The following is a 224,927-nucleotide window of genomic DNA, read 5'->3' on the forward strand; positions in this document are numbered from 1 at the left end:
GGGGCCGGACGTTGCCGCCGGCCCCCTTAAAAATTCCGCCCGGTTGGCGATGTCAGGCGCTCTCGTCCGCCTCGTCGCCGCCGGTCTCTTCGCTCGCCGGAGCGCCTTCCTCTTCCGTGCCGTATTCGGCCTCGGGATCGAAGAACGCCTCGGGGCGCGCGCTTTCGTTGACGTCTTCGCCGTAGATGGCCTCGGCCGAATCGAGTGTCTCGCCGCGTGCCTGCCGTTCGGCCTCGTCATCCGAGCGGGCGATATTGAGCGAGATGGTGACGATCACCTCCGGATGCAGGGCGATTGCCACATTGGTGATACCGATGGTCTTGATCGGCTGGTTGAGCTCGACCTGGTTGCGACCGATCTTGAAGCCTTCCTCGTTGAGGGTTTGCACAATGTCGCGCGGCGAGACGGAGCCGTAGAGCTGGCCGGTTTCGGCGGCCGAGCGAATGGCGACGAAGGTCTTGCCGTCGAGCTTCTCGGCGACGCCTTCGGCTTCCTTGCGCTGCTCGAGATTGCGTGCCTCCAGATCGGCGCGCTGCGATTCGAACTTCTTCTTGTTGGCCGCGTTTGCGCGCAGGGCCTTGCCCTGGGGCAGGAGGAAGTTGCGCGCAAAGCCGTCCTTGACCTTCACGACATCGCCCATCTGGCCGAGCCGCGGGATGCGTTCGAGAAGAATGATTTCCATCGTTTCCGTTTCCTTTCGGCGCCCGGCGCCGGTTGCAATCAGGAGGCAGGTCAGGAAACGGGGTGCCTTGCGGCTGGTTCGCTGTCCTGCCTCGTCGGCAGTTAGGGGCTTCCCGCCCCAACTCGGGATTTTCGTATACCTCGCTCCGCGCCCGCCGCGGGGGAGGGGGCGGGCACCGAAAGTGCCCGCGCCGGCCTTACTTCACCATGTAGGGTAGGAGACCTAGAAAGCGCGCACGCTTGATCGCCCGGGCGAGCTCGCGCTGCTTCTTCTGGCTCACCGCGGTGATCCGCGAGGGCACGATCTTGCCGCGCTCGGAAATATAGCGCTGCAGGAGCTTCACGTCCTTGTAGTCGATCTTCGGCGCGTTGGCGCCGGAGAACGGGCAGGTCTTGCGGCGCCGGTGGAAGGGGCGCCGGGTCGGGATCTGGTTGATGTCGATCATTGTTGGGTTCCCTCACTGCTTTCGCGCTGACGGCGCGGACCATCGTCGCGATCCCGCCGCGGACCATCGTCGCGGTCCCGCCGCGGGCCGTCGTCCCGGTCCCTTCGCGGGCCGCGGTCGTCGCGGCGGCCACGATCGTCGCGGCGCTGCATCATCGCCGACGGTCCTTCCTCGTGGGCGTCCACGCGCACCGTCATGAAGCGCAGGATGTCCTCAGAAAGCCCCATCTGCCGCTCCATCTCTTTGACCGCCTCGGCCGGCGCGTCGAGGTCCATGAGCGTGAAATAGGCCTTGCGGTTCTTCTTGATCCGGTAGGCGAGGGACTTCAGTCCCCAAGTCTCGACCCGGCCGATGCTGCCGCCGCCGTTCTCGATGACGCCCTTGTATTGCTCGACAAGCGCATCGATCTGCTGCGGCGAGAGATCCTGCCGGGCAAGAAACACATGTTCGTAAAGAGCCATTGTCTTGCCTTTCTTCTGCTTTCCTGCCTGTCCGGACCCAGCGGCTAAGCCTCAGCGACCTCCCTTGCCGGAAATCCGGAGAAGAAAGGCGCATGTTGGAGACGGTCGAGAGCGGAGACACGGGAGGCGGAAAACTTCTGTCTTCACGGCGGACGCCAGCGTCCGGCCCTCCGTTCAGCCCCCGGCTGAGACCGGCAGACCGCGCGCTTATACAGGGTTTTGCCCCGGATGCAACCCGTGAACCGGCGTGGCTAAGTGCTACCCGGCACGCTTGACTTCTGGTAGAGAAGGAAGCAGATGGGTTTCCCTTTTCATTCATTTCATAAACCATTGAAAGTAGGGAATAATTATGCGCATTTCGAGATTCTTCGCCTGTTTGGTTGCTATTCTTGCCGCCCTTTGGTCCTTCGCGGCGCCCGCTCAAAGCTTCGATTGCGGCAAGGCCGAAACCAACACCGAGTGGGCCATCTGCAATACGCCCGAACTCGCCAAACTGGATGAGGAACTGGCGAAGACCTATCACCAGCTCCTCGGTTCGGTCGAGGAAGGCTCGGCGCTCGCGAGGAAGTACAAGGAGCTGCAAGTCTCATGGATACACGGCTCCCGCGATCGCTGCGGCGGCAATGTCGACTGTCTGATCCAGGCCTACAACGCCATATCGACGGTCCTGCCGGCGCTGTCGCTCAACAGCCCAGCCAATCCCGCCCAGCAACCCGGTTACCCGTTCGTTCCCGACTGCGGTGCGTCCGCACAAAAGGAAAACGGCGCCGGCGTCACTGACGGTTACAGCAAGGCCGACGATTACAACAAGACGGTCTGCAGCAGCCGCAAGCTGCTGGATGCGGTGCGGCAGATCGACCAGATCGCAGGCGCTTTGAGCCCAAAGCTGCCGGCGCGCTGGAGAGCGGCTTTCGAGGCGCAGCAGTCGGCTTTTCCGAGCACCCCGTACATGTGTCCGCCCGAGACGAAGCTTCAGGAGTGCATTGAGGAAGCTGTCCAGCAGCGTCTGGAGGACGTGAAGAGCCTTGCCGACCTGATGGAAAATCCCGTGGTGAACTGCACGCCTTCCGACATCAGGGTCACGAGCAGCCAGTTCGGTGACGCCGGCATGTCCAAGAGGTTGGACGTGTACTTCTTCACGTATGACGGCGCGGGTGCGTGTGTGCTGCGGGGTTATCCGGCGATCGCAGTCCTCGACGGCGGGGGAGACACACAGCCGGACAATGCCGAATATTCCGGCAGCACCTATTTTTCGAGGGTCCCGGAGCCGCCGTTGCCCGTCGTGCTGTCGCCGAAGAACAGGACGGCCTGGTTCGCACTCAACACGGCCAACGCCTGCGACCCGAGCGCCGGACCCCTCAAGGTGAAAGTCGCGCTGCCGCATTCCCAGAGATGGCTGGAAACACTGGAGTTCCCCTATGCCAACTGTCCCGGCGTCGTGGTCACGCCGATCGCCGCGATATCGACGCTCCTGTCGTCGATCTGAGCGGAACTAGGCCTTCAGCCGGTACCCCGTCTTGAAGATCCACCATACGAGCCCGAGACAGAAGGCGAGGAACAGGGTGATCATGGCGATGCTGATCACCGGGCTCACATCGGCCGTCTCGTAAAAGCTCCAGCGAAAGCCGCTGATGAGGTACAGCACGGGATTGAAATAGGTCACCGTCTGCCAGAATTCGGGCAGCATCTCCACCGAATAGAAGGAGCCGCCGAGAAAGACAAGCGGCGTGACGATGAGCAGCGGGATGAGCTGCAGCTTCTCGAAGTTGTCGGCCCAGATCCCGATGATGAAGCCGAACAGGCTGAAGGTGACGGCGGTCAGCACCAGGAAGAAGAGCATCCAGAAGGGATGCTTGATCTCGATCGGCACGAAGAGATGCGCCGTGGCCAGGATGATGGCGCCGAGGATAATCGACTTCGTCGCCGCCGCACCCACATAGCCGAGCAGGATCTCCACGAAGGAGACGGGGGCGGACAGAACCTCGTAGATGGTGCCGATGAATTTCGGGAAATAGATGCCGAAGGAGGCATTGGAGATCGAGTTCTGCAGGAGCGTGAGCATCATCAGTCCCGGCACGATGAACGAGCCGTACGGGACGCCGTTGACCTCCTCGATGCGCGAGCCGATGGCCGCGCCGAAGACGACGAAATAGAGCGAGGTGGAAAGCACGGGCGAAACCACGCTTTGCAGCATGGTGCGCCGCATACGCGCCATCTCGAATGCGTAAATGGCTTTGACGGCCTCGAAGTTCACCGTGCTTCCTCCACGAGACTGACGAAAATGTCCTCCAGCGAACTTTGCCGGGTGTTGAGATCCTTGACCGTCACGCCGGCCCTGTTGAGGTCGGCGAGCAGGGAGGCGATCCCCGTCCGCTCCGCCTGGGTGTCATAGCGGTAGACGAGCTGCCGGCCGCCGCCGTCGAGTTCGATGTCGTAGCGCCCGAGCGTCTCCGGCAGCGTCGGCATGGCTTCGTTCAGTTCGAGCGTCAGCTGCTTCTTGCCGAGCTTGCGCATCAGTTCGCTCTTCTCGTCGACGACGACGAGCCGGCCCTTGTTGATCACGCCCACGCGGTCGGCGATCTCCTCGGCCTCTTCGATATAGTGGGTGGTCAGGATGATCGTGACGCCGGCTTCCCGCAGCCGGCGCACAAGCTGCCACATGTCCTTGCGCAACTCCACGTCGACACCTGCCGTTGGCTCGTCGAGAAAGAGGATCTGCGGCTCGTGCGCCAGTGCCTTGGCGATCATGACACGCCGCTTCATGCCGCCGGAAAGCTCGAGGATCTTGTTGCCCTTCTTGTCCCAGAGGGAAAGGTCTCTCAGGATCTGCTCCACTAGCTGCGGATCGGGCTTCTTCCCGAACAGGCCGCGGCTGTAGCTCACCGTATCCCAGACCGTCTCGAAGGTCTCCGTATGCAGTTCCTGCGGCACGAGGCCGATCAGTTGCCGCGCCGCGCGGAAATCCTCGATGATGTCGTGGCCGCGCACCGTGACCGTGCCGGTGGTCGGGTTCACGAGGCCGCAGATGATGGAAATGAGCGTCGTCTTGCCGGCGCCGTTCGGGCCGAGAAGCGCCAGGATCTCGCCGTTGTGAATCTCGAGATCGATCCCGTGCAGGGCGGTAAACCCCGAATCATAGACCTTGGAAAGCTCTGAGATGGAAATCGCGTGCTGCATGGAGACCAACAAGAGGCTGAAATGGTGTGCGAAAGGACGCCAGGCAAACCGCCAAGGAAAGCGCCGGATGACGAAGCCGGTTTCATATAGGCGACTTGCCGCCAGGATGCCATACCGGGCACGCAAAGACGCCTGACTTCTCCTGACAGGAGAGGAGAAAATCCCCTTTCAAGTCAAACGATTGCAGGATCCAGCTCGGCTACGGAGGCAAGTTGGAGCGTTCGGCAGCGGCCCCCGCCGGCACCTCCGCGGCGATGAACGGCATGACCAGGCAAAACCGATACGTATCAGGCTCCAAGCGGGCGGCCGCGGCGGTTTCCACCGGGGATGGCGCGCATCGCGCACGAAAACTCAAGAGGCTTGACGGCGGGGGCATGTTGGGCCACCACCTGCGACCCGAATGGATGAGCTTTGGGAGTAGCCTGCGATGGGCATCGCTTTCACTTTTCCCGGCCAGGGCAGCCAGGCCGTCGGCATGGGGCGTGAACTGGCCGAGGCCTTCGGCGAGGCGCGCGATGTCTTCGAGGAGGTGGACGAAGCGCTCAATCAAAGGCTGTCCAGGATCATGTGGGAAGGGCCCGAGGACGAGCTGACGCTGACCGCCAATGCGCAGCCCGCGCTGATGGCCGTTTCCATGGCCGCTCTCGGCGTGATGGCGAAAGGCGGTCTGTCGATTCGCGACAAGGTGGCTTATGTCGCCGGGCATTCTCTGGGCGAATATTCCGCACTGTGCGCCGCCGGCACGTTCAGCCTCACCGACACCGCGCGCCTGCTGCGCATCCGCGGCAACGCCATGCAGGCGGCCGTCCCCGTCGGCGAGGGCGCTATGGCCGCCATCATCGGGCTGGAGCCGTCGGATGTAGAAGCCATCTGCACCAAGGCGGGGCGCGGCTCCGTGTGCCAGGTCGCCAATGACAATGGCGGGGGGCAACTCGTGATCTCCGGTGCCAGGCCCGCGGTGGAGGAAGCGGCCCGGCTGGCCGGTGAGAAGGGCGCCAAACGCGCCATAATGCTGCCGGTCTCCGCCCCCTTCCACTCCGCGCTCATGGCGCCGGCAGCCGAGCGGATGCGCGAGGCGCTGGCCGAGGTGAAGGCGAACCCGCCCGCCGTGCCGGTCGTGGCGAATGTCAGTGCCACGCCGCTGTCAGATCCGGAAGAGATCGCCGCCAGCCTGGTAGAGCAGGTGACGGCGCGGGTGCGCTGGCGCGAAACCGTCGATTGGCTCGGCGAGAACGGTGTCGACACGCTCTTCGAAATCGGTTCAGGCAAGGTGCTGAGCGGTCTTGCCCGCCGGATCAACCGTGAGATAAAGCCCGTCACCGTCAACACGCCCGCCGATGTCGAAGCGGCGATGAAGGTGCTCGGCTGAGGAATATGTTCGAGGAAGGAACAGGCCATGTTTGATCTCACCGGCCGCAAGGCACTGATAACCGGCGCATCCGGCGGCATCGGCGAGGCCATCGCCCGCGCGCTGCACGCCCGGGGCGCCACCGTCGGCCTGCACGGCACGCGCGTGGAGAAGCTGGAGGCGCTGGCCGGAGAACTCGGCGAGCGCACGAGGATCTTTCCCGCAGACCTGTCTGACCGCAGCGAAATCAAGGCGTTGGCCCAGAAGGCCGAATCAGAGCTCGAAGGCGTGGAAATCCTCGTCAACAATGCCGGCATCACGCGAGACGGCCTGTTCGTGCGCATGAGCGACGAGGACTGGGATTCCGTGCTGGATGTCAATCTCGGTTCCGTCTTCCGCCTGACCCGGGAACTCACCCATCCCATGATGCGCCGCCGTTTCGGCCGCATCGTCAACATTTCCTCGGTCGTCGGCGTCACCGGCAATCCCGGCCAGGCCAACTACTGTGCCTCGAAAGCCGGGCTGATCGGCTTTTCCAAGTCGCTCGCCCAGGAGATCGCCACCCGCAACGTCACCGTCAATTGCGTGGCGCCGGGCTTCATCGAAACAGCCATGACCGGAAAGCTGAACGAGAAGCAGCGCGATTCGATCATGGGGGTCATCCCCATGAAGCGCATGGGCACGGGCGACGAGGTCGCCTCGGCCGTTCTCTATCTCGCTTCCGACGAGGCGGCCTATGTGACGGGCCAGACGATCCACGTGAACGGCGGCATGGTAATGATCTGAAGTTCCTGGAGAGCAAGGCGCCCCGCCGGTGTTCCGTGGCACGCCGATCCGTGATATTCGCGCGGGTCGAGATGACAATGCCGTTGATAGAGGCATCTTTTCAGCTTGATTAGCGGCTATCCTGCCGCTAACGAAGACCGCAAATTCATGAAGTCGAGGGTTCCCACATGAGCGATACTGCAGAACGCGTCAAGAAAATCGTCGTCGAGCACCTTGGCGTCGATGCCGACAAGGTTACCGAACAGGCCAGCTTCATCGATGATCTCGGCGCGGACAGCCTCGACACCGTCGAACTGGTGATGGCCTTCGAGGAAGAGTTCGGGGTCGAGATTCCCGACGATGCCGCGGAAACGATCCTTACCGTCGGCGACGCGATCAAGTATATCGAGAAGGCAACGGCCTGAGGCCCGCAAAATGCGGGGTAAAGCAGCGTCAATGGCGAGATAATCCATAAGATGAGACGCGTCGTCGTCACGGGTATGGGACTCCTCTCGCCGTTCGGTGTGGGAGTCGAGCACGGTTGGAAGTGCTTGCTGTCCGGCAGAAGCGCGGCCAGGCGCATCGACCAGTTCGAGGTCGACGACCTGCCGTGCAAGATCGCCAACATCATCCCGCGTGAGGGCGAGGGGGCGTTCGATCCGGACGCCTTCCTCGAGCCGCGCGAGCAGCGCAAGGTCGGTGAGTTCATCACCTACGGCATTGCCGCCGCCGACCAGGCCTTGGCCGATTCGGGGTGGCTGCCGCAGAACGATGACGACCGCAACGCCACCGGCGTGCTGATCGGATCGGGGATCGGCGGCATCGAGGGTATTGCCGAGAACGCGCTGCTTCTGCGCGAACGCGGTCCGCGGCGCATCAGCCCGTTCTTCATCCCCGGCAACATCATCAATCTGGTCTCCGGCCAGGTATCGATCCGCCACGGGCTGAAGGGGCCGAATCACGCCGTGGTCACGGCCTGCTCGACCGGCGCGCACGCCATCGGCGACGCGGCGCGGCTGATCATGCTGGGCGATGCCGACGTCATGCTGGCCGGCGGGACGGAATCGCCGGTTACCCGCCTTTCGATGGCCGGATTCTCCGCCTGCAAGGCGCTGTCAACCAATTATAACGACACGCCCGAGAAGGCGTCCCGTCCCTATGACCGCGACCGCGACGGTTTCGTCATGGGCGAGGGGGCCGGGGTCGTGGTTCTGGAAGAGCTCGAGCACGCCAGGGCGCGTGGCGCGAGGATCTATGCCGAGATCGTCGGCTACGGCCTGTCGGGCGACGCCTATCACATTACCGCGCCGTCCGAGGACGGCGACGGCGCCTATCGCTGCATGAAGGCGGCGATCAAGCGCGCGGGCCTGACGCCGGGCGACATCGACTACATCAACGCCCATGGCACCTCCACCATGGCCGACACGATCGAATTGGGTGCCGTCGAGCGCCTGGTCGGCGATGCGGCCGGGAAGATCTCCATGTCGTCGACCAAGTCCTCGATCGGTCATCTCCTTGGCGCGGCGGGGGCGGCCGAGGCGATCTTCTCGATCCTGGCCATCCGCGACAACATGGTTCCGCCGACGATCAACCTGGACAATCCCGAAGCGGAAACGGCGATCGACCTCGTTCCCAACCAGCCGCGCGAGCGGTCCGTCGACGTCGCCCTGTCGAACTCCTTCGGTTTTGGAGGAACCAACGCCTCGTTGGTCTTCCGGCGTTTCGAGGCTTGACGGCGCGCGTCGCCGGGCCTCGTGGCCAGAAATTTGACGCATTGTGTATCACTCTATTGGTGATTCCGTCTAACGGAAGGGAGCCGTTTGAACGCGATGAGCGGAAATTCGGATAACTTGGGCGAGAGGAACGGCGAAGGCCCGAAACGGCCGATCGCCGCCAGATCATCGCACGAGGTGCTCCGGCCTCAGAAGGGCACGCCCCCGCCGCCCAGGCGCTCCCGTGGCTCGCGCAACCAGTTCGTCGTGTTCATGAACTTCGTCCTGTCCTGCGTCGTTTTCCTGGTGGTCGTCGCCGGTGCGGCATTTTATTTCGGCAAGCGCGAGTTTGATGGCCGGGGGCCGTCGACCACCACCGAGACGGTCATGATTCGCCCCAATACGGGCGTGCGCGAGATCGCCGATATGCTCGAGAGGCGAGGCCTCATCAGCGACGCGCGCATCTTCCTGCTCGGCGTTCGCGCCTACGATGCGGACAGCAACCTCAAAGCGGGTGAGTACGAGATCAAGGCCGGCGCATCCATGCACGAGATAATGAAGCTTCTCGAGAGCGGCAAGTCCGTCCTTTACTCGCTGACGCTCCCCGAAGGGCTTACGGTCGAACAGGTGTTCGAGCGGGTGGCGAATACGGAAGAACTTTCCGGCGAATTGCCCGAGGAGTTGCCGCCGGAAGGGAGCCTCGCCGCCGATACGCTTCGCTTTACGCGTGGCCTCTCGCGCAAGGAAGTGATCGAAAAGCTTCACGCCCATCAGGAAGAACTGGTGGAGAGCATCTGGGAGCGCCGCGCGGAAGGCCTTCCAATTGACGATATCCAGGAATTCGTGACGCTTGCCTCGATTGTCGAGAAAGAGACCGGCATTGCGGACGAGCGTCCGCGCGTGGCTGCCGTCTTTCTCAACCGGCTAGAGCGCGGCATGCGGCTCCAGTCAGACCCGACGATCGTCTACGGTCTTTTCGGCGGCAAGGGAAAACCGGCCGAGCGACCCATCTACCGCTCCGACCTGGAGAAGGAAACGCCCTACAACACCTATCTGATCGACGGGTTGCCGCCCACGCCGATTGCCAATCCCGGGCGCGCGGCACTGGAAGCGGTCGCCAATCCGTCGGTTACCGATGAGCTATATTTCGTTGCCGATGGCACGGGCGGGCATGTCTTCGCCGAGACGCTTGAGGAGCATAACGAGAACGTTGCCCGCTGGCGCGACATCGAACGACAGAGAACTGCAGAGGCCGAAGAGAAGGAGCCGGCCGGAAACGCGGGCGACGGGCAGAACGCCTCTGACTAGAGAGCAATTCCAGGAAAAAGTGGAAGCCGGTCTTCCGTCCGGAGTTGTGTGGATCATATGGTTGGATCAGTTCACCGTTTCCGTGAAACGGTGAACTTGTTCTAGAGCATTTTGCAGCCAAGTGGAATCACTTGGCGTGGCACATATGCGGCGAAAACAAACAGATAGAGCAGCCAAGCGAACGAATGTGAGCGCTCTCTGCTCTAGGTGCGGGGTACCGCTGGAAAGGCGGCAGGAAAAGCATGAAGCGACAAAGCATGACGGGGTTCGCCCGAGCCGTGCTCGAAAACGAAATCGCGGCGGTCACCTGGGAGCTGAAATCCGTCAATGGCCGCGGCCTCGAAGCGCGCCTGCGCCTTCCCCATGGCCTCGAACGGCTGGAACAGCCGGCGCGGACGTGCATCGCGAAGTGCTTTTCCCGCGGCAGCATTCACGCCAATCTTTCGCTCAGCCGCGGTGAGGCGTTGTGCCGGCCGGTTGTCGACGAGGCCTTTCTGGCCGAGGTCGCGGCCCTGGCCGACCGCCTGTGCAGGGACTACGGCACAGCACCCGCCACCGCCGACGGGCTGCTCGCCTTGCGCGGGGTCATGGAATTGCCTGACGCGAGCGCCGACGAGACGGTGACCGCCCGGCTCGACGCCCTGGCGCTCAAGGCACTGGATGCGGCGCTGGAGGACCTTGCCATGGCCCGTGCCGAGGAGGGTGCGTCCTTGGCGGCCGTTCTGGAAGGCCACCTGAGCGCGATCGAGGACCTCGTCCGGAAAGCCGAAGACGATTCCGCGCGCGAGCCGGCCGCCATTCGCGCCCGCCTCGAGGGACAGGTACGGTTGTTGATGGACGCCGCCCCGACGCTCGACGAGCACCGGCTTCATCAGGAGGCTGCCTTTCTCGCCACCAAGGCGGATATCCGTGAGGAGCTCGACCGGTTGAAGACCCATATCGCATCCACCCGTGCGCTGCTTGCCGCAGACGGCCCGGTGGGGCGCAAGCTCGATTTCATTGCGCAGGAATTTAACCGCGAATCGAATACGCTGTGCTCCAAGTCGAATGCCGCTTCGGTGACGGCGATCGGCCTCGAACTGAAGGTGGTCGTCGATCAGTTCCGGGAGCAGGTGCAGAATTTGGAGTAGCGACCGTGGAACCGGATCTTCCCTCCGCCGGCATTCGCCGCAGGGGCATCATGCTCGTCCTGTCCTCGCCTTCCGGCGCCGGCAAGTCGACGATCGCGCGCAATCTTCTCGAGAAGGACAAGGAGTTTGCCCTGTCGGTCAGCGTGACCACGCGGCCGCGCAGGGCTAGCGAGATCGAAGGCGTGCACTACCACTTCAAGACCCAGCGCGAATTCGAGATGCTGCGCGACAGCGATGAACTCCTCGAATGGGCCGAAGTGCACGGCAACCTCTACGGCACGCCGCGCAAGCCGGTGGAGGAGGCGATCGCTGCCGGCCGCGACATGCTGTTCGATATCGACTGGCAGGGCGCCGCACAGCTGCGCGAGAAGATGCGCGGCGACATCGTGTCCGTTTTCGTCCTGCCCCCGACGATCCGCGAGCTTCTGGCGCGGCTGAAACGGCGCGCCGAGGATCCCGACAACGTCATTGAAACGCGCCTCAAGAACGCCCGCCAAGAAATCGAGCAATGGCGCGACTACGACTACGTCATCGTCAACGACGACCTGACGCGCGCTTTCAAGGCTGTTCAGGCAATCGTCACCGCGGAGCGCCTGCGCCGCGACCGGCGGCCGGGGCTGTTCGATTTCGTCGCCGGCCTGCTGGAGGAAAAGCCGGAGTGAGAAACGGCCCGTGCGGGGCCGGATAGCCGGTTCAACCGTGTCGAGGCGCGGCTACTCGGCAAAGCGAATAGGGCGCTGACCAGCCCAGACCTTCACCTGCCCTTAAAGCGCATTCGCCAGCATCACGAATTCTCCGACGCTCAGTGTTTCCGCCCGCCGTGTCCCGTCGATCCCGGTCGCGGCCAGGAGCGCCTCGCCGCCGAGGCGTTTCAGGCTCTGGCGCAGCATCTTGCGCCGCTGGCCAAAGGCGGCTTCCGTCACCCGTGCCAGCTTCCCCGCCTCGACCGGCAGGGGTGTCTTTTTCGGCACGATCTCGACGACGGAGGAGGTGACCTTCGGCGGGGGCGTGAAAGCCTCCGGTGAGACGTCGAAGGCGATACGCGCATCCGTTCGCCAGCCGGCAAGCACGCCGAGCCGGCCATAATGTCGGCTGCCGGGCGGGGCGACGATGCGCTCGGCGACCTCGCGCTGGAACATCAAAGACATCGATTGGTAGAAGGGCGGCCAGCGTTCCGGCGTCAGCCAGCGGATAAGCAGCTCCGTGCCGATATTGTAAGGCAGGTTGGCAACCAGCTTCACCGGCCCGGCTCCCACAGCCAGGCGGGCGAAATCCACCGCCAGCGCGTCGTCGGCCACGATCTCCAGCCGCCCCGGGTAGTGCGCCGCGATTTCCTCGAGAGCCGCGATGCAGCGCTCATCTCGCTCGACAGCCACCACCCTTGCCGCGCCCTCGCTCAGCAGCGCGCGCGTCAGCCCGCCCGGACCCGGCCCCACCTCGATGACGGTTGCGTGCTCGAGAGGTGCGGCGACGCGCGCGATCCTGCGGGTCAGATTGAGGTCGAGGAGAAAATTCTGGCCCAGCGCCTTTTTGGCGAAGAGACCATGCCGCTGGATTACCTCGCGCAGCGGCGGCAGGCCGTCCATGCTCATCGGCTGTTTCGCGCGGCATTGTCCGCCAGCTGCCGCGCAAGCCTGATGGCGGCCACCAGGCTGTCGGGGCGGGCGCGACCCTTGCCCGCGATGTCAAAGGCGGTGCCGTGGTCGGGGGAGGTGCGGATGAAGGGCAGGCCGAGCGTGACGTTCACCGTTTCGTCGAAGGCCAGCGTCTTGACCGGGATGAGCGCCTGGTCGTGATACATGCACAGGGCAACGTCGTATTTTCTTCGCGCGGCCGCATGGAACATCGTGTCGGCTGGGAGGGGCCCGAAGGCGTCGAAGCCCTTTTCGCGCAGTGCGGCGATGGCCGGGGCAATGATGTCGGCGTCCTCGCTGCCCATCGCGCCGCCCTCGCCGGCATGCGGGTTGAGACCGGCGACCGCGAGCCGGGGAGAGGGGATGGCAAAGCGCTCCGCCAGATCCCGCCCGACGATTTCGCCAGCCCTTTCCACCATCTCCCGGGTCAGGCTTGCCGCCACCTCCTTCAATGGCTGGTGCACCGTGACGGGAACGGTCCGCAATTCGGGTCCGGCCAGCATCATGATGGGCGTCGCCGGCACGCCGGCCGCCTTCTCCGCGAGATGCCCGAGGAACTCCGTGTGCCCGGGGAAGCGGAAGCCGGCGTCGTAAAGCGGCTTCTTGGCGATGGGGCAGGTGACGAGACCCGCCGCGCGCCCGCCGAGCACGTCCTCCACGCCGCGCGTGATCGCCTCGATCACACCGGCTGCATTGGCGCCGGAGGGATTTCCCGGCGCATCCTCCAGCCGGTTTTCCAACGCCACCACCGGCAGGGCCGACCCGAAATGCGCGGTGGCTTCTTCGGGCGTCGTTTCGGCGATTGGAACGTCGATCTTCAACCGCCGCGCGCGCGCGGCAATGAGTGCGGCGTCGCCCAGCACGTAAAAGGCCGGCAGTGTCTCGGAACGGCTTTGCCACGCGGCAATCAGAATCTCCGGACCGATCCCGGCGGGCTCGCCGATGGTGACTGCCAGTGGATGGGGGGGCGGTCCGCTCACCAGGGCTTTACCGGCGCGCTCAGCGCTTGATGATGCGCGAGCGCTCCCGCAGCTCGGTCATGATCTGCTCCGAGAGCTGCTCCATCGTCTCGTCGCCCGTTTCCTGATCCTCGAAAACGAGCTTGGCGACATGGTCGTCGGAGACCTGACGGGCACTGCACACGCCGATGAACTCCACGCCGTGTTCCGTCTCGCGCACCGGCGTGGCGTTGCCAGGACTGGTGTTGGCGACCTGTTCCTTCCACTCCGCCGGCAGTTCCGGCCCGAGCACTCGGCCCATGTCCCGCACCGTTACGTCGACCAGACCCTTGGCGAACTCCACCGTGTTCTCGCACCCCTGAAAGCGGTCGCGCATGGACTGCGCTTCGCGTTTGCGTTTGGCAAGAAGGGCCGACCGCTGGCCGGAAGGAATGACGAAGATCACCCGCTGCAGCGTATATTCCATGGCGGTCGGTTTTTGGCCGCCCTGCTGCAGCATGCGCTGCACGACATCCTGCTCCGTCAGGGAATCCGAGGAGCGCTGCCGAGCCCGCACCACCTGGCCCCAGCCGATCTGGGTACGGATAAAATCCTTGAAGTGCTGCTTGGTAACCCCTGATTCGGCGAGGATCTGGTCGAGTTGCGCCACCGTCATGTTGTTCGACGAGGCAAAGTTGTTGTAGGCGTTGTCGACCATTTCGTCGGTCACGGGAACGTTGAGCCGCGCCATCTCTTGCTGCCGCAGGGTCTGCTCGACCATCTCCTCGGCTGCAAGCTCATTGACGTTGCCGCCGCGTCGCATCAGCCGCAAAAGCGCGGCCCGGCGCTCGATGTCGTAGCTCGTCACTGCCTGGTTGTTGACCACCCAGCGGACTTCCGTCGCCGCGGCGGGCGTGGTCGGCACTGCTGTAGCGCTGAAGAGAGCGGCTGCCCCGCAGATGAAGGCGGCAGACAGGCGGATCCTTGTCCGTCGCATTGTTCTGACCTGGTTGTTCATATCTAACCGACTACAAGCTCCGATTTTCTTCTCCCTTAGCCGCAATGCTGGGCAGAACCATGACGTTATCGGCTAGTTGGTTCGCCCGAAGGCGCCGGGCGCCGTGCCGAACTCGCCCAGAGTGCGCAGGGAGATGTTAAAGCCGAAGCTGAATTCCTGTTCCCCGTTGTTACGGTCGCGTTCCTGGCTGAAACGCATTGTATAGATAAAGCACTCGTCGTCATAGGCAAAGCCGAAGGAGTTTTTCACCATGATCTGTTTTTCCAGGTCATAGGTTCCCGAGGCGAATGCGCGCCAGTTCTCGTGTAGACGCACGGACGTTCCCCCGCTCACCTCGCGGCGGTCTTCATCGAAACCGTAAAGCGGCTGCGCCTCGATAAAGGCGTACTGCACATTGGCGGTGACCGGTCCGACGGTCGCTCCGGCGCGCAGGTCGGTGCGGCGCAACGCGAAGGTTTCCTCGTCGAAGCGCCCGCCTGCCGAGAGCGAGAGGCCGCTTGGCGTCGTGATCCCGACGAGGCCGACGAAATCCGAAATGTCGGTCTCGAGTCCGGAGTAGGCGCCCGCGTTCACCAGGTCCGCAGAGGCATAGGAGTTCACGCCGCCCAGATGATAGGACTGGCCGAACAGGCCGTGCGCCGTCCAGCCGTCGCCGAAGCGGCCTGAATAACGGATGCCGAGATTGGCGCGCGTCCCACCTTCGATGCGGTCGTAGCCGGAAAACTTGTCGCGCTCGAACAGCGTGGTCGCGTCGAACACCATCGACTGGGCGTCTTCGTTCGGAATGCCCAGTTTGTCATGATAGGGCTCGTCCGGACGTACGAATATCTGCCCGGTCGGCTCCAGCACATGGGTCGAACTGGCCGTGGAGAACAGGACCGGCCACCGCGCCTCGAGCCCGGCCGTGGCCATGGCGCGGTAATAGGAGGTGCGGATGTCGCTTCGCGTCTGCGCGCCGTCGATGGTGAAATTCTCGATACGCCCCACCGCCTCGGGAGAGAGGTTCGCGTGGATGGTATCGCCGCGCGCGTGCAGGATCGGTGTGAGCACCAGCCCGTTGTCCGTCACGAAGGAACGCTTCCATTCGGCCTGCGCGGTGAGGCGCGCCGAGTCGCCTTTGAGCCCCTGGAGCTTGGTGGGGTTGTACATGCCTTCGTCGCGGTAGAGCCCTTGGGCGTTCACGTCCAGGTTCAGTTCGCCGCCCGCCAGCGGCTCGTCGGGGGTGTAGGAATAGTCGAAGCTCGGCAAAACCCAGGGCTGGCTCGCATGCCGGCCGCCGATCGAGTCTTCCTGGACGTGGAAGTGGTAGGCGTGCAGATCGAAATAGTTTCGGTCGTCGAGGCCGATCAGGTAGAGCTCGGAGCGGTGCACCGCCTGGTCAAACCCCTCGATCTCGTAGGTCCGGGAAAAGTTCTTGTCCGACTGCACCAGGACGTCCCAGCCGAACGACCAGCGCGGATTGATGTCGAAATGGCCTTGTGAGCCGATCATCCCGCGCTCTTCCTGGAGCCGGTCGACTTCCCAGTTTTCCCAGGCCTCCGGCTCCTGCTGCGAGATGCCGGCGATCTTGAGATTGTACCGACCGTTGTTGAACTGTTGGCGCCATTCCGCTTCGCCCAGGAAGCCCTGCTTGGAATAAGGGGTCACCGCGACCGTCAGGTCATAGGTCGGCGAAAGCGCCAGATAATAGGGCACCTTTACGCCGTATCCGCGCTCGCTGCCGCCCAAAATGCTCGGCATGAGAAAGCCGGACTTGCGTTCCACCGTTGGGTCGGCGATTTCGAAAGCGGGCAGGAATGCGAGCGGCACGCCGAAGAACTCGAAACGGGCGCGTTCGAACCGGATGGTCTTCGCTTCGCCGTCCCAGATGATCTTCCGCGCCTTGACCTGCCACAGCGGTGGCCGATCGGGGCGCTCCTCACAGGGTTCGCAGGCGGTGTAGACGCCCCGGTTGAAGGTGGTGACCCTGCCGCCGGCGCGCTCGGCGGATTCGGCCGCGAAATAGGTCTCGTCGATCGTCTCCACCCTGAGCGCCTCGACGAAGCCATCGCTGAAATCGTCGGTGACGTCGATCTGGTCGGCATAGATGCGGTTGCCGTCGCTCTCGATGATCTCGACATTGCCGCTGGCGATCACCCGCGAGGTGGAGCGGTCGTAGGTGACGCGCTGAGCGACCAGACGGTTGCCGGCATACTCGATCTGCACCCCGCCCACGGCGGTGATCGTATTGCGGTCGTTGTCATAGACGAGGGTATCGGCGCTGAGCAGCATCTGCGCGTCCTCGGGCAGGTCGCGCTCGCCGAAGCCGTCCACCTGAGCGGCGGCGACCGAAGCGGCCGCAACCAGGGCAATGATCGCCACGCCCGCTCTTGCGCGCAAACGGCGCGTCAAGCGGTTGGTTCCGCGGCCCCTGTCTACCGCTCCCCCCAACTATCCGTCCTCCTTGAACAACAGGAAAGTGACCCCGAAAAACATTGCAACCAAAACAGGTGTCCATGCAGCGATGAAAGGTGGGACGAAGCCGGCGCTGCCGAACGCCTTCACGAGAACCGAAACCACATAAAGCAGAAAGCCGGCGACGATTCCACCCAGAATCACCGCCGCCGATTGCCCCATCCTGGTGAACCGCATGGAGACTGTTGCGGCAATCAGCGTCATGGCCACGAGCAGGGCGGGTAGCGTCACCAGTGAGTGAAAGTGCGTGGCGAAGGCGTTGGCGCGCAAACCGAAAGAACGGGCCACCTCGATGCGGCTCGGCAATTCGAAGATCGACACCGCCTCCGGCTGCGTGAGCTGCTGGCCGACCAGCTCGGGCCGTAAATTCGTGGCGACACTCACCGTCTCGACCTGCTCCGGCGCACTGGTTCCTTCTCGCCGCGTCACGTCCCGCAGCTCCCAATAGCCGTCACGAAGCCACGCGCGGCGCGCGTCGAGCCTTTGAGCGATTCGTCCCTCCTCGTCCATGATCAGAAAGGTCGGACGTACCAGCTCGGTCCCTCCATCGAGGGCGCTCTCTGCACCGATCACCGTTTCGCCTGCGTCGGTGCGCTGCTTGATCCAGCGTTCGTTCTGCGTGTTGGCCGGCGTGTCGGCGCCGCGCACCTCCGCCTCGACGGCCTGCGCCTTGGAGAAGCCGGCGGCGGCGATGGGGTTGAGAGCCAGGGCCGAAAGCAGTCCGAAGAGGAAAGCCCCGAGCGCGATGGGTGCCAGGAACTGCCAGGCTGAGATGCCGGCCGCCCGGGCGATCACCAGCTCATATTTGCGGTTGAGGCTGATGAGGGTGGCCATCGCCGCGATCAGACCGATGAAGGGAACGGCCTGCTGCATGATGATCGGCAGTTGCAGCGCCGCAAGGCCCAAGGCCCATTGCGCGGAGTAGCCTTCGAGGCCGGCGGCGCGGCCGGCGATCTCGGTGAAGCTGACGATGAAAACCAGCGCCGCCACGCCGATGAAATTCCACGCAGTGATGACGGCATAGCGCCGCAGGAAGTATCTGCCGAGGGTCAGTCCGATCATGCGCGTCCCCTCGGGCCGAAGCGGCGTGCGGTGCGCGCGCCGAATCCGGCAAGTGCTTCGCGGTCGCGCTGGAAGCGCGCGCTCAGCCGCTCCACCCAGTGCGTCGGCAATTCCATCACGCGGTTGCTGGCGATGAAGCCGATGCAAATGATGATCGTGCCGATCGGCACGGCATAGAGCATGAAGGAGAAGAACGGCACCGATTCCGCCTCGTTGCCGGCGTAAAAGCCCGCCCAGCGCACGGCGAGCCCGATGGCGAGCGTCGTCACCAAAGGGTGCAGCCGCGCCTCGCGGAAGGATCGCGCGTCGCCGGCGACGGCGATGCCGATCAGGGCGAAGACGATGGGATAAAGCCACTCCGACAGCCGCATGTGCAGTTCCGCCCGGAAGGCCTGGGGATATTCGGCGAAGAACTTGTCCTCCGGGTCCGGGTTGAGGAGATAAGGCAGGTATTGGTCCTTCGGGTAGAGCGTCGGCCGGTCGGAGCCGTTGGTGAATTGCGACAGGTCCATCGGCAGCGACTCGAAGCGGATGATCGACACGTCGCCGCTACCCGACTGGCGCTGGATCTCCCCGTCCTGGAGCACGAGAACGCTGCCCGTCTCCCGCTCGACCGTGGCGCCGCGGCGGGCGTGGTAGACAAGCTTCATGTCCGGCGCGCGCGTGTCCACGACGAAAATGCCGCCGAGCTGTCCGTCGGCCCGCCGTTCCGAAATCTGCACGAAGATCCCGTCATCCACCTTCTGGAAGGTTCCCTCCTGCACCAGGGTGGCGATCAGGTCCGCATTGGCGCTGGCCAGCGTCTGGCGCAGCGCCTGGCGCGCGAAGGGCTCCAGCGTGTTGTTGATGGCGAAGGCGGCGATGCTCGAGATGATGGCGATCGTGAGGATCGGGCGGATGATGGTGCTGCGTGGACTTCCCGCGGCGTTGATGACGACCAGCTCGGAGTCCGCATTCATGGTCGCCAGGGTATGGGCGACGGCAATGCCGATGGCGAACGGCATGATGATCGGAATCACCGCCGGCAGCGCCAGCGCCGCCACGGCGAAGAAGGTGGCCGCGGATTGCCCGTTGCTCGTCACGATATCCAGCCGGTTGAGCACCTGCGTGGTCCACACGATGACGAGCACCCATGCGAGCGCCGCGGCGAAAATCGCCAGGGTGCGCCGCAGGATATAGTACTCCATCACTCTCATGGGCGGAAACCGTCCTTCCCGTTGATCGCCACAGGCCCTTGGGGCACCCGCGTGCCACGCTGTACAACACTGTCTCTCCGCTTTGGAAGGACCGGCGGAAAATGTCCCCGTGCCAGTGTGTCGCGCACACGCTTAACCGCGCGGTAAGGAACGCGGTTAATGATTGGTTGCATGCTGCGACCATTGCATTGCGGCCGCCCTCTTGTCATCTTTCCGAAAAACGCCAAGATCGCGCCATCCGCGCAAGAAGATTCCCATCGAGACAGGAAACCCCATGACCGAGAGACCGACCGTCGCCTTCGCGAAGCTTTCCCCGCCGAAAAAGGGGAGCGTCATCGTGCTAGCGCCAGAGGGAGGTGCATTGGGCGAGGCGGCTCGGGCGTGCGACCCCGCTGGAATTCTCCCGAAGGCATTCGCGGCAGCCGATTTCAAAGGCAAGCTGGCCGACACCGTCGAGGCGCTCGCACCCCAGGGAACCGACTATGATCGCATCGCAGTGGTCGGCGCGGGCAAGACGGCAGAACTCGATGAACAGGCCTGGCTGAAAATCGGCGGCATGGCCGCTGCATCCGCGAAGAAGGCCAAGGACGTGACTGTAGTCGCGGAGGTGGCCGGCGCCGAGGCCACCGGGCGCGACGCTGCGCTGATCGGGCTCGGCCTTCTGCTGCGTTCCTACACCTTCGACAAGTACAAGACCCGCAAGGACGACGATGGCGGGAAGAAGGGCGACACGAAGCCGGCCAAATTCACCATTCAATGCGCCGATCCTGCCGCCGCGAAAAAGGCCTTTGCCGGTCTTTCCGCGGTTGGCGAGGGCGCGCTTCTGGCGCGCGATCTCGTCAACGAGCCGGCCAACGTGCTGGGGCCGGTGGAGTTCGCCGCAAAGGCGAAGGAGCTGGAGTCGCTCGGTGTCGAGGTCACCATCCTGAAGGAGAAGGATCTGCGCGAGATCGGCATGGGCGCGCTGCTCGCGGTCGCCCAGGGCTCGGTCCGCCCGCCACGCGTGGCGGTAATGCAGTGGAAGGGCGGCAAAGCCAAGCAAAGCCCGGTCGCCTTCATCGGCAAGGGTGTCGTCTTCGACACCGGCGGCATTTCCATCAAGCCGTCCGGCGGAATGGAGGATATGAAGGGCGATATGGCCGGTGCGGCGGCCGTCGTCGGCCTCATGCACGCGCTCGCCGCCCGCAAGGCGAAGACCAACGCCGTCGGCATCATCGGGCTGGTGGAGAACATGCCCGACGGCAATGCGCAGCGCCCCGGCGACATCGTCACCTCCCTGTCCGGGCAGACGATCGAGGTCATCAACACCGACGCGGAGGGGCGTCTCGTACTGGGCGACCTGCTCTGGTACTGCAAGGAGCAGCACAAGCCGCAGTTCATGGTCAATCTCGCCACGCTGACGGGCGCGGTCCTCGTCGCGCTGGGCAATTTCCAGGCCGGCATGTTCTGCAACGACGACGCGCTGGCCGAACGGCTGTCCGCCGCCGGAAACGCCACTGGCGAGAGGCTCTGGCGCATGCCGCTGGGCCCGGAATACGACAAGCTCATCGACACCAAGAACGCCGACATGAAGAATACCGGCGGAGGCCGCCATGCCGGCGCCATCACCGCCGCCCAGTTCCTGAAGCGCTTTGTCGCGGAGACGCCCTGGGCGCATCTCGACATTGCCGGCACGGCGATGGCCTCGCCGGCCAGTGAGATCAACCAGTCCTGGGCCTCCGGCTACGGCGTGCGCCTCCTCGACAGGCTGGTGGCCGACCACTACGAGGGGTGATGGAAGCGCTTTTCTACCATCTCACCGAATCCACGCTGGAGGAGGCGCTGCCCCCGCTCTTGGAAAAAAGCCTGGAGCGGGGCTGGCGGGTTGCCGTGCAGTCATCCGGCGAGGAACGCCGTGACGCCCTTGACACGCGCCTTTGGACCTATCGCGACGAAAGCTTCCTGCCGCACGGCACCGACGGGGAGGCGACCGCGGCCGAGCAGCCGGTACTGCTCACCTCTGGTCCCGGTAATCCCAACGGCGCGACCATCCGCTTCTTCGTCGACGGGGCCGAGCCCGGCGCGCTAGAGGGCTATGAACGTTGCGTTTTCCTCTTCGACGGCCATGACGCGATGCAACTCGAGGCCGCCCGCGCCCACTGGAAGGCCATGAAGGCGGCCGGCCACGCCGTCACCTACTGGCAGCAGGGCCCGGACCGGCGGTGGGAGAGGAAGGCGTGAGAACCGCAAGCCGGGTCATCCCGCCATCTCCTCCTCGTACTGACCCGACAACGTGAGCCACCTTTCCTCCTGCCGGTCGAGCAACTGGGCAAGTTCGGCGCGTTCCTTGGCGAGCTTGGAGACCTTGCCGGGGTCGCGTTCGTAGAGGCCGGGGTCGGCCATCTGCGCCTCGACCGCCTCGATGCGCCTGCGCGTGCGCTCGATCAGCCCTTCCGTCGCCTTGATCTCCTTGGCGAGCGGCTCCAGTGCGGCGCGCTTCTTCGCCCCTTCGCGGCGGCGCTCGGCCTTCGAGGCCTTCTCGGCCTCGCGCTTTTCCCGGTTCCGGCTCGTGCCGCCGGTCGTCAGTGCCCGGTAGTCCTCCATATCGCCCTCGTAGGGGCGCACGGTGCCCCGGTCGACCAGCCACAGACGGTCGGCGCAGGCCTCGATCAGGTGGCGGTCGTGGCTGATGAGGATCACGGCGCCGTCATAGGAATTGAGCGCCTCCACCAGCGCCTCGCGGCTGTCGATGTCGAGATGGTTGGTGGGCTCGTCGAGGATGAACAGATGCGGCGCCTCGAAGGCGGCGAGTCCCATAAGGAGGCGCGCCTTTTCGCCACCCGAAAGATCGCGCGCGGGCGTGTCCATCTTCTCCGTCGACAGGCCGAACTGCGCGACGCGCGCCCGCACCTTGGCCTCCGGCGCGTCCGGCATCAGCCGGCGCACGTGCTGATGGGCGTTCTCGTCCGGCCTCAGATCTTCGAGCTGGTGCTGGGCGAAAATCGAGACCTTCAGCCCCGGCGCCAGGGTCATGGTGCCGGTGTCGAGCCCGAGCCTGCCGGCGATCAGCTTGGCGAAGGTGGACTTGCCGTTGCCGTTCGCGCCGAGAAGGGCGATGCGGTCGTCATTGTCGATGCGCAGGTCGAGATTCCTCAGGACCGGCTTTCCCGGCGAGTAGCCGACCGCACCACGCTCGATCGCCACGATTGGGGAGGCCACTTCCTTGGTCGGATTGGGGAAGCGGAACGGCATCACGTTTTCGTTCACCGCCGCGGCGATGGGCTGCAGCCGTGCCAACGCCTTCAGGCGGGACTGCGCCTGCCTCGCCTTCGACGCCTTGTAGCGGAAGCGCTCGACGAAGGCTTCCATATGCTTCTTCTGCGCCTCCTGCTTGGTGCGCATCTTCTCCTGCAACTCGGCCTTCTCCGCATATTGGCGGGCGAACTGGTCGTAGCCGCCGCGCCAGAAGGTGAGCTTTCGCCTTTCCAGATGCACGATGGAGGAAACCGCGTTGTTCAAGAGATCGCGATCGTGGCTGATGAGCAGCACCGTGTGCGGATAGCGCGCCAGATAGCTTTCCAGCCACATCGTGCCTTCGAGGTCGAGATAGTTCGTCGGCTCGTCGAGCAATAGCAGGTCGGGCTCGGCGAAAAGCACGGCCGCGAGCGCAACGCGCATGCGCCAGCCGCCGGAAAAGGAGGAGGCCGGCCGCTTCTGCGCCTCCGTGTCGAAACCGAGTCCGGACAGGATGGCGGCCGCGCGCGCCTCTGCCGAGTGCGCGTCGATGTCGGCGAGCCGGGCGTGGATTTCGGCGATGCGGTGGCCGTCATTCGTCGTTTCCGTCTCGCGCAGCAGCCGTTCACGCTCGGTATCCGCCCTGAGAACGATCTCGAGCAGGGGGTCCTCGGTACCGGGCGCCTCCTGCGCCACCTGCCCGATGCGCGTCCCCTTGGGATAGCTGATCGCGCCCGTTTCCGGTGAAAGCTCTCCGGTAATCGCGCGAAAAAGCGTCGTCTTGCCGGTGCCGTTGCGGCCTACCAGTCCGGCTTTCGTGCCCGCCGGCAGGGTGAGCGAGGCCTGCTCGATGAGAAGTCGACCGGCGACGCGCAGTGAGAGATCATTGATTGTGAGCATGACGCGCGGTTTAGGCCGAGGCCAGACCGGGATGCAAGCCCGCTTTTCTCATCCGCGCAAAAAGAAACGGCCCGGACCGGCCGGGCCGTTCTGCCGAATAGCCCGCAGGATCAGCGGCTCGCCATCCGCAGCACCTTGCAGAGCTGGACGAGATCGTAGTCCCAGCCGTTCGGATTCGCGAGGATTCCGCCGCAGAGCTTCTTGTTCCTGATGAGTTCGGCGTCGGACATGCTGGCGATGATACTGCCGTAGTCGCTGCCGCCCAGGGAACCGCCGCCGCCGCCGGCATGGCCGCCACCACCGCCGGTGCCGCCACCGCCGCCGCCGGTGCCACCACCGCCGCCGGCACTGCCGCCGCCACCGCCGCCGGTGCCGCCACCACCGCCACCGCCGGTGCCGCCGCCGCCAGTGCCGCCGCCGATGCCGACATTGGCATCCACGCTTGCAAGGCTACCTCCGCCGACGCTGGCGTTCACGCCGGCATTCAGGCCGCCGCTGCCACCGACCGAAGCGGTGGTGTTCGACGTTGCCAGGCTGCCGCCGCCGCCGACCGTGGTGCTGTTGCTGGCACTGATGCCGTTGCTGCCACCGACCGAGGCGTTCGTGTTCGACGTAGCAAGACTCCCGCTGCCGCCGACCGTGGTGCTGTTGCTGGCATTGATGCCGTTGCTGCCGCCGACCGAGGCGTTGGTGTTCGACGTAGCGAGGCTCCCGCCGCCAACGGTGGTGCTGCTGTTGGCGTTGATGCCGCCCAGCGAGGCGTTTGCATCCACGCCGAGACCGCCGCCCGAGCGCCCGCCTATGGATGCGCTCACGCCGCCCACGCTGACGTCGAAGGCTAATGCAGAGGTTGCGAATCCCAGCGCGAGGGTCGCACTTGCCGCGGTCGCAAGAAATGCACGTTTTAGATTGGACATGACATCACTCCTGTTGTTCAGGCAGGTGCAATGATATTTGAAATTAAACGGAAGGTTGTGAACGTAATTCAGGAAATTGCTGAAATGGTTTCAAAAGATAAATGTGAAGAATTTTAATTTTCTTAAAAAGTTAACTTATAAATGGGTCTCACGGCTGTCGTGTGTGAGAACAACGGGAAAATATTCCAGTGTGAATAAACCGGATGGCAATAAGGTCGTTGATATCCACGGCGTACATACTTGCCGTCTATGCGAATTCACGGCCCGCCGGCGTGCGGTGGAAGTAAATGAGGTCGAGAGCAGGCGGCTCGGCGCCGAGCACGGAGAGGATCATATGCGCCTGTCCTCGGTGATGCGTCTGGTGGTTGAAGAGATGCGTCAGCGCCGGCGCAAGCCGTTGCGAGACCGTGCGGGGGTTTACCACTGTCACGTAGGTGAAGCGTCCCTGCAGGCCTTTTTCATCGAGCCCGGCGATCCATTCGATGATGCGCGCGTCCTCGGCCTCGCGGGCAAGCCGCAGCGCAGGCAGCGCGGAATGGACGATCGCGTCGAGGCTGGCCGGCGCATTCCCCTCGCCGGTGAAGCGTTGCATCCAGATGCGGTCGGCGACCAGAATATGGTTGAGCGTGCCCATCATCGAGCGGAAGAAAGCGCCCACGTCGCGTGTGTATTCCTCCGGTTCGAGCCCGGCAGCCGCATCATACAGAATGCCGTTGGCCCACCGGTTGTAGGCGGCCATCATTTCGAAATGCCGCTTCATGATATCCCCCGCTGTCGTCACGTGCGCGTTGCCATCTGTATCACCGATCAAGATTTTGCATATTTGCATCGCAAAGAAACAATTGGAATTCTTCACATCGAGGCGGTAGGCAGTGACGGTGCAGGGAGATCGCGCATGGGCATACTTCTTTATGAACTGGTTGGCAGCGATGAGCGCCGCCCGTTCAGTCCCCATTGCTGGAAAATTGCCCTGGCGCTGGCCCATAAGGGGCTTTCCTTCGAGGGCAGGCCGACCCGCTTTACCGAGATCGCCGACATCGAGAACGGCGTTACAAAAACCGTGCCGCTCATTCGGGACGGCGACCGGCTGATCCGCGGTTCCTTCGCCATCGCGCTCTATCTGGAAGAGGCTTATCCCGACCGGCCGACGCTTTTCGGCGGGGAGGGCGGCAAGGCCATGGCGCGCTTCGTCGAGCGCTGGTCACAACTGACCCTGCACACCTTCATTGGCGAGGCGGCACTGGTGGACATCCATGGCCTGTTGGGGCCGGAAGACCAAGTCTATTTCCGTGAAAGCCGCGAAGCCCGCTTCGGCAAGCCGCTGGAGGACGTGCCGGCGGACCGTGAAACGAGGCTGGAGGATTTCCGCGCCACGCTCGCGCCGCTGCGCACCCTCTTTCGGCATCAGCCCTTCATCGGCGGTGAGGGCCCGCTTTTCGCCGACTACATCGTCGCCGGCGCCCTGCAATGGGCCCGGGTGGCCTCGCCGTTTCCCTTCCTTGCGCCCGATGATCCGGTGGCGGATTGGTTCGGCCGCTGTCTCGATCTTCATGACGGGCTTGCCCGTCGCGTGCCGGCCGCCGCCTGAGTCCTCTTCACACGCGGCCTTCCGACCGCTATAGACCCGCCATCTCGAAACCCTTCCACCAAATGCAAGGATCCGAAATGGCGATCGAACGCACCTTCTCCATGATCAAGCCGGACGCGACGGCACGCAATCTCACCGGCGCCATCACCAAGATGTTCGAGGATGCGGGCTTGCGGGTGGTTGCCTCCAAGCGCGTGTGGATGAGCCGTCGTCAGGCCGAGGGCTTCTACGCCGTCCACAAGGAGCGTCCCTTCTTCGACGAGCTGTGCGCGTTCATGTCCTCCGGCCCAACCGTCGTCCAGGTTCTCGAAGGGGAAAACGCGATCGCCAAGAACCGCGAGATCATGGGCGCCACCAATCCGGCCGATGCCGCCGAGGGCACCATCCGCAAGCTCTACGCCAAGTCGATCGGCGAGAACTCCGTCCACGGCTCGGATGCGCCGGAGACGGCGGCCGACGAGATCGGCTACTGGTTCTCGGATGTCGAGGTCGTCGGCTGAATCGACCTTTCAACATTCGGCTGTAACCGCTTGATCGAATTGAGAACACCCCGTGGGCAATGAGCCTGCGGGGTGTTTTTTCTACAAGCTGACGCTACAGCGACGTCATCCCGTTCAGGCGGGATGACGGGAAGGCGGCCGCGTCACTTCCCCCAGCGCCCCAGCGCCTCTTCATCCGCCGCCTTTGCCTCCACCCATCGGCCTTCGTCGCCGTCGGCGGGATGCTCCTTCTTCCAGAAGGGAGCGCGCGACTTCAGATAGTCCATGAGAAAGTCCGCGGCCTCGAGCGCGGCCTTGCGGTGCGACGAGGCAGCCACGACGAGAACGATGTTGTCGCCCGGCATGATCCTGCCGAAGCGATGGATGACGGAAAGGCCGGTGAGCGGCCAATCCTCTGCCGCCCGCCGCGCGATGCGGGCGATCTCCGCCTCCGCCATGCCGGGATAGTGTTCGAGCTCCAGGGCGGCCAACCGTCCCCCTTCGTCGCGACAGCGCCCGGAAAAGGTAACAACGGCGCCGACGTCGTGCCGCCCCGCCGTCAGCCGTTCGATCTCGGCGGCGACGTCGAAATCCCCGGGCTGGACGCGCACGATCGGCTGGCAGGCCATTTCAGCCTCCCGTCATCGGCGGAAACAGTGCCACCTCGCCGTCGGCGGGCAGTTTCGCTCCATGGTCGACATGCTCCTGGTCGATGGCGACGCGGATGACTTCCGGATGCGCCAGCGCGGCTGCATAGCCGTCGCCACGCGCCTTGAGCCACGTGAGCAGATCGGCCACGGTGACGACGTTGCCGGGAAGGCGGATTTCCTCTTCCTCCCGGCCGATCCGCTCGCGCACCCATGCGAAATAGACGAGTTTCACGGGCCTTACTCCTCCACGATGTGTTTCAGCCCGGCACGAAAATAGTCGTAGCCGGTGTAAAGCGTCACCAGGGCCGAGAACCACAAAAGCGCGATTCCCGCTTCGGTGACATAGGGGACGATCTTGTCGCCCGCCGGACCGGCGAGCAGGAAGCCGATCGCCAGCATCTGGATCGTCGTCTTCCACTTGGCGAGCTGAGTGACGGGCACACTCACCTTCAGCGCCGCCAGATATTCGCGCAGGCCCGAGACGAGGATCTCGCGGCACAGGATGATGATCGCCGCCCACAGGGTCCAGCCGGCAATGGTACGGTCCGTATCGGCGGCCAGAAGCAGGAGACAGGTCGCCACCAGGAGTTTGTCGGCGATCGGATCCAGCATCTTGCCGATGTTCGACGTCTGCTGCCAGGTGCGGGCGAGATAGCCGTCGAAATAGTCGGTGATGCTGGCGGCCAGGAAAATGCCCAGCGCCGACCAGCGCGCGAAGTCGCTCGACTGCAGCCTGCCTTCCAGAAAGAAGCACAGCACGATCAGCGGCACCGCCATTATGCGCGCATAGGTGAGCAGATTGGGCAGGTTGAAAGCGTGTTGCTGCTGCATGGATCGCTGGCTCATGGTAGCCTTTCAATCAGTCGCCTGTGCGCGCGGTTACCCGCTGACATATGGGCGCTTTGCGGGCCGGTAAAGGTCTATCCGCCCTCGTGGAAGTGGTCATAGATCTGCCGGGCGGTGGATTCGGAGATGCCGGAGACCTCCATCAGGTCCTCGACGCCCGCCCGGCTCACCGCCTTTGCGGTGCCGAAATAGTGCAGAAGCGCGCGTTTGCGGCCCGGCCCGATGCCGGGAACCTCGTCGAGCGGGTTCCTGACCATCTCCTTCTTGCGCCGCGCCCGGTGCGAGCCGATGGCAAAGCGGTGCGCCTCGTCGCGCAGCCGCTGCACGAAATAAAGCACCGGATCGCGCACGGGAAGCGAGAAGGACTGCCGGCCCGCCATGAAGAAGCGCTCGCGCCCGGCATCCCGATCCGGTCCCTTGGCGATGCCGATGGCCGTGACCGCCTCGGCGATGCCGAGGTCGTCGAGGATCTGCCGCACGGCTGCAAGCTGTCCCTGGCCGCCGTCGATCAGGATGACGTCGGGCCATGCAGGGAAGGCGTCGCTTTCCTCTCCTTCTCGGCCCTCGAGGCCGCCGTCGGGCAGGCCTTTCTCCTTGATGAGCCGGGAGAACCTTCGCTCCATCACCTCGCGCATCATGCCGAAATCGTCGCCAGGGGAAATCTCCGTCGAGCGGATGTTGAACTTGCGGTAGTGGTTCTTGGCGAATCCTTCCAGGCCTGCCACGATCATGGCGCCCACCGCGTTGGTGCCCATGATGTGCGAATTGTCGTAGACCTCGATGCGCCGGGGGGCGGCCTCGAGCCCGAAGGTCTCGGCAAAGGCTTCGAGCAGCCTGGCCTGGGAGGAGGTCTCGGCAAGCCTGCGCCCCAGCGCCTCGCGCGCGTTCTGCAGCGCATGATCGGCCAGATCCTTCTTCTCCCCGCGCTGTGGGGCGGAAACGGTGACCTTGCGGCCTGCCCGTGCGGTGAGAGCCTCCGCCAGGAGTGCCTGATCTTCCACCTCGTGCGACAGAAGCACCGCGCGCGGGCAGGGCTTGTCGTCATAGAACTGGGCGAGGAAGGAGCCCAGCACTTCGCCGGGGCCGAGCGCCGGGTCGGCCTTGGGGAAATAGGCGCGGTTGCCCCAGTTCTGCCCGGTGCGGAAGAAGAAGACCTGGATGCAGCTCTGCCCGCCTTCCTGATGGATGGCGAAGACGTCGGCTTCCTCGATCCCCTGCGGGTTGATGCCCTGGTGGGCCTGCACGTGACTCAGCGCCGACAGCCGGTCGCGATAGACCGCCGCGCGCTCGAAATCGAGCGCCTCGGAGGCTTGCTGCATGGCCTGGGCGATCTCCGCCTTCACCTTGCTGGAGCGGCCGGAGAGGAAGTCCTTGGCCTCGGTAACCAGCTCGGCATAGTCCTCGGCGCTGATCTCGCCGGTGCACGGCCCCGAGCAACGCTTGATCTGATAGAGCAGGCAAGGCCGCGTACGGCTTTCGAAGACCGAATCCGTGCAGGTGCGGATGAGAAAGGCCCGCTGCAGCGAGTTGATCGTCCGCCCCACCGCGCCGGCCGAGGCGAAGGGGCCGAAATAGTCGCCTTTTCTGGAGCGCGCGCCACGGTGCTTGAAGATGCCGGGGGCCGGGTGGTCGCCGGTCATGAAGATATAGGGAAACGACTTGTCGTCGCGCAGGAGCACGTTGAAGCGCGGGCGCAGGCGCTTGATGAGATTGGCTTCGAGCAGCAGCGCCTCGGTCTCCGTACGCGTGACGACGAACTCCATCGACGCCGTACCGCGGATCATGCGCGCTATGCGGTTGGAATGGCCGCGCCCCTGGGCGTAGTTGGCGACGCGTTTCTTCAGGCTGCGCGCCTTGCCGACATAGAGAACGTCGCCTGCCGTATTCATCATGCGGTAGACGCCCGGCGCATTGGGCAGGCGCTTGACGACCGCCTGGATTACTTCCGCGCCGACGGCCGCGCTTTCCTTGCCGGCGCTGTCCCATTCGACCGCCGCTCCGGGCAGAAGGTCCGCTTCCGGGGAAAGCTTCGATGCGCTCATTCGGCCACTCCGGCGATGTCCGGCGTCTGCCAGGCGAGATGCTGCCCGCCATCGAGCGCGATCATCTGCCCCGTAATGGAAGGCATGTCCCAGAGGTAGCGTATCGTGGCGCCGAATTCCGGCAATTCCGGGCCGTGCTGCAGGATCAGCGCTTTGGTCTGCCGCTTGAAATCCGCCTCGCCCTGGCGGGCGTTGGGGAGTGTCGGGCCGGGCCCGATGGCGTTGACGCGGATGCGCGGGGCGAGCGCCTGCGCCATGGTGCGGGTCGCCGTCCACAGGGCCGACTTCGAAAGGGTGTAGCTGAAGAAGCGCGGCGTCGGTCGCCAGACCCGCTGGTCGATCATATTGACGATCAGGCCGGTCTCCGCCTCCGGCAGCGCCTTGGCGAAGGCGCGGGCGAGGGTCGCCGGCGCCTTCAGATGAATGGCGAAATGCCGGTCCCAGACCGCTTCGCTGAAGTCCGTCACCGAATCCTCCTCGAAGACGGAGGCGTTGTTGACCAGAAGCCCGATCGGACCGAGCGCGCCGGCCGCCTCGTCCAGGAGTTTCTCAGTCGCGCCCGTATCGGTGAGGTCGGCCTGCAGCACATGCGCCCGACCGCCGCCGGCCTCGATCGTCTTCGCCAACTCGCCCGCCTCCCCGCGCGAGGCGCCGCAATGGATCGCCACCGCGAAGCCGTGTGCCGCGAGATCGCGCGCAATGGCCGCGCCGATCCTTTTCGCCCCACCCGTGATCAGGGCGTTCTTGCCCGCTTGCCGCATTCTTCACCCACTTCTCGTTGCTTTAATATATGGCTTCGCCACCATATTCATAGAGTGCCCGGAGGGGCCTCCTGACGTGCGAAGGGCGTGTCCAAGGGCCCTCGATTGCCGGAGAAGGCGATTAAATTTGTGTCGTTTCGGCAACAGTTATGCTTCTCGTGGAAGCGAACTCCGTCCGATTTCAACCTGTAGCCATGATGCGGCCATTTTTGCCCATTCTCTCCGTGGGCATGGCGGAACCGCGCAGCCTCTACAATAGTTGAAGGCCAGCGGTTGGGGCGCCACGGGTGTTTTTTTGCCGGTTTCGGCAGAGCGCCTCTCTAGAATTGCTGATGTGACAAGGAGTTCACACATGAATGCCAACAAGACTTTGATGCTCGGCGCGGCTGCAGCTATCTTCGCAGCTGCAGCGATCCCCGCCAAGGCCGCCGATGCGGTCATGCAGCCGCCGGCACCGCCGGCCGCCCCGATGGAGGTAGCTCCGGTCGCCAGCTGGGCCGGTCCCTATGCCGGTGTTTCGCTCGGTTACGGCTTCTCGGGCGAGGTGTCCGCGGACGGCCTGCCGGTCGACATCGAGACTGACGGCTTCGTCGGCGACGTCTTCGCCGGCTGGCAAGGTCAGTCCGACCAGTTCGTGTACGGTGTCGAGGGCGACATCGGCTACAACGGCATGGAAGGCGATGAGCTAGGGATCGATGTGGAGCATGGTCTCGAAGGGTCGCTGCGCGCCCGTCTCGGCTATGCCGCTACCGACAACATGCTGCTCTACGCAACCGGCGGTGGCGCGGCGAGCCGGCTTGAGCTTTCGGCCCCCGGGGTCTCGGAGTCGGAAACCGCACTCGGCTGGACGGCCGGCGCTGGCGTGGACATGAAGCTGACCCAGCAGTCCTTCGCGCGCGTCGAGTACCGCTATACCGATCTCAACGCGGACTTCAACGGCGGTGACGTCGATACGACCAGCAACAGGGTCATGCTTGGTTTCGGTATGCAGTTCTAGGCCTGCTTGCCCCAACCTTCTTAAAGCCGGGCCTCGTGCCCGGCTTTTCTTTTGCGTAAACGCTATTCGCCCCGAATGGGCGGCATCAGCGTCCTGTCCAGCCGGCAGGCGTTGCGGTCGACCTGCGGGCAGGCGCGGAACTGCAAATCCCTCGTCAGGCAGATCCGCACCTCGCGCAGATAACGGCGGCCGCAGGTAACCGCGATGCCATCCAGGGAAAGCCCCTCGTTGGCAGCGATGAAGCGCTCTTCCAGAATCCGCGGCGAGATCATTTGCGGCTCATCCAGCCGCGAAAATTCCTCGGGCACGACGATCCGCTCCCGCGCCGCGCGGGCAAGCGCGAGATAATCGGCCTGGGAAAGGCCGGAACAGGAACCGTGCTTGCGCCACTGATGGCCGATCAGCCCAGGTGACGGCATGATATCGAGATAGGCATCGACCAGCCGGTCGGGCACTCGGTCCGGTCCCGGACCGGGGCAGAATTCGGGATAGCCGTGCTCATATTGCGGCCACAGCCCGTGAACGATGAAGGCGTAGGGTCGAGGGCCCTCGCACTGACGCCGGTTCGCATCGATCCCTTCCACCGCGCAGTAGCTGGGTGACCAGGAAAGGGACAGGACATAGAATTCAAAACGACCTGCCTCGGGCCCCCTTTCGCCGGAGAAGGCAGGGAGTGTCGTTTGCAGCAACCCCGCCGAGAGGAGAGCCGCGGCTGCCCCGCGCAGGAGCCTTCGGGCTAGCGCAGGACGCTGCATTCGGCGTTGTAGACGTTCCAGCGGTCGAAGCCGAGCACGCAGAACTCCACATTGTCCCCCAGGCCGGCAAGTCCCTGACCGTACTCGATCAGGTACCAGACCGGCCGGTCCTGGCCGTCGGTCAGCCGCACCGTTGCCGCGCAGTAGCGCCGCTCGATCGGGTTGTTGAACGTCGCCGGTTCGTAGCGCGTCAGCCGGGCGTTGTAGAGGTCGACAATTCCGACATCAGGCAGGTGCGGCACATGCCTGACCTGATAGTGGAAACCGTTCCTGACGGCTGACTGCACGCTTCCGTGTCCGCAGATGGAATCTTCCTGGGCATAGACGGCGACCGTGTCGGCCGCCTGCGCGGGAAGTTGCGGCGCCACGGTGGCGAGCGAGGTTGCAAGTGCCACTGCGAAGCCCGATATACGCGCCATTGCGAATCTCCGGAATGCTTGAAATTGGCGGGCAGTTTCCGCCACCTACGTCCTTTGGTCAAGGCGACACCGGCGCTTCCCCTGTCAACTGTGTGAGCGAGAAGCGGCTGGCGCCGCGGTCCCCCAGCGTTCGCGCAAGGACCGGCAGCAGAATTTCGAGTTCGCGGCCCAGAACGTAGGGTGGATTGACGACGATCATGCCGGATCCGTCGAGGCGCGGCTCCGGCGATGGCGGCCTGATTTCGAGGCTGATGTCGAGAATGTCCGGCACGCAACTTTCCTTCAGCGCTTGCCGGAACGCCACCACCGCCGCCCTGTCCTTGATGGGATACCAGAGCGCATAGATCCCGCCCGGCCAGCGCCGATAGGCTCTTTTGAGCCCGTCGACCAGACGCTCGAACTCGCCCGCCTTCTCGAACGGCGGGTCGACCAGCACCACGCCGCGCTTTTCTTTCGGCGGCACATGTGCGCCGAGCGCCAGCCAGCCGTCGAGTTCGATCACCCGCACCTGATGGTCGCCGGCGAAAAGCATCTTCAGGGCGGCCACATCCTGCGGATGCAGTTCGATTGCCGTCAGCCGGTCCTGCCGGCGCAACAGGTGACGCACCAGCAGGGGCGAGCCGGGGTAGCGCGTCACTTCATAACCCTGATTCACCGCAAGAACAGAATCGAGCAACGGTCTGAAAAGACTCGCCGCTTCACCCTCGATCTTCGTTGTCACCAGGCGCGCGATGCCGTCGCGCCACTCGCCGGTGCGCTGTGCCTCTTCGGAGGACAGGTCGTAAAGCCCGGTGCCCGCATGCGTGTCGATTATGCGGAAAGCCTTCTCCTTGCGCTTGAGATAGTCGATGATGCGCACAAGCACCGTGTGCTTGACGACGTCGGCAAAATTCCCGGCGTGGAAGGCGTGACGGTAGTTCATGGGTTGCGTCCCGAAGCTTCGGATGACATGCTCGACATGCGTAGCTTTATTAATGGATAGTGCATCGATATTTTACCTGAAGGCTTTAAAAACCTGATTTTGAGAGACTAGCCTCCCGCCATGAACACGCACGCAAATATTCAGATCGGGCACTCGGCCTGCCCGCACGACTGCCCCTCCACCTGCGCTCTCGACGTCGAGATCTCCGATGGCCGGATCGGCCGCGTCCACGGCGCCAAGGATAACAGCTACACCGCCGGCGTCATCTGCGCCAAGGTGGCGCGCTATGCCGAGCGTATCCACCATCCCGACCGGCTGCTCAAGCCGCTGGTCCGCGCCGGCGCCAAGGGAGAGGGCGCATGGCGCGAGGCGAGCTGGGAAGCAGCCCTCGACCGTGTGGCCGAGGCATTCGTCAAGGCGGAGGAAAAGCACGGCAGCGAGACCGTTTGGCCGTATCTGTACGCCGGCACCATGGGGCTCGTACAGCGCGATTCGATCCATCGGCTGCGCCACGCCAAGCGCTATTCCTACCAGTTCGACACGATCTGCACCAATCCGGCCTGGGCGGGTTATGTGATGGGCACGGGCGCGTTGCGCGGGCCGGACCCGCGCGAGATGGCCAAGGCCGATTGCGTCATCATCTGGGGAACCAACGCGGTCGCCACCCAGGTCAATGTGATGACCCATGCTGTCCGCGCACGCAAGGAGCGCGGAGCGAAGATCGTCGTCGTCGACGTCTACGACAACGCGACGATGAAACAGGCCGATCTCGGCCTTGTTGTCCGCCCCGGCACGGACGGTGCGCTCGCCTGTGCGGTGATGCATGTGCTTTTCCGCGAAGGTTATGCGGACTGGGACTACCTGGAGAAATACACCGACGACCCGAAGGGACTTGCGGCCCATCTCCAGGGCCGCACGCCCGAATGGGCCGAAACCGTCACCGGCGTACCGGCGGCCGAGATCGAGCGCTTCGCCCGCCTGGTGGGTGCGACGAAGCGCACTTATTTCCGCCTCGGCTACGGCTTCACGCGCAACCGCAACGGCGCGGTCAACATGCATGCGGCCCTTTCCATCGCTGCCGTCACCGGCGCGTGGAAGTACGAGGGCGGTGGCGCCTTCCATTCCAATTCCGCCATTTTCGGCCTCGACAAGACGCTGGTCGAGGGCAAGGCCTTCGCTGACCCATCCGTCCGTTCGCTCGATCAGTCGCAAATCGGCCGCGTCCTGACCGGTGATGCTGCCGCGCTTCACGGCGGCCCGCCCGTGACTGCCATGTTGATCCAGAACACCAATCCGGCCAATGTGGCGCCGGAGCAGCGGCTGGTGAAGAAAGGCTTCCAGCGCGACGATCTCTTCGTTTGCGTACACGAGCAGTTCATGACCGAGACGGCAAAGCTCGCCGATGTCGTCCTGCCGGCCACCATGTTCCTGGAGCATGACGATATCTATCGCGGCGGCGGCCATCAGCACATCTTGCTCGGGCCGAAGCTCGTCGATGCACCGGGCGAGGCGCGGGAGAACATCTTTGTCATCGAGGAACTGGCGAAGCGCCTCGGCGTGGCGCACCTGCCGGGTTTCGGGTGGTCGGCGCGCGAGCACCTCGACTGGATGATCGGCCGGCGCGGCCTCGGGACTTTCGAGAGTTTCCGCCAGGACCGCTGGGCCGATGTGCAGCCCGATTTCGAGACGGCGCACTTTCTGAAGGGCTTCGCCCATCCCGGCGGCAAGTTCCGCTTCCGGCCCGACTGGATCGACACCCCCGGATCCACGCGGCCGCCGGCGTCGATCGGCATCCAGGGGCCGCACGAGCGCCTGCCGGAATTCCCCGATCACGTCGATTTTATCGAGGCGACGGATTCGGAGCATCCTTTCCGCCTGGCAACGTCCCCGGCGCGCAGCTTCCTGAATTCAAGCTTCACCGAGACACCGGGCTCCCGCAAACGCGAGCGCCGGCCGGAGCTGATGCTGCATCCGGACGATGCGGAAGAGCTCGGCATTGCCGAAGGCGACCGCGTGGAGATCGGCAACGACCGTGGAGAGGTGGTCCTGCACGCCAAACTCTTTGACGGCGTGCGCCGCGGGGTCGTGATCGCGGAGGGAATCTGGCCGAACGACGCTCACGAGCGCGGCGAGGGGATCAATGTGCTGACCGGCGCCGATGCGATCGCGCCGCACGGCGGAGCGGCCTTCCATGACACGAAGGTATGGGCGAGGCGTCTTTAGCGCGTTTGTCGAGCAGCGGGAACCGAAACCCCTTGATCAGCTAGGCGGCGGAATGCTGGTCGCATCCCGCCATAGGCGTCCGGCTAACCGCCGACCAGCGTTCCGCCGTTCGGATGCAGGATCTGCCCGGTCATGTAGGAAGAGTCCTCGCAGGCCAGAAAGAGCATGGACGGGGCCACCTCGTTCGGCTGGCCGGGGCGGCCAAGGGGCACGTTCTGGCCGAAATTGGCTACGGATTCGGCCGGGAAGGAGGCCGGGATCAGAGGCGTCCAGATGGGGCCCGGCGCGACTCCGTTGACGCGGATGCCCTTGGGCGCGAGGTTGCCCGAAAGCGCGCGCACGAAGGCGAGAATGGCGCCCTTGGTCGAGGCATAGTCCATCAGCACTTCCTGACCCTTATAAGCAGTGACTGAAGTGGTGCAGATGATCGAGGCGCCGCCTTTCATGTGCGGAAGGGCGGCGCGGGTGATGTTGAACATGCCGAAGATGTTGGTCTGGTAGGTGCGGTGAAGCTGCTCGTCGGAGATGTCCGTCAGCTCTTCCTGATAGTGCTGCTCGGCAGCATTGTTGACGAGCACGTCGATCCTGCCGAAGCGTTCGATGACGGTCTCGATGAAGGCTTCGGCTGTCTTTCGGTCGCCGATATCGCCGGCCCCGGAGAAGACCTCGCCACCTTCCGCCTCGACGAGCTTCTCGGTTTCCGCGGCATCCTGCTGCTCGTCCTTGTACAGAAAGGCGACCTTGGCGCCTTCCCGGGCAAACAGGACCGCCGTAGCGCGGCCGATACCGGAATCGCCGCCCGTGATCACCGCCACCTTGTTCTTCAGTCGGTCGGAGCCGCGATAGCGCGGGGCGTAGTCCGGGCTCGGATGCATGGCGTGCTCCTTGCCGGGCTGATGTTCCTGATGCTGTTCCGGGAGCTTGTCTGCGGTCATGGTGGTGCCTCGTATGCTGTTGTCGTGCAACAAACACGGTGCGGGCACATGGTGTTCCGGCGGCAATGGGAACTTTCGATGCATCGGTCGGATTTATGCAGCAGGTAGAATACAAGGAGGCGGAAATGCCCGCGAAATCCAAGCAGCAGCAAAAGGCGGCCGGCGCGGCACTTGCGGCCAAGCGCGGTGAAATGCCGAAATCCAAGCTCAAGGGCGCCTCGCGCGATATGGAAAAGTCGATGAGCAAGGACGAACTGGAAGATCTGGCCGAGACCAAGCGCAAGGACCTGCCGCGCAAGAAGGACGACTGAGCCCGCTGGCCATTCCCTTGAAGGTCCGGAAACGTCGTCCCTCAGGCGGCTCGATTGGTCTCGCCGTTCTCCAAAGCAGCCATGAAGGAGTTGAGCCAATAGGCCGCGTCATGCTCGCGGATACGCTGCATGAGGGCGCGCTGGCGCTCCTGTCTTTCCTCGAGCGGCATCGTAAGCGCCCGGCAGAGATTGCGCGCCATGTCGTCGACGTCATAGGGATTGACGATCAGCGCCTCGTGCATCTCCTCGGCGGCACCAGCAAACTTGGAAAGCACCAGGACACCGGGATTTTCCATTGACTGGGCGGCGACGTATTCCTTGGCGACGAGGTTCATGCCGTCGCGCAGCGGCGTGACGAACCCCACCTGGCTGGCACGGAAGAGGGCGGCCAGCGCATCGCGCGGCACGGTGCCGTGGATGTAGCGCACCGGTGTCCAGTTGAAATCGGCAAAGCGGCCGTTGATCGCGCCGGAAAGCGCTTCCAGCTCCTTGCGGATCTCCACATAAGCCTCCACCTCCTCGCGGGTGGGCGTGGCGATCTGCATCAGCGCGACGGATTTGCGCATCTCGGGATAGAGCTCGAGCAGGCGCGCGAAGGCGCGCAGACGGTCCGGCAGGCCCTTGGTGTAGTCCAGCCGGTCGACGCCGATGATCTGCTGGCGGCCGAGGATCTCGCGCCGCTGGGTTTCGATCTGCACCTCGTCACTGGGCTTCTCGGCCATCTCCACGAAGGAATCGACGTCGATGCCGATGGGGAAACAGCCGGCGATCACCTCGCGCTCGCCGATGGCGATCTTGCCGTCGGGCTCGAGCCTGCATCCCAGGTGATCTTCCACATAGTGCTGAAGATTGCCGAGATCCGTGTTGGTCTGGAAGCCGATAACATCGAACTCGAGCAGGCTTTCCACCAGCCAGCGATGGCGCGGGACGGCGGCGAGGATTTCCGGGGGCGGGAAGGGGATGTGCAGGAAGAAGCCGATGCGCTGCTTGCAGCCGCGCTGGCGAAGTTCCGAGGCGAGCGGCAGCAGGTGGTAATCGTGGATCCAGATGACGTCGTCGGGTTTGAGCACCGACATTAGAGCATTGGCGAACTTCGCGTTGACCCGTCGGTAGCCGTCGAGAAAGGTGGTTTTGTATTCCACCAGGTCAAGCCGGTAATGAAACAGCGGCCATAGAACGCTGTTTGAAAAGCCCAGATAATATTCGGAGTAGTCCTGCTCGGTGAGCGGGATCGTCGCCTGGGTGACGGTACCTACCTTGCGCAGGCGGGGTTCGGGTTCTTCCTCGTATTTCAGCGTCTGGCCGTCCCACCCCATCCACACTCCGCCGCGTTGGCGCAGCGAGTCCGCGAGCCCCACCGCCAGACCGCCCGCCTGGGCGGACCTGAGGTCGGCTACCCGGTTTGAGACGACAACGAGACGCTTCACACGACGGTCTCCCATGGTTTGGACAGGCGCCTGGCGCCGTTGATAATACCGACCATCGAGTAGGTCTGCGGGTAATTGCCCCACATCTCTCCGGTCACAGGATGCGTGTCCTCCGACAGCATGCCAAGCGGATTGCGGGTCTTCAAGAGCGCTTCGAATATCTCGCGCGCCTCGTCATGACGGCCGATGCGGGCGAGCGCGTCGAGACGCCAGAAGGCGCAGATGTTGAAGGAGACCTCCGGCTTTCCGAAGTCGTCCGCCGCCTCGTAGCGCAGCATGTAGGGGCCCGTCGCGAGCGCCTTCTCGAGCTGGTCGACCGTGCTGACGAAGCGTGGATCGCGCGGATCGATGAAGCCGACCTCAGTCATCAGGAGCACGCTCGCATCCAATGTATCGCCGCCGAAGCTCTCCACGAAGGCTTTCCGCTTCTCCGACCAGGCCTCGGCGAGAATGCACGCCTTGATCTCGTCGGCCCGCTCTCTCCACTGGGTCGCACGCGCTGCCTCGCCAAGTCGCGAGGCGATATGCGCGAGCCTGTCACAGGCCGCCCAGCACATCAGGCTCGAAGAAGTATGAACGCGCGAGCGTGAACGGAGTTCCCACATGCCGGCGTCGGGCGTGTTGTAGACCGCGTAGGCTTGCTCGCCGGCGGTTTCCAACAGCCGGAAGTCGGTGACGGTCGGCTTCATCTGGATACGGCGGTCGAAGAAGATCTGCGCCGCGCCCAGGATGACGTTGCCGTAGACGTCGTGCTGGTAGTGTTCGAAGGCCTGATTGCCGTAGCGCACGGGGCCCATGCCGCGGTAGCCGGCGAAATTGTCGAGTATGGTCTCGGTGAGCTGTCGTTCCCGACCGATCCCGAACACGGGCTGCAAATGCCCGCCGTCGGTATCGGCCACCAGGTCCATGAGGTAACGGAAATAGTTCTCCATCGTCTGGACCGTGCCGAGGCTGTTGAGCGCGCGAACGACGAAGAAGGCATCGCGCACCCAGCAGAATCGGTAATCCCAGTTGCGGCCGCTGTCGGGCGCCTCGGGGATACTCGTGGTCATCGCGGCGATGATGGCGCCGGTCGGCTCGTAGGTACACAGTTTCAGCGTGATGGCGGCACGGATCACCGCTTCCTGCCATTCGAAGGGGAGCGCCAGGCTGCTTACCCAGTTGTGCCAGTAGCTGGCGGTACGCTCCTCGAAATCGCGCGCGATGTTGGCCACGCTCCCGTCCAGCGTCTCGTCGGGACCGACGATGATATCGACGGGGGAGGACAGATTGAAGAAGGTCTCGTCGAGCACGTAGTCGATCGGCGCATCGGTCGACAGCCGCAATGTCAGGTCCGGCCCGACATAGCGTACATGATTGGAGCCGCGCGTCTTCTGCGGACGCACGGTCCCATAGGCGAAGGTCGGGCGCATGCGGATGGAGATGCGCGGCGTTCCGGCGATCGGCCGCACGCGGCGAACCAGCGTCTGCGGCCGGAAAATGCGGTCGCGCCAGAAGAAACGCGGCGCGGTGTCGACGATCTCTAGCGAGCCGGAAGCACCGTGCAGGCGCGTGACCAGGACCGCCGTATTCGGCTCGTAGTGCTGTTCGGTCTCGGCCAGATCCTCCAGAACGATGGAGAAATGCCCCTCGTCGGGATCCTCATCGCCGGCCAGCAATGCGTTGAAAACAGGGTCGCCGTCAAAGCGTGGCAGGCAGCACCAGATCATGCGGCCCTTGGGATCGATGAGCGCCGAGAAGCTGCAATTGCCGATCGCGCCGAGGTTGAGTGTGCTCACGGGAATATACCTATGCTGACAATGAATGGGTCTCAAAACTGTCGGCGAGGCGGCTGAGCCACATACGGAAGGCATCCGTGTCCTCGCTGCGATACACGGCGGCGGTGTCGCCGGCGCCGATCTTGATGGAGATGCCGCTGGCGCGCGCCACCTCGCGGAAAGCATCCTCGTCTGTGACGTCGTCGCCGGCAAACAGCGGCACGCGCCCCTTGAAGGGAGCCTCGTCCATGAATGCCGCCACGGCATCGGCCTTGGTGGCCTGTCCGCTCTTGACCTCGATCACCATCTTGCCATGCAGGATGTGCAGTCCCTGGAGGCCGTCGACCGCCTCGTGCACGGCCGCTGCGCATGCCAGGCCGAGATCCGGCCGCTGCCGGTAGTGCAGCGCCAGCGAGCCCGACTTGGTTTCGACCATGGTGCCCGGATGGGCCGCGGTGAAGGCCCCGAGCTTGTCGCCAAGCGTGGTGAAAGTGGCGGCATCGACGCTTTTGGCGCTCATCTGTCCGCCCGCCCCCCGGCGCTCCAGCCCGTGCACGCCAGCGACCGGCAGGCTGAGCGGTGCCAGAAAGCGGTCGATTTCCTGGATCGGGCGGCCGGTGACGATGGCCAGCGCGCCCTGCGTGCTTCTTTCCAGGCGCGCAAGCACCTCGCGCGTGGGCAGGGGAACCGAAACGGCGTCGGGATGCTCGACAATGTCGGCCAGCGTCCCGTCGAAATCCAGGAAAATCGCTGTGCTTCCGGGAGTGAGGCCCGAATGGTCGAACGACTGCAAGGGTTCTGGTCTGTCAGCCATATTGACGCGAAAGGTGCGGAATCACTGAAGCCTTGGGAGCGGCTGCGATTATGCTATGCTACCGCCCGGCGGTTGTGAAGGAGGCCGTGGACCAACGTATCGGTGTTCTGGCGAACGGCCGGGTTCGAGCGGCGACATAAGCCGCTTTCACGGTTCCCGCAAGGGTGGAATAAGTCGGGCAAGGGAAATTGCACATGAAAGAATTCAGACATGGTGTCGCGGCCTGTCTTCTTGTCGCCGTGCTGGCGGCTGCAGCACCGGCTGAGGCGCAGGGACGCCCCGATATCCGCAGCATGAGCTGCCAGCAGGCACAAAGCCTGGTGCAGGAGAACGGCGCGGTCGTCCTGACGACGGGACGCCATACCTATGATCGCTACGTCGCCGGCCAGCAATTCTGCTTTCCGGGATACGTGACGCGCCGCGCCCATGTCGGGACGAACGATGCCTCAATGTGTCTGATCGGCTACACCTGCGTGCCCGACACCGACTGGCACGACGACAGGTGGTGGCAGCGGCGCTAGCAGCGGCGGGCCCGCCTATTCGGCCGCGCGTCGCCTCGTGCCGCGCCCGCCGCCGGCAATGAAACGGCGCATCCGGCCCGCAGCCTCGCGCAGCACGGATTCATCCTGGCACATGGAAATGCGCACATGCCCTTCCGCCGCGGCGCCGAAGCTGGTGCCGGGCATGACGGCCACCTGTTCCCGTTCCAGAAGGGCCCAGGCGAAGGCTTCGCTGTCTGGATCGGTTTCGGAGATGTCGAGCATGACGTACATGCCGCCCTCGGAGCCGCGTACGGCCACGCCGTCGAGCCCGCGGATCGCTTCGAGAAAGGCCGTGCGCCGTGCAGCGTAGAGGGCGGCGATCCCGTCAACGCCGCGGGCGTTCTCCACCGCTTCGATCGCGGCGCGAGAGATGAAGTCCACCATTCCGTAGCTGGAGACCAGGTTGAGACCGGTGAGGTGGCTGACGAGTTCGGGGGTCGCCGTCAGCCAGCCGACGCGCCAGCCTGTCATGCCGTGGCTCTTCGACAGGGAATTGACCACCAGCGTGCGCTCCTTCATGCCGGGCAGAGAGCGTGGCGAGACGTGCGGCCGGCCGGCACGGATTGTCCAGTAGACCTCGTCCGAAAGGAGCCACAGGTCGCGTTCGCGACACAATTCGGCGATCGCCTCCATCGTGGCGCGCGAATAGACGGCGCCGGTCGGGTTGTTCGGCGAATTGACCAAAAGCAGCTTTGTTTCCGGGCGAAGGGCGGCGGCGATGGCATCCATGCGCGGCTCGAAACCGTCTTGCGGGCGCGTCGCCACCTCCGTGCAGGCGGCGCCGGCGGCACGCACCGTGCCGGGATAGGTGGCGTAATAGGGCGCAAGCACGACGGCATGGTCGCCCGGGTCGAGCAGGGCTTGGCATGCGGCGAAGAGGGCGCCCTGGCCGCCCTGGGTAACGATGATCTCATCCGACGTGGTCTCCACGCCGGTGCAGGCCTGTGAGAGCTCAGCCAGGGCGCTGCGCAGGCGCGGCAGTCCTGGAAGCTGGATATAGTGATGGTGTCCGGACCGCACCGCCTCGACGCAGGCGGCCACCGTTTCGGCGGGGGTATCGAAATCGTGATCGCCGACGGAAAGCATCAGGATATCCTCGCCCGCCTGTCTTCGGGTCATGGCGGCGATGTGGACCTCCCATCCGTTCTTGCCGGAAGGCGTGATTCCCTTGATGCGGCTGGATGGAGTGGGCATGTGGTCGTGTCCTTGAAACGGTCTTTTCCTGCCTATAACCGATCACCGGTGGAACGCGATAGCAAGAGACGAAGGACAGGCAATCAGCGGCGATCGGCCTTTGACGGGTTGCCGCACCCCCGTTGCGCCCGCTATAGGCACGGGCGCGGAGAAACAGCGGCGGCGGATATGCTGGCATCGAACGAAAGAAAGAAGGTGGCGGACCAGCAGGATCGGACTGCTGTCGTCGACGAAGCCATCACGTCACGCCGTTCCGTGCGCGCCTTTCTGCCCGATCCGGTGGACGAAGCCACCATTGGCGACATCCTGCGGGTCGCCGCGCGCGCGCCGTCGGGCACGAACATGCAGCCCTGGAAGGTGTACGTCACGACGGGCAAGGCGAAGGAGCGTCTTTCCGAGGCTATTCTTTCCTCCGGCATCCGGGCGGAAAAGGTCGAGTGGGACGAATACAAATATTATCCGGACAAGTTCTTCGAGCCCTATCTGTCGCGCCGTCGGGCGATCGGCTATGCACTTTACGGCCTGCTCGGCATTGGCCGGCGCGAGGTGGAGCGGATGCGCGCCCAGCACGACCGCAATTTCATCTTCTTCGACGCACCGGTGGGGATGATCTTCACCATCGACCGCAGGCTGAACAAGGGGTCCTGGGTGGACTACGGCATGTTCCTGCAGTCGATCATGATCGCCGCGCGGGCGCGAGGGCTGCACACCTGCCCGCAGGCGGCCTTCGCGCCCTATCATCGTTTCATCCGGCCCGTCCTCGGAATCCCGGAGGAGGAGGTGGTGGTGTGCGGGATGGCGCTTGGCTACGAGGATACTTCGAAACCGGAAAACCGCCTGCGCAGCGAACGCGCGCCGCTGGAAGAGTTCGTCAGCTTCCTGCGCTAGACAGGCCCTCTTGCGCCCGCCGACCGTCCGGTTACGGGGAGCGCCGGGTCAGCCGACCCTTACCAAAGTTTAATGTGCGCGACAGCCTCCCGTAACATTGGATCCGGCATAAACACTGCGTTTTCAGGAAGCGCCGGCACCCGGTGCTTTGATACGAGGAGATGACGCATGCTTCGCAAGGTACTAGTTTCCGCAGTCGCCCTTTCGCTCGCTGCCGGCACTGTCGCCCTGGCACAGGACGCAGAAACCGAGGATTCGGCCGGGGCGGAGCGGACGGAGCGCCCGGAGCGCGGTCGGCACGGGATGTTCAGCCGGCTTGATCGTGACGGTGACGGCCGCATCGACGCCGAGGAGTTCGGCGGCGACAGGCTGGAGATGATGCGGGCGGCCGACGCGGACGGCGACGGCGCACTGACGGAGGAGGAGATCGCGACCTATCTGATGAACCGCCACTTCCAGCGCCGCGCCGAGCGGGCCGCGCGCTACCTGGACATCGACGGCGACGGCACCGTCACCATCGCCGAAATCGAGGATTACCAAGGCAAGCGCTTCGCCTTGCTCGACCGCGACAATGACGGCCAGATCAGCCAGGAGGAGATGCGCCGCAGCGGCATAGGCAAGCGCTTCATGCACCATCGCCGGATGGGCGAGCACGGGCCCCGCGCCGCGATGCGCGGTTGGGACCGAGACCACCACGACTCAATGATGTACCACCACCGTGGCCAGCCGAGATTCATAGACGAGGTCGACCCGATGGCACCGGAGGAAGCGTCGGACGGGGAATAGAGCAAGCTGCTTCCAGCTAGGGCGGCCAAGTGCGCCTTCGCCCTCGTTCCTCGACAGGCTCAGGATGGGGACGAAGGCGGAGCAGCATCGCGTAAGTTTCGAAGCGGGGGGCGTATACAGAAGCCCCGATGGTGAGGCCTGTCGAACCACGGGCGGATTGCCGGCGCAAGGTGACTCCGCTTCAGCTCATCATGTCCGGCGCACACGGTTTTCCACCTGCAGGAAGGCCCGGCAGCGGTGCCGGGCCTCTTCTCATCCTTCCCCGCTGAGAACCTCGTAGCCGACCTCCGCCGACGCCTCGCGCAGGATGCGCCAGAAGGAGCGGGCGAGGGAGCGGAAGACGAAGATATCGAACTGTGTCGCGCCCGTGCGCTGGATCTGTGCGGTGATGTCGTGATGCGCGGTCGCACGGCCCTCTGCGACGGCGAAGGCATCGGCCGAGAAGTCGATGGCGAAGAGCTTCGAAAGCACCCATTCCGCGCGCGGTCCGGCGATCCGGATCGCCGTGCGCCCGTGGGAGAGGTCGGTCACCGTGCCCGTCTCGAGCGGCAAGGCTGCGGCGAGCCGTGCTGCAAACCCTTCGCTGCCCGCCACGAAAAAGCGCTCCGGGCCGATTGAGAAGGCGGCCGCCCCGGCGCCGAGTGCGCCGGCATTGGGGGATGCCGGAAGCGCAAGGCCGGTCACATCGCCGATCGCCGCCGCCAAGATCTTCTTGCCCCCCGGCCAGGCGGCCGCCTCGGCCATGAAGGTCGGCGTGACCTCGCTCAGGGTGACGCCCGATCCGCCATCCGAACGACCGTGAAGATCCGGACGCAAGGCGGGGCCGAGCGGGGATTCGCGCTTAACCATGAAGGCGCCTCCCTTCCGGATCGAAGAAGTGATGGCTGGCGATCTCGACCGGGCCGAAGCGCTTTCTGAGCGGATCGGAAACAAAGGCACGGGTGCCGTGGCGCGTCTTGCCGCCCTTGACCAGCGCCAGCCCGATATATTTCGACAGGGCCGGCGAATAGCAGGCGGCGGTCACGTGCCCGATGCTCCTTCCAGGTGTCTCCAGGCCGCCGCTTTCGACGATGTGTGCACCGCTGTCGAGCGGCTGGCCGTCGAGCGAGAGGAGGCCGACCAGGCGCAGGCGGTTTCTGTCGATAAGGCCTTCGCGATCCATCAGCGCCGAGCCGATGAAGGGCTTCTTCTTCGACAGAACCCAGTCGAGATAAAGATCGCGCGCGGTCGTGCGACCGTCGATCTCCGCGCCGGCGACATGGCCCTTCTCAATGCGCAGGGTGCCGAGCGCTTCCATGCCGTAGGGCACAATGCCGTAGGGCACGCCCGCTTGCCAGAGTGTCTCCCAGACATGCCGGCCGTAGCCGGCGCCACAATAGACCTCGTAGGCGAGCTCGCCGGAAAAGGAGAGACGGCAGATCACCACCGGCACGCCGTCGATATCGCCGTGGACGATCCCCATGAAGGGCAGTGCCTCGGTGTCTACCGCTGTGCCGGTGACGCAGCCCTCAAGCACCTTTCGCGCATTGGGGCCGGCCACCGCCGCGCCGGCCCACTGGTCGGTGACGGAGGTGAGATGGATCTTGAGGTCCGGCCACACGATGTCGAGAAAATATTCCAGATGCTGCATCACCCGGCCGGCGTTCGCCGTGGTGGTGGTCATCAGGAAATCGTGCTCGCCCAGGCGCCAGGTGGTGCCGTCGTCGAAGGCGATGCCGTCTTCCCGCAGCATGAGGCCATAGCGCGCCTTGCCGCCCGGCAGGGTGGAGAACGTGTTCGTGTAGACCCGGTCGAGGAATTCGGCCGCGTCAGGCCCCTTCACCGCGATCTTGCCGAGGGTGGAGACATCGACGATGCCGACGGAGCGGCGGACGGCGGCCGCCTCGCGCACATAGGCCTGCTCGATCGTCTCCCCCGGCTCGCCGTAGATCATCGGGCGGTGCCAGAGCCCCACTTCCATCATGCGCGCGCCGTTCTCCACATGCCAATCATGCATGGGGGTCAGGCGGTCGGGCTTGAAATGGCCGTGCCTTTCACCCGCCAGCGCGCCGATGGAAACGGGCGAGAAGGGTGGGCGGAAGCGTGTCGTGCCGACCTCGCCGATCGGCAGGCCGCGCGCCTCGGCCATGATGGCAAGCCCCGGCACGTTGGAGGTCTTGCCCTGGTCGGTCGCCATGCCGAGCGTGGTGTAGCGCTTCAGATGTTCGACCGAGACGAACCCCTCGCGATGGGCAAGGCGCACGTCCTCGGCGGTCACGTCATGCTGAAGGTCGACGAAGGCCTTGCCCTTCGCTTTGATCTCGAAGACGGGGGCGGGATGCGGGTCGATTGCGGGCGCCTTGACGGTGGGCGGCTTTGCGCGCGAGGGCCTTTTCCCGACGGCCTTCAGGCCGGCATCGCGGCCGCTGGTGAGCGCCTCGGCGGTGGTCGCCGCGCCGGTGAATGCGCCGGCGCCGAGCCAGTCCTGCCGCGGCGCGGGCGGGAGAAAGGCCAGCCGAGCCTCGTCCCAGACCGGATCGCCCCCTGCCTGGCTCGCAAGGTGAATGGCCGGCGACCAGCCCCCGGAGACGGTGAGGCAGTCCACGTCGATGGGCCGCACGTCTCCCGACAGCCGGCCCGTGGCGGCGTCGAAGCGCTGCACGGAGATCTTTGACAGGCGCTTGCCGGCCGTGCCGACCACCGCATGACCGAGGAGCGGTGCCACGCCGGCTTCTTCGGCAAGCGCCCGGGCGGCGGACGGGATTTCCGGACGCACGTCGATGATGGCGATCACGGCGCCGCCGGCTTTCTTCAGCGCGGCGGCCGCGTGGTAGGCGCTGTCGTTGTTGGTGAAGACGGCGAGCTTCTCTCCCGGCAGGACACCGTACTCGCCGATATAGCGCCGGACCGCCCCGGCCAGCATCACGCCCGGCCGGTCGTTGCCGGGAAAGACGATCGGGCACTCCAGCGCGCCGCTGGCGAGCACCACCTTGCCGGCGTGGATCGACCAGTGGCGGTGTCGCGGGACACCTTCGGCAGCCCCGGGCAAGTGATCGCTCACGCGCTCGAGCGCTGCGACGGTGTTGCCGTCGTAATAGCCCCAGGCAGTGGTGCGGGTGAGGAGGCGGAGGTTCCCGCGCGCCGCCAGCCGCTCGCTGAGCGCGGTCGCCCAGTCTCGGGCCGGTTTCCCGCTGATCGTCTCGCCGGACCAGTTGGCGCTGCCCCCCGTTCGCGGTTCCTGCTCGATGAGGATCACCCGCCTGCCGGCTTTCGCCGCGGCTTCGGCCGCCGTCAGTCCGGCCGGGCCGGCGCCGACGACGAGCACGTCGCAAAAGGCGTTCATCTTCTCGTAGCGCGCCGGGTCCGGCGCGTAGCCGGCGCGGCCGAGGCCGGCGGCATGGCGGATGAAGCGCTCGCACAGCATCCAGAACCGCGTGCCGCGCAGGGGGCCGATCACCGGGCCCATGAATGTCTTGTAGTAGAAGCCGGCGGCGAGAAGCGGTCCGGCGAGCTGGCCGAGCGCGCCGATGTCGACGTCGAGCGTGGGGAAGCGGTTCTGGCTTTCCGCTGCGAGCCCCTCGTGGAGCTCGATCTGCGTCGCGGGAATGTTGGGTTCGCGCACCCGGTCTTTCAGCACGGTGACGAGCGCGTTCGGCTCGTCTGCGCCGGCGGCGAAGATGCCGCGCGGGCGGTGATACTTGAAAGAGCGGCCGACAAGCCTGACGCCGTTGGCGAGAAGTGCGGAAGCGAGCGTGTCGCCGGGATGGCCGGTATAGTCCCGGCCGTCGAAGGTGAAGCCGATCGAACGGCCGCGGTCGATCAGCCCGCCGGCGGAGGCACGGCGTGGGCTCATGGCCGGCCTCCGGCTGCGTTGAGCCCCGCCCGGGCGAACGCTACGCTCAGAATCTCGTGGGTGATCGTATCGCGCGTGAGAAGAAGATGCGTCCGGCAGCCGCCCGTATGCTGCCAGTATTCGCGGTGCGGGCCGGCGGGATTGGGCCGGTTGTAGAGATAGTCGTACCAGGCCTTCATGTCGGCCGAGGCAGGATCGGGGCGCGTGCGCGTGGCGTCCCCCTGATAGGAGAATTCCGACATCTCGCGCGTGCCGCAGTGGGGGCAGGGGATCAGCATGGCGCCGTCAAATCCATGTCGGGTCCTAATGCAGCTTCGGTGTGGGGCCCGCGCCCTTTTCGTCGATGACGCTGCCGCGCGCGAAGCGCGACAGCGTGAAGGGCGCGTTGACGTGGTGAGGCTCGTCCCGGGCGATGGTCCAGGCGAAGGAGAAGCCCGAGGCCGGCGTGGCCTTGAAGCCGCCGTAGCACCAGCCGCAGTTGAGATACATGCCGGGCAGCGGCCCCTTGGTGATGATGGGTGAGCCGTCCATGGACATGTCCATGACACCGCCCCAGGAACGTAAGAGCCGCAGGCGGGCGGCGGCCGGAAACAGGGCGACCATCTCGCCCATCACCTCTTCGACCAGTGGCAGGTCGCCGCGCTGGGCGTAGGAGTTGTAACCGTCGAGGTCGCCGCCGAAGACCAGTCCGCCCTTGTCCGACTGGGACACATAGAGGTGGCCGCCGCCGAAGGTGACGACGCAGTCTACGAAGGGCTTGATCGATTCGGAGACGAACGCCTGCAGCACGTGGCTCTCGATAGGAAATCGCTCGATCCCCGCTATCTGCAGCAGCCTGCTGGTGCTGCCGGCGACCGCCACGCCGACCTTCCGGGCGCGGATTTCGCCGCGGGTGGTGGTTACCCCGGTGATCTTGTCGTCCTCGCGCAGGAAACCCGTTACCCCGCAATTTTCGATGATGTCGACGCCGCGCCGGTCTGCCGCGCGCGCATAGCCCCACGCGACTGCGTCATGACGCGCGGTGCCGGCGCGTGGCTGGAGGAGCCCGCCGACGACGGGGAAGCGGGCGGAGGCGGAGAGGTCGACGCCGGGCACCTTGCGCGCGATCTCTTCACGCGTCAGCCACACTGCGTCGCCGCCTTCATGGCGCATGGCGTTGCCGCGGCGGATATAATCGTCCGCCTGGGCCGGCGAATGGGCGAGGTTGAGGATTCCCCGCTGCGAGAACATGACGTTGTAATTCAGCTCGTGTGACAGGTTCTCCCACAGCCGCAGCGAGAAATCATAGAAGCGGATGGATTCGGGCAGCAGGTAGTTCGACCGCACGATGGTGGTGTTGCGGCCGACATTGCCGGAGCCGAGCCAGCCCTTCTCCAGCACCGCGACATTGGTGATGCCGTGCTCCTTGGCGAGGTAGTAGGCGGTTGCCAGCCCGTGCCCGCCGCCGCCGATGATGATGACGTCGTAAGCCGGTTTCGGCACGGCCTTGCGCCAGGCCGGTTTCCAGTCCCGGTTGCCGTTGAGCGCATTCCAAAGAAGCGCAAGGGCCGAATATTCCGCCATGCATGCCGCCGAAGTCCCACGAACAGGTAACCTATAGGGCAGGTGCCGGGCGCGAGGCAATCGATGCGCCGTGTGCTGCGCCCGAGCGGCCCGCATGGCCAAGGGTTGGTACGAGGCGCCGAATTCCGCGGGATTTGAGTGAATCTCCTTACTCTCGATTAACGCTCACCGAAAAAAGCAGTTGCCGGAGGGAGCTTGGACTTTCCGATTCAGAGTTCCGAAGCGGTTTGGCGATAGGGAGCGGAGGTGGCGAGGGCCTACCCTCGCGCGCAACGATTTTTCGGGGGCTACAAAATGGATGTGCGGTCCGAACGCGTGGCGGTACCGCTGGCCGTCGATCTCGACGGAACGCTGATCGCGACCGATCTCCTGTGGGAAAGCCTGTTTCTGCTCATTCGCAGGAACCCGCTCTGGCTGTTCCTCATCCCCTGGTGGCTGTGGCAGGGCCGGGCGCGGCTGAAATGCGCGATTGCCGAGCGCGTCGAGCTCGATCCGGCCGCGCTGCCCTATCGCGCAGCGCTCGTGGAGCGGTTGCGGGAGGAGCGTGCCGCCGGCAGACAGATCGTGCTCGCGACCGCCGCGCCGCGCCGGCTGGCGGAGAAGATCGCCGCGCATCTCGGACTCTTCGATCTGGTGATCTGCACCGATCCCGGCTGCAATATGGCCTCCGGGATCAAGCGGAAGGCGCTCGCGGAACTCTTCGGCGACGGCGGTTTCGACTATGCCGGCAACGGCCGCGCGGACATCGCTGTCTTCGATTCGGCGCGCCGCGCGATCGTCGTCGCACCGGACCGGCATGCTGCCGGTTGGTACGGGAGGCATGGCGGCGAACTCATCGCCGCGCCGAAGCTGAGCTTGAAGATCCTCGTCAGGATGCTGCGCGTTCACCAGTGGGTGAAAAACGCGTTGATCTTCGTGCCGGTGGTGCTGGCGCATCAATATCTCAATGCGGCACTTCTGGTCGACAGCCTGCTTGCCTTCATCGCCTTCAGCGCGGCGGCCTCGGCGATCTACATCCTCAACGACTTCTTCGACCTGGCGAACGACCGCCGGCATCCGACCAAGCGTGACAGGCCATTTGCCAGCGGCGCTCTGTCGATCCCGTTCGGCCTTTGTGCCATGGGGCTGCTGCTCGCCGTGGCCACCGTGACGGCGCTGTTTCTGCCCGCCGTCTTCAGCGCCGTCCTCATTCTCTATCTCGTCGCGACGACGAGCTATTCGATCGCGGTCAAGCGCATGCTGCTGCTCGACGTGCTGATGCTCGCGGGCCTTTATACGGTGCGCATCCTTGCCGGCTGCGCGGCCACGGGCATTGCCGTCTCGTTCTGGCTGTTGGCCTTTTCGACCTTCTTTTTCCTCTCCCTGGCCCTGGTCAAGCGCTATGTCGAGCTGCGTTCGACCACGCTGCCGACGGGCGAGCGCATTGCCGGGCGCGGCTATCGCACGGAAGATCAGGAGATCATCGCACAAGCCGGCCTCGCCTCGGCCTTCTCTTCGGCCCTGGTGCTGGCGCTCTATATCCAGAGCGATTCCATCGCGGACCTCTACGCGCATCCCTGGCTCGTCTGGCCCTTGAGCCCGATCGTGCTCTATCTCACCATGCGCATCTGGATTCTCGCGCGCCGCGACGAGATGCACGACGACCCGATCGTCTTCATCATCCGTGACTGGCGCAGCCAGCTCGTCTCCGGCATCGGCGCCGTCCTCCTCTTTACGGCGGGGCTGTGATGGGCGCGCTCTACCACAGCTTCGGGCGGACGGCAGCGCCGGCGCACCGCGCGATCGGCGCCGATGAGGCGATCGCCCAACTGAAGGTCGGGCGGCGGCAGGAGCGGTCGCTCCTCGCCTATGGCAACGGCCGCTCCTATGGCGACAGCTGCCTGAACGGCTCGGGCACGCTCGTCGACATGCGGGCGAAGAGCCGCATCCTGTCCTTCGACGCGCAGACCGGCTTCCTCAAGGCAGAAGCGGGAGCGATGCTTGCCGACATCATTGACCTGGCCGCCCCGCAGGGCTGGTTCCCGGCGGTGGTCCCGGGGACGCGCTTCATCACGCTGGGCGGCGCCATCGCCAATGACGTGCACGGCAAGAACCATCACCGCCGCGGAACCTTCGGCCGCCATGTCGAGGCGCTGACGCTGCTGCGCTCCGACGGCACGCTGCACTATTGCCGCGCCGATCAAGAGTCTGAGCTCTTTCGCGCCACCGTCGGTGGCATGGGGCTGACCGGCCTGATCCTGGACGCCACCATCCGCCTGATGAAGGTCGGCTCGGCCGATGTCGAGGAGGAGGCGACGGCCTTCTCATCGCTCGAGGAATATTTCGCGCTGGCAGAAGAGGCGGACTCGCGAAACGAATATGCAGTCGCCTGGATCGACCAGCTCGCCACCGGCGCGGCGGCAGGCAGGGGCTTGCTCCTGACGGCGAACCACGCGCGGGAAGGTACCTTCCGTCCTGCGCCGAAGGCTTGGCTTTCGGTACCCTTACAGCCACCCTTCAATGTGTTGAACAACGCGTCGATCCGTCTTTTCAACAAGGCCTACCGTTGGGTAAAGCAGCGCAAGTCGGGCCTCGAGCGCAGCGGTTTCGCCGGCTACTTCTTCCCCCTCGACGGTGTTCGCCACTGGAACCGGCTTTACGGGCCGGGCGGGCTCTTCCAGCACCAGAGCGTGGTGCCGGAGGAAGCGGCCCGCAAGGCCATACCGGCCATGCTTTCCGCAGCGCGCGCGGCGGGTCAGGCCTCGTTCCTGACGGTGCTGAAGCGCTTCGGCGACGTTCCTTCTCCGGGCCTGCTGTCATTTCCGCGACTCGGCTACACATTGACCCTGGATTTTCCGAACCGCGGAAAGAGGACTTTGCAGCTTCTTGAAAAGCTGGACGAAATCACCGTTGCGGCTGGGGGCGCGGTCAATCCCTACAAGGATGCGCGCATGGCTGCGGAGGTCTTCGCCGCTTCCTTTCCGGACTGGCAGGCGCTCGAGCGCACGCGCGACCCCGCCTTCATGTCGGACTTCTGGCAGCGCACGGCGATGCGGGCCGCGTCATCCGTCAGGCTCGATCAGGCGGCGGAGTAGGGAACATGATGGATCCCTTTCAGAAAGATGACCGGCTTGCGCGCAATTCGAGCGAACGGTTTCACGCGATTTTTTCATCTGTTTCCTATGCAGGGGCAGGGGACAAACGGGGCGGCCAAGCATGAAATACATTCCCTTCATCCTGTTCACGGTGCTGACCAACGCGGTGGCGCAACTCATGCTGAAATACGGCATGATGAGCCTGGGGCCATTGAGCTTTGCCGGTGTCAATCCCGTCCTCAAGATCCTGCAGATCGTCTTCAGCCCCTGGATTTTCGCGGGGCTGTGCGTGTTCGTCGTCTCGATGGCCTCGCACCTCTTCGTGCTCTCCAAGGTGGAGCTTTCCTTCGCCTATCCCTTCCTGAGCCTCGCCTACGTGGCCGTGGCGGTCTTTGCCTATCTGCTCTGGCGCGAGGATCTCAACGCCTACCGCATCGCCGGCATCGCGCTGATCTGCGTTGGAACGGTGCTCATCGCCCACAGCGGCCGCAAGACGGACGAGGCCGCCGTCGCCTCCAGGGCACTGCAATCGGAAAGGTCGACCATCCAATGAAACACATCATCTTCGGCGGAGACGGCTTCGTCGGCCGCCACCTCGCACCCAAGCTCATCGCCGACGGCCAGGAGGTCGTTGTGGCCGATATCGTCAAGAGCGATTTTCCGCACTACCGCCAGGCGCGCTTCGTCCACTGTGACGTGACCGACCCGACCACCATCCCGGCGGTCGGGATGGAGGCCGACGACATGGTCTACAACCTGTCGGCCAAGATGCTCTCGCCCATCCAGGTGCGGTCCAAGCGCCACGACTTCTTCTATCCCGTGAACTATCACGGCACGGTCAACATCATCGAGGCGATGGACAAGCGGGGGGCGAAGAACCTCGTCCACTTCACCACCGACATGATTTACGGCCACACGGTCACTTATCCCATGACCGAGGACCATCCGGTGGCGCCGCTCGGTGAGTACGGGCAGTCGAAGCTCGACACGGAGGTGCTCGCTGCCGAATGGCGCAAGCGCGGCATGAACATCGCGCTCTTCCGCCCTCGGCTCATCATCGGGCCGGGCAGGCTCGGGATCCTCGAAAAGCTCTTCAAGCTGATCGACTACAACCTGCCTGTGCCGATGATCGGCGCCGGCAGGAATCCCTACCAGTTCATTTCCGTCTTCGACTGTGCGGAGGCGGCAAGGCTGGCCTGGAAGGCGGGCGTGCCGAACGAGGCCTACAATCTGGGCTCCCTCAACCCGCCGCCGGTCAGGAAGCTGCTCGGCGACCTGATCAGGCATGCTGGGTCAAAATCCTTCCTGCTGCCGACGCCCGGCTGGGCGGTCAAGCGGACGCTCGACCTCCTCGATCTTTTCAACATGCCGCTGATGGACCCGGAGCAGTATCTGATCGCCGACGAGATGTGCGTACTGGACGTCTCCAAGGGCGAGCGGGAGCTCGGCTGGGTGCCGCAGTACCGCGACGGGGACATGCTGATCGCCGCATACGACGAATACAGCGCAAGGAAGGCCGGCCAGCCTGCCGAAGCGCGCGAAGTTCCGGCCGAATAGGAGTTCTTCCATGACCGTGATGACGAAAGCCGAACGAGGCGCCGGAACCGCTGTACAAGCACCTGAGCTGGCGCGAGAGGGAAACCCCAGGCCGGCGCTCATGAGTGTCGAGGACGCCAAGGCGCTTGACGTCGGGCAGATGGCCGAGCTCTTCAAGGCGCATCTCAACCCTGGCCAGCTTCATTTCATGAAGCTGCTCGGCTTTCACAAGGTGAAGGTCGAGCGCGCCGAGGGCATGTACTACATTGACCAGAACGGCCGGAAGATCCTCGATTTCTTCGGCGGTTTCGGCTCGCTCGCCTTTGGCCACAACCACCCGCGCATCCTTGAGGCGCGGCAGAAGTTTCAGGCAGAGAAACGGCACGAGATCGCCATCGCCTTCATGTCGCAATATGCGACGGCGCTCGCGCACAATCTGGCCGCCTGCTCGCCCGGCGACCTCGACATGGTGTTCCTCGGTTCATCCGGCTCGGAGGCGATGGAGGCGGCCGTGAAGCTCGCCGAGCGCGCGGCGGGGTCGAAGCGGCCGAAGATCGTCTATGCGGAGAACTCCTTCCACGGGAAGACGAAGGGCGTGCTGGCTCTCACCGACGGCCAGCTCTACCGCGGCGAGTTCCGGCTGACGGACAATGTGGTGCGGGTGCCCTTCGGCGATATCGAGGCGGTGGAGAACGCCTTCCGCAGCGACCCCGAGATCGGTGCGATCGTGCTCGAAACCGTCCAGGGCGGTGGCGGCATCATCGAGGCCGCGCCAGAATTCTGGCAGAAGCTGCGCCGGCTTTGCGATGAGTACGGCGTGTTGTGGGTGGCCGACGAGGTGCAGTGCGGCTTCGGGCGCACGGGACGCTTCTACGCATTCGAGCACTACGGCGTGGTGCCGGACATCACCGCGCTCGCAAAGTCGCTGGGCGCGGGCAAGGCGGCCGTTGGCGCCATGATCGCCAAGCGCGACGTCTACATGAAGGCCTATGGCTCGCCAAAGACGGCAATGATCCATGCCATGGCCACCTTCGGCGGCATCGGCGAGGCGTGTGTCACGGCCATCGAGGGGCTCAACGTGCTCTATGACGAGGCGCTGATCGAGAATGCCGAGGCGACGGGCGCCTACCTCATCGAGCGCCTGAATGCGCTGAAGGAAAAATATCCGCGCATCATCAAGGATGTGCGCGGGCGCGGCTGCATGGTGGGGCTGGAGTTCCAGGATTTCTCCCAGACACTGCCCGCCGTTCTGCGCCCGATGGTGGCGATGCTGGACGACAAGCTGAAGGGCTCCCTGTCGGGCTTCGTCGGCGCGGCCCTTCTGCGCGACCATGACGTGCTGGTGGCCTTCACCGAATACAACCGCAACGTCATCCGCCTCGAGCCGCCACTGATCGTCGGGCGCGAGCATGTGGACACCTTTGTCGACGCGCTCGACGCGCTGCTTTCGCGCGGCGTGGTGTCGATCGTGAAGGATTTCGCCAGGAGCCAGATGGGCTGAGATGGACCGGGGCGGGGAAGGGCAGTGAGTAGCTTGCAGCAGAGCTTGATCGGCCGGGTGCTTACCAGCCCGCCGGGCGACGGCTTCGTGCGCCGCTTGACGCAGCGCGGCTTGCTCGACCGGGCGGGTGCGCTCTTTCTCCTCCTGGGAGTGCTGGCCACGGCTGCCTATGGTTTGGTCAGGCCGGATTACAATTGGGACATGGTGGCCTATATCGCCACCGCACTTGAAAACCGCATCGACGATGCTGAAGCGTTGCATGCCGAGACCTGGGCACGGATCGAAGCGGGGGCCGACGAGACACAGGAATATCATCTGAAATATTCCAACCCGTACAATCTGAACCAGTGGGAAAACCCGGCGGATTTCCAGTCGCAGCTTTCCATGTACCGGGTAAAGGTGGCCTATGTGGCGCTGCTCAGGCTGCTGGAACCAGTCACGGGACTGGCCACAGGTGCCATTCTGCTCAGCGTCGTCCCGTCGCTTTGTGTCGGTCTGCTCTGTCTGTGGTGGCTGTGGCGGGCGGAGGCGCTGCAGGGTGCGTTCTTCCTCCTGCCGCTTCTTTTCCTCGCGGATTACTTTCGGATGACGTCGGCCGCCGTGCCTGACATGCTGCTCGCCCTGGTCTCCCTGTCGGCGGTCTACGCCCTGTGGCGGGGGCGCATGTGGCTGGGCTACAGCCTGCTCTTCGCCTCCGTATTCGTGCGGCCTGACAACATCATCCTCATCTTCGCGGTGCTGATCGCGGCGGTCCTTTTCAACTGGCGGAAGCTGCCGATACTCTTCACCTTCCTGGCTGCCCTGGCGGCTTGCCTTGTCATCTCCAAGGTCGGCGGGCATCCCGGCTGGTGGGCGCACTTCTACTTCTCCTGTGTGGAGATCCAGAATTCCATGGCCGGGTTCGATCCCGATTTCTCGCTTCTGGCGATGATCAGGGGATACGTGCGTGGAGTGGTGGTGGCGCTGCAATTCAACGACTGGCCGGCGATCTTGGCGGTGCTGACGGGTGGCTGGGCGCTGCTGGCCCGCTATCGAAGCATGGGAGAGCCGCGGGCCAACGCGCTGGCCTTCGCGCTGGCCATCGGCACGCTCGGAAAGTTCGCCAGCTTCCCGCTTCCCGACGACCGCTTCTACTTCGTCTTCATCGCCGGAATGGCACTCGTTCTGGTGGCGTCGTGGAAGCCGCGCTTCGACGGTAAGGGCGCGCGCTGAAGCGGAAGTCGCGACGCAATTCGGCCATGTCGCAAACAGGCCGGGGGGAGCGCCCGGCCAACGCATAATCTTCCTCGCGAAAAGCGGCCGAAACCGGCAGGAGCGAGGGAGATTAAGGCATGAAGAGCGAGGCGCGCGCGGTCGTCATCGGAGGAGGCGTGGTCGGTGTTTCCACGCTCTACCATCTGGCGAAGAAGGGCTGGTCGGATGTCGTTCTGCTTGAGCGCAAGGAACTGACCTCCGGCTCCACCTGGCATGCCGCCGGCCTCCTGCCGCTCTTCAACATGAGCTACTCCGTCGGCCAGATCCACAAATACTCGGTGAGGTTCTATCAGGAGCTTCAGGAGGAGACCGGCATGAATGTCGGTTTCACCCGGTGCTCCAACATCCGGCTCGCCCGCACGAAGGACCGCTGGGACGAATACATGTACTACGCCGGCATCGCCGAGACGATCGGCGTGCCTTACAGGCTGCTGACGCCGGAAGAGGTCAAGGAGGTCTGGCCGCTGTGCGAAACGGAGGGCCTGCTGGGCGCCATCCAGCATCCCGACGACGGCTATATCCAGCCGGCCGACCTCACCCAGGCGCTTGCCAAGGGCGCGCGCGACAAGGGTGCCACGATCTATCGCAACACCGCGGTCATGGCCCTGGAGCAGCAGGGCGACGGCAGATGGCTGGTCAAGACCGACAAGGGCGACATCCTCGCCGAGCACGTCGTGTCGGCCACCGGCAATTTTGCCCGAAAGACGGGCGAGATGGTGGGGCTCGACGTACCCGTCATTCCCGTCGAGCATCAGTACATCGTCACCGAACCGCACCCGGCGATCGTGGAACGCAAGAAACAGGGCCTGCCGGAGATGGGCGTGCTGCGCGAAAGCGACTCCTCCTGGTACATGCGCGAGGAGAACGGCGGCCTGCTGCTCGGGCCCTACGAGGCGGGTGCGCCCTGCTGCTACGTGGACGGGCCGTCCGACGACAGCGAATACGAGCTCTTCCAGGAGGACCTCGACCGCCTGATGCCCCATGTGGAGACGGCGATCGAGCGCGTGCCGGCCTTCGGCGAGGCAGGCATCAAGAAGATCTATAACGGCGCGATCGCCTACACGCCGGACGGCTCGCCCATCATCGGCCCGGCGCCGGGGTTGAAGAACTTCTGGCTGAACGAAGGCCATTCCTTCGGCGTGACGGCGGCCGGCGGGGCCGGCTGGCAGATCGCCGAGTGGATCGTCGAGGGTGAGCCTTCCATCGACATGATGGGCGTCGACCCGCGCCGTTTCGGCCCCTATGCAACCGAGGGCTATCTGCGCGAGAAGAACGAGGAGGCTTATGCCAACGTCTTCACGATGCACTACCCGGACGAGGAGCGTGCGGCGGCGCGTCCTTTGAAGATGACGCCCTGTTACGGGCGCATGAAGGAGCGCGGCGCCGTCTTCGGCTCCGTCTACGGCTGGGAGCGGCCCAACTGGTTCGCACCGGAAGGCTACGCCTTGCCCGAGGAAGAGCTCGGCGTGGGCGCGGACGTGATCACGAAGCACAATCACGCGCCGCCGCTCGAAGACGGGCGCATCGTCGAGAAATGGTCGTTCCGCCGCTCGAACTATTTCGAGCATGTCGGCAACGAGGTGAAGAACGTCCACGAGAATGTGGGCCTGCTCGACATGTCGGCCTTCGCCAAGATCGAGGTCTCGGGCCCGGGCGGTCGCGCGTGGCTCGACTCGATCTTCGCCAACCGCATCCCCAAGAAGCGGGGCAGGGTGGCGCTGTGCCACCTTTTGACGAAGAACGGCGGGGTGCGTTCCGAATTCACCGTCTACGAATGGGCGCCCGGCCGCTTCTATCTCGTCTCGGCGGGTGGCTTCGAAGCGCATGACCATGACGTTCTGGCCAAGCTGCTTCCGGCGGACGGCTCCGTGGTGCTGCGCCCACTCACCGAACAGTACGGCGTGTTCGTGCTCGCCGGGCCTAAATCCCGCGATGTGCTGAAGAAGCTCGCGCATATCCCGCTGTCCAACGCTGACTTTCCGTGGCTTTCCGGCCGGAAGATATCCCTCGGCCATGCCACCGCGCATGCGCTGCGGGTCAATTTTGTCGGGGAACTCGGCTGGGAGTTGCATCACCCCATCGCCATGCAGAACGCCCTCTTCGACATGCTGATGGAGGCGGGCGCACAGTTCGGCATCAGGCCCTTCGGCATCCGGGCGATGACAGCGATGGCCATCGAGAAGAGCTACCGGCTTATCCCGCGCGAACTGTCGATCGAATACACCGCCTGGGAGAGCGGTCTCGACCGCTTCGTCCATCCCGACAAGGGAGACTTCATCGGCCGTGAGGCACTGCTGCGCCAGCGCGAGGACGGCATCAGATGGAACTACGTCACGCTGGAGGTGCACGACGTGAGGGATGCCGACGCACGCGGCTCCGAGGCGATCTACAAGGACGATAAGCTCGTCGGCCGCGCCACCCACGGTGGCTATGGCTGGCGCGTCGGCAAGAGCCTGGCGCTTGCGATGGTGCGGCCGGAACATGCGGCGGAAGGGACCAGGCTGGAGATCAAGATCCTCGGCAAGATGCATCCGGCCACGGTCATTGCCGAAAGCCCCTTCGATCCCGATAACGAGGCGCTCCGCGCCGACGGGTAAGCCGGGGAGTGGTGCGGACGGCGGGGATCGAACCCGCACGGGCTAGCCCGAGGGATTTTAAGTCCCTTGCGTCTACCAGTTCCGCCACGTCCGCGCACCTTTCTATTCAATCGCTTAGCCAGTTTCGTCAATCATCGATTTGCGATTTTCCTTCGCATTTTGCAAAACGGTGTTCTTGGCCCGTCCCGAAAGGGTCTGATCTGATCACCTTTGTCTGGTTCTCCACGTGACGTGGAATGGGCGCCTGTTCTGGCGAAAGCACCTGGCGAGGCGAGCGAGGTCGATGCGCGGCAGCACCGCCAGCGTGGTTACATCGTCGATGGACCGCATGTTACCCTCCAGCATGGAAGGCAACCGTAAAGGGAGGGCGAAATGCCAGGTTCGATCTTCTATCTCGACAAGTCGGAGATCCGAGAGGGGAAGCTTCAAGAGGTCAAAGCGGCCATCGCCGATCTTGTCGCGTTCCTGGATTCCAATGTACCGCGCGCGGTCAGCTACGGCATTTACCTCGATGAAGGCGGCACTCAGATGACCGTCGTTCAAATCCATCCGGACTCGGCATCACTGGAGCACCACATGAAGGTGGGGGCTCCGGAGTTCGCCAAGTTCAAGGATCTCGTGAAGCTCCAGACGATCGAGGTCTATGGCGAGCCGAGCAGGGAGCTGCTGGGCCGATTGACCGAAAAGGCTCGGATGCTGGGTGGCGACGCCATTGCTGTGAATGGGCTGGAAGCTGGCTTCGAACGGTTTCGCCTGGCTTCGTAGCCCCCGTGGGCGCTGATGAACGCCAGTCCTCGTTGATTTGCCCTGATCACCCGCCGACGGTTGCCGCCCTTGTCGATAAGGCCAGAGGGACTCGCGATCGCCCCGGGCTCGCTTCCCGCATTGTCCGCGGATTTCACTGGCATCGATCGAGCGGGTTTGCCACACTACCGGCGAGGGAGACACATTGATGGCGAGTTCCACCGTGAGTAAGAAAACCAGGCCGTGGAACGCGGTCGCGCCGCTCCTGGTCGATGTCGCCATGGGCCGCAAGGCGGCCGATCTCGTGGTGCGCAACGGGCGCTGGGTGAACGTTCACTCGGGCGAGGTGATCCCCGGCACCGACGTCGCCATCGCCGCCGGCCGCTTCGCCTATTGCGGGCCGGACGCCAGCTACGCGATCGGCGACAGGACGAAGGTGGTGGATGCGCGCGGCCGCTACCTCGTGCCGGGGCTGTGCGACGCGCACATGCACGTGGAAAGCGGCATGGTGACGGTGACGGAGTTCTGCCGTGCAGTCATTCCGCACGGCACGACGTCGATGTTCATCGATCCGCACGAGATCGCCAACGTGCTGGGGCTGCAGGGCGTGCGGCTGATGCACGACGAGGCGGCCGCGCAGGCGATCAACGTCTACGTGCAGATGCCCTCCTGCGTACCGTCCGCGCCCGGGCTGGAACATGCCGGCGCGGAACTCGGCGCCGAGGAGGTGGCGGAGGCCATGGGCTGGGACAATATCGTCGGGCTCGGCGAGGTGATGAACTTTCCCGGCGTAGCGGCCAACAACCCGGTGATGAGCGGCGAGATCGCCGCCACGATGAGGACGGGAAAAACGGTAGGTGGCCACTATGCCTCCCCCGATCTCGGGCGCGCTTTTCACGGCTATGTGGCCGGCGGGCCGGAGGACGACCACGAGGGCACGCGGATGGAGGACGCCGTTGCCCGCGTGCGCCAGGGGATGAAGGCGATGCTGCGGCTCGGCTCCGCCTGGTATGACGTGGCCAGCCAGATCAAGGCGGTGACGGAGCAGGGGTTGGACCCGCGCAACTTCATCCTGTGCACGGATGATAGCCATTCCGGCACGCTGGTTGAGGAGGGCCACATGGATCGCGTCGTGCGCCATGCCATCGCCCAGGGGCTCAAGCCCGTGACAGCGATTCAGATGGCGACGATCAATACGGCCCAGCATTTCAGGCTGGATCGCGAACTCGGTTCCATCGCGCCGGGGAGGCTGGCGGACTTCCTCATTGTCTCCGACCTTGCCGCACTTTCCATCGACGAGGTCTATGCCCGGGGCGTTCGGCTTGCCCGGGGCGGCAAGCTGGAAGCCGACATTCCCGCCTACAACTATCCCGCCAATGCCAAGAAGACGGTGCGCCTCGGCAAGCGCCTGACCGCCGCGGATTTCGACATTCCCGCGCCGAAAGGCGCGCGCAGTGTCAGGGCGCGGGTCATCGGCGTGGTGGAAAACCAGGCCCCCACGCGGGCGCTCACCGGGGAACTCCCCGTCGTGAACGGCTTGGTGGCCATGGACCGGCGCAACGATATCTGCCAGATCGCCCTGGTGGAGCGCCATCGCGGCACGGGGGCGGTCACCAACGGCTTCGTCTCCGGTTTCGGCTATACCCAGGACTGCGCCATGGCCTCCACCGTGGCGCACGATTCGCACCACATGATCGTGGTCGGCACCAACAAGAACGATATGGCCAAAGCCGCCAACCGACTCGGCCAGGTCGGCGGCGGCGTCGTAATGATCTCGAAGGGCAGGGAACTGGCCTTGATAGAGATGCCCATCGCCGGACTGATGTCGGACCAGCGCGCCGAGGTGGTGGCCGAGAAGGCCGCGAAACTGGCCGCCGCCATGCGCGAGATGGGCTGCACGCTCAACAACGCCTACATGCAGCACTCGCTGCTCGCGCTCGTGGTCATTCCCGAACTGCGCATCTCGGACATGGGGATCATCGATGTGACCGCCTTCCGCCGGGTCGACCTCCTGTTGCCGTCCTGAGGGCTGAGGTGCGTGACCTCGAGCTGAGGTATACGCGCTTCAGATCACGATTGGCTGCTACTGCCCGACGGCGATGTTGATGACCTCGAACGGTGTGGTGATGATCAGGTCGGCGGCCGATCCGATCGTCTGGCCGATGCCGCGCGTAAGACCTTCCAGGCGCTGGGCAATCCTGTCTTCCGTCACAGGCGTATCGTCGGAATCGACTAGGCCTTCGCCCAGCAGGCGCACAAGCACTGGGTTCTCCGCGAACTTCGTGTGGTTGAGGCCGTCCGGGGAGGAAAGGCTCGTGACGTCGAGCACGGTTACACCGAGTTCTGCGACCTCTTCCGGCTGGATTCCGCTGCCCAGGCGCGGCGCGTTTCCGGCGATGATGCGTGACACGTTGAGCGCCCGGTCGTCGCGCGAGGTCAGGACGAAGAAGTTGCGGTCCGGCACTCCGTAGCGGCGCATCTGGCTCTGGAAGACGTCCAAATCGATGTCGGGAGAGGCGAGCACCACGTCGGCCAGCCGGCCGCCAAGGTCCCTGTCGCCGGAAATTGCAAGCTGGCGCAGCACCTCCATCGTCAACCAGGCGCCCATGGAATGGGCAACGATATCGATACGTTTCACCCCAGAGCCGGCAATCAGGTGCAGCGTTTTCTCCAGCGCATCGCGTGCGGCGGTCGCGCTGTTCTGGTCGTAGATATAGTTGAGCACCCGCGCCGACGACGGCCAGGTAAACAGGACCGGCACGCCCCCGTAGCCTGAATCGTGCACGATCTGGGTCATCCGGTACACCGCTTCGTCGAAGCTGGTGTTGAAGCCGTGAACGAAAACCAGCGCCCTGCCGTCCCGCTCCCGGGCGCTTCGGCCGATGACCGTGCGGAAAGTTTCCGCATCGCGGTAAAGCCCGAGGCGCCTGGCCGCGAAATAACGGGCCGGGTCGGCCACATGGGTAGTCGGCGAACGTTCGAGCTTGCCCGACTCGTGGACCTCCGGCACGCTGACATCGACAAGGCCGAAGGCGATCTCCGGTGCGCGCTGACCGGAAAAGATGACACCCGGCTCCGATGCGGGCTCGCGCGACGTCGCGAGAAAGATCCGGTGCAGCGCGGAGATTTCACTTTGCGAGGCGGGCGCGATGGTTTGTGCAATGAGTCGGTGCTGCTCGGTCGATGCGCAGCCAGCGACGAGGAATGCAAGGCACAGGATCGACAGCCGCAAAGACGGTGAGTTCACGAACATTTCCGAATGCTCAGCAAGGAGATGAGTTTGCGCGGGACCATACAACCTAAAGCAGCGTTTCACCACCCGGCAGATCTATTGGCTACCGCCCCCAGAAAATCGGCGTGAAGATCACCAGAACGGCGAGGATCTCGAGGCGGCCGAGAAGCATCGCCAGTGCCATGATCAACTTCGCCGGATCGGTGAGCGAGGCGAAATTGCCCGCCGGACCGACGACCGGCCCGAGGCCGGGGCCGACGTTGGTCAGCGCCGACAGCGCGGTGCTGACGGCAGAGACGAGATCGAGGCCCGTTGCTCCAAGGAGCAGGATGACAAAAGCCCAGATGACGAAGAAGGCGGAAATATAAAGGACGACAGCGCGCTGCAACTCGTCCTCCACGGGCCGGTCGCCGTAGCGCACGCTCAAAACGGTGTTCGGATAGACAAGCCGGCGCAGGCCGTTGGCCAGCAGCTCGAACAGGATGAGGAAGCGGTAGGCCTTGATCCCGCCCGTGGTCGAGCCCGAGCAGCCGCCGAGGAACATGGCGACGAAGGCCGCGGTCAGCGCGAAGGCGCCCCAGGCGCCGTAGTCCTCGGTGGCGTAGCCTGTTGTGGTGATGATCGAGACGAAGTTGAAGGCGGCGTGGGTGAGCGCGTCGACAAAGGAGCGGTCGCCGGTGATACGCAGATAGACGGCGACGGCGAGCACGAAAACCAGCGTATAACCCGCGAAGACACGGATCTGTGGATCGCGCAGCGCATCGAGCCGCCCGCGCACGGAAAAGAGGATCAGGATCGAGAAGGGCAGGGCGCCGATGAACATGAAGATCGTGCCCACCCACAGGATGGCGGGATTGTCGGCGTAAGCCCCCATTGAGGCGTCATGGGTGGAGAAGCCGGCGGTGGCGAGCGTCGTCATGGCATGGTTCACGGCATCGAAAGTGGGCATGCCCGCCGCCGCGTAGGCAACGCCGCACACGAAGGTCAAAAGCACGTAGATGCTGACGAGGCCGGTGGCGAAGGTGGAGAAGCGGTCGAAGGGCTTGTCGGCGATATCCGAGGATTCGATCTTGAAATAAGACACGCCGCCGACGTTCAGGAACGGCAGCACGAACAGGCCGAGGGCGATCACCCCGAGGCCGCCGATCCATTGCAGGATGGACCGCCAAAGAAGCAGGCCGGGCGGCATGCCGTCCAACCCCACGAGGACCGTCGCCCCTGTGGCCGTTGCAGCCGACACGGATTCGAAGAAGGAATCGACTAGGTCGATATCGACGGAAGAAGCGAAGAGAGGGATCGCCCCCACCACGCAGGCCGTAAACCAGAGCAGATTGACGACCAGAAAACCGAATCGCGAGGAAATGACCGGCGCGCGTCCCTGTGTCGCCATGGCGACGGCAAGCGACAGACCGCCGGTGAAGAAAGCCGAGAATGCGAAGACGCGCCAGTCGTCGTTTCCGTAATAAAGGTCGACCATCGCCGGGACGAGCATGGCAACCGAGAGATAGATGGCAAAGACGGAGGCGATGTGGATGGCGGTGCGGGCAGCCGAATATTGCACGGGCGAGCGAACCTCGTCTCAGTCTTTGGCACGTTGGCGGGTCCGGCGGAGAGTGGCCTTGCCGCCCGTGATATGCAATAGCAGCACGATGATCGCCGAAGCCACCGAAAAGGAACGGCAGGACAGTCCGCGTTGCCGGAAGGGGGAAGGATGACCGCATTCGCCGAGCGGGTCGGACAGGCGTGTGAAGCGTTGCGGGCGCTCTTTCCCGAAACGCCCCTGCAGGAAAACGACTACCTGTCTAAGAAGACCGGCGCGCGCGTTCTCCTGAAGCGCGAAGACCTGACCCCGGTCCGCTCCTATAAGATCCGCGGTGCCTTCAATTTCATGCGCAAGGCGATCGCCGCCGGTGTCGGGCCGGACGGCTTTGTTTGCGCCTCGGCCGGGAACCATGCCCAGGGTTTCGCCTTCGTCTGCCGTCATTTCGGCCGCAAGGGCGTGGTCTTCATGCCGGTGACCACGCCGCAGCAGAAGATCGACAAGACGCGGCTGTTCGGCGGCGATTTCATCGAGGTGCGGCTGGTCGGCGATTTCTTCGACGAGTGCTATCATGCTGCCGAAGGCTTCGCCGCCGCCAGCGCCGCACTCATGGTGCCGCCCTTCGACCATCCCGACATCATCGAAGGGCAGGCCACGGTCGCGCACGAACTCGCCGACCAGATCGGTGCGCGGATGGAGGCTGCGCGGGTGCTTTTGCCGGTCGGTGGCGGCGGGCTCGCGGCGGGCGTGACGACCTTCCTTTCCGACAGCGGCTGTGCGCCCGAGTTCGTCTTCGCCGAGCCCGTCGGCGCGCCCAGCCTCGCGCGCAGCCTGTCGGCGGGAAAGCGCGTGAAGCTCGACCAGGTAGACAACTTCGTCGACGGTGCGGCGGTGGCGGAAATCGGGCGCGAGCCGTTCAAGCGTTTGAAGAACTTTTCCGCGCAACAGGTTCGGTTGATTCCTGAAAACCGACTCTGTGCCACCATGATCGAGATGCTCAATGTGGAAGGCGTGGTGCTGGAGCCTGCCGGCGCGCTCGCGCTCGATGCGTTGAAGGATTTTCCCAAGAAGGACTTGAAGGGCCGCACCATCGTCGTGATCGTGTCGGGCGGCAACTTCGATTTCGAGCGTCTGCCCGACGTCAAGGAGCGCGCGTTGCGTTTCGAGGGGCTGAAGAAATACTTCATCTTCCGCTTTCCGCAGCGCCCCGGTGCGCTGCGCGACTTCCTGGACCTTCTCGGCCCGGACGACGACATTACGCGGTTCGAATATCTGAAGAAATCCGCGCGCAATTTCGGTTCGGTGCTGATCGGGCTGGAAACCAAGGACCCGCGCAACTTCAAGGTGCTTGGCCGGCGCTTCGATGCGGCGGGCTGGGCCTATCAGGATATCACCGACGACGAGACCATCGCGAGTCTTCTGATATGACCCCCTACATCGTGCTGTTTCGTGGCGTGGGAGGAGCCACGCAGCTTCCGGTGAAGCAGCTTCGGGCCGTGCTCACGGAGGCGGGCTTTTCCGGGGTGGCAACCTACATCAACAGCGGCAACGCGGTGCTTGCATCGCCGTTGGCGGAAAGCGCGGTGGCCGAGACGGTCGCCGCCCTCGTGAAAGAGAAGATGGGCTTCGATAAGGCTGTTCTGGTGCGCAGCGCCGCCGATTGGGCCGAGGCCATCGCCAAGAACCCGTTTGTGGCGGCGGTGGACGAGCCGACGAAGCTGCACCTCCTCGCTCTCGAGCGGCAACCGGAAGCGCGGAACGTCGAGGCGCTCCAGGCCAAGGCGACGGGAAGCGAGCGGTTCGCCGTCAAGGGCAGGACACTTTATCTGCACACGCCCGACGGAATGGGTCGATCGCTGTTTGCGCCGAAGATCGAGCCGACGCTGAAGGTGGCGGGAACGGCGCGCAATTGGCGGACCGTGCTGGCGCTGGCCAGGATGGCGGACAATCTTTAGCGCACGGCGAGAAAATATTCGTTTGCTATTTGCCGTCCGGCAGGCCATATGAGCCATCATAGGCGCATGGGCCGGCTCGTCCGGCTTTCTCTCGAGACAGGTTGCGTCTGATCCTCCCTTCGTTCCCACGGTTCGGCAGGCGGGACAAGACCCGGGATCCATTGTTCCGGGCGCGACAGCGCAGCCGTGTGGAGCGTCTCTCCGCCGCCTTGTCGTTCATTGAAACAGTAATCGGGCAGGTTGCGCCCTGCCGCGATTGATCGCGCGCGCCGGTTCGGCGCCGCAGAAGAAAGAAGACAATATTGACCACGGATAACAAAGCGGATCGCAACGATTTCGCACAACTCGGGATTTCGGGCACGCTCTTGAATACGGCGGCCGCCGCCGGCATGTCCACACCCACGCCCATCCAGGAAAAGGCGATTCCCGCCTTTCTCGAAGGCCGCGACATCCTGGGCGTGGCCCAGACGGGCTCCGGCAAGACGGCCGCCTTTTCGCTGCCGATCCTGTCGAAGATCATCGGGCTCGGCGCCAAGCGGCGCCCGCGTACGGCACGCGCGCTCATCCTCGTGCCGACGCGCGAACTCGCGGTCCAGATCGATACGGTTGTGCGCGCGCTGGCCAAGGGCGCGCATGTCTCGACGGCGTTGGTCCTTGGCGGCGTATCGCGCCGCAGCCAGGTCAAGCGCATGGCCCCCGGCGTCGACGTGCTGATCGCCACACCCGGCCGGCTGACCGACCTTGTGCGCGAGGGCGAGGTGGTGCTTTCCGACACCACATGGCTCGTGCTCGACGAGGCCGACCGCATGCTCGACATGGGTTTCATCAACGATGTCCGGCGCATCGCCAAGGCGACGCATCCGGCGCGCCAGACCGCGCTTTTCTCGGCCACCATGCCGAAGGAGATCGAGGCGCTGGCCGGGAGCCTGCTGCGCCAGCCTTTGTGCATCGAGATCGCACGCCAGGGCACGACGGCCGCCGAGATCCGCCAGAGCGTGGTCATGGCGCGCACCAAACAGAAGCGCAAGGTGCTCGCCGACATGCTGGCCGACGAGATGATGCGCCAGGTGATCGTCTTCGCCCGCACCAAGCACGGCGCCGACCGCGTAACGCGCGATCTGACGCGCGACGGCTTCCCGGCCGCGGTGATCCACGGCAACAAATCGCAGAATGCACGCCAGCGCGCGCTGGACGAGTTCCGCAACGGCAAGGCCCGCATCCTGGTGGCCACCGACATCGCCGCGCGCGGGATCGACGTGCCCGGCATCAGCCACGTCGTGAATTTCGATCTGCCGGACGAAGCCGAAAGCTACGTCCACCGCATCGGTCGTACCGGCCGCAACGGCGCCGACGGCGAGGCGATCACGCTGTGCGATCCCGGCGAGGCAGCCAAGCTCAGGCAGGTCGAGCGCATCATCCGCATGCGCCTTTCCGTGGCGCGCGACGTCACGGGCGAGCCGGATTCCGCGCTCCGCGACCGCAGTGCTGCGCCTGCACGCCAGGAGTGGGCGGAAGGCAAGTCGCGCGCCGGCACGGGCGAGGGCGCAGGTGCCGCCAAGTCGGACGACAGGCGGGCGGCAAAGCCCGTGCAGGCGAAACGCAATCGCCGCAGGCCGAGAAGCCGTGCCGTCCGCTTCGGCGCGAAGGCAGCGTAAAGCTATCCCGAGGCGGCCGTTCTGCGGCCGCCCTCTTGGCACCTGTCCCGGAGTGCCTGGCACAATTGCCTGTTCCCGCCCCCGCGCTAGACCACCTGCCGTCCTGCGGAGGGTGCGATCCTAATCGAGCGCGGGACTGGCGTTTGCGGCGCAAAGCCGCGGGCGGCAACGGGCAGGAGGCTGATCGATGGCAGGCATTGCCGCCCTGGCGGCGGCATACGTTCTCTCGCAGTTCTATCGCACGTCTCTCGCCGTTCTCACACCGGCGCTGACGGCGGAACTCGGCGCCACCAAGGCGCAGTTGTCGGCCGCTTCGGGCGTCTGGTTCGTCGTCTTCGCGCTGATGCAGTTCGCCGTTGGCGTTTGGCTCGACCGCTACGGACCGAAGCGCACCGCCAGCCTGATGCTGGCATTGTGCGCCGGCGGCGGCTCCGTGCTTCTGGCCCTGGCCGTCGCGCCGTGGATGGTGATCGCCGCCATGGCCCTGATCGGCATGGGCTGCGCGCCCATCCTCATGGCCTCGGTCTTCATTTTCGCCAAGACCTTCTCGCCGGCTCGTCTGGCGGTGCTCACCTCCTGGCTGATGGCCGTCGGCATGCTGGGCAATGTCCTCGGCACCTCGCCGCTCGCGGCTGCCGCCGAGGCGTTCGGGTGGCGCAACGTGATGCTCGGAATCGGTGCGGCGACCCTTCTGGTCGCTGCGGCGATCCGGGCTTTCGTGCGTGATCCGGCGATCGAGCAGGTGAGCGTAGGTTCTGCGGGGCTCAAGGGCTATCTGGAGCTTTTGCGGCTGCGCGCCCTGTGGCCGATCTTTCCGCTGGTCGCGCTCTGTACCGCCGCTGCTGCCGGAATACGCGGGCTGTGGGCCGGGCCTTTCCTGGCCGACGTCTATGGCGCCGAGGCGCTGCTCATCGGCAACGTCACCCTGTTCATGGCGCTCGCCATGGTGGCGGGCGCCTTTGTCTATGGGCCGCTCGACACGATCTTCGGGACGCGCAAGTGGATTGCCTTCGGTGGCGCTGTCATGAGCGTCGTCGGTCTTGTCTGGCTGGCCACATATCCGCAGGCCGGGATCACGCCAACAACCGTGGCGATGGTCGTCGTCGGGCTGGCCGGCGGCAGCTATGGCCTGCTGATCGCCCATGGCCGCGCCTTTTTTCCTGCGCATCTGACCGGACGGGGCGTAACGCTTCTCAATTTCTTTTCCATCGGCGGCACCGGGGTCATGCAATTGCTGGCGGGCGCTGTCGTCACGGCGGCGACGGTGCCTAGCGAGCCGGCCGCTGCCTATCAAGTTCTTTTCGCTTCCTATGCGATCGCCATGACGAGTGCTGCGCTCGTTTATCTCCTCTCGCGTGACGCACGTCCCGAACGCGCCTCGGTCCGTCTGGCGGAGCGGTAGACCGGCGGAAAAACTGTCTTTCGCGGCTTCACAGCGGGCGAACCATATGCCAGCCCCCGCCGCCACGGCGCAAAAATGCGCCTTGCCAGGCTAGGCGGCGGTTTCTAGTTTCCTCACATACAGTTGAGGAACTTCCATGCAGCCATCGGTCATCGAAACCATCGGCAACACGCCGCTCATCCGCCTTCGACGCGCTTCTGAGGAAACCGGCTGCGCGATCTACGGCAAGGCGGAATTCATGAACCCCGGCCAGTCGGTCAAGGATCGGGCGGGCCTTTTCATCATCCGCGACGCGGAGAGGAAGGGGCTCCTGCGACCCGGCGGCGTGATCGTCGAGGGCACGGCCGGCAATACCGGCATAGGCCTGACCCTGGTCGCAAAGGCGCTCGGCTACCGCACGATCATCGTCATCCCCGAAACCCAGAGCCAGGAGAAGAAGGATGCCCTGCGCGTTCTCGGTGCGGAGCTGATCGAGGTCCCGGCGGTGCCTTACCGGAACCCCAACAATTACGTGAAGCTTTCCGGACGACTGGCCGAACAGCTTGCCCGCACCGAGCCGAACGGCGCCATATGGGCCAACCAGTTCGACAACGTCGCCAACCGCGACGGCCACATCGCCACGACGGCCGAGGAGATCTGGCGCCAGACCGACGGCAAGGTGGACGGCTTCGTCTCCGCCGTCGGCACCGGCGGCACGCTCGCCGGCGTGGGCGAGGGGCTGAAGGCGAAGAACCCGGACATCAAGATCGCGCTCGCCGATCCGATGGGCGCCGCACTCTACAGCTACTACACCACCGGCGAACTGAAATCGGAGGGAAGCTCGATCACGGAAGGTATCGGCCAGGGGCGCGTGACGGCGAACCTCGACGGCTTCCGGCCGGATTTCTCCTACCAGATCACGGACGCCGAGGCACTGCCGATCGTCTTCGCCCTGGTGCAGGAGGAAGGCCTCTGCCTCGGCGGCTCGACCGGTATCAACATCGCCGGCGCCATCCGCCTCGCCAGGGATATGGGACCCGGGCATACCATTGTCACCGTGCTCGCCGATTACGGCACGCGCTATCAGTCGAAGCTCTTTAACCCGGCCTTCCTGCGCGAAAAAGATCTGCCGGTGCCGGACTGGATGGAAAAGCAGCCCGATATTGCCGTCCCCTTCGAGGAAGTGCCGGCAAGCTAGCCGGATGCCGGCAGCGTCGGCAGATCGTTGCAATCCGATGGCGGTGTGGCGCCCTCGAGGCGATCGGCGATCCAGCCAGCGGCGCTCGCGCCGGCCTGTTTGACGACGCCGAGATGGTCCGCACCGTTTTGCAGAATGAAACTGAGGGGAGTGCCGGCGCGACAGGCGGCACGGGCGTAACCGAGCGTTACAGCCGGCTGAACAACCGGGTCCGCCGTTCCCTGCGCGAGGAGAACCGGTGCGCCGGTCAGGCCCGGTGTCGGGGAATTGCGGGTAAGAAGGGACTTCCAAGGCGCGACTTCCGTCAAATCGGTCTGCAGGAAGTCGCGGTCGATACCGCGTTCCCGTTCCGCTACCACGAACCCCTGGAGCTTGCCTTCGAGGCAGTCCTTCGCAAGCCGATCCATGGCTGAGATCGCGGCCTCGTCCATCAATCCGGAGAGCGGAGCGTCGTAGATGCGGTTCCAGGACCATATGGCGTAGGCCGTCAGCACCTTGCCCGCCTTCATGGAGATGTCGTCCTTGAAGAGTGCCACGAGGTCGGTTGCAGGCGCCGCCGCAGCGACGCCGGAGAGTTTCAGGTCCGGTGCATAGTCCGCCGCCAGCTGCCCGGCGAACAGGGCCGCGTGGCCGCCTTGCGAATGACCCCACACGGCAAATTCGTTCGCCGCGTTTACATCGGGCAACTGTATTGCCGCACGGACGGAATCGAGCACGGCGCGCCCTTCGCTCAGACCGACGAGGTAGGGGTGTGTGCCGGCGGTTCCGAGGCCCGGATAGTCCGTGGCGGCAATAATGTAGCCGCGCTGCAGGAAACTCTCGAGTTGCGGGACGGTGCCGAAGAAGCTTGCGCCGAGGGACGGGGCGCAACGGTCGGCGACGCCCGTCGTCGGATGTGCCCAGGCGACGACCTTCCGCGGTTCTTCGGCCGCCTCGCCGGGCGCCACGATTACGCCGGAAACGGCAATCGGCTCGCCGCTCAGGCCGGTTGAGCGGTAGAGCACGCGCCAGGCGCGGGCCCCCTTCGGTGCGCCATAGAGGGGTTCGGCGCGGATGATTTCCCCGGGTGAACCGGCCAGGTCGGTTTCGGCCTGATAAAAGGCTCCGGGGGCACGCGGCTCGATCGAACAGCCGGTCATTACGAGAGCAGCCGCAAGACAGACCCCGATCCGTAGCTTCTCGAAATGGTGCATCATGGCTCCCCCTCCTTGGGACCAATCAGAACAGCGCGCCATGCCTCAGACATTCTGCCACAGCTTGCACGGGAATTGAAAACACCCCGCTTCCAAAGTGTGTCCGGTGGCAGTAGGGTTTCGGCGCGATCCGCATTCGCCGAAGTGCAGGGAGCCTGTTGTGGAACAGTTGTCACGGACAGAAGCGCTTTTTCGGGATGAGCCTTATCTGAAGTCGGCCGAGGCGGCGGTTCTCGGCACCAACGACCGGGGCGGCATCATTCTCGACCGCACCGTCTTCTACGCCACCTCCGGAGGTCAGCCGGGCGATACCGGCGTGCTGACGCGCGCCGACGGAACGGCGGTCACGATCGCCGCGACGGTGACGGGGCGCACCAAGGACGAGATCATCCATGTGCCCGCCGCCGGCGCGGCCTTGCCCGAGGCTGGCGAAAGGGTGCTGCTGGAGATCGACTGGGAGCGCCGCCACCGGCTGATGCGCATGCACACGGCCTGTCATCTTCTGAGCGCCATCTGTCCCTTCCCGATCACGGGCGCGTCCGTCGGCGAGGAAGATTCGCGGATCGATTTCGATCTTCCAGAGACCGGCTTCACCAAGGAAAGCGTCACGGAGAATCTGATGGAACTCGTGGACGCGGACCATCCGGTCTTCACGCGCTGGATCAGCGAGGCGGAACTGGCAACCAATCCGGGGCTCGTGAAATCGAAGAACGTGCGCCCGCCTTCGGGCGCCGGTCGCATCCGCCTCGTCTGCATCGGCGAAGATGCTTCCATCGACAGCCAGCCCTGCGGCGGCACGCATGTGGCGCGTACGGGCGAGATCGGTGCGATCCATATCGGCAAGATCGAAAAGAAGGGCCGTGAAAACCGCCGCTTCCGCATCCGTTTCGGCCCGCTGCCGGCCGGCTGAGGAGCCCTCGCTGCCCTTGTCGTTTGCAGCGGCTTCCTATGTTTTGCCGAGGACGGCCTTCATCACCCGCCGGAGTGCAATGAACCCATGAGCGAGAAAAGCCCTTTCGTCGTCTCGGCCGACTGGCTGGAGCAACGCCTTCACGAGCCTGGATTGTCGATCGTCGACGGCTCCTGGTATCTGCCGGCGCAGGGGCGCGACGCGAAAGCGGAGTTCGAGGCGGCGCACATTTCCCGTGCCGTCTTCTTCGACCAGGACCTTGTGGTCGACCCCGATTCCGATCTGCCGCACGCCTTGCCGGCCCCGCTCACCTTCGAACGTTTCGTCAACAGCATGGGCATTTCCGACGACGACACGATCGTCGTCTATGACGGGCCTGGCTTCTTTTCCGCGCCCCGCGTGTGGTGGATGTTCCGGGTTATGGGCGCGGAGAAGGTCTATCTCCTGGACGGCGGTTTCGACCGCTGGCGAGCGGAAGGACGGCCGGTAACCGATGCGCCGACCAAGATAGCCCCCACCACCTTTATCTCGAATTTCGATGAAAGCCGGGTGGCCTCGCTGGCCGATATGCGGCGGATCGTCGAGACGGGCGAGACGCAGATCGCCGACGCGCGGCCGGCGGGACGGTTCACCGGAGCGGAGCCGGAACCGCGGCCCGGCGTGCGCTCCGGCCATATGCCGGGCGCACGCAACGTGCCGACGACGACCCTTTCCGAAGGGGGCAGCTTGCTGCCGCTCGACCGCTTGCGGGCGCAGTTGGAAAGCGCAGGCCTCGATCTCGACCGACCGGTCGTGACCTCCTGCGGTTCCGGCGTGACGGCCGCGGCCATCACCTTTGCGCTGGAGTCGCTTGGCCATCACGACAACCGGCTCTATGACGGCTCGTGGAGCGAGTGGGGCGCGCGGAACGACACACCTGTTGCTACGGGGAGCGAATGAACGCCCAAGCCACCACTCAGGGACAACTGCATGCAACCGTGACACGCCTGCAGATGACGCAGCCGCCGCGGTCTTATCCGCCTGCGCCCGCGCGGCCGCAGCTTGCACTGCTGCGCTGTCACGCCATGCCACTGAACTTCTACCGCTATCTCTATGACCGCGTGGGCCGCAGATGGAACTGGACGGCCGCGCTCACACTGTCCGATGCGGACCTTTCGGAGCGGCTTTCCAGCGCGCGGACCGACATCCGCACGCTCTATATGGACGGCTGCCCCGCCGGATTTTTCGAGTTGCGGCTCCTGTCGGCGGAGGAATGCCGGTTGGTGCATTTCGGCCTGATCGAGCACGCGATCGGCAAGGGGCTGGGGCGCTGGTTCCTGGGAACGGCCATCCGCGCGGCATGGGCGCACGATCCCCGGTTCGTGACCGTCGAGACCTGCACGCTGGACCACCCGGCGGCGCTGGGGCTGTACCAGAAGATGGGCTTCGCGCCGATTTGGCGGCGCGAGGAGACCGTGCCGGAGATGACGCCCGAGAAGCGCGCCGAGGTGCTGCTGCGCTGAGGCATCTTGCAGCACGTGGAACCACCTAGCAAAATAGGTACAGCGGTGTTAGCGGTGTTGCGGGCGATCCGGAATCGGTTGGTTTTGCCCCGTACATGCTTCTAGCCTTCTCCGAGGCAACAGGGAGAAGAAGCATGGCCCTCATCCGATTCGTTGCGGTGTCCACGGAAGAGGCACGGGCCTTCCAGGCCGGCGAACCCGACGCCTATGGCGATCCGCCGGAGCGCCGGATCTCGAACGGCGACGGCGTGCCCTGCCGGCATTGTCTGCGCAACGTGTCGGCGGGAAAGCCTTATCTGGTTCTCGCCTACCGGCCGTTTCCGCGCTTGCAGCCTTATGCGGAAACCGGGCCGATTTTCCTTTGTGCCGAGGAATGCCTGCGGGCGGAAGAGGGGGACGTGATGCCGGAGATCTTCCGCGCTTCGACGGAATTCCTCATGCGCGGCTATGGCAAAGACGACCGGATCGTCTACGGCACCGGTGGCGTGGTGCCAACGCAGCATGTTTGCACGCGTGCGCACGAACTCCTTCAGTGGCCGGACGTCGCCTATCTGCATCTGCGCTCGGCGCGCTACAACTGTTACCAGTGCCGCCTCGAGCGCGCCTGAAAGAAAGCCCGCCTCCGAGAGGCAGGCGGGCTTCAGGAGGCTCTCCGGGTCATCCGCCTCAGGCGGCCAGGACGGCCCTCGGCTCGGACATCTCATAGCCCAGAGCCTCGGCCACGGCGCGGTTGGTGATGCGGCCGCGGTGGACGTTGAGGCCGTTGCGCAGGTTCGGGTCGTCGGCGAGCGCCTTCAGGCCCTTGTCGGCAAGCTGCAGGCCGTGGTGGAGCGTGGCGTTGTTCAGCGCATGGGTGGAGGTGACCGGCACCGCGCCCGGCATGTTGGCCACGCAATAATGGATGATGCCGTCCACCGCGAAGGTCGGCTCGGAATGAGTGGTGGGGTGCGAGGTCTCGAAGCAGCCGCCCTGGTCGATCGCCACGTCGACGAGCACGGCCCCGGCCTTCATACCCGATAGCATCTCCCGAGTGACGAGCTTCGGCGCCGCAGCACCCGGAATGAGCACCGCACCGACGATCACGTCCGCAGAGAAGCATTCCTCCTCCACCGCCTCGACCGTGGAATAGCGTGTGTGCACGCGGCCGTTGAAGATGTCGTCGAGCTGGCGCAGGCGCGGGATCGAGCGGTCGATGATGGTGACGTCCGCGCCGAGGCCGATCGCCATCTTGGCGGCGTTGAGGCCGACCACGCCGCCGCCGATGATCGCCACCTTGCCCGGAAGGACGCCCGGCACGCCGCCGAGCAGAACGCCGCGCCCGCCATTGGCCTTCTGCAAGGCGGTCGCGCCGGCCTGGATCGCAAGCCGTCCGGCGACCTCCGACATGGGGGCGAGAAGCGGCAGCCCGCCGCGCTCGTCCGTCACCGTCTCGTAAGCCACCGCCGTCACGCCCGATGCCACCAGCCCCTTCGTCTGGTCCGGATCGGGGGCGAGGTGCAGGTAGGTGTAGAGAATCTGGTCCTCGCGCAGTTGCACCCACTCGGAGGCTTGCGGTTCCTTGACCTTGACGATCATGTCCGAGCGCGCGAAGACCTCTTCGGCCGACTTGGCGATCGCCGCGCCGGCGGCGCGATAGGCATTGTCGTCGGCGCCGATGCCGGCACCGGCCCCGCTTTCCACCAGCACGTCGTGTCCGTGGGCGACATATTCGCGCACGGCCCCCGGCGTCAGACCGACGCGGTATTCGTGGTTCTTGATCTCCTTCGGGCAACCAACACGCATCGCCTCGATCTCCCTGCGAGGAAAATTGGTATTCTGTTAGGAGACCACAGACCGGCTCGCATGTCCTTGCGAATGCATTTGCGTTCCGCGTGAAATTTCGATAGTCCTTGCGCTAATTCGACAAGTTGTGATGGAAAGAGCGAAAATGATCCGACAAACGGAGTTTTCCTGCTGCAGGGGTATCTGAAAAAATGCCGCTGGACAGGATCGATGTTGCGATACTCAGCCTTCTTCAGAAGGACGGGCGCATCTCCAACGCGGCATTGGCCGAAAGGGTCGGCCTGTCGCAGTCGGCCTGCTCGCGCCGGCTCGACAATCTGGAGAAGGCCGGTATCATCAAGGGCTATCACGCGCGGCTGTCGAATGCCGCGCTCGGCCACAAGATGACGGTGATCGTCCATATCTCGCTGTCCGGGCAGTTCGAAAAGACGCTGTCCGAGTTCGAGGCGGCGGTGAAGCGCTGCCCGAACGTGCTTTCCTGTCATCTGATGTCGGGCGAGTACGACTACATCCTGCGGATCGCCGCGCGCGATCTGGAAGACTACGAGCGTATCCATAAGGAATGGCTCACGGGTATGCCGCACGTCATCAAGATCAACTCTTCCTTTGCACTGCGCGAGGTGATCGACCGCACGGCGATCGGCATCAAGCCGGAAATGGCCTGACGCGCGGTCCGTCGCTTCGTTTGCAGGAAGCATGCAGGACCGGTCCCCGAGTTGGGGGAGGCGCGGCAGTGTGTATGTTGACTTTTCATCTCGCAGCGCGAGGTTGCCCGACGATATTCCGGGAGACAGAACATGATTCGTCATATCGTCTTCTTCAGCGCCAGGAAGCGCGAGGACGTGGAGCGCATCGCGGAGGAACTCGGCATGCTGGGCCGGATTCCCCACAGCGACTTTTTCGAGGTCGGCATCAACCGCAAGGTCGATCAGATCGGCGGAGAGGTGGACGTGGTCGTCTATGGCGAGTTCCGTGACGAGGAGGCGCTCGCCGCCTACAAGGCCCACCCGATCTACGCCGAATGCATCGCCCGCGTGCGCCCGCTGCGCGAGATGCGGGTAGCCGCCGATTTCGTCTCCAAGGCGGGCGGGTGATCCGCTATGGCCCGGTGTGGAAGTCGAGCACGACTTCCGGGTTGATGTCCCCGTCGTAGGAGGCGTCCACGGCATATTTGACGAGGGTGAAGACGCCGGAGCGGAACAGCCAGATCGCGGAGGAGGAGGCGTCGCCGGCTCCGCGCCATTTGGCGTTGGAGACGAGTTCGAACGTATCCGGATCGAAGCGCGAGTTCACCAGAAGGTCGTCGGCGGTGTAGCCGATCACGCGCAGGTCTTCCACGCGTCCCGCCGGATCGTCGTTCTCGTAGCGGATGTCCAGCTCCGGGGTGGCGAATCGCAAGGGCAGCAGTTCGCCGCCCTCATGGGCAAGAAAATAGACGTGGATCTCGTTGTAGGCGCCGCGCTCGCACAGGAAGCGGAAGAGCCGCGCCTCCCTCTGCGGGGCATCCGCAGGGTCGTCCATGCGGTTGAAGCGGATGACATGGCTTTCCGGCGCTTCCTCTCCCGCCGCCTCAAGGTTGCAGGTGTCGGCGTAGAGGCTGGTAAACAGCGCCTCCGCCTCCTCGAGCCTGGCATCCCGCGCTTCGACGGGAGTGCCATCGCCGCAACTTTCCGGCAGCGCTTCCTCCAGCGGTGCCTCAGCGGGTTCCAGCGCGCCCTCTTCAATGAAAAGCGGCTGGTACGGCGTCGTCTGCACGCTGGGCTGGATCTGGCGAAGTTGATAGCAGCCGGCGAAGATTTCTTCCCCGCCGTCATCATGACGGGCGCGGATGGCGACGGGCAGCGCGTAGTAGATGCTGCCCGCCGCGCCCTCTTCCGAGGCGGTGCCGGTGACGAGATCCACACCGGCGGTATTGGCATAGCCCTCGGCGAAAGCGTCCAGCGTCTCGGCCGGAGGCGGGTCGAAATAGGCGTAGGCGCGGGCGTATTCCTGCCGGTCGATCGCATTGTAGAGCGAGCGGACCAGCGACTGAGGCGTCGAGCGGTCGTCGAGATAGGCCGGCTCGGCCGCGAAAAGAGGCTGCGCCGGCCAGAACGAGGCCATCGCCGCAAGAAGAATGTGTCGCTTCATCGGAATGCTCCGCGGATCGTGCGCCAGATGCGCGCGAGGATAGCACGCAAGGTGGGCATTTGAAGGCGGTGCGGCCCGTGCCGGAAGAAGAGCCTCGATTCGCTTAAATTTTTCGCCGCGCCGGAAGACCTTTCTTAACGCCGCCGGTTTTAGCCTGCGATCCGATCTTACCAGGGACGGACGGGGCCACATGGGACGGCGCGCTCCGCGCGATTTCGCAAGCGTTCTCGACGAGCTTCTGGCCGAACATGGCCGGGAGAGCGATGCCCCACATGATGTCCATCTCGATTATCTGAGCGTGGTGGAGGAACTTCACTCCGGTCGCATCAGCATCACCGAGGACGGCGTCGAGGCCGCCTATCGCCATTTCGCGGCAGGGCGGGATGCCGCGCACATTCCGGTACCCTCGGTCGATCCCGAGGAAATCGCCCGGGAACTCGGCCTCGGCGACAGGACGAAGCCGCGCGAACTCGACCGGCTGCGCCGCGACTTCGCCTTCCGCAATCACCCCGACCGCGTGCCGGAGCATCTGCGGGCGCGCGCGATCATCCGCATGCAGGTTGCCAACACGCTGATCGACGAGGCCAAGCGTCGCCGCCTCAGGCGTCGCAAGGCATGAGCCGCGCGCGCCCGAGCCAGCGCGACAAGAGAAGCACGGAGACGACCGCGAGTCCCGTGAAGAGGCCGAGCCACACGCCGACCCCTTCATAGCCGAGGGGGAAGGCGAGGACGACGCCGAGCGGCAGGCCGACCCCCCAGTATCCGATCGCCCCGTAAATCATCGGCACGGTGGTGTCGTGCAGGCCGCGCAGCATGCCGCTGGCGACCGCCTGCGCGCCGTCGACGATCTGGAAAAGCGCGGCGAGCGCCAGAAACGTGACGGCCATCGTGATCACCGGCTGGTTCTCCGGGGCGTCGAGGTCCAGGAAGCCGGCAATGAGCAGGCGCGGCGCGGTGACCATCACCAGGGCCATGACCGCCATGAAGCCGACGCCCAGCGCGAAGGCGGTCCAGCCGGCCCGGGTGACGGCATCGGCATTGCGGGCACCGAAGGCGCGGCCCACCCGCACCGTCACGGCCTGCCCGAGCCCCATCGGCACCATGAAGCTGATCGAGGCGATCTGGATGGCGATGGCGTGCGCGGCAAGCGAGACCGTATTGATGAGGCCCATCAGGAAAGCCGCGGCGTTGAAGATCGATACCTCGAACGTCAGGATCGCCGCGATCGGCAGGCCGAGCCTCAGGAGCGCGACAAAGCGCGGCCAGTCCGGCCGCCAGAAGCGCCCGAACAGGCGATAGCGCCGGAACTGCCGGTCCAGGGAGACCACCGCGACGAGGCCGAGAAACAAAAACAGACTCGACAGCGAGGTGGCGAGGCCGGAACCGACGATCCCGAGTGCGGGGAAGCCGAGATTGCCGAACATCAGGCACCAGTTGGCCAGAACGTTGAAGCCGACGCAGAAGAAGGCGACCACCAGCGCCCAGCCGGGCCGCTCCAGGGCGGAAATGAAGGATCGCAGCACGATATAGCCGAAGAAGGGCAGCACCGCCCATTGCAACGGGCGCATGTAGTCGGCCGCCATGGCGCTGAGCGCGGGGTCCTGCCCCATCAGGAGCAGTATGGCTTCGCTGTGCCACAGGATAAGCCACATGGGCACCGCCACGGCGACCGACAGCCAGAGCCCCTGGCGCGTCGTGCGCCGCACCTCGCGCAGCGAGCGCACCTTGCCGCCGAGCGCGCTCGCCATCATGGGCGAGGTGGCCAGCATCAGCCCGAGGCCGAAGATGAGCGGCAGAAAATAGAGATTGTGGCCGAGCGTGCCGGCCGCCAGCGCCTGCGGCGACAGCCGACCCATCATCATCACGTCGGTCACGTTCATGGCCGTCTGGGCGAGATTGGTCAGAATCATCGGCCACGCGAGCGCCAGCGTGGCGCGCGCCTCGGAAAGCCAGGAATGAACCGGCGGCGCTCCCGCGCCTGAAACCAGCGCTGTCATGACACGGACTTTCGTGAACGGCTTACGCCGCGGATCGGTACCGCGGGCGGTGGGCGGCGCTAAGGAGCAATGCCACCCGAGGCCGGTCATAGCGAATGGAGGCGGGCAGACAAGTCAATTTGTTTTGCCGCCGTGTTCAGCTTCGTTGATGGATGCCGGCTGGCAGGGCGGCGGTCCCGGCGTTGCGCCACCGCGAAGGATGCCTATACTGCCGCGTTCCCGAGCGGCCCTGTGCGCCGCGCACCAGCTGATTTCGGAGTACGACTGCCATGGAAAAGCGCCGCCTTGGTCGCACGGATCTCTATGTCTCCAAGGTCTGCCTCGGCACCATGACATGGGGGCAGCAGAACACCGAGGAAGAGGGCCATGCCCAGATGGACCTCGCCTTCGAGCGTGGGGTGAACTTCATCGACACGGCCGAGCTCTATCCCATCCCGCCGCGGGCCGAAACGCAGGGACGGACGGAAGAGATCGTCGGGACCTGGATGAAGGCGCGCGGCAACCGTGACCGCGTGATCCTCGCCACCAAGGTGGTGGGGCGCACCGAAAACGACTGGTTCCGCGGCGGCCGGCCTTCGCGGCTGGTGCGCGCCGACATCATGGATGCGGTGGACAAGTCGCTCGCAAAACTCCAGACGGACTATATCGATCTCTACCAGATCCACTGGCCGGACCGGGCCATCGCCTGGGGTTCGAACCCGACAAGGGTGACGAAGCCCCTCGAGCCGTTCGAAGACGAGACGCCCATCGCCGAAACCCTGGCCGTCTTCCAGGAGCTGGTGAAGGCGGGGAAGATCCGCCATCTCGGGCTTTCCAACGAAAGCGCCTGGGGCGCCATGCGCTTTATCCGCGAATCCGAGAAGGGCGTGGGACCGCGGCCCGTTTCCGTGCAGAACGCCTACAACCTCGTCAACCGCACCTTCGAGGTGAACCTGGCCGAGGTGGCGTTTCGCGAACAGGTGGGGCTCCTGGCCTACTCGCCGCTCGCACAAGGCTATCTGACCGGGAAATACGACCATGGCGCGCTGCCGGCGGGCTCGCGCAAGCAGCTCTTCGATCGTCTGCAGCGCTACGAGAAACCCGGGGCGGCGGAGGCGATCCTCGCTTATAACGAACTCGCCCGCTCCTTCGGGCTGTCCCCCGCCGTCTTCGCCAACGCCTTCGTCTGCGCGCGGCCTTTTCTCACCGCCAACATCATCGGCGCCACGACGCTTGCGCAGCTCAACGAGGCGCTGGACGCGGCGGATGTGGAATGGACCGAGGAGATGCAGGTCGCGGTCGACGCCCTGCACCAGAAGCACGGCAACCCCTGTCCCTGACCGCCTTTGAAATGCTCGGAGCCCTGAAGAAAAAGCCGGTTCCGAGGCTTCGAGGCGCACAACAGAACAGGGCGTTTCTCTTCGAACGTTCCAGCCAGCGGCTTCGGCCGTTGGCGTTTTTCCGTCACGGGTGCTGGTGAGGCGCTGCACCCACTGGGTGTATCTATAATTTTTATCCATTTAAGATTGAAACATCCAACAAGCTATGTTTATCTTAGGTTGTGCTGGCAAAGCGAGGCTAGAGAGCGGGCCGCCGGCGCATATTGGGACAAAATAATCGGTTAGAAAAATGATTAGCACGCTGGCAATCATCGGTGGCGGTGCCACCGGCGTTGGTGCCCTCATGGCCGCTATTCAACATGAGGTTGCAGGCTCGATATACGTCATCGACCCTCGACCTATCGGCGGCGTCGTATTTGGGACTACCGACGATGAAATTATCTGCAACACATCTGTCGATATAACAACTCTGGACCCGGATAATGAAGATGATTTTTTAGAATACCTTAAAAGCCGGCAATTAAACGTGTCGAAAACTTCATACACCACTAGGAGGATTGTAGGAGAGTATATAAAGGATAGATTTGATGAATACAGTGAAAAAGCTAAACTTATAGGAATCGATGTTAAATATCTGAATTTTGTTTGCAGGAAAGTTTTAATTAATAATTACAAATACCAGCTTGTTCTTTCGGACCGTTTCCGCCAGGAAGAATTGAATGCAGAAAGTGTCATAATTTGCACTGGACACGGGGCGCCCAAGGTCCCCTGAATCTTCAAGCCGTATTCTCAACATGCCACCTTCGCCAGGAGCCCGTACCCGGAAACGGATATGCTGGCGAAAGTACCGAAAAATTCGGAAGTGTTGGTCGTCGGCAGCAAGCAATCTGCGATAGATGCCACTCTTCTTCTATGCAGAGAGGGACATCGAGTGACGATGACCTCGCCATCGGGCGAACTGCCCGCCGTCCGTACGCGACTTATTCCTGGTGACAGGTTTCCCATAGACCGAGGCGCTTTGATGCAATTGATGTCTCTGTGGGATCCCAACGACCCCCAGTTGGATATTACGAGGCTGAGGTTAAAGTATCTTCGTTACTTAGCCAAGGAAATTAAGAGGCTTGGCGATATTCCTGTGAGTCGCCAATTATCAAATTCATCTTCTGCGATAAGACGATTAGAAGAGGAAATAAATATATCTGAAAGAAATTATTGTAAATGGGAGAATTCTGTTGTAGGGTTTGTGGACGCAATAAACGACATTCATATAAGAGACTTTAAAGAATCAATATTCAATGTAGAGCCAGAATTCAAACGCAAATTGATGAGATATATTGCGTCGATAGCAGTTCCGAATGCAAGAAAAGTTCTAAGACTACTCTATAATGATAACCTTTGCATTAAGAGGGGAGAGGTGACTGCGGTTGAGATATCGCATGCCCGCGTAAAACCCTGGAAGGTGACGTGGGAGGACGACGAACGTCGGTTTGATGCCGTCGTATGCGCCGCCGGTTTTGAAAACCACCGCTATTCCTTTGACGAGGCCGGTGCGCTGATACCGGATAAGGAGGTTCAACCGCAAGGATCTGTAATCGATTTTGCCGACGATCTGTCGATTCGCAATCCAAGAACGAACGAAAAAGAAAATATATGGATTTCAGGGTCCGCCACGCACCTGAAAATAATGACATCAAGCGCAGTATTCCTTGCTATCCCGCAAGTAAGATTGGCCATCAATGAGCTAAAGAGAAGAATTCTCTGTTCAAATAAAGATGGAGGTGTGGACGAAAAGATAGCCGTTTGAAGTGGTATATTGAGCAGGATTGTTTTGGGAGATTAGATATGAATAAGCATTTTGGCAGACAGGATGTTCCCGTTTCGGAAAGCGAAGCGGCTTCGTTGTTCCTGCTGGAGCAGGTAATGGAATACACCTACCCGGCCGCGCTTCGTGCCGCTGCGATGCTCGGCGTTGCCGATCATCTCGCCGACGGACCGAAGCCGGCCGACGAACTCGCCAAAGCTACCGGAGTGGACAGTCTCAGGCTGTATCGATTGCTGCGCGTGCTTGCCACCCGCGGCATCTTCCGGGAGGAGGAGGATAGGCGCTTTGCATTGACGCCGCCGGCGGAGTTCCTTCGGTCGGACGTGGAGCTGTCGTTGCGTCAGGCGGTGCTGATGCTCACCGACGAGACATTCTGGCGTCCGATCGGAAATCTTGCCGGGATCGCCAAGGCTGCCGACAAGAACCCGGTCTTCCGTGAAATCTTCGGCATGCCCTTCTTCGACTACTGGGCCAGCCAGGGTGCGTCGGCCAAGGATTTCCATGCCGGTATGATGTCCATGTCGGAGGTGGAGAACCAGTTTCTCGTGCGCAGCTATGATTTTCCCGAGGGCGCGACGGTGGTGGATATCGCCGGCGGAATGGGCGGTCTGTTGCTGCGCGTGCTGCGCGAGAATCCGACGGTGCGCGGCAAGTTGTTCGACCGGCCGCACGTCCTGGAGCGGAATCGCCTTGGCGAACTGGGAGCCGATGACCGTTGGGAACTGGTGGCGGGGGACTTCTTCAAAGCGTGTCCACCCGGAGATGTCTATATACTCAAATACATCATGCACGACTGGAGCGACGAGGACGCGATCCGTATCCTGAGCAACTGCCGGGCGGCGATGAATCCCGGCGGCCGTGTGCTCATAATGGACCCGGTCCTTCCGGCCGGCAACACGCCCCATCCGGGCAAGCACATGGATATCCTTACCATGGGCATCTATGACGGCGGCCGCGAGCGCACGGAGGAGGAACTTGGCCGGCTTCTGGCCGGAGCCGGCTTGCGGCTGAACCGGGTCATCAACACCGGTTGCTACATCTCGGTCGTCGAAGGCGTCGCCGACTGAGCCCGGCAACCGCAACTCCGATAATTTTCACGAGGTGCGCTGCCCGCCGCGTTCGGTCCCGGCGCACCTCGTTTCTCAGGAGCGGCAGCGGGCATTCCGGTCGCCCGCTGCATCTAAGCCCTCGTCCTTTGCGGGGTAACGCAGGGCCTCAGCCGTCCTCCTGCCGCGGCCGCGCCCTTCCGGCGCGGCCGAAGGTGTAGCCGGTCTCCACCGAGCCGCGCCCGTATTTCTCGCGCAGGCTGTCGATGGCGCCCTCGGCGAGGGCCCGTTTGTGGGACAGGCGGTCGACCAGGTCCGGGGGATCGGCCCTTGCGGCATCGGTCAGGTCACTGACGCCGATGCCGATCAGGCGGAAGCGCGTGCCGTCGGCCTCGCGTTTCAGCATGTCGAGACCGGTATGGAAGATGCGGTCGGCAAGCCGCGTGGGATCGCTCAACTGACGGTTGCGCGTGCGAATGCGGAAATCGGCCGTCTTCAGCTTCAGGACCACGGTCCGCCCGGCGATTCCCGCCTTTTTCAGCCGTGAGGAGACACGCTCGCTCAAGCCCCTGAGCACCGGCACCAGATCCTCCAAGGCGGCGATGTCGCGATCGAAGGTGGTCTCCGACGAGACGCTCTTGGCCTCGCCGCGCGGCTGCACCGTGCGCGTGTCCTGGCCGCGCGAAAGGCTGTAGAGCCGCTCGCCCATCGTGCCGTAGCGGCGCATGAGGTCGGCCCGCTCCATGCGCTGCAACTGGCCGATGGTGCGGATGCCGTCGCGGGCGAGCGTGGCTTCGAAGGACCGGCCGACGCCCCAGATCGTGGTGACCGGCCGCTCCGCCAGGAACGGAAGAGCTTCCGCCCGGCCGACGACCGAAAAGCCGCGCGGCTTGTTGAGATCGGAGGCGACCTTGGCCAGGAACTTGCAGTAGGACAGGCCCACCGAGACGGAGATGCCGATCTCCTTCTCCACCTGTCGTGCAAACCGGGCGAGCACGAGGGCGGGTGAGGCCCCGTGCAGCCGTTCCGTGCCGGAGAGGTCGAGGAACGCCTCGTCGATCGACAGCGGCTCGACGAGCGGGGTGAGGGCCTGCATCATCTCGCGGACCTGCCGCCCCACGCCGGCATATTTCTCCATGTCGGGCTTGATGACGACGGCTTCGGGGCAGGCCTCCAGGGCCTTGAACATGGGCATGGCCGAGCGCACCCCGTGAATGCGCGCGATATAGCACGCGGTGGAGACCACGCCGCGCTTGCCGCCGCCGATGATCACCGGCCGGTCGCGCAGACTCGGATCGTCGCGCTTTTCCACCGCGGCATAGAAGGCGTCGCAATCGATATGAGCGAGCGACAGCGCGTCGAGCTCGTCATGCAGGAGCACGCGCGGGCTGCCGCAGGACCGGCAGCGGCGCTCCTTCTCTCCGGTGTGGGAAAGGCAGTCGCGGCAGGTGCCTTGCGCTGGGGCCTTGACTGGCATGGTGGCTCATGAGAACATAATAGGAACATTATGATACTGCATGGCATCCACCGTCACAAGCCGGGAGAGGGGACATGGCGGTTTCGGTCGTTCCGCTGACGCCGGAGCTTTGGCCGGCATTCGAGGATTTGTTCGGCAAGCAGGGCGCCTGCTACGGCTGCTGGTGCACCCATTTCCGGCTGCCGCCGGCCGTGCGGCGCGACAACAACCGGCAGCGCAACAAGGACCATATGCGCGCGCGGGTGGACGCCGGCCCGCCGCCCGGGCTTCTCCTGTTCGAAGCAGGACGGGCTGACGGCTGGATGCAGATCGGGCCGCGAGGCGACGTGCCGGAGTGGAACAATCGCGGCCGCGCCTCCGCGCCTCTGGAGGATGCACCGGCCGGGGACGAGGGTGTGTGGGCGATCTCCTGTTTCTTTGTCCGCGCAGGTGCGCGCGGATGCGGGCACACCCACGCGCTGGTCGGCGGGGGCATTGCGTTTGCACGCGCGGCGGGAGCGCGGGTGCTGGAAGCCTGCCCGATGACACAATCGAAGGATTCGCGCTCCATCGGCCTTTTCGTCGGCTCCCGCCGGGTCTTTGAAAAGGCGGGCTTCGTCGTGGTCGCGGAAAGGAAGGTCGGGCGCCCCCTGATGCGGCTGGTGCTGTGAATGCAAAACGCGCTGACCGGACGCTGGCCGGCTCAGGGCTGGATGTCCCAATCTTCCTTGCCGAAGGGCAGGTGCTGGCGCGCCGCCGCCACGTGCTCGGGTGCGATGCCGCTCTGTTCGCTGAAGCTCAGGAGGGTCGGTTCATGCGCAAGCACGAATTGCAGGACGCCGCCCAGAAAGCCGGGCTCGCGCGCCGCCTGCCGGATCTGTCCTGCCTCGATCCCCGTGAGTGCCAGAAAGCGCGGCAGAAGCTCCGGATCGGCGGCGATGAAGGAGAGCGCCTGAATGGCGATTGCCTCGGCCTGTTCCTGCTGCATGGTCGGCATTCTCCGGTATGTCGTGGCTCCGGACCGGATAGGCGCAACGCCGCCTTGGCGCAAGCGGCCCAAGTCCAAGATGCGCGGACATGCTCAATTCGACGCTGTAATTTTCCGTTTCGTAAAGCAAATTGTGCCATAAGGTGATTGGGAGTACGGGGGAGTGCGCCTATACCCGCCTTGGGGAGGGCAGCGTTTCAGCGGTACGGGGAGCCGATGGCAAAGAAGGTCATGATCGTCGAGGACAACGAGCTCAACATGAAGCTCTTCCGCGACCTCATCGAGGCCAGCGGTTATGAGACGGTGCGCACCCGCAACGGGCTGAAGGCGCTGGATCTGGCGCGCGATCACCGTCCCGACCTGATCCTCATGGATATCCAGCTTCCCGAGGTGTCGGGCCTCGAAGTCACCAAGTGGCTGAAAGAGGACGACGAATTGCATTCGATCCCGGTGATCGCAGTAACCGCCTTCGCCATGAAGGGGGACGAGGAGCGTATTCGTCAGGGTGGCTGCGAGGCCTATATCTCCAAGCCGATCTCCGTACCGAACTTCATCGAAACCATCAAAAGCTATCTCGGAGACAGTTGATGGCGGGGCCGAGGGCATGACGGACAACGGGGGCAGGCCATGACCGCGCGCATCCTTGTCGTCGACGATGTCGCCGCCAATCTGAAGCTCTTGGAAGCGCGGCTGCTGGCGGAGTACTACGAAGTCGTCACTGCGCGTTCCGGACCGGACGCCATCGAGATCTGCGAATCCAGCAAAGTCGATGTCGTGCTGCTCGACATCATGATGCCTGGCATGGATGGCTTCGAGGTTTGCCGCCGGCTGAAGGCCGACGCGGACACCACCCATATTCCGGTCATCATGGTGACCGCGCTCGGCCAGCCGGCCGACCGGGTGCGCGGGCTCGAGGCCGGCGCGGACGATTTTCTCACAAAGCCCGTCAACGATCTGCAGCTCCTGACGCGGGTGCGCAGCCTGGTGCGCCTGAAGACCCTGACCGATGAGTTGCGCCTGCGCGCCGCGACGACGCGCGACATCGGCATCGAGCAGCTCTTGCAGAGAAGGAACGAGGACGAGGAGGAAATTGCCCGGGTTCTCCTGGTGGAGGAGAACGAGGCTTCCGCCCGGCATTTGAAGCGGATGCTGCGCGGCCAATTCACGCTAGAGACCGTGGCCAAGCCGCAGGCCGCCTTCCTTCAGGCGGCGGAGGCCGCTTATGAATGCATTGTCGTGGCCACCGGGTTTTCCGAATACGACCCGCTGCGGCTTTGCTCGCAATTGCGGGCACTGGAGCGCACGCGGCTGGTGCCGATCGTGCTTTTGGCGGGCGATGCCGACGAGGAGTGCGTCATTCGCGGGCTCGAACTGGGCGTCAACGATTACCTTCTGCGCCCGGTGGAGCGCCAGGAGCTGATCGCCCGCCTGCGCACGCAGATCCGCCGCAAGCGCTATAATGACAGCCTGCGCTCGAGCGTCGCCCGGACGGTGGAGATGGCCGTCACCGATCCGCTGACGGGCCTGCACAACAGGCGTTATCTGGACAGCCACCTGCGGACCCTGTTCGACAGGGCCGACGCTCGCGAGCGCCCGCTCTCCCTTATCCTCATCGACATCGACCGCTTCAAGGTCATCAACGATACATGGGGGCATGACAGCGGGGATGCTGTCTTGAAGGAACTCGCCGCCCGCCTGCGCACCAATCTGCGGGCGATCGATCTGGTCTGCCGCTACGGCGGGGAAGAATTCGTCATCGTCATGCCGGACACGGAACTCTTCATCGCCGAGAAGGTGGCCGAGCGCATCCGTGCCGAGGTCGCGCACGAACCTTTTCCCACGGGTAAGGGGGAGGAGGGGCTCGAGGTTACCGCAAGCCTCGGCGTTGCCGCCATGCGGCAGCCCGGCGACACCGTGGAAGCGCTTTTGAAACGCGCGGATGTGGCGCTGTACGAAGCCAAGAGCGGCGGCCGCAACAAGGTCGCCGCCGCAGCTTGAGCCCTCCGGTTCGCAGAGGGGCATGGTTACAAATTTACCCTAATTTAATTGGACACTGCCGAATAGTTAAGTAAGTATTGATTTTCATGCTCATTTGCGCGAGTGTCGCAACCATTGGTGGACACCGCTGACGGGGAGTTCTTCAGCGGTATCCCACGAATGCCCCATGATGCTCAGGTCCGCCGCATCTCCTGGGTCCCGTGGGGTTGGCCGGCCGGCGCTGGTGTAAGTGGCCTCCTCGTACCGCAGCCAGATCGCCGACCGGCCCCCACTTTCCTGCAACATATACGGGTATTCTGGATGAGCGCCTCGGGCGCTGCGACCGAAGGGGACGTCTGCCGCTCGGCCCCGTCTCCGTCCCGTGCGGGTCTCACCCATGGAACGAACACGAAGGCGGCGGCCTGCACCTGTCCGAACGCTGCACGCGGGCGTGCCGGCAACGCTGCTGGAGCAGCCTACAACGAAAACGGCGCCCGCGAGGGCGCCGTGAATGCATCCATGAAAGTGTTTGGCGCTACTTGATCTTCGCCTCGCGGAACTCGACGTGCTTGCGCGCGATCGGGTCGTATTTGCGCTTGGTCATCTTCTCCGTCATCGTGCGGCTGTTCTTCTTTGTGACGTAGAAGTAGCCCGTGTCGGCCGTTGACTGAAGCTTGATCTTGATGGTCGTGGCCTTGGCCATGGTGTTCGTCCATTGTTCGTGGTGATGTGGGCGGCCCGTCGGCGATCGCGGCAGGGCGCGGAAAACTTCGGCGGAGACATAAAGACAATGCCCGGAATGTCAAGCCCATGCCCGTGGAGGGCAAGCTACAAGAGCACCCGCTTGGCGTGGCTCGCGCGCACGAAGTAGAAGGGCACGGGAGCGCCCGGCGTCAGTTCTGGGTCGGTTTCGATGCGACGTTGAAGGTCGTCCAGCACTGTGCGGGTGATGATTGGGATGTCGGCACTTCGCGCCTGATCCAGGGTCAGCCAGGCGATTTCCTCCAGTTCGTCCGTCGGCCCGCCCTCGGCAAGTTCGAGCGCGACGTCTTCGCGCCAGATGGCGAAGAAGCGCGTGTCGAAGCGGCGCACGCGGCCGGGAGGGGTTATGGCGCGGGCGATATAACGCAGGCCGTCGAGCGAGGGTTTGATTCCGTGTTCGGCAAAGCCCTGCCAGTGCGGGCTTCTTGTGGCAAACGGGGCCTTGTGTCCGATGAGGATGCCTGTTTCCTCATAGGTCTCGCGCACGGCCGATAGGGCGAGCGCCCGGGCGCGGGCAGCCGTGACGCGGTTGCCGGGGCCGATGAGCTTGGCCTCTTCCGCCGGATGAAGCGGATGCGCCACCCGAATGCGGCTGTCGGCAGGATCGGTCCGCCCACCGGGAAAGACGAAGCGGCCCGGCATGAACGCATGGCGCATGTGCCGGCGGCCCATCAGGACACGAAGCCCGCCCGCGCACCTGTCGAGAAGGATCAGCGTGGCCGCGTCGCGCGGACGTAAGACCCTAGCGGCGGCGACATCCGGTGCTTCGAAGGCGTCGATCTCGGCCCGTGTCATGTCTTCGAAGCGCATCATGCCCGGCGCCTTCACCCTTCGAGATCAAGTCTCGAACTGGTCCTTCTCGCCGCCGAAGCCGTGCATGCGCAACGCCCACTGCAGGCCGACGACCGATCCCTTGACGGGGCCGATAAGGGCAAGCGACATGATGAGCGTCAGCGGCGCCCAGATGGCCAGATGCAGCCATGTCGGCCAGTCCGTCGCCGCCTGGACGCCCATGAACGCGCCGACCACCACATGGCCGACGATGACGATGACCAGATAGGCGGGCAGATCGTCGGCACGGTGGTGGTCCATCTCCTCGCCGCAGGAAGGACACCGGTCCACGGTTTTCAGAAACGCCCTGAAGAGCCGGCCCTGGCCGCATTGGGGACACTTGCCGAAGAAACCCCGCCGCATCGATTCGTAGATCGGCCGTTCTGTCCGCTTTTCCTGTCCCGCGCCGAAGACGTGCTCTTCCATCATTTTCTCCTGTCCTTGCCGGAGCGCTGCCTGCGTGCCTTGTCGCGCTTGGTCTTGTGCAGCGATTTCGACGAGCCGGACGGGTGGACCGGGTCGCTCATCATCTCGAAGCGCATGGCGCCGGCGAGCGGAGCCACCTCGACCAGGCGGACATCGACGCCGTCGCCGAGTTGGAAGCCTTTCCCGCTGCGCTGGCCAATCAGCGCATGGCGGGGTTCGTCGTAGATATAGTAGTCGTTGCCCAAGGTTGATACCGGAATGAAGCCGTCGGCCCCGTATTCGGGCAGAAGCACGAAAATCCCTGCCTTGGTGATCCCGGAAATGCGGGCGGAAAATTCCTCGCCGGTGCGGGAGGCCAGGTGCTCGGCCACGAGCCGGTCAACCGTATCGCGTTCGGCTGCCATGGCGCGCCGCTCGGTCGCCGAGATGAGAGCCGAGACCTCTTCCAGGCGCGCTTCCTCCTCGGCGCTCAGCCCGTCCCCGCCGAGATTCCTGGCGGCGATGAGCGCTCGGTGCACGATGAGGTCCGCATAGCGCCGGATGGGTGAGGTGAAGTGCGCGTAGCGGCGCAGGTTGAGGCCGAAATGGCCAATGTTTTCGGTTGAATAGATCGCCTGGCTCTGGGAGCGCAGCACCACCTCGTTGACCAGCTGTTCCTGGTCCGAACCATCCACCCGGGCGAGGATGTTGTTGAACTGCGCAGGCCTGAGGGCCGGCCCGCGCGCCAGCGACATGCCGATGGAGGCGAGGAATTCGCGCAGCGATTCCTGCTTTGCGAGCGACGGCTCGTCATGCACGCGGTAGACGAGGGGCTGGCGCGCCGTCTCTAGCGTCTCGGCGGCGGCGACGTTGGCCTGGATCATGAATTCCTCGATGAGCTTGTGCGCATCGAGGCGAGGCGGCACGATGACGCGGTCCACCGTGCCGTCCGGCTTGAGCAGGATCTTGCGTTCCGGCAGGTCCAATTCCAGCGGCTCGCGCGCGTTACGGCCGCGTTTGAGGACCCCGTAGGCATCCCACAGGGGGCGCAGCACCGTGTCGAGCAGGGGCCCGGACTTGTCGTCCGGTTTGCCGTCGATGGCCGCCTGCGCCTGATCGTAGGAGAGACTGCCGGCCGAGCGCATCATGACGCGGTGGAAGCTGTGCCCGATCTTGCGGCCGTCCGACGAAAAGCGCATGCGCACGGCAAGTGCGGGACGGGCCTCGCCCTCGCGCAGCGAGCACAGGTCGTTGGAAATGCGCTCGGGCAGCATCGGCACCACGCGGTCGGGAAAATAGACCGAGTTGCCCCGCCTCAAGGCCTCGCGGTCGAGGGAGGAGCCGGCACGCACATATTGGGCCACGTCGGCGATTGCGACGGTGACGATGACGCCGCCCCGGTTCTTCTCGTCGTCGTCCGGCTCGGCGTAAACCGCGTCGTCATGATCCTTGGCGTCGGGCGGATCGATGGTGATCAGCGGCAGCTTGCGCCAGTCCTCGCGTCCCTTCAGGGTGGCCGGCTTGGCGGCCGCGGCCTCCTCCAGCGCGGCATCGGGGAAGATGTGCGGGATCTCGTGGGCGTGGATGGCGATCAGCGAGACCGCCTTTTCCGTCGTGATCGAACCCACGACCTCGATCACCTTCGCCTTCGGCAGCCCGTAGCGGCCCTGCGAGATCGGCAGAGCTTCGACGAGATCGCCGTGCTTGGCCGCGTTGCGCGCTTCCGCATCGACGATGAGTTCCGGCTGGCGCCGCTCCACCGGCTCTATGCGCAAAGACCCGTCGTCGAGCTCGCGAAAGACGCCGAGCACCGCACGACGGCGCTTCTCGAACACCTTCATCACCCGGCCGGTATAGGCCGGGCCCGTCTCCTCCTCCGTCGGGGAGACGCGCGCCAGCACGCGGTCGCCGACGCCGGCGGCAGTCGTCCTGGCCCCTTTCTGGGCACGGATGGTGACGAGTGGCACCGGCCCGTCATCCTCCTCGTCCTGCTCGGCCGGACGGGCGATGAGCCCGCCCTCGGCATCGCGCGAGAAGATGTCGAGCACGACGACGCGGGGGAGTGTGCCGGGGCGCAGATTCTTCTTGCGCCGCGTCTTGACCAGCCCCTCGTCCTGCAGCTCGCGCAGCTTGTCCTTCAGCCAGACACGGTCGCCACCCTTGATGCCGAATGCCTTGGCGATCTCGCGCTTGCCCGATCGATCCGGGTTCTCGGAGATGAAGCGCAGGATGTCGTCGCGCGAGGGCAGATGCGCGTCGCCGCTCTCGGCCTTGGCCGCCGCAGCGGTGCTTCTTGAAGTCCTGCGCGCCAATTCGTCAGCTCCTGGCCTTGCCGCGTCCGGACTTCTTGCCCGGTTTGGTGGCCTTGGCGGCGATCAGTTCGAGCGCCTCTTCCTTCGTCACCGACATCGGATCCTTGCCCTTCGGCAGCGTAGCGTTGATCTTGCCGACATTGACATACGGCCCGTAGCGGCCGTCGCGCACGGTGATGACTCCGCCGCCGTCGGGATGTTCCCCGAGTTCCTTCAGCGCGGCCGGCTTGCCGCGGCGACCATTGCTTTTTTCCTTCTTCTCGGCAAGTAGCGACACGGCGCGGTTGAGGCCGACGGAGAAGACGTCCTCCACCGATTCCAGATTGGCATAGGTGCCGTCGTGCAGGACGAAGGGACCGTAGCGGCCGATCCCAGCGGAGATCATCTTGCCGGTCTCGGGATGCTGGCCGACGTCGCGCGGCAGCGACAGGAGCGCCAGCGCGCGCTCGTGATCGATGGTATCCGGTGTCCAGCTCTTGGGCAGGCTCGCGCGCTTGGCTTCCTTGCCCTCGCCACGCTGGACATAGGGGCCGAAGCGGCCCGAGCGCAATGTGATCTCCTCTTCCGTATAGGGATCCGTTCCCAGCACCTTGTTGCCGTCGAGGCCGGCCTCCGCGTCGCCATTCTCGCCGTTCTCGCCGAGCTGGCGGGTGTATCCGCATTCGGGATAGTTCGAGCAGCCGACAAAGGCGCCGTAGCGGCCGAGCTTCAAGGACAGCTTGCCCGTGCCGCATTTGGGGCAGATGCGCGGATCGCCGCCATCCTCGCGCGGCGGGAAGACGAGCGGCGCCAGCTCCTCGTTGAGCGTGTCGAGCACGTCCGCCACACGCAGGCCCTTGATGTCGTCGACGGCGCCGGAGAAATCCTTCCAGAAATCCCGCAGCACATCCTTCCAGGAGAGTTTGCCGTCCGAGATATCGTCGAGCTTTTCCTCGAGATCCGCGGTGAAGTCGTACTCCACATAACGGCGGAAGAAGTTCTCCAGGAACCCGGTGACGATTCGCCCCTTGGCCTGGGGCACGAGCTTGCGTCGCTCGTTCGTCACGTAGTCCCGGTCCTCCAGCGTCTTCAGGATCGCGGCGTAGGTGGAGGGCCGGCCGATGCCCAGCTCCTCCAGCTTCCTGATGAGCGAGGCTTCCGAATAGCGCGGTGGCGGCTCGGTCGTGTGTTTGGTGACGTTTATGTCCTTGCGCTCGAGCGCTTCGCCGGTGTTGATCTCCGGCAGGCGGCGGTTTTCCTCGTCCTCCTTGTCGTCCTCCTTGACTTCCGTATAGGCGGCGAGAAAGCCGTCGAAGCGGATGACGGAGCCGACCGCGCGCAGGCCCGCAACGCGGTCGGCGCCCTTTGCCTCGATCTCGACCGTCGTACGCTCGATCTCGGCCGCCTGCATCTGGCTGGCGATGGCGCGCTTCCAGATCATCTCGTAGAGACGGGCCTGGTCGCCATCGAGATATTTGCGCACCTGGTCCGGCGCGCGCGAGAAATCCGTCGGGCGGATGGCTTCGTGCGCTTCCTGGGCGTTCTTGGCTTTCGTCGAATAGTGGCGCGGTTTCTCCGGCAGGTAGCGCGCGCCAAAGGTGTTGTTCACTGCCGCGCGCGCCTGTTCCAGCGCCTCCGGCGCCATCTGCACGCCGTCGGTTCGCATGTAGGTGATGAGGCCGGCGGTTTCGCCGCCGATGTCCACGCCTTCGTAGAGGCGCTGGGCGACCTGCATCGTGCGCGAGGCCGAAAAGCCGAACCGCGAGGAGGCCGCCTGTTGCAGCGTGGAGGTGGTAAACGGCGGAGCGGGATTGCGCCGCGTCGGCTTGGCTTCCACCGACAGTACCCGATAGGACGCGCCGTCCAGCATGGCCTTGATGGAATCGGCCTCGGCCTGGGTTTTGATGTCGAGCTTCTGCAGCTTCTTGCCGTCGAGCGCGGTCAGCCGCGCCTCGAAGGTTTCCTTGCGCTGCGTGTCGAGCAGGGCTGCGATCTGCCAGTAGTCTTCTCGTACGAAGCGCTCGATCTCGGCCTCTCGGTCGCACACGAGCCTGAGCGCCACGGACTGCACGCGCCCGGCGGAGCGGGCGCCCGGCAGCTTGCGCCAGAGCACCGGCGAAAGCGTGAAACCGACGAGATAGTCGAGCGCACGGCGTGCCAGATAGGCGTCGACCAGCGAGGCGTCGACCTCGCGCGGTTCGGCCATGGCGTCGAGCACAGCCTTCTTGGTGATGGCGTTGAAGACGACCCGGCGCACCGGCTTGTCCTTCAGTGCGCGTTTCTGCCTCAGCACCTCGAGCACGTGCCAGGAGATCGCCTCGCCCTCGCGATCGGGGTCGGTTGCGAGGATGAGCCCGTCGGCGCTCTTCATCGCCTTGGCGATCTCGTTCAGGCGCTTTGCGGACGGGCTGTCGACGCTCCACGACATGGCGAAGTCCTCGTCGGGACGCACCGAACCGTCCTTGGCGGGCAGGTCGCGCACATGGCCGAAGGAGGCCAGGACCGTGTAATCCTTCCCCAGATATTTGTTGATCGTTTTCGCCTTGGCCGGCGATTCGACAATGACGACATCCATATGTGCGCAAAACCTTCTTCGGCATTCTTGTGGCGATGCCGTGTTTGATTGTGGGCTGCAAAGCCCGGCTGGCAAGTGAAATGGCTGCGCTTTTCCGCGCGGTCAAGGGCTCGGCCGCAAATCGCCCGACAATCGCGCTTGCAACTGCTGCTTGTTTATGTGTTCAATTTACATTTATTAGTGTATATATACATCTCCCGGCAAGCTGGGTTCAAGGGATGAACAAACGGAATGCGAACAGGCGCATTCGCGCAAGGAGGTGCACGGAAGCACAGGCGAGAGGCGGGGGCGAAGGGCGAGGGAGAATGCAGCCACATGCCCCGAATGTCACAGGAGCGGCCAGATGGCGAGGCGCTGCAATATATTCAGGCAATGCTCGGGCAGCTTGCGGCGATGGCGAGGGCCGAGCGGTGCGAGATGCTGACATATCTTATCGAGATGGCCTATGTGGAGGCCGGTGATATCGTGTGCGGCGCCCGGCCGCCGTCACTGCGCGAGGAACGGTCACGGGCTGTCGATGAGGAGGGACACAGTGCCTCCTGAATGCCGTTCCAGACGACCGGCGATGTCCAATTCCAGAAGGACGAGCGCCACCTGGGCCGGGTGAAGCCCGGTGTGACGGATGATCTCGTCGACCCCGACGGGGGTGGGCCCGAGCGCCGTGAGGACGAGTGCGCGTGCATCATCGTCGGGAGGCGGTGCGGAGGAGAAGTCCGCCGGCTCGTCCAGTTCGCGCCCCGTCGGCAGCCGGCCGATCAGGGGGGCCACCGCCTCGATGATGTCCCCGGTGCCCGTCACCAGGATGGCGCCCTGCTTGAGAAGCTTGTTGGTGCCGGCCGCACGCGGATCGAGCGGCGAGCCGGGGATGGCGAAGACGAGCCGGCCCATCTCGTTCGCCAGCTGCGCGCTGATGAGCGAACCGGAGCGGTTTGCCGCCTCCACCACCAGCAGCCCGTAGCTCATCCCTGCGACGAGCCGGTTCCGGCGCGGGAAATCCTTGGCGCGCGGCGTCCAGCCGAACGGCATCTCCGACAGCACCACGCCGCGCTCGGCAATCTCGGCGAAGAGCGCATCATTTTCCGGCGGGTAGGGCTTGTCGAGCCCGCCTGCGAGCGCGGCGACGGTACCGCTCTCCAATCCACCTTGATGGGCGGCGGCGTCGATGCCGCGCGCCAGTCCCGAGACGACCACATAGCCTTCGCGGCCCAGTTCCATGGCCATGCGCTGGGCCAGCTTGACGCCGGCGAGCGACGCGTTGCGGGCGCCCACCATGGCCACCGCCGGCTCGCTCAGGAGTTCGAGTCGGCCCTTGACCGCGAGCAGGGGCGGGGGATGGTCCGCCCGTGCCAGGAGCGCGGGATAGTGCGGCTCGCCGATCGCCACGAACCAGGCGCCCATGCGCTCGGCCGCTTCCTGTTCGGCATCGATCTCGCTCGGCGACGGGATCCGGATCCGCCGCGCACCGCCTTTGCGGGCAAGTTCGGGAAGCGCTTCCAGGGCGGCTTCGGCCGAGCCGAACCGGTTGATGAGATCGCGGAAGCTGACCGGGCCGACGTTCTCCGTGCGGATGAGGCGCAGCCAGGCCCGGCGCTGCCGATCGTCGAGCCGGCGCCCCTTGCCGGCGGCGGTGCTCACCCCTTTGCCCCGATGCGGGATTCGCGCCCCTGCGCCAGCCGGGCGATGTTGCTGCGGTGCTTCAAAAAGACCAAGAGGCTGAGCAGGGTGAAGAGCTGGGCCGGCTGCACCAGCTCCATGAAAAACAGCGCCACCGGCACGCAGACCGCCGCCACCAGCGCCGCCAGCGAGGAGTAGCGCGTGGCAAAGGCCGTGCCGAGCCACGCGACGGCGAAGACCAGCGCGCCCTGCCAGGCGACGGCGATGAGGATGCCGAGGTAGGTCGCCACCCCCTTGCCGCCCTTGAAACCGATCCAGACGGGGAAGAGATGGCCCAGAAAGGCGCCGAAGCCTGCAAGAAGCGCGTATTCGCCGCCAAAGGCGCCGGCCAGGAGCACGGCAGCGGTGCCCTTCAGCGCGTCGAGCAGGAGAGTGAGCGCGGCAAGCCCCTTGCGCCCGGTGCGCAGAACATTCGTGGCGCCGATGTTGCCGGATCCGATCTTGCGCACATCCCCCAGCCCGGCCAGCCGGGTGATCAGAACGCCGAAGGGAATGGAGCCGAGCAGGTAGCCGGCGATCGCCGCCGCAAGCAGGGCGGGCAGAGCTGCCTGCCAGTGTGTCGGATCCGGCATGTCTTCTCCTCCGTGCCCCTCGTCCTTCATCCGCGGAAAGCCGCGGACGCGTTCACCGCCTCTCCAGGCTCAGTTTACGTCCGCCGCTGCACACGCGAAATCCCATTCCCGCCTGAAAACATCAGGTCGAATATACAGTGCGACCTGCAACCATCGTGTGCAAGACCCGGCCCTGCATACGCGCACCCTCGAAGGCGGTGTTCTTGGAACGGGAGCGGATATCGGCCTCGCGCACCAGCCAGGGCGCGTCGAGGTCGACGACGGCAAGGTCGGCCGGGGCGCCCGGCCTCAACGTGCCGCCGGGCAGCCCGAAAAGCCGGGCCGGCGCCGTCGACAGTGCCTCGACGAGCCGCAGCAGCGGCACCTCGGCGGAATGATGCAGCCTGAGCGCGGCGGCGAGCAGCGTTTCCAGCCCGACCGCGCCGACGGCGGCCTCGGCGAAGGGCAGGCGTTTGGTATCGACGTCCTGCGGATCATGGGAGGAGACGATGATGTCGATCGTACCGTCTTTCAGCGCTTCGACCATGGCGAGCCGGTCCTCCTCCGCACGCAGCGGCGGGGAAAGACGGAAGAAGGTGCGGTATTCGCCGACGTCGTTCTCGTTGAGACAGAGATTGTTGATGCTGACTCCGGCGGTGACGGCCGTGCCGCGGTCCTTGGCATGGCGGATGGCGGCGGTGGACATGGCTGTCGAGACTTCCGCGGCGTGGTAGCGCCCGCCCGTCAATTCCGTCAGCATCAGGTCGCGGGTGAGGGGGATGGCCTCGGCCTCGCGCGGGATGCCGGGTAGGCCGAGCCAGCTCGCAAGCAGCCCCTCGTTCATGACCCCCGAGGAGGCGAGCCCGGGGTCTTGAGTGGAATGGGCCAGGACGATCTCCATGTCGCGCGCATAGGTGAGCGCACGGCGCATGACGAGGGCGCTGGCGATCGTGTTGCGGCCTTCCGTCAGCGCCACCGCGCCGGCATCGCGCAGCAGTCCGAACTCGCTCAACTCGCTGCCTGCCAGCCCTTTCGTCACGGCGGCGGCGGGAAAGACGTTGACCGAGGCCGTCTCGCGCGCCGTGCGCAGAACGAACTCCACCAGCGCCACGTCGTCGATGACCGGGGCGGTGTCCGGCATCATGACGAAGGAGGTCACGCCGCCGGCCGCCGCGGCCTGGCTTGCAGAGGCGATGGTCTCGCGGTGCTCCGCGCCCGGCTCGCCGACGAACACCCGCGCGTCCACGAGGCCGGGGATGATTGCCTTGCCGCTGCAATCGACGGTTCTGGCACCCTCCGGTTTCCCCTGGTTGAGCGCGCCGGCACCCGCTTCCCGAATGACGCCGTCGGCGACGATCACCGTTCCCGTCTCGTCCAGCCCCCGCGCGGGGTCGATGATGCGGGCCCGTTCGAAAACCGTGATGCTCATGCCGCGTCTCCGTTGCGGCGCGGATCGAGCAACGCCTCCATCACCGCCATGCGCACGGCCACGCCCATTTCCACCTGTTCCTGGATTACGCTTTGCGGGCCGTCGGCCACTTCCGAGGCGATTTCCACGCCGCGATTCATGGGGCCGGGGTGCATCACCAGAGCGTCCGCCTTCGCCGCCTTGAGCTTCTGCGCGTCGAGGCCGTAGAAGCGGAAATATTCGCGCACCGAGGGCACGAAGCTGCCGGCCATGCGCTCGCGCTGGAGTCTCAACATCATCACTACGTCGGCCCCTTCGAGCCCGTCCTCCATGCGGGTGAACGGCTCCACGCCCATGCGCTCGATGCCGGACGGCAAGAGCGTGGAAGGGGCGATGACGCGCACACGCGCGCCCATCGCGTTGAGCAGGATCATGTTGGAGCGGGCGACCCGCGAATGCAGGACGTCCCCGCAAATGGCCACCAGCAGTCCTGCCAGGCGTCCCTTGGCGCGGCGGATGGTCAGCGCGTCGAGCAACGCCTGGGTCGGGTGCTCGTGCGCCCCGTCGCCGGCATTGATCACCGAGCAGCCCACCTTCTGGGCAAGGAGAGCCGCCGCGCCGGCTGCCGAATGGCGGATGACGAGGATGTCGGGCCGCATGGCGTTCAGCGTCACCGCGGTATCGAGCAGCGTCTCGCCCTTCTTGGTGGCGGAACTCGCCACCGACATGTTCATCACGTCGGCGCCCAGCCGCTTGCCCGCCAGCTCGAAGGAGGACTGGGTGCGGGTGGAGGCCTCGTAGAAGAGATTGATTTGCGTGCGGCCGCGCAAGGTCGCCAGCTTCTTCTCCGGCTGGCGCGAGATGGCGACCGCCGCGTTGGCCCTGTCGAGCAGGGCTTCTATGTCGAGGGGCGACAGGTTCTTGATGCCAAGGAGGTGGCGATGGGGGAACAGAGGAAGGGCTGGCGCGTCTGTCATCTCAAAGGGGTGCTATAGGGCCCCATGGCGCCGACGGCAAGCCGAAGAAATGATTGTGTGCCCCTTCTCCCCGCCATTTCAACAGGCCGGGAAAGGGTCTAGGCTTTTTCGAGTTGCCGGGATATCCGCGCCGTCAAGAGTTCAAAGGAAGTTCACGTGAACCACGAGGTCGTCAACCAACCGCCCCCTATCAGCGGAACGAATGCCTGGCGGTCGGACCCGCTGCTCATCCAGCTCGGCGAGACCTTTTCTCCGCCGGTGCGCAAGGAGTTGGAGGGGATGGGGCGATTCGTGCGCGGGCAGGAGGCACTCGACCTCGCGCGGTTGGCCAATGTCGAGACGCCGGCGCTCAAAACGCACGACCGCTACGGGCGCCGGGCGGACCTGGTGGAATATCATCCGGCCTATCACGCGCTGATGCGCCGCTCGATCGGCGCCGGCCTGCATTCTTCCATCTGGGAGGACAGCGAGGATGAGACGGGACAGCGCCACCAGACCCGCGCTGCGCGCTTCTATCTGACCGCGCAGCTCGAACTCGGGCATCTCTGTCCGCTTACCATGACCAGCGCCTCGCTCGCCGCACTGATGGCGAGCCCCGACCTCTTCCGTGTTTGGGCACCGCGCGTCATCGCGCGCAAATACGACCATTCCAACCGCCCGGCGGCCCAGAAGCAGGGTGTCACGCTCGGTATGGGCATGACGGAGAAGCAGGGTGGTACGGATGTGCGCGCCAACTTGACCGTGGCGGAGCCGGCCGGCGACGGGCTGTTCCGCATCACCGGGCACAAATGGTTCATGTCGGCACCCATGAGCGACGCCTTCCTGGTGCTGGCACAGGCGACGGATGGCCTTTCCTGCTTTCTCCTGCCGCGCGTCCTGGACGACGGGACCGGCAACGGCTTTCGCTTCCAGCGCCTGAAGGACAAGCTCGGCAACCGTTCCAACGCTTCCTCCGAGGTTGAGTTCACCGGTGCGCTCGGCCATCCGGTCGGGGACCTGGGCGGCGGTATCCGCACCATCATGGACATGGTGACGCTGACCCGTCTCGACTGCGCGCTCGGCTCCGCCGGCCTGATGCGCGCATCGCTCGCCGAAGCCGTGCACCACGTGCGCCACCGGCAGGTCTTCGGCAAGGCGCTTTTCGACCAGCCGCTGATGAGCCGCGTGCTGGCCGACATGGCGCTGGACGTGGCGGCGGCGACCGCGCTTGCCTTCCGCCTGGCGCGTTCCTTCGACGAGGCGGCGGCGAACCGGGGCGAGGCCGCCTTCGCGCGGGTCATGACGCCGGTGGTGAAATACTGGGTGTGCAAGATCGCGCCGGGGCTGATCTACGAGGCGATGGAGTGCCTGGGTGGTAACGGCTATGTGGAAGAGTGGCCGCTTGCCCGCCATTATCGCGAGGCGCCGGTCAACGCCATCTGGGAAGGCTCCGGCAATGTGATGGCGCTCGACGTGCTGCGCGTTTTATCGCGCAATGCCGGGCTGTTCGACGAGGTGCTGGCGGGCATCCACGGGGATCTGGGCGAGACCGGCCATGGCACGGTGGAGGTGCTGAAGGCGGCGATCCGCGTGTGCCAGTCCGACGAGGGCTCCGCGCGCATCCTGACGGAGCAGCTCGCCCTGGCGGCTGCGGCTGCCGAATTGCGGCGGCTCGGGGCAGGACAGGTGGCCGACGCCTTCATCGAGACGCGGCTGGCCGGCCAGTGGCGCGGCACCTACGGCATGCTCGATGCCCGGCACGATGCCGGGACGCTGGTGGAGATGCTCTACCCCGAGGCGGGGTAGGGCGGCGATGGCCTGAAACTCCATTCACGCCGGTGCGGTAATTAAGGTTAATAAAGGGTTGCCGCTTGCGCGCCCGCCTGCACGGGGCCAGTGTTGGCGCGAAGGGTTTCGGCAGTGGAGAGAGCCCCATGCGCTACATCCTGATCTTCTGGGGATTGCCGATGGGGCTGATCTGGGGTTGGTACTTCCTGTCCCTGCACGACATGCACTTCGGCTTCTTTATGCTGACCCGCGAGGTGCACGACTACACCTTCGCCATCTACGGCCAGATTCTTGGCATCGAGCCCGCAGCGATCCCGCCTTTGCTGGCGCGCGCCTGCGTGATCGACACGTTGATCCTGCTGGCCATCTTCGCCTTCCGCCGCCGCCGCGCAATCCAGGCCTGGATCGCCGCAAGACGGGGAGGCTACCCGCGCGAGGATGCGCCGCGCAGTGCCTGAAGACGGTCGAGCGCGCCCTGCAGGATGAAGGCGGCCGCCGCCGAATCGATGCGTTCGGCGCGCTTTTTCCGGGAGATGTCCATCTCGATGAGTGTCCGCTCGGCGGCCACGGTGGACAGGCGCTCGTCCCAGAAGCTCAAGGGCAGATCGGTGAGCCGCGCGAGATTGCGCGCGAAGGCGCGGGTGGACTGCGCGCGCGGCCCCTCGCTGCCGTCCATGTTGACGGGGAGGCCGATGATCACCCCGCCCACATTCTCGCGCGAGAGCAGGTGCAGGAGGGCTTCGGCGTCCTGCGTGAACTTTTTGCGTTTGATCGTTGCGCGCGGCGTGGCGAAGGACAGGCCGAGATCGGAGATGGCGACGCCGATCGTCTTGGTACCGAGATCGAGCCCGGCCAGCGGCCTGCCGACGGGACGGGCCTGTTCCAGCTCTTCCATGGAGACGACGCTCACGGGCAACCCGCCTTTGACTTGATGCTTGCCCGTTTTATCCTGCCGGGTCTCAACATGCGAGGAGCTTGGACATGAAAATCACCTGGTACGGCCACTCCGCCTTCCGGATCGAGGCCGGTGACGCGCGAATTCTGATCGACCCGTTCCTGAGCGGCAACCCCGCCTGGGATGGCGGCTGGGAAGCGGCGGCCGAAGGCATCACCCATGTGCTGCTCACCCACGGGCATGCCGATCACCTGGGCGACTCGGCGGCGATCCTGAAACAGAGTGGCGCCATGCTGGTCGCCAACTTCGAGATCTGCATGTATCTCGTCGGGCAGGGGATTGCCGAGGACAAGATCAATCCCGGTAATCTCGGCGGGACGGTCGATTGCGGCGGCTTCACGACGACCTTCGTTCAGGCACAGCACTCCTCTTCGTTTCCGTTGGACGACGGTACCAATGTCTATCTTGGCAATCCCGGCGGCCTCATCCTCCATTTTCCGCGGGAAAAGACGCTCTATCACATGGGCGACACCGATATCTTCGGCGACATGGCGCTGATCCAGGAACTGCATCGGCCGCAGATCGGCCTTGTGCCCATCGGCGACCGGTTCACGATGGGCGGCGCGGTGGCCGCGCTTGCCTGCCGCCGCTTCTTCCAGTACGAGACGGTCATCCCCTGCCACTACGCGTCCTTCCCGATCGTCGACCAGTCGGCGGACAAGTTCATCGAGGGCATGAAGGGGACGGAGACGAACGTGCTGGTGCCCGAGCGCGGCGCGGCGGTGGAGCTGTAGCCTCTAGCGCGGCTTTTTGGGCAATGGTGTTGCGTGCCGCGCCGGGCGCGACTATAGCGCTGGGGCAATCCAATCCCGCCAGGAAAGAGAGCATGTCCGTCGATATCGAGACCGTGAAGCGTGTGGCGCAATTGGCCAGAATTGCCGTCGACGATGAGGAAGCCAGCCGCATGACCGGCGAATTGAACGCCATCCTCGGTTTCGTGGAGCAGCTTGGCGAGGTGGATGTCTCCGACGTGGAGCCGATGACCTCCGTCATTCCCACGGCCATCAGGATGCGCCGGGACGAAGTGACGGATGGCGGCAAGGCGGAGGAGATCGTGGCCAACGCGCCGGCCGGCGACGACAATTTCTTTGTCGTGCCCAAGGTCGTCGAATAGGCGGGCTGCGGCAGGTGTCGCGCAATCCACCTACTCTCGGGCGCTCATCGGCGCCCATTCATCTCATCCGTGAGCGAACGGACCTTTCATGAGCGAGCTGACCAAACTCACCATTGCCGAAACGCGTGACCGACTGGCGAAGAAGGACTTCACCGCCCTCGAGTTGGCTGAAGCCTATCTGTCCGCCATCGAGACGGCGAACGAACGGCTGAACGCCTATGTGGCCGTGACTGCGGACCAGGCGCGCGAGATGGCGAAGGCTTCCGACATGCGGCTGGCGCAAGGCGGTGCGCGGCCGCTCGAGGGCATTCCGCTGGGGGTGAAGGATCTCTTCGCCACCCGTGATACCCACACCCAGGCGGGCAGCCACATCCTCGACGGCTTCAAGCCGCCCTACGAGTCCACCGTTACCGCCAATCTGTGGGCCGACGGGGCGGTGATGCTGGGCAAGCTCAATATGGACGAGTTCGCCATGGGCTCGTCCAACGAGACCTCCTATTACGGGCCGGTGGTCAATCCCTGGCGGGCGGAGGGCGACAACAAGGACCTCGTGCCCGGCGGCTCCTCGGGCGGTTCGGCGGCGGCGGTCGCGGCCTGGCTGTGCGCCGGCGCGACGGCGACCGATACCGGCGGCTCCATCCGCCAGCCCGCCGCCTTCACGGCCACCGTGGGCATCAAGCCGACCTATGGGCGCTGCTCGCGCTGGGGCACGGTCGCCTTCGCCTCCTCGCTCGACCAGGCCGGCCCGATCGCGCGGGACGTGCGCGATGCCGCCATTCTCCTGAAATCCATGGCCTCGGTCGACGCCAAGGACACGACCTCCGTCGACCGGCCGGTGCCGGACTATGAGGCGGCGGTCGGACAGTCGGTGAAGGGACTGAAGATCGGCATTCCGAAAGAGTACCGCGTCGACGGCATGCCGGCCGAGATCGAGGCGCTGTGGCAGAAGGGCGTTGAGTGGATGCGCGAGGCCGGCGCGGAGATCGTCGATATCTCTCTGCCGCACACCAAATACGCGCTGCCGGCCTATTACATCGTCGCGCCGGCGGAGGCTTCGTCCAACCTCGCGCGCTATGACGGCGTGCGCTACGGCTTGCGGGTGCCGGGCGGCGACGTCACCGAGATGTATGAGAAGACGCGCGCGGCCGGCTTCGGCCGCGAGGTGAAGCGGCGCGTCATGATCGGCACTTATGTGCTGTCGGCCGGCTATTACGACGCCTACTATCTCAAGGCCCAGAAAGTGCGCACGCTGATCAAGCGCGACTTCGAGACCGTCTTCGACCAGGGCGTGGACGCCATTCTCACCCCGGCGACCCCCTCCGCCGCCTTTGGCATTGCCGACCAGGACATGGCCGCCGATCCGGTGAAGATGTACTTGAACGACATCTTCACCGTGACGGTGAACATGGCGGGCCTGCCGGGGATCGCCGTTCCCGCCGGGCTGGACGCGAAGGGCCTGCCTCTCGGCCTGCAACTCATCGGCCGGCCATTCGACGAGGAGACGCTCTTCCGCACCGGCCATGTGATCGAGAAGGCCGCCGGGCGCTTCTCGCCGCAGCGCTGGTGGTGAGGTGATGCGCCACGGCGCCGGCTGAGGCAGGGGGAGGCGCTTCTTGTTCCATCTCACCTCGGCGGTCTTCTGGGCGCTGGTTCAACCCGTCAATCTGGTGGGACTTTTGCTTGCGGCCTCGCTTGCCGCTTCGCTGCTCCATTGGCGGCGCGTTTCGCTCGCCGCCGGGTTCCTCGGCCTGCTCGTACTCGGCCTCGCAGGCTGGACAACCCTCGGTGCGATGCTCCTGCATCCCTTGGAGGAACGTTTCCACAGGCCCGCGCAAGCGCCGGCGGATGTCGACGGCATCCTCGTTCTCGGTGGCGGCTTCGAAGGCGCGATCAACCTGGAACGCGGCGGTTATGAACTGAACGCGAGCGGCGACCGGCTGATCGAGGCGGCGATTCTGGCGCGCCGGTATCCCGAGGCGCGGCTGGTCGTTTCCGGCGGGTCAGGATCGGTCTTTTTGGAAGGCGAGGGCGATGCCGACACAGCGCCGCGTCTCTTGACCGCGCTGGGAGTGGCACGGGAGCGCATCGAGCTCGAGAACCAGTCGCGGGATACCTACGAGAACGCGGCCTTTTCCAGAAAACACATCGCTCCGCAGCCGGGCGAGACATGGCTTCTCGTCACCTCGGCCTACCATATGCCACGCTCGGTCGCCGTTTTTCGCAACGCGGGATTTCCCGTCGTGCCGTGGCCGGTCGACTACAAGACCGCCGGCGATGAACGTGTCGGCCTTGCCGCCGACAACGTGCTCGACTCGTTGCGCAACACGACCGTGGCGCTGCGCGAATGGCTGGGGCTTTTCGCCTATTGGCTCGTGGGACGGACCGACACCCTGCTGCCGGCACCCGCGCAGAGGCCGGCCTGACGCAGGGGCGGGTGTTTCACGCGCCCGAATTTCGCCTTCTTTGTTGAAAATTTACCAACATCCCGTTCGCTGCAAGCTATTGAATCCCCTGGAAGGATCCTTATATGCCGGCGGCGTTCGGCGGTACGTCGCCCTTCTTCGGCCGTTTTTTCTGTTGCTTCGCCGATAGCGTGGGAGTATGCCCCGCTTAAGCGACCGGTCATGGGAAGAGGGGGCCGTCGCGTGAACAAACGAAATGACGGGAATTCAATGGACGATAGCGTTCAGAAATCCTGCTGGGGCGTCACCGCCAAGGCAGCGATTGGCCTCGCCGGCATCATCCTGCTGGCCTGGCTCTTTGCCGGAAGCGAATCGCTGGCCGTGATCGCGGCCAGCTAAGCAGAAAAAGATTCAGTCCACTTCCATGAACCGGGGCGCGGCCGCAGAAGCCGCGCCCCGGTTCGTTCCGTTGCCTTGTCATGTCGCTTCCTGACACGCATATGCTGCCGATACGGCGCATGGATGCGGCCTCTACAGCGCAATGCGTCCTTTGGGACGCACAAGGAACGCTGTAAGCTGAAACCGCGCATCCCGCTTTCCGAAAACCTTCGGGGTTCGGAGCGATACGCCGGCTGGCTGGAGTTGAATGATGTTCCTTTCCGTCTTCGATCTCTTCAAGATCGGCATCGGCCCGTCGAGTTCCCATACCATGGGACCGATGGTGGCGGCGGAGCGTTTCCTGGACGAGATCGCCGAAGGCGAATGGCCGCGCCCCGCCGGTGCGACGGTGTCGCGGCTGGCGGCCAGCCTGCACGGATCGCTGGCTTTCACGGGCGTCGGCCATGCCACCGACCGGGCAGTGATCCTGGGCCTTAATGGTCTCACCCCGACAACGATCGATCCCGATACGGCGGACGGGATCCTCGATCACATCCGGCGGGCGCGGCGGCTCGATCCGCCGGGCCATCCCGGCTACGACTTCGATCCCGAGACGGACCTCGTCTTCGACAGGAAGGCGCCGCTTCCGGGCCATGCCAACGGGCTGGCGTTTTCCGCCTCCGATGCCGATGGCCGCCTCCTGCTGCGCCGGGTCTATTATTCGGTCGGCGGCGGCTTCGTGGTTTCGGAAGAAGAGCTCCAGGCGCTCCAGGCACGCGGCAAACAGGCCGCCGAGCGCAACGTGCCCTATCCCTTCGCCAATGCCCGTGAGATGCTGGCCATGGCGGCCGAAAGCGGGCTTTCCATCGCCGAGATGAAGCGGGCGAACGAAGAGTCCCGCGTCAGCGCGGCCGAGCTCGATTCCGGGCTCGACCGGATCTGGGAGGCGATGCACGGCTGTGTCGAGCGCGGCCTGTCCCAGGAGGGCGTCATGCCCGGCGGGCTGAACGTTCGCCGCCGCGCCCGCCGGCTTCATGAAACGCTTCAGGAGGAGTGGCGGCAGAATCGGCCGAACCCGCTTTCGGCCAATGACTGGCTTTCCGTCTATGCCATGGCCGTCAACGAGGAGAACGCGGCCGGCGGGCGCGTCGTCACCGCCCCAACCAACGGCGCGGCCGGCGTCGTGCCGGCGGTCCTGCGCTACTGGCTGCGTTTCCACGTCGACGCCGACCAGAAGGGCATCCGCGACTTCCTGCTGACAGCGGCCGCCGTCGGCGGCATCGTCAAGCACAACGCATCCATCTCCGGCGCCGAGGTCGGCTGCCAGGGTGAGGTGGGGTCGGCTTCTGCCATGGCCGCCGCCGGGCTCGCCGCCGTCATGGGCGGCACGCCGGAGCAGGTGGAGAACGCCGCCGAGATCGCGCTCGAGCATCATCTCGGCATGACCTGCGATCCGGTCGCCGGCCTCGTCCAGGTGCCCTGCATCGAGCGCAACGCGCTCGGCGCGGTGAAGGCCGTCACCGCCGCGTCCCTGGCGGTGAAAGGGGACGGAACCCATTTCGTCTCGCTCGACGCGGCGGTGGAGACCATGCGCCAGACCGGCATCGACATGAACGAGCGCTACAAGGAGACGAGTCTCGGCGGGCTGGCGGTCAACGTGGTGGAGTGCTAGCGTCCCTCGCAATTGCTGGTCCGGTGAACCACCGGGAGCTGTGGACGGGTTCGGGCGGGCCTTTCTTCCGCCGAAAGGCGGCCTTAAACAAGGCGGCATGGCCCTTCATCTCATCAAACTCTGTGTTGGCTGCGAAAGCCCCGACATGCTGGAAGCCTGGGTTTCCGGACGGCTCGAGGAGCGGCGGCGGCGCGGCGAGCCCACCGAGCAGATCCACACCACGCGGATGGTGCCGAAGCGCATGGAGGAACTGTGCGCCGGCGGGTCGCTCTACTGGGTCATGAAAGGCATGGTGCAGTGCCGCCAGCGCCTCCTGGAGATCCGGCCCTTCATCGACGCAGAGGGCATCTCGCGCTGCCAACTGGTTCTTCAGCCGGAGATCACGCGCACGGAATGGCAGCCACGGCGCCCGTTCCAGGGCTGGCGCTACCTGAGGGGGAAGGACGCGCCGGCGGATCTGAAGACGGGCGCCGAGGGCGACGAGATGCCGGACCACCTGCGCCGTGAGCTGACGGAACTGGGCCTGCTTTGACGGGCGGTGTTTTCGGGCTTGCCAGCCGGCCCGCGCAACCACATCTTGTTTTCATGAGTGAGAAGAAGACGCCGGTTCGGCCGGAAAGCAGGGCCGACATCGCCAAGCCGCGCTCGGACACCGCGGCCGTAGAAGCTTTCGTGCGCCAGGCGCGCGCAATGGCCGTCCGAGGCGAAGGAGCAGGCCGCCTGATCCTGGCGCTCGACGCCACCATGAGCCGTCAGCCGACCTGGGACCTTGCCTGCGAAATCCAGGCGAGCATGTTCGACGCCGTCGGCCGGGCGGGTGCCCTCAACGTGCAGCTCGTCTACTACCGCGGCTTCGGTGAGTGCGCCGCCTCCCGTTTCGTTGCCGATACGGAAGCGCTCAAGCGGCTTATGACGCGCATCGACTGCCGCGGTGGACAGACGCAGATCGGCAAGGTGCTTTCGCATGCGTTGAAGGAGAGTGGGCGGGGAAAGGTGAACGCCCTGGTCTTCATCGGCGATGCGATGGAGGAGGATGTCGATCTTCTGGCAGAGAAGGCAGGTGAGCTGGGCCTGAAAAATATCCCCGTCTTCCTCTTCCAGGAAGGGACGAACCCCGTGGCGACCAACGCCTTCCGAGAGATCGCCCGGCTGTCCCGCGGGGCCTGGTTCCGCTTTGACCGCAGTTCGGCCGATACACTTGCAAAGCTGCTTTCGTCGGTGGCGGTTTTCGCGACAGGCGGCCTGCCGGCGCTTGAGAAGCGGGGGCGCCCGGAGGACCGGCTCATGATCGAGCATCTGAGCGGGAGGCGATGACCGTAGCCTTTGTCGCGTTCGCGCTTCTTCTGCTGCTGCTTCTTGCGGCGGTCGCCTTCATGCGGGCAAGCCCGGCCGGTATCGCCAGCGCGCTCCGGTTTGCCGGCCCGGTGGTGCTCGGGCTGGTTGGGCTGGTTATGCTTTTCGCCGGCCGGGCGGGGCTCGGCGGCATGCTTCTGTCGGGCGCCGCCGCCTGGCTCGGTTCCAACCGGATCCGTGCGCGTCCGCGGCCCTCGGCGGGCCAGCGTTCGACCGTGCGCTCTGCCGCGCTCGAGATGGAGCTCGACCACGATACCGGTGCACTCGCGGGAACGGTGCTGGCGGGGCGCCACGAGGGTCGGCGACTTGCGCAGATGAGTCTGGAGGAACTCCTGGCGCTCAGAAGCGAGCTCGCCAAGGATGGTGAGAGCCTGCAGCTATTGGAGACGTATCTTGACAGCCGCTTTCCCGTCTGGCGCGAAGGCGCGGATACGCACGAGGGCGCGGGGCAGGGCGGCGCGCCCACTCCTGGCCGCATGACCAAGGAGGAGGCTTACGAGGTCCTTGGTCTTGAAGCGGGGGCGGGTGCGGCGGAAATCCGCAAGGCACACCGCCGCCTGATGCAGCGTCTGCATCCCGATATGGGCGGCTCGTCCTTTCTTGCCGCGCGCATCAACGAAGCCCGAGACGTTCTCCTGTCCCAACACGAATAGCCCTCCTTGGACGCAATACTCACCGGGCAGAGCGGCAACGGTCAGTTCTGAACCGCGTAGCAGGCCACGTTCTTCTTCTTGAGCGATTCGCACGCGCTCCAGGCCGCGGATTTGCCTGCGAATCCGCCGAAGCGCGCGCGATAATAGGTCCGACCCTTCATCTCGAAGACCTCCGTGAAGGGGGTCGCATCGGCAAGCACGCTCGGCACCTCCTGGCTCGTCTCGGCGAGCAGACGGCGTGCATCCTGCTCGCTGGGCATGGAAGCGACCTGGATCACCCAGCCCTTCACGGCGGTCGAGGCTGTGGGAAGCGGATCGATCTCCTCCTGCTCGTCCTTTTCGGCGACTGCCTTGGAAAGCGCCGCGGCGGCGGCGGCAACCGGTGCATTTTCCTCGGCGTAGCCGACGACGACGGGGGCTGCGGGCTCGGGCCTGACGTCGGGTATGGGGGCTTTCTTCGGCAGCGTGCTTGCGACCATTCGACCAGCCGGGCCACCCTTGGCGATCAGCATGCGGTCGGAACCGGTGGACGCTTTGGGCAGTGTGCGACGGATGAGGTCGGCCATGTGCGCGTCACGGCTGCGGGCCGTGCGGCCGCCCATCACCACCGCCACGATGCTCTTGCCGCCGGTCGCCACCGAGCTGACGAGGTTGAAGCCGGAGGCGCGGATATAGCCGGTTTTGATGCCGTCGACACCCTTCACGTTGCCAAGGAGGTTGTTGTGGCTGCTGATGCGGCGCCCGCTATAGGTGAAGGAGCGGGTGGAAAAATAGTCGTAGTATTGCGGGAAGTGCTCGCGCAGCGCGATGCCGAGGCGGGCCATGTCGCGCGCCGTCGTTTTCTGCGCGCTGTTGGGCAGCCCGTGGGCGTTCTTGAAGGTGGTGGAGGACATGCCGAGCTGGTGCGCTTTCCTTGTCATCATGGCGGCGAACTTGGCTTCCGAGCCGCCGAGGAACTCCGCAACGGCGGTCGAGATGTCGTTGGCGGACCGCGTCACCAGGGCGTAGATCGCCTGCTCGAGGGTGATGCTTTGCCCGGCAGGCACGCCGAGTTTGGTCGGCGGCTCGGCGGCAGCATTGCGCGAGACGGGCACACGCGAATTCTTCGAAATCTTTCCGCTCTCCATCGCTTCGAAGACCAGGTAGAGCGTCATCATCTTGGTGAGCGAAGCGGGATAGCGGGGCGAATCCGCGCTATCCTCGTACAGGACTTCACCCGTCTTGGCGTCGACGACGATCCCCGCATATTTTGCGTTCGCGGCCGCCGGCGCCGCCGTGAACAGCGCTGCCACCAAGGCCGCCGTCATCACCGCGGCGACTATACGGGAGACATTCTGGAAGGATCCAACGAGACCTGTGTGAGCCTGACGCACAACCGCACCTATTCTGACCGTGATCTTGGACCGGAGTCTTTGAAGAACGGTATGGCGCGCGCCGTTACCAATCCGTTTACGGTTTTCGAAACCCTTCGGGAATTTTGCAAATTTGAAGCGAATTGGCTGCGGTTTGGTGCGGCATGAACGCCGGCTCGGGCACCTCGGTCTGCAATGCATTGCGCTTGTTTTCTTCTTGCGTTGGACGATGATGGCCGACCCCTCGCGGCAAGGCACGGCATGAACCCCGACACGCATGTCGATGCGCCGTACCGCGCGGAGCGGAACAGTTGAACGAGACGCAAGCCGACGGGTGCACCGTCCCGGCTGGCCGCAACCCACAAGGCATTGGAAAATGGCGGCCGTGTGATAGCCAAATCATCTGCTGCGGGAATGTTCCGACGCTGCCGCGCCGCAGCCGGGCCGATTATCGCATCTGCCTTTGAAATCGGTCATAGCGAGCCTTAGATGGAAGGAGGGTCGGGTGGCGTGATCGGTGTGCCGCGGTGGCCTCACTGGCCAGTTCGGCAGCGGGGTCAGGGCCTCGGTTTGTCACTTTCACCAGCAGGCGAGAGAATTGCGGGTCTCGTGCAGGAAAATTTGACGGCGACGGAGACGCAATCCGTATTGTCAGCGCGGCAGAAGGGCTTAAAATCCCTGTTCGAGTACCTACATGTCGCTCCTCTTGAAGGGAGCGGCGGGAAGCATGGACCATTGACGATCGGCGAGAGCAAAATGCCAGGCGACGCTTTGCGGATGGCCCGAGGCGACGATGACGGCAAAAACACCGGGCGCGGCACCGCCGTCATCACACGAACCCGGACGAAGACCAAGAAGCCGAGTCTCTACCGCGTGTTGCTTTTGAACGACGACTACACGCCGATGGAGTTTGTCGTTCACGTGCTGGAACGGTTTTTCCAGAAGGACCGGGAAGCGGCGACCAGAATCATGCTGCACGTCCACAATCACGGCGTCGGCGAATGCGGCGTCTACACTTTCGAAGTGGCCGAGACCAAGGTGGCTCAGGTCATGGATTTTGCCCGTCAGCATCAGCATCCGCTGCAATGCGTGATGGAGAAGAAATGAGGTATTGAATGCCGGCTTTCTCGCAGGGCCTGGAACGCGCGCTTCACCAAGCGCTGACCTATGCCAACGAACGCCACCATGAATATGCAACGCTCGAGCACCTGCTTCTGGCGCTGATCGACGACAACGACGCGGCCGCCGTCATGCGGGCGTGCAATGTCGATTTGGACGAGTTGCGGCGCACGGTCCTCGATTATATCGATGGCGAACTCGACAATCTCGTCACCGGTTACGATGAGGATTCCAAACCGACCGCGGGTTTCCAGCGCGTCATCCAGCGCGCCGTTATCCATGTGCAATCCTCGGGCCGGGAAGAGGTGTCCGGCGCCAACGTGCTCGTCGCCATCTTCGCCGAGCGCGAAAGCCATGCCGCCTATTTCCTGCAGGAACAGCAGATGACCCGCTATGACGCGGTCAACTACATCAGTCACGGCATCGCCAAGCGGCCCGGCGCTTCCGAGGCACGTCCGCCGCGCGGCGCAGACGAGGATCAGGCTGCGCCGGGCGCCGAGACGGAGGAGGGCACGAAGAAGAAGCAGCAGCAGGACGCACTGTCCGCCTACTGCGTCAATCTCAACGCGAAGGCCCGCTCCGGACGCATCGATCCCCTGATCGGCCGCGAGCCGGAGATCAACCGCACCATCCAGGTGCTGTGCCGCCGCTCCAAGAACAACCCGCTCTATGTGGGCGATCCGGGTGTCGGCAAGACCGCCATCGCCGAGGGGCTGGCCAAGCGCATCGTCGAAGGCGATGTGCCGGAGGTTCTGCTCGATTCCACGATCTTCGCCCTCGACATGGGCACGCTTCTGGCCGGCACCCGCTATCGCGGTGATTTCGAGGAGCGGCTGAAGCAGGTCGTCAAGGAGCTCGAGGATTTCCCGGGCGCCATCCTCTTCATCGACGAGATTCACACGGTCATCGGTGCCGGTGCCACCTCGGGCGGTGCCATGGATGCCTCCAACCTCCTCAAACCTGCGCTCGCATCGGGGGCGATCCGCTGCATCGGATCAACCACTTACAAGGAGTTCAGGCAGTTCTTCGAGAAGGATCGCGCGCTGGTGCGGCGGTTCCAGAAGATCGACGTCAACGAGCCGAGCGTGGACGATGCGATCGAGATCATGAAGGGGCTAAAGCCGTATTTCGAAACCTTCCACCAGGTGAAATACACCAACGAGGCGGTGAAGGCGGCGGTGGAGCTGTCGGCCCGCTATATCAGCGACCGTAAGCTGCCGGACAAGGCGATCGACGTGATCGACGAGACGGGTGCTTCGCAGAAGCTTCTGCCCGAATCCCGGCGGCGCAAGACCATCAGCGTCAAGGAGATCGAGAACACGATCGCCACCATGGCACGCATTCCTCCGAAGACCGTTTCGGCCGACGACGAGAAGGTTCTCTCCGGGCTGGAGGCGGAGCTCAAGCGCGTGGTCTACGGCCAGGAGCAGGCCATCGAGGCGCTGGCCTCTTCCATCAAACTTGCCCGTGCCGGCCTGCGCGAGCCGGAAAAGCCGATCGGCTCCTACCTGTTCTCCGGGCCCACGGGGGTCGGCAAGACGGAGGTGGCCAAGCAGCTTGCCGCCTCGCTGGGCGTCGAACTTCTGCGCTTCGACATGTCGGAGTATATGGAGCGCCACACGGTCTCGCGGCTAATCGGCGCGCCTCCGGGCTATGTCGGCTTCGACCAGGGTGGTCTGCTGACCGACGGGGTGGACCAGAATCCGCATTGCGTGCTTCTCCTCGACGAGATCGAGAAGGCGCATCCGGACCTGTTCAATATCCTCCTTCAGGTCATGGACCACGGCAAACTGACGGACCACAACGGCAAGAGCATCGACTTCCGTAACGTCATCCTGATCATGACGACCAATGCGGGAGCCTCGGAGATGGCGAAGCCGGCGATCGGTTTCGGCTCTTCGAAGCGCGAAGGCGACGACATGGAGGCGATCAACCGGCTCTTCTCGCCGGAGTTCCGCAACCGTCTCGACGCCGTCATTCCGTTCGGGTCGCTGCCGGTGCCGGTGGTGCACCAGGTGGTCCAGAAGTTCGTCATGCAGCTCGAGGCCCAGCTTGCCGAGCGCCGCGTCACCTTCGACCTGACCGACGAAGCGGTGGCCTGGCTGGCCGAGAAGGGCTACGACGAGCGCATGGGCGCGCGTCCGCTTGGCCGCGTGATCCAGGAGCACATCAAGAAGCCGCTCGCCGAGGAGGTGCTGTTCGGCAAGCTGAAGCGCGGCGGCACGGTGCGCGTCTCGTTGCAGAAGAACGAAGCCGGCGAGGACTCGCTGAAGCTGGAGGTGATCCCAGACGATACGCCGGTCAAGCCGAAGCGCGAGTCCGAGCGGTCGAAGAAGCCGAAGCAGGCGGCGAAGAAGGCCAAGCCTAAGGCGGCAAAGCGTCCGCCGGCGCCGAAGGAGCCGCCCAAGCGCAGCCTTGTACCGCAGCTGCCGCGAAAGGGCTGAGTCATCCCTTCCATTGAATGAAGAGCGCGGGTCCGCGAGGCCCGCGCTCTTTCTTTTTGACGCTACGGCTGGCGCAAACGGAAGGGCCGGCGTGAGCCAAGCGCACGGAACCGGTGGTCCGTCGCATATTGCCGCCGCCTGTGCTATCCGGCGAGTTCCATGAGCTGTTCCGAAACTCCCCGTTCCGGCCGTGAAGAAAAGCGCCTCCTCTGGTTCCGGCGCGGCGCCCAGGCTGCGTTCTCGATACCGGGCCTGATCCTGGCAAGTGCCTTCGTCGGTTTCGCGGGGCTGGCGCGCGATGCCGGGCTCACGCTCACGCAGACACTCTTCATGACCGGCATTGTCTGGGCCCTTCCGGCAAAGGTCGTTCTTGTCGGTGCGATCCTCGCCGGCAATGGCCTTCTGGCGGCGGCCTTCGCGGTGACGCTCTCGTCGGTGCGGCTGGCGCCCATGGTCGTGACCCTGATCCCGGAGATCCGCACGCCGAAGACGCCGTCCTGGGTGCTCTATCTCCTGTCGCATTTCGTTGCCGTTACCTCGTGGGTGGTGGCAATGGAGCGCTTCCGCTCGGTGCCGAAGACCATGCGCGCCTCATTCTATGCGGGGCTCGGCAGCACCTTGATTCTCAACAACATGGTGGTGGTCACGCTGGTCTTCGTGCTCGCCGCGCGCCTCCCGCCGGCTGTTTCCGCCGCGCTCTTCTTCCTCACCCCGTTGTACTTTCTCACCTCGCTGTGGGGCTCGGCGCGCGAACGGGCAGGGCAGGCGGCCATGCTCTTCGGCCTCGCGCTGGGCCCGGTCTTCCATCTCCTCACACCCGGCTTCGATCTGGTCGCCGCCGGCCTGCTTGCGGGCAGTGCCGCCTTCGGCCTGCATCTCATTGGCAAGCGGAGGCGGCAGGCGTGAGTTTTTCCGCGATCGACGCCTGGTGGTGGCCCTATCTCTTCATCCTACTCGCCGGCTGGCTGGCGACGGATTTCTGGCGCTTTCTAGGGGTCTTTCTCGGTGGACGGATCACCGAGGAATCCGAAATCCTCGTGCTGGTGCGCTGTATTGCCACGGCGCTGGTGGCGGCGGTGATCGCCAATCTGGTCGTCTTTCCAAGCGGTGCGTTGGCGGCCACACCACTGCTTTTGCGGCTTTCGGCCGGATTGGCAGGATTTGCGGCCTATCTGGCGGCCGGCAAGAAGGTCCTCGTCGGCATCCTGGCAGGCGAAGCCGTCCTGGGGAGCGGCATCTTTGTCACATCCCTGCTATGATTCTGCGAAAAGGCCGCTCGATCCGAGACAAAGATGCCGACGTCTGCTTGAAGAAGGGCAAGATGTGGGCCATGAACGGGCGAGGTTGGGGCGTTGTGAAGATTCGGGATTCTCGATGTTCCGATTTCTTTTTATCCGCCATCCGGACGAGCCACTGCCTGGCGTTGGCGTGGCCTTGGCTGGAGCGTTCTGCTGCCGGTCTTTCCACCTTCTCCAGAAAGCGCTGCCTGCAGCTGATTAGTCAGAGTGAATGCCCTTGCGTGAGGATTCCCCCAGCCGCTATTTTTCGACGGTCTTTGCCCGAGATGTCATCGCCCACGGGCTTCTTCTCATCTTCATATCGGCGGTCTGGATCGAAAGTGACGCCTACAGATACGTTGCGCTTGCATCGCTCCTTCCCGTCACCATCATTTATTTCCGTTCCGATTTCCGGTCTGAAGACAAGCCCCTAATCGGTTATATCGGGCTGCTTTGCATAGCGTGGGGCATCTATGTCGCCACGAGATTTCTTTACGACGCCACCGTGTATTCCGAGGCCGGTATCGGCTCGTCGGAGGGGATATATCTTTTCCCCCTGTTCTACACGATTTCTGGCTATGCGCTTCTCGTCGGGATTCGCCGTCCGTTCATTGCCGTTGTCGCCTTCGTGCTGATCAGCTTCGTTGCGGCCGCGGTCTCCTTCGACCCCATGGCGATCGTCGAGGGGCGCCGCGCCGAAGTGGTCCTGCACGAAAACCCGATCCACGCCGCCGTGGCGCAAGGCATGGTCGTCCTGTGCATGCTGCCCTTTGCGAGCTATTTGTTGCGCCGCGACGACATGCGCGGGATCCTGCGGGCCGGGCTGGTCGTTCTGTCGTTCGCGATCCTGTTCCTCGGGCTTGCCAACATCTATGCCCTTGAATCCAAGGGTGTTTGGGCCGCTTTGGCCGCGGCGCTTCCCGTCCAGCTGCTTTTGATCGCGACGATGCACAGCGCACGGCGTGGGGTGCTGGCGATCCTCGGCCTTGCTTTCGTCGCCGTGGTTGTCACCGTTTTCGTGGCTTGGGACGGAATTCGCACGGTCGCCGGCGACACCGCGGAGGCGATGATGGAGCTCTTGTCGGCGATCGCCGACGGCTTGGGCCTTCTGGAGAGCATGGAACATGCCATTCGCGACTACACGGTGCCCGAGAGTCTTCGCGAGCGCCTCATGCTGTGGGCGAGCGCCATTCTGATCTGGGCGGAAGCTCCGATCTTCGGGCAAGGCGTGACATGGCTCGACAAGTGGCAGACGCGCGCCTATCCCGCTGCCGATTACAATCTGCTCCACAACGGCTATCTCGAGATCGCGATCCGCTACGGCGTTGTCGGCCTGATCTTCTATGCCGTTCTCTTCTCCTGGGTGATCCGGCAGGTCTGGCGGGCGAAGCGGGAAGGCATCGTCGATTCCGCCGTCTTCAACGCGTTTTTCTGCGTGTTCCTGTTCTTCTGCGTGACGATCTTCAGCAATTCGAATATCCGCCTGGCCATCGGCGAATCCTATCTCTGGTTTTGCGGCGCCTTTGGTTTCTACTGTTTTTACCAGCGGCAGCGGCAAGGCTGTGTGAGCAGGCCGACGACGTGGATCTGATGAGGCCGCGGCGCTCAGCCGCGGGCTGCATAGGCCGCTCTTCGCAGGTAGTCCTGCCCGCGAAAAAGGGCGGTCGGGATGCGCATGTAGAAGGGAAATTTCGTCGGCTTATAGCCGGCGGGTGAAATCGTCGAGGCGGACTTCACTCGCTTGAGTAGAGGTTTCCTGGTCGTCACAATGCTGGCGCCATGCGACCACCCGCGCTCGAGCGCAATGTCATAGGGCAGCGAGATCGGCAGGAGTGCCCGGCGCAATTTGACGGCACCCTGCCGTGTCACGAGATAGCCCATGGCCGAGCCGAGGGGACCGTGAATGCACCGGCCGACAACGTCGCCCGCCGCGCTTGTCGCCTTCGGCAGAAAGCCGCTGAGGCGGTGGTTGTAGAGCTTGATGACGTCGGGGGCGGGGGAAAGCCGCGTCAGCGCCTCGAGGCGCGGAAGGAAGTCCGTCTTGAAATCCGCGTCGTCCTCCACGATGACGGCATGGGACGCACCGGCCTCGATCACCCAATCAAGGGCGCGGATGTGGCTCAGATAGCAGCCATATTCGGCGGCGAGCGGATGGCGTCCATGCCGCAGCCTGAAACCGCGGGCATCGAATTCGTGCCACTCGGCGGGATCGATGGCGTTGCCGTCCACGGCCGGAATCCGCTCCGGCGCAACGTTGACGAGGGCGGCGCGTTTGACCAGTTCTTCCCAGCGGTCCTTCGAGCGATCCAGATTGATCGCGAGCACCGGGATGGTCACGAGGCGTCGTCCAGCGCGGCGCGGATCTTGCCCGCTTGCTCGGCGAGCACGTTCTGATCCGCCATCTCGCCCGTATGCGGGCGCAACGCCACGCCCTCGAAGCGCGGCAGGATGTGGACATGCAGGTGAAAGACCACCTGGCCGCCGGCGGGCTCGTTGAACTGCTGGACGGTCACGCCTTCGGCGTCGAAGGCCTTCATGGTCGCGCGCGCGACCTTCTGAACGGTGCGCATCACCGCGGTGAGGCTATCGGTGTCCACGTCAAGGAGATTGCGTGCGGGCCGTTTGGGAAGCACCAGGCAATGGCCGTCTCCGCGCGGCATGATGTCCATGATCGCGAGGGTATCGTCGTCCTCGTAGAGCTTGTGGGAAGGAAGCTCGCCGCGCAGGATCTTGGCGAAGGGATTGTCCTTGTCATAGGCCTTGGTGGTCATATTCTACCTCGTCCTTGGGAGCTCGGGCAGGGATGTTTGTGGCCTGCCGACGCTGCGGTCAAGAGGCTTGAGCTAGCCGCCTTTCTTGTAGGGCGAGTGCTCGGCCAGGATGCCGCCGATGGCGGAGACGTCCTGGCGTTCGTGCTCTAGATAGTCGGCGACCGCTCGTCGCAGGCCCGGATGGGCGATGTAGTGCGCCGAGCGCGTGGTGACCGGCAGATAGCCGCGCGCCAGCTTGTGCTCCCCTTGGGCGCCGGCCTCGACGCGCTTCAGGCCTCTGGCGATCGCGAATTCGATCGCCTGGTGGTAGCAGACCTCGAAATGCAGGAACGGATGGTGTTCGATCGCGCCCCAATTGCGGCCGTAGAGGGCGTCGCCGCCGATGAAATTGAGGGCACCTGCGATGTAGCGCCCCTCGCGTCTGGCCATGACCAGAAGGATGTCGTCGGCCATGCGCTCGCCGATCAGCGAGAAAAAGTGCCGATTGAGATAGGGCCGCCCCCATTTGCGGCTGCCCGTGTCCATGTAGAAGGTGAAGAAATCGTCCCAGACCGCTTCCGTGAGGTCGCTGCCGGTCAGCCATTCGATTTCGATGCCTGCCTCGAGGGCCGCGCGACGCTCCCTTTTCAGCGCCTTGCGCTTGCGCGAGGCGAGGCCGGCCAGGAAATCGTCATAGGAGGTGTAGCCTTCGTTGAAGAAATGGAACTGCTGGTCCGTGCGCACGAGAAAGCCGGCCTCCTCGAGCGCCGTGACGTCCTGGTCGGGCGCGAAGGTGACGTGTGCCGAAGACACGCCGAGACGATCGGTCAGCGTCTTCAGTCCCTGGGCGAGCGCCTGTCGCGCCGCGGCCGGATCGGTATTTCCGCCGACGAGCAGCCGCGGACCGGTGGCCGGCGTAAAGGGGACGGAGACCTGCAGCTTTGGATAATAGCGCCCGCCGGCCCGCTCGAACGCGTCGGCCCAGCCATGATCGAAGACATATTCGCCCTGGCTGTGGGACTTCAGATTGCAGGGCACCGCACCGATGAGCAGACCCCCGGCATCTTCGAGCCGAAGATGCTGGCCGAGCCAGCCCGTTTCGCGCACCGCGCAGCCGCTTTCCTCGAGCGATTTCAGGAAATCGTAGGAGACAAACGGATTGTAGGGCACCCTGCAGTTCGCCGGGTCGGCGCCGGACAGGCGAGACCATTCCTCGCGCGTGAAGGCGTCGAGACTGGGGGCGACGGTCAAGGTGGCTGCCGGCTCGGGTTTCTGCATGACGTTCCTGTGCCTTCGTTCACAGATAGGTGTCGGAGGCTAAGGTGAAAATCCCTCGAAGGTCATCTGGTCGGCATAGCGGAAGGTTCGCTCCACGCCCGCCTCGTTGCGCACCGTCCAGGTGATGACGGGTATGGAGAGGCGCTCGCGCAGGAAGGAGACGAACGGGTTCGGCAGGTCGTCTACACAATAGGAGGCGAACGAAATGCCGTGGGCGAGCATCGAGAAGTGCGCCTCCATGTCGGCCATCGAGCGGCCGTGCGCCGTCAGGCCGATGGGCAGGTTACCGCCGAGCCTGTCCAGGTCGCGCAGTATCCAGTGATCGAAGGACATCAGCGCGGTCTCGCCCGGATAGTCCGCGAGGCATTCGAGTACCCCTTCCGCCAGTCCCTGGTCGTGGCCGGCCACACCCTTCAGTTCCACGATCACCGGCACGCGCCCGTCGACGAGGGCGAGCATCTCGGAAAGGCTCGGGATGTGGTCCTCCGTGCCGCCGACGGAGAGCCCCGTGAGCTCGGCGGCGGTGTGCTGCCACACGCGCCCCTCCCGGCCGGTGAGCCGTTTCAGCTCCTCGTCGTGAAAGACGACCGGCACCCCGTCGGCGGCGCGGTGGACATCGCATTCGATCGCATAGCCGCGCTCGACCGCCGCCGCGAAAGCCGAAAGCGTGTTCTCCCATCTTTGGCGGTTCATGTCGTGAAGGCCGCGATGGGCGATCGCCCGCGATGTCAGCCAGGCGGTATCCTGCATGGGCGGTTCCGGACAGCCTTTATGAAACTTCGAACATGGCTTCGATTTCGACCGGCGCATTCATCGGCAGGGCCGCCGTGCCGACGGCGGAGCGGGCATGCTTGCCGCGCTCGCCGAGGGCGGCGACGAGAAAATCGGAAGCTCCGTTCGCAACGAGATGCTGCTCGGTGAAATCCGGCGTCGATGCCACGAACACCGAGATCTTGAGGATGCTTTGGATGCGCTCCAGGTCACCGAGCGCGGCGCGCGCGGTGGCCAGCACGTTGACGGCGCACCACTTGGCGGCTAGCTTGCCCGCCTCCGTCCCGAGCTCGCGGCCGAGCAGGCCCATGGCCATCAGCTTGCCGTCTTTCATCGGCAATTGGCCTGAGGTCACCAGCAGGTTTCCGGTCAACACGGACGGAACGTAGTTGGCCGCGGGCTTCGCCGGTTCCGGTAGTTCGACCCCCAGTTCGAGAAGCCGCTTGTCGATCGCATTGGCCATGTATCATTCCCTCGCTCTTCGCTCTTGCAAGTTGGCCTGTCTTTCGGCACGACTTGCCTTCATCCGCGTCTGACAAGCGCGACACCGTAACACCCGTTCCTGACGGAGATTTGTCATGCGCCCGCCGCGCTTTGCCTTCTTCCTTCTGGCTTCCGTCCTCAGCGCCGCCTCCGGAGTGGCGGCCGCGCAGACGTTGCTGCCACATCGCGCCGTATACGATCTGGCGCTTTCGGAGGCCAGCGACGAATCGGATATCGACGCGATGAACGGTCGCTGGGTGTTCGAGTTCGCCGGCTCCGAATGTGAAGGCTATACCCTGAAGAGCCGCATTGTCATGCGCTTTGATATGGCCGGCGGGCCGCGGCTGATCGATCAGAGGGTGACCAGCTTCGAGGATCCGAAGGGCGAGACGTTCCGCTTCGTCACCAAGTCCTTTGTCGACGAGAACCTGGAGAGCGAGGTGGCGGGCACCGCCAGGCGAGAAGAAGAAGGCACGGTCATCGCCTACGACGAGCCCGAAGAGGCCGAGCGGCGCTTTGCGTCCGTCCTGTTTCCCACCGGGCAGCTTCGCGAGCTGCTGGACAAGGCTCGGGCGGGGGAGAATTTCTATGAAAGCGCCATCTTCGACGGCACCGAGTTTGCCGAGCAGCCCGTTATGATCTCGGTCGTCGTAGGCAGGCCGAAGCCGGTGGAAAGCGACGATCCCGAGCGGAAGGTGCTGGGAGACCTCGCCGAAGACACGTTCATGCCGGTGACGGCGGCCTACTTTGACGGGTCGGCAAAGGATGGCGAGGAGATCAGCGACTACAATGTCAGCTTCAAGCTGCACGAAAGCGGTGTCCAGCGTGACATGCTCATCCGCTACCCGGACTATTCCATGACGGCGAAGCTGGTCAATCTCGATCTCCAGGCGGAGCAAGAGGCCTGCGAAGCCGAAAACGCGCGCTGAAGACGGCCGCAGTGCTTGCATTCGTGCCGATATGGCTCTATATGCCCGCGCATTCCACACGCGGATCACTGGGTATCTGTCCGGGAGACATCCGGCTGACGCCTCCGGTGGCGGGCTTTCCCGCCTGACGATCCGCGGAGGTCCAACCGGAAAGGAAGACGCAAATGGCTCTGCCAGATTTCAGCATGCGCCAGCTTCTCGAGGCTGGCGTGCATTTCGGACACCAGACCCATCGCTGGAACCCGAAAATGGGCCCGTACATCTTCGGCGCCCGCAGCAACATCCACATCATCGATCTCAGCCAGACGGTGCCGCTGATGCATCAGGCGCTGAAGACTGTATCGGACACGGTGGCCAAGGGCGGCCGGGTGCTTTTTGTCGGCACCAAGCGCCAAGCCTCCGATATCGTTGCCGACTCGGCCAGGCGCTGCGCGCAGTACTACGTGAACTCGCGCTGGCTCGGCGGCATGATGACCAACTGGAAGACGATCTCCCATTCCATCCAGCGGCTTCGCCGCCTGGACGAGATGCTGTCGGGTGAGGCCCAGGGCTTCACGAAGAAGGAGCGGCTCAACCTGGAACGCGAGCGCGACAAGCTGGAGCGGGCGCTCGGCGGCATCCGCGATATGGGTTCGACCCCGGACATGATGTTCGTGATCGACACCAACAAGGAAGCGATCGCCGTGCAGGAGGCCCGGCGGCTGGGCATTCCGGTCGTGGCCATCGTCGATTCCAACTGCGATCCCGACGAGATCGACTATCCGATTCCGGGCAACGACGATGCCGCGCGTGCCATTGCGCTTTATTGCGATCTGATCGCCAAGGCGGCGATCGACGGCATCGAGCGCCAGCAGGGCGCGCTCGGCATGGATGTCGGCGCATCTGCCGAGACTCCGAGCGAGCCGGCTTTGGAGGAGGCGCCGGCCGAGGCCGCCGCACCTGCGGGCGAAACGGCAACGGACGCGGCAGCCGAAGCACCGGCAGCCGAAGCGCCGGCGGAAGAGGCCCCGGCCGAAGAGGCCGGCAAGTCCTGAGGGAAGGGGGGTTCCCTTCCCGTTTTTCGGGGCCGTCGGCCCCTGGCGGCCGCGGTTCCTTCGGATCCGGCGGTGCGATGAGTTCGATATGAAGAGGCGACGATGAGCATTTCAGCGGCACAGGTCAAACAACTGCGCGAGATGACTGGCGCAGGCATGATGGACTGCAAGACGGCCCTGACGGAGACCGGCGGTGATCTCGAGGCGGCGGTCGACTGGCTGCGCAAGAAGGGCATTTCCAAGGCCGACAAGAAGTCCGGCCGGACGGCGGCCGAGGGTCTGATCGGCGTCGCGTCGCAGGGCGAGTCGGCGGTCATGGTCGAGGTCAATTCCGAGACCGACTTCGTGGCCCGCAACGACGCCTTTCAGGATCTCGTGCGCAATGTGGCGTCCGTGGCGCTTTCCACCGACGGTAGCGTCGAGGCAGTGGCCGCCGCCGATTATCCCGGAACCGGCAAGTCGGTCGCCGACTCCGTCACCGATGCCATCGCCACCATCGGCGAGAACATGACGCTGCGCCGTTCGGCCAAGCTTTCGGTCTCCAAGGGTACGGTCGCTACCTATGTGCACAACGCGGTGGCCGACGGGCTCGGCAAGATCGGGGTTCTCGTGGCCGTCGAGACGGAAGGCAGTGCCGAGGCGGCGCAGAATTTCGGCCGCCAGGTGGCCATGCATGTCGCCGCGACCAGCCCGCTAGCCCTGACGGAGGCCGAGGTCGATCCCGTCGCCGTGGCGCGCGAGAAGGAGATATTCTCCGACCAGGCGCGCCAGTCCGGCAAGCCGGAGAACATCATCGAAAAGATGGTCGAAGGCCGTCTGCGCAAATTTTTCGAGGAGGTCGTGCTCCTCAAGCAGGCTTTCGTCATCAATCCCGACCTCACCGTCGAGCAGGCGCTGAAGGAAGCGGAGAAGGAGATCGGCGCCCCCGCCACCATTTCCGGCTTTCTGCGCTTCGCGCTGGGCGAGGGGGTTGAGCGCGAGGAGTCCGACTTCGCGGCCGAAGTCGCGGCCGCGGCCAAGCAGTAACGATCCGCATCCGGGGGGCGGAAGAACGAAGGGCGCCGCGTGACAACGCGGTGCCCTTCGTGTAGGCCCGGATGGAGCCTTGCGGTGTAGCGGCGCAGCATGCCGGCGGCACCCACTGAGGAGAGGATGAAGGTGACCGGACGATATCGACGTGTGGTGCTGAAGGCCTCCGGCGAAGCGCTGATGGGAGATCAGGGCTTCGGCATCGACGTTTCCGTGGTCGACCGCATCGCCGCCGATATTGCGGAGGCACGGGCGCTAGGCGTCGAGGTCGGCGTCGTCATCGGCGGTGGCAACATCTTCCGCGGCGTGGCGGTCGCCTCCAAGGGCGGGGACCGCGTAACCGGCGACCACATGGGCATGCTGGCCACTGTCATCAATTCGCTGGCGCTGCGCACCTCGCTGATCAAGATCGGCGTGGAGGCGGTGGTGCTGTCTGCCGTCGCCATGCCGGAACTGTGCGAAAGCTTTTCCCAGCGCCAGGCCACCGCCTATATGAACGAGGGCAAGGTGGTGATCTTCGCCGGCGGTACGGGCAATCCGTTCTTCACGACGGATTCGGCGGCGGCGCTGAGGGCGGCGGAGATCGGCGCCGACGCCCTGTTCAAGGGCACGCAGGTCGACGGCGTCTATTCGGCCGACCCGCACAAGGACAAGGACGCCGTGCGCTACGAGCACCTCACGCATCAGCGCGTCATGCGCGACGGGCTGGGTGTCATGGACATGGCTGCGATTGCCCTTGCGCGGGAGAACAACATACCGATAATCGTCTTCTCGATTCACGAGAAGGGCGGTTTTGGAGCTATCTTGAGAGGCGAAGGGCGCTGCACGATTGTCGACGGCGGCCCGGCCCTCGACGAGGTGAAGGCGTAAGGAGGCGGAGATGCCGGAGGGCGTTGATTTCAAGGATTTGCACCGGCGCATGGACGGTGCGGTGAGCGCGTTCAAGCATGATATCGCATCGCTGCGCACTGGCCGCGCCTCGGCCAATCTTCTCGACCCGGTGCACGTGGAGGCGTATGGGACTTCCATGCCCATCAACCAGGTGGCGACCGTCTCGGTGCCCGAGCCGCGGATGATCTCCGTCACCGTATGGGATCAGGGCATGGTGCAGGCGGTGGACAAAGCCATCCGCGAATCCAATCTGGGCTTCAATCCGATTGTCGAAGGCGCGACGCTGCGCATCCCGCTGCCGGAGCTCAACGAGGAACGGCGCAAGGAACTGGTGAAGATCGCCCATCAATATGCCGAGCATGCGCGTGTGGCGGCACGCCACGTGCGTCGCGACGGCATGGAGCATCTCAAAAAGGCCGAAAAGGAAGGCGAGATCAGCCAGGACGACTTGCACGCCCAGTCCGATCGCGTCCAGAAGATGACCGACGAGACGATCGCCGCGATCGACAGGCTGCTGGCCGACAAGGAAGCGGAAATCATGCAGGTTTGATGGTCGCCGCGCGCGGCTGTCGGCCGAAAGGGGAAAAAGCGGTGAAGCCCGCGCATATCGCGATCATCATGGACGGGAACGGTCGCTGGGCGCGCGCCCGTGGACTGCCGCGCACTGCCGGCCACCGCGCCGGCGTGGAATCGCTGCGCCGGACCGTGCGCGCGGCGGGCGAAATGGGCATCCGCTGGTTGACCGTCTATGCCTTCTCCTCCGAAAACTGGTCGCGCCCCAAGGCCGAGGTCTCCGACCTCATGGGGCTGTTGAAGCTCTTCATTCGGCGCGACCTTGCCGAGCTGCACCAGAACGGTGTGCGCGTGCGCATCGTCGGCAAGCGCGACGGGCTGGAGCCGGATATCGCCGCCTTGCTCGGGGAGGCTGAGAGCCTGACGGCCGGCAACACCAACATGAACCTCGTCGTCGCTTTCAATTACGGCGGCCGCGACGAGATCCTGCGTGCCGCGCGGGCCCTGGCAATCGAGGCGAAAGCAGGGCGGCTCGACCCTGAGGACGTGACGATGCAGGATTTCGAGGCGCGTCTCGACACCGCAGACATGCCCGATCCCGACCTCATCATCCGCACCAGCGGCGAGCAGCGCCTGTCCAACTTCCTGTTGTGGCAGGCGGCTTATGCGGAATTCGTGTTCGTGCCGTGCCGGTGGCCCGATTTCGGATCGGATGACCTTGCCGCCGCGATCGCCGTGTTCGAGGAGCGGGATCGGCGCTTCGGCGGCGCGGCAGCGCAAGAAGCCGTTTCATGAGCAGCCGGAAGGCGGGCAGCGAACTCGGCCTGCGCATTGCATCGGCGCTCGTTCTGGGCGTCCTCGTTCTGGGCATCACCGTGCTGGGCGGCGGCGCCTTCCGTCTTTTCGCCGCCGTCATGGCGATGCTCGTCTTCCACGAATGGATGGCCATGCGCACATCCGGCCATCCCACGAACCGGCTTGTGGCCTGGGTACTGCTGGCGGCGGTGATGCTGGCGATGCTCGTCGGTCTGTCGGCGCCGCTTTCGCTGGCCGCGCTCGGCGCAGCCTTTGCCGTCGTGGCGGCGCATGCCATGTTCTCCGGCAGCAGCGGCTGGAGTGCAGCCGGGCTCATCTATGCCGGCCTGCCGGCCATTGCGCTCGCCTTCCTGCGCGTTGCCGACACTGCGGGGCTCATGGCGATCCTCTTCCTCTTCGCCGTGGTGTGGGCCACCGACGTGGCGGCCTTTTTCGTCGGCCGCGCGCTGGGCGGACCGCGGCTCGCCCCGGCGATCTCGCCCGGCAAGACCTGGAGCGGTGCCATCGGCGGTGCCCTGGGCGGGCTTGCAGCCGGGCTGGCGGTCGCCGGCTTTGATTCCGGCGGACCTGCGCTTCTGTGGGGTGGACTCGTCGCGCTTGCACTGTCGGTGGTTTCGCAGGCAGGGGATCTGTTCGAATCCGCTCTCAAGCGTCGCCACGGCGTGAAGGATTCGGGCCGCCTCATCCCCGGCCACGGCGGCGTGATGGACCGGGTGGACGGGCTCGTCGCTGCCGCGCTTCTGTTTTATCTTCTGGGGGCGCTGCTTTCCGGTCCGAACACTCCGGCTGCGGCTTTCTTCTCCCGCTGATCGGTGCTAGTGGGTGCGCGAACCGCCTTGGATTTGCCAATCTTGGCCGGACAATAGCCAGGAAAGATCAAGCGCCGAATCAATGAAGGAAACGACGTGGCCGATATAGCTGTTCCCTTCATCGCTGTCGGCAATTTCCTGATCGGGACGATCATCCCGTTCCTGTTCGTGCTTACTGTGGTCGTCTTCGTTCACGAGATGGGGCACTATCTTGTCGGCCGCTGGTGCGGCATAGGCGTGCGTGCATTTTCGATCGGCTTCGGCCCCGAACTCTTCGGCCTGACGGACCGGCGAGGCACGCGCTGGCGCGTCTCGGCCATCCCGCTCGGCGGCTATGTCAAGTTCGTCGGCGATGTCGGGGCGACCAGCCAACCCGATGCCGAGGCCGTGGATGGGCTGTCGGAAGAGGAGCGGCGCGTCGCCTTTCATACGCAGCCGGTCTGGAAGCGCGCTGCGACGGTGTTTGCCGGCCCCTTGTTCAATTTCCTCCTGACGATCGTGGTTTTCTCCGTCATGTTCGCCACCTTCGGCCGCTACGTAGCCGAGCCGATGGTGGCCGAAGTGCGCCCCGACAGCCCGGCCGCCGAAGCCGGCATTCAGCCCGGCGACCGGTTCGTGTCCGTTGACGGGGTGCGGATCGAAACGTTCTCAGACGTGCAGCGGCTCGTCTCGGGACGGGCCGGCGACCCGCTCACCTTCGTCCTGTCGCGCGACGGACGGGAGATCACCACCGTGGCCACTCCGGAGGCCACCGAGCAGACGGACGCTCTGGGCAACACGGTGAAGATCGGCATCATCGGTGTGGTCAACAACGAGGCCCTGGGCCAGCCGCGCGTCGTCGAATACGGTCCGCTCGAGGCTGTCGGAGCCGGCGTGGCGGAGACCGGCAGCATCATCGCCCGCACCGGGCAGTTCCTGAAGCGGCTGGTCGCCGGTCGCGAGGACCGGTGCCAGCTCGGCGGGCCGGTGAAGATCGCGGAGATGTCTGGTAAGGCCGCCGATCTCGGCTTCGAGTGGGTGGTACAGCTCGTCGCGCTGCTTTCGGTCGGCATTGGAATTCTCAACCTTTTGCCCATCCCCCCGCTTGATGGCGGGCATCTGGTGTTCTACGGCTTGGAAGCTGTTTTGCGCAGGCCGGTACCCGGCCTGGTGATGGAGGCGGTCTATCGTGCGGGGATGTTAATGGTGCTGGCGTTCATGGCTTTCGTTTTCTGGAACGATCTGTTTGGATGCTGAATCGGAGGGATGCCATGAAAAGGGGTAGGGGTTGAGCGCTCGGCATTGTTGAGGCTGCGTTTACCACGGTGAGCATTAGGCGTGACGGGAATGCCACTGTTCCGTGTTTCGTAAATGCAAATTAACCAGAAGCCTTGCGTGTAGGGAAATTCCGGCTATTACGGTATGCGGTTTGCACGTCCGGATTTCTCGCCGTGGGGACAACGAGAATAGAAGGTATTTGAGCCCGATGAAGGCAGCTTCCAGATTCATGTCCGCCGTTTCGGTGGTGGCGCTTTCGGCCGGTTTCGTGGCGGCGGGAGCCATCGCGGTCCAGGTTGCGGCTGTCACGTCGGCCCAAGCCGCGACTGTCAGCCGGATCGAAGTGCGCGGCAACCAGCGCGTCGATGCCGAAACCGTCCGCAATCAGGTCGGCATCAGCCCTGGGCAGAACTTCACCAACGCCGATATCGACGAGGCGGTGAAGCGGCTCTTCGCCACCGGCCTCTTCGCGAATGTCTCCATCAGGCAGGCCGGTGGGGCGCTGGTCGTTACGGTGGATGAACACGCCATCGTCAATCAGGTGCTCTTCCAGGGCAACAGGAAGATCAAGGATCGCAATCTCGAGCAGGCGGTGCAACTGCAGCCGCGCGGTGCCTTCTCCAATCAACTCATGGAAGCGGATGCCGAGGCCGTACGCGAAGCCTATCGCCGCATCGGCCGTGACGACGCCATCGTGAACCCGCGTGTGCAGCAGCTCGAAGGCGGCCGGGTCAACGTCATTTTCGAGATCCAGGAGGGCGAGCGTACGAAGATCGCCTCCATCAGCTTCGTCGGCAACGAGGCCTTCAGCGACCGGCGCCTGCGCGACCTCATGTCGACGAAGGCGTCCAACTTCCTGACCTCCTTCATGCGTCGGGATATCTATGACGAGCAGCGGTTGCGCGCCGACGAGGAGGCCCTTCGCCGCTTCTACTTCAATCACGGCTATGCCGATTTCCGCATCATCTCGTCCTCGGCGGATCTGGTGGACAACCAGTACAACGTGACGTTCACGGTGGACGAGGGTGAACGCTACACATTCGGCGACATCCGGGTCGAATCGGCCATCTCCGACATCGACGTGAACACGCTGCAATCGCATCTGGAGACGCGCAGCGGCGCCATCTACAGTGCCGAGGATGTCGAGCAGACGCTGGTCGGTCTGACGGAGGAACTCGCCGGCCGCGGCTATGCCTTTGCCGAGGTCACGCCGCGCGGCAATCGTGATTTCCAGAACCGCACGATCTCCGTCGTCTACGATATCGATGAAGGGCCGCGCGCCTATGTCGAGCGCATCCAGATTCGCGGCAACACCCGCACCCGCGACTATGTGATCCGGCGCGAGTTCGACGTCAGCGAGGGCGATGCGTTCAACCGTGTCCTGGTGCAGCGCGCCAAGCGCCGCCTGGAGCGGCTCGATTTCTTCCAGACGGTCAACATCACCACCGTTCCCGGTTCGCAACCCGACCAGGTGGTATTGGTCGTGGACGTGGTCGAAAAGGCGACGGGCGAGTTCTCCATCGGCGCCGGCTACACGACCGGCGGCACGACGTCGAGCGATGGCGGCTTCTCGCTCGAAGGTTCGATCACGGAGCGCAACTTCCTCGGACGCGGGCAGTTCATCCGGCTCGCCGCGGCGGGTGGCGAGCACTCGCGCGACTTCACCTTCTCCTTTACCGAGCCCTACTTCCTGGGACGGCGGATTGCGGCCGGGTTCGATATCTTCCGCAACACGCGGACTTTCAGCAATTCCGACAACAACGACATCTATGATCGCGAGGCGACGGGCGGAACGATCCGCTTCGGCCTGCCGATCACCGATGCGCTGACGGCTCAGCTTGCGTACAACTATTCGCAGGAGGAGTATGAGCGGGTCGGCGACGCGGAAGTTTCCACGGCGATCGAACAGGCGCTGGAACAGGGCAAGTGGATAAAGTCGTCCGTCAGCGGCTCCCTAATCTACAACACCCTCGACGACATGAAGAACCCGCGCGAGGGCATGCACGCGAATTTCACGACGGAAGTCGCTGGTCTTGGTGGTGATGCGCAATGGCTGAAGGTGACGGCGCGCGCGAATTACTATCACATGCTCTCCGACCGGCTTGACCTGGTTGGCCTGATGACGGTCGGCGGAGGCCATATTGTCGGTTTTGGCGATGAGGATCTGCGTATTTTCGATCAGTTCAACAGCAACACGCGTATAATCCGCGGTTTCAAGTACAATGGTATTGGGCCGTTTGAAACGACGCCTGGCGGGGATCGCGACTACCTCGGCGGCACTACCTATTTCCACGCCACTGCCGAGGCGCAGTTCCCTGTGCCTGTGGTTCCGGAGAGCTTCGGCTTGCGCGGCGCCGTCTTCGCCGACGCGGCGACATTGTACGGCAGCGACTACGACAGCCCGAACGTTCACGGCACGGACATGGAGTGGCGTGCGTCGGTCGGCGCCAGCCTCATCTGGGCTTCACCTTTCGGACCGCTTCGCGTCGACTATGCCGAGCCGATCGTGAAGGAAGATACGGACCGGATCCAGCACTGGAACTTCGGCATCTCGACCCGGTTCTGAGGCGAAAAGCTGTCCGGGCGCGATGTGCCGCCCGGACGAGAAGGCATCCATGAAGGAACCGGAATTCTTCGCTCCCGCGCGCCCTATCCAGGTTGGAGAAATCGCCACACTTACGGGCGCGCGGCTGGTGGGTGATGAATTCTCCGCCGTCGCCGTCACGCATCTTGCGGCCGCTTCCGAAGGCGGTGAGGGTGCGCTTGTCTTCATCGACGGCAAGCGCAATGCGGTGAATCTCGCCTCGGTGCGGGCGGCAGCCGTTCTGTGCGCGGAGGAGATCGCGCTCAACGCGCCGGCGGGCGTTGCCGTTCTCGCCACGCCCCATCCGCAGCAGGCCTTCGCCACCGTGGCGCGACTCCTGTTTCCCGCCGCCGTCCGGCCGCAGCCCATGACCGGCGAAACCGGCATCTCCTCCCATGCTTTCATCGCCCCGGACGCCCTTCTGGAAGACGGCGTGATCGTGGAGGCTGGTGCGGTTGTCAGCGATGGCGTGTCGGTCGGCCGGGGCACGATCATCGGGCCGCATGCGGTGATCAGCAAGGGCTGCAGCATCGGCCGCGAGTGCTATGTCGGCGCCAATTCAACCCTGCAATACGCCATCGTCGGTGATCGGGTCATTATTCATCCCGGCGCTCAGATCGGCCAGGACGGTTTCGGCTTTCTGCCCGGCCCGCGCGGCCTGGAGAAGAACCCGCAGATCGGTCGCGTGGTCATCCAGGACGATGTGGAGATCGGCGCCAATACGACGGTCGACCGGGGCGCGCTGTCCGACACGGTGATCGGCGAAGGCACGAAGATCGACAACCTGGTACAGGTCGCCCACAATGTCCGGATCGGCAGGAGCTGCGTCATTGCCGGTCATTGCGGCCTGTCCGGCTCGGTAACGCTGGGCGATTACGCGATGCTCGGCGGACAGGTCGGTATCGCCGACCACATCACCATCGGCGAGCGGGCGCAGCTTGCCGCCTCCAGCGGCGTCATGAACGACATTCCCGCCGGCGAGCGCTGGGCGGGGTCGCCGGCACAGCCCATGCGACAGGCGTTCCGGGAGATCGCTGCGCTGCGCAGCCTCGTTGAAGGAAAGCGGAAAGGGAGTAAGGGTGATGGCTGAGAGCGCCTCGACCGCCACACTGGAAAGCCTCGAAATAGCCAATCTTCTCGAACTCCTGCCGCACCGCTATCCCTTCCTTCTGGTGGACAGGATCGTCGAGGTGGACGGCGATAACTCCGCTGTCGGCATCAAGAACGTCACCGTGAACGAGCCGCATTTCATGGGGCATTTCCCCGGCCAGCCGGTCATGCCGGGCGTGCTCATCATCGAGGCGATGGCGCAGACGGCTGGCGCCATCTGCATCAACAACGCCGGCGATACCCAGCCCGCGGTCGTCTACTTCATGACCATTGATGAGGCGAAGTTCCGCAAGCCCGTGGTACCCGGCGACCGCCTGGAGCTCCATGTGCGGAAGCTGAAACAGCGTGGCAAGATCTGGAAATTTTCCTGCGAGGCCATGGTCGACGGCGGCAAGGTGGCCGAAGCCGTGATCTCCGCCTTGATGTCGCCAAACGAGCCGGATTGACCGGTTGCATGACTGCACAAACCTTGATCCATCCCACCGCGATTGTCGAAGAAGGCGCCGAGCTGGGCAGCGGCGTGCGAATTGGCCCGTTCTGCCACGTCGGGGCCGATGCGGTGCTCGGCGACAATGTCGAGCTCATCGGCCACGTGACCATCATGGGCGCCACGACGCTCGGCGCGGATTGCCAGGTCTTTCCGAACGCCGTGCTTGGCGGGCCGCCGCAGAACTTCAAGCACAAGGGCGGGCGAACGACGCTGACCATCGGCCGCGGATGCGTGATCCGCGAGGGCGTCACCATGCATCGCGGGACCGACACCAGCCGCGGCAGGACCACGGTCGGGGAGGGCGGGCTCTTCATGGCCTATTGTCATGTCGCCCACGATTCCGAGGTCGGCAATCACGTGACCATGGCCAACTATGCTGCCCTCAGCGGCCATTGCGATATCGGCGACAACGTCATCATATCCGGCTATGCTGCGGTGCATCAATTCGTCCGCATCGGCCACCATGCCTTTCTCGGCGGCTTTGCGGCCGTCGTGGGGGATGTGATCCCCTACGGCATGGCGGTGGGGGACCGGGCAACGCTGCGCGGCCTGAACGTGGTCGGCATGAAGCGCTCCGGCATGGCGCGATCCCAGATCCGCGAGCTGCGTAATGCCTATCGCCAGCTCTTCTCGCCCGACAGGCCGTTTTCCGAGAGCATCGCCCTGGTACAGCGGGAATTTGCCGGCTCGGCGGCGGTCGAGGACGTCCTGGCCTTCGTCGTGGGCCGTGAAAAGCGCCCCTTCACCCTGCCGGTGCGTGGTCAATCCCTGGACGAGGATGATGACGGCGAATGAGCCCCCGCGGAAGAAGCCCGGTTCGGTGCACGAATACATCGCCGTCGTGGCCGGCAGCGGGCTCTTGCCGCAAAGCGTGGTCGAAGGGCTGAAGGACGCCGGTCATCGTCCGCTGGTGGTGGCTCTGGAGGGCGAGGCCGATTTTGCCGAGGCGCCAGACTACGACCTGATGCGCCTTCCGCCGGAACGTCTCGGGCAACTCGTGCCCCGGCTGAAGCGCCGTGGAGTGACACATCTCGTCATGGCCGGAGGTGTGAAGACCCGGCCACCGCTGCGAAAGTTGCGCTTCAGCCCGCAGATCCTTCTTTATCTCCCCCGGCTGCTTTCCGCCTATGCGCGTGGCGATGACGGCCTGTTGCGCGCTCTGGTGACGTATGTCGAAGACAGTGGCATCCATGTGGTGGGCGCGCACGAGGTCGTGCCGGAGCTTCTCGCGCCGGAGGGCTGCCTTGGCAGGGTGAAGCCCAACCGGATGGACGAGAAGGACATCGCCGCAGCGCTCGAGGCCGCGCGCGCCATCGGTCGGCTGGACATCGGCCAGGCGGCGGTGGCGGTCGGTGGCCGTGCGATCGCACTCGAGGGCATCGAGGGTACGGACGGGCTGCTCGAGCGGGCAAAGGCGCTGCGCTCTCATGGGCGCATCGCCGGCAAGACGCGCGGGGTGCTCGTCAAATGCGCCAAGCCGGGGCAGGAGGAACGCGCCGACCTGCCCGCGATCGGACCGCGAACGGTCAGGGACGCCCATGCCGCCGGGCTTGCCGGCATCGCCGTCGAGGCGGAACGGAGCTTCGTTCTCGACGGCGCCGAGACCGTGCGTCTGGCGGATGAACTCAATCTGTTTCTTCTCGGGTTCGCGCGGGGGAGGGAGGCGTGACCAGCAAGCCACCGTTGCGCATCGCTGTGATCGCCGGAGAGGAATCCGGCGATCTCCTCGGCGCGGACCTGATTGCGGCGCTGAGCCGGCAGACGGACCGGAAGGTCGAGCTGATCGGCATCGGCGGCGGTGCCCTCGAGGCGCACGGTCTGGAGTCCCTGTTTCCCGCCGACGACATTGCACTGATGGGGATTTCCGCCGTGCTGCGTGATCTGCCGCGCCTGATGCGGCGCATCGGCCAGGTGGCGAAGGCGATCGCGGCGGCTGAGCCCGATTGCCTCGTCACCATCGACAGCCCGGATTTCGGCCTGCGCGTGGCCAAGCGGGTGCGGGCGGCCGCACCGTCCGTTCCCATCGTCCACTATGTCTGCCCAAGCGTGTGGGCGTGGCGCCCCGGCCGCGCCGCGGCCATGCGCCCCCATGTCGACCATGTGCTCTGCCTGCTGCCCTTCGAGCCGGACGAACTGCGGCGTCTCGGGGGCCCGCCCGGCACCTTTGTCGGCCATCGCCTGACGAGCGACGCGAACATCGCGGCGGCGGCCGAAGCGCAGGTTACCGGCGCGAAGGGGGGGCGGGGCCGCAAGACGCTTCTCGTCCTGCCCGGGTCGCGCCGCGGCGAGGTGCGCCGGCTGCTCGGGCCCTTTGGCGAGACGGTCGCGGAACTCAAGGGAATGAAGGAGGATTTCGACGTCCTGCTGCCGACGGTCCCGCATGTCCTGCCGCTGGTCGAGGCGGCAACGCGGGGCTGGGCGGTGCGGCCGGAGATCATCCTCGACACGCAAGCCAAGTGGCGTGCCTTCGCGCGAGCGGATGCCGCACTCGCCTGCTCGGGAACGGTGGCGCTTGAGCTGGCGCTGGCGCGCGTGCCCTTCGTCAGCTGCTACAAGACCGACCTCGCCGCCCGCTTCGCCATGTCCCTGGTGACGGTCTGGTCCGCATCCCTGCCCAACCTGATCGCCGATTGGCCGGTAGTGCCGGAATATTTCAACGAATTCGTGCGCCCGGCCTATCTTGCCCGGCAGTTACGGCAATTGTGGCGTGCAACCCCGCTGCGCGAATCCCAGCGGGCCGGTTTCTCAGAGGTGACCGAGCGGCTCACGACGCCGAAGCCCTCGGGCGAGATGGCGGCGGAAATCGTGGCCAGCGTGATAAAGGGCATAGGACAGTAAGGGAATAGCGCCGCGGGGGCCTTGCTGCCCTGGATGTCGCCCGCCTTGGCGCGCCGGGATCGCCGCCTCACAGGACGAACTCGGCGCTCGCTATTCCCCTCCTGCCACGACCCTCTGCATCCGCACCTCCGTCGGCACCATACCGTAGCGATGGCGGAACAGATGTGGAGGGCGGCGTTTGAGCATTGCACCTGCATCAATTGTGTAGCCACCATGTCTTGACCATATACCGCTCAGTCGGTATAGAAGCCGATAAAGTATTTTGAATTCTATAATATAGACAAGTATATATAGTTATTATCCATCATATTGTATTTGAGGTAGAAAATGCCTGCCACATCGTATGTGAACAATACCGGGATTGCCCCCATCGATGGTCTGCTGAGCGGTGTGAAATGGGCCACCCGCACGCTCACTTACAGCTTCCCGACCTCTAACACCTATTATGGCCTTCACGGCTTCGGCTATGGCTTCGGTGAGCCGCTGTTGAATTTCAGCCCGCTGAACGAGACGCAGAAGGGGGCGGCGCGCGCCAGCTTCGAAATGTACTCTTCGGTCGCCAATCTCACCTTTCGCGAGATGACGGAGACCGCCACCGGGCACGCGGATCTGCGCCTTGCCGAATCCGACATGCCGAGCACCGCCTGGGCATCCTATCCCTCGACCGCTGCCCCGGGGGCGACATGTGGTTCAACAATTCCAGCCGCTGGTATGATGCACCCATGAAGGGGAATTACGCCTTCGAGACATTCATGCACGAGATGGGCCATGCGATGGGGCTGAAGCATCCCCATGAAGGCAATCCCATGCCGTATGGCCAGCATTCCGTCGAATATTCCGTCATGAGCTACCGTTCCTATGTCGGCGCGAACGAGGACGGCTACAAAAACCAGACCTGGGGCTACCCGCAATCGCTGATGATGTATGACATCGCGGCGCTCCAGCACATGTATGGCGCGAACTACAACACCAACAGCGGTGACACCGTCTATTCGTGGAACCCGAATACCGGCGAGATGTATATCGACGGCGAGGGGCAGGGGGCACCCGGGGGCAACCGCATCTTCCTCACCGTATGGGACGGCGGGGGCACCGATACCTATGATTTTTCCAACTACGGGACCGACCTGAAGGTCGACCTCAGGCCCGGCGCGTGGACGACCACTTCCGTTGCCCAATTGGCGCAGCTGAGCCAGGACGGCGCGCATCCGGCTGTCGGCAACATCGCCAACGCTCTGCTTCACAACAATGATTCCCGCTCGCTGATCGAGAACGCCAAGGGCGGGGCCGGGAACGACACGATTACCGGCAATGCGGCCGCCAACACGCTGTGGGGCAACGGCGGCGACGACACGCTGCGCGGCCGCGAGGGCGATGATAACCTGCTCGGCGGCCCGGGTGCGGATTTCCTCGACGGCGGGGCAGGCTTCGACTTCGCCCGCTACGACAATGCGGCAGCCGGTGTCGTGGCTCGGCTCGACGATCCGTCGTCCAACACCGGGGAAGCTGCCGGCGACCGCTATTCCGGCATCGAGGGCCTGGTCGGCAGCCGCTTCAACGACGTGCTCGTGGGCGATGCGGCCCGGAACGACCTTAACGGTCTGGACGGCAACGACATCCTCATCGGCGGCGGCGGCGACGATTTGCTTGACGGCGGCGCGGGCCAGTTGCGGTTCTCCGAGCACGTTCTTTCCGGAGACGTCGATGGCGACCGCATCGCCGATTTCCAGATCGAGATGCCGAACGTGGACATCCTCGACAGCTCCAACCTTTATCTCTGAGAGGAGGAGAAAAGATCATGGGTGAGTGGATCGACTTTTCCCGCTGGCCGGAATGCCCCGCCATGGAGCGCCCCGGCCTTGTCTTCGAGGTTCGGAACGGGCAGGGGCAGATGATGCTGACCCGTTGCGAGGTGCCGCTGCCCATGCCCTTCGACTGGACATCCGCCCCGGTGCGGTTTCGGGTGATCGAGGAACCGAAACCGCGCCACTCCACGCCGATCCCGCCGCCGCGGGGGTGAGGGTTGCTCGTTCGGGCGGCGGCCGACGGGCGCCATCGCTAACTCGTGTGGTCGGGATACGGCAAATCACCCCGGAGGCCATCCGCTGCGGTTTGATCAATGAGTCGTGAGCCTAAACCGCCCGCTCCATCAGCGCCTGTGCAGCCTGCGGTGCCCGCACCTTGCCCTCGTGGATGAAGTAGACGAAGACGTCGCGCGGTTTCGCCTCGAGCTTCACGGTCTCATCCGCCAGCGGCAGATCGCCCGGCATGCCCCCTTCGGCCCAGGTGCGGATCCGGTCGGCCCAGGCGTCGAGGTCGGCCGGCGCGTAGGCGGTGGGAATGGAATCCTCGCCGCGCTGCAGCCGGGCATAAACGAAATCGGCCGTCACGTCGGCCATTTCGGGATAGGTGAAATGGTGCGCATAGCAGATCGCCGTCCCGTATTTGCGTGCCAGCGCCGCGAACTCCGGAACGACGAAGGAGGGATGGCGCACCTCCAGCACATGGCGCAGGCGGATGCCGTCCTGCTTCTCCGGCAGAAGCTTCAGAAAGCCCTCGAAATCTTCCGGGTCGAATTTCTTGGTGGGCGCGAACTGCCACAGGATGGGACCGAGCTTTTCGCCGAGCTCCGAAATCCCGGAGTCAAGGAAGCGCTGCACCGATTCACCGGCCTCGGCCAGCACCCGGCGATTGGTGGCGAAGCGGATTGCCTTCAGCGAAAAAACAAAACCTTCCGGCGTCTCGCTTGCCCATTTGGTGAAGGTGGGCGGCTTGAAGGCCGAGTAATAGGTGCCGTTGACCTCGATGGTCGGCAACTGCCGGCTGGCATATTCGAGCTGCCGCTTCTTCGGCAGGTCGTCGGGATAGAACGTCCCCTCCCAGGGTTGAAACGTCCAGCCGCCGATGCCGGCGCGGATGGTGCCTGATGCGGTCATTCGTGTCACTCCGCCGCCTGCTTGCGCCTTGCCGGCCTTCGCTCCAGGAGCTCCTTCAGGAAATGCCCCGTATAGCTGCGCTCCTCGGCCATCACGTCGTCGATGGAGCCGGCCACGACCAGCTCGCCGCCGCCGTCGCCGCCTTCGGGGCCGAGGTCGAGCACCCAGTCGGCGGTCTTGATGACCTCCAGATTGTGCTCGATGACGATCACGGTATTGCCCTGGTCAACAAGTTTGTGCAGCACTTCAAGAAGTTTGGCTACATCGTGGAAGTGCAAGCCTGTCGTCGGCTCGTCGAGAATGTAGAGCGTGCGTCCGGTGGCGCGCTTCGACAATTCCTTGGCGAGCTTGATGCGCTGGGCCTCGCCGCCCGACAGCGTCGTGGCCTGCTGGCCGATCTTCACGTAGCCGAGCCCGACCCGGGCGAGGGTGGACAGCTTGTCGCGGACCGCCGGCACGGCGGAGAAGAATTCCACCCCCTCGTCGACGGTCATCTCCAGGACGTCGGCGATGGACTTCCCCTTGAAGGTGACCTCCAGGGTCTCGCGATTGTAGCGTTTGCCGTGGCAGACGTCGCAGGTGACGTAGACATCCGGCAGGAAGTGCATCTCGATCTTGATGACGCCGTCGCCCTGGCAGGCTTCGCAGCGCCCGCCCTTGACGTTGAAGGAGAAGCGTCCCGGCTGGTAGCCGCGGGCCTTGGCTTCCGGCAGGCCGGCAAACCAGTCGCGGATGGGTGTGAAGGCGCCGGTATAGGTCGCCGGATTGGAACGCGGCGTGCGGCCGATGGGTGACTGGTCGATATCGATCACCTTGTCGAGGAACTCCAGCCCCTCGATGCGGTCGTGCTCGGCCGGGTGCTCGCGCGCGCCCATGATGCGCCGCGAGGCGGCCTTGTAGAGCGTCTCGACCAGAAACGTCGACTTGCCGCCGCCCGAGACGCCGGTCACGCAGGTGAAGGTGCCGAGCGGGACGTCGGCAGTGACGTTCTTCAGATTGTTGCCGCGTGCGCCCACCACCCGGATGCGCCGCTTCTTCGGGATCTCGCGTCGCTGCTCCGGAATGGGAATGGCAAGTTCGCCGGTGAGATATTTGCCGGTGATGGAGGCGGGGCTCGCCATGACGTCGCGCGGTGTGCCCTCGGCAACGATGCGCCCGCCATGAACGCCCGCGGCCGGGCCGATGTCCACCACATAATCGGCGGTCAGGATCGCGTCCTCGTCGTGCTCGACGACGATCACCGTGTTGCCGAGGTCGCGCAGGTGGCGCAGCGTGGCGAGCAGCCGGTCGTTGTCGCGCTGGTGCAGCCCGATCGAGGGTTCGTCGAGCACGTAGAGCACGCCCGTCAGCCCCGAGCCGATCTGTGAGGCAAGCCGGATGCGCTGGCTCTCGCCGCCCGAGAGCGAGCCGGAATTGCGCGACAGGGTGAGATATTCGAGGCCGACCTCGTTGAGGAAATCGAGCCGCTCGCGAATCTCCTTGAGAATGCGTGCGGCGATCTCGTTCTGCTTGTCGCTGAGGCGTTCCGGCAGGGCCTTGAACCACGTGCCCGCCTTGCGGATCGACATCTCTGTCACTTCGCCGATATGCAGGCGGTCGATCTTGACCGCCAGCGCTTCGGGCCGAAGCCGATGGCCGCCGCAGGCCGGGCACGGATAGGCCGACATGTAGCGCTCGATCTCCTCGCGCATCCAGGCCGACTCCGTCTCCCGCCAGCGCCGTTCGAGATTGTTGACCACGCCTTCGAAGGGCTTCGTCGTGCGGTAGCTGCGCAGGCCGTCGTCATAGTCGAAGGCGATCTTGCGCTCGCCCGTGCCGTATAGGATAGCCTGCTTGGCTTCGTCCGGCAGGTCCTTCCAGCGCTTTCCGACCTTGAAACCGAACTCCTTGCCGAGCGCTTCCAGCGTCTGCAGGTAATAGGGAGAGGTTGACTTGGCCCAAGGCTGAATGGCGCCTTCGCGCAGCACCGCGTTCTCGTTCGGAACCACCAGTTCCGGGTCGATGGCGCGCTGGCTGCCCAGTCCGTCGCAGGTGGGGCAGGCGCCGGCGGGATTGTTGAAGGAGAACAGACGCGGCTCGATCTCGGGAATGGTGAAGCCGGAAACGGGGCAGGCGAACTTTTCCGAAAAGAGCAGCCGCTCGTGCGTTTCGTTCTTCGATTTGTTGGCCGCGCCGCCTTCCGCCGTTTCTTCCTCAGGCAGCGGCCGGTCCGCAAACTCGGCCACGGCAAGGCCGTCCGACAGTTTGAGGCAGGTCTCGAGCGAGTCGGCCAGGCGCGTGGCGAGATCGGGCCGGACCACCACGCGGTCCACCACCACGTCGATATCGTGCTTGTACTTCTTGTCGAGTGCAGGCGCGTCGGCGATCTCGTAGAATTGGCCGTCGACCTTGACGCGCTGAAAGCCCTTCTTCTGGAGCTCGGCGAGCTCCTTGCGGTACTCGCCCTTCCGCCCGCGCACGATGGGGGCGAGGACGTAAAGCCTCGTGCCTTCCTCGAGCGTCAGCACCCGGTCGACCATCTGGCTTACCGTCTGGCTTTCGATGGGAAGCCCCGTTGCCGGTGAATAGGGCACGCCCACGCGCGCGAACAAAAGGCGCATGTAATCGTAGATCTCGGTGACCGTGCCGACGGTCGAGCGCGGGTTCTTCGATGTCGTCTTCTGCTCGATGGAGATCGCCGGCGACAGCCCGTCGATCTCGTCGACGTCCGGCTTCTGCATCATCTCCAGGAACTGCCGGGCATAGGCCGACAGGCTTTCGACATAACGCCGCTGCCCCTCGGCATAGATCGTGTCGAAGGCGAGCGACGATTTGCCCGAGCCCGACAGCCCGGTCATGACGATCAGGCGCTCGCGTGGCAAGTCCAGATCGACGTTCTTCAGATTGTGCTCGCGCGCGCCGCGAATGGAAATCAGCTTGTTTTCGGGCATGCCCCGTCGCTGCCTTGTCTCAATCGGTTCGGTGTGGCCGGCTGGTGCCGGCCAGGGCTCATGTAGGAAATGCGCAGCACATGTCGATGGCGCCACCGCATTCCGCGCCCATCCATTGCCGGAGGCCTGCACCTCTTTTCCAAGTTTTTGCCCGACAGGGCAAGTGGAAAGAACAAAGAACGAACGGTCTCCTGACATCCTCCTGCTAGCGCTTCGCATGCCCACGCTCGCGCTCGGCTTTGAAGGGAAGCGGAGGCACGTCTTGACGGGGAGCGCATGCAGGCGCACATTGACCATATCCGCTGGTCGACGGTTCATGACGACACGGTCTTGAACGCAGTGCCCGATCGGCGCGATACAAGGCAATGGACGAGGAGGGAGGCATGACTCCACCCGACTGTTCCAGCGGCTCCGCCGATAGCGCGGAGCCACAGCCGCGTCGGTCCTGACGCCGGTAAGCACGGCCCAGCGGGGCAACGGCCGGGCGGGAGAAGACCCGGCCTCGAAGGCTGAGATGGCCAGCGCCACGCGGCTGCTACCCATATAGTTGACTGGATTAAGTACAGGACGTGTCTCGCACCGCCCTGAAAGTTGCCGGCGATGCGTTCCGGCAAAAATGTAATAGCCCCGTGCGCTCGAGAACCAGGCAGCGACGGGGCTTTTCCGTTCCAAGTCGATTCACCGGTTCAGCGCCTTTCCACGCGTGAACGGAGGCGTGGCGCTGTAAGCTGGAAGCGAGCGCCCAGATTGTCGGTGACAAGGTGAAACCGATGAATCTTGCCCTATCTCAATGATTTCAGCGTTACGCGCATGATTGCTTCCCGTGTTGGGCCGTAATGGCTTTCGCCGGTGAAGTCCGTTGCAATGAAGAGTTCAAGGAGGATCGCGGCGATGTACAAGAAAATTCTGGTTCCGGTCGATCTGGCGCACGCGGACAAGCTTCAAAGGGCTCTGGATGTTTCCTCCGATCTTGCGAAACACTATGGCGCCTCCATCTGCTATGTCGGCGTGACGACGGCGCTGCCGAGCGGTGTGGCGCATTCCGAGGCCGAGTTCGCTCAGAAGCTGGAGCGCTTCGCCGCCGAGCAGGGCGCGAAGCACGGGCTGTCGGTCGAGACGAAGGTCGCCGAGAGCCATGATCCCGTGCGTGATCTGGATGACGTGCTGGGCAAGGTGATCAAGGATCACGGCGCCGACCTCGTGGTGATGGCGTCGCACGTGCCGACCTTCTGGGACCATGTCTTCTCGTCGAACGCCGGCTATCTCGCCGCGCACACCACTGTCTCGGTCTTCATCGTGCGCTAGCGGACCGGGGCCTGAAAGCCTAGATCGGTTTTCGGAAGGCGCGAAGTGCTGGAGGAAGGTATTCCGACCCGCGAGCGGAACCGGTGATGTTCTCCTCGGCTGCAAGGTCGTCCCGCGCTCCAGCGTTCGCCATCTTTCTCAGCGTGCAAAGTAAGCAATGCGCTTGTGGGGATTGCGCGGATATGTTACGGAACAAAGCAGGAACTTATAAGGTGGCAGACTGCAAATGAGCTGTGGACGGCGGTTTGTCTCGTCCCTTGGGCGCGCGCATCGTGGCCGGGTATCGGCTAAGGTCGCGGCGGCTTGACGGGCGGGCGGTCGGGCCGGATCGCCGTGCAGCGCGGTGCCGGGTGCGGCGCATGCAGTTTCGATTATGTGGAGTGATGTGATGGCGGGCAGTGTTAACAAGGTCATCCTGGTCGGCAATCTGGGCGCCGATCCGGAAATCCGGCGGCTCAATTCCGGCGATCCGGTGGTCAACATGCGGATCGCTACCTCCGAGACGTGGCGCGACCGGAACACCGGCGAGCGGCGCGAGCGCACCGAGTGGCACAACGTCGTGATCTTCAACGACAACCTGGCCAAGGTGGCGGAGCAGTATCTGAAGAAGGGTATGAAGGTCTACATCGAGGGGCAGCTCCAGACCCGCAAATGGACCGATCAGTCCGGCCAGGACCGCTATACGACCGAGGTTGTCCTGCAGAAGTTCCGCGGCGAGCTGCAGATGCTGGATTCACGCGGCCAGGGCGGCGGCGAGGGGCAGGTCGGCTACAGCGGCGGGCGCGGCTCCGATTTCGGCCAGTCGGGCCCGGCCGAAAACACCGGCGGCGGTGGCGACTATTCGCGCGACCTGGACGACGAGATCCCGTTCTGACGGGTGGAGCGCCTGATTTGGCATGCTATGTGGCAGGCGACCGGCGGGGCTGACGTCCCGCAGGCGCGCAATTCTGCATATATCCGGCCGGAGAAGGCGAAGCCGCAGGGCCGGATCGCCCCGCAGATGGCTTAAACACGTTGACTTTGCCGTTCTCCTCGCTTAATTGAGCCGCCAAGCGCGATGGCGGGTTTGCTGTCGCGCTTTTTGACGTGTCCCGTGGAAGTGCTGCCATGCGTGGGCGGCTTTCCTGTCAGGCCTCGAAAACGGAGGCCAGAGGAGGGCGCGTTTCCTTCACCTGGAACATGCGGTTCCGGGTGTCTTTGTTTGAAAGGGAATGCGATGAGCAAACGCCAATCCGCGAAATACAAGCTCGACCGCCGTCTTGGCGAGAATATCTGGGGCCGGCCGAAATCCCCCGTCAACCGCCGTGAATACGGGCCCGGCCAGCACGGTCAGCGTCGCAAGGGCAAGCTGTCCGACTACGGCCAGCAGCTGCGGGCCAAGCAGAAGCTGAAGGGCCATTACGGCGACATCTCCGAGAAGCAGTTCCGCCGCATCTATGAAGAGGCGAACCGCCGCAAGGGCGAGACGACGGAGAACCTGATCGGCCTGCTCGAATCGCGGCTCGACGCCGTCGTCTACCGTGCCAAGTTCGTCCCGACGATATTCGCCGCACGCCAGTTCATCAATCACGGCCATGTCAACGTCAACGGCCGGCGGGTGAACATCCCGTCCTACCGCTGCAAGCCGGGCGACGTGATCGAGGTGCGTGAGAAGTCGAAGCAGCTCACCACCGTGCTCGAGGCGATCCAGCTCGCCGAGCGCGACGTGCCGGAGTATGTCGAGGCCGATCACAACAAGATGGTCGCCAAGTATGTTCGCGTCCCGGCGCTCTCCGATGTGCCTTACGCGGTGCAGATGGAGCCGAACCTGGTCATCGAGTACTATTCGCGCTGACCAAGTAAGCACACTGTTGCCAGAAAAGGCCGCCGCGTGCGGCCTTTTTCTTTTTCGCCGGCAGCGTTAGAGACTGTTAGGGATCATGGATCATTTCACCGTTTCGCGGAAACGGCGAAACGATGCAACTCCTGTTTCACGCAATTGCTCCACGGAGGGGCAGGCATGATGACGATCCGCCAGGAGCCCGAACTCGAAACAGCGGCAGCAGCGGCGAGCCATCCCCTTTTTTCGGACGCTCCCTCTTCGGTGGAGTTCAACAAGCTGCGCAAGCGCCTTTTGCGCCTCACACGCCAGGCGATCGAGGATTTCGCGATGGTCACGCCCGGCGAGCGCTGGCTGGTGGCGCTGTCGGGCGGCAAGGATTCCTACGGCCTGCTCGCTGTTTTGCTGGACCTCAAGTGGCGCGGCCTTCTGCCGGTCGATCTGCTGGCCTGCAATCTCGACCAGGGCCAGCCCAATTTCCCCAAGCATGTGCTGCCCGACTATCTGGCGCGGATCGGCGTCGCCCATCGCATCGAGTATCAGGACACCTATTCGGTGGTGACGGAGAAGATCGCCGAAAACCGCACCTATTGCTCGCTCTGCTCGCGCCTGCGCCGTGGCCACCTCTACCGGATCGCTCGCGAGGAGGGGTGTTCGGCCCTGGTGCTCGGCCATCACCGCGAGGACATCCTCGAAACTTTCTTCATGAACCTTTTCCATGGCGGCCGCCTGGCGGCGATGCCGCCCAAGCTCGTCAACGACGAGGGGGATATCGTCGTGCTGCGGCCGCTGAGTTTCTGCGCCGAGGCGGATCTGGCGAAATTCGCCGCGGCCATGCGTTTTCCGATCATCCCATGCGATTTGTGCGGCAGTCAGGACGGGCTGCAGCGCAACGCGATGAAGGCCATGCTGGCCGACATCGAAAACCGCATGCCGGGCCGCAAGGATACCATGATCCGTGCGCTCGCCAACGCGCGTCCCTCGCACCTGCTCGACCGCAAGCTGTTCGACTTCGCCGCCGTGAAACCCGGCAGTGCTTGATCTCCGGGTTATTCGCTGCGGGCGGAAATACGCTCTGGGCGCACAGGCGTGCCCGGCCGGCGCGTCTCGCGAAAGACGATATAGATGCCGCTGGCGATGATCACCGCCGCGCCGGCGTAGGTCCAGCCGTCGGGAACCTCGCTCCACACGAGCCAACCGATCAATGACGCCCACAAAAGCGCGGTGTAGTCGAACGGCGCGACGATTGCCGCCGGCGCCAGGCGGAACGCCTGTGTGATCAGCACGATGCCGGCGCTGCCGACAATGGCTATGGCGACGAAAAAGGGCAGATGAGCGAGCGACGGCGTCTGCCACTCGGTCCACGACAGGCCGCCGCTGATCAGCATGGGAAAGAGAACGATGTAGAACATGGTCGTCCACACGCTCTCGTCGCGGGCTATCCAGCGCGCGCTGATCATCATGAGTGCGTAGAGCATCGCCGCGCAGAGCACGAGCAGCGAGGCCGTCTGGAAAGTAGCCGCGCCGGGACGCACGATGATCAGGACGCCGATGAAGCCGACGATCACGGCCGTCCAGCGGCGCAGGCCGACATGCTCGCGAAGGAGCGGCACGGAAAGCGCGGTGATGAAGAGGGGCGCGGCAAAGATCAGCGAGGTCGCCTCGGCAAGCGGCAGGGCGCGAATGCTCAGAAAGAAGCACAATGCCGCGAAGACGGAAAAAGCACCACGCATGAGATGCAGCCCAGGGTGCCGGGTGGGCAGCGCCGCGCGCCCGGCGACGCTGACGACCATGATTGTCACGAGGGGAAGGGCGATCAGATTGCGCAAGAAGATGATCTGCAGCGGCGCGTAGTGGTCCATCAGCCATTTGGCAAGCGAGTCGTTGAGCACGAGACAGAGAACGCCCGCGCACATGACGAGGATCGCCTGCGTGCTGCCTGCGGCGCCTTCGGTCGGTTCGCTGGAGACCGTCATGTTCCCTCCCTTCACAGGAAACCCTTGCCCGGCGCCTGTCAGAGCGCGGGATTGACCGTTCGGAAGAGCCGACCGCGCTCGGCGACGAGCACCAGGACGATTGCGGCGAACGAGACGGCGAAATAGCCGCCGGCAAGGGGCGTCAGCGTGTCGTTGAAGGCTTGCCCGATCAGCGCACCGATGATCCCGCCGCCGAGCGTGGTGAGGAAGCCCAACACGGCCGCGGCCGTCCCCGCGACCCGGCCCAGCGGCTCCATGGCGATGGCGTTGAAGTTGGGGCCGATCCAGCCGAACTGGAACATGGACAGCGAGAACAGAAGGAAGAAAACGGGGAAGGGGATCGGGCCGAGAAGGGAGAGCACGAGCCAGACACCGTTGACCAGGAGAAAGCCGACCAGTGCCCCGTGCGAAAGCCGCCGCATGCCGAAGCGGCCGACGAGGCGCGAATTGGTGAAGGAGGAAAGCGCCATCAGTCCCGCGCCGATGGCGAAGAGCAGGGGGAACAGGTCACCCATGCCATAGATGTCGACATAGATCTGCTGTGCGGAGTTGATGAAGCCGAAGAGAGCCCCGAAGATGGCGGTCGTGGCGAATGCGTAGCCGAGGGCGATGCGGCTGGTGACGACCAGCCGGAAACCTTCGGTCACCGAAGCGAGCGAGAGCGAGCGCCTGTCCTCCGGGGCCATGGTCTCGGGCAGTCGGAGCATGGCCCACAGCGTGATCAAGAGCGCCAGCGTCGCCATCATGAGAAAGATCAGGGACCAATTGCCCAGAAGCATCGCCCCCTGGCCGAGGCTGGGCGCCATCACGGGGACGACCATGAAGACCATCATCACCATGGACATGACTTCCGCCATCTGCCGCCCCTCGAACACGTCGCGTACGGCCGAGACGGCGATGACGCGCGTGGCGGCCGAGCCGATGCCCTGGAGGAAACGCAACGCAAGCAGCGCCGCGAAACTGGGTGCGAAGGCTGATGCCAGGGCGGCGCACACATAGACGACCAGCCCGAACAGAAGCGGACCGCGCCGGCCGAAACGGTCGGAGATCGGGCCGTAGAAGAGCTGTGCGCCGCCGAAGCCGATCAGATAGGCCGTGATGACGAACTGACGGTGATTCTCGTTGGACACGCCGAGTGAGGCGCCGATCTGCTGCAGGGCGGGGAGCATGATGTCGATCGCCATGGCGTTGAGCGCCATGAGTGCTGCCGCCAGCGCGATGAACTCGACCTTGCCGATGGAAAGACGTGATCGTACGGGCTCTTCGCGTAAAGCCGAGTGGTCCATTTCCATTCCCCGTGACGTGCCCGGCGGACGGGCATCGCAATTTCGAAAAATATCGCGCGCCGAGGGATCGGCACGGCACAAATAAACGCGCCGGCTTGAGAGCCGGCGCGGAACACGTCTCAGGCGGCGATGCCGTATCGCCGGTATGGAGGCGCCCTGCCGTGCGGCACCGGGCGCAACGGCGTCAAGCGGCGCCGCGCACGCCTACACCCTTTTCCGAGAGGAACGTCTGCAGTTCGCCGGCCTGGAACATCTCGCGGATGATGTCGCAACCGCCGACGAACTCACCCTTCACATAGAGCTGTGGAATGGTGGGCCAGTTGGAATATTCCTTGATGCCCTGGCGCAATTCGTCCGAGGTGAGCACGTTGACGCCCTTGTAGTCGACGCCGAGGTAATCCAGGATCTGCACGACCTGTCCGGAAAAGCCGCATTGCGGAAACCCGGGGGTGCCCTTCATGAACACCACGACGTCGTTGCCGCGCACCTCGCTGTCGATGAATTCGTTGATACCGCTCATCGTCCGTCCTTTCGTTGCCGGGTTCAAGGCCCGGCATTCGCAAGCTGTGATCTCCTATTTATTGCACGATTCCGCCGGGTGCAATGCGGCGGCCAAGATTCTCCCGACAGAGCCGCCACGGCGGCACCTGCTTGCGGCCATTGCGGAAGCGTCCGCCCGAAGGCATAACGCACGCTGTCCCCAGCCTAGTTCGAATCGAAAGGTCGCTCCATGTCGAATGCGTCGAAAACCGCCCCGAGACCCGCCTTCAGCCCGCTCGACCTGCCGAACCGCTCGCTGGGCTGGCAGGTCGCGGCGGTCGTCCTGGGATCGGTGCTTCTTACCATCGCCTCCTATGTCGAGGTGCCGATGATCCCCGTGCCGATGACCATGCAAACCTTCGCCGTCGCTCTCGTCGGCGCGCTCTTTGGCTGGCGGCTGGGCGGCATTACCGTGCTGGCGTGGCTCGCCGAGGGTGCATCCGGGCTGCCGGTGCTCGCCGGCGGTGCCGCGGGGCTGCACCATTTCGCCGGTCCCACGGCCGGTTATCTCTTCGCCTTCCCCGTGATGGCCGTGCTGACGGGCTGGCTTGCCGAGCGTGGCTGGAACGGACGCCGGGTCGGCTTTGCCTTCGTGTCCATGCTGCTCGCCCACGGTCTCTGCCTGGCACTCGGCGCGGCATGGCTGGCAACCATCATCGGCGTCGAGCAGGCGATCGTCCACGGCGTGACGCCGTTCCTTCTCGGTGCCGTCCTGAAATCCGCGCTTGGCGCGGCAACTCTCAAGGCGCTTCAGGCCGGCAAGACGCAGCAGGCGGCGTGACCGTCCGGCTCAGAGCCCATCACCTGCTCTGCCTGCTGACCTATGTGGGCGAGGGCTATAGCCGCGCCTTCACGGCCAACTACGACGTGATCGCGAAGCGGATCGCGGCCGGCGAAGACATCCGCATCGTCGCCGGTCCCGATGATATATGCGCCCCGCTGCTTGGCGGTCCGCAGCCCCATTGCCACCGCGAAAGCGTGCGCAAACGGGATCGCCTGGCGGCCGACGCCGTGGCTGCCCTATTGCGCCGGCCAATCGTGCCGGATGCGCTTTTCAAACTCGAAGAGGCCGACCGGCAGCGCATGCGCACGGCGTTTGCCGCCGGGCAGATCCGCGCTGCCTGCAAGGGATGCCAATGGCATGCATTGTGCAGTGAAATAGCCGGTTCGGGCTATCATGGTGCAAGGTTGCCGTCTTAGGACCTGACCATCACGGCACGAAAGTGAGGGATGGGACGGTGCTCAGTCCGGCACGCTCGTCTGCAGCGCCAGGGCGTGCAGGACCCCGCCCATGTTGCCCTTGAGCGCGTCATAGACCATCTGATGCTGCTGAACGCGGCTCTTGCCGCGGAAACTCTCGGCCACGACTTCAGCCGCGTAATGGTCACCGTCACCGGCGAGGTCGCGAATGGTGACCTTCGCGTCAGGAATGGCTTGCTTGATCAGGCGCTCGATGTCGCCGGCGCTCATTGCCATGATGTGCTCTCCCCATCCGGGGCCCGCCCCGGCGGTACCCTGCCAAGGGAACGCCTGTTTCGGGTGCGGCGTCCCTTTTCGAATCCGATATGGCACGCGCGCCGCTCGCTTTCAATTCTCAACCGACGCTGCAATACCGGCAAACACGGCGCGGTCGGCGCCGGCGAACTGAAACGCGACTGCAGCCTCAGAGAAGGCCCAGCTCGGCAATATGGCGGGCGGTCAGGACGAAGGGAACGCCCGCCGCGCAGGCTTCGCGCCACCACTGCGGAACGTCCTCGGATTTGAACTCGGGCACCGTCTTCTCCCTCAGTACCTTGCGCTTGCGGCGTGCGCAGCGGCTCTCTTGGTGTTGCAGGAATGCTGCCTTGGAGGTGAGCTTCTGCGCCAGCGCCCGCAGCGGATTCCGGTTCGCTTTCTCGAAAATGCCCTCATCGAGCCAGCGGGCGTCGACTCCGCCTTCGATCTCCCTGTCCCACCAGGCGTATCCGAGACTCACCTGATCCCATATCGCCGGAAAGTCCCGGCAGTACATGCACCAGCGATCGAGCATCCGGCGTGCAGCTTCCGACTTCCCGAAATAGATCTGGCCGCCGAAGAAATTCCATCCTTCGCGCCTGACCACGGCGAAGTCGCACGTCAGGCCCTCGAGTTCATGTGGCCGGCGAAGGAGAACGGCATCGGCATCGACCCAGCAGACCGGCCTCTCAACGCGGCTCCATATCTCGCGGATGAACAAGGCTTTTTGGGCACAATTCTCAACCCAGTTCGATTTGGCCGGGCGCGGCTCGACGATGTGCTCAAGGTCGAGGCGCGATAGTGACCGGGTAAGATTGCGCGCGCGATCTTCATAGGGAGTGTCAGGCGTGAAATAGGAGATAAATAGGGGCATAGCCGGCATTGGAAAAACTCTCTGGTTGTTTCAATGCTTCGGACGGCTATGCCCCATATTTGTTCATTGAATGACTTCGCCCTCCATGAAGCGCGGAAACCATCCCTCATGGACCGCCTTCAGGGCCGAGACCGCCACCGCGCGCGCCTCGCCAAGCTTCAGGCTGTCTCCGCCAGTCCGGCCGATCGTGACGAGGGATACGCCGGCGTTCTTCGCCTCTTCGAGGAGGGAGTTCAGTTCTTCACCGCCCGGGGACATGGGAGCGGTAATCACGTAACGGCCCTGGTCCTCGCCGAAGAAGGAGAGGGTGGGGTTGGCGCCAACAGGCTCTTCAATCCGGGCGCCGATGCCCGACGCCATGGCCATCTCGGCAAGCGCTACTGCGAGCCCGCCATCGGAGCAGTCATGGACAGCGGTGAGCTGGCCGGAGCGAATCAGCCCACGCACGAAATCGCCGACGCGCATCTCGTGCTCCAGGTCCACCGGGGGTGGGGTGCCTTCGGCCCGCCCGTGAATGTCGCGCAGATAGACGGACTGGCCGAGATGGCAGCCCCAATTCTCTGGGGCGCCGGCGAGCAGGATCGTCTCGCCTTCGCCGGCGAACGCGATCCGCGTCATCGTCGTCCAATCGGGGATGAGCCCAACGCCGGCGATAGTGGGCGTCGGCGGGATCGGCTCGCCCAGCGTCTCGTTGTAGAGCGAGACATTGCCGGAGACGATCGGGAAGCCGAGCGTGCGGCAGGCTTCGCCCACGCCTTCTATGGCGCGCACGAACTGGCCCATGATGTCGGGGCGCTGCGGGTTACCGAAATTGAGGTTGTCTGTGGCGGCCAGCGGCTCGGCGCCGGTTGCCGTCAGGTTGCGCCAGCATTCGGCCACCGCCTGCTTGCCGCCCTCGTAAGGGTCGGCCTCGCAATAGCGCGGCGTCACGTCGGAGGAGAAGGCGAGCGCCTTGGTGGCATGGTCTTCGACCCTCACCACGCCCGCGTCGCCGCCCGGGATCTGCAGCGAATTGCCCTGGATCAGCGTGTCGTACTGCTCCCAGACCCAGCGGCGGGAGGAGAGATCGGGCGAGCCGATGAGCTTCAGGAGCGCATCGGCGACATCCGTTTGCGGAACGCTCGCCGGGTCGAGGGCAGGGGGTGCTTTTGGCGTCACCCAGGGCCGGTCGTATTCCGGCGCCTCGTCGCCCAGCTCCTTGATGGGAAGGTTGGCGACCTCCTCGCCCTGATGCAGGATGCGGAAGCGCTTGTCGTCCGTGGTATGACCGACGATGGCGAAGTCGAGCCCCCATTTGCGGAAGATGGCCTCGGCCTCCGGCTCCTTTTCGGGGCGCAGCACCATGAGCATGCGCTCCTGGCTCTCCGACAGCATCATCTCGTAGGCCGACATGCGCTCTTCGCGCACCGGCACCTTGTCGAGATCGAGCTCGATGCCGAGATCGCCCTTAGCGCCCATCTCGACGGCCGAGCAGGTGAGCCCCGCGGCACCCATGTCCTGGATGGCGATGACGGCACCCGTGTCCATCAGTTCCAGGCAGGCTTCCAGCAGGCACTTCTCGGTGAAAGGGTCGCCGACCTGGACGGTCGGGCGCTTCTCATCGATGTCGGCATCGAACTCGGCGGAGGCCATGGTGGCGCCGCCGACGCCGTCACGGCCCGTCTTGGCGCCGAGATAGACGACCGGCAGGCCCACGCCCTCGGCCTTGGAATAGAAGATCGCATCGGTGCGGGCGAGCCCGGCGGCGAAAGCATTTACCAGGCAATTGCCGTTGTAGCGCGGGTCGAAATTGACCTCGCCGCCCACCGTCGGCACCCCGAAGGAATTGCCGTAGCCGCCGATACCGGCCACCACGCCGGCCACCAGATGCCGCGTCTTCGGATGATTCGGCGCGCCGAAGCGCAGCGCGTTCATGGCCGCAATCGGCCGCGCGCCCATGGTGAAGACGTCGCGCAGGATGCCGCCGACGCCCGTTGCAGCCCCCTGATAGGGCTCGATATAGGAGGGGTGGTTGTGGCTCTCCATCTTGAAGACGACCGCCTGGCCGTCGCCGATGTCGACCACGCCGGCGTTCTCGCCCGGCCCCTGGATCACCCGCGGCCCCGAAGTCGGCAGGGTCCTGAGCCACTTTTTAGAGCTCTTGTAGGAGCAGTGCTCGTTCCACATGGCCGAGAAGATGCCGAGCTCCGTGAAGGTCGGCTCGCGGCCGATGAGGTCGGTGATGTGCCGGTATTCCTCCGGCGTCAGCCCGTGGGCGGCAACGAGGTCGTCGGTGATCGGAATCGTATTGGGAATACTCATGGAGGAGGCGTTCTGGTTCGGGAGCGCTGATCTGGTTCGGCTCATAGCCTACCTTGCGCCTGAATTCACCGCTCCGAAGCGAAAAAACTCTGCGCAACGAGGAAAAAAGTGGGAAGTTGCCGGCAGCCCGGCAAGCCCGGTACGGGAAGGCGGCCCACGCCCTTGGCCGACCTTTACTCGCAAACCTATATCCAAGGCGGTGATTTCTGGACAGGCCCGGGTGCGGGCGCTAAAAGGCGGCGATCCCTTTCCCGCACAGGCAGGCGGGCTTTCTGAAAAGGCAAAACATGAGTGGCGTCAACGACATCCGGTCGACATTTCTCGACTACTTCAAGAAGAACGGACACGAGATCGTGGCCTCGGGCCCGCTTGTGCCGCGCAACGACCCCACCCTCATGTTCACCAATGCCGGCATGGTGCAGTTCAAGAACGTCTTCACCGGCCTGGAGAAGCGCCCTTATGACCGCGCGGTAACGGCGCAGAAATGCGTGCGCGCCGGCGGTAAGCACAACGACCTCGACAATGTCGGCTATACGGCGCGCCACCACACCTTCTTCGAGATGCTGGGCAACTTCTCCTTCGGCGACTACTTCAAGGACGTCGCCATCGAGCTTGCCTGGAATCTCGTGACGAAGGAGTTCGGCCTCGATCCGAAGCGCCTGCTGGTGACGGTCTACCATACCGACGACGAGGCGGCCGGGCACTGGAAGAAGATCGCCGGCCTGCCCGAGGATCGCATCATCCGCATCCCCACGAGCGACAATTTCTGGGCCATGGGCGATACCGGCCCGTGCGGGCCGTGCTCGGAGATATTCTACGACCACGGTGAGGGGATTCCTGGCGGTCCGCCCGGAAGCCCGGACGAGGACGGCGACCGGTTCATCGAGATCTGGAATCTCGTTTTCATGCAATACGAGCAGTTGAGCGCGGAGGAGCGCGTTGACCTTCCGCGCCCGTCTATCGACACCGGCATGGGGCTGGAGCGCATCGCCGCCGTGCTCCAGGGCGTGCACGACAATTACGAAACCGATCTTTTCCGCGCGCTCATCCATGCTTCGGAGGAGGCGATCGGTGTCAGGGCAGAAGGCGCACGCCAGGCGAGCCACAAGGTGATCGCCGACCATCTGCGCGCGACAAGCTTCCTCATCGCCGACGGTGTGCTGCCGTCCAATGAGGGGCGCGGCTACGTGCTGCGCCGCATCATGCGCCGCGCCATGCGCCATGCCCAGTTGCTCGGCGCGGAGGAGCCGCTGATGTGGCGGCTGGTGCCGGCGCTGGTGCGCGAGATGGGGCAGGCCTATCCGGAGCTCGTGCGTGGCGAGGCGCTGATTACGGAAACGCTGAAGCTGGAGGAAACGCGCTTCCGCAAGACGCTGGCGCGCGGTCTCAACCTGCTCTCCGATGCCACCGACAAAATGGGCGAGGGCGACCGGCTCGACGGTGAAACCGCCTTCAAGCTCTACGACACCTACGGCTTTCCGCTCGATCTCACCCAGGACGCGCTGCGCCAGCGCGGCATCTCCGTCGATCTCGACGGCTTCAACGCCGCCATGGAGCGCCAGAAGGCCGAGGCACGCGCAAGCTGGGCGGGTTCCGGCGAGGCCGCTGCAGAGACGGTGTGGTTCAGGGTCAAGGACGAGGTGGGTGCCACGGATTTCCTCGGCTACGAAACCGAGAAGGCCGAGGGCGTGATCACCGCGCTGGTCAGGGACGGCGCGATCGTCGAGACCGCCGAGGAAGGCGAGGTTGTGGCGGTCGTCACCAACCAGACGCCGTTCTATGGCGAGTCGGGCGGCCAGGTGGGTGACGCCGGCATGATCGAAGGCGACGGCTTCACGATCGCCGTCGATGACACGCAGAAGAAGGGCGAGGGTCTTCTGGTCCATTTCGGCAAGGTCACGAAGGGCGAAATGCGGATCGGTGAGGAAGTGGCGCTGCGCGTCGATCATGACCGTCGCAGCCGCATCCGGGCCAATCACTCGGCCACGCATCTCGTCCACGAGGCGCTGCGCGAGGTACTGGGCACCCACGTTGCCCAGAAGGGCTCGCTGGTGGCGCCCGACCGGCTGCGCTTCGACTTTTCCCATCCGAAGCCGATTTCGGAGGAAGAGCTTGGCCGCATCGAGGAGCTTGCCAACGAGATCGTGCTGCAAAATGCGCCGGTCGTCACAAGACTGATGACTGTCGAGGACGCGATTGCCGAGGGCGCGATGGCGTTGTTCGGCGAGAAATACGGCGACGAGGTGCGCGTGGTTTCCATGGGCACGGCGACCGACGGCGAAAAGGCGGGCAAGACCTATTCGATGGAGCTTTGCGGGGGCACCCACGTGGCCGCCACCGGCGACATCGGCCTGGTGCACATCGTCTCCGAAGGCGCGGTGGCTTCCGGCGTGCGTCGCCTCGAGGCGCTGACGGGTGCGGCCGCCCATCATCACCTGGACGACCAGGAGCGCCGGCTGAAGGACGCGGCGGCCCTCCTCAAGGTCTCGCCGGCCGATGTGCTTCCCCGCCTCGAAACGCTCGTGGAAGAGCGCCGCAAGCTGGAGCGGGAACTTTCCGAAGCCCGCCGCAAGCTGGCGCTTGGCGGCGGTGCGCAAAAGGGGGATGGCGCCGACGAGAAGCAGGACGTGAACGGCGTCGCCTTTATGGGGCGTGTCGTCGAAGGGATTTCTCCGAAGGATCTGAAGCCGCTCGCCGACGAGGGCAAGCGCTCGCTGGGCTCCGGTGTCGTCGTCTTCGTCGGGACATCCGAGGAGGGCAAGGCGAGCGTCGTCGTCGGCGTCACCGACGACCTGACGAGCCGCTTCAGCGCCGTCGATCTGGTGCGCGCCGCCTCCGCGGCCATTGGCGGCAAGGGCGGCGGCGGGCGCCCGGATATGGCGCAGGCCGGCGGGCCGGAAGGGGAGAATGCGGCGGCAGCGCTCGAAGCGGTGAAGGCGGCGATGGCGGGCTGAGCGCCCGCCGACCGCTAATCGTCGTAGGTTTCCATATCCGCCACTGCTTGCGGATCCGCGTCGATCAACAGGCGCTCACCGTCAAGGCTGAAGTGATCGAGCGGAACGATCACCTCGTCACGGTCGCCGTAACCGGCCCGATCCTCGAAATCCACCACGAGCGCCGTCGGAGTGGTGGCATCCGGTCCTATGACCTCCTCGACCTCGCCGATCCTGGTGCCATCGGCTGTGTAGACATCCCAGTCGTCCACGTCGTCGGCCGCGGCGCCGAGCGGCGGCACCTCCACGCGGTCGTCGATTTCCGTCCATGGCTGCTGCGCCGAGGCAGTGCCGGCAATGAGTGTGAGGCAGAGTACAGGTATCGCGCATCGTAGCGCTTTGTCAGGCATTTTCATTCTCCTTTACCCGTCCCCCGCGCCTGGCCAATATACGAGGCGCATAATGTTGATTGCGACAGACAGATATCATTGAAATGAAAAAGGCGGCCGGAGCCGCCTTTCTGCTGCAGGCTTCGCGCCTTCTCCGTCAGGCCTTCGCCATCGCCTTCTGCAGGTTCTCGTCCACCTTGTCGAGGAAGCCGGTGGTCGACAGCCACGGCTGGTCCGGGCCGATGAGCAGCGCCAGGTCCTTGGTCATGAAGCCGGCCTCGACCGTATCCACGCAGACCTTTTCCAGCGTGGCGGCGAATTTCCTCAGCGCGTCGTTGTCGTCGAGCTTCGCCCGGTGGGCGAGGCCGCGCGTCCAGGCGAAGATGGAGGCGATGGAGTTGGTGGAGGTTTCCTCGCCGCGCTGGTGCTGGCGGTAGTGGCGGGTCACGGTGCCGTGGGCGGCCTCGGCCTCCACGGTCTTGCCGTCCGGCGTCATGAGCACCGAGGTCATCAGGCCGAGCGAGCCGAAGCCTTGGGCCACCGTGTCGGACTGCACGTCGCCATCATAGTTCTTGCATGCCCAGACATAGCCTCCCGACCACTTCAGGCTCGAGGCCACCATGTCGTCGATGAGGCGGTGCTCGTACCAGATTTTCTTTTCCTTGAACTTTTCCTCGAACTCGGCCTCGTAGACCTCCTGGAAGAGGTCCTTGAAGCGGCCGTCATAGACTTTCAGGATGGTGTTCTTGGTGGAAAGATAGACCGGATAGCCGCGCTGCAGGCCATAATTGAAGGAGGCGCGGGCGAAGTCGCGGATCGACTCGTCGAGATTGTACATGGCCATGGCGACGCCCGAGCCGGGCGCGTCGAAGACCTCGTGTTCGATTGTCTCGCCGTCCTCGCCGACGAACTTGATGGTCAGCTTGCCCTTGCCGGGGAATTTGAAGTCGGTCGCACGGTACTGGTCGCCGAAGGCATGGCGGCCGACGATGATCGGCTGCGTCCAGCCCGGCACCAGGCGCGGCACGTTGCGGGCGATGATCGGCTCGCGGAAGATCACGCCACCCAGGATGTTGCGGATCGTGCCGTTGGGGGAACGCCACATCTTCTTCAGCCCGAATTCTTCCACGCGCCCCTCGTCCGGGGTGATGGTGGCGCACTTGACGCCCACACCGTACTTCTTGATGGCGTTGGCCGCGTCGACGGTGATCTGATCGTCCGTGGCATCACGCGATTCGACGCCGAGGTCGTAATATTTCAGGTCGATGTCGAGATAGGGGTGGATCAGCTTTTCCTTGATGAACTGCCAGATGATGCGGGTCATCTCGTCACCGTCCAGCTCGACGACGGGATTGTCCACCTTGATCTTTGCCATTCTCAAACCTCTCTCTCGACAAGGGCGGGCATGGCCGCCGACTGACCTGATTTCAGGAAGTGGCGCCCCTATAGCATCGCCGCGCTGCTTGGCAAAGGCGCCGGATACGCCGCTTTACCAGATGCGCGGAAGCGGCTAACAGCAGCGTCATGGCAGGCACGGACAAACAGCGCGAAATGCTCGCGGACGGCCCGGCGATCATCCTCGTCGAGCCGCAACTGGGCGAGAATATCGGCATGGTGGCGCGCGCCATGGCCAATTTCGGCCTGGCGGAATTGCGCCTCGTCAATCCGCGCGACGGCTGGCCCAACGAGAAGGCGCGCGCGGCCGCAAGCCGCGCCGACCATGTGATCGATGGCGTCAAGGTCTATGGCGATCTCGCCGAGGCGGTCGCCGACCTCAATTTCGTGCAAGCCACCACCGCCCGCCCGCGCGACAATTTCAAGCCGGTGCGCGGGCCGGTGGAAGCGGCGACGGACCTGCGCGCGCGCCATGAAAGCGGCCAGAAGACCGGGATCCTGTTCGGCCGCGAGCGCTGGGGGCTGACCAACGAGGAGGTGGCGATGGCGGACGAGATCGTCACCTTCCCGGTCAATCCGGCCTTTGCTTCGCTGAACATCGCCCAGGCCGTGCTGCTCATGTCGTACGAATGGATGCAATCGGCCCCGCAGGGCGCGGTGCTGCCGAAGGCGCCCGAACAGACGCCGGCGACGAAAGAGCATCTGGAGAGCCTGATGAGCTATCTCGACCGGGTGCTTTCCGAGCGCGGCTATTTCCGCACCGAGGACAAGAAGCCGAAGATGATGGACAATCTGCGCGCGCTCTTCACGCGGCCGGGCTTCACGGTGGAGGAACTGGCCGTGCTGCGCGGCGTGCTGACGTCTCTGGAGAAGTTCTCGCCAAGGAAGCCGAAGGGCGGGGTGAGGGAATGATTGCTGAGCGTGTCGAACGGCCGGACGCCTTCCCAGTCCCGCCTCGTCATCCCGGAAGCCGGAGCGAATGCGGAGGCTGTCCGGGACCCATTCCGGAACATGGACGCGTCACGGAATGGATCCCGGCTCGCGGTCGCTTGCGCTCCCTTGGCCGGGATGACGAAACGCGTGGGGCAGACACGCGACGTAGAGCGCGGTCCTTGCGGCCGTTTCGCGCGCCATGACGTCGGAGCAGGCGAGGAACGGCCCGATCCTCTTCTTCGATTCGGGCATCGGCGGGCTGTCGGTGGTGAAGGAGGCGCGGGTGCTCCTGCCCGAGCACGCCTATGTCTATGTGGCGGATGACGCCGCCTTCCCGTATGGCGCGTGGGAGGAAGATGCGCTCCGGGCGCGGCTCGTCGCCTTGTTCGGGGGACTGATTGCCCGTTTTTCCCCGGCGCTCATTGTGATTGCCTGCAACACTGCCTCCACGCTGGCGATTGCGGACCTGCGCGAGGCCTTTCCCGACCAGCCTTTCGTCGGCACGGTGCCGGCGATCAAGCCCGCGGCCGAGCGCACCCGCTCCGGCCTCGTCTCGGTGCTTGCCACGCCGGGCACGGTGCGGCGACAATATACGCGCGACCTCATCAGCGCCTATGCCGCGAAGTGCCACGTGCGCCTGGTGGGCAGCGAAAATCTTGCCCGGCTTTCGGAGCAATATATGCGCGAGGGGTTCGTCGACGAGGACGCGGTGCGCGCGGAGATCGCGCCCTGCTTCGTGGAGCATGAGGGGCGGCGCACCGACATCGTGGTGCTGGCCTGCACGCACTATCCCTTTCTGGTCAACCGCATGCGCAAGACCGCGCCGTGGCCGGTGGACTGGATCGACACTTCCGAGGCGATCGCCCGCCGTGCCCTGTCGCTCGCCGCCACCCTGCCGCCGCCGCGCGAAATGCCGGTCCGGGATATTGCTCTCTTCACATCCGGCCGAGTACTGCCGGCCCTGCGCCGGCTTGTTTCCGGCTTCGGCTTTTCGCTGGATGAAGCGGCCGTGCCGGAGGCGGGAGAAGCCGGCTAGGCGCCTCAGGCCGCACCTGCCACGAACGCCTCGATCCCATCGGCGACGAACTGCACGGCAAGCGCGGCCAGAACGAGCCCGAGCAGGCGGGTGAGGATGGAGCGGCCGGTCTCGCCGAGAACCGCGTCGATGCGGTCGGCCAGCACGAAGACGAGATAGGTGACGGCGATCACCACGGCGATGATGAGCGAAAGCGCTGCCTGGGCGAGGGGACCGCTGAAGCCGCCGGAGAGCAGCACCGCCGCCGAGATCGCGCCCGGGCCGGCGATTAGCGGTATGGCGAGGGGAAAGACCGCGACGTTGCGGATCATGTCTTGCGTGATCGCCCGTTCGGCGCTTTTTTCATGCCGTTCCTGGCGGCGCTCGAAGATCATTTCGAAGGCGATATAGAAGAGAAGCAGGCCGCCGGCGATGCGGAAGGCGGGAAGCGTGATTCCCAGGACAGAGAGGATCGCGCTGCCGGCAAGCGCGAAGAGGAGAAGAACGCCGAGGCCGATGACGCTCGCCCGCACCGCCACCTGGTTGCGCTCGGCGCGGTTCATGCCGGCCGTGACGGCAAGGAAGAGCGGCGCCAGCCCCGCCGGATCCACCGTGACCAGGAGCGTCACGAAGGCGTTCAGGAAGGCGTCGAAAGGCGGCATCGGCGGCTTTTTCCCCTTTTTGCGGCGTGATTTTGCCGCAGTGCGGCACCGGCTTCGGCGAAACTGATGCTGCGTGTGCGAATGAAGCTCATATCTCGTTGAATTTTCGTATCATTTCTGCGGTGAATATTGATTGCGTGCGTTTGGAGTCTGCGCCTCACTTCCTATATAAGGAATGCATGATTCTCAGAGCTGATGTGATCCGTTTTGACTGACCAGACGACGCCGCGCGGGCCGGACGAGCCCGACGACATCGAACCTATCTCGATCATCGAGGAAATGCAGCGCTCCTATCTCGATTACGCCATGAGCGTGATCGTGAGCCGGGCACTGCCGGATGTGCGTGACGGGCTTAAGCCCGTGCACCGGCGGATTCTCTACGCGTCCCACGAGAGCGGCTATCACTGGAACCGCAAATACGTGAAGTCGGCGCGGCCGGTGGCCGACGTGATGGGTAAGTACCATCCCCACGGCGACGCTGCGATCTACGACGCCCTTGTGCGCATGGCGCAGCCCTGGTCCATGCGCCTGCAGCTGATCGACGGGCAGGGCAATTTCGGCTCCATCGACGGCGATCCGCCGGCGGCCATGCGCTACACCGAGGCGCGGCTGACCAAGGGCGCGCACGAGCTTCTGGAAGACATCGACAAGGAAACGGTCGACTGGCGCGACACATATGATGGTGCGGCGCAGGAGCCGGATGTGCTTCCGGCGCGCTTTCCCAATCTTCTGGTGAACGGCTCCGGCGGCATCGCTGTCGGCATGGCGACGAACATCCCGCCGCACAATCTGGCCGAAGTGATCGATGGCTGCGTGGCGCTGATCGACGATCCGGCGATCGAGCTTTCGCGCCTCATGGAAATCATCCCGGGGCCGGATTTCCCGACCGGCGGCATCATTCTCGGCCGTTCGGGCATCCACAGCGCCTATTCGACCGGGCGCGGTTCCGTCATCATGCGCGGCAAGGCCGAGATCGAGCAGATCCGCGGCGAGCGCGAAGCGATTATCGTGAGCGAGGTGCCTTACCAGGTCAACAAGGCGCAGATGATCGAGAAGATGGCCGAGCTCGTGCGCGACAAGCGCATCGAGGGCATCTCCGATATCCGCGACGAAAGCGACCGGCAGGGCTATCGCGTGGTCGTGGAACTGAAGCGCGACGCCAACGCCGATGTGGTGCTCAACCAGCTCTATCGGTTCACGCCGCTGCAGACCTCCTTCGGCACCAACATGGTGGCGCTCAACGGCGGCAAGCCGGAGCAGATGACGCTGCTCGACGTCTTGCGTGCCTTCGTCTCCTTCCGCGAAGACGTGGTCAGCCGGCGCACGAAATATCTCCTGCGCAAGGTCCGCGATCGGGCGCATGTGCTGGTGGGCCTCGCCATCGCCGTGGCCAACATCGACGAGGTCATCAATCTGATCCGCCGCGCACCGGACCCGCAGACGGCACGCGACCAGCTCATGGAGCGGCGCTGGCCGGCACATGAGGTGGAGGCGCTGATCACGCTCATCGCCGATCCGCGCCACAAGGTGAACGAGGACGGGACCTACAACCTTTCCGAGGAGCAGGCCCGCGCCATCCTGGACCTGCGCCTGCAGCGCCTCACAGCGCTCGGCCGCGACGAAATCGCCGACGAATTGAACAAGATCGGCGCCCAGATCAAGGATTACCTCGAAATCCTGTCCTCGCGCGCACGCATCCAGCAGATGGTCAAGGACGAACTCATCGCCGTGCGCGACGAGTTCGGCACGCCCCGGCGCACCGAGATCACCGACGGCGGCGCCGACATGGAAGACGAGGACCTGATCCAGCGCGAGGACATGGTCGTTACCGTCACCCACAAGGGCTACATCAAGCGCGTGCCGCTCTCGATCTATCGGGCGCAGGCGCGTGGCGGCAAGGGCCGCTCGGGCATGTCGACCAAGGACGAGGATTTCGTCACCCGCCTGTTCGTCGCCAGCACGCACACGCCGATCCTCTTCTTCTCCTCGCGCGGCATCGTCTACAAGGAGAAGGTCTGGCGCCTGCCGGTGGGCACGCCGCAATCGGTCGGCAAGTTCCTGCGCAACATGCTGCCGCTGCAGGAGGGCGAGCGCATCACCTCCATCATGCCGCTTCCCGAGGACGAAGAGAGCTGGGGCGCGCTGGACGTGATGTTCGCCACCACGCGCGGCACGGTCCGGCGCAACAAGCTGTCCGACTTCACGCAGGTGAACCGCAACGGCAAGATCGCCATGAAGCTGGAGGAGGAGAGCGACGAGATCCTCGGCGTCTATACCTGCACCGAGGACGACGACGTGCTGTTGACCGCCGCTTCCGGCCAATGTATCCGCTTTTCCGTCACCGACGTGCGCGTTTTTGCCGGGCGCAACTCCATCGGCGTGCGCGGCATCAATCTGCCCGACGGCGACCGGATCATTTCGATGGCGATCCTCGGCCATGTCGAGGCGACACCGGCCGAACGTGCAGCCTATCTCAAGCAGGCCGCGGCCGAGCGCCGACTCGCCAACGGCGGCGAGGAGGATGAAATTGCGCTCACCAACGAGGACGTGGGCGAAGAGACCGTTCTGTCGCCCGAGCGCTACGAGGAACTGAGGGCGCGCGAGCAACTGGTGCTCACCGTCAGCGAACTGGGCTATGGCAAGCGTTCGTCTTCCTATGATTTCCGTGTCATCGGCCGTGGCGGCAAGGGCATCCGGGCGACCGACGTGTCGAAGCGTGAGGAAATCGGTGCGCTGATCGCCGCCTTCCCGGTGGCACCGGAGGACCAGATCATGCTGGTCTCGAACGCGGGGCAGGTGATCCGCGTACCGGTCACCGGGATCCGGATCGCCAGCCGCGCGACCAAGGGCGTGACCATCTTCAACACGGCCCAGGGCGAGCGTGTCGTCTCCGTTGAGCGGATCTCCGAGCCGCAGAACGGGGAGGACGAGACGGGCGAGGCCGTTTCCCCCGCGCCAGAAGCCGGTCCGCCGCAGGGACAAGAGGGTGACACCTAGGGGGTGTTAGGGCGTGAAAGGGCTCGGACTTGAGCAGGTGGGCCCGAATGTTTCGGCTCGACCGTCATCGGTGGGGGCGCTGACGATCCGGCCTTTTGACGGGTACACGCTGCGCTTCATGGCGAAGGCCGAAGGCGGTGGCGATCAGCATTGTGAGGGTCATTGTGGCTGCGAGGGTGAAGATCAGCATCGGTCTGGCTCCTTTGCGCAGTAACGGGCGAGGACTAGTTTTGGTTTCATGGCCACGCCCCCACGACCGCGATAATGACAGGCCGGTGCTAACATCAACTGAACAGGCCATACATCCTGTGTTCATGCGGGATCACCGCATGCTTATATGCTTCATCTTGTCTTCGCTCCGCGGCTGTGGCTTTGTCCCTTCTTCGATGTGAGGAACGCACTGATGCCCGAATATGCCGCCATGCTCTCCTATTTCGCCGCTTGCGTGGCGATCGTCGTCGTGCCGGGGCCGTCGGTCACGGTGATCGTGGCGAATTCGATACGCCACGGTGCACGCGCCGGCCTGCTCAATGTCCTGGGCACGCAGATCGGCCTTGCACTGATGATCGCGGTACTGGCGTTCGGCCTTGCGGCGATCGTTGGCGCAATGGGCAGTGTTTTCGAGATCCTGCGGCTGGTCGGAGCGGCTTACCTCATATGGCTCGGCATCCGAATGTGGCGCTCGGGAGGTTCGTCCCTCCAGCCGGCGGCGGCCCAGCCAGCGGGCCGGTCCTTCGTCCTGCAGGGGTTCGTTGTCATCTGGTCGAATCCCAAGGCGCTCCTTTTCTTCGGCGCCTTCATTCCGCAGTTCATCGATCCGGCGGGCGGGGCCGTCTGGCAGACGGTGCTTTTGGGCGCGATCTTCATGGGCGTGGCGACCGTGTGCGATTCGCTCTATGCCTTCGCCGCCGGCGGAGCCGGGGCACGCCTCACCCGGGCGCGCGTGAAACTGGCCGAGCGCATCGCCGGAAGTTGTCTGATCGGCGGCGGCCTCTGGCTGGCGCTGTCGCGGCGTTGAAGGGCCGGTGAATTGCCTTGACCGGCGAAGCGGGCTAAAGCACCGGCTATGACAAAGCGCACAGCCTTCTATGCCGGCTCCTTCGACCCGCTCACCAACGGCCACCTGGACGTCCTGAAGGCGGCTCTCACGGTGGCGGACACGATCGTCGTCGGGATCGGCGTCCACCACGGAAAAAAGCCGCTTTTTTCCTATGAGGAGCGCGTCGACCTCATCGAGCGGTGGGCGGCGAGCGATCTCGGGGGCGATGCCGACCGCATCAAGGTGGTGGCCTTCGACAATCTCGTCGTCGATGCCGCCCGCAATAACGGTGCCTCCATCATCATAAGGGGCCTGCGCGACGGAACCGACCTCGACTACGAAATGCAGATGGCCGGCATGAACGAGACCATGGCGCCCGACCTGCAGACGGTGTTCCTGCCGGCAAGCCCCTCGGTGCGCACCATCACCGCCACGCTCGTGCGGCAGATCGCATCCATGGGCGGGGACATCACGCCTTTCGTTCCGGCGGTTGTCGCCGGTGCGCTGAAGGCCAAATTCACCCGTTGAAGACCATATTTCCGGAGAGACCGCGATGCGCCCGTTGAATTTCGCCGCCCCGTTCTGCCTTGCAGCCGGCCTTTTCATGACCGTGTCGGCCGCGCAAGCCGCCGAGCCGGAGAACACGCTGGTGATCGAATTGGAGAGCGGCGAGGTGGAAATCGCGCTGCGCCCCGACCTGGCGCCGCAGCATGTGGAGCGCATCAAGCAGCTCGCGCGCGCCGGCGAATATGACAACGTCGCTTTCCACCGGGTGATCGACGGTTTCATGGCCCAAACCGGCGACGTGGAGTTCGGCGACATGGAGAACGGTTTCGATCCGCAAAGGGCGGGCACGGGCGGCTCGGCGCATCCCGACCTGCCGGCGGAGTTCTCCGACGCGCCCTTCGAGCGCGGCACGGTCGGCATGGCACGGGCTCAGGACCCGAACTCGGCCAATTCCCAGTTCTTCATCATGTTCGCGCCGGCGCAACACCTGAACGGCAGCTACACGGTGGTGGGTCAGGTGGAAACCGGCATGGAGCATGTCGACCAGCTCAAGAAGGGTGATCCCGCCCGCAACGGTTCGGTCGAAGACCCCGACCGGATGGAACGCGTCTACATCGCGGCAGACGAATAAGAGGAAAGAAGCGTCTCATGGCCGATATCAAGGATCCCGAAAACACCATCGTCATGGAAACCACGAAGGGAAAGGTGGTCATCCAGCTTCTCCCGGACGTGGCCCCAGCCCATGTGGAGCGCATCAAGACGCTTTCGCGCGAGGGCTTTTACGACGGCGTGGTCTTCCACCGCGTCATCGACGGCTTCATGGCGCAGACCGGCGACCCGACGGGCACGGGCACGGGCGGCTCGGACAAGCCGGACCTCAAGGCCGAGTTCTCCAACACCGCGCATGAGCGGGGTACCTGCTCGATGGCACGCTCCCAGAACCCGAACTCCGCCAATTCGCAGTTCTTCATCTGCTTCGACCGGGCGCCGTGGCTCGACCGGCAGTACTCGGCCTGGGGCCAGGTGATCGAGGGCATGGACAATGTCGACAAGATCAAGCGCGGCGAGCCGGTGCGCGAGCCCGACACCATCGTCTCCATGCGCGTGGCGGCGGATCTTTGATCGATGAGACGGCTTGCCGCCGCACTTGCGATCTCCATCGCCGCGGCGGGGTCGGCTTCGGCGAGCGGCAGCCTTGAATGCACGGCACCGGATGCTGATGTGTCGGTGAAACTGACAATCGGCAGCCTGCCGGTGCTGGCGGTGGTCGGTGCGGAAATCGAGGCGAACGGCGCGCGGTGGGCGCTCGATGGCGACGGCGAAAGTGCAATCGCCGTCGGCCAGGCCTTCCGTGATCGCGGCGCCTTGCGGGTCGACTTCACAGATCCCAATGTCGAGCGGGTGGTCGCCGAGCTCAGGCTCTTCTCGGCTGCCGAGGAACGGAACATGGCGACGGCCGGCACGCTGCGCATTACAGGCGAGGGCGCCTGGGCGCTCACCTGCACCGGGCCATAGGGCGAGAGTATCGTGCGTGTCGAGCTTTTCGATTTCGATCTGCCCGAAGAGCGGATTGCGCTGAGGCCCGCCAGCCCGCGCGATTCTGCACGGCTTCTGGTGGTGCGCCCCGGCGAAACTCTTGGAGACGCCGCCGTGCGCGACCTGCCGGAACTGCTTCGGCACGGCGATGCGCTGGTCTTCAACGACACCAAGGTCATCCCGGCCCGCCTTTCCGGCATTCGCCGGCGCGGCGAGGCGGTCGCTCAGATCGAGGCGACGCTGCATATGCGCGCCGGACCGGATCGCTGGAAGGCTTTCCTGAAGCCGGCCAAGCGCGTCGCGCTCGGTGAGCGCATCCAGTTCGGCCATGACGGCGAAAGCTGTTTCCTGGGCACGCTTGAGGCAACGGTCGCGGAAAAGGGCGAGGGCGGTGAGGCGCTGCTCGTCTTCGATTTTTCCGGTCCCGTGCTGGACGAGGCGATTGCCGCGGCCGGCCATATGCCGCTGCCGCCCTATATCGCCTCGAGGCGTCCGGACGACGAGCGGGACCGCGCCGACTACCAGACCGTCTATGCCCGCGAGGAGGGTGCTGTTGCCGCACCGACCGCCGGGCTGCACTTCACGCCGGAGCTCTTCGCCGCCCTGGATGCGGCGGGCATCGAGCGCCATTTCGTGACACTTCATGTCGGCGCCGGCACCTTCCTGCCGGTGAAGGCGGAAGACACCGAGGCGCACAGGATGCACGCGGAATGGGGCGAGGTGGACGTCGAGACCGCAGCCGCGCTCAACGCCGTGCGGGCGCGCGGCGGGCGCATCGTCGCCGTCGGGACGACATCGCTGCGCCTCCTGGAGAGTGCCGCCATGGAGACGGGGGAGCTTGCCGGCTGGTCCGGCGAGACGGACATCTTCATTACGCCGGGCTACCGCTTCCGCGCGGTCGACATCCTGATGACGAACTTCCATCTGCCCCGCTCGACACTTTTCATGTTGGTTTCGGCCTTCAGCGGCCTGGAGACGATGAAGGCGGCCTACCGGCATGCCATCGATGAGGGCTACCGCTTCTATTCCTACGGCGATGCCAGCCTGCTTTTCAGGGACGACAGGTGAGCGAGACATTCACATTCCGCGTGCTGGCCGAGGACGGCGCGGCCCGGCGCGGCGAGATTTCCATGCCGCGCGGCACGGTGCGCACCCCAGCCTTCATGCCGGTGGGCACCGGCGGCACGGTCAAGGCCATGTATATGGATCAGGTGCGGGCGCTCGACAGCGACATCATCCTGGGCAACACCTATCACCTGATGCTGAGGCCCGGCGCGGAGCGGGTGGCCCGGCTCGGCGGGCTGCACGACTTCGCCCGCTGGCCCTATCCGATCCTGACCGATTCCGGCGGCTTCCAGGTCATGTCGCTCGCCGCGCTTAGAAAGGTGCGGGAGAAAGGTGTGACCTTCCGCTCGCATGTGGACGGGCAGGTCTTCGAAATGTCGCCGGAACGCTCCATCGAAATCCAGGGCCTGCTCGATTCGGACATCCAGATGCAGCTCGACGAGTGCGTGCGCCTGCCCGCGCCGCGCGACGAGGTGGAGCGTGCCATGGAGCTTTCGCTGCGCTGGGCCGAGCGCTGCAAGGCGGCCTTCGGCGTCCAGCCGGGCAAGGCGATGTTCGGCATCGTCCAGGGCGGCGTCGACCTGCGCCTCAGGGCGCGCTCGGCGTCGGCGCTTTCTGCCATGGATCTCAAAGGCTATGCGGTGGGCGGGCTTGCCGTCGGCGAGCCGCAGGAAACGATGCTCGAGATTCTCGAGGCGACATGCCCGGCGCTACCGGCGAACAAGCCGCGCTATCTGATGGGCGTGGGCACGCCCGACGATATCCTGAAGTCGGTGGCGCGCGGTATCGACATGTTCGACTGCGTGATGCCGACCAGGGCAGGGCGTCATGGCCTCGCCTATACGCGGCGTGGCAAGGTCAATCTGAAGAATGCGCGCCATGCCGATGACCCGCGCCCGCTGGACGAGGAAAGCGACTGCGCGGCAGCGCGCGACTATTCCCGTGCCTATCTTCACCACCTGGTGAAGTCCGGCGAAGCGCTGGGCGCCATGCTGCTCACCTGGAACAATCTCGCCTATTACCAAAGTCTCATGGCCGATATACGGGCGGCGATCGAAGCGGGGCGGCTGTCCGAGCGCGCCGCGGAAATCCAGGATGAATGGGCGCGCGGCGATTTGCCGGCTTTGTAGAAGTGGAGGCGCGGCGTCTCCCTGACTTCGAAACCTGAAGCACTGCTGCACGCCCCTTTCCCGGATTTTCGTTTCTGCTATAAAAAAGAAAAACGAAAGCCGGGAAGACATGTTTCTCGCCCCACGCCATGAGGAAATCCTTCAACTCGCCAAGGAGTACGGGCGCGTCGTGGTCGACGATCTGGCCGAGCGTTTTCGGGTCACGCCGCAGACGATCCGCAAGGATCTCAACGACCTGTGCGAACAGAGGCTGTTGACACGCATCCACGGCGGGGCGCTCCTGCCCTCGGGCGTCGAGAACATGGAATACGAGGCGCGGCGCGAGCTTGCGGCCGAAGAAAAGCGTGCAATCGGCCGCGCCGCCGCCGGACTCATCCCCGACAAGGCATCCCTCTTCATCAATATCGGGACCACCACCGAGGCTGTCAGCGATGCGCTCCTCGACCACAGCGATCTTATGGTGATTACAAATAACATCAATGTTGCCAACAGGATGCGAGTCTATCCCGCTTTTGAGGTGATCATCGCCAGCGGTGTCGTGCGCGGTTCCGACGGCGGCATCGTGGGCGAGGCGGCGGTCGATTTCATTCGCCAGTTCAAGGTGGACTACGCGGTGATCGGCGTTTCGGCGATCGATGAGGATGGAGCGCTCTTTGATTTCGATTTCCGCGAGGTGAAGGTCGCCCAGGCCATCATCGCCAACGCGCGCCATGTCATCCTGGTCTCTGATTCCACCAAGTTCGAACGCAGTGCGCCGGTGCGCATCGGCCATGTTTCGCAGGTCCACACCTTCATCACCGACCGCTGTCCAAGCACGGCCTTTCGAGAGATCTGCCGCGATGCCGGCGTGCGCCTCCTCGAGGCCTTCCCCTGACGGGCGCTGTATTCCTTTGACATTCGCAATATTTTCGTTTTAGTTTCGCTTTTACGGGAGGCATGACGCTCGTTTCGGGAGGATTCATTGGACGACAGTCCGGTCCACGACCTGTTCGTCATCGGCGGGGGCATAAACGGCTGCGGCATCGCCAGGGATGCCGCGGGGCGCGGCTATTCGGTCGCGCTCGCCGAGATGAAGGATCTGGGCAGCGGCACCTCGTCCGCCTCCACCAAGCTCATCCATGGCGGCCTGCGCTATCTGGAATATTACGAGTTCCGCCTTGTGCGCGAGGCGCTGATGGAGCGCGAGGTTCTGTGGCGCAATGCACCGCACATCATCTGGCCGATGCGCTTCATCCTGCCCCTGCACAAGGGCCTGCGCCCCGGCTGGCTCATCCGCCTCGGCCTTTTCCTGTATGACCATATCGGCGGACGAAAGCTCCTGCCGCCCACACGCACGCTCGACCTGCGCAGCGACCCCGCCGGCAAGGCGCTCAGGGCGAACTATCGGCGCGCCTTTGAATATTCCGACTGCTGGGTCAACGACGCGCGGCTGGTCGTCCTGAACGCCATGGACGCAAAGGAGAAGGGGGCGGAGATCCGCACGCGCACGAAGGTTGTCGGAGCGCGTGCCGAAGAAGGGATATGGTGCCTCACGTTGCGCGACCTGAAAACTGGGGCGCAGGAGGAAGTACGCGCCAGGATGGTGATCAACGCGGCCGGCCCTTGGGTCGACGAGGTGATTTCCGGCGCCCTCGGACGCAACACGGCGCACAATGTGCGCCTCGTGAAAGGCAGCCATGTCGTCATCCCTCGCAAGTTCGACGACCCGCGTGCCTTCTTCTTCCAGAACGCCGACGGGCGCATCTTCTTCGCCATTCCCTATGAGGAAGAGTTCACGCTGATCGGCACCACCGACCAGGATTTCGAGGGCGACCCCGCAGACGCCGAGATAAGCAAGGCGGAGATCGACTATCTCTGCGCGGCCGCCAGCGAATATTTCGCCGAGCCGGTGTCGCCCGCCGACATCGTCTGGAGCTTCGCCGGCGTGCGGCCGCTGTTCGATGACGGCGCCAGCAAGGCTCAGGAGGCCACGCGCGATTATGTGCTGAAGACCGACAGGGCGGCGGGCGCCCCCGTGCTGCATGTCTTCGGCGGCAAGATCACTACCTTTCGGCGGCTCGCCGAATCGGCGCTTGACGAGATCGCAGAGGTTCTGGGTGCGCGGGGCAGCCCGTGGACGGCCGATGCGCCGCTGCCTGGCGGCGGTTTCGCCGTGACGGCGTTCGACGATCATGTCGCGGAGTTGCTGCGTGCATATCCCTTCCTCGAGGGTCGCCACGCCCGCCGTCTCGCCCGGCTGTACGGAACGCTGGCGCGTGATATTCTGGAGCAAGCGGCGGGGCCGGGTGATCTCGGCCGTCATTTCGGCGCGGACGTCTTCGAGGCGGAATTGCGCTATCTCGCAGCGCGCGAATGGGCGCGCACCGGCGAGGATGTGCTGTGGCGGCGCACCAAGCGCGGGCTGCGGCTAACACGCGAGGAGGCCGAGGCGGTGGACGCTTTCATGCGCGATCTCGGTGCCGTGCGAACGGAGGAAACGCGCGCGGCGGCCCCGCGAAGGCGCGCAAGCAGGGGAGGAAAACGTCGTGCTGGAGCTTCGTGACGTCTCCAAGACCGTCTCGGGCGAGCGGCACATCAGCGATGTCTCGCTCGCGCTGGAGGCTGGCTCGCTGAACGTGCTTCTCGGTCCCACGCTTGCCGGCAAGACGAGCTTGATGCGGCTGATGGCGGGGCTCGACCAACCGACAGCGGGAACGGTGCACATGGACGGCGCCGATGTCACCGGCGTGCCGGTGCAGAGGCGCAGCGTGGCCATGGTCTACCAGCAGTTCATCAACTACCCGTCCATGACGGTCTACGAGAACATCGCCTCGCCGCTGCGCGTCGCCGGCACCGAGCGCGCGACGCTCGACCGCAAGGTCCGCGAAGCCGCGGAGATGTTGCGGCTCACGCCCTATCTCGACCGGCAGCCGCTCGAGCTTTCCGGCGGTCAGCAGCAGCGCACCGCGCTTGCCCGCGCCATCGTCAAGAACGCCCGTCTCGTGCTTCTCGACGAGCCGCTCGCCAATCTCGACTACAAGCTGCGCGAGGAGTTGCGTGCCGAGTTGCCGCGCATCTTCGCCGAGTCCGGCGCCATCTTCGTGTACGCGACCACCGAGCCGAGCGAGGCCCTGCTGCTCGGTGGCAAGACGGCGACCTTGAGCGAGGGCCGCGTAACCCAGTTCGGGCCCACGATCGAGGTGTTCCGCAACCCGGCCGATCTGCTGACGGCGCGGACCTTCTCGGATCCGCCGCTCAACACGATCGAGGTGGAAAAGAAACAGAGCCGGTTCCTGCTCGACGGCGTCGGTGGACTGCCGGTCCCGCCGGCGCTGTCGGACCTGCGTGACGCGGTCTACACGCTGGGCTTTCGCCCACACCACCTTTCGCTGGAACCGCGCGGACAGGGCGCCATAGCGCTCGATGCGCGCGTGACGGTGACGGAGATCACCGGCTCGGAAAGCTTCGTCCACCTAGACTACGCCGGCAATCCGTGGGTGATGCTGGAGGAAGGCGTGCACCGCGCGAGCGGTGGCGAAAAACTTACGGTCTATCTCGATACGCGGCATCTGCTCGTCTTTGACGCCTCCGGGCGCAGCGCCGCGACCCATCGCGCGAGGGCCGCATGAGGAGGATCGGATGGCACGGCTGACACTGAAGGACATCCGTCATTCCTACACGCCCAACCCGGCGAGCGATGCCGACTACGCGCTGAAAAGGGTGGACCACGTCTTCGAGGATGGCGGCGCCTATGCGCTGCTCGGCCCGTCCGGCTGCGGCAAGACCACGCTGCTCAACATCATTTCCGGCATTCTCAGGCCGAGCGAGGGCGAAATCCACTTCGACACCTTGGATGTGACCGATCTGCCGACGGAAGCGCGCAACATCGCCCAGGTCTTCCAGTTCCCGGTCGTCTACGACACGATGACCGTCTACGACAATCTCGCCTTTCCGCTGCGCAACAGGCGCGTTCCGGAGGACGTGGTGGACCGCCGCGTGCGCGAGATCCTGGCCATGACCGGCCTGGAGGAGCGGGCAAAGCGCCGCGCCAAGGGGCTGACGGCGGACGACAAGCAGAAGATCTCGCTGGGTCGCGGCCTGGCGCGCCCTGATGTCAACGCCATCCTGTTCGACGAGCCTCTGACCGTCATCGATCCGCACATGAAGTGGACGCTGCGCACGCAGCTCAAGGAACTGCATCGCCGCTTCGGGCGCACCATGGTCTACGTCACGCACGACCAGACGGAGGCGCTTACCTTCGCCGATACGGTCGTGGTCATGTATGAGGGCGAAATCGTCCAGATCGGCACGCCGGAGGAACTGTTCGAACATCCACGCCACACCTTTGTCGGCTATTTCATAGGCTCGCCGGGGATGAACCTGCTTCCGGCCGAATTTGATGGCGCCACGGTCCGGGTGGGCGGCCGGCCGGTGGCGCTGCCCGGCACCCCGCAGCGGCCGTCGGGCGAACGCATCGAACTCGGCATCCGGCCCGAGTTCGTCCGGCTCGGCCGCGAGGGTATGCCGGTATCCATCACCAAGGTGGAGGACATCGGCCGCCGGAAGATCGTTCATGCCAGCCTCGAGGGCGAGACGATCGCCGCCATCGTCAAGGAGGATATGGAGATCCCGGCCGAGCCGCATGTCGTCTTCGATCCGGCGCATCTCAATCTCTATGCCGATTCCTGGCGCGTGGAACTGGAGGACCGTCCATGAAGACCTGGAACAACAGGGCCTGGTTCATGGTGCTGCCGGTCCTGGCGCTGGTGGCGTTCAACGCCGTCATCCCGCTGATGACGGTCGTCAACTACTCGGTGCAGGAGACCTTCGGCAACAACGTCTTCTTCTTCGAGGGCGTGCGCTGGTACGAGGAGGTGCTGGCCTCTCCCCGCTTCCACGCCGCCCTTTCCAGACAGTTCCTGTTCACCTTCTTGATTCTCGCCATCGAGATTCCGCTGGGCGTCGCCGTCGCGCTCGCCATGCCGCGTTCCGGCCCTTGGGTGTCGGTCTGCCTTGTGTTCATGGCGCTGCCGCTCCTGATCCCGTGGAACGTCGTGGGCGCCATGTGGAATATCTTCGCGCTGCCTGAGATCGGGCTGCTCGGTTACTCCGTCAATGCGCTTGGCATCAACTACAATTTCACCCAGCAGCCGCTCTCGGCGTGGATCACCGTCGTGCTGATGGACGTCTGGCACTGGACGTCCCTGGTCGTGTTGCTCGCCTATGCCGGGCTGCGCTCGATCCCCGACGCCTACTACCAGGCTGCCAAGATCGACGGCGCCTCGCGGCTCGCCGTCTTCCGCTACATACAGCTTCCCAAGATGAACCGGGTGCTCACCATCGCCGTGCTGCTGCGCTTCATCGACTCCTTCATGATCTACACCGAGCCCTTCGTCCTGACCGGCGGCGGACCGGGCAACGCGACCACCTTCTTGTCCATCGACCTGGTGAAGGCGGCCCTTGGCGAGTTCAACCTGGGCATCGCCGCGGCGATGAGCATCATCTACTTCCTGATGACGCTGCTCGTCTGCTGGGTCTTCTACACCGCCATGACCAACTATGACGCGGAGCGCTGAGATGTCCCAGGCAAAGCAGGATACGGCACGCGACCGCACCATGCTTCTGCGCACCCGCCCCGGAGACAAGTCCGTCGATCGCGCTGAAACCCACGCGCCGGCGGCAAGTACCCGGCGACGTTCGGGGAGGCGGCGCGCGTTCTGGTGGGTTGTGCCCACGCTCTACATCATCTTTTTGATGCTGCCGATCTATTGGCTTCTCAACATGTCGTTCAAGACGACCAACGAGATCCTCGGCGGATTCAGCTTGTGGCCCCGGAACTTCACGCTGGCGAGCTATCAGGAGATCCTCACCAATCCCGTCTGGTACAATGGCTACATAAGCTCCATCAGCTATGTGCTCATAAACACGGTCATCTCCGTCACGGCAGCGCTCCCGGCCGCTTACGCCTTCTCGCGCTACCGTTTCCTGGGCGACAAGCACCTTTTCTTCTGGCTGCTCACCAACCGCATGGCACCGCCGGCGATTTTTGCGCTGCCCTTCTATCAGCTCTATTCGGCGATCGGCCTGTTCGACACGCCCTGGGCCGTGGCGCTGGCGCACTGTCTGTTCAACATCCCGCTGGCAGTGTGGATCCTGGAGGGTTTCATGTCCGGCGTGCCGAAGGAGATCGACGAGACGGCCTATATCGACGGTTACTCCTGGCCGCGCTTCTTCGTGAAGATCTTCATGCCGCTCATCGCTTCCGGGATCGGTGTCACCGCGTTCTTCTGCTTCATGTTCTCCTGGGTTGAGCTGCTACTGGCCAAGACGCTGACGTCGGTTGCCGCCAAGCCCATCGCAGCGGTCATGACGCGCACGGCAAGCACGTCCGGATATGAACTCGGGCTGCTGGCGGCCGCCGGCGTTCTCACGATCATCCCGGGCGCGGTCGTGATCTACTTCGTGCGCAACTACATCGCAAAGGGCTTCGCCCTCGGGCGTGTCTGAAAGGAGTTGGATTGGTGGAGCTGGAAGACTGAGATGATGGTGCTCCTTCGCATCGGTCTTTCCATTCGGCCGAACACAGTCGGGAGCGATCTGCTCTGGCAGGGAGGAAGGTAATGGATCTCACATGGATGGCCTGGACCTGGCAGACGGCGATCTTCTTCGCCATGATCGCCCTCATGCTCCTCGGCATGATGGTCTGGGAATATGTCTCGCCTGGAGGGGCTCCGCGCGTCGGGGTCTTGCGCTTCGAGACGACGCGCGGCGATCGGCTTTTTATATCGCTTCTCGCCACCGCCTACATCCATCTGGGCTGGCTGGCCCTTACCGACGTTTCGCTCTGGGGCGCCACGATTGTTTCGATCGTCTTCGCAGTCGCCGTCTTCCGCTGGGTGTGAGGAGGACGGCCATGAATCGCTTGCGGCACATGGAGAACCGGTACCGATCCGGACCGTGGCCGCTGGCGCTACCGGCGAGCACCGCGCGCCTCCCGCGCGAGGGCGGGGCGCTTGCCACATACGACGTCCGTAGGAGAACTTTTTGTTGGGAGGAATGAGAATGAAATCGCATTTGAAGGTATCGGTGGCAGCCTTTGCCCTGCTTGGCTTTTCGGGCCAGGCCTGGGCGGACATGGCGGCCGCGGAGAGGTGGATCGACGAGGAGTTCCAGCCTTCTGTCTTGAGCCGGGAGGAGCAACTCGCCGAGATGGAGTGGTTCATCCAGGCGGCGGAGCCCTTCCAGGGAATGGAGATCAACGTGCTGTCGGAGACGATCCCGACGCACAGCTATGAATCGGAGGTTCTTACCAAGGCTTTCGAGGAGATCACCGGCATCACGGTCAACCACCAGCTCCTCGGCGAAGGCGAGGTCGTGCAGGCGGTGCAGACGCAGATGCAGACCAACCGCAACCTCTATGATGCCTATGTCAACGATTCTGACCTGATCGGCACGCATTCGCGTTTGCAGAGCGCGGTCAACCTGACCGACTGGATGGAAGGCGAGGGCGCCGACGTCACCAATCCGGGCCTCGATATTGAGGACTTCATCGGCATCTCGTTCACCACCGGCCCGGACGGCAAGGTCTGGCAGCTGCCAGACCAGCAGTTCGCCAACCTCTATTGGTACCGCAAGGACTGGTTCGACCGGCCGGAGCTGCAGGAGCAGTTCAAGGAGATCTACGGCTACGATCTCGGCGTTCCGGTCAACTGGTCGGCCTATGAGGACATCGCCGAGTTCTTCACCGAGCACGTGAAGGAGATCGACGGTGTGCGTGTCTATGGCCACATGGACTACGGCAAGCGTGCGCCCGATCTCGGCTGGCGCATGACCGACGCTTGGCTCTCCATGGCCGGCACCGGCGACAAGGGTCTGCCGAACGGCCGGCCGGTCGACGAGTGGGGCATACGCATGGAGGAAGGCTCCTGCAACCCCGCCGGCGCTTCCGTCGAACGCGGCGGTGCGGCGAACGGTCCGGCGGCGGTCTACGCGATTGCCAAGTGGGACGAATGGCTGCGCGAATACGCGCCTCCAGGAGCCGCCAGCCTCGACTTCTATCAATCGCTGCCCGCGCTCAGCCAGGGCAACGTGGCCCAGCAGATCTTCTGGTACACCGCCTTCACCGCCGACATGGTGAAGCCCCAGAGCGAGGGCAACAATACGGTCGACGAGGAGGGCAATCCGCTCTGGCGCATGGCGCCGTCCCCGCATGGGCCCTATTGGGAAGAGGGAATGAAGATCGGCTATCAGGATGCAGGCTCCTGGACGCTCTTCAACTCCACGCCCGTCGACCGGCGCAAGGCGGCCTGGCTCTACGCCCAGTTCGTCACCTCCAAGACGGTGGACACCAAGAAGAGCCATGTCGGTCTCACCATCATCCGGGATTCGACCATCAACCACGAATCCTTTACCGAGCGCGCGCCGAAGCTCGGCGGCCTGGTCGAGTTCTACCGCTCGCCCGACCGTGTGATGTGGACGCCGACCGGCGTCAACGTGCCGGATTATCCGAAGCTGGCGCAGATCTGGTGGCAGCAGATCGGTGATGTGAATTCCGGTGCCTTCACACCGCAGGAGGCAATGGATCGCCTGGCCTTGGAGATGGACCAGACCATGGCGCGCATGCAGCAGGCCGACGAACAGGCCGACATCTATGGCGGCTGTGGTCCGCGCCTCAACGAGCCGCAGGACGCCGAACACTGGCTTTCCCAGCCCGGCGCGCCGAAGCCGAAGCTCGAGAACGAAAAGCCTCAGGGCGAGACCATCGCCTATGAGGAGATCGTCAAGCGCTGGCAGTAGCCATTGCTGCCTTGATACCATGCAACGATCCGTGAAGGCGGCGACGGCCGCCTTCACTTCGCGATGAAGAGTTTGGAGGAAGGCATGAGCGGGTTCGTCTTGGCCATCGACCAGGGAACGACGTCGAGCCGGGCCATTGTCTTCGATGACAAGATGCAGGCCGTGGGTACGGGCCAGCAGGAGTTCCCGCAGCACTATCCGGCCTCGGGCTGGGTCGAGCACGACCCGGAGGACATCTGGACGAGCGTCGTGGCGACGGTGAAAGCCGCACTGGCCGATGCGGGACTCGAGGCAAGCGATATCGCCGCCATCGGCATCACCAACCAGCGCGAGACGGTGGTGCTTTGGGACCGCGAAACCGGCAAGCCCGTGCACAACGCCATCGTCTGGCAGGACAGGCGAACCGCCTTCCTGTGCGAGAAGCTGAAGGGCGAGGGGCTGGAGGAGACCTTCACGGCAAGAACCGGCCTTCTGCTCGACCCCTATTTCTCCGGGACGAAATTCGCCTGGCTTCTGGAAAACGTGGACAGCGCGCGCCAGCGCGCGGAGCGTGGCGAACTCCTGGCCGGGACGATCGACACCTTTCTCATCTGGCGGCTGACCGGCGGGCGCGCGCATGTGACCGATGCGACGAATGCCTCGCGTACGCTGCTTTACGATATCGGCAAGAACGCGTGGGACGATGAACTGCTTTCGATCCTCGGCGTGCCGCGCGCGCTCCTGCCCGAGGTCAAGGATACGGCCGACGATTTCGGCGTGACCGACAAGACGCTGTTCGGCGCCGAAATACCCATCCTGGGCGTTGCCGGCGACCAGCAGGCGGCGACCATCGGCCAAGCCTGCTTTGAGCCGGGCATGCTGAAATCAACTTACGGCACCGGCTGCTTCGCCGTGCTGAACACGGGCGACACGCTCGTGCACTCGAAGAACCGTCTGCTTTCGACCATCGCCTACCGCCTCGACGGCAAGACGACCTACGCGCTGGAGGGCTCGATCTTCGTCGCCGGCGCGGCCGTCCAATGGCTGCGCGACGGCTTGAAGGTCATCGAGACGGCCGCCGATTCCGGCACGCTGGCCGACGCGGCCGACCCCACCCAGGACGTCTATCTCGTACCGGCCTTCGTCGGTCTCGGTGCGCCGCACTGGGACGCCGAGGCGCGCGGGGCGATTTTCGGGCTCACCCGCAACACCGGTCCCGCCGAATTCGCCCGCGCCGCGCTGGAGTCGGTCGTCTTCCAGACGCGCGACCTGCTCGAGGCCATGCGTAAGGACTGGCCGGACGGGGCGGAGACCAAGGTCCTGCGCGTCGACGGCGGCATGGTCGCGAGCGACTGGACCATGCAGTGCCTGGCCGACATCCTCGACGCGCCGGTCGACCGGCCGACGGTGCTGGAAACCACCGCGCTCGGGGCAGCCTGGCTCGCCGGCTCGCGTGCGGGTGTTTGGCCGGGAATGGATGCTTTCGCGGAGCGCTGGGCGCTCGACCGCCAATTCACGCCGCGGATGGACGAGGCGGTGCGCGAACGCAAGCTGAAGGGCTGGCGCGATGCCGTGCGCCGCACGCTGACGCGCGGGGAATGAGGGCGCGCGCAAGTCTCCAGCTTTTCCGTATGGCTGATTAAACGCGGCAGCACCCACCGCCGCTATCTCTCCCCAAACACCCGCGCGAAGATCGTGTCCACGTGCTTGGTGTGGTAGCCGAGATCGAATTTCTCGCGGATTTCGTCCTCCGAAAGTGCGGCGCGCACCTCCTTGTCGGCGAGCAGCTCTTCCAGGAAATCGGCGCCTTGTTCCCAGACCTTCATGGCGTTGCGCTGCACTAGCCGGTAAGCATCCTCGCGGCTGACGCCCGCCTGGGTGAGCGCCAAAAGCACGCGCTGCGAGTGCACGAGCCCGCGAAAACGGTGGAGGTTCTTCTCCATGGCGTCCGGATAGACGACGAGCTTTTCCATCATGCCGGTGAGGCGGGCGAGCGCGAAGTCGAGCGTCACCGTGGCGTCCGGGCCGATCATGCGCTCCACGGAAGAGTGGGAGATGTCGCGCTCGTGCCACAGCGCCACGTTTTCAAGCGCCGGCACGGCATAGGCGCGCACCATGCGGGCGAGCCCGGTAAGATTTTCCGAAAGCACCGGGTTGCGCTTGTGTGGCATGGCGGAAGAGCCTTTCTGGCCCGGCGAGAAGTACTCCTCCGCCTCCAGCACCTCCGTGCGCTGCAGGTGCCTGACCTCGACAGCCAACCGCTCGATCGAGGAGGCGATGACGGCGAGCGTAGCGAAGAACATGGCGTGCCGGTCGCGCGGGATGACCTGGGTGGAGACGGGTTCCGGCTTCAGGCCCATCTTCTCGGCAACATGCGCCTCGACGCGCGGATCGATGTTGGCGAAGGTGCCGATGGCCCCGGAAATGGCGCAGGTGGCGACTTCCTCGCGCGCGTTGACGAGCCGCGCGCGGCAGCGGTCGAACTCCGCATAGGCCTGCGCCAGCTTCAGCCCGAAGGTTGTCGGCTCGGCATGGATGCCATGGCTGCGGCCGATGGTGATGGTGTCCTTGTGCTCGTAGGCGCGTTTCTTAAGCGCCGTCAGAAGGGTGTCCATATCGGCCAGAAGGATGTCGGCCGCACGCACGAGCTGGACGTTGAAGCAGGTGTCGAGCACGTCGGAGGAGGTCATGCCCTGGTGCACGAAGCGCGCGTCGGGGCCGACGATTTCGGCCAGATGCGTCAGAAAGGCGATGACGTCGTGCTTGGTCTCGCGCTCGATTTCGTCGATGCGGTCGATGTCGAAGTCGGCCTTGCCGCCTTTCTCCCAGATCGTCCGCGCCGCTTCCTTGGGCACGATGCCGAGCTCGGCCATTGCATCAGCGGCGTGTGCCTCGATCTCGAACCAGATGCGGAACTTCGTTTCGGGCGACCAGATGGCGGCCATCTCGGGCCGCGAATAGCGCGGGATCATCGTCTGCCTGTCCTGTAAGAAAAGTCGTTGGCGGTGGTAGCAGACGGGTCGCCCAAGTCAACGCGGGCGGAGGGCAAACCACAGGCTGAAGGCCAAAAGGGCGGCCAGGCCATAGGGAAAATAGAGCCGCACACCGATCACGGCGAATTCATAGAGCCCCACCAGGACCGTGTAGAACAGCCAGATTCCCACCAGGTGGACGGGATGCCCGTGCCAGGACGCGGCATCCAGCACGGACTGAAGCGCGAAGACGAACCCCGTCGCTCCAAGCGTTGCGGAACCGAGCAGGAGGAGGAAGGTGAAGAAGCGCCGAATGCGCCCGCCGCCGCGCGCGGCCGGTCGGGCGAAGAAAAGGGCGGCCGGAAAGGCGATCAGGGCGCCGAGCGCGAAACGTTCGGAAACCGCCGCCGCCCGTGCCAAATCCGCCCAGTGGCTCAGGCCGAGAAGGGCGCTCGCGCCGGCGGCCGCGCTCCAGAAAAGCGCGCCGAGAAACGCCAGGCGCAAGGGCCGGGTGCGGCCGTTCGCGGCTGCCGGGGACGTGGATTGGCGCAAGCCTATTGCCGCCCCGTCACGGCAATGAAGCGGTGGTCCGGACCCTCGAAGCCGTACCGGCGAACGGCGACGAGCACGGCGAAGGCGGGCTGCGCCTCCGGCGGATAATAGGTCTGGACGCCGGCAAGCCGGTAGTCGAGCGGGCAGCCGCGGCTTTCGGGCACGCTTTCGTCCTCGTGGACGAGCGTGGTCTCTTCGCCCGCCGAGGTCCCCACGCGCAGCAGGCGAAAACCGAAGATCCGCTCACCCAGATTCCGGCAGGTTTCGGGGTATTCGACGGCCAGTTCCTCCAAGCGGAATTCGAGCGGGTCGTCGAACGGCGGGAAGATGGGGCGCGGGTTGACAAGCATGCGGTGCGGATCGGTCGAAAGCTCCGTGACCGCATTCCAGCCGGCGGTAAAACCGGCATTTTCCTTCAAGACATCGTCGGAAACGACATCCTGGCCCTGGTTTTTGGCCTCCGCGCGTGCGTCCTCCACGGTGGCCTGCTCATCATCGAGGCGCACGCGCACCGGCGTGCCGGGAAGGAAGGTGTCGGTTCCGGTATCGATGTAGTAGCGGTTGGCATAGGGGAAGCCGGAACCGTCCTGAACGCCGTACTCCTCGAAGGCAAAGACGCCGCCGTCGGGGCTGAAGCCGAGAATGTCCACCTTCGCCGTGTCGCCCGCATGGGCGACGGACAGGACGCACAGGAAGGCGGCGAGGATCGCGGTAAGGCGCGGGATGGACATGGCGAGCTTCCTTCTGTTGCTCATCGGCTTATACCGTGACTCGCCGGACTGTGCGAACGGCGCAGTCGCGGTCACCTCCGGCGCTGCGACCAGACCGGCACCGGGTCGTCCGCCGCCGTCTCGGCAAGGAACACCCCGCGCGCGACGGCCCGGCTCATGACCGCCGCTGCAGCAGCGTGCAATTCGACGATGGAGGCCGGATCGGGCTCCATGTCCCTGTGGCCGGTGGCGAGGGCGAAGACCAGATCTCCGTCAAGCGGCGTGTGAGCGGGCCAGATGGCGCGGGCGATCCCGTCATGGGCGGCGATCGCCAGCCGCCTGGCCGCGGCCTTGGTGAGCTTCGCATCGGTGGCGATCACGCCGATCGTCGTATTTGTGCCGGGGGACGGCGCGTTGAATTTGGTGGTGACCTCGCGGACATCCTCCGGAAACGGGGAGGGCAGGCCAAGGCCGCCGAACTCCGCGCCGATCTCGAAGGGGGCGGCCCAGAAATGGGCGGTGTCGCCGACGGTGACGGAGCCGACCGCGTTGACCGCCACCAGCGCGCCCACCGTCGCACCGTTTTTAAGGATGCAGGACGCCGAGCCCAGCCCGCCCTTGAGCCCCGCCGTCATCGCGCCGGTTCCGGCACCGTGCGAGCCGAGCGCGAAATCCGCCTGCGCCGTCTCGGTCGCCGTGTAGCCGAGCTCGCGATAGGGCGGGAAGCGCCCCCAATCCTTGTCGCCGCCGTTGGCGAGGTCGAACAGGATCGCCGCCGGCACGATGGGCACGCGGTGGCCCGCGACGGCAAAGCCCCGGCCCATCTCGCGCAGCGCCGCCTGCGCGCCGGAAGCCGCGTCCAGCCCGAAGGCCGAGCCGCCCGATAGCACCACCGCATCCACCCCTTCGACCAGATTGTGCGGGGCCAGAAGATCGGTCTCGCGCGTGCCGGGCGCGCCGCCGAGCACCTGCACGCCGGCCACCGCCGGCACGTCGCAGACGACTGCAGATACGCCCGATTTCAGCCGGGCGTCGCCGTTGTTGCCCACACGCAGCCCTTCGACGTCGGTGATCAGGTTCCGCGGTCCGGCCTTGAACACTACTATTCGACCTCCACGAATCTCTCGCCATCATAACGAAAAAGACCGTAAAGGCTGCGTGCCAGGTCGCCCTTTTCGTTAAAGCGCACCACGCCCAGCGCGGTGTCGAAGGCGAAGTTTTCCAAAACCTCCACCACCGGCACTTCATCGACCGCCGCCACCCGCGCCGCCCCAGTGGCAAGCTCGAGCGCCGCATGGCCGGGAATGACATAGCCTTCCGGTTCGACGCCGGCCTCCCGCAGGGCCTCCAGCACCGTGGGCGAGGCGAAGACCTCCCAGCGCGGCAGGCCCACCATCAGAACGCCCTCGGTAAGCGGCACCTCGCCGTCTTCCGCCCGCAGGGCCTCGCCGCCGGCGAGGACCACATCGTAGTCGAGATTCACCGCATCGCGCGCCATGATCGCGATATCGGCCCGGTCGCCGCCCACGAAGACATGCGTCGCGCCGGCGCGCCTGAGCCGGCCGACGAGGCCGATCTGGTTATCCATCTGGGGACGAAACGTATCGATGAAGACCGGCTGCAGGCCGGCGAGCTCGGCCTCCGCGCGCAGGTTCTCCGCCAGCTCGCGGCCGTAGATCGTGCCGTCGTCGACGATGGCGAACAGTTCGTCGCGCCAGCGCTGTGTGAGGATCGTCGCCACCGCTTCGCGTTCGGCGTCGTCGCGGGGGGCGAGTCGGTAGACGGGCCAACCGGTGCGTACCTTGCCATCGGTCAGGCTGCCGGTCCGCACCGGCGTCACCACAGGAATCCGGGCCTCTTTCAAGATGGGCATCGCCGCCTCGACGGCGGTCGTGCAAAGAAAGCCGATGACGATTTCGGCACCGGCCTCGACCAGTTGTCGCGCCGCTTCTGCGCCGCCTTCGGGAGTGCATCGGTCATCGGCTTCCACCAGTTGTACCGCCTCGTCGCCCTGCGCTGCCGTGCGTGCGCCCTCGGCCCACTGCGTGCCCAGTTCCGCGAAATCGCCGCTCAGGGGGGCGGCGAGGCCGATGGTGAAATCCTGCGCCCGGGCGGGAAAGAGGCCCACAAGCACCAGAACGGGCAGGGCGGCGATGGCGAGGCGCATGCGCAACAGGATCAAAATCCTCAACTGAACCATGGATTTCCGTCCCGGCACTGGTAAATGGTGGCGGCAGCGGGCGCAACACGCTAATGAGGCGCCGCCGGCCGGCCCGCTTGTAACAGAGGGGCCGAAACCTATCTGTAACGGGGCGACAGGAATTGTTTGTGCTGAAGACCAACGACATTGCACCGCAGGACTACCGAGACGCGATGGCCCGCTTTGCCGGTGCTGTGCATGTGGTCACAACGGATGGCAGGGCGGGAAGGCGCGGCGTGACGGCCATCGCCGCCTGTTCGGTCTCCGACAACCCGCCGACGGTGCTGGTCTGTCTCAACCGCGAAAACCCGAACAACGACGCCTTCCTCCAGAATGGCGTGTTCGCCCTGAACACGCTCTCCTCGGAGCAGCAGCCGCTCGCCGATGCCTTTTCGGGTCTCACCGGACTGCCGCCGGAGGAGCGTTTCGCGCTCGGCGACTGGGAGATGCTGTCGAGCGGCGCGCCGGTGCTTGTCGGTGCAATCGCCGCCTTCGACTGCCGGGTGATCGACACGAAGGACCTCGCCACCCACCGTATTTATTTCGGCAAGGTGACAGGGCTGCGCGTGGGCGCTAACCTGCCGCCGCTCCTCTACCATGATCGCGGCTACCGCGTTCTATAGCGAGCCTTTTTCGGAGAGTTCATGTCTGCACGCACCCCGCGCAACGCTCCGCAAACCATTGACGAGACGCTCGAGCTTCTGGCCGAAGCGGATTACGTGGCCGACCGATCGTTGGCGACGGTCCTGTTCCTGAGCCTGAAGATGAAGCGGCCGCTGTTCCTGGAAGGAGAGGCCGGCGTCGGCAAGACCGAGATTGCCAAGGTGCTGGCAAGTGCGCTCGGCCGTCGGCTGATCCGGCTGCAATGTTATGAGGGGCTGGATGTCTCCTCGGCGGTCTATGAGTGGAACTATGCAGCCCAGATGATCGAAATCCGCATGGAGGAGGCTGCCGGCGTCGACGACCGCGAGGCGATGGAGCGCAACGTCTTCTCCGAGCGCCATCTTATCCGCCGACCGGTCATGGAGGCGCTCACCGGCGAGGCGGGGGCCGCACCGGTGTTCCTGATCGACGAGCTCGACCGCACGGACGAGGCCTTCGAGGCTTTCCTTCTGGAGATCCTGTCCGACTATCAGGTGAGCGTGCCCGAACTCGGCACCATCCGCGCCGCCGAGCCGCCCATCGTCATCATCACCACCAATCGCACGCGCGAAATCCACGACGCGCTGAAAAGGCGCTGCCTCTATCATTGGGTGGACTATCCCGATGCCGAGCGCGAGCTGGAAATCGTGCGCCGCAGGGTGCCCGAGGCCAACCAGCGGCTTTCGCGCGAGGTGGTGAGCTATATTCAGAAGCTGCGCGAGATCGACCTCTTCAAGGTCCCGGGCGTGGCCGAATCCATCGACTGGGCGAGCGCGCTCACCGAGCTCGACAAGATTGCCCTCGACCCCGAGACCGTCTCCGACACACTGGGCGTGCTCCTGAAATACCAGGACGACATCGCCCGCCTGCAGGAGGGTGAGGGCGCCAAGATCCTCGAGGAGGTCAAGGCGGAGCTGTCGACGGCGGATTGAGACCATGGCGGATGTGCGAGCGGACGACAATCGTGACGGCGCCGACCCGGAGGGCCGGATCGCCGACAACATCGTCTATTTCGCCCGTACGCTGCGCAAGGCGGGGCTCAGGGTCGGGCCGGGCGCAGTCGCCGACGCGGTGGAGGCCGTCCTGGCGGCCGGCATCGGCACCCGCGAGGATTTTTACTGGACCCTCCATGCCGTCCTCGTGAAGCGCCATGAGGACCACGCCGTCTTCGACGAGGCTTTTCGTCTCTTCTGGCGCTCGCGCGAGCTGATCGAGAAGATGCTGGCCATGCTTTCGCCCGTGGCGCCCGCGCGTGCCGAGAAAGAGCGCCCGCGCGCCGGCGAGACGCGTGCCGGCGAAGCCTTCCTCAACGACGGTCGTCAGGCGCAGGAAGAGAAGGAAGAGATCGAGATTGATGCGCGCCTGACACTCTCGCGCCAGGAGGTGCTGCGCGACAAGGATTTCGCCCAGATGACGGCGGAGGAACTGGCGGCGGCGCGCCAGGCGATCTCCTCACTGGTCCTGCCGCACGATCTCGTCGTTACGCGCCGCTTCCGGCCCGATACCCGCGGAAGCCGCGTCGACCCACGCGCCATGATGCGTTTCGGGCTGCGCACCGGCGGCGACCTGGTATTGCCGCGCTACCGCTCGCCCCGCCGGGTGCATCCGCCCCTTGTCGTCCTGTCGGACATCTCCGGTTCGATGAGCCAGTACACGCGCGTCTTTCTCCACTTCCTGCATGCCCTGACGGAAAAGCGCCGCCGCGTGCACAGCTTCGTCTTCGGCACGCGGCTCACCAATCTCACGCGCCAGCTGCGCCACCGCGATCCCGACGAGGCGCTGGCCGAGTGCGCGGGTGCCGTGCGCGACTGGTCCGGCGGCACGCGCATCGGCGAGGCGCTCGCCACCTTCAATCGCCTATGGTCGCGCCGGGTGCTGGGGCAGGGCGCCACAGTGCTTCTCATCACCGACGGGCTGGAGCGCGACGACATAGAAAGGCTCGCCCGTGAAATGGAGCGGCTGCAGAAATCCTGCCGCCGTCTCATCTGGCTCAACCCGCTCCTGCGATTCGACGGTTTCGAGGCCAGGGCGCGCGGAGTCAGGGCCATGCTCCCGCATGTGGACGAGTTCCGCCCCGTCCACTCGCTTGACGCGTTGTCGGATCTCTGCGCGGCCTTGTCGGCCGCGCCGCGCCGGCGAACACGGCCGGTAGAGGGACTTGGCAATCATCTTGCTGCGTGACCATATTGCCAACAGGGCAACAGGAGGCAAGGCATGCTTAATCAGGCGCAAGGCGAACAGCCGCTCGACCCCCTGACGATCGCTGAGGACTGGATGAAGGCCGGCAGGGACGTGGCCATCGCCACGGTGGTGGAGACCTGGGGCTCCGCACCCCGGCCCGTCGGCAGCCACCTGGTGATCGACACGGAGGGGCATTTTGAAGGCTCGGTGTCCGGCGGCTGCGTCGAAGGGGCCGTCGTGGCGGAAGCGGCCGATGTCCTTGCCGACGGCAGGCCTCGCATGCTGGAATTCGGGGTGGCCGACGAGACGGCCTGGCAGGTCGGCCTGTCCTGCGGCGGCCGCATCAAGGTTTATGTCGAACGGCTGGGCTAATGGATCCTCATTCACTGAAGAAACTGAACGCATGTCGGCGCGAGCGCCGGGCGGCCGTGCTCGTCACCGATCTCGGCGGCGGGCGGGATCGGGTGGTGGTCGAAGGTGACACCGTCGCCGGGTCCCTCGGTGAAGCGGTCGAGAAGGCCTTCCTCTCGGGAAAATCGGCGACCGCGGAGATCGACGGGCAGCAATTCTTTCTCAACGTGCATGTGCCGCCGCCGCGGCTGGTGATGATCGGTGCGGTTCACATCAGCCAGGCTTTGGCGCCGATGGCGCGGATGGCCGGTTTCGACGTGCACATTATCGACCCGCGCACCGCTTTCGCCTCGCCGGAGCGCTTTCCCGATGTGCGGCTCGACGCCGAATGGCCGGAAGAGGCGCTTCAAAAGCGCCCGCTCGATGCCTATTGCGCACTGGCCGCGCTCACCCATGATCCCAAGATCGACGATCCCGCCTTGAAGGCCGCAATTGACGCCGGCTGCTTCTATATCGGCGCGCTGGGCAGCCGTAAAACCCACGCGCGCCGTGTCGAGCGCTTGACCGGCGCTGGGCTTGCTCAAGACTCTATCGAGCGCATCCACGCGCCCATCGGGCTTGCGATCGGTGCGGCGAGCCCGGCGGAAATCGCGGTCGCCGTTCTCGCCGAGGTTATCGCGGCCCTGCGTTCGCGCGGGCTGGAGGCACGTCGGGGCGAGGCGGCATGAGGTTCGGCGCCGTTCCCGTTTGTGAGGCGGAGGGCGCAATCCTCGCCCATGCGACCATGGCGGGGGAGAAGCGGCTGCGCAAGGCGCACCGGCTGACGGCGCAGGATGTTCGCCTATTGGAAGAGGCGGGCGTGCGCGAGGTCATCGCCGCCGTGCTCGCCCCGGACGATCTCGACGAGGATGCAGCTGCCGCACGGATTGCGGCTGCGCTGCGTGTCGCCACCGTCGAGGCGCGTGCGCCGGCGACCGGCCGCGTCAACCTGCATGCGGCCGAGGCGGGCCTGTTCCGGGTCGATAAGCACACTGTCGATGCCGTCAACCGCATCGACCCGGCCATCACGCTTGCCACGCTGGAGCCCTTCGCGGCGGTGGAGGCGGGGCAGATGGTCGCCACGGTCAAGATCATTCCCTTTGCCGTGCCGGAAAACCTGGTGGCCCAGGTCGAGACCGCCTGCGCGGCGGGCGAGGCCTTCTCGGTGCAACCCTTCGTGCCGCGTCGCATCGGTCTCGTGCAGACAGTCCTGCCGGGGGTGAAACCGAGCGTGCTCGACAAGACCGCCCGGATCACAGAGGCGCGGCTTGCGCGCTCGGCGAGCCGGGTGACCGTCGAGGTGCGTCCGCCGCACGAGGAGGAAGGGGTCGCCCGCGCCATTGCCGACCAGGCCCGCGACAGCGACATGGTCTTGGTCTTCGGTGCCTCGGCGGTCTGCGACGAGGACGACGTCATCCCCGCCGCGATCCGCCGCGCCGGCGGCAAGGTCTCGCGCGTCGGCATGCCGGTGGACCCGGGCAACTTGCTGGTGATCGGCAGTCTCGACGGAAAGCCTGTCCTGGGCGCGCCGGGCTGCGCCCGCAGCCCGAAGCCGAACGGATTCGACTGGGTGCTCGACCGGCTCATGGCCGGGCTTGAGGTCACCCATGAGGAGGTCGGCGCCATGGGCGTAGGTGGTCTTCTGGTGGAGATTCCCACACGGCCACAGCCGCGCGAAGTCGCACCGAAACGAACGTCCCCGAAGGTCTGGGCGGTGCTCCTGGCCGCGGGAAGATCGCGGCGGATGGGCATCGGCAACAAGCTCATGGCCGAATTCGACGGCAAGCCGCTGGTACGTCGGGTTGCCGAACAGGTGACCGGGGGCGGGGCGGCCGGTGTTGTCGTCGTGCTCGGTCACGAGGCCGAACGAATCTCCGCAGCACTTTCCGGTCTGACGGTCAAGGAAGTTCAGAATCCGCACTTCAGGTCCGGGCTTGCAAGCTCGCTCAAGGCCGGCATTCGCGCCCTGCCGCCCTCTGCCGCCGGCGCGCTGGTCGTGCTGGGCGACATGCCGGAGGTCACCGCAGAGGACTTCAACCGGCTGTTGGCAGCTTTTTCCAAGGCTGGCGGTGAGGCGATCGTGCGGGCTACCCATGGCGGCAAGCGCGGCAATCCCGTGATCCTGCCACGAACGCTTTTTGCCGAGGTGGAGCGGCTGGAGGGCGATACGGGCGCGCGTCAGATCGTCGAAAGCGCGCCACTGGAAGTCGTCGACGTCGAACTGGGTCCGGCCGCCAGCCTGGACGTGGACACGCCGGAAGCTCTTCATGCCGCCGGCGGCACCCTGAAGACCGAAAGCAGCAAAAGCGGATGAAGGGCACGCGCAAAGCAGCCTTCATCCAGCCGCTCCTCTTGTGTCTCCTCGCTTTGCTGGCCACGCCCGCCGAGGCGTGGCAGCTTGCGCCCTTGAAGGACCGCCTTTTCGGCTACCCGGATGTTTTGGAGAGGCGTGACGATGGTGCTTACCGCATCATCGACTATCGCGAGATGCGTGACATCAACGGGCGGGATGCGGTGCCGGAGCGCCGGGTGCGGGGGCGTTACGTCGACACGGCCATTCGCCGGCTGCAGCGCGAACTCGTCATCGAGACGGAAAGAGGCCCGGTGCGTCACTTCGCCGTCGGCCGGGTCGAAGGCGCGCGCATCATCACGGTCTATCTGCACGGGCAGGGCGGCAACCGCCATCAGGGCGTCGACGATTTCACGTTCGGAGGCAATTTCAACCGCATCAAGAACCTGATGGGCCGCAATGGAGGGCTCTATCTGGTACCGGACGTTCCGGATTTCGGTGCCGAGGGCGCGGCGCGGATCGCCGCTTTCCTTTCCGCCTATGCCGCGCGCTCGCCGGATGCGCCGGTTTTTCTCGCCTGCGGCTCCATGGGCGGGGCGCTGTGCTGGCGGCTTGCGCGGGAGCCGGCGCTGCTTCCACGCCTGAAGGGCCTCGTCCTTCTTGGTTCCATGTGGGACGACGGTTTCCTGACCACCCGGGCCTTCCGGGACCGCCTGCCCATCTTCATCGGCCACGGAAGCCGGGACGAGGTGTTCCCCATCGAGAAGCTTGAGGCATTCTACCGGCACATCCGTGCGCGCGATCCGGCCTACCCCGTCCGCTTTGTGCGGTTCGAAACCGGCACCCACGGAACACCGATCCGCATGACGGACTGGCGTGAAACGCTCAATTGGATGCTGTCGACCGGGCGATAGCGTTTCGGGCGATGCATCCGATGAAAGCTTTCATCGAGGTCGCTCAAGAATATTTGCCGGTGATCAACAGGCAAGGGGAACCTAACCGGGCGCCTCTGGTTCGCGGGTGTGCCGCCAAGGCGGCGGCGAAAGCCGAGAACCCGTGGAGAGTGAGATGTTCTTTCGGACAAACCAGTTTCAATACAATGCCAAGCCCGAGCGCCCTGATCCCGTCTACGCCAAGAAGCTTCAGGAAGTGCTTGGCGGCCAGTGGGGAGAGATCAGCGTCATGATGACCTATCTGTTCCAGGGCTGGAATTGCCGTGCGCCGGAAAAGTACCGCGACATGATCCTCGACATCGGCACGGAGGAGATCGCGCATGTGGAGATGCTGGCCACCATGATCGCACGGCTGCTTGAGACCTCGCCCGTCGAGGCGCAGGAGAATGCCGCCAAGAATTCGGCCGTCGGCGCCGTGCTCGGCGGCTCCCGGATCGAGGACGTGCTCGATGCCGGTATGAACCCGCAGCACGCCATCGTGTCCGGCCAGGGCGCCACGCCGACCGACAGCGTTGGCTATCCCTGGAATGCGCGCTACACGATCGCTTCCGGCAATTTGCTCGCCGACTTCCGTTTCAATGTGACTGCCGAGTCGCAGGGGCGGCTTCAGGTTTGCCGTCTTTACGAACTGACGGAGGATCCGGGCGTTCGGGACATGCTGTCCTTTCTCATCGCCCGTGACACCATGCACCAGAACCAATGGTTGGCCGCCATCGCCGAGCTGGAGGAAGAGGGGCTCGACGGGACGCCGGTTCCGATGAGTTTTCCGCAGGAGCGCGAGAAGTCGGAGGTGGCCTACCAATTCTGGAACTGCTCCGACGGTACCGAGAGCCAGCAGGGCCGCTGGGCCAAGGGCCCGACGCCGGACGGCAAGGGTACGTTCGAATATCTGGCCGATCCCAAGCCCATGGGCGAGGCGGTCGAGGAACTCGGCATGGCCGACCCGCTGCTCCACGGCACGCCGAAGAAGCCCATGCCGCCCTCCGCGTCATGATCTCGGTGCTGGTGCGGCCTGTGACCCGGATCGCCCTCAGGCATGCGTGTAGCGGCGCGTTGACCTCGTGAGGTCCTTTGTCAGGAGAAAGCGGCCATCCTCTCTGCCCGGCGCGGGGTGGGCGATAACGGTCCATCCCAGCCGGCGGTAGAAGCCGAGGACGTCGCGGTTGAAGGAATCCACCTCCAACTCGGCGCTTGCGACCCCACGTGCGGCAGTGGCTTCTTCGGCGAAGTGCATCATGCGCCGGCCGATGCCTGCGCGTTGCAAGGGAAAGAAGGTCCGTATCGCCCAGAAGCGTGCCGGCGGCCATCCGCCGTCTGCGCCGAAGTCGATCCAGACCTGGGCGATCGGGAACTCCGCCGCCACGGCGACAAGCATAAGCGCCTCGCCGCGTTTTTGCCCCTCGAAGACCCGGCGGATGATTGCCCTGTCGCGGGAATAAAGGCCCATCCATTCGAGCGCGGGAAGATCGGCTTCCGTGCAAGTGCGCACGGTCGCCCGTATTGTTGCTTCCAGTTCGCCGAACTCTTCCGAACGGGTCATGTCGCAAGGTTCTCCTCCAGGCCGGCCTTGCGGCAGACCTCCGGCCGGCGCTCCAGCCAGTTCTCGGCCACGCATTCACTGGCCGGGCGGCCGTACCAGGTCCAGGGGAGGTGGCGTGCGTTCAGCCCTACGAAATGTGCCCCGGCACGGCCGAGATAAGGCTGCTGCGGCCAGAAGGGCGAGCAGATCGTCACCTCTTCGGTCGGCACGATGTGGGCCGGCTTTTCTCGATCCAGGGCGACGGCCTCAAGCCCCTGCTCGTCGAGTTCCGAGCGCAGGGGCAGGGGATGGTCCCGTAGCACGGTCTGAAGGGCCTCGCCGAGATCGTAGCCCGGCGGCAAGCCGCGAATGCCCATGCCACGCGATCCGGAACCGCTCCGGCACGGCGGCGGGCCTCCTCGGCGGGCAGCGCATTGACGACGACCGCCAGTTCCGCCTCGGGGCCGAATGCGCCCGCCGCGCCCCAGATGGACAGGCGCAAGGCCTCGAACCCGAAGTCCGAGACATCGCCCACGGTCCAGCGGATGCCGCTCAAGGGGCCGCTCATGCGCTTCTCCGGAGCGGCGGTGCGAGGCGGCGCGCACGGGTCGGTTGATCCGCTGCGCCCCAGCGATACTTGTAGGCCTCGCGACCACGCAGGAAATCGAAGCTTTCGTGCCCCTCGCGCCCGGCTTCCTCGATGGCGTGGCCGACCAGGACCGTGCCGAGTCCCAGACGGGCGTATTCGGGAGCGAAGCCGCCGATGTAATAGTAGCTTCGCTCCCTTGCGGTGAGAACGCAGAGCGCGGCTACCGTTTCTCCCCCGGCGCGCATTGTATGGAGCCGCAGAAGGTTTGCCGCCTCGAGCGCCGGGAACGCCTCGCGCAGCCAGCCGAGCATGCGCGCATCGGCAAAGATACCGGCCTCGCCGCGCAAGCGCCAGCGGCGGGTATGCAGATCGGCAAGCGCCTCGATCTCCGCAGCGCCCGACCGTTCCGGGCCACTGATGCCGGCGCGCTCCGCGCGGCGGCGGCAGTAGCGCAGGTTCTGTGCCATCTTTTTGCTCGGCCGCGCTGGAAGCGAGAGTACCGCGCAGCTTTCCGCCGGGCTTGTTTCCGCGCGCCAACCTTCCGGCGCGTGCGCATGCGCCAGCGGCGAATCCGAACGCAATTGGAAGAGCTTGACCGGTAGGGAAAGCCGCCCCAGTGCATCGGACAGCGAGTCCGGCTCCAAACGGGGATCAAAAACGCCGTCCAGCCGATCGGTCGGCCCGGCACCCCACGGAAGGAACCGTCCCTCGCGCGCGAAAAGCGGCAGAAGTGCAAGGAGCCGGCCCTCTTCGCGCATGGACAGGATCACGCTTTCTCCATCGCGGAAATGGCGTCGCCACGGTACGAGCCAGGCCGGGCTTTGGAACGGTGTCGCGGCCGGGTCCCGCTGCCAAAGATCCCACCACTCCGGCTCGATCCCGCGCGCGTTGGAGAGATATTCCACCTGCATCCGGGGACCGTTCACGCACTCGGCAGCGGCTCGACGGGGCGATGGGCGGCCCCCTGCCGCCCTGACTCCCCATCTATGAAGGCCAGGCCGGAGCGCATCTCCAGGATCTCGCGCGTCAGGCCGAAGCGCGCCGCCACGTGCCCATCCAGGGCGACACCCATGGAGCGCACCGCGGCGTTGAACGTGCGCCGCCATTCGGCGAAGGGGCCGTAGAGCTCCGAGTGGTTCTCGTCGGTGTTGATAAAATAGGCGCCGGGCACCGGCAGGCGCACCAGATCGACGCCGGCCTCTCGCGCGCTTTCCGGCCAGAGGTGATGAGAGCCCAACGCCTCGTGCGGGTCGAACCGCATGGGATCGGAACTGGCGGGCTCCACGCGTGCGATGGTGCTCGATCCGCAAAGACGGTGGAAACCGCCGTCGAAGACGCGTCCGTCCGGCAGTTCCACCGCGCGCAACGTGCCGAAATCGACCACATAGCCCCTGTCGAGGACCGCGCCGACCCGCTGCGGCGTGATGAGCCGGCGTGCCGTCTCTACCAGATCGCTGGCGACGAGGTCGTCCGCGTCGAGAAACATCATCAGCCCGCCGCCGCCTCCTCTCACCGCCTCCTTGATCATCCACTTCTTGCATCCGCCGTCGTCGTTTGCCGTAGTCGGGGCGTCGACTGGCCAATCGGCGCGCAGGAAGCGAAAGCGCGGATCGCCGCGGGTGAGCACATCCCAGGAGGGCGGTACGTCGTGGCCGGCCAGCAGCAGCTCGAACGTCCGGTCGCTCTGCGCCAGGACCGAGCGCAGGGTCAATTCCAAAAGGGCGTCGACGCGCTTCCAGTCACGCGCGGCCGCGCGCGCGATCAACGGCACGCCGAAAACGAACTTCTCCGGCGGTCGGGAAAAACCTGACCCGATACCTTGCCTGCCCGTTGCTGCAACGGGAGCTGTAGCCCGATGTGAAGAGACTGGCCTTCGCGGCGTTTCCGGCATGCTAATCCCTTGATGTCGTTGCCCACATCGCTCCCAACCGTTGGATCGACCGGATGTTCCGGGCGGGCGGCTGCTGTCGGCCTCCTGGATCGGCGTCGCCGGTGGCGGGTGGGCAAAGCACGTCTCGTCACCCTGCGCGCCCGCGCGGTAGTTTCCCGGGATGCGCATGCGAGCGCTGAAAGCCTCGCTTGTCGATCGATCCGCTGTGAAAGGATGCGCCCCGTGAAAGTACTCGTGACAGGCATCGCCGGCTTTATCGGGTTCCACACCGCGCTCAGACTGGCCGAGCGCGGCGACGAGGTGATTGGGATCGACAATCTCAACGATTATTACCCGGTCTCCCTGAAGCAGGCGCGCTTGAGCCTCCTCGGCAACCGCGTCCGTTTCCGGGAGATGGACATCGCGGAGGCGGAAGCCTTCAACGCTCTGGTCCAGGCGGAACGGCCCGACGTAATCGTCCACCTGGCCGCCCAGGCCGGCGTTCGCTACTCGCTGGAAAATCCCTTCGCCTATGCGAAATCCAATCTCATGGGGCACTTGTCCGTGCTCGAGGCCTGCCGCCGCTCTGAAGGGCTCACGCATCTCGTCTATGCGTCATCGAGTTCCGTCTACGGGGACAACCGCAAGGTACCCTTCAGCGAAACGGACCGCGTCGATGCGCCGAAGTCCCTCTATGCCGCGAGCAAGCGTGCGGACGAATTGATGAGCACGGCCTATGCGAGCCTCTACGGGCTGAAGCAGATCGGGCTCCGCTTCTTCACCGTGTACGGCACCTGGGGGCGCCCGGACATGGCGTACTGGATCTTCACGCAGTCGGTGCTGGAGGGGCGGCCGATCCGACTCTTCAACAACGGCGACATGATGCGCGACTTTACCCATGTGGACGACATCGTGTCGGGTGTGGTCTCGACCGTCACAGCACCCGTCTTCCGTCCAGGCGAGCACCCGCACCGGGTCTACAACATCGGCAACAACCGTCCCTCGAAGCTCATCGAACTCGTCAGGCTCATAGAGGAATATACCGGGTGCGAAGCAAAAATCTCCTATGCGCCCATGCAGCCCGGCGACGTGGTCTCCACCTACGCCGACATCGAGGATATGCAAGCGGACTACGGCTTCCGGCCGACGACCAGTCTGGCGGATGGCCTCAAGGAGTTTGTCGGCTGGTACCGGGACTATGCCGGCTATGCCGCCCGCGCCGCCGAGGCGGTCGCCTGAACCCTTCGGCTACGATGCCTGGAAGACCCACAGGCGCGCCATCAGATAGTTCCAAACGAAGATGACGGGCACGCTGACGAGCTTTGCCGCGGGCGCCGGGATCAATGTGGCGAGGAACGCAACCAGGAGCGTCGAAAGCAGGAGTCCCGTCAGCGTCGAGACGCCGAATTTCACCGCCTGCGCGTAGCTCCGCCCGGCCCTGAAGGTCCATGTCCGGTTCAACTGGTAGCTCACCACGATCCCGGTGGAATAGGAAAGCAGGTTGGCGGGTGCGGCCGCCAGCGACATCATCACGAGCCCGGTGAAGAGGACAACGTCAAGCGTGGTGGTGACCGCCCCCACGACGGCGAAACGCGCGGTGGTCAAGACGCTGCGTTCGAGGCTTTCGGTTCGCAGGAGACGGCGCGGTCCAGGCATTGGATGGGCCTTGCTTCGAGTGATGCGGCATCGTTGGCCATCGCGGTCCTGTCGTTCAGCGTCGCCTCGACGATCACCATGGGCCGCTGTTTCGACTGCATGAAGATCCGTCCGACATATTCACCGACGATCCCGAGGAACATCGCATTGAGGGTGATCGAAAGCAGCAGCAGTACCGTCGTCGTCGCGAAGCCCGCCGGCCAGTCCTGCCCGAACAGGAGCTTCCCCACGAGATAGCCGACGAGCAGCAGGAAGGTCGCCGCGCCGACGACGAGGCTCGCGAGCGAGGCGAGCCGGAGCGGGATAAGCGAGTGGTTGAGGATGCCGTCGACGGCCAGCGACAGCATGGCTTTCAGCGGAAACTTGCTATCTCCGGCCACACGCGCCTGCCTGTCGTATTCAAATCCGACTTGTGAGAAGCCCATGGAGCTGATGAGCCCGCGCAGATAGGGCGACGTGTCGTCGACGCGGCCGAGCTCATCGAGGATGCGGCGGTCGACCAGCCTGAACTCGCCGGCATTGAGCGGCAGATCGTCTTCGCTAAGGGCATTGATGAAGCGGTAGAAGACGCGCCTTGTTAGCGCCGTGATCCTGTTGTCGGTGAGCGAACGCCGGATGCCATAGACCACCTGATGTCCCTGCCGCCAAAGCGCCAGCATTTCCGGGATGAGGTGCGGCGGGTCTTGGAGGTCGCAATCGATCTGGACCGAGCAGTCGCCGCGCGCGGCCTTGTAGGCGGTAAGCAGCGAGCGCTGGTAGCCGATGTTGCGGCTGAAGCGTATGACGCGCACGCGCGGATCGAGACGGCATATCTCCTTGAGGATATCGAAGGTGCCGTCGGTGGAATGGTTGTCGGTGAAGATGATCTCGTAGTCATGGCCGGGGAGGGCACGGAAGGTATCGACGATCGCGGTGTAGGCGCCTCGCACATTGGCTTCCTCGTTGAAGGCCGGGACGAGAACCGAGACCAGGGTTGTTGCAGTCATCTTGTCGCTCCCATCCCTCGGGTTTCGGTCCAACAGGGAATTGTCGGCCGATCTCCCGGCCGATCGACGTGCTCGCGATGCCAGGCGACGAGCCGCCGGATGCCGTCGGTCAGCGATATGCGCGCCCGCCACCCGAGAAGCCTTGCAGCGCGGTCGGGCGAGCCGCGGAGATCCGGTGCTCCGTCTTCGGGACTGTTCCGGCCGAAGGTGACAAGCCCCGGATCGGCGCCGGTCGCCTCCACGACCTGGCGCGCCACCTCGCGCATCGTCGGCGCAATGCCGGTCGCGATATTGACGACGGCGGCACCGGGAAGGGGCCGGCTTGCCATCTGCGTCAGTGCCGCGACAACGTCATCCACGTGGATCAGGTCCCGGCGATCGTCAGGGCGGCGCACGAGAAACCGCGCGCCGGCAAGGCACCGGCCGACGAGAGCGGGCACGAAGTAATCCATCGACTGCCCGGGACCGTAGACGAGCGCGAGGCGCGCCGTGGCGACGGGGAAGGGAAGTCTTGGCTGTAGCGCCGCCACGAGATGGGCGGCGGCCACCATGCCGGCGCCATAGAGCGTGACCGGCGCCTCGCGCGTGTCCTCGCGATAGGGACGCGGCGCCAGTCCGTATTCGGCGAGCGAGCCGGTACAGATTGTGGCCGAGGGCGGAACGCTCGACTGCGCGGCCGCGCTCAGGAGTGAAATGACGATTTGGATATCCTCGCCAAAATAGGAACGCGCGTCGGTGAACGCCGCGTCCGCAGGGCGCCGGGGCGAGGCGGCCAGATGGTAGATTATCTCGGGCGCCACCTCTCGAACGCAGCGTCTCAGATCCGGCTCCGACCGCAGATCGAAATCATGCTGGATAATGTCGCCGGCGAAGCGGCGCAGGCGTTCCGCGCGTTCAGGCGCACGCGCAACGACATGCACCTCGTGGCCTTGCTCGAGGCAGGCGCCCACGAGGTGGGAGCCGACGAAGCCGGCTCCGCCCGTGATCAATATGCGCCTTTTAGAATGCACGCCTGCGCCTCACATGCCGGTCAAAGCCTGTGCGGCCGGCATCGCCTCGGCGCCCGCGACATCCGGGATCAGGACCGGGCGGGGCAGGGGCACGAGGAACCGCCCGCCATCGGCGAGGAAGCCGGCCTGCTGCTGATAGATCTCGTCGAAGAAGTTCCAGGCCAGCACCAGCAAGACGTCGGGCCTGTCGTCCGCGAGTGCTTCCGGCGGTCGGATCGGAATCTTCATTCCGGGCGAGTAGAGCCCCTGCTTGAGCGGATTGCGGTCGACCAGATAGTCGAGCGTGTCGGGGCCTATTCCGAAATAGTTCAAGAGCGTATTGCCCTTGGCGGGCGCGCCGTAGCCGGCGAGCTTCAGCCCCTCAGCCTTCATCTCGGCCAGCATGGCCGTCAGGTCCTCGCGAATTTCCGCGATCCGCCTGGAAAAGGCGCGATAGCTCTCCTCGGACAGCACGCCGGCTCCACGTTCCTCCGCCAACATCTCCGCCACGATCGGCTTGACCTCGGCGGCGGCGGGGCTGCGCTTCATGAAGACCCGCATCGAGCCGCCATGCACGCCGAGACGGTGAATATCGGTGACTGCCAGATCGAAGAACGCGCCGAGCCTGACGAGCGACAGCAGGCTGAACTCGGAGACGTGCTCGTGATAGATCGTGTCGAACTCGTTCTTCTCCAGAAGATCTTTCGCCCAGGGAACCTCGATCACGAAGACACCGCCATCGGCGAGCCAGTTGGCGATTCCTTTCATGAAATCATGCAGATCACCGATATGGTTGAAGGTGTTTGTCGTGACGATCACCTTGGCGGGGCCGTGCTTGTCCGCCAGCCCCAGGGCGGCCGCTGCGGTAAAGTAGCCGATCTCGACGTCGACGCCCCGCGAGCGGGCGATTTCGGCCAGGTTGGCGGCGGGGTCGACGCCCACCGTCGTGCAGCCGATGTCGTTGCAGGCCGAAAGCAGCAGGCCGTCGTTGCAGCCGATGTCGACGATCAGCCCGCCGCTCGCTTCCTCCTTCAGAACCGCTGCCAGCTCCGCGAAATGGCTGTGCATGAGCGTCGCGCTGGAAGGCACGTAGAGATAGTGCTCGAAGAAACCTTCCGGAACCTGGTCGGCCACCTGGATCAGGCCGCATTCCAGACAGGCTTGCGAATTCAGCGGATAGGCCGGCTGATCTTTCGCCACGTCTTCGGCGCGCACGAAACCATTGGCCGGCGGATGATCGCCCATAGGCAGAAAGAGGTAGGGATCGGGCGCAAGGCAGGCGCGGCAGCGAGAAAGGAAGGCCATCGTCAAACTCCCATGTGAGCCGGCCGGACAGGCTCGCTGCCTGCCGCGCGGCGCGCGGTTGAAAACTGTTTTGCGAAGTCGCGGAAGGTCTCGTGCATGTAGGCCAGCTGCTCGGCCGTCAGCCCGTGATGGCAGGCCAGCAAAACACCACCGCGCATGACCTCGTCGGCCACCGGATAGCCGCCGGCTTCCGTCCGGCAGTCGACCCCGGCCATGGCCGGCTGGCGCAGGATGTTGCCGGTGAAGACCGGGCGTGTCTGGATGTCGCGCTGCTCCAGGAAGATCTGCATCTCGCGCCGGGTGAAGGGCGCCTCGCGCCTGATCGTCAGGGGGAAGGCGAGCCAGCCCGTCCGCGCCCCGGGCAATTGCCGCGGCAGCACGAACCAGTCCTCATAATCCTTGAAGAAGGCGTACTGCGCCGCGAAATTGCGCTCGCGCGCGGCGATGTTCTGTTCGAGCCGGTCAAGCTGGACGAGGCCGAATGCCGCGCCCATTTCCGAGGGCTCGATATTGAAGCCAAGCTCCTCGAAGAGGAATTTCGCATCATATTCAATGCCATCCAGCTCGACATTGAAGCGATTTTCAATCGTCTCCGACTCCACGAAAAGCGACGACGTCCGCCCCCACGAGCGCAGGAGCAGCGCGCGGCGGGCGAGCTCGTCATCGTTGACGCACAGCATGCCGCCATTGCCCGCCGCCGTGATCACGTGGGAGCCGTAGAAGCTGGTGGTGCTGATATCCGAGCGGCTTCCTGTGCTCGTGCCGTCAAACGTGGCGCCGAGCGTGTCGGCGCTGTCCTCGATGACGATGAGATCATGAGCCTTTGCGATCGTGCGGATGCGGTCCCAGTCGGGAAGATTGCCGATCAGCGAGGGGATCATCACCGCCCGCGTCCGGGGCGAGATCGCCCTTTCGATGGCCTCGACATCGATGTTGTAGGTTCCCTCCTTCGCGTCGACGAAGACGGGGACCAGACCCTTGCGCACGATAGGCGCGACGGTTGTCGCGAAGGTGAGGGCCGGCGTGACGACCTCGCTCCCGCGCGGCAGGTCCAGGATCTCGACCGCCAGGTAGTTCGCCGAGGAGCCGGAGTTCACCATGATGCCGTGCCGCTTGGCAAAGAGCGCGGCGACCCGCTCCTGCATCCGCCGCACCCGCTCACCCATCTGGGTCGAGGAACGCATGACCTCGACGACGGCGGCGATTTCGTCCTCGCCGTGGACGGACTGGCCGTAATTCACGCGCATGTGGCGATCACCTCTTTTTCTTCCTGCGCCGGGGCGGCATCCTTGCCGGTGGCCCAACGCGCGGCATAGTCATTGATCTGGCTTTCCGAAAAGGCGCGTATCCGTTCCGGTTCGCGCCGATGCGCGCGGTACCAGTCAACCGTCGAGGCGACCGCCTCTTCGAGATGCAGAAGGGGCTTCCAGCCGAGCTCGGCGCGCGCCTTGGTGCTGTCGAGCCTGAGTACCACCGATTCCGCCGGTGCGCCGTCCTGGCGCTCGATGATGTAGTCGGGGCACTCCCCCCGCCACTTGGAGACGGCCAGATCGGCAAGCCGGCCGACATTGACGTCGGCATCGGCGCCGGGGCCGAAATTCCATGCGCCCGCAAAACGCGCGCCGTGGTCGAGGAGAGCGGCGCCGAGCATCAGATAGCCGCGCACGGGCTCGAGGACATGCTGCCAGGGACGCACATTGACCGGATTGCGGATGCGTGCCGGAACGCCGGAGCCGGCCGACCGGGCCAGGTCCGCAACGAGCCGGTCGGTTCCCCAATCGCCCCCGCCGATGACATTGCCGGCGCGCACCGTCGCAAGCTGCGGCCCGCCGGCGGCGCTGAAGAAGGAAGCGCGGTAGGCCGCCGCCACCAGTTCGGCGCAGCCCTTGGACGAGCTGTAGGGATCGCGGCCGCCCATCGGGTCGCGCTCGCGATAGGGCCAGACCCATTCACGGTTCTCATAACACTTGTCGCTGGTAACCACGATCACACCGCCGAGCGAAGGCATGCGCCGCGCCGCTTCCAGCACCACCGCCGTACCCACCACGTTGGTCATGTAGGTGTCGACGGGCGCCTCGTAGGACGTGCGCACGATGGCCTGCGCCGCCATGTGAATAACCAGATCGAAGTCCTGGCCACCGATGGCTTCGCGCAAGGTGTTTTCCGTGCGGATGTCGCCGATGCGGCTTTCGATGAGCCTATCGATCCCCACGGCCGTGCAGAACGATTGCCTTGCCGGCGGCAGGGCAACCCCGACGACCGTGGCGCCCAGCCGGCGCAGCCACAGCGAGAGCCAGCCCCCCTTGAAGCCGGTGTGGCCGGTGACGAGCACGCGTCGCCCGCTGAGAGCTTGTGAAAGGGCGGTCTCATCCAGCATTGCGGCCATGGGTCGCCATCTCGAACAGGGGAGCGGGGGAACTCGGCTCAACGGTCTCTTCCTGCCCGAACTGCAGCCATGGCGGCTCGTCCGTCTCGCACATGCCGTCGAGCACGTCGCGGTCCCGCACGGTATCCATGGGATGCCAGAATCCCCTGTGCTTGTAGGCGAAGAGCTCGCCGTCCCGGGCGAGGTTCGTCAGCGGGAGTTTCTCCAGCGGCTCGTGCGAGCCCGGAATGTAATCGAGAACGCCGGGCTCGAAGACAAAGAAGCCGCCGTTGATCCAGGTTTCGTGCTTGCGTACCTTTTCGGTGAACTCGACGACCTGGTCGCCCGCCAGCTCGAGATTGCCGAAGCGCGCAGGCGGCTGCACCGCCGTCACGGTTGCCAGGCGCCCGTGCGAGCGATGGAACGCGAGCAGCGCTTCCAGGTCGATATTGCCGACACCGTCGGAGTAGGTGACCATGAAGGTGTCGCGGTCGAGCCAGTTGCGCAGGTTGAGCAGGCGCCCGCCGGTCATCGTCGACACGCCGGTGTCGACCACCGAGACGTTCCAGTCCAGCGGGCGGTTCGGCCGCAGGATCATCGAGCCGTTGCCGAGTGCCACCGTGAAGTCCGCCGTGGACAGGTGAAAATTATGGAAGAAGCTTTTGATCAGCATGCATTTGTAGCCGCCCGCGATGATGAAGTCGCGAAAGCCCCAATGACTGTAGATGTCCATGACGTGCAGGATGATCGGACGTCCGCCGACCTCCACCATGGGCTTCGGGATGCGGTGCGTCTCCTCGGCCAGTCGCGAGCCGAGACCTCCTGCCAGAAGAACCACTTTCATGTCGGCCTCGCCTGTGTTCGTCATGGGCGGAAGAGCGAGGCCGGCCCGGTCCCGGCCTGCTCTTGAGGCCCCGGTCCGGATGCAACGCTTTCCGTGCGTCTATTCTCCCGTTCTTCCGATTTATTCCATAAGAGGTATAGTATATACGGAATTCATGTAATGAATAATAAACCTGTTTTCGTGATAAAGATAAATATGTCTTTTTCATCAATTTATTTTCGTGAACTAAGTCTAGGCGATGTCATGAAAACCCGCAAGGAACTGGGCAGTCAGGTAATTCCCGCGGCCGATGTCAGGGTTTGCGCTGACTGGTTTTTCTTCGACCACGCGGTTACTCCGAGAAGGGGGATTTTGCCGGCGCGGGCGGCGGCCGCTTCGCGTTTCGCTTTCCGCATCGGGTCCTGAACGGGGCGTGGCGTTGATCGCCCGACAGGATGCCGCTCAGGGCGCGCTTGGATCTCCGCGCATGGATTCTCGAGGAAACCGCTATGCACAAGCTGGTCGCAAACCGGGTCGAGACGAGGTCCGCGCTGCTGGACGGTGCGCTGGCGGCTCTTTCAGTCTATCTGCTCTCCGCCCTGGTGCTCAGGATCATGAATTACGAGCTCCGGCGCGACGAGGAGCTTTACGTCCCGCCGATGCGCTTGCTGGAGGACGGACGGCTTTACGCGGACTTCTTCTACAACCATGTCCCCGGTTCCGCCTGGTGGTTCTACGCTGTCCGGCAGCTCACCGGCTCGGACCACCTCTTGATGAACGGCCGTCTCGGTGTCCTGGCCGGATGGTTGGTCTTTGCCGCCGCAATCGGTGCTGTCAGTTATGCATTCACGCGCTCGCGTCTGGTGAGCTGGTGTATCGTCGTCCTCTCCCTGCTCAATCCGCTGCTTTTGACAGAAACCGGCATGACGGCGACGAACAACTTTCTGCCGCTGCCCTTTTCGTTCCTGGGATTGGGGCTGTTTCTGCTGGGAACGCGTGACGGAGGTGCGCGGCCAGGCCTCATAGCGGCCGCCGGGTTGTGCCTGTCCGTGGCGGTGGTCTTCAAGATCAGCGCCGTCGCGTTCATCCTGCCTGTTGCCGTCGCGGCCTTCTTCCTTCCGCGCGCTCTATATTTTCCCGAACGCCTCAAGCGCGTCGTGCTGCCGCTTGCCGCCGGTGGACTGGTCGGCGGTCTGCCCATTCTCTACCACCTGGCCACCGAGCCGGTGCGCTTTCTCGCGCATGTCGTCGGCTATCATACCGGTCCCCACGCCATTTACTGGCAGGACGGGGGCGAGGGGGCTGCCATATCTCTTGGAGAGAAACTGCAGCTCGCCTATGACATCTGGCTGGCGAGCGCCATCGCCGTGTCGCTGACCGTGGCGCTGACCCTGGTCCTGACCGGTGCGCAATGGCAATTGGCGCCGTTGCGGCGCGGATGGCGACTGCCTTCAGCGCCGCTCGTCGTCGTTCTGGCCGCGGCGGCCATAAGTGTTCTCATGAGCTTCATTCCGACGCCGGCGTTTCCACAGTATTTCGCGCCGCCGCTCGTGTGCCTGCCTTTGGCGCTGGCACTGCTCTATGCCGGACTTCATCCCGATGTGCGCAAGCTGGTACTCCCCGCACTCCTCGCTGCGACGGTGGTCGTGTTGGCCGCCGGCACCCCGCGGCTGTCCCAATATGTGGGGACGGCACTTCAGCCGCACCGCTGGGTCGTCAACCGCGTGCATCAGGGCGGTCTCGCCATTGCCGAACGCCTCGCCGAGGCCGGGGTGCAGGGCAAGGTTGCCACACTCGTGCCCGTCTATCCGCTGGAGGGCGGATTGGATGTCTATCCGGAGCTTGCGACCGGCCTCTTCGCCTACCGCACCGCCGCGATCACACCGCCGGAGCTTGCCCGGTTCTATCGCATGACCTCGCCTGCGACGATCGGCACTCTTCTGGAGGCGGACCCGCCGGCGGCCCTGCTTCTCGGCTTCGACGCCGATCTCGAAGCGCCGATGCTGGCCTATGCGGAGGCCAACGGATACCGCCGGATCGAGGATATCGGCATCAAGGACCGGTACGGTACCGGCGTCCTGTATGTCCGCCGTACACAGGGGAACTGACCGGCTGCAGGTGGGCGGCACGCAGGATGACATCATCCCACTGCGCCAGAACGGTGGATTGTGAATAGCGTTCCGCGACGGCGCGACCGGCAGCCGCCAGCCTGCTTCTGAGCGTGTCATCCAGGGCAACCCGGCGCAGCGCCTCGCTAAGCCCGGCGGTGTCTCCGGCGGGCACCAGAATACCCGCACCATCCGTCAGGATTTCCGCCGGCCCCCACGGGCAATCGAAGGCGACGGTCGCCATGCCCGCGGCCAGCGCCTCCAGCAGCACGTTGGGAAAGCCTTCGAAGCGTGAACTCAGGACGAAGATGTTTCCGCTGCGGATCCATCCGGCCGGTGAGGTGGTCACGCCCGGCAGGCGCACGCGTTCGCGAAGCCCGAGATCCCGCGCCTGCTGCTCGAGTGCGGCCCGCTCCGGTCCTTCGCCGAATATGGTCAGCGTTGTGGTGGGGACGTCGTCCGCGACACGCCGGAACGCCGCGATCAGGAGGTCAAACCCCTTTTGTCTCTCCAGGCGCCCGACCGCGACGATCCCCGGTTCGCCACCAGGGGCAGGCGGGGTCTCCTCCCTAAGGGTGACCGGATTGGGGATGACAACGGCTCGCGTGCGCAGGTGCGCGGGCAAAGCGGTCAGTGCGGCTTCCGTCTGCATGACGAGGAAGGTGGACCTGCGGGCGGCGATCGGGCCGGCAAGGCGCCACAGGGGGTTCTTCCTTTGCAGGAGGAAGTTGTTGCGCTCGGACATGACGATACGGGACGGAAGGCCGAGCGTGGTAAGCCCCGTCAGCGTGTTGATCTTTGTGAGAAACGAGATCACGAGATCGGGCCCGAACGCCGCCAATCTCCTGCGAAGCTGGACAAGAACGCGCGCGCCGCGCAGGCTCCCGGCGCGGCGTCCACCCAGGGGTTCGATGCCGATTTCCGGGGAATAGGGGAAGTAGGAGCAGGGATCGGCCGCGTTGAGCGCGAAGACGCGAATCGTGTCGCCCCGGTCGAGGCGGTGATGTGCGATGAGGTTCACGATCTTCTCGGCGCCGCCGGCGGCGAGCCCCGACAGGACGAATGCGATCTTCACGACGCCCTCATACTTGTTGAGCCGGCCTTTGCGCCGTGCAGGCGGACGGGCCGAGGTTCGCACGGCGCCCGCCCGGCGGCTCAGGTGATGTTCATCCATCCATGCGTGATCGCGAAGCGGACGATCTGCGCCCGCGAATGCAGCTTCAGCTTCTCGGCGGCGCGGGCCTTGTAGGTTTCGATCGATTTGACGCTGACCTTCGTGTGCCAGGCGATTTCCTTGTTGGAATAGCCGAGCGCCACCATGCGCAGGACTTCCTGCTCACGCGCCGTCAGTCCCAGATTGTTGCCGGACTTCGACAAAGCCATGTTCTGCTCGGTCGACGACGTCATCTCGCAGGTGGTCGGCGGATCGAGGAACAGCCCGCCCAGCATCGCTGTCCGGATGGCGAGCAGGAGGTTCTGGCCGGCCGAGCGCTTCTGTACGAAACCCTTCACGCCCACCCGCAGCGCCTGCTGGACATAGGTGCGCTCCTCGTAGAGCGTCATCATGACGATATGCGCCTTGCAGCCGTTGTTCATGAGCTGCTCGGCCAGGACGAGCCCGTTGATGTCCGGAAGGGAGACGTCCAGGATGACGACATCCGGCTCGGTCTCCTCGATCAGCGGTGCGGCTTCCTTGCCGGTGCGTGCCTCGCCGACACAGGTGATGTCGCGCGAGGCATCGATCAGCGCGCGCGCGCCGGCCAGGACCACTGGATGGTCATCGACGAGGAACGTGCGGATTGGATCCATGCTCATTGCCGCTGGCCCCATGTCTGCTCTGAGTTCAGCTCCAACGGAATGTTGGCCAGAACGCTCATGCCCCTTTGCGCACGGCGCCGGACATCCAGGGTGCCGCCGAGGGCGGCGACCCGCTCGCGCATCCCGATGATCCCCCAGCCGCCGCGGCGGCGGCTGTTCGCAGCGGGGGGTGCACCCGCTCCCCGACCGTCGTCTTCGATGCGCAGGCGCAGTGTCCGGCCGTGCTGTGTCAGGCGGACGGTCACACGCCTCGCGGTCAATGCGTGCTTCGCGACGTTCGTCAGCGCCTCCTGCACCACCCGGTAGACCGCCTCGGCCACGGCCTCACTGGGCACGAGGTCTTCGCCTGTTCGGCAGTCGAATTCGATCCGTATTCCCGTCCCGCGTTCCCAATCGCCGATCAGTCTTTCGAGCGCGGAAAAAAGGGTGGCGCCGCTCGGCACGCCGCAGCGCTCCCCGACGGAGAGGGCTTTGAGTTCCTCGCCGAAGCGCCCGACAATGGTCCTGAGTTCGCTGAGTGAAGCGCGCAGCGTCGGGTTCTGGATACGGTATTCCAGCGCCGCCAGCCGCAGCGTGATACCGACGAGATGCTGGCCGACATGGTCATGGACATCGCGGGCGATGCGCAGGCGTTCCTGTGCGATGGCTTCCTCTACCGCCGTCCGTGTGGATTGAAGCAGCCAGGCGGATTCGTCCTGCACCGGTTGCGTGGCGGTTTCGTGCTGCCCGCCGTTCGGCAGCGCTGCGGCAATCTTTGCGTCGGCCGTTGGGCCGTTGTGGGGCCACCCCTCGCGCAAGCGGCGTGGTGACGGCCCCATGTTGCTCCGCATCGCCTGCCCAGGCGCGAAATGCTTGGCCGCGAGGATGTCTTCAGCCCGTGGTTCACACATGGTGCCGCCGTCATTCGGCGCGTTTGCGCTCCCATATCCACGGTCGGCTAGGGCAACCCCGCACGAGCTTGCGGGAAATCCCGCGCGTCGTGCAGCGGTTCGGCTTTTGCCCTGTGTCGGCTGGAATTGCCTGACAGGGTCCGCAGACCCTTGCTTGTGTGGGGGAAACTTGCCGGTATGCTGTGCAGAGGAATGACGCATGACTTCTGCCCCTCCGATCCCATTGCCCTGGCTGTCGGGAAAACTACACCCCGGCCTATGTGATTGGTATCGGCTAAAAGGTGGCTGGTGGTAGGTAAAAAGGTCTACCGGAGGTTGGTGACCACGTCATTTGGAAGTGCATATCCGTTTAATACTTCCCTCCGTCAGGTTTTCGCGCAGTCGTCTTTCGTTTTGCCGACAAAATATGTGGGGGTTCCGTGGCATCCTTTTCATTTCGCCGGAAGGGTCATGCGGCGCCTGCATATGCCGGCTTCGTAAAACCCGCTTTCAAAATGTGCGCTGAGTGCGACCGCTTACGTGCCGAAGGCGGACGGCGTTCCGCCGGACGGCAATGGTGGCCGTTGTCAGGATTGCCGCTTCTTGCGTCAGGTTTTTAATCCTCCTAACCGCCGGCACCTCGCGTTACCTTTGGCCGAGGCCGCGTTCGTGCGAACGGGACAGAACGAGCGCGCCGGTCAACGGGGCGAACGGAGACGGGCAGCTCTCCGGCGAAGAGGGTCGCCCGGTCTCCTCGTGTCTCGTGCACAGCATCGAGAGCCGGGGCGCTTCGCGCATGAATATGCACATCATTACCAACTACGAGGCAAGTGCCGGGGCGGAAACGATGCTGTCGCGGCTCCTGCGCGCCTCCGGTGAACGCGCGCTCGTCGCATCGCTGATCGGCGTCTCGGAACGCAACCGGCGCCTGGCGGGCGAGGGGGCGCAATGCGAGGCGCTCAAGATCCGCTCGATCGGCCGTTCCATCACCGGGCTCGGCGATCTGGCGCAGCTTATCGTGCGCGAGCAGCCGCGCGTAATCCTTTGCTGGATGTATCACGCCATGGTCGCCGGCGTGTTGGCGCAGAAGCTTTCGCGCCGGCCGGTGCCGGTCTTCTGGAACATCCGCCAGTCGCTCGACGATCCGGCGGTCCTTTCCCGCAGCACCCGTGTTGCCCTGGCCCTGTCGCGGCGGCTGTCGCATTTGCCCGCGGGCATCATCTATAACTCCTCGCGCGCGCTCGAACTGCATCGCCAATACGGATTCTCCAACCGCCGAATGGAAGTCATTCCGAATGGCTTCGACGCAATGGGAGCACAGTCGTGTATCGAGCGGGCGCCGCGGATCGTCGGCATCGCCGCACGCTTCCATCCGCAGAAGGACCATGACACCTTCTTTCGTGCCGCGGCCGTGGTGGCGCGGAAGCGCCCGGACGTCCGCTTCATGGCCGTCGGCGCCGGGATGAGCGCGGACAACCGCGCCGTGCGCAACATGCTGAAAGACAGCGGCCTGCCGCCGGAGTCGGTCATCCTGATGGGCGAGACCGACGATATGGCCGGCTTCTACCGGTCGATCGACCTCCTGGTCCTTTCGTCGCGCACGGAAGGTTTTCCGAACGTGATCGCCGAGGCGATGAGTCATGGAAAGCCGGTGGTGGCGACCGACGTCGGCGACGCCGCAATGGTGGTGGGCAAGACGGGCGAGATTGTTCCGCGCGCCGATCCGATGGCGTTGGCGGCGGGGATGGAAAGGATGCTGGCGCTCGACCCGGCGGCTTACGCGGCCCGCGCACAGGCCGCGCGGCACCGTGTGGCGGAACACTATTCATTGGCCGCCATCGCGCGCCGCTATGCCGCCTTTCTCGGCACCGCAGCCGACGCGGCAGGTCCGGGACTAAGAGTGCAGACATGGTGATGTTGACGGCCAGACGCTACTTTACCGCTGAGGGAATCGAGATCGATCCCGAGGCCGAGTGCGCCTTCTTTTCCAACCTCAAGATGCGCAATGGCACCTTCAAGCTGACACGACCCTCGCGTTTTGCGGCCGTGGAGGAACGGATCGCGCCGATTATCCGCGAGAAGGCAGACCGCATTCGCGATGTCCTGGACATCGGCGCCTCCAGCGGTCTGACGACCATCGAGCTGGCGGACTTTCTCCAGGCGGCAGGCGCGGCGCCGCGGGTGATCGGCACCGATCTCTTCGTCAAGGCGCATCTGGTGGAAATCGCATCAGGACTTCATGTGCTGGCCGACGAAGAGGGATGGCCGCTGCAATACGAGATCGCCGGCAGGCCGCTGCGCGCCTGGGTGCGGAGGCTCGACTATTTTACGTTGGCCTTCGTGCCGCTGCTCCTCGGCCGCTCTGCCCTGCGCGGCAGGCTGCGCCGCAGGATCGGCGAGGGGCGGAGCCTGCCGGTGCGGATGGAGTGCCGGGCGCTGGCGGGCCGGAAGATCAGGCTCGTCGAAAACGACATTCTCGTCCCGACGGCCGAATTCGCCGGCCGCTTCGATCTGGTGCGCGCCGCCAACATCCTCAATCTGGGCTATTTTCCGGGCGAGCGCATTCGCGCCGCGATCGCCAACATTGCCGCCTACTGCCGTGGGCCGGGCAGCCTGCTCCTCGTGGTGCGAACACAGGGGGCGCAGCACCACGGCACATTTTTCGAACTGCTCGAGGGCGGGACGTTCGCGGTACGGTCGCGCATCGGAAAGGGGTCGGAAATCGAGACGTTCATTCTCGAGCATGAACCCGTTTGTGCAGGAGACAGGCCATGAATCGGAACCGCGGCCCCCTCCGTTCGAAGACCCTCGTCGCGATCGCCGGACTGGCGCTCCTTTCCGGAATCGTTCTGTACTCGGTGGATCTTTCCGCCGTCGGGCTGTCGCACCTGGCCGGACGTTCCCTCGGCGCCCTGTCGGACCCGAGCGGCGATCAGATCGCGCCGTTGTCGCCTCGGCTGGCGGATGGCCGGCAGCGTGCTTTCCCGACGGCGGAGGGGTTCGGCGCCGGCGCCAAGGGTGGGCGCGGCGGGGAGGTATATTTCGTCACGAGCCTGGCCGAGAAGGGGGAGGGAACCCTGCGCGCCTGCATCGATGCGGCCGGGCCACGCACGTGCGTTTTTCGCGTCAGCGGCACGATCATGCTTGAGAAGGAATCTCTGGTGGTCCGCAATCCCTATCTGACGATCGCTGGCGAGACGGCGCCCGGCGGCGGAATCGCCATTCGCAACGGTCCGCTGCAATCGCGCCCCTCCCTGGAGATTCTCGCTCACGACGTCATCATCCGGCATCTGCGGCTGCGTCCCGGGCCGCACGAAAAGGAGGCCTGCTGCTCCGGCGCCCTCGGCTTCTACGGCAAGGATGCCAGGGACATCATCGTCGACCACATCTCGGCGAGCTGGGGATCGGACGAGACGATCGATTCCGAGGATGCCACCAACGTCACGATCCAGTGGAGCTTCATCACCGAGCCGCTGCTCAATGGCGGGCCGAACAAGCGTAACCGTGCGCGCAACGTATTGCTGACCAAGGGCGGCAACTTGAGCCTGCATCACAATCTGTTCGCGCTGGGCCAGTTCCGCAGTCCGCAGATTCAGACGAGTGAGCCCGACATGGTGACGGAGGTTGTCAACAACGTGCACTACTCGCCGGTGTGGGAATATGTCATCGGGCTGAGCGATCGGCTCGCGCCGGTCAAGGCGAACGTCATCGGCAACTACAAGATCGCCGGTACCCGCAAGAACAACGATCATCTTGTCCACCTGTTCGAGGAGCAGGGCGGCAAGTTTAAGGTCTATGTCGCCGGCAATATCGACGAGACGTATCGCCCGGAGCCGGGAATGGCCGACGATCTGGTGCTCGGTGAGGCTCAGCGGGGCTATGTCGTTTCCGCCCCGTTCACCACGCTCGGCGTGCGCGCCACCTCGGCGCAGCAGGCCTATGACGATGTGCTTGTCGGCGCCGGGGCGACCAAGCCGACACGCGATGCGGTCGATTTGAGGATAATCGATGCGGTGCGCACGCGCTCGGGCGGCCTCTTGAAAACCCATCCAGAAAAGGTCGGCGGCTGGCCGGAACTGGTCTCCAAACCTGCCCCGGCCGATACGGACCGTGACGGGATGGCGGATACCTGGGAACGGGCGATGAGCCTGGATCCCACCAACCCCGACGACGGACGGGAGGACGATGATGGCGACGGCTGGACCAATCTGGAGGAGTATCTCCATGAGCGCGCGGGCGACAGCGTCGGCATGCGGACGGGCAGCCCCGCTCGTCTGGCATCCCGGCCATAGGCAAGGGCAGGCCGGTTTCGTTGATGCGTCAGCGGCGCCTTTGCCGAGGCGGTCGGAATTGCTGGCGCGGCGGGCCGTAAATGAGGAAGGTGACCGCCGGAGCAAGCGAGAGGAGTACCGGGACGGGCCAGAAGCGGCCATAGACATGCGGCGCTGCGCTGATGAGGAGGGAAAACAGCATAACCGCGGAAAATCCGCATACCGCCTCTTGCCTGCCGCCGGGCCGGCGCCAGGCGATCCACACGGTGACGATCGCACCCGACAACATCACCAGGAATCCGATCAGGGCCGGAAGTCCGCCCTCGTTCCAGATGAGCAGATAGACGTTGTGCACCGGGCTGTTGTAGGCGCTGACTTCGCGATACTGATCGGCCCCGTGGCCGAGCAGGAGGGCTTCTCCGCCGAGCCGAACCGCTTCCTCGTTCAACAGCATCCTGTCTGCAAAAGTGCCGGCCTCGCTCAGGTCGCCGCTTTCCAGTCCGCTCAAAACGCGTTTCTTGAAGACGGCTGGCAGCATGTCGCGGATGGCGGGAATGCCGAGCGCGCTCCAAATGCAGAAGAGGCTGGTCGCGCCGATGAGAATGCGCTTCGGCGTCAAGGTGGAAAAAAGAAAGAGCCCCACGCCAAACAATGTTCCGTAGAGCGCCGTATTCGAACCGGTCAGCATGACGGCGTAGCCCAGAAGCGCGAGAACGGGAATGGCGACGATGCTTCTCATCAGGCGCATCGCCGCCATCGAGAGCACCATGGGGAAGGTCAGTGCGAACAGGGCACCGCACTCGTTCTCCCGCTCGACGAACCCCTGAAGGCGGCCGTTGCCGCTGACGAAGATCGTGTTGGTTTCACCGACGATATTGACCACGTAGACGCCGTGGACGGCCATCACCACCATGGACGCCACGAAGACCTTCATCAGGATCGCGGTCTCGTCCCAGGGACGCGCGAGGAAGATGATTGGGAGCAGGAAATAGGCGAACAGGTACTGCAGCGCCAGGATCAGCCCCCGGTCGACGGCCCCGACGAGCAGACTGCTGATCAGTATGGCGCCGATCATCATCACCAGCCCGAAGATCCAGAAACCGGTTCCGGGTCCGAGAGGCTTCAAACGGATGCTTCCATTGAGCGCCATCGTCGCCAGGCAAAGACATGCGAAGGCGTCGCCCGCGGTGAAATAGAACGCCTCCAGCCTCAGCACGTTCATCGGGGCAAAGAAGACCACCGCACAGGCGAGAATGAGCTCCAGCTTGCGCGCGGTCGCCAGCGGTGCAGGCACGGCCCGCTGCACAGGCGTTCGCGGCCAGGGATGTACGTGGTCCATGGGTTCTCGGTCCGTGAAGTCTTTGACCAGTATATCAAATTTCAGTAAGTAACAACTAAGTCTAATTGATTACTATCATTATAAACGTAACCAATTTAATCGTTAAATGGGCAATTTTCTTCCAAGCAGGCAAGATATGAATGAATCAACCGTCAGAAACAGGTTGGGCATCCATGTTGATTTCCTGGATCAAAACGATCCGGGTCATTCGTCCAGCGTAATCGGCTTTAGAGACATTATACGCCTGGTCATGCGAAGGAAGTACTTCATTCTGTCATTCGTTCTGGTGAGTGCCTTCCTTCTGGCTATCGCTGTCATGTCGATGGCCAACACCTATACGGCAGCCTCGACCCTGGTTCTGGAACGGAACGATACCAGAATGCTGGAGGCCGTCACGCAGCTCGAGAGCGAGGAGCGTGATCGCGCCGCCATCGAGACCGAAATGGACATCATCTCCTCGCGCGTCTTTGTCGGGCGCGTGGTAGATGCGGCAAATCTGGTCGAGCATCCCTGGTTCAACACCTATCTGCGCGTGCCAGACAGCCCCGATACCCTTCCCGAGCGCGTCGTGAATGCCGGAAAGGCTGTGCTGGGGAGCATTCTTCCCTTCGACTTCTTTTCCGAGGACAGGGCATTGCCGAGTCAGGCGGCCCAGCGCGATCGTGCGATCTCGTCCCTGGTCTCGCGGATGACGGTGTCGCGCAGCGGCGAGAGCTTCGCGGTGACGGTCCGGGTAAGCAGCCCGGATCCCGAGCTTTCAGCCATGCTCGCCAACACCATCGCCGATGTCTATGTCGAGTGGTCGCGCGAACTCAAGAAGCAGGCCATGACCGAAGCGGTGGCATTCCTGCGCGAGCGAGCCGAGAAAATTGCCGAGCAGATTGCCGAGAGCGAGCGGATCATCGCCGAGTTCAGCCGCGTCAACGGACTTTCCTCCGACGAGCGCGACGATCTGCTGCGCAAGCGCATCGACGAGATGAGCACGCAATTGACCACTGCACGCGTCGAGCTTGCGGCGGTTCGTTCCCGCCAGGAGCAGGCGCGCCGCGTCCTCGCCGGCACGCAGGCGGCCGAAGGCACCGCCCTCGATTCTCAGCTTCTCGGCACGTTGCGCAGCGAAAGGGCCGTTCTTTTGCGCAAGCGGGCCCAACATGCCGCCAATCTGGGCGCCAACCACCCCAAAGTCGTGGACACGGACGCGGAATTGGACAGCGTCAACGCCATGATCGACCAAGAATATCAACGCATTCTGGATGACCTTTCGGGAGAGGAACAGATCATCGGCGGCCGGGTCGACCAGTTCGAATCTCAGATCGCGCAGATGCAGGAGATGGTGCGCAAGCGCAACGTCGCCGAAATCAGGCTGCGCGAGCTTGAACGGGATCTGGTTGCCGAACAGAAAATGCACGACCTCGTGGTCGCGCGTCTGGGCGATCTGGACCCCTTTTCGGAGATCACCAAGCCGAGCGCGCGCGTGGTCTCCGTGGCCGAGGTGCCGACGAAGCCCTCCTTCCCGCAGAAGGACCGCATCCTGGCCGGGGGGATCGGTGGTGCGACGGTTCTGGCGGTGATCCTGGCCATACTGTTGGAAGCGGTGGATACGCGGATCTCCTCGGGCCAGCGGATTCGGCAGGTCATCCAGGTTCCCAATCTGGCGAACGTGCCGGCCGCGCGCGGCTGGATGTGGTGGAAGCCGGGAGCAACGCATGATATCGCGCGCCGTCCGCGTGCGATCCAGGCCGAGGCATTCCGCTCCCTCTATCTCGCCTGCCGCGCCCAGCTGGCGATGGCCAAGCCTGTCATGCTCGTGACGGCGCCGCTGCCCGGCGATGGCGCGAGCACGGTCGCGCTGGGGCTTGCCCGCGCGGCCGCCTGCGATGGGTTGAAGACAATCCACGTGATCCTCGATCCGCATCGTCAGCAGTTCTCCGGCGGCGGAACCGACCTGCCGGTGACGCTGAACGGCAGCAATGGTCTCACCACGCCGCTCGGACTCGCGACGGCGATTCGGCCGGAGCCGGAGATAGAGGGACTGGACCGGCTCGATACGGCCAGTTTCGATCACGGGAAAATGGGGCCGCTGACGCGCTCGAAGGACATGCGGCTTCTGATCGACCGGTTGCGCGTGACTTACGACTTCGTCGTCATCGACTGCGCGCCTGCGCTCGTGACGGAAGACGCGAACTGGATGGCGCCGCTGGTCGACGCCGTGCTTTTGGTCGTTCGCTTCGGCCGCACCACCGAGCAGGAATTGACGAGCGCGGTGCAGCGCCTGCATCTCAACCGGGCACCGCTCCTCGGCACCGTGCTTAACGGTGTGAATCCGCGCCTGCAGACGGGCGACGATTCCCTGAGTGCCATGAGCTATCCACGGCAGGCGAGGGCGTATCTTGAGCACGCGTAGAAAAAAATCGCCGTTGCTGGTGCAGCCGCTGACATCGTCACGCGGCCGGGGCGAGGAGACCCATCTCCTTCAGGAGAAGACGGTTCACCGCCTCGACGTCGAAGCGCGCCCGCGCGATTTCCAGGGAGCGCCGGCCCATCTGCCAGGACAAGAGCGGATCTTCGATGAAACGCTCCATTGCCACCGCGAGCGCGTCCGGGTCGCGTGGCGGCACGATAAAGCCGTTCTCGCCGTCGATCACCGTGTCCCGGCAGCCCGGCGTATCCGCGGTGACGACGGCACGGCCTGTGGCCATGGCTTCCAGGATGCTGCGGGGAATGCCCTCGCGGTAATAGGACGGCAGCACGAAGACCGTGGAGGCGGCGAGAAAGGGGCGCACGTCATCCGTCTCGCCGAGATACTCGATCGCTCCCTCGGCCACCCAGCGGTCGATATCCCGTCGCGCGACGGCGAGGGGGCCGGGATCGAAGCGCCCGAGGATTTGGAACCGGGCATTCGGATGCCGTGCGCGCAAACGCCCGGCAGCGTCGGCAAACTCGGCGATGCCCTTGTTGCGCAAAAGCCGCGCCACGAGCAGGAAGACGGGATCGCCGGCCGGCACGGAAACGGAGGGGAAGTGGTCGAAATCGACCCCGGAACCGGGCACCGGCACGATACGGGAAAGGTCCTCGACCATCCGGCCCGCGCGCATGTCCTGGCTATCCGCCTCATTATAGACGAACACGCGTCCATCGCCGCCGAGCGCGACACGGTAGAGCCGCGTGGCAAGGGCGCGCATGGCCGAAAGCCGCATGCCCCGCGCATCTTCGCTGAAGAGATAGCCCAGCCCGGTGACGAGCGCGTGGCGATCCTCGATGCCGGCGAGCCTGGCCGCGATAAGTCCGTAGATGATCGGCTTCATCGTGTAGCACAGGACGACGTCCGGTGCGGTTTTGCGCAGCCGCGCCCAGAGCGCGACCAGGGTCCGTGCATCCTGCAGCGGGTTGAGGCCGGCGCGGGCCATCGGGATCGGCACGAAGTCGACGCCGATCTCCGACAGGGCGGCGATGGTCGGGCCGTGCCGCTCGGGGCCGAACGCCACCACTTCATGCCCGTTGTCGACCATGGCCTTGAGGAGCTTCAGGCGGAAATTGGCGAGCGAGATGGTGTAGCTGCAGATCACCGCCACCCTGTGCCGCTCGACGGCCACGGCGGAAGGGCGGATTTCCACCAGTTGATCCATGAAACGACCTCCGGGGATGGGTGCGGGGCAAAGTCCGCGTGGCGATTTTCGTATTCTCCAGTCTTATGCCAAATCGAAAGATGTAAAGTCATGTTTTGGTAGTAGATCGATCAGCAATACGCACTTCTCGACAATTCTCTCGGCAGTCGGGAAAATGGAGATCGTGATGTCCGGATTTTATACTGTGGTGTTGTTTCTTGTCCGATCGCTCGCTTTTGCCGCCGCCGTCCTTTGGGGCGGTGCCGCGCTGGCGATCGATGGCGATGCGGTCGGATACGCGCTCGCGCCCGGCGACACGCTGCGCTTCGACATTCTGGACGACGAAAAGGATCCGTTGGACTTGCCGGTCGGGTCGGACGGGTCGATCCAGGCGCCTTATGTCGGCGCGGTGCCGGTCGCCGGCTTGACGGTCGCCGAGGCGTTCGAGGCGGTGAAGCAGCACTATTCCGAACGGCAGATCTTTCGCGTGCCGAAGCTGGCGCTGTCAGTCGCTGCGTACCGTCCGGTCTATGTGACCGGAGATGTCCGCCAGCCCGGCGCCTATGATTTCAAGCCCGCGCTCACCGTGGAAAAGGCGATGACGCTCGCCGGAGGCCAGATCACCGCCCAGGCCGCCGACGATCCGGTCCTGGCGCGCGCGCGCATGCGCGGCGAGCTGGAATCGATCGAGACCAACATCATCGCTGCCGCCTTGTCCTTTGCCAGGCTGACGACTCAGCTCGACGGGCGCGAGACGATCGCCGACGACGACATCCCCGCCATCGCGCGGCCCTATGTCGGCGGACCGATCGCAGATGCAGTGCGCGCTGTCGAATCGCGGATCCTTCAGGCCAACAATGAAAGCTTCGCCGCGCAGGAAGAGGTCCTGATGGCCAATCTGGAGGAGGCGAAAGATGAAGTCTCTCTCCTCGAGGAGCTTGCGCGCAAAGTGGAAAGGACGGTGGAGATCGCCCGCGAAGGCCTCGAACGGGCGCGCGAGCTCCAGAGTCGCGGCATCCAGACATTGACGGAGGTCTCCAATATCGAGCGCCAGGTGTCGATGGAAGAGGTGCGGCAGCTGCAGGTTCTGTCGGATCTTTCTGCGGCCCGGAGGAACATCGGCACGCTGAAGAGCAGCCTGGCGGAACTGACGCAGCAGCGCCGGGTGGGCGCACTTATCGAGTTGCAGACGCAGAACACCAATCTCGCCGCCGCGATCGCCGCGCGGCGTGCGGCAGAGGAGCAGCTCGCGCTGCTTGCCAGCATGTCCGTCGAGGAACTGGCCAACAACAAGGAGATCGTGCTCGATTTCAAGATCCGCAGGCAGACCGAGGACGGGCTCACCGAATTGCCCGCCACCGTCGCCACATCCGTGGCGCCCGGCGATGTCGTCATCGTGCGCATGATCGGGGGCAGCAGCGCCCCGGCGCCGACCACGCCGCAGGGTGCCGCGTTTTCGAACCCCGCAAGGGCCGATCTCTCCGCGCTGCGCTGAGGTGATCGCACTCCAGATCAGGAGCGAACCGTGACCGACATTGCCAGGATCGACAAACAGACGGTCGCCGCAAAAACGTGGTCGAAGCCCGGTGAATGGGGCAGGCGCGGGACGGCGCTCATGGCCCTGGGGGTTGCTGCGATACCCGCCGCACTGACGGCGCTTCTCGTCTGGGTCTCGCTCGGTCGCCCGCTGCTGTTTCGCCAGCTTCGCACCGGGCTGGAGGGGCGCACCTTCACGGTGGTCAAGTTCCGCACCATGAAGGATCTGCGTGATGGTGAGGGCCAACTCCTGCCCGATCGCCTGCGTGAGACGGCCATCACGCGCCTCGTCCGCCTCCTGCGCCTCGACGAGATCCCGCAGTTGCTTGCGATCCTCAACGGCCACATGAATTTCATCGGCCCGCGCCCCTTGCAACCCTGGACGGTGGCGCAGTTCGGCCCGCTGGGCGTGTTGCGCAACCAGGTGCGGCCGGGCCTGACCGGCTGGGCACAGGTCAACGGCAACACCCGGCTTTCGGACACGGACAAGCTGGCACTCGACATCTGGTATATCGAAAACCGGTCGCGGGTGCTGGACGCCTGGATCCTGGTTCTCACGCTGGTGACGCTGCTGCGCGGCGAACGCGTCGGCGAGCGGCAACTGGCAATGGCGCGCGAGCGACTGGCCGCCCGGTCGATGTCCGCCAACCGCAGCGCCCGGACGGCAGGGGGAGGGGAAACGTGAGAACGGCATTCATCGGCGCGGTCGAAGGGTCCGCTGTGGCCTTGGAGGCGCTCGCCCGCGCCGGCATGGCACCTGGTCTCGTGGTCACCTTGCCGCCCGAGGCCGCGCACCGTCATTCCGACTATGTCGACCTTACGCCCCTGGCGAGGGACTGCGGCAGCGCGCTTCTTTTCACCACGGACGTGAACGCCCCGCCCGTCATCGAGGCGCTGCGTGCCTTCGACACGGATCTGGCACTGGTGATCGGCTGGTCGCAGATCTGCGGGCCGGCGTTCCGTGCCAGCGCCCGCATCGGCGCGGTCGGCTTCCACCCGGCCCCGCTGCCGCGCATGCGCGGTCGGGCGGTCATTCCCTGGACGATCCTTTTGGGCGAGACCACGACGGCGGCCTCGCTGTTCTGGCTCGACGAGGGCGTTGATTCCGGCCCTCTACTCCTCCAGGAATCCATCGACGTGGCCGAGAACGAAACCGCGCGCACGCTCTACATCAAGCAGACCGGCGCCCTTGCGCGCATGCTGCCCAAGGCGGTCGAACTCGTCCGCGCCGGAACGGCGCCGCGGATCGAGCAGGATCACGCACGCGCCACCTATTGCGCCAAGCGGACATCCGAGGACGGGCGGATCGATTGGCGCCTTCCGGCATCCAGCGCGCTGCGCCTCATCCGCGCCGTCGGCGATCCCTATCCGGGCGCCTTCACCGCCTACAAGATGCGTAAACTCATCATCGATGCGGCCGAGCCGTTCTCCGACTCCCATCGCTTCATCGGGCTGCCTGGCCAGGTCGTCAGCGACACGCCGTGTGGCTTCGTCGTGCGCTGCGGCGACACCGGCTGCCTCCACGTCACCGCCTGGCGGCTGGACGGGGAGGCGCATCGGCCCCGTCTGCATGCCAAGCTGGGGGTGGAAGCGTCATGACGGATCCGCTGGCCTTCGGGCGCACTCTGGTGGTCGCGCCGCATCCCGACGACGAAATCCTCGGCGCCGGCGGCACCATCGCCAGGCTTGCCCGTGCCGGGCAGGATGTGTTCGTGGCGGTGGTGACGGCGGGGCGTCCCCCGGCGTTTTCGCCCGTCCAGGCAGCGACGGTGCGCGCCGAGGCAGAGCAGGCACATGCCTTGCTCGGCGTGCGAAGGACCTTCTGGCTCGACTTTCCGGCCGCCGCGCTTTCAGAGACCCCCCATTCGGAACTCAACACCGCGCTGCAGGCGCTCTTCGGGCAGGTGCGGCCGACGACGCTCCTCCTTCCGTTTTGCGGCGACATCCACCGCGATCACCAGTTGGCCTTCGCCTCCGCCCTCGTGGCGGCGCGACCGCATCAGCCGGAGTACCCGCGGATGATCCTCGCCTACGAGACGTTGTCGGAGACCAATTGGAATGCGCCCTATCTCACGCCGGGCTTCCATCCCAACGTGTTCGTCGACGTCGGTGAAACGCTGTCACTGAAGCTCGAGGCCATGGGCCTGTTCGAGACTCAGTTGAAGGCATTCCCGCACGAGCGGTCGCGGGAAGCTCTTCGGGCCTTGGCGCTCTTGCGCGGCGCCACGGTGCACGTGGACGCGGCGGAGGCCTTCGTCCTCGTCCGTCAGGTCGTTCAATGCGCAAAATCCGAAACCGTTGCAGGGGTTTAACTGACATGGTTCGGGCTCCACGCGCCTTTGCAGTGTACGCGCGTTACCACAGGATGGCGTGACACGGCCGTAGGCCGGCGCGCGATCGGCTGTGCTCGCAAGATGAGGGCGGCAAAAGGGCATTTCCGGCAGGGAGAGGTAGATGGTGGCACCCCACGAGAGGCTCCTCGAAGAGAAGGTGGAGGGCCCGTCCAACCGTGCGTTCGGCTATACCGTGGGCGGTATTCTTCTGGCGTTTGCGGCCGTCAGGCTTTGGTTCGTCGGCTATTTCACCGTCCTGACGACAAGCCTGACGCTCGTCGGTGCCATCCTGGTCTTTTTCGCGGCGGTGGCGCCGGCAGCCCTGGAACGCCCCAATCGGCTCTGGATGGCGCTCGGGCTGCTTTTGTTCAAGGTCGTCAATCCCGTGATCATGCTGGCCATCTATATCACCACCTTTGTGCCGATCGGGCTGATCCAGCAATGGAGGGGATATGACCCGCTTGCCTACAAGGCCGGCAGGGCACGCGACAGCTACTGGATCTCGCGCTCGCCTTCGCAAGTCGACGCCAAGACGATGCGCAATCAATTTTGAACGCGGCGGACAGAGCGTCCGTCGCCGGGCAATCGGTGAGGAAGGTTGGAAAATGGAACTGGTGCGTGAACTGTGGACCTATATGTCCGATCGCAAGAAATTCTGGTTGCTGCCGATCTTCGTCATGCTCGGCGTGTTCGGCGGGCTGATCGTGCTGACACAGGGCACGGCCGTTGCGCCCTTTATCTACACCTTGTTTTGACGGGGTGTGAGCCGTGCGCATTCTCGGGATTTCAGCATTCTACCACGACAGTGCCGCCGCGCTGATCCAGGACGGGCAGATCGTCGCGGCGGCGCAGGAGGAGCGCTTCACGCGCCGCAAGCACGACCCGGATTTTCCGGCGAATGCCGTGCGGTATTGCCTGGCCGAGGCCGGGTGCACGATGGACGATATCGACCACGTCGCCTTCTACGACAAGCCGTTTCTGAAATTCGAAAGGCTGCTCGAGACCTATCTGGCGACGGTGCCCGGCGGTTTTCGCTCTTTCCGCGCCGCCATCCCCGTCTGGGTGAAGGAGAAGCTGTTCCAGAAGTCGGGGCTGCGGCGCAGGCTTGGCGAGATCGCCGGGAGAAAGCGATGGGACGGCTCGCTCCTGTTCAGCGAGCACCACGTGGCCCATGCCGCCAGCGCCTTCTTCGCCTCGCCGTTCAAGAGCGCTGCCGTGCTCACCATGGACGGGGTGGGAGAATGGTGCACCACCTCGCTCGGCCACGGCCACGGGAAGCGCCTGGACCTTTTGAAGGAGATCCATTTCCCACACTCTCTCGGGCTGCTCTACTCGGCCTTCACCTACTACACGGGCTTCAAGGTCAATTCCGGCGAGTACAAGATCATGGGCCTGGCGCCCTATGGCCGGCCGCGATACGCGCAGACGATCCTCGATCACCTTATCGATCTCAAGGAGGACGGATCCTTCTGGCTCGACCAGCGCTATTTCGACTACTGCACGGGCCTGACGATGACCTCGCCGGCTTTCAACGAGCTCTTCGGCGGTGAGCCTCGCAAGCCGGAATCGCCGATGACCCAGCGCGAGATGGACCTGGCCGCCTCCATCCAGGCGGTCACCGAGGAGGCGGTTCTGCGGCTGGCGCGATTTGCACGGCGGGAAACGGCCGAGCGCCAGTTGTGCCTAGCCGGCGGCGTGGCTCTCAACTGCGTCGCCAACGGCAAGGTGCTGAAAGAAGGCGTTTTCGACGACATCTGGATCCAGCCGGCCGCCGGCGATGCCGGCGGTGCGGTCGGTGCCGCCTTGGCCGTGTGGCATCAGTATCTCGACAGCGAGCGTACCCCCAATGGTGGCGACCTGATGGAAGGCGCCTATCTCGGACCGGCCTATTCGCAGGCCGAAATCGAGCAACGCCTCACCGCCGCCGGCGCCGTCTACGGGGTGATGCCCGATTCCGAGCTGATAGCGACGACGGTCGATGCGCTCACGGAGGAAAAGGCCGTCGGCTGGATGCAGGGGCGGATGGAATTCGGCCCGCGTGCCCTCGGCAACCGCTCCATCCTGGGCGATCCGCGTTCGCCGAGGATGCAGAAGACGCTCAATCTGAAGGTCAAGTACCGGGAGAGCTTCCGCCCCTTCGCCCCGTCGGTCCGGCGTGAGGACGTCTCAGAATGGTTCGAGATGTCGGCCGACAGCCCCTACATGCTGCTGGTCGCCGATGTATGCGACGAAAAGCGCGTGCGGCCCAATCTGGATGAGGAGGAGTTGTTTGGCATCGAGCGCCTGAACGTGCCGCGCTCGGACATACCGGCAGTCACTCATGTGGATTATTCAGCCCGGGTTCAGACGGTGCACCGGGAAACGAACCAACGCTACTGGGACCTGTTGACGGCCTTCAAGGAGCGCACAGGCTGTCCGGTGCTGGTCAATACGAGTTTCAATGTCCGGGGCGAGCCGATCGTCTGTTCGCCGGAAGACGCTTATCGCTGCTTCATGGGGACCGACATCGAACGGCTGGTAATCGGCAACGCCATCCTGCGCAAGGAGGACCAGCCTGTAGCGCTCAGGAAGGACTACAAGGAAGAGTTCGAGCTGGACTGATACGGATCACGATCAGCGTGCAGCCGTCGGCGCGGGTAGGGATTGTCCGAACGACCGCTGCCGGTCGTGCTTGCCGGGTGGGAGGTGCGGGATGGGCAAAAGAGGTGGAGGGGCAAACGGCGCGGTCCCCCGTTGGCGCAAGCGCCCGGAGGTACCTTCCGCCGCTCTGAGTGGTGCCGGGGCTTCATCCGGCGATCTGCCGTTGGCGGAATCTGAC

At 64.7% G+C, this 224,927-nt stretch carries 217 protein-coding genes and 1 tRNA gene; 129 read left to right on the forward strand and 89 right to left on the reverse strand.

Features of this window, described 5'->3' with window-relative positions; all coding sequences use genetic code 11:
- Positions 1-52: 52 nt before the first annotated feature.
- The 3 genes from rplI to rpsF all read right to left on the reverse strand — a co-directional run bounded on the left by rplI (position 53) and on the right by rpsF (position 1,588).
- A complete protein-coding gene (rplI, locus tag SIN08_RS03225) occupies positions 53-682 on the reverse strand; it encodes a 50S ribosomal protein L9 (RefSeq protein ID WP_322450075.1) in 630 nt (209 codons plus the stop codon).
- A gap of 196 nt (positions 683-878) precedes the next feature.
- A complete protein-coding gene (gene rpsR / locus SIN08_RS03230) occupies positions 879-1,127 on the reverse strand; it encodes a 30S ribosomal protein S18 (protein ID WP_322450076.1) in 249 nt (82 codons plus the stop codon).
- A complete protein-coding gene (rpsF, locus tag SIN08_RS03235) occupies positions 1,124-1,588 on the reverse strand; it encodes a 30S ribosomal protein S6 (protein ID WP_322450077.1) in 465 nt (154 codons plus the stop codon). Before rpsF ends, rpsR begins: the two co-directional genes overlap by 4 nt.
- Positions 1,589-1,937: 349 nt before the next feature.
- Here rpsF and SIN08_RS03240 point away from each other — a divergent pair, with 349 nt between their 5' ends.
- Positions 1,938-3,074: a DUF4232 domain-containing protein gene (locus tag SIN08_RS03240; RefSeq protein WP_322450079.1), complete on the forward strand. Its 1,137-nt coding sequence runs from the start codon at positions 1,938-1,940 to the stop codon at positions 3,072-3,074.
- A 6-nt stretch (positions 3,075-3,080) separates the two neighbouring features.
- Here SIN08_RS03240 and SIN08_RS03245 read toward each other — a convergent pair whose 3' ends face one another.
- Together SIN08_RS03245 and SIN08_RS03250 are read right to left on the reverse strand one after the other, a co-directional pair.
- Positions 3,081-3,842 carry an ABC transporter permease gene (locus SIN08_RS03245; protein WP_322450080.1) on the reverse strand — a complete coding sequence of 254 codons (762 nt, stop codon included), beginning with the start codon at positions 3,840-3,842 and terminating at the stop codon, positions 3,081-3,083.
- Positions 3,839-4,765 (reverse strand): ABC transporter ATP-binding protein, encoded by a 927-nt coding sequence (locus SIN08_RS03250; RefSeq protein WP_322450081.1) that lies wholly within the window; start codon positions 4,763-4,765, stop codon positions 3,839-3,841. The genes SIN08_RS03245 and SIN08_RS03250 overlap by 4 nt, the downstream gene beginning before the upstream one ends.
- Positions 4,766-5,192: 427 nt before the next feature.
- Here SIN08_RS03250 and fabD point away from each other — a divergent pair, with 427 nt between their 5' ends.
- From fabD to gmk, 7 genes are all read left to right on the forward strand, one after another.
- Positions 5,193-6,134: an ACP S-malonyltransferase gene (fabD, locus tag SIN08_RS03255; protein WP_322450082.1), complete on the forward strand. Its 942-nt coding sequence runs from the start codon at positions 5,193-5,195 to the stop codon at positions 6,132-6,134.
- A gap of 27 nt (positions 6,135-6,161) precedes the next feature.
- On the forward strand, positions 6,162-6,899 hold the full coding sequence (fabG, locus tag SIN08_RS03260; RefSeq protein ID WP_322450083.1) for a 3-oxoacyl-[acyl-carrier-protein] reductase: 738 nt from the start codon (positions 6,162-6,164) through the stop codon (positions 6,897-6,899).
- A 167-nt stretch (positions 6,900-7,066) separates the two neighbouring features.
- The gene (locus SIN08_RS03265) at positions 7,067-7,303 is read left to right on the forward strand and encodes an acyl carrier protein (RefSeq protein ID WP_261520798.1); all 237 of its coding nucleotides are present in this window, start codon (positions 7,067-7,069) and stop codon (positions 7,301-7,303) included.
- A 51-nt stretch (positions 7,304-7,354) separates the two neighbouring features.
- Positions 7,355-8,611 (forward strand): beta-ketoacyl-ACP synthase II, encoded by a 1,257-nt coding sequence (gene fabF / locus SIN08_RS03270; RefSeq protein WP_322450084.1) that lies wholly within the window; start codon positions 7,355-7,357, stop codon positions 8,609-8,611.
- A 96-nt stretch (positions 8,612-8,707) separates the two neighbouring features.
- Entirely contained in the window at positions 8,708-9,898 is a 1,191-nt protein-coding gene (gene mltG / locus SIN08_RS03275) for an endolytic transglycosylase MltG (protein ID WP_322450085.1), read from the forward strand.
- 242 nt (positions 9,899-10,140) lie between these two features.
- Positions 10,141-11,028 (forward strand): YicC/YloC family endoribonuclease, encoded by an 888-nt coding sequence (locus SIN08_RS03280; protein WP_322450086.1) that lies wholly within the window; start codon positions 10,141-10,143, stop codon positions 11,026-11,028.
- Between the two features lie 50 nt (positions 11,029-11,078).
- Positions 11,079-11,690: a guanylate kinase gene (gene gmk, locus SIN08_RS03285; RefSeq protein ID WP_322450516.1), complete on the forward strand. Its 612-nt coding sequence runs from the start codon at positions 11,079-11,081 to the stop codon at positions 11,688-11,690.
- A 102-nt stretch (positions 11,691-11,792) separates the two neighbouring features.
- On the opposite strand, the gene rsmA is transcribed toward gmk, so the two are convergent.
- From rsmA to lptF, 6 genes are all read right to left on the reverse strand, one after another.
- Positions 11,793-12,620 carry a 16S rRNA (adenine(1518)-N(6)/adenine(1519)-N(6))-dimethyltransferase RsmA gene (gene rsmA / locus SIN08_RS03290; RefSeq protein ID WP_322450088.1) on the reverse strand — a complete coding sequence of 276 codons (828 nt, stop codon included), beginning with the start codon at positions 12,618-12,620 and terminating at the stop codon, positions 11,793-11,795.
- A complete protein-coding gene (gene pdxA, locus SIN08_RS03295; protein WP_322450090.1) occupies positions 12,617-13,642 on the reverse strand; it encodes a 4-hydroxythreonine-4-phosphate dehydrogenase PdxA in 1,026 nt (341 codons plus the stop codon). Before pdxA ends, rsmA begins: the two co-directional genes overlap by 4 nt.
- Before the next feature lie 19 nt (positions 13,643-13,661).
- The gene (locus SIN08_RS03300; protein WP_322450091.1) at positions 13,662-14,597 is read right to left on the reverse strand and encodes a peptidylprolyl isomerase; all 936 of its coding nucleotides are present in this window, start codon (positions 14,595-14,597) and stop codon (positions 13,662-13,664) included.
- Positions 14,598-14,690: 93 nt separating this feature from the next.
- Positions 14,691-17,048, reverse strand: a complete 2,358-nt coding sequence (locus SIN08_RS03305) for an LPS-assembly protein LptD (protein WP_416208008.1) — start codon at positions 17,046-17,048, stop codon at positions 14,691-14,693.
- Positions 17,049-18,134 (reverse strand): LPS export ABC transporter permease LptG, encoded by a 1,086-nt coding sequence (lptG, locus tag SIN08_RS03310; RefSeq protein WP_322450092.1) that lies wholly within the window; start codon positions 18,132-18,134, stop codon positions 17,049-17,051.
- Complete coding sequence (gene lptF / locus SIN08_RS03315; protein WP_322450093.1) at positions 18,131-19,330, reverse strand: LPS export ABC transporter permease LptF; 1,200 nt, start codon at positions 19,328-19,330, stop codon at positions 18,131-18,133. Before lptF ends, lptG begins: the two co-directional genes overlap by 4 nt.
- Positions 19,331-19,604: 274 nt before the next feature.
- Here lptF and SIN08_RS03320 point away from each other — a divergent pair, with 274 nt between their 5' ends.
- Positions 19,605-21,104 (forward strand): leucyl aminopeptidase, encoded by a 1,500-nt coding sequence (locus SIN08_RS03320; protein ID WP_322450094.1) that lies wholly within the window; start codon positions 19,605-19,607, stop codon positions 21,102-21,104.
- Positions 21,101-21,550, forward strand: a complete 450-nt coding sequence (locus SIN08_RS03325) for a DNA polymerase III subunit chi (RefSeq protein ID WP_322450095.1) — start codon at positions 21,101-21,103, stop codon at positions 21,548-21,550. Before SIN08_RS03320 ends, SIN08_RS03325 begins: the two co-directional genes overlap by 4 nt.
- Before the next feature lie 15 nt (positions 21,551-21,565).
- Here SIN08_RS03325 and SIN08_RS03330 read toward each other — a convergent pair whose 3' ends face one another.
- The 3 genes from SIN08_RS03330 to SIN08_RS03340 all read right to left on the reverse strand — a co-directional run bounded on the left by SIN08_RS03330 (position 21,566) and on the right by SIN08_RS03340 (position 25,120).
- Positions 21,566-23,443, reverse strand: coding sequence for an ABC-F family ATP-binding cassette domain-containing protein (locus tag SIN08_RS03330; protein WP_322450096.1), 1,878 nt, complete (start codon positions 23,441-23,443; stop codon positions 21,566-21,568).
- 110 nt (positions 23,444-23,553) lie between these two features.
- On the reverse strand, positions 23,554-24,360 hold the full coding sequence (locus tag SIN08_RS03335; RefSeq protein ID WP_322450097.1) for a hypothetical protein: 807 nt from the start codon (positions 24,358-24,360) through the stop codon (positions 23,554-23,556).
- A gap of 247 nt (positions 24,361-24,607) precedes the next feature.
- Positions 24,608-25,120, reverse strand: a complete 513-nt coding sequence (locus tag SIN08_RS03340; RefSeq protein WP_322450098.1) for a DinB family protein — start codon at positions 25,118-25,120, stop codon at positions 24,608-24,610.
- A 135-nt stretch (positions 25,121-25,255) separates the two neighbouring features.
- Between SIN08_RS03340 and SIN08_RS03345 the strand changes: the two genes are divergently transcribed.
- Positions 25,256-25,948, forward strand: a complete 693-nt coding sequence (locus tag SIN08_RS03345; protein WP_322450100.1) for a glutathione S-transferase family protein — start codon at positions 25,256-25,258, stop codon at positions 25,946-25,948.
- Positions 25,949-26,025: 77 nt separating this feature from the next.
- On the forward strand, positions 26,026-26,448 hold the full coding sequence (gene ndk / locus SIN08_RS03350) for a nucleoside-diphosphate kinase (RefSeq protein ID WP_322450101.1): 423 nt from the start codon (positions 26,026-26,028) through the stop codon (positions 26,446-26,448).
- A gap of 143 nt (positions 26,449-26,591) precedes the next feature.
- Here ndk and SIN08_RS03355 read toward each other — a convergent pair whose 3' ends face one another.
- The 5 genes from SIN08_RS03355 to SIN08_RS03375 all read right to left on the reverse strand — a co-directional run bounded on the left by SIN08_RS03355 (position 26,592) and on the right by SIN08_RS03375 (position 30,726).
- Positions 26,592-27,056, reverse strand: a complete 465-nt coding sequence (locus tag SIN08_RS03355; protein ID WP_322450103.1) for a molybdenum cofactor biosynthesis protein MoaE — start codon at positions 27,054-27,056, stop codon at positions 26,592-26,594.
- 1 nt (position 27,057) lies between these two features.
- Positions 27,058-27,309 carry a molybdopterin converting factor subunit 1 gene (gene moaD / locus SIN08_RS03360; protein ID WP_322450104.1) on the reverse strand — a complete coding sequence of 84 codons (252 nt, stop codon included), beginning with the start codon at positions 27,307-27,309 and terminating at the stop codon, positions 27,058-27,060.
- Between the two features lie 5 nt (positions 27,310-27,314).
- Positions 27,315-27,923, reverse strand: coding sequence for a CDP-diacylglycerol--glycerol-3-phosphate 3-phosphatidyltransferase (gene pgsA, locus SIN08_RS03365; protein WP_322450105.1), 609 nt, complete (start codon positions 27,921-27,923; stop codon positions 27,315-27,317).
- Positions 27,924-27,997: 74 nt separating this feature from the next.
- Positions 27,998-29,965, reverse strand: coding sequence for an excinuclease ABC subunit UvrC (gene uvrC, locus SIN08_RS03370; protein WP_322450106.1), 1,968 nt, complete (start codon positions 29,963-29,965; stop codon positions 27,998-28,000).
- The gene (locus SIN08_RS03375; RefSeq protein WP_322450107.1) at positions 29,962-30,726 is read right to left on the reverse strand and encodes an SDR family oxidoreductase; all 765 of its coding nucleotides are present in this window, start codon (positions 30,724-30,726) and stop codon (positions 29,962-29,964) included. The genes uvrC and SIN08_RS03375 overlap by 4 nt, the downstream gene beginning before the upstream one ends.
- 352 nt (positions 30,727-31,078) lie before the next feature.
- On the opposite strand from SIN08_RS03375, the gene SIN08_RS03380 reads away from it, so the two are divergent.
- Complete coding sequence (locus tag SIN08_RS03380) at positions 31,079-31,723, forward strand: outer membrane protein (RefSeq protein WP_322450108.1); 645 nt, start codon at positions 31,079-31,081, stop codon at positions 31,721-31,723.
- Between the two features lie 62 nt (positions 31,724-31,785).
- On the opposite strand, the gene SIN08_RS03385 is transcribed toward SIN08_RS03380, so the two are convergent.
- Genes SIN08_RS03385 through SIN08_RS03395 form a run of 3 tightly spaced genes read right to left on the reverse strand, consistent with a single transcriptional unit; the run spans position 31,786 to position 33,819 of the window.
- Positions 31,786-32,478, reverse strand: a complete 693-nt coding sequence (locus SIN08_RS03385; RefSeq protein ID WP_322450109.1) for a ribonuclease T2 family protein — start codon at positions 32,476-32,478, stop codon at positions 31,786-31,788.
- Complete coding sequence (locus SIN08_RS03390) at positions 32,460-32,897, reverse strand: hypothetical protein (RefSeq protein WP_322450110.1); 438 nt, start codon at positions 32,895-32,897, stop codon at positions 32,460-32,462. The genes SIN08_RS03385 and SIN08_RS03390 overlap by 19 nt, the downstream gene beginning before the upstream one ends.
- 58 nt (positions 32,898-32,955) lie before the next feature.
- Entirely contained in the window at positions 32,956-33,819 is an 864-nt protein-coding gene (locus SIN08_RS03395; protein ID WP_322450111.1) for a 23S rRNA (adenine(2030)-N(6))-methyltransferase RlmJ, read from the reverse strand.
- 120 nt (positions 33,820-33,939) lie between these two features.
- On the opposite strand from SIN08_RS03395, the gene SIN08_RS03400 reads away from it, so the two are divergent.
- A complete protein-coding gene (locus SIN08_RS03400) occupies positions 33,940-36,042 on the forward strand; it encodes a molybdopterin oxidoreductase family protein (RefSeq protein ID WP_322450112.1) in 2,103 nt (700 codons plus the stop codon).
- An 83-nt stretch (positions 36,043-36,125) separates the two neighbouring features.
- Here SIN08_RS03400 and SIN08_RS03405 read toward each other — a convergent pair whose 3' ends face one another.
- On the reverse strand, positions 36,126-36,977 hold the full coding sequence (locus tag SIN08_RS03405) for an SDR family oxidoreductase (protein WP_322450113.1): 852 nt from the start codon (positions 36,975-36,977) through the stop codon (positions 36,126-36,128).
- A gap of 125 nt (positions 36,978-37,102) precedes the next feature.
- On the opposite strand from SIN08_RS03405, the gene SIN08_RS03410 reads away from it, so the two are divergent.
- Entirely contained in the window at positions 37,103-37,288 is a 186-nt protein-coding gene (locus SIN08_RS03410; RefSeq protein WP_322450114.1) for a DUF3008 family protein, read from the forward strand.
- Between the two features lie 41 nt (positions 37,289-37,329).
- Here SIN08_RS03410 and otsA read toward each other — a convergent pair whose 3' ends face one another.
- The 3 genes from otsA to otsB are packed head-to-tail and all read right to left on the reverse strand — an operon-like array spanning position 37,330 to position 41,286.
- Entirely contained in the window at positions 37,330-38,715 is a 1,386-nt protein-coding gene (gene otsA, locus SIN08_RS03415) for an alpha,alpha-trehalose-phosphate synthase (UDP-forming) (protein ID WP_322450115.1), read from the reverse strand.
- The gene (locus tag SIN08_RS03420; RefSeq protein WP_322450116.1) at positions 38,712-40,493 is read right to left on the reverse strand and encodes a glycoside hydrolase family 15 protein; all 1,782 of its coding nucleotides are present in this window, start codon (positions 40,491-40,493) and stop codon (positions 38,712-38,714) included. The genes otsA and SIN08_RS03420 overlap by 4 nt, the downstream gene beginning before the upstream one ends.
- Positions 40,494-40,503: 10 nt before the next feature.
- Positions 40,504-41,286 (reverse strand): trehalose-phosphatase, encoded by a 783-nt coding sequence (gene otsB / locus SIN08_RS03425; protein WP_322450117.1) that lies wholly within the window; start codon positions 41,284-41,286, stop codon positions 40,504-40,506.
- Between the two features lie 194 nt (positions 41,287-41,480).
- Here otsB and SIN08_RS03430 point away from each other — a divergent pair, with 194 nt between their 5' ends.
- Positions 41,481-41,807: a hypothetical protein gene (locus SIN08_RS03430; protein WP_322450119.1), complete on the forward strand. Its 327-nt coding sequence runs from the start codon at positions 41,481-41,483 to the stop codon at positions 41,805-41,807.
- A gap of 15 nt (positions 41,808-41,822) precedes the next feature.
- On the opposite strand, the gene SIN08_RS03435 is transcribed toward SIN08_RS03430, so the two are convergent.
- Complete coding sequence (locus tag SIN08_RS03435; protein WP_322450120.1) at positions 41,823-43,022, reverse strand: pyridoxal phosphate-dependent aminotransferase; 1,200 nt, start codon at positions 43,020-43,022, stop codon at positions 41,823-41,825.
- A 168-nt stretch (positions 43,023-43,190) separates the two neighbouring features.
- Between SIN08_RS03435 and SIN08_RS03440 the strand changes: the two genes are divergently transcribed.
- Both SIN08_RS03440 and SIN08_RS03445 read left to right on the forward strand, forming a co-directional pair.
- Positions 43,191-43,910 (forward strand): nitroreductase, encoded by a 720-nt coding sequence (locus SIN08_RS03440; protein ID WP_322450121.1) that lies wholly within the window; start codon positions 43,191-43,193, stop codon positions 43,908-43,910.
- A 168-nt stretch (positions 43,911-44,078) separates the two neighbouring features.
- Positions 44,079-44,696: an EF-hand domain-containing protein gene (locus SIN08_RS03445; protein WP_322450122.1), complete on the forward strand. Its 618-nt coding sequence runs from the start codon at positions 44,079-44,081 to the stop codon at positions 44,694-44,696.
- 252 nt (positions 44,697-44,948) lie between these two features.
- Here the strand turns inward: SIN08_RS03445 and SIN08_RS03450 are convergent, their stop codons facing one another.
- Genes SIN08_RS03450 through SIN08_RS03465 form a run of 4 tightly spaced genes read right to left on the reverse strand, consistent with a single transcriptional unit; the run spans position 44,949 to position 50,091 of the window.
- Positions 44,949-45,545, reverse strand: a complete 597-nt coding sequence (locus SIN08_RS03450; RefSeq protein WP_322450123.1) for a sarcosine oxidase subunit gamma — start codon at positions 45,543-45,545, stop codon at positions 44,949-44,951.
- Positions 45,538-48,528, reverse strand: a complete 2,991-nt coding sequence (locus tag SIN08_RS03455; RefSeq protein WP_322450124.1) for a sarcosine oxidase subunit alpha family protein — start codon at positions 48,526-48,528, stop codon at positions 45,538-45,540. The genes SIN08_RS03450 and SIN08_RS03455 overlap by 8 nt, the downstream gene beginning before the upstream one ends.
- The gene (locus tag SIN08_RS03460; protein WP_322450125.1) at positions 48,525-48,806 is read right to left on the reverse strand and encodes a sarcosine oxidase subunit delta family protein; all 282 of its coding nucleotides are present in this window, start codon (positions 48,804-48,806) and stop codon (positions 48,525-48,527) included. Before SIN08_RS03460 ends, SIN08_RS03455 begins: the two co-directional genes overlap by 4 nt.
- A gap of 25 nt (positions 48,807-48,831) precedes the next feature.
- Positions 48,832-50,091: a sarcosine oxidase subunit beta family protein gene (locus tag SIN08_RS03465; RefSeq protein ID WP_322450127.1), complete on the reverse strand. Its 1,260-nt coding sequence runs from the start codon at positions 50,089-50,091 to the stop codon at positions 48,832-48,834.
- 294 nt (positions 50,092-50,385) lie between these two features.
- On the opposite strand from SIN08_RS03465, the gene SIN08_RS03470 reads away from it, so the two are divergent.
- The 7 genes from SIN08_RS03470 (at position 50,386) to SIN08_RS03500 (ending at position 60,053) form a co-directional block, all read left to right on the forward strand.
- Complete coding sequence (locus SIN08_RS03470) at positions 50,386-51,819, forward strand: UbiA family prenyltransferase (RefSeq protein ID WP_322450129.1); 1,434 nt, start codon at positions 50,386-50,388, stop codon at positions 51,817-51,819.
- On the forward strand, positions 51,819-53,165 hold the full coding sequence (locus tag SIN08_RS03475; RefSeq protein ID WP_322450130.1) for an FAD-binding oxidoreductase: 1,347 nt from the start codon (positions 51,819-51,821) through the stop codon (positions 53,163-53,165). Before SIN08_RS03470 ends, SIN08_RS03475 begins: the two co-directional genes overlap by 1 nt.
- A 121-nt stretch (positions 53,166-53,286) precedes the next feature.
- The gene (locus tag SIN08_RS03480) at positions 53,287-53,718 is read left to right on the forward strand and encodes a transporter (RefSeq protein WP_322450131.1); all 432 of its coding nucleotides are present in this window, start codon (positions 53,287-53,289) and stop codon (positions 53,716-53,718) included.
- Entirely contained in the window at positions 53,715-54,722 is a 1,008-nt protein-coding gene (locus SIN08_RS03485) for an NAD(P)-dependent oxidoreductase (protein WP_322450132.1), read from the forward strand. The genes SIN08_RS03480 and SIN08_RS03485 overlap by 4 nt, the downstream gene beginning before the upstream one ends.
- A 10-nt stretch (positions 54,723-54,732) precedes the next feature.
- On the forward strand, positions 54,733-56,202 hold the full coding sequence (locus SIN08_RS03490; protein WP_416208009.1) for an aspartate aminotransferase family protein: 1,470 nt from the start codon (positions 54,733-54,735) through the stop codon (positions 56,200-56,202).
- Positions 56,203-56,226: 24 nt separating this feature from the next.
- Positions 56,227-57,414 (forward strand): hypothetical protein, encoded by a 1,188-nt coding sequence (locus SIN08_RS03495; RefSeq protein WP_322450134.1) that lies wholly within the window; start codon positions 56,227-56,229, stop codon positions 57,412-57,414.
- A gap of 119 nt (positions 57,415-57,533) precedes the next feature.
- Complete coding sequence (locus SIN08_RS03500; RefSeq protein WP_322450135.1) at positions 57,534-60,053, forward strand: FAD-dependent oxidoreductase; 2,520 nt, start codon at positions 57,534-57,536, stop codon at positions 60,051-60,053.
- Positions 60,054-60,062: 9 nt separating this feature from the next.
- Here SIN08_RS03500 and SIN08_RS03505 read toward each other — a convergent pair.
- A tRNA-Leu gene (locus SIN08_RS03505) sits at positions 60,063-60,147 on the reverse strand.
- Positions 60,148-60,425: 278 nt separating this feature from the next.
- On the opposite strand from SIN08_RS03505, the gene SIN08_RS03510 reads away from it, so the two are divergent.
- Together SIN08_RS03510 and ade are read left to right on the forward strand one after the other, a co-directional pair.
- Complete coding sequence (locus SIN08_RS03510) at positions 60,426-60,818, forward strand: hypothetical protein (RefSeq protein ID WP_322450136.1); 393 nt, start codon at positions 60,426-60,428, stop codon at positions 60,816-60,818.
- Positions 60,819-61,077: 259 nt separating this feature from the next.
- On the forward strand, positions 61,078-62,823 hold the full coding sequence (gene ade, locus SIN08_RS03515) for an adenine deaminase (protein ID WP_416208017.1): 1,746 nt from the start codon (positions 61,078-61,080) through the stop codon (positions 62,821-62,823).
- 57 nt (positions 62,824-62,880) lie between these two features.
- Here the strand turns inward: ade and SIN08_RS03520 are convergent, their stop codons facing one another.
- Both SIN08_RS03520 and SIN08_RS03525 read right to left on the reverse strand, forming a co-directional pair.
- Entirely contained in the window at positions 62,881-64,050 is a 1,170-nt protein-coding gene (locus SIN08_RS03520; RefSeq protein ID WP_322450138.1) for an alpha/beta hydrolase, read from the reverse strand.
- A gap of 82 nt (positions 64,051-64,132) precedes the next feature.
- Positions 64,133-65,590 carry a TrkH family potassium uptake protein gene (locus SIN08_RS03525; RefSeq protein ID WP_322450139.1) on the reverse strand — a complete coding sequence of 486 codons (1,458 nt, stop codon included), beginning with the start codon at positions 65,588-65,590 and terminating at the stop codon, positions 64,133-64,135.
- A 150-nt stretch (positions 65,591-65,740) separates the two neighbouring features.
- Between SIN08_RS03525 and ilvA the strand changes: the two genes are divergently transcribed.
- The 5 genes from ilvA to SIN08_RS03550 all read left to right on the forward strand — a co-directional run bounded on the left by ilvA (position 65,741) and on the right by SIN08_RS03550 (position 71,758).
- On the forward strand, positions 65,741-66,997 hold the full coding sequence (ilvA, locus tag SIN08_RS03530; protein ID WP_322450140.1) for a threonine ammonia-lyase IlvA: 1,257 nt from the start codon (positions 65,741-65,743) through the stop codon (positions 66,995-66,997).
- Positions 66,994-67,524, forward strand: a complete 531-nt coding sequence (locus SIN08_RS03535) for a DUF1697 domain-containing protein (RefSeq protein ID WP_322450141.1) — start codon at positions 66,994-66,996, stop codon at positions 67,522-67,524. Before ilvA ends, SIN08_RS03535 begins: the two co-directional genes overlap by 4 nt.
- A 302-nt stretch (positions 67,525-67,826) precedes the next feature.
- Positions 67,827-69,179 (forward strand): DEAD/DEAH box helicase, encoded by a 1,353-nt coding sequence (locus SIN08_RS03540; protein ID WP_322450142.1) that lies wholly within the window; start codon positions 67,827-67,829, stop codon positions 69,177-69,179.
- 187 nt (positions 69,180-69,366) lie between these two features.
- A complete protein-coding gene (locus SIN08_RS03545; RefSeq protein ID WP_322450143.1) occupies positions 69,367-70,581 on the forward strand; it encodes an MFS transporter in 1,215 nt (404 codons plus the stop codon).
- A gap of 136 nt (positions 70,582-70,717) precedes the next feature.
- Positions 70,718-71,758 carry a cysteine synthase A gene (locus SIN08_RS03550; protein WP_322450144.1) on the forward strand — a complete coding sequence of 347 codons (1,041 nt, stop codon included), beginning with the start codon at positions 70,718-70,720 and terminating at the stop codon, positions 71,756-71,758.
- Here the strand turns inward: SIN08_RS03550 and SIN08_RS03555 are convergent.
- Positions 71,755-72,954: an alpha/beta fold hydrolase gene (locus tag SIN08_RS03555; RefSeq protein ID WP_322450146.1), complete on the reverse strand. Its 1,200-nt coding sequence runs from the start codon at positions 72,952-72,954 to the stop codon at positions 71,755-71,757. The two genes, SIN08_RS03550 and SIN08_RS03555, sit on opposite strands and share 4 nt — an antisense overlap.
- 157 nt (positions 72,955-73,111) lie before the next feature.
- Here SIN08_RS03555 and SIN08_RS03560 point away from each other — a divergent pair, with 157 nt between their 5' ends.
- From SIN08_RS03560 to SIN08_RS03575, 4 genes are all read left to right on the forward strand, one after another.
- Entirely contained in the window at positions 73,112-73,861 is a 750-nt protein-coding gene (locus tag SIN08_RS03560; protein ID WP_322450148.1) for an alanyl-tRNA editing protein, read from the forward strand.
- Between the two features lie 87 nt (positions 73,862-73,948).
- On the forward strand, positions 73,949-74,800 hold the full coding sequence (gene sseA, locus SIN08_RS03565) for a 3-mercaptopyruvate sulfurtransferase (protein WP_322450149.1): 852 nt from the start codon (positions 73,949-73,951) through the stop codon (positions 74,798-74,800).
- A complete protein-coding gene (locus SIN08_RS03570; protein WP_322450151.1) occupies positions 74,797-75,363 on the forward strand; it encodes a GNAT family N-acetyltransferase in 567 nt (188 codons plus the stop codon). Before sseA ends, SIN08_RS03570 begins: the two co-directional genes overlap by 4 nt.
- Before the next feature lie 134 nt (positions 75,364-75,497).
- Complete coding sequence (locus SIN08_RS03575) at positions 75,498-75,971, forward strand: DUF1203 domain-containing protein (RefSeq protein WP_322450152.1); 474 nt, start codon at positions 75,498-75,500, stop codon at positions 75,969-75,971.
- A gap of 58 nt (positions 75,972-76,029) precedes the next feature.
- On the opposite strand, the gene ald is transcribed toward SIN08_RS03575, so the two are convergent.
- A complete protein-coding gene (gene ald / locus SIN08_RS03580; protein WP_322450153.1) occupies positions 76,030-77,145 on the reverse strand; it encodes an alanine dehydrogenase in 1,116 nt (371 codons plus the stop codon).
- Between the two features lie 191 nt (positions 77,146-77,336).
- Here ald and SIN08_RS03585 point away from each other — a divergent pair, with 191 nt between their 5' ends.
- Both SIN08_RS03585 and SIN08_RS03590 read left to right on the forward strand, forming a co-directional pair.
- Positions 77,337-77,810 (forward strand): Lrp/AsnC family transcriptional regulator, encoded by a 474-nt coding sequence (locus SIN08_RS03585; protein ID WP_322450154.1) that lies wholly within the window; start codon positions 77,337-77,339, stop codon positions 77,808-77,810.
- Positions 77,811-77,942: 132 nt separating this feature from the next.
- Positions 77,943-78,239, forward strand: a complete 297-nt coding sequence (locus tag SIN08_RS03590; protein ID WP_322450155.1) for a Dabb family protein — start codon at positions 77,943-77,945, stop codon at positions 78,237-78,239.
- Positions 78,240-78,243: 4 nt separating this feature from the next.
- On the opposite strand, the gene SIN08_RS03595 is transcribed toward SIN08_RS03590, so the two are convergent.
- Positions 78,244-79,275 (reverse strand): DUF1176 domain-containing protein, encoded by a 1,032-nt coding sequence (locus SIN08_RS03595; RefSeq protein WP_322450156.1) that lies wholly within the window; start codon positions 79,273-79,275, stop codon positions 78,244-78,246.
- A gap of 190 nt (positions 79,276-79,465) precedes the next feature.
- On the opposite strand from SIN08_RS03595, the gene SIN08_RS03600 reads away from it, so the two are divergent.
- Complete coding sequence (locus SIN08_RS03600; protein WP_322450157.1) at positions 79,466-79,894, forward strand: hypothetical protein; 429 nt, start codon at positions 79,466-79,468, stop codon at positions 79,892-79,894.
- Here the strand turns inward: SIN08_RS03600 and SIN08_RS03605 are convergent.
- The gene (locus SIN08_RS03605) at positions 79,875-81,272 is read right to left on the reverse strand and encodes an MATE family efflux transporter (RefSeq protein ID WP_322450159.1); all 1,398 of its coding nucleotides are present in this window, start codon (positions 81,270-81,272) and stop codon (positions 79,875-79,877) included. The two genes, SIN08_RS03600 and SIN08_RS03605, sit on opposite strands and share 20 nt — an antisense overlap.
- Before the next feature lie 269 nt (positions 81,273-81,541).
- On the opposite strand from SIN08_RS03605, the gene SIN08_RS03610 reads away from it, so the two are divergent.
- The 4 genes from SIN08_RS03610 to SIN08_RS03625 all read left to right on the forward strand — a co-directional run bounded on the left by SIN08_RS03610 (position 81,542) and on the right by SIN08_RS03625 (position 85,480).
- Complete coding sequence (locus SIN08_RS03610) at positions 81,542-82,591, forward strand: aldo/keto reductase (RefSeq protein WP_322450160.1); 1,050 nt, start codon at positions 81,542-81,544, stop codon at positions 82,589-82,591.
- A gap of 289 nt (positions 82,592-82,880) precedes the next feature.
- The gene (locus SIN08_RS03615) at positions 82,881-83,363 is read left to right on the forward strand and encodes an FAD/NAD(P)-binding protein (protein ID WP_322450162.1); all 483 of its coding nucleotides are present in this window, start codon (positions 82,881-82,883) and stop codon (positions 83,361-83,363) included.
- A 60-nt stretch (positions 83,364-83,423) separates the two neighbouring features.
- Positions 83,424-84,395 (forward strand): hypothetical protein, encoded by a 972-nt coding sequence (locus tag SIN08_RS03620; protein ID WP_322450163.1) that lies wholly within the window; start codon positions 83,424-83,426, stop codon positions 84,393-84,395.
- Positions 84,396-84,433: 38 nt separating this feature from the next.
- Positions 84,434-85,480 carry a methyltransferase gene (locus SIN08_RS03625; RefSeq protein ID WP_322450165.1) on the forward strand — a complete coding sequence of 349 codons (1,047 nt, stop codon included), beginning with the start codon at positions 84,434-84,436 and terminating at the stop codon, positions 85,478-85,480.
- Positions 85,481-85,628: 148 nt separating this feature from the next.
- Here SIN08_RS03625 and SIN08_RS03630 read toward each other — a convergent pair whose 3' ends face one another.
- On the reverse strand, positions 85,629-86,936 hold the full coding sequence (locus SIN08_RS03630) for a DNA polymerase IV (RefSeq protein ID WP_322450166.1): 1,308 nt from the start codon (positions 86,934-86,936) through the stop codon (positions 85,629-85,631).
- Between the two features lie 74 nt (positions 86,937-87,010).
- Between SIN08_RS03630 and SIN08_RS03635 the strand changes: the two genes are divergently transcribed.
- Complete coding sequence (locus tag SIN08_RS03635; protein ID WP_322450167.1) at positions 87,011-87,586, forward strand: GNAT family N-acetyltransferase; 576 nt, start codon at positions 87,011-87,013, stop codon at positions 87,584-87,586.
- Between the two features lie 32 nt (positions 87,587-87,618).
- On the opposite strand, the gene SIN08_RS03640 is transcribed toward SIN08_RS03635, so the two are convergent.
- Positions 87,619-87,903 carry a DUF3572 domain-containing protein gene (locus tag SIN08_RS03640; RefSeq protein ID WP_322450168.1) on the reverse strand — a complete coding sequence of 95 codons (285 nt, stop codon included), beginning with the start codon at positions 87,901-87,903 and terminating at the stop codon, positions 87,619-87,621.
- Positions 87,904-88,119: 216 nt separating this feature from the next.
- On the opposite strand from SIN08_RS03640, the gene SIN08_RS03645 reads away from it, so the two are divergent.
- On the forward strand, positions 88,120-88,491 hold the full coding sequence (locus tag SIN08_RS03645) for a response regulator (RefSeq protein WP_322450170.1): 372 nt from the start codon (positions 88,120-88,122) through the stop codon (positions 88,489-88,491).
- A 39-nt stretch (positions 88,492-88,530) separates the two neighbouring features.
- The gene (locus SIN08_RS03650; protein ID WP_322450171.1) at positions 88,531-89,901 is read left to right on the forward strand and encodes a PleD family two-component system response regulator; all 1,371 of its coding nucleotides are present in this window, start codon (positions 88,531-88,533) and stop codon (positions 89,899-89,901) included.
- 514 nt (positions 89,902-90,415) lie between these two features.
- Here the strand turns inward: SIN08_RS03650 and rpmG are convergent.
- The 5 genes from rpmG to topA form a co-directional block, all read right to left on the reverse strand.
- Positions 90,416-90,583: a 50S ribosomal protein L33 gene (rpmG, locus tag SIN08_RS03655; protein ID WP_322450172.1), complete on the reverse strand. Its 168-nt coding sequence runs from the start codon at positions 90,581-90,583 to the stop codon at positions 90,416-90,418.
- A gap of 125 nt (positions 90,584-90,708) precedes the next feature.
- Positions 90,709-91,455 (reverse strand): NUDIX hydrolase, encoded by a 747-nt coding sequence (locus tag SIN08_RS03660; RefSeq protein WP_322450173.1) that lies wholly within the window; start codon positions 91,453-91,455, stop codon positions 90,709-90,711.
- Between the two features lie 24 nt (positions 91,456-91,479).
- On the reverse strand, positions 91,480-91,899 hold the full coding sequence (locus SIN08_RS03665; protein ID WP_322450518.1) for a DUF983 domain-containing protein: 420 nt from the start codon (positions 91,897-91,899) through the stop codon (positions 91,480-91,482).
- On the reverse strand, positions 91,899-94,190 hold the full coding sequence (rnr, locus tag SIN08_RS03670; RefSeq protein WP_322450174.1) for a ribonuclease R: 2,292 nt from the start codon (positions 94,188-94,190) through the stop codon (positions 91,899-91,901). Before rnr ends, SIN08_RS03665 begins: the two co-directional genes overlap by 1 nt.
- Positions 94,191-94,194: 4 nt before the next feature.
- Positions 94,195-96,744, reverse strand: a complete 2,550-nt coding sequence (gene topA, locus SIN08_RS03675) for a type I DNA topoisomerase (protein ID WP_322450176.1) — start codon at positions 96,742-96,744, stop codon at positions 94,195-94,197.
- A 315-nt stretch (positions 96,745-97,059) separates the two neighbouring features.
- Between topA and SIN08_RS03680 the strand changes: the two genes are divergently transcribed.
- The gene (locus tag SIN08_RS03680) at positions 97,060-97,287 is read left to right on the forward strand and encodes a hypothetical protein (protein WP_322450177.1); all 228 of its coding nucleotides are present in this window, start codon (positions 97,060-97,062) and stop codon (positions 97,285-97,287) included.
- Here SIN08_RS03680 and dprA read toward each other — a convergent pair.
- The 4 genes from dprA to SIN08_RS03700 form a co-directional block, all read right to left on the reverse strand.
- Positions 97,249-98,379 carry a DNA-processing protein DprA gene (dprA, locus tag SIN08_RS03685; protein WP_322450178.1) on the reverse strand — a complete coding sequence of 377 codons (1,131 nt, stop codon included), beginning with the start codon at positions 98,377-98,379 and terminating at the stop codon, positions 97,249-97,251. The two genes, SIN08_RS03680 and dprA, sit on opposite strands and share 39 nt — an antisense overlap.
- On the reverse strand, positions 98,376-98,990 hold the full coding sequence (plsY, locus tag SIN08_RS03690) for a glycerol-3-phosphate 1-O-acyltransferase PlsY (RefSeq protein ID WP_322450179.1): 615 nt from the start codon (positions 98,988-98,990) through the stop codon (positions 98,376-98,378). The genes dprA and plsY overlap by 4 nt, the downstream gene beginning before the upstream one ends.
- Positions 98,991-99,111: 121 nt before the next feature.
- On the reverse strand, positions 99,112-100,398 hold the full coding sequence (locus tag SIN08_RS03695) for a dihydroorotase (protein WP_322450180.1): 1,287 nt from the start codon (positions 100,396-100,398) through the stop codon (positions 99,112-99,114).
- Entirely contained in the window at positions 100,395-101,354 is a 960-nt protein-coding gene (locus SIN08_RS03700) for an aspartate carbamoyltransferase catalytic subunit (RefSeq protein WP_322450182.1), read from the reverse strand. The genes SIN08_RS03695 and SIN08_RS03700 overlap by 4 nt, the downstream gene beginning before the upstream one ends.
- A 156-nt stretch (positions 101,355-101,510) precedes the next feature.
- Here SIN08_RS03700 and SIN08_RS03705 point away from each other — a divergent pair, with 156 nt between their 5' ends.
- Together SIN08_RS03705 and SIN08_RS03710 are read left to right on the forward strand one after the other, a co-directional pair.
- Positions 101,511-103,139 carry an acyl-CoA dehydrogenase family protein gene (locus SIN08_RS03705; protein WP_322450183.1) on the forward strand — a complete coding sequence of 543 codons (1,629 nt, stop codon included), beginning with the start codon at positions 101,511-101,513 and terminating at the stop codon, positions 103,137-103,139.
- Positions 103,140-103,267: 128 nt separating this feature from the next.
- On the forward strand, positions 103,268-103,579 hold the full coding sequence (locus SIN08_RS03710; RefSeq protein ID WP_322450185.1) for a DUF6105 family protein: 312 nt from the start codon (positions 103,268-103,270) through the stop codon (positions 103,577-103,579).
- Here SIN08_RS03710 and ruvX read toward each other — a convergent pair.
- A complete protein-coding gene (gene ruvX / locus SIN08_RS03715; RefSeq protein WP_322450187.1) occupies positions 103,546-104,031 on the reverse strand; it encodes a Holliday junction resolvase RuvX in 486 nt (161 codons plus the stop codon). The genes SIN08_RS03710 and ruvX overlap by 34 nt on opposite strands.
- 71 nt (positions 104,032-104,102) lie before the next feature.
- Between ruvX and SIN08_RS03720 the strand changes: the two genes are divergently transcribed.
- From SIN08_RS03720 to SIN08_RS03760, 9 genes are all read left to right on the forward strand, one after another.
- Positions 104,103-104,810, forward strand: coding sequence for a metal-dependent hydrolase (locus SIN08_RS03720; RefSeq protein WP_322450188.1), 708 nt, complete (start codon positions 104,103-104,105; stop codon positions 104,808-104,810).
- 92 nt (positions 104,811-104,902) lie between these two features.
- On the forward strand, positions 104,903-105,190 hold the full coding sequence (gene gatC / locus SIN08_RS03725) for an Asp-tRNA(Asn)/Glu-tRNA(Gln) amidotransferase subunit GatC (protein WP_322450189.1): 288 nt from the start codon (positions 104,903-104,905) through the stop codon (positions 105,188-105,190).
- An 88-nt stretch (positions 105,191-105,278) separates the two neighbouring features.
- Positions 105,279-106,760 carry an Asp-tRNA(Asn)/Glu-tRNA(Gln) amidotransferase subunit GatA gene (gene gatA / locus SIN08_RS03730; RefSeq protein ID WP_322450191.1) on the forward strand — a complete coding sequence of 494 codons (1,482 nt, stop codon included), beginning with the start codon at positions 105,279-105,281 and terminating at the stop codon, positions 106,758-106,760.
- Positions 106,761-106,803: 43 nt separating this feature from the next.
- Positions 106,804-107,613, forward strand: coding sequence for a YdcF family protein (locus SIN08_RS03735; RefSeq protein WP_322450192.1), 810 nt, complete (start codon positions 106,804-106,806; stop codon positions 107,611-107,613).
- Positions 107,614-107,862: 249 nt separating this feature from the next.
- Positions 107,863-107,991: a hypothetical protein gene (locus SIN08_RS03740; protein WP_322450193.1), complete on the forward strand. Its 129-nt coding sequence runs from the start codon at positions 107,863-107,865 to the stop codon at positions 107,989-107,991.
- A 250-nt stretch (positions 107,992-108,241) separates the two neighbouring features.
- Positions 108,242-109,642, forward strand: a complete 1,401-nt coding sequence (locus SIN08_RS03745) for an L-serine ammonia-lyase (RefSeq protein WP_322450519.1) — start codon at positions 108,242-108,244, stop codon at positions 109,640-109,642.
- A gap of 97 nt (positions 109,643-109,739) precedes the next feature.
- Entirely contained in the window at positions 109,740-110,174 is a 435-nt protein-coding gene (locus SIN08_RS03750; RefSeq protein WP_322450194.1) for a DUF1489 family protein, read from the forward strand.
- Between the two features lie 53 nt (positions 110,175-110,227).
- The gene (locus SIN08_RS03755; protein ID WP_322450195.1) at positions 110,228-110,956 is read left to right on the forward strand and encodes a VWA domain-containing protein; all 729 of its coding nucleotides are present in this window, start codon (positions 110,228-110,230) and stop codon (positions 110,954-110,956) included.
- Positions 110,953-111,648, forward strand: coding sequence for a DnaJ domain-containing protein (locus tag SIN08_RS03760; protein ID WP_322450197.1), 696 nt, complete (start codon positions 110,953-110,955; stop codon positions 111,646-111,648). Before SIN08_RS03755 ends, SIN08_RS03760 begins: the two co-directional genes overlap by 4 nt.
- Positions 111,649-111,689: 41 nt before the next feature.
- Here the strand turns inward: SIN08_RS03760 and SIN08_RS03765 are convergent, their stop codons facing one another.
- Positions 111,690-112,940 (reverse strand): D-alanyl-D-alanine carboxypeptidase, encoded by a 1,251-nt coding sequence (locus SIN08_RS03765; protein WP_416208010.1) that lies wholly within the window; start codon positions 112,938-112,940, stop codon positions 111,690-111,692.
- 66 nt (positions 112,941-113,006) lie between these two features.
- Between SIN08_RS03765 and SIN08_RS03770 the strand changes: the two genes are divergently transcribed.
- From SIN08_RS03770 to SIN08_RS03795, 6 genes are all read left to right on the forward strand, one after another.
- A complete protein-coding gene (locus tag SIN08_RS03770; RefSeq protein WP_322450199.1) occupies positions 113,007-113,168 on the forward strand; it encodes a hypothetical protein in 162 nt (53 codons plus the stop codon).
- Positions 113,169-113,777: 609 nt separating this feature from the next.
- Positions 113,778-114,107: an ATP-dependent Clp protease adapter ClpS gene (clpS, locus tag SIN08_RS03775; RefSeq protein WP_322450520.1), complete on the forward strand. Its 330-nt coding sequence runs from the start codon at positions 113,778-113,780 to the stop codon at positions 114,105-114,107.
- An 8-nt stretch (positions 114,108-114,115) separates the two neighbouring features.
- Complete coding sequence (gene clpA, locus SIN08_RS03780) at positions 114,116-116,563, forward strand: ATP-dependent Clp protease ATP-binding subunit ClpA (RefSeq protein WP_322450200.1); 2,448 nt, start codon at positions 114,116-114,118, stop codon at positions 116,561-116,563.
- A 159-nt stretch (positions 116,564-116,722) separates the two neighbouring features.
- Positions 116,723-117,469, forward strand: coding sequence for an AzlC family ABC transporter permease (locus SIN08_RS03785; RefSeq protein WP_322450202.1), 747 nt, complete (start codon positions 116,723-116,725; stop codon positions 117,467-117,469).
- Positions 117,466-117,822, forward strand: a complete 357-nt coding sequence (locus SIN08_RS03790) for an AzlD domain-containing protein (RefSeq protein WP_322450204.1) — start codon at positions 117,466-117,468, stop codon at positions 117,820-117,822. Before SIN08_RS03785 ends, SIN08_RS03790 begins: the two co-directional genes overlap by 4 nt.
- Before the next feature lie 256 nt (positions 117,823-118,078).
- The gene (locus SIN08_RS03795; protein WP_322450205.1) at positions 118,079-119,431 is read left to right on the forward strand and encodes an O-antigen ligase family protein; all 1,353 of its coding nucleotides are present in this window, start codon (positions 118,079-118,081) and stop codon (positions 119,429-119,431) included.
- 14 nt (positions 119,432-119,445) lie between these two features.
- Here the strand turns inward: SIN08_RS03795 and SIN08_RS03800 are convergent, their stop codons facing one another.
- The 5 genes from SIN08_RS03800 to SIN08_RS03820 form a co-directional block, all read right to left on the reverse strand.
- Positions 119,446-120,177 (reverse strand): glycosyltransferase family 25 protein, encoded by a 732-nt coding sequence (locus tag SIN08_RS03800; RefSeq protein WP_322450206.1) that lies wholly within the window; start codon positions 120,175-120,177, stop codon positions 119,446-119,448.
- Entirely contained in the window at positions 120,174-120,611 is a 438-nt protein-coding gene (locus SIN08_RS03805; RefSeq protein ID WP_322450207.1) for an HIT family protein, read from the reverse strand. Before SIN08_RS03805 ends, SIN08_RS03800 begins: the two co-directional genes overlap by 4 nt.
- A gap of 72 nt (positions 120,612-120,683) precedes the next feature.
- Positions 120,684-121,868 carry a GNAT family N-acetyltransferase gene (locus SIN08_RS03810; protein WP_322450208.1) on the reverse strand — a complete coding sequence of 395 codons (1,185 nt, stop codon included), beginning with the start codon at positions 121,866-121,868 and terminating at the stop codon, positions 120,684-120,686.
- 39 nt (positions 121,869-121,907) lie between these two features.
- Positions 121,908-122,618 (reverse strand): glycerophosphodiester phosphodiesterase, encoded by a 711-nt coding sequence (locus tag SIN08_RS03815; RefSeq protein WP_322450209.1) that lies wholly within the window; start codon positions 122,616-122,618, stop codon positions 121,908-121,910.
- Positions 122,619-122,637: 19 nt separating this feature from the next.
- Positions 122,638-123,102 carry a RidA family protein gene (locus tag SIN08_RS03820; protein ID WP_322450211.1) on the reverse strand — a complete coding sequence of 155 codons (465 nt, stop codon included), beginning with the start codon at positions 123,100-123,102 and terminating at the stop codon, positions 122,638-122,640.
- A 115-nt stretch (positions 123,103-123,217) separates the two neighbouring features.
- On the opposite strand from SIN08_RS03820, the gene SIN08_RS03825 reads away from it, so the two are divergent.
- From SIN08_RS03825 to SIN08_RS03905, 17 genes are all read left to right on the forward strand, one after another.
- Positions 123,218-124,051 (forward strand): cell envelope integrity EipB family protein, encoded by an 834-nt coding sequence (locus tag SIN08_RS03825; protein ID WP_322450212.1) that lies wholly within the window; start codon positions 123,218-123,220, stop codon positions 124,049-124,051.
- 164 nt (positions 124,052-124,215) lie between these two features.
- The gene (gene rpsB, locus SIN08_RS03830) at positions 124,216-125,085 is read left to right on the forward strand and encodes a 30S ribosomal protein S2 (protein WP_322450213.1); all 870 of its coding nucleotides are present in this window, start codon (positions 124,216-124,218) and stop codon (positions 125,083-125,085) included.
- Positions 125,086-125,187: 102 nt separating this feature from the next.
- Positions 125,188-126,111, forward strand: coding sequence for a translation elongation factor Ts (gene tsf / locus SIN08_RS03835; protein WP_322450214.1), 924 nt, complete (start codon positions 125,188-125,190; stop codon positions 126,109-126,111).
- A gap of 126 nt (positions 126,112-126,237) precedes the next feature.
- On the forward strand, positions 126,238-126,984 hold the full coding sequence (gene pyrH, locus SIN08_RS03840) for a UMP kinase (RefSeq protein ID WP_322450215.1): 747 nt from the start codon (positions 126,238-126,240) through the stop codon (positions 126,982-126,984).
- Positions 126,985-126,994: 10 nt separating this feature from the next.
- A complete protein-coding gene (gene frr, locus SIN08_RS03845) occupies positions 126,995-127,555 on the forward strand; it encodes a ribosome recycling factor (RefSeq protein ID WP_322450216.1) in 561 nt (186 codons plus the stop codon).
- Positions 127,555-128,313, forward strand: coding sequence for an isoprenyl transferase (locus SIN08_RS03850; protein WP_322450217.1), 759 nt, complete (start codon positions 127,555-127,557; stop codon positions 128,311-128,313). The genes frr and SIN08_RS03850 overlap by 1 nt, the downstream gene beginning before the upstream one ends.
- A complete protein-coding gene (locus SIN08_RS03855; protein WP_322450218.1) occupies positions 128,310-129,143 on the forward strand; it encodes a phosphatidate cytidylyltransferase in 834 nt (277 codons plus the stop codon). Before SIN08_RS03850 ends, SIN08_RS03855 begins: the two co-directional genes overlap by 4 nt.
- A gap of 96 nt (positions 129,144-129,239) precedes the next feature.
- Positions 129,240-130,379: an RIP metalloprotease RseP gene (gene rseP, locus SIN08_RS03860; protein ID WP_322450219.1), complete on the forward strand. Its 1,140-nt coding sequence runs from the start codon at positions 129,240-129,242 to the stop codon at positions 130,377-130,379.
- 229 nt (positions 130,380-130,608) lie between these two features.
- Positions 130,609-132,966 carry an outer membrane protein assembly factor BamA gene (gene bamA, locus SIN08_RS03865; RefSeq protein ID WP_322450220.1) on the forward strand — a complete coding sequence of 786 codons (2,358 nt, stop codon included), beginning with the start codon at positions 130,609-130,611 and terminating at the stop codon, positions 132,964-132,966.
- A gap of 49 nt (positions 132,967-133,015) precedes the next feature.
- Positions 133,016-134,074 carry a UDP-3-O-(3-hydroxymyristoyl)glucosamine N-acyltransferase gene (gene lpxD, locus SIN08_RS03870; protein ID WP_322450222.1) on the forward strand — a complete coding sequence of 353 codons (1,059 nt, stop codon included), beginning with the start codon at positions 133,016-133,018 and terminating at the stop codon, positions 134,072-134,074.
- Positions 134,067-134,540 (forward strand): 3-hydroxyacyl-ACP dehydratase FabZ, encoded by a 474-nt coding sequence (fabZ, locus tag SIN08_RS03875; RefSeq protein WP_322450223.1) that lies wholly within the window; start codon positions 134,067-134,069, stop codon positions 134,538-134,540. The genes lpxD and fabZ overlap by 8 nt, the downstream gene beginning before the upstream one ends.
- Positions 134,541-134,548: 8 nt before the next feature.
- Entirely contained in the window at positions 134,549-135,379 is an 831-nt protein-coding gene (gene lpxA / locus SIN08_RS03880) for an acyl-ACP--UDP-N-acetylglucosamine O-acyltransferase (RefSeq protein WP_322450225.1), read from the forward strand.
- Entirely contained in the window at positions 135,363-136,253 is an 891-nt protein-coding gene (locus SIN08_RS03885; protein WP_322450226.1) for an LpxI family protein, read from the forward strand. The genes lpxA and SIN08_RS03885 overlap by 17 nt, the downstream gene beginning before the upstream one ends.
- Positions 136,250-137,422, forward strand: coding sequence for a lipid-A-disaccharide synthase (gene lpxB, locus SIN08_RS03890; RefSeq protein ID WP_322450227.1), 1,173 nt, complete (start codon positions 136,250-136,252; stop codon positions 137,420-137,422). The genes SIN08_RS03885 and lpxB overlap by 4 nt, the downstream gene beginning before the upstream one ends.
- A 327-nt stretch (positions 137,423-137,749) precedes the next feature.
- Positions 137,750-138,148 (forward strand): hypothetical protein, encoded by a 399-nt coding sequence (locus SIN08_RS03895; protein ID WP_322450228.1) that lies wholly within the window; start codon positions 137,750-137,752, stop codon positions 138,146-138,148.
- Positions 138,145-139,203, forward strand: coding sequence for a M10 family metallopeptidase C-terminal domain-containing protein (locus tag SIN08_RS03900; protein WP_322450229.1), 1,059 nt, complete (start codon positions 138,145-138,147; stop codon positions 139,201-139,203). The genes SIN08_RS03895 and SIN08_RS03900 overlap by 4 nt, the downstream gene beginning before the upstream one ends.
- 17 nt (positions 139,204-139,220) lie before the next feature.
- Entirely contained in the window at positions 139,221-139,442 is a 222-nt protein-coding gene (locus SIN08_RS03905) for a hypothetical protein (RefSeq protein ID WP_322450230.1), read from the forward strand.
- Positions 139,443-139,554: 112 nt separating this feature from the next.
- Here the strand turns inward: SIN08_RS03905 and SIN08_RS03910 are convergent, their stop codons facing one another.
- Positions 139,555-140,358, reverse strand: coding sequence for a DUF72 domain-containing protein (locus SIN08_RS03910; protein WP_322450231.1), 804 nt, complete (start codon positions 140,356-140,358; stop codon positions 139,555-139,557).
- A gap of 5 nt (positions 140,359-140,363) precedes the next feature.
- Positions 140,364-143,288: an excinuclease ABC subunit UvrA gene (uvrA, locus tag SIN08_RS03915; RefSeq protein ID WP_322450232.1), complete on the reverse strand. Its 2,925-nt coding sequence runs from the start codon at positions 143,286-143,288 to the stop codon at positions 140,364-140,366.
- Between the two features lie 891 nt (positions 143,289-144,179).
- On the opposite strand from uvrA, the gene SIN08_RS03920 reads away from it, so the two are divergent.
- From SIN08_RS03920 to ttcA, 4 genes are all read left to right on the forward strand, one after another.
- Complete coding sequence (locus tag SIN08_RS03920) at positions 144,180-144,593, forward strand: universal stress protein (RefSeq protein ID WP_322450233.1); 414 nt, start codon at positions 144,180-144,182, stop codon at positions 144,591-144,593.
- A 388-nt stretch (positions 144,594-144,981) separates the two neighbouring features.
- On the forward strand, positions 144,982-145,467 hold the full coding sequence (locus tag SIN08_RS03925) for a single-stranded DNA-binding protein (RefSeq protein WP_322450234.1): 486 nt from the start codon (positions 144,982-144,984) through the stop codon (positions 145,465-145,467).
- A 342-nt stretch (positions 145,468-145,809) separates the two neighbouring features.
- Positions 145,810-146,427: a 30S ribosomal protein S4 gene (rpsD, locus tag SIN08_RS03930; protein WP_322450235.1), complete on the forward strand. Its 618-nt coding sequence runs from the start codon at positions 145,810-145,812 to the stop codon at positions 146,425-146,427.
- Between the two features lie 168 nt (positions 146,428-146,595).
- Positions 146,596-147,453: a tRNA 2-thiocytidine(32) synthetase TtcA gene (ttcA, locus tag SIN08_RS03935; RefSeq protein ID WP_322450521.1), complete on the forward strand. Its 858-nt coding sequence runs from the start codon at positions 146,596-146,598 to the stop codon at positions 147,451-147,453.
- An 8-nt stretch (positions 147,454-147,461) separates the two neighbouring features.
- Here ttcA and SIN08_RS03940 read toward each other — a convergent pair whose 3' ends face one another.
- From SIN08_RS03940 to grxD, 3 genes are all read right to left on the reverse strand, one after another.
- Positions 147,462-148,388: a DMT family transporter gene (locus SIN08_RS03940; RefSeq protein ID WP_322450236.1), complete on the reverse strand. Its 927-nt coding sequence runs from the start codon at positions 148,386-148,388 to the stop codon at positions 147,462-147,464.
- A gap of 38 nt (positions 148,389-148,426) precedes the next feature.
- Positions 148,427-149,674 carry a multidrug effflux MFS transporter gene (locus tag SIN08_RS03945; protein ID WP_322450237.1) on the reverse strand — a complete coding sequence of 416 codons (1,248 nt, stop codon included), beginning with the start codon at positions 149,672-149,674 and terminating at the stop codon, positions 148,427-148,429.
- A gap of 184 nt (positions 149,675-149,858) precedes the next feature.
- Positions 149,859-150,194: a Grx4 family monothiol glutaredoxin gene (gene grxD, locus SIN08_RS03950; protein ID WP_322450238.1), complete on the reverse strand. Its 336-nt coding sequence runs from the start codon at positions 150,192-150,194 to the stop codon at positions 149,859-149,861.
- Between the two features lie 210 nt (positions 150,195-150,404).
- Here grxD and SIN08_RS03955 point away from each other — a divergent pair, with 210 nt between their 5' ends.
- Both SIN08_RS03955 and SIN08_RS03960 read left to right on the forward strand, forming a co-directional pair.
- Positions 150,405-150,995, forward strand: a complete 591-nt coding sequence (locus SIN08_RS03955; protein WP_322450239.1) for a biotin transporter BioY — start codon at positions 150,405-150,407, stop codon at positions 150,993-150,995.
- Entirely contained in the window at positions 150,992-151,414 is a 423-nt protein-coding gene (locus SIN08_RS03960; protein WP_322450240.1) for a DUF1284 domain-containing protein, read from the forward strand. Before SIN08_RS03955 ends, SIN08_RS03960 begins: the two co-directional genes overlap by 4 nt.
- Positions 151,415-151,456: 42 nt before the next feature.
- Here the strand turns inward: SIN08_RS03960 and SIN08_RS03965 are convergent, their stop codons facing one another.
- The 3 genes from SIN08_RS03965 to purL form a co-directional block, all read right to left on the reverse strand.
- On the reverse strand, positions 151,457-151,690 hold the full coding sequence (locus tag SIN08_RS03965; RefSeq protein WP_322450241.1) for a BolA family transcriptional regulator: 234 nt from the start codon (positions 151,688-151,690) through the stop codon (positions 151,457-151,459).
- Positions 151,691-151,877: 187 nt separating this feature from the next.
- Entirely contained in the window at positions 151,878-152,591 is a 714-nt protein-coding gene (locus tag SIN08_RS03970) for a hypothetical protein (protein ID WP_322450242.1), read from the reverse strand.
- A gap of 54 nt (positions 152,592-152,645) precedes the next feature.
- Positions 152,646-154,883 (reverse strand): phosphoribosylformylglycinamidine synthase subunit PurL, encoded by a 2,238-nt coding sequence (purL, locus tag SIN08_RS03975; protein ID WP_322450244.1) that lies wholly within the window; start codon positions 154,881-154,883, stop codon positions 152,646-152,648.
- A gap of 287 nt (positions 154,884-155,170) precedes the next feature.
- Between purL and alaS the strand changes: the two genes are divergently transcribed.
- Positions 155,171-157,837 (forward strand): alanine--tRNA ligase, encoded by a 2,667-nt coding sequence (alaS, locus tag SIN08_RS03980; RefSeq protein ID WP_322450245.1) that lies wholly within the window; start codon positions 155,171-155,173, stop codon positions 157,835-157,837.
- A gap of 14 nt (positions 157,838-157,851) precedes the next feature.
- Here the strand turns inward: alaS and SIN08_RS03985 are convergent, their stop codons facing one another.
- Together SIN08_RS03985 and SIN08_RS03990 are read right to left on the reverse strand one after the other, a co-directional pair.
- Positions 157,852-158,226 carry a PRC-barrel domain-containing protein gene (locus tag SIN08_RS03985; RefSeq protein ID WP_322450246.1) on the reverse strand — a complete coding sequence of 125 codons (375 nt, stop codon included), beginning with the start codon at positions 158,224-158,226 and terminating at the stop codon, positions 157,852-157,854.
- A 136-nt stretch (positions 158,227-158,362) separates the two neighbouring features.
- A complete protein-coding gene (locus tag SIN08_RS03990) occupies positions 158,363-159,580 on the reverse strand; it encodes an NADP-dependent isocitrate dehydrogenase (protein ID WP_322450248.1) in 1,218 nt (405 codons plus the stop codon).
- 149 nt (positions 159,581-159,729) lie between these two features.
- Between SIN08_RS03990 and SIN08_RS03995 the strand changes: the two genes are divergently transcribed.
- Both SIN08_RS03995 and murI read left to right on the forward strand, forming a co-directional pair.
- Positions 159,730-160,512 (forward strand): RNA methyltransferase, encoded by a 783-nt coding sequence (locus SIN08_RS03995; RefSeq protein ID WP_322450249.1) that lies wholly within the window; start codon positions 159,730-159,732, stop codon positions 160,510-160,512.
- Positions 160,513-160,732: 220 nt separating this feature from the next.
- The gene (murI, locus tag SIN08_RS04000; RefSeq protein ID WP_322450250.1) at positions 160,733-161,569 is read left to right on the forward strand and encodes a glutamate racemase; all 837 of its coding nucleotides are present in this window, start codon (positions 160,733-160,735) and stop codon (positions 161,567-161,569) included.
- 5 nt (positions 161,570-161,574) lie between these two features.
- On the opposite strand, the gene SIN08_RS04005 is transcribed toward murI, so the two are convergent.
- Positions 161,575-162,210, reverse strand: a complete 636-nt coding sequence (locus SIN08_RS04005; protein WP_322450251.1) for a MarC family protein — start codon at positions 162,208-162,210, stop codon at positions 161,575-161,577.
- Positions 162,211-162,417: 207 nt separating this feature from the next.
- Here SIN08_RS04005 and gyrA point away from each other — a divergent pair, with 207 nt between their 5' ends.
- Positions 162,418-165,207, forward strand: coding sequence for a DNA gyrase subunit A (gyrA, locus tag SIN08_RS04010; RefSeq protein ID WP_322450252.1), 2,790 nt, complete (start codon positions 162,418-162,420; stop codon positions 165,205-165,207).
- Between the two features lie 64 nt (positions 165,208-165,271).
- On the opposite strand, the gene SIN08_RS04015 is transcribed toward gyrA, so the two are convergent.
- Positions 165,272-165,397: a hypothetical protein gene (locus SIN08_RS04015; RefSeq protein ID WP_322450253.1), complete on the reverse strand. Its 126-nt coding sequence runs from the start codon at positions 165,395-165,397 to the stop codon at positions 165,272-165,274.
- A gap of 213 nt (positions 165,398-165,610) precedes the next feature.
- Here SIN08_RS04015 and SIN08_RS04020 point away from each other — a divergent pair, with 213 nt between their 5' ends.
- The 16 genes from SIN08_RS04020 to glpK all read left to right on the forward strand — a co-directional run bounded on the left by SIN08_RS04020 (position 165,611) and on the right by glpK (position 180,840).
- Positions 165,611-166,225, forward strand: a complete 615-nt coding sequence (locus SIN08_RS04020; protein ID WP_322450254.1) for a LysE family translocator — start codon at positions 165,611-165,613, stop codon at positions 166,223-166,225.
- Positions 166,226-166,273: 48 nt separating this feature from the next.
- Complete coding sequence (coaD, locus tag SIN08_RS04025; RefSeq protein ID WP_322450255.1) at positions 166,274-166,774, forward strand: pantetheine-phosphate adenylyltransferase; 501 nt, start codon at positions 166,274-166,276, stop codon at positions 166,772-166,774.
- Between the two features lie 25 nt (positions 166,775-166,799).
- Positions 166,800-167,384 carry a peptidylprolyl isomerase gene (locus SIN08_RS04030; RefSeq protein ID WP_416208011.1) on the forward strand — a complete coding sequence of 195 codons (585 nt, stop codon included), beginning with the start codon at positions 166,800-166,802 and terminating at the stop codon, positions 167,382-167,384.
- A 17-nt stretch (positions 167,385-167,401) separates the two neighbouring features.
- Positions 167,402-167,875 carry a peptidylprolyl isomerase gene (locus SIN08_RS04035; protein ID WP_322450256.1) on the forward strand — a complete coding sequence of 158 codons (474 nt, stop codon included), beginning with the start codon at positions 167,402-167,404 and terminating at the stop codon, positions 167,873-167,875.
- Between the two features lie 3 nt (positions 167,876-167,878).
- A complete protein-coding gene (locus SIN08_RS04040) occupies positions 167,879-168,268 on the forward strand; it encodes a hypothetical protein (protein ID WP_322450257.1) in 390 nt (129 codons plus the stop codon).
- 12 nt (positions 168,269-168,280) lie between these two features.
- Positions 168,281-169,357 carry a tRNA preQ1(34) S-adenosylmethionine ribosyltransferase-isomerase QueA gene (gene queA / locus SIN08_RS04045; RefSeq protein ID WP_322450258.1) on the forward strand — a complete coding sequence of 359 codons (1,077 nt, stop codon included), beginning with the start codon at positions 168,281-168,283 and terminating at the stop codon, positions 169,355-169,357.
- A complete protein-coding gene (gene tgt / locus SIN08_RS04050; RefSeq protein ID WP_322450259.1) occupies positions 169,354-170,484 on the forward strand; it encodes a tRNA guanosine(34) transglycosylase Tgt in 1,131 nt (376 codons plus the stop codon). The genes queA and tgt overlap by 4 nt, the downstream gene beginning before the upstream one ends.
- A gap of 109 nt (positions 170,485-170,593) precedes the next feature.
- On the forward strand, positions 170,594-171,358 hold the full coding sequence (locus SIN08_RS04055; protein ID WP_322450260.1) for a DeoR/GlpR family DNA-binding transcription regulator: 765 nt from the start codon (positions 170,594-170,596) through the stop codon (positions 171,356-171,358).
- An 87-nt stretch (positions 171,359-171,445) separates the two neighbouring features.
- Positions 171,446-173,026, forward strand: a complete 1,581-nt coding sequence (gene glpD, locus SIN08_RS04060) for a glycerol-3-phosphate dehydrogenase (protein WP_322450261.1) — start codon at positions 171,446-171,448, stop codon at positions 173,024-173,026.
- Entirely contained in the window at positions 173,010-174,092 is a 1,083-nt protein-coding gene (locus tag SIN08_RS04065; RefSeq protein ID WP_322450262.1) for an ABC transporter ATP-binding protein, read from the forward strand. Before glpD ends, SIN08_RS04065 begins: the two co-directional genes overlap by 17 nt.
- A 10-nt stretch (positions 174,093-174,102) precedes the next feature.
- The gene (locus SIN08_RS04070) at positions 174,103-175,179 is read left to right on the forward strand and encodes an ABC transporter ATP-binding protein (RefSeq protein WP_322450264.1); all 1,077 of its coding nucleotides are present in this window, start codon (positions 174,103-174,105) and stop codon (positions 175,177-175,179) included.
- On the forward strand, positions 175,176-176,039 hold the full coding sequence (locus tag SIN08_RS04075; protein WP_322450265.1) for a sugar ABC transporter permease: 864 nt from the start codon (positions 175,176-175,178) through the stop codon (positions 176,037-176,039). Before SIN08_RS04070 ends, SIN08_RS04075 begins: the two co-directional genes overlap by 4 nt.
- A 178-nt stretch (positions 176,040-176,217) precedes the next feature.
- Positions 176,218-176,970, forward strand: a complete 753-nt coding sequence (locus SIN08_RS04080) for a carbohydrate ABC transporter permease (protein WP_322450523.1) — start codon at positions 176,218-176,220, stop codon at positions 176,968-176,970.
- A 113-nt stretch (positions 176,971-177,083) separates the two neighbouring features.
- A complete protein-coding gene (locus tag SIN08_RS04085; protein WP_322450267.1) occupies positions 177,084-177,365 on the forward strand; it encodes a DUF2160 domain-containing protein in 282 nt (93 codons plus the stop codon).
- A 160-nt stretch (positions 177,366-177,525) separates the two neighbouring features.
- Complete coding sequence (locus tag SIN08_RS04090) at positions 177,526-179,259, forward strand: ABC transporter substrate-binding protein (protein WP_322450268.1); 1,734 nt, start codon at positions 177,526-177,528, stop codon at positions 179,257-179,259.
- An 84-nt stretch (positions 179,260-179,343) separates the two neighbouring features.
- Positions 179,344-180,840, forward strand: a complete 1,497-nt coding sequence (glpK, locus tag SIN08_RS04095) for a glycerol kinase GlpK (RefSeq protein WP_322450269.1) — start codon at positions 179,344-179,346, stop codon at positions 180,838-180,840.
- A 62-nt stretch (positions 180,841-180,902) separates the two neighbouring features.
- On the opposite strand, the gene purB is transcribed toward glpK, so the two are convergent.
- The 5 genes from purB to SIN08_RS04120 form a co-directional block, all read right to left on the reverse strand.
- Positions 180,903-182,210 carry an adenylosuccinate lyase gene (gene purB, locus SIN08_RS04100; protein ID WP_322450271.1) on the reverse strand — a complete coding sequence of 436 codons (1,308 nt, stop codon included), beginning with the start codon at positions 182,208-182,210 and terminating at the stop codon, positions 180,903-180,905.
- A 57-nt stretch (positions 182,211-182,267) separates the two neighbouring features.
- Positions 182,268-182,762, reverse strand: coding sequence for a hypothetical protein (locus SIN08_RS04105; protein WP_322450273.1), 495 nt, complete (start codon positions 182,760-182,762; stop codon positions 182,268-182,270).
- Between the two features lie 2 nt (positions 182,763-182,764).
- Positions 182,765-183,493 (reverse strand): DUF2259 domain-containing protein, encoded by a 729-nt coding sequence (locus SIN08_RS04110; RefSeq protein WP_416208018.1) that lies wholly within the window; start codon positions 183,491-183,493, stop codon positions 182,765-182,767.
- 71 nt (positions 183,494-183,564) lie between these two features.
- A complete protein-coding gene (locus tag SIN08_RS04115) occupies positions 183,565-184,572 on the reverse strand; it encodes a P1 family peptidase (protein ID WP_322450276.1) in 1,008 nt (335 codons plus the stop codon).
- A 2-nt stretch (positions 184,573-184,574) separates the two neighbouring features.
- The gene (locus SIN08_RS04120; protein WP_322450278.1) at positions 184,575-185,672 is read right to left on the reverse strand and encodes a branched-chain amino acid ABC transporter substrate-binding protein; all 1,098 of its coding nucleotides are present in this window, start codon (positions 185,670-185,672) and stop codon (positions 184,575-184,577) included.
- 128 nt (positions 185,673-185,800) lie between these two features.
- Here SIN08_RS04120 and SIN08_RS04125 point away from each other — a divergent pair, with 128 nt between their 5' ends.
- The 8 genes from SIN08_RS04125 to SIN08_RS04160 all read left to right on the forward strand — a co-directional run bounded on the left by SIN08_RS04125 (position 185,801) and on the right by SIN08_RS04160 (position 193,122).
- Positions 185,801-186,295, forward strand: a complete 495-nt coding sequence (locus tag SIN08_RS04125) for a flavin reductase (protein ID WP_322450280.1) — start codon at positions 185,801-185,803, stop codon at positions 186,293-186,295.
- Between the two features lie 21 nt (positions 186,296-186,316).
- Positions 186,317-187,246 carry a MoxR family ATPase gene (locus tag SIN08_RS04130; RefSeq protein WP_322450282.1) on the forward strand — a complete coding sequence of 310 codons (930 nt, stop codon included), beginning with the start codon at positions 186,317-186,319 and terminating at the stop codon, positions 187,244-187,246.
- A gap of 4 nt (positions 187,247-187,250) precedes the next feature.
- Entirely contained in the window at positions 187,251-188,495 is a 1,245-nt protein-coding gene (locus SIN08_RS04135) for a VWA domain-containing protein (RefSeq protein WP_322450283.1), read from the forward strand.
- 33 nt (positions 188,496-188,528) lie between these two features.
- A complete protein-coding gene (locus tag SIN08_RS04140) occupies positions 188,529-188,867 on the forward strand; it encodes an XdhC family protein (protein ID WP_322450284.1) in 339 nt (112 codons plus the stop codon).
- On the forward strand, positions 188,867-189,574 hold the full coding sequence (locus SIN08_RS04145) for an XdhC family protein (protein ID WP_322450286.1): 708 nt from the start codon (positions 188,867-188,869) through the stop codon (positions 189,572-189,574). The genes SIN08_RS04140 and SIN08_RS04145 overlap by 1 nt, the downstream gene beginning before the upstream one ends.
- Positions 189,571-191,199: a molybdopterin-binding/glycosyltransferase family 2 protein gene (locus SIN08_RS04150; RefSeq protein WP_322450287.1), complete on the forward strand. Its 1,629-nt coding sequence runs from the start codon at positions 189,571-189,573 to the stop codon at positions 191,197-191,199. Before SIN08_RS04145 ends, SIN08_RS04150 begins: the two co-directional genes overlap by 4 nt.
- Positions 191,196-192,089, forward strand: coding sequence for an alpha/beta hydrolase (locus SIN08_RS04155; protein WP_322450288.1), 894 nt, complete (start codon positions 191,196-191,198; stop codon positions 192,087-192,089). The genes SIN08_RS04150 and SIN08_RS04155 overlap by 4 nt, the downstream gene beginning before the upstream one ends.
- Positions 192,090-192,243: 154 nt before the next feature.
- Positions 192,244-193,122: a manganese catalase family protein gene (locus tag SIN08_RS04160; RefSeq protein WP_322450289.1), complete on the forward strand. Its 879-nt coding sequence runs from the start codon at positions 192,244-192,246 to the stop codon at positions 193,120-193,122.
- Between the two features lie 36 nt (positions 193,123-193,158).
- On the opposite strand, the gene SIN08_RS04165 is transcribed toward SIN08_RS04160, so the two are convergent.
- From SIN08_RS04165 to SIN08_RS04180, 4 genes are all read right to left on the reverse strand, one after another.
- Positions 193,159-193,668 (reverse strand): GNAT family N-acetyltransferase, encoded by a 510-nt coding sequence (locus tag SIN08_RS04165; protein ID WP_322450291.1) that lies wholly within the window; start codon positions 193,666-193,668, stop codon positions 193,159-193,161.
- Entirely contained in the window at positions 193,665-194,024 is a 360-nt protein-coding gene (locus SIN08_RS04170) for a hypothetical protein (RefSeq protein WP_322450292.1), read from the reverse strand. The genes SIN08_RS04165 and SIN08_RS04170 overlap by 4 nt, the downstream gene beginning before the upstream one ends.
- A 187-nt stretch (positions 194,025-194,211) precedes the next feature.
- Positions 194,212-195,162 carry a GNAT family N-acetyltransferase gene (locus SIN08_RS04175; protein ID WP_322450294.1) on the reverse strand — a complete coding sequence of 317 codons (951 nt, stop codon included), beginning with the start codon at positions 195,160-195,162 and terminating at the stop codon, positions 194,212-194,214.
- Positions 195,159-196,007 carry a hypothetical protein gene (locus SIN08_RS04180; protein ID WP_322450295.1) on the reverse strand — a complete coding sequence of 283 codons (849 nt, stop codon included), beginning with the start codon at positions 196,005-196,007 and terminating at the stop codon, positions 195,159-195,161. The genes SIN08_RS04175 and SIN08_RS04180 overlap by 4 nt, the downstream gene beginning before the upstream one ends.
- A gap of 333 nt (positions 196,008-196,340) precedes the next feature.
- On the opposite strand from SIN08_RS04180, the gene SIN08_RS04185 reads away from it, so the two are divergent.
- Complete coding sequence (locus SIN08_RS04185) at positions 196,341-197,345, forward strand: NAD-dependent epimerase/dehydratase family protein (RefSeq protein ID WP_416208012.1); 1,005 nt, start codon at positions 196,341-196,343, stop codon at positions 197,343-197,345.
- 9 nt (positions 197,346-197,354) lie between these two features.
- On the opposite strand, the gene SIN08_RS04190 is transcribed toward SIN08_RS04185, so the two are convergent.
- Genes SIN08_RS04190 through rfbF form a run of 7 tightly spaced genes read right to left on the reverse strand, consistent with a single transcriptional unit; the run spans position 197,355 to position 204,251 of the window.
- Entirely contained in the window at positions 197,355-197,711 is a 357-nt protein-coding gene (locus tag SIN08_RS04190) for a GtrA family protein (RefSeq protein WP_322450297.1), read from the reverse strand.
- Positions 197,708-198,748 carry a glycosyltransferase family 2 protein gene (locus SIN08_RS04195; protein ID WP_322450298.1) on the reverse strand — a complete coding sequence of 347 codons (1,041 nt, stop codon included), beginning with the start codon at positions 198,746-198,748 and terminating at the stop codon, positions 197,708-197,710. Before SIN08_RS04195 ends, SIN08_RS04190 begins: the two co-directional genes overlap by 4 nt.
- A complete protein-coding gene (locus SIN08_RS04200) occupies positions 198,745-199,737 on the reverse strand; it encodes an NAD(P)-dependent oxidoreductase (protein ID WP_322450299.1) in 993 nt (330 codons plus the stop codon). Before SIN08_RS04200 ends, SIN08_RS04195 begins: the two co-directional genes overlap by 4 nt.
- Before the next feature lie 30 nt (positions 199,738-199,767).
- Complete coding sequence (locus tag SIN08_RS04205) at positions 199,768-201,042, reverse strand: class I SAM-dependent methyltransferase (protein WP_322450300.1); 1,275 nt, start codon at positions 201,040-201,042, stop codon at positions 199,768-199,770.
- Between the two features lie 2 nt (positions 201,043-201,044).
- Complete coding sequence (locus SIN08_RS04210; RefSeq protein WP_322450301.1) at positions 201,045-202,289, reverse strand: DegT/DnrJ/EryC1/StrS family aminotransferase; 1,245 nt, start codon at positions 202,287-202,289, stop codon at positions 201,045-201,047.
- Positions 202,280-203,428 (reverse strand): CDP-glucose 4,6-dehydratase, encoded by a 1,149-nt coding sequence (rfbG, locus tag SIN08_RS04215; protein ID WP_322450302.1) that lies wholly within the window; start codon positions 203,426-203,428, stop codon positions 202,280-202,282. Before rfbG ends, SIN08_RS04210 begins: the two co-directional genes overlap by 10 nt.
- Complete coding sequence (rfbF, locus tag SIN08_RS04220; protein ID WP_322450304.1) at positions 203,409-204,251, reverse strand: glucose-1-phosphate cytidylyltransferase; 843 nt, start codon at positions 204,249-204,251, stop codon at positions 203,409-203,411. The genes rfbG and rfbF overlap by 20 nt, the downstream gene beginning before the upstream one ends.
- Before the next feature lie 159 nt (positions 204,252-204,410).
- Here rfbF and SIN08_RS04225 point away from each other — a divergent pair, with 159 nt between their 5' ends.
- Both SIN08_RS04225 and SIN08_RS04230 read left to right on the forward strand, forming a co-directional pair.
- Positions 204,411-204,656 carry a hypothetical protein gene (locus SIN08_RS04225; protein WP_322450305.1) on the forward strand — a complete coding sequence of 82 codons (246 nt, stop codon included), beginning with the start codon at positions 204,411-204,413 and terminating at the stop codon, positions 204,654-204,656.
- 83 nt (positions 204,657-204,739) lie between these two features.
- The gene (locus tag SIN08_RS04230) at positions 204,740-206,338 is read left to right on the forward strand and encodes a hypothetical protein (RefSeq protein ID WP_322450307.1); all 1,599 of its coding nucleotides are present in this window, start codon (positions 204,740-204,742) and stop codon (positions 206,336-206,338) included.
- Here SIN08_RS04230 and SIN08_RS04235 read toward each other — a convergent pair.
- From SIN08_RS04235 to SIN08_RS04245, 3 genes are all read right to left on the reverse strand, one after another.
- The gene (locus tag SIN08_RS04235; protein ID WP_322450309.1) at positions 206,283-207,413 is read right to left on the reverse strand and encodes a glycosyltransferase family 4 protein; all 1,131 of its coding nucleotides are present in this window, start codon (positions 207,411-207,413) and stop codon (positions 206,283-206,285) included. The two genes, SIN08_RS04230 and SIN08_RS04235, sit on opposite strands and share 56 nt — an antisense overlap.
- Before the next feature lie 80 nt (positions 207,414-207,493).
- Positions 207,494-208,153, reverse strand: coding sequence for a response regulator transcription factor (locus SIN08_RS04240; protein WP_322450310.1), 660 nt, complete (start codon positions 208,151-208,153; stop codon positions 207,494-207,496).
- Positions 208,150-209,046, reverse strand: coding sequence for a sensor histidine kinase (locus tag SIN08_RS04245; protein ID WP_322450311.1), 897 nt, complete (start codon positions 209,044-209,046; stop codon positions 208,150-208,152). The genes SIN08_RS04240 and SIN08_RS04245 overlap by 4 nt, the downstream gene beginning before the upstream one ends.
- A gap of 775 nt (positions 209,047-209,821) precedes the next feature.
- Between SIN08_RS04245 and SIN08_RS04250 the strand changes: the two genes are divergently transcribed.
- Genes SIN08_RS04250 through SIN08_RS04260 form a run of 3 tightly spaced genes read left to right on the forward strand, consistent with a single transcriptional unit; the run spans position 209,822 to position 213,317 of the window.
- Complete coding sequence (locus SIN08_RS04250; protein ID WP_322450313.1) at positions 209,822-210,940, forward strand: glycosyltransferase; 1,119 nt, start codon at positions 209,822-209,824, stop codon at positions 210,938-210,940.
- Positions 210,934-211,800, forward strand: a complete 867-nt coding sequence (locus SIN08_RS04255) for an ATP-binding protein (protein WP_416208013.1) — start codon at positions 210,934-210,936, stop codon at positions 211,798-211,800. The genes SIN08_RS04250 and SIN08_RS04255 overlap by 7 nt, the downstream gene beginning before the upstream one ends.
- Positions 211,797-213,317, forward strand: coding sequence for a pectate lyase (locus SIN08_RS04260; protein WP_322450314.1), 1,521 nt, complete (start codon positions 211,797-211,799; stop codon positions 213,315-213,317). Before SIN08_RS04255 ends, SIN08_RS04260 begins: the two co-directional genes overlap by 4 nt.
- A gap of 28 nt (positions 213,318-213,345) precedes the next feature.
- On the opposite strand, the gene SIN08_RS04265 is transcribed toward SIN08_RS04260, so the two are convergent.
- Complete coding sequence (locus tag SIN08_RS04265; RefSeq protein ID WP_322450316.1) at positions 213,346-214,635, reverse strand: O-antigen ligase family protein; 1,290 nt, start codon at positions 214,633-214,635, stop codon at positions 213,346-213,348.
- A gap of 250 nt (positions 214,636-214,885) precedes the next feature.
- Between SIN08_RS04265 and SIN08_RS04270 the strand changes: the two genes are divergently transcribed.
- Complete coding sequence (locus tag SIN08_RS04270; protein ID WP_322450317.1) at positions 214,886-217,039, forward strand: polysaccharide biosynthesis tyrosine autokinase; 2,154 nt, start codon at positions 214,886-214,888, stop codon at positions 217,037-217,039.
- 37 nt (positions 217,040-217,076) lie between these two features.
- On the opposite strand, the gene SIN08_RS04275 is transcribed toward SIN08_RS04270, so the two are convergent.
- Positions 217,077-218,261, reverse strand: coding sequence for a glycosyltransferase family 4 protein (locus SIN08_RS04275; protein ID WP_322450318.1), 1,185 nt, complete (start codon positions 218,259-218,261; stop codon positions 217,077-217,079).
- A gap of 166 nt (positions 218,262-218,427) precedes the next feature.
- Here SIN08_RS04275 and SIN08_RS04280 point away from each other — a divergent pair, with 166 nt between their 5' ends.
- From SIN08_RS04280 to SIN08_RS04310, 7 genes are all read left to right on the forward strand, one after another.
- The gene (locus SIN08_RS04280; RefSeq protein WP_322450319.1) at positions 218,428-219,735 is read left to right on the forward strand and encodes a polysaccharide biosynthesis/export family protein; all 1,308 of its coding nucleotides are present in this window, start codon (positions 218,428-218,430) and stop codon (positions 219,733-219,735) included.
- 30 nt (positions 219,736-219,765) lie between these two features.
- On the forward strand, positions 219,766-220,461 hold the full coding sequence (locus tag SIN08_RS04285; RefSeq protein WP_322450321.1) for a sugar transferase: 696 nt from the start codon (positions 219,766-219,768) through the stop codon (positions 220,459-220,461).
- Entirely contained in the window at positions 220,458-221,375 is a 918-nt protein-coding gene (locus tag SIN08_RS04290; protein WP_322450322.1) for a methionyl-tRNA formyltransferase, read from the forward strand. The genes SIN08_RS04285 and SIN08_RS04290 overlap by 4 nt, the downstream gene beginning before the upstream one ends.
- Entirely contained in the window at positions 221,372-222,088 is a 717-nt protein-coding gene (locus SIN08_RS04295; RefSeq protein ID WP_322450324.1) for a PIG-L deacetylase family protein, read from the forward strand. The genes SIN08_RS04290 and SIN08_RS04295 overlap by 4 nt, the downstream gene beginning before the upstream one ends.
- Positions 222,089-222,230: 142 nt before the next feature.
- Entirely contained in the window at positions 222,231-222,662 is a 432-nt protein-coding gene (locus SIN08_RS04300) for an SxtJ family membrane protein (protein ID WP_322450325.1), read from the forward strand.
- A gap of 52 nt (positions 222,663-222,714) precedes the next feature.
- Complete coding sequence (locus tag SIN08_RS04305; RefSeq protein ID WP_322450326.1) at positions 222,715-222,864, forward strand: DUF5989 family protein; 150 nt, start codon at positions 222,715-222,717, stop codon at positions 222,862-222,864.
- A gap of 13 nt (positions 222,865-222,877) precedes the next feature.
- Positions 222,878-224,710, forward strand: a complete 1,833-nt coding sequence (locus SIN08_RS04310; protein WP_322450329.1) for a carbamoyltransferase — start codon at positions 222,878-222,880, stop codon at positions 224,708-224,710.
- The last annotated feature ends 217 nt before the right edge of the window (positions 224,711-224,927 follow it).

Origin of the sequence: Chelativorans sp. M5D2P16 (assembly GCF_034427935.1) — a bacterium.
Lineage (GTDB): Bacteria > Pseudomonadota > Alphaproteobacteria > Rhizobiales > Rhizobiaceae > Chelativorans.

What these genes read in the sequence shown, in the direction of transcription:
- SIN08_RS03885 (WP_322450226.1), top strand. Translation starts at nt 135,363, where the DNA reads ATGATGACGGCGAATGAGCCCCCGCGGAAGAAGCCCGGTTCGGTGCAC.
- SIN08_RS03470 (WP_322450129.1), top strand. Translation starts at nt 50,386, where the DNA reads ATGGATGTGCGGTCCGAACGCGTGGCGGTACCGCTGGCCGTCGATCTC.
- SIN08_RS04020 (WP_322450254.1), top strand. Translation starts at nt 165,611, where the DNA reads ATGCCCGAATATGCCGCCATGCTCTCCTATTTCGCCGCTTGCGTGGCG.
- SIN08_RS04015 (WP_322450253.1), bottom strand. Translation starts at nt 165,397, where the DNA reads ATGCTGATCTTCACCCTCGCAGCCACAATGACCCTCACAATGCTGATC.
- SIN08_RS04145 (WP_322450286.1), top strand. Translation starts at nt 188,867, where the DNA reads ATGGATCCTCATTCACTGAAGAAACTGAACGCATGTCGGCGCGAGCGC.
- SIN08_RS03575 (WP_322450152.1), top strand. Translation starts at nt 75,498, where the DNA reads ATGGCCCTCATCCGATTCGTTGCGGTGTCCACGGAAGAGGCACGGGCC.
- plsY (WP_322450179.1), bottom strand. Translation starts at nt 98,990, where the DNA reads ATGCCGGATCCGACACACTGGCAGGCAGCTCTGCCCGCCCTGCTTGCG.
- purB (WP_322450271.1), bottom strand. Translation starts at nt 182,210, where the DNA reads ATGATCCCGCGCTATTCGCGGCCCGAGATGGCCGCCATCTGGTCGCCC.
- SIN08_RS03400 (WP_322450112.1), top strand. Translation starts at nt 33,940, where the DNA reads ATGAACACGCACGCAAATATTCAGATCGGGCACTCGGCCTGCCCGCAC.
- coaD (WP_322450255.1), top strand. Translation starts at nt 166,274, where the DNA reads ATGACAAAGCGCACAGCCTTCTATGCCGGCTCCTTCGACCCGCTCACC.
- SIN08_RS03640 (WP_322450168.1), bottom strand. Translation starts at nt 87,903, where the DNA reads ATGCAGCAGGAACAGGCCGAGGCAATCGCCATTCAGGCGCTCTCCTTC.
- fabF (WP_322450084.1), top strand. Translation starts at nt 7,355, where the DNA reads ATGAGACGCGTCGTCGTCACGGGTATGGGACTCCTCTCGCCGTTCGGT.
- SIN08_RS03745 (WP_322450519.1), top strand. Translation starts at nt 108,242, where the DNA reads ATGTTCCTTTCCGTCTTCGATCTCTTCAAGATCGGCATCGGCCCGTCG.
- SIN08_RS03850 (WP_322450217.1), top strand. Translation starts at nt 127,555, where the DNA reads ATGGTCGCCGCGCGCGGCTGTCGGCCGAAAGGGGAAAAAGCGGTGAAG.
- SIN08_RS03440 (WP_322450121.1), top strand. Translation starts at nt 43,191, where the DNA reads ATGCTGGCATCGAACGAAAGAAAGAAGGTGGCGGACCAGCAGGATCGG.
- SIN08_RS03995 (WP_322450249.1), top strand. Translation starts at nt 159,730, where the DNA reads ATGGCAGGCACGGACAAACAGCGCGAAATGCTCGCGGACGGCCCGGCG.
- SIN08_RS03475 (WP_322450130.1), top strand. Translation starts at nt 51,819, where the DNA reads ATGGGCGCGCTCTACCACAGCTTCGGGCGGACGGCAGCGCCGGCGCAC.
- topA (WP_322450176.1), bottom strand. Translation starts at nt 96,744, where the DNA reads ATGGATGTCGTCATTGTCGAATCGCCGGCCAAGGCGAAAACGATCAAC.
- lptG (WP_322450092.1), bottom strand. Translation starts at nt 18,134, where the DNA reads ATGATCGGACTGACCCTCGGCAGATACTTCCTGCGGCGCTATGCCGTC.
- SIN08_RS04185 (WP_416208012.1), top strand. Translation starts at nt 196,341, where the DNA reads ATGCGCCCCGTGAAAGTACTCGTGACAGGCATCGCCGGCTTTATCGGG.
- SIN08_RS04210 (WP_322450301.1), bottom strand. Translation starts at nt 202,289, where the DNA reads ATGCGCGTGAATTACGGCCAGTCCGTCCACGGCGAGGACGAAATCGCC.
- uvrA (WP_322450232.1), bottom strand. Translation starts at nt 143,288, where the DNA reads ATGCCCGAAAACAAGCTGATTTCCATTCGCGGCGCGCGCGAGCACAAT.
- SIN08_RS04155 (WP_322450288.1), top strand. Translation starts at nt 191,196, where the DNA reads ATGAAGGGCACGCGCAAAGCAGCCTTCATCCAGCCGCTCCTCTTGTGT.
- SIN08_RS03390 (WP_322450110.1), bottom strand. Translation starts at nt 32,897, where the DNA reads ATGGCGCGTATATCGGGCTTCGCAGTGGCACTTGCAACCTCGCTCGCC.
- gmk (WP_322450516.1), top strand. Translation starts at nt 11,079, where the DNA reads ATGCTCGTCCTGTCCTCGCCTTCCGGCGCCGGCAAGTCGACGATCGCG.
- rpsF (WP_322450077.1), bottom strand. Translation starts at nt 1,588, where the DNA reads ATGGCTCTTTACGAACATGTGTTTCTTGCCCGGCAGGATCTCTCGCCG.
- bamA (WP_322450220.1), top strand. Translation starts at nt 130,609, where the DNA reads ATGAAGGCAGCTTCCAGATTCATGTCCGCCGTTTCGGTGGTGGCGCTT.
- SIN08_RS04260 (WP_322450314.1), top strand. Translation starts at nt 211,797, where the DNA reads ATGAATCGGAACCGCGGCCCCCTCCGTTCGAAGACCCTCGTCGCGATC.
- SIN08_RS04250 (WP_322450313.1), top strand. Translation starts at nt 209,822, where the DNA reads ATGAATATGCACATCATTACCAACTACGAGGCAAGTGCCGGGGCGGAA.
- SIN08_RS03500 (WP_322450135.1), top strand. Translation starts at nt 57,534, where the DNA reads ATGAAGAGCGAGGCGCGCGCGGTCGTCATCGGAGGAGGCGTGGTCGGT.
- SIN08_RS03410 (WP_322450114.1), top strand. Translation starts at nt 37,103, where the DNA reads ATGCCCGCGAAATCCAAGCAGCAGCAAAAGGCGGCCGGCGCGGCACTT.
- SIN08_RS03510 (WP_322450136.1), top strand. Translation starts at nt 60,426, where the DNA reads ATGCCAGGTTCGATCTTCTATCTCGACAAGTCGGAGATCCGAGAGGGG.
- SIN08_RS04300 (WP_322450325.1), top strand. Translation starts at nt 222,231, where the DNA reads ATGGTGGCACCCCACGAGAGGCTCCTCGAAGAGAAGGTGGAGGGCCCG.
- SIN08_RS03825 (WP_322450212.1), top strand. Translation starts at nt 123,218, where the DNA reads ATGCGCCCGCCGCGCTTTGCCTTCTTCCTTCTGGCTTCCGTCCTCAGC.
- fabD (WP_322450082.1), top strand. Translation starts at nt 5,193, where the DNA reads ATGGGCATCGCTTTCACTTTTCCCGGCCAGGGCAGCCAGGCCGTCGGC.
- SIN08_RS03615 (WP_322450162.1), top strand. Translation starts at nt 82,881, where the DNA reads ATGATTAGCACGCTGGCAATCATCGGTGGCGGTGCCACCGGCGTTGGT.
- SIN08_RS04030 (WP_416208011.1), top strand. Translation starts at nt 166,800, where the DNA reads ATGCGCCCGTTGAATTTCGCCGCCCCGTTCTGCCTTGCAGCCGGCCTT.
- SIN08_RS03805 (WP_322450207.1), bottom strand. Translation starts at nt 120,611, where the DNA reads ATGACCACCAAGGCCTATGACAAGGACAATCCCTTCGCCAAGATCCTG.
- alaS (WP_322450245.1), top strand. Translation starts at nt 155,171, where the DNA reads ATGAGTGGCGTCAACGACATCCGGTCGACATTTCTCGACTACTTCAAG.
- SIN08_RS04270 (WP_322450317.1), top strand. Translation starts at nt 214,886, where the DNA reads ATGCGAAGGAAGTACTTCATTCTGTCATTCGTTCTGGTGAGTGCCTTC.
- frr (WP_322450216.1), top strand. Translation starts at nt 126,995, where the DNA reads ATGCCGGAGGGCGTTGATTTCAAGGATTTGCACCGGCGCATGGACGGT.
- SIN08_RS03445 (WP_322450122.1), top strand. Translation starts at nt 44,079, where the DNA reads ATGCTTCGCAAGGTACTAGTTTCCGCAGTCGCCCTTTCGCTCGCTGCC.
- SIN08_RS04075 (WP_322450265.1), top strand. Translation starts at nt 175,176, where the DNA reads ATGAAGACCTGGAACAACAGGGCCTGGTTCATGGTGCTGCCGGTCCTG.
- SIN08_RS03485 (WP_322450132.1), top strand. Translation starts at nt 53,715, where the DNA reads ATGAAACACATCATCTTCGGCGGAGACGGCTTCGTCGGCCGCCACCTC.
- SIN08_RS03265 (WP_261520798.1), top strand. Translation starts at nt 7,067, where the DNA reads ATGAGCGATACTGCAGAACGCGTCAAGAAAATCGTCGTCGAGCACCTT.
- SIN08_RS03990 (WP_322450248.1), bottom strand. Translation starts at nt 159,580, where the DNA reads ATGGCAAAGATCAAGGTGGACAATCCCGTCGTCGAGCTGGACGGTGAC.
- SIN08_RS03605 (WP_322450159.1), bottom strand. Translation starts at nt 81,272, where the DNA reads ATGACAGCGCTGGTTTCAGGCGCGGGAGCGCCGCCGGTTCATTCCTGG.
- SIN08_RS03405 (WP_322450113.1), bottom strand. Translation starts at nt 36,977, where the DNA reads ATGACCGCAGACAAGCTCCCGGAACAGCATCAGGAACATCAGCCCGGC.
- SIN08_RS03985 (WP_322450246.1), bottom strand. Translation starts at nt 158,226, where the DNA reads ATGCCTGACAAAGCGCTACGATGCGCGATACCTGTACTCTGCCTCACA.
- fabG (WP_322450083.1), top strand. Translation starts at nt 6,162, where the DNA reads ATGTTTGATCTCACCGGCCGCAAGGCACTGATAACCGGCGCATCCGGC.
- SIN08_RS04090 (WP_322450268.1), top strand. Translation starts at nt 177,526, where the DNA reads ATGAAATCGCATTTGAAGGTATCGGTGGCAGCCTTTGCCCTGCTTGGC.
- ade (WP_416208017.1), top strand. Translation starts at nt 61,078, where the DNA reads ATGGGCCGCAAGGCGGCCGATCTCGTGGTGCGCAACGGGCGCTGGGTG.
- SIN08_RS03820 (WP_322450211.1), bottom strand. Translation starts at nt 123,102, where the DNA reads ATGGCCAATGCGATCGACAAGCGGCTTCTCGAACTGGGGGTCGAACTA.
- SIN08_RS04240 (WP_322450310.1), bottom strand. Translation starts at nt 208,153, where the DNA reads ATGAGCATGGATCCAATCCGCACGTTCCTCGTCGATGACCATCCAGTG.
- ndk (WP_322450101.1), top strand. Translation starts at nt 26,026, where the DNA reads ATGGCGATCGAACGCACCTTCTCCATGATCAAGCCGGACGCGACGGCA.
- SIN08_RS03610 (WP_322450160.1), top strand. Translation starts at nt 81,542, where the DNA reads ATGGAAAAGCGCCGCCTTGGTCGCACGGATCTCTATGTCTCCAAGGTC.
- rfbF (WP_322450304.1), bottom strand. Translation starts at nt 204,251, where the DNA reads ATGAAAGTGGTTCTTCTGGCAGGAGGTCTCGGCTCGCGACTGGCCGAG.
- SIN08_RS04170 (WP_322450292.1), bottom strand. Translation starts at nt 194,024, where the DNA reads ATGGGCATTCGCGGCTTGCCGCCGGGCTACGATCTCGGCGAGGCCCTT.
- SIN08_RS03970 (WP_322450242.1), bottom strand. Translation starts at nt 152,591, where the DNA reads ATGCCGGCTATGCCCCTATTTATCTCCTATTTCACGCCTGACACTCCC.
- rpsR (WP_322450076.1), bottom strand. Translation starts at nt 1,127, where the DNA reads ATGATCGACATCAACCAGATCCCGACCCGGCGCCCCTTCCACCGGCGC.
- SIN08_RS04080 (WP_322450523.1), top strand. Translation starts at nt 176,218, where the DNA reads ATGCTGCCGATCTATTGGCTTCTCAACATGTCGTTCAAGACGACCAAC.
- SIN08_RS03710 (WP_322450185.1), top strand. Translation starts at nt 103,268, where the DNA reads ATGCGCTACATCCTGATCTTCTGGGGATTGCCGATGGGGCTGATCTGG.
- uvrC (WP_322450106.1), bottom strand. Translation starts at nt 29,965, where the DNA reads ATGAGCGCATCGAAGCTTTCCCCGGAAGCGGACCTTCTGCCCGGAGCG.
- rpmG (WP_322450172.1), bottom strand. Translation starts at nt 90,583, where the DNA reads ATGGCCAAGGCCACGACCATCAAGATCAAGCTTCAGTCAACGGCCGAC.
- SIN08_RS04150 (WP_322450287.1), top strand. Translation starts at nt 189,571, where the DNA reads ATGAGGTTCGGCGCCGTTCCCGTTTGTGAGGCGGAGGGCGCAATCCTC.
- SIN08_RS03815 (WP_322450209.1), bottom strand. Translation starts at nt 122,618, where the DNA reads ATGCAGGATACCGCCTGGCTGACATCGCGGGCGATCGCCCATCGCGGC.
- SIN08_RS03450 (WP_322450123.1), bottom strand. Translation starts at nt 45,545, where the DNA reads ATGGTTAAGCGCGAATCCCCGCTCGGCCCCGCCTTGCGTCCGGATCTT.
- SIN08_RS03720 (WP_322450188.1), top strand. Translation starts at nt 104,103, where the DNA reads ATGAAAATCACCTGGTACGGCCACTCCGCCTTCCGGATCGAGGCCGGT.
- SIN08_RS03695 (WP_322450180.1), bottom strand. Translation starts at nt 100,398, where the DNA reads ATGAGCATCACGGTTTTCGAACGGGCCCGCATCATCGACCCCGCGCGG.
- SIN08_RS03535 (WP_322450141.1), top strand. Translation starts at nt 66,994, where the DNA reads ATGACCCCCTACATCGTGCTGTTTCGTGGCGTGGGAGGAGCCACGCAG.
- ald (WP_322450153.1), bottom strand. Translation starts at nt 77,145, where the DNA reads ATGCGTGTTGGTTGCCCGAAGGAGATCAAGAACCACGAATACCGCGTC.
- SIN08_RS03480 (WP_322450131.1), top strand. Translation starts at nt 53,287, where the DNA reads ATGAAATACATTCCCTTCATCCTGTTCACGGTGCTGACCAACGCGGTG.
- SIN08_RS03435 (WP_322450120.1), bottom strand. Translation starts at nt 43,022, where the DNA reads ATGCCCACTCCATCCAGCCGCATCAAGGGAATCACGCCTTCCGGCAAG.
- SIN08_RS04230 (WP_322450307.1), top strand. Translation starts at nt 204,740, where the DNA reads ATGCACAAGCTGGTCGCAAACCGGGTCGAGACGAGGTCCGCGCTGCTG.
- SIN08_RS03630 (WP_322450166.1), bottom strand. Translation starts at nt 86,936, where the DNA reads ATGCCAGTCAAGGCCCCAGCGCAAGGCACCTGCCGCGACTGCCTTTCC.
- SIN08_RS03335 (WP_322450097.1), bottom strand. Translation starts at nt 24,360, where the DNA reads ATGTCCAATCTAAAACGTGCATTTCTTGCGACCGCGGCAAGTGCGACC.
- clpA (WP_322450200.1), top strand. Translation starts at nt 114,116, where the DNA reads ATGCCGGCTTTCTCGCAGGGCCTGGAACGCGCGCTTCACCAAGCGCTG.
- SIN08_RS03740 (WP_322450193.1), top strand. Translation starts at nt 107,863, where the DNA reads ATGGACGATAGCGTTCAGAAATCCTGCTGGGGCGTCACCGCCAAGGCA.
- rplI (WP_322450075.1), bottom strand. Translation starts at nt 682, where the DNA reads ATGGAAATCATTCTTCTCGAACGCATCCCGCGGCTCGGCCAGATGGGC.
- SIN08_RS04245 (WP_322450311.1), bottom strand. Translation starts at nt 209,046, where the DNA reads ATGTGTGAACCACGGGCTGAAGACATCCTCGCGGCCAAGCATTTCGCG.
- mltG (WP_322450085.1), top strand. Translation starts at nt 8,708, where the DNA reads ATGAGCGGAAATTCGGATAACTTGGGCGAGAGGAACGGCGAAGGCCCG.
- SIN08_RS03355 (WP_322450103.1), bottom strand. Translation starts at nt 27,056, where the DNA reads ATGGCCTGCCAGCCGATCGTGCGCGTCCAGCCCGGGGATTTCGACGTC.
- SIN08_RS03380 (WP_322450108.1), top strand. Translation starts at nt 31,079, where the DNA reads ATGAATGCCAACAAGACTTTGATGCTCGGCGCGGCTGCAGCTATCTTC.
- SIN08_RS03965 (WP_322450241.1), bottom strand. Translation starts at nt 151,690, where the DNA reads ATGGCAATGAGCGCCGGCGACATCGAGCGCCTGATCAAGCAAGCCATT.
- SIN08_RS04195 (WP_322450298.1), bottom strand. Translation starts at nt 198,748, where the DNA reads ATGACTGCAACAACCCTGGTCTCGGTTCTCGTCCCGGCCTTCAACGAG.
- grxD (WP_322450238.1), bottom strand. Translation starts at nt 150,194, where the DNA reads ATGAGCGGTATCAACGAATTCATCGACAGCGAGGTGCGCGGCAACGAC.
- SIN08_RS04040 (WP_322450257.1), top strand. Translation starts at nt 167,879, where the DNA reads ATGAGACGGCTTGCCGCCGCACTTGCGATCTCCATCGCCGCGGCGGGG.
- SIN08_RS04070 (WP_322450264.1), top strand. Translation starts at nt 174,103, where the DNA reads ATGGCACGGCTGACACTGAAGGACATCCGTCATTCCTACACGCCCAAC.
- SIN08_RS03680 (WP_322450177.1), top strand. Translation starts at nt 97,060, where the DNA reads ATGCCCCGAATGTCACAGGAGCGGCCAGATGGCGAGGCGCTGCAATAT.
- lpxA (WP_322450225.1), top strand. Translation starts at nt 134,549, where the DNA reads ATGACTGCACAAACCTTGATCCATCCCACCGCGATTGTCGAAGAAGGC.
- SIN08_RS03785 (WP_322450202.1), top strand. Translation starts at nt 116,723, where the DNA reads ATGAGCTGTTCCGAAACTCCCCGTTCCGGCCGTGAAGAAAAGCGCCTC.
- SIN08_RS03620 (WP_322450163.1), top strand. Translation starts at nt 83,424, where the DNA reads ATGCTGGCGAAAGTACCGAAAAATTCGGAAGTGTTGGTCGTCGGCAGC.
- fabZ (WP_322450223.1), top strand. Translation starts at nt 134,067, where the DNA reads ATGGCTGAGAGCGCCTCGACCGCCACACTGGAAAGCCTCGAAATAGCC.
- SIN08_RS03645 (WP_322450170.1), top strand. Translation starts at nt 88,120, where the DNA reads ATGGCAAAGAAGGTCATGATCGTCGAGGACAACGAGCTCAACATGAAG.
- SIN08_RS03520 (WP_322450138.1), bottom strand. Translation starts at nt 64,050, where the DNA reads ATGTTCGTGAACTCACCGTCTTTGCGGCTGTCGATCCTGTGCCTTGCA.
- SIN08_RS04110 (WP_416208018.1), bottom strand. Translation starts at nt 183,493, where the DNA reads ATGTCCATCCCGCGCCTTACCGCGATCCTCGCCGCCTTCCTGTGCGTC.
- rpsB (WP_322450213.1), top strand. Translation starts at nt 124,216, where the DNA reads ATGGCTCTGCCAGATTTCAGCATGCGCCAGCTTCTCGAGGCTGGCGTG.
- pyrH (WP_322450215.1), top strand. Translation starts at nt 126,238, where the DNA reads ATGAAGGTGACCGGACGATATCGACGTGTGGTGCTGAAGGCCTCCGGC.
- SIN08_RS03385 (WP_322450109.1), bottom strand. Translation starts at nt 32,478, where the DNA reads ATGCAGCGTCCTGCGCTAGCCCGAAGGCTCCTGCGCGGGGCAGCCGCG.
- SIN08_RS03955 (WP_322450239.1), top strand. Translation starts at nt 150,405, where the DNA reads ATGTCGAATGCGTCGAAAACCGCCCCGAGACCCGCCTTCAGCCCGCTC.
- SIN08_RS03945 (WP_322450237.1), bottom strand. Translation starts at nt 149,674, where the DNA reads ATGGACCACTCGGCTTTACGCGAAGAGCCCGTACGATCACGTCTTTCC.
- SIN08_RS03460 (WP_322450125.1), bottom strand. Translation starts at nt 48,806, where the DNA reads ATGCTGATCCCCTGCCCCCACTGCGGCACGCGCGAGATGTCGGAATTC.
- SIN08_RS04165 (WP_322450291.1), bottom strand. Translation starts at nt 193,668, where the DNA reads ATGACCCGTTCGGAAGAGTTCGGCGAACTGGAAGCAACAATACGGGCG.
- SIN08_RS03570 (WP_322450151.1), top strand. Translation starts at nt 74,797, where the DNA reads ATGAACGCCCAAGCCACCACTCAGGGACAACTGCATGCAACCGTGACA.
- glpK (WP_322450269.1), top strand. Translation starts at nt 179,344, where the DNA reads ATGAGCGGGTTCGTCTTGGCCATCGACCAGGGAACGACGTCGAGCCGG.
- SIN08_RS03595 (WP_322450156.1), bottom strand. Translation starts at nt 79,275, where the DNA reads ATGAAGCGACACATTCTTCTTGCGGCGATGGCCTCGTTCTGGCCGGCG.
- rpsD (WP_322450235.1), top strand. Translation starts at nt 145,810, where the DNA reads ATGAGCAAACGCCAATCCGCGAAATACAAGCTCGACCGCCGTCTTGGC.
- SIN08_RS03430 (WP_322450119.1), top strand. Translation starts at nt 41,481, where the DNA reads ATGAAAGAATTCAGACATGGTGTCGCGGCCTGTCTTCTTGTCGCCGTG.
- SIN08_RS03855 (WP_322450218.1), top strand. Translation starts at nt 128,310, where the DNA reads ATGAGCAGCCGGAAGGCGGGCAGCGAACTCGGCCTGCGCATTGCATCG.
- lpxD (WP_322450222.1), top strand. Translation starts at nt 133,016, where the DNA reads ATGAAGGAACCGGAATTCTTCGCTCCCGCGCGCCCTATCCAGGTTGGA.
- SIN08_RS03650 (WP_322450171.1), top strand. Translation starts at nt 88,531, where the DNA reads ATGACCGCGCGCATCCTTGTCGTCGACGATGTCGCCGCCAATCTGAAG.
- SIN08_RS04140 (WP_322450284.1), top strand. Translation starts at nt 188,529, where the DNA reads ATGCTTAATCAGGCGCAAGGCGAACAGCCGCTCGACCCCCTGACGATC.
- SIN08_RS03340 (WP_322450098.1), bottom strand. Translation starts at nt 25,120, where the DNA reads ATGAAGCGGCATTTCGAAATGATGGCCGCCTACAACCGGTGGGCCAAC.
- SIN08_RS03590 (WP_322450155.1), top strand. Translation starts at nt 77,943, where the DNA reads ATGATTCGTCATATCGTCTTCTTCAGCGCCAGGAAGCGCGAGGACGTG.
- rfbG (WP_322450302.1), bottom strand. Translation starts at nt 203,428, where the DNA reads ATGGCCGCAATGCTGGATGAGACCGCCCTTTCACAAGCTCTCAGCGGG.
- SIN08_RS03545 (WP_322450143.1), top strand. Translation starts at nt 69,367, where the DNA reads ATGGCAGGCATTGCCGCCCTGGCGGCGGCATACGTTCTCTCGCAGTTC.
- SIN08_RS03345 (WP_322450100.1), top strand. Translation starts at nt 25,256, where the DNA reads ATGGGCATACTTCTTTATGAACTGGTTGGCAGCGATGAGCGCCGCCCG.
- murI (WP_322450250.1), top strand. Translation starts at nt 160,733, where the DNA reads ATGACGTCGGAGCAGGCGAGGAACGGCCCGATCCTCTTCTTCGATTCG.
- SIN08_RS03250 (WP_322450081.1), bottom strand. Translation starts at nt 4,765, where the DNA reads ATGCAGCACGCGATTTCCATCTCAGAGCTTTCCAAGGTCTATGATTCG.
- SIN08_RS03810 (WP_322450208.1), bottom strand. Translation starts at nt 121,868, where the DNA reads ATGCAGAAACCCGAGCCGGCAGCCACCTTGACCGTCGCCCCCAGTCTC.
- SIN08_RS03550 (WP_322450144.1), top strand. Translation starts at nt 70,718, where the DNA reads ATGCAGCCATCGGTCATCGAAACCATCGGCAACACGCCGCTCATCCGC.
- SIN08_RS03395 (WP_322450111.1), bottom strand. Translation starts at nt 33,819, where the DNA reads ATGAACTACCGTCACGCCTTCCACGCCGGGAATTTTGCCGACGTCGTC.
- SIN08_RS03600 (WP_322450157.1), top strand. Translation starts at nt 79,466, where the DNA reads ATGGGACGGCGCGCTCCGCGCGATTTCGCAAGCGTTCTCGACGAGCTT.
- SIN08_RS04135 (WP_322450283.1), top strand. Translation starts at nt 187,251, where the DNA reads ATGGCGGATGTGCGAGCGGACGACAATCGTGACGGCGCCGACCCGGAG.
- SIN08_RS03585 (WP_322450154.1), top strand. Translation starts at nt 77,337, where the DNA reads ATGCCGCTGGACAGGATCGATGTTGCGATACTCAGCCTTCTTCAGAAG.
- lptF (WP_322450093.1), bottom strand. Translation starts at nt 19,330, where the DNA reads ATGAGAGTGATGGAGTACTATATCCTGCGGCGCACCCTGGCGATTTTC.
- SIN08_RS03905 (WP_322450230.1), top strand. Translation starts at nt 139,221, where the DNA reads ATGGGTGAGTGGATCGACTTTTCCCGCTGGCCGGAATGCCCCGCCATG.
- SIN08_RS04265 (WP_322450316.1), bottom strand. Translation starts at nt 214,635, where the DNA reads ATGGACCACGTACATCCCTGGCCGCGAACGCCTGTGCAGCGGGCCGTG.
- SIN08_RS04120 (WP_322450278.1), bottom strand. Translation starts at nt 185,672, where the DNA reads ATGGTTCAGTTGAGGATTTTGATCCTGTTGCGCATGCGCCTCGCCATC.
- SIN08_RS03555 (WP_322450146.1), bottom strand. Translation starts at nt 72,954, where the DNA reads ATGATGCACCATTTCGAGAAGCTACGGATCGGGGTCTGTCTTGCGGCT.
- otsB (WP_322450117.1), bottom strand. Translation starts at nt 41,286, where the DNA reads ATGGCTGACAGACCAGAACCCTTGCAGTCGTTCGACCATTCGGGCCTC.
- tsf (WP_322450214.1), top strand. Translation starts at nt 125,188, where the DNA reads ATGAGCATTTCAGCGGCACAGGTCAAACAACTGCGCGAGATGACTGGC.
- SIN08_RS03300 (WP_322450091.1), bottom strand. Translation starts at nt 14,597, where the DNA reads ATGCGACGGACAAGGATCCGCCTGTCTGCCGCCTTCATCTGCGGGGCA.
- SIN08_RS03660 (WP_322450173.1), bottom strand. Translation starts at nt 91,455, where the DNA reads ATGATGCGCTTCGAAGACATGACACGGGCCGAGATCGACGCCTTCGAA.
- sseA (WP_322450149.1), top strand. Translation starts at nt 73,949, where the DNA reads ATGAGCGAGAAAAGCCCTTTCGTCGTCTCGGCCGACTGGCTGGAGCAA.
- SIN08_RS03920 (WP_322450233.1), top strand. Translation starts at nt 144,180, where the DNA reads ATGTACAAGAAAATTCTGGTTCCGGTCGATCTGGCGCACGCGGACAAG.
- SIN08_RS03940 (WP_322450236.1), bottom strand. Translation starts at nt 148,388, where the DNA reads ATGACGGTCTCCAGCGAACCGACCGAAGGCGCCGCAGGCAGCACGCAG.
- SIN08_RS03910 (WP_322450231.1), bottom strand. Translation starts at nt 140,358, where the DNA reads ATGACCGCATCAGGCACCATCCGCGCCGGCATCGGCGGCTGGACGTTT.
- rsmA (WP_322450088.1), bottom strand. Translation starts at nt 12,620, where the DNA reads ATGAGCATGGACGGCCTGCCGCCGCTGCGCGAGGTAATCCAGCGGCAT.
- SIN08_RS04275 (WP_322450318.1), bottom strand. Translation starts at nt 218,261, where the DNA reads ATGGATCAACTGGTGGAAATCCGCCCTTCCGCCGTGGCCGTCGAGCGG.
- SIN08_RS04255 (WP_416208013.1), top strand. Translation starts at nt 210,934, where the DNA reads ATGGTGATGTTGACGGCCAGACGCTACTTTACCGCTGAGGGAATCGAG.
- pgsA (WP_322450105.1), bottom strand. Translation starts at nt 27,923, where the DNA reads ATGAGCCAGCGATCCATGCAGCAGCAACACGCTTTCAACCTGCCCAAT.
- SIN08_RS03895 (WP_322450228.1), top strand. Translation starts at nt 137,750, where the DNA reads ATGCCTGCCACATCGTATGTGAACAATACCGGGATTGCCCCCATCGAT.
- SIN08_RS04035 (WP_322450256.1), top strand. Translation starts at nt 167,402, where the DNA reads ATGGCCGATATCAAGGATCCCGAAAACACCATCGTCATGGAAACCACG.
- SIN08_RS04225 (WP_322450305.1), top strand. Translation starts at nt 204,411, where the DNA reads ATGAATAATAAACCTGTTTTCGTGATAAAGATAAATATGTCTTTTTCA.
- SIN08_RS03330 (WP_322450096.1), bottom strand. Translation starts at nt 23,443, where the DNA reads ATGCTCACAATCAATGATCTCTCACTGCGCGTCGCCGGTCGACTTCTC.
- ilvA (WP_322450140.1), top strand. Translation starts at nt 65,741, where the DNA reads ATGACCGCATTCGCCGAGCGGGTCGGACAGGCGTGTGAAGCGTTGCGG.
- SIN08_RS04280 (WP_322450319.1), top strand. Translation starts at nt 218,428, where the DNA reads ATGTCCGGATTTTATACTGTGGTGTTGTTTCTTGTCCGATCGCTCGCT.
- SIN08_RS03665 (WP_322450518.1), bottom strand. Translation starts at nt 91,899, where the DNA reads ATGGAAGAGCACGTCTTCGGCGCGGGACAGGAAAAGCGGACAGAACGG.
- SIN08_RS04295 (WP_322450324.1), top strand. Translation starts at nt 221,372, where the DNA reads ATGACGGATCCGCTGGCCTTCGGGCGCACTCTGGTGGTCGCGCCGCAT.
- SIN08_RS03375 (WP_322450107.1), bottom strand. Translation starts at nt 30,726, where the DNA reads ATGCGGCAAGCGGGCAAGAACGCCCTGATCACGGGTGGGGCGAAAAGG.
- SIN08_RS04130 (WP_322450282.1), top strand. Translation starts at nt 186,317, where the DNA reads ATGTCTGCACGCACCCCGCGCAACGCTCCGCAAACCATTGACGAGACG.
- SIN08_RS04205 (WP_322450300.1), bottom strand. Translation starts at nt 201,042, where the DNA reads ATGGCCTTCCTTTCTCGCTGCCGCGCCTGCCTTGCGCCCGATCCCTAC.
- SIN08_RS03625 (WP_322450165.1), top strand. Translation starts at nt 84,434, where the DNA reads ATGAATAAGCATTTTGGCAGACAGGATGTTCCCGTTTCGGAAAGCGAA.
- SIN08_RS03240 (WP_322450079.1), top strand. Translation starts at nt 1,938, where the DNA reads ATGCGCATTTCGAGATTCTTCGCCTGTTTGGTTGCTATTCTTGCCGCC.
- SIN08_RS03320 (WP_322450094.1), top strand. Translation starts at nt 19,605, where the DNA reads ATGACCGAGAGACCGACCGTCGCCTTCGCGAAGCTTTCCCCGCCGAAA.
- purL (WP_322450244.1), bottom strand. Translation starts at nt 154,883, where the DNA reads ATGAGTATTCCCAATACGATTCCGATCACCGACGACCTCGTTGCCGCC.
- SIN08_RS04160 (WP_322450289.1), top strand. Translation starts at nt 192,244, where the DNA reads ATGTTCTTTCGGACAAACCAGTTTCAATACAATGCCAAGCCCGAGCGC.
- SIN08_RS03280 (WP_322450086.1), top strand. Translation starts at nt 10,141, where the DNA reads ATGAAGCGACAAAGCATGACGGGGTTCGCCCGAGCCGTGCTCGAAAAC.
- SIN08_RS03900 (WP_322450229.1), top strand. Translation starts at nt 138,145, where the DNA reads ATGAAGGGGAATTACGCCTTCGAGACATTCATGCACGAGATGGGCCAT.
- SIN08_RS04085 (WP_322450267.1), top strand. Translation starts at nt 177,084, where the DNA reads ATGGATCTCACATGGATGGCCTGGACCTGGCAGACGGCGATCTTCTTC.
- SIN08_RS04305 (WP_322450326.1), top strand. Translation starts at nt 222,715, where the DNA reads ATGGAACTGGTGCGTGAACTGTGGACCTATATGTCCGATCGCAAGAAA.
- SIN08_RS03925 (WP_322450234.1), top strand. Translation starts at nt 144,982, where the DNA reads ATGGCGGGCAGTGTTAACAAGGTCATCCTGGTCGGCAATCTGGGCGCC.
- SIN08_RS03455 (WP_322450124.1), bottom strand. Translation starts at nt 48,528, where the DNA reads ATGAGCCCACGCCGTGCCTCCGCCGGCGGGCTGATCGACCGCGGCCGT.
- SIN08_RS04055 (WP_322450260.1), top strand. Translation starts at nt 170,594, where the DNA reads ATGTTTCTCGCCCCACGCCATGAGGAAATCCTTCAACTCGCCAAGGAG.
- gatA (WP_322450191.1), top strand. Translation starts at nt 105,279, where the DNA reads ATGAGCGAGCTGACCAAACTCACCATTGCCGAAACGCGTGACCGACTG.
- ttcA (WP_322450521.1), top strand. Translation starts at nt 146,596, where the DNA reads ATGACGATCCGCCAGGAGCCCGAACTCGAAACAGCGGCAGCAGCGGCG.
- SIN08_RS04005 (WP_322450251.1), bottom strand. Translation starts at nt 162,210, where the DNA reads ATGCCGCCTTTCGACGCCTTCCTGAACGCCTTCGTGACGCTCCTGGTC.
- SIN08_RS03760 (WP_322450197.1), top strand. Translation starts at nt 110,953, where the DNA reads ATGACCGTAGCCTTTGTCGCGTTCGCGCTTCTTCTGCTGCTGCTTCTT.
- SIN08_RS03755 (WP_322450195.1), top strand. Translation starts at nt 110,228, where the DNA reads ATGAGTGAGAAGAAGACGCCGGTTCGGCCGGAAAGCAGGGCCGACATC.
- SIN08_RS03635 (WP_322450167.1), top strand. Translation starts at nt 87,011, where the DNA reads ATGGCGGTTTCGGTCGTTCCGCTGACGCCGGAGCTTTGGCCGGCATTC.
- clpS (WP_322450520.1), top strand. Translation starts at nt 113,778, where the DNA reads ATGGCCCGAGGCGACGATGACGGCAAAAACACCGGGCGCGGCACCGCC.
- gatC (WP_322450189.1), top strand. Translation starts at nt 104,903, where the DNA reads ATGTCCGTCGATATCGAGACCGTGAAGCGTGTGGCGCAATTGGCCAGA.
- SIN08_RS03700 (WP_322450182.1), bottom strand. Translation starts at nt 101,354, where the DNA reads ATGACAGACGCGCCAGCCCTTCCTCTGTTCCCCCATCGCCACCTCCTT.
- SIN08_RS03465 (WP_322450127.1), bottom strand. Translation starts at nt 50,091, where the DNA reads ATGGCGGAATATTCGGCCCTTGCGCTTCTTTGGAATGCGCTCAACGGC.
- SIN08_RS03490 (WP_416208009.1), top strand. Translation starts at nt 54,733, where the DNA reads ATGACCGTGATGACGAAAGCCGAACGAGGCGCCGGAACCGCTGTACAA.
- SIN08_RS03750 (WP_322450194.1), top strand. Translation starts at nt 109,740, where the DNA reads ATGGCCCTTCATCTCATCAAACTCTGTGTTGGCTGCGAAAGCCCCGAC.